Annotated in this window: 233 protein-coding genes, 2 tRNA genes and 1 pseudogene (2 of these 236 cut by a window edge); 121 read left to right on the top strand and 115 right to left on the bottom strand. The window is 65.2% G+C overall.

The features are described from left to right. The 11 genes from ACJYUO_RS02060 to ACJYUO_RS02010 all read left to right on the top strand — a co-directional run. Positions 1–669, top strand: the 3' portion of a protein-coding gene (locus ACJYUO_RS02060; protein ID WP_494343752.1) for a hypothetical protein. 450 nt of this gene lie to the left of the window's left edge; only the last 669 of its 1,119 coding nucleotides appear in the window; the start codon falls outside the window, past its left edge; the stop codon is at positions 667–669. A gap of 134 nt (positions 670–803) precedes the next feature. Then, positions 804–1,079 (top strand): hypothetical protein, encoded by a 276-nt coding sequence (locus ACJYUO_RS02055; protein WP_494343751.1) that lies wholly within the window; start codon positions 804–806, stop codon positions 1,077–1,079. Further along, positions 1,080–1,571 carry a hypothetical protein gene (locus ACJYUO_RS02050; protein WP_494343750.1) on the top strand — a complete coding sequence of 164 codons (492 nt, stop codon included), beginning with the start codon at positions 1,080–1,082 and terminating at the stop codon, positions 1,569–1,571. Next, positions 1,571–2,308, top strand: a complete 738-nt coding sequence (locus ACJYUO_RS02045; RefSeq protein WP_494343749.1) for a hypothetical protein — start codon at positions 1,571–1,573, stop codon at positions 2,306–2,308. Before ACJYUO_RS02050 ends, ACJYUO_RS02045 begins: the two co-directional genes overlap by 1 nt. A gap of 6 nt (positions 2,309–2,314) precedes the next feature. Beyond that, positions 2,315–2,545 carry a hypothetical protein gene (locus ACJYUO_RS02040; RefSeq protein ID WP_494343748.1) on the top strand — a complete coding sequence of 77 codons (231 nt, stop codon included), beginning with the start codon at positions 2,315–2,317 and terminating at the stop codon, positions 2,543–2,545. Positions 2,546–2,607: 62 nt separating this feature from the next. Further along, a complete protein-coding gene (locus ACJYUO_RS02035) occupies positions 2,608–3,345 on the top strand; it encodes a phage tail protein (RefSeq protein WP_494343747.1) in 738 nt (245 codons plus the stop codon). A gap of 1 nt (position 3,346) precedes the next feature. Beyond that, positions 3,347–3,562, top strand: a complete 216-nt coding sequence (locus tag ACJYUO_RS02030; RefSeq protein ID WP_494343746.1) for a hypothetical protein — start codon at positions 3,347–3,349, stop codon at positions 3,560–3,562. After that, positions 3,562–4,038: a hypothetical protein gene (locus ACJYUO_RS02025; RefSeq protein ID WP_494343745.1), complete on the top strand. Its 477-nt coding sequence runs from the start codon at positions 3,562–3,564 to the stop codon at positions 4,036–4,038. The genes ACJYUO_RS02030 and ACJYUO_RS02025 overlap by 1 nt, the downstream gene beginning before the upstream one ends. Further along, entirely contained in the window at positions 4,035–4,241 is a 207-nt protein-coding gene (locus ACJYUO_RS02020; RefSeq protein WP_494343744.1) for a hypothetical protein, read from the top strand. Before ACJYUO_RS02025 ends, ACJYUO_RS02020 begins: the two co-directional genes overlap by 4 nt. Then, the gene (locus ACJYUO_RS02015; protein ID WP_494343743.1) at positions 4,242–5,066 is read left to right on the top strand and encodes a hypothetical protein; all 825 of its coding nucleotides are present in this window, start codon (positions 4,242–4,244) and stop codon (positions 5,064–5,066) included. 3 nt (positions 5,067–5,069) lie between these two features. Further along, complete coding sequence (locus ACJYUO_RS02010) at positions 5,070–6,062, top strand: hypothetical protein (RefSeq protein ID WP_494343742.1); 993 nt, start codon at positions 5,070–5,072, stop codon at positions 6,060–6,062. A gap of 101 nt (positions 6,063–6,163) precedes the next feature. On the opposite strand, the gene ACJYUO_RS02005 is transcribed toward ACJYUO_RS02010, so the two are convergent. The 8 genes from ACJYUO_RS02005 to ACJYUO_RS01970 form a co-directional block, all read right to left on the bottom strand. After that, positions 6,164–6,625, bottom strand: coding sequence for a ribbon-helix-helix domain-containing protein (locus ACJYUO_RS02005; protein WP_494343741.1), 462 nt, complete (start codon positions 6,623–6,625; stop codon positions 6,164–6,166). A 121-nt stretch (positions 6,626–6,746) separates the two neighbouring features. Beyond that, on the bottom strand, positions 6,747–7,178 hold the full coding sequence (locus tag ACJYUO_RS02000; RefSeq protein ID WP_494343740.1) for an SWIM zinc finger family protein: 432 nt from the start codon (positions 7,176–7,178) through the stop codon (positions 6,747–6,749). Between the two features lie 331 nt (positions 7,179–7,509). Then, a complete protein-coding gene (locus ACJYUO_RS01995; protein WP_267877913.1) occupies positions 7,510–7,638 on the bottom strand; it encodes a hypothetical protein in 129 nt (42 codons plus the stop codon). Positions 7,639–8,222: 584 nt separating this feature from the next. Beyond that, positions 8,223–8,618 carry a helix-turn-helix transcriptional regulator gene (locus tag ACJYUO_RS01990; protein WP_494343739.1) on the bottom strand — a complete coding sequence of 132 codons (396 nt, stop codon included), beginning with the start codon at positions 8,616–8,618 and terminating at the stop codon, positions 8,223–8,225. Between the two features lie 315 nt (positions 8,619–8,933). Further along, the gene (surE, locus tag ACJYUO_RS01985; RefSeq protein WP_494343738.1) at positions 8,934–9,722 is read right to left on the bottom strand and encodes a 5'/3'-nucleotidase SurE; all 789 of its coding nucleotides are present in this window, start codon (positions 9,720–9,722) and stop codon (positions 8,934–8,936) included. Between the two features lie 67 nt (positions 9,723–9,789). Beyond that, on the bottom strand, positions 9,790–11,379 hold the full coding sequence (locus ACJYUO_RS01980) for a small ribosomal subunit Rsm22 family protein (protein WP_494343737.1): 1,590 nt from the start codon (positions 11,377–11,379) through the stop codon (positions 9,790–9,792). Further along, positions 11,376–12,161, bottom strand: a complete 786-nt coding sequence (locus ACJYUO_RS01975) for a prephenate dehydrogenase/arogenate dehydrogenase family protein (RefSeq protein WP_494343736.1) — start codon at positions 12,159–12,161, stop codon at positions 11,376–11,378. The genes ACJYUO_RS01980 and ACJYUO_RS01975 overlap by 4 nt, the downstream gene beginning before the upstream one ends. 115 nt (positions 12,162–12,276) lie before the next feature. After that, the gene (locus ACJYUO_RS01970) at positions 12,277–12,495 is read right to left on the bottom strand and encodes a hypothetical protein (protein WP_494343735.1); all 219 of its coding nucleotides are present in this window, start codon (positions 12,493–12,495) and stop codon (positions 12,277–12,279) included. 142 nt (positions 12,496–12,637) lie between these two features. Between ACJYUO_RS01970 and ACJYUO_RS01965 the strand changes: the two genes are divergently transcribed. Continuing rightward, positions 12,638–13,753: an NAD(P)/FAD-dependent oxidoreductase gene (locus ACJYUO_RS01965; protein WP_494343734.1), complete on the top strand. Its 1,116-nt coding sequence runs from the start codon at positions 12,638–12,640 to the stop codon at positions 13,751–13,753. A 1-nt stretch (position 13,754) separates the two neighbouring features. Here ACJYUO_RS01965 and trkA read toward each other — a convergent pair whose 3' ends face one another. The 4 genes from trkA to ACJYUO_RS01945 all read right to left on the bottom strand — a co-directional run bounded on the left by trkA (position 13,755) and on the right by ACJYUO_RS01945 (position 17,061). Continuing rightward, positions 13,755–15,092 carry a Trk system potassium transporter TrkA gene (gene trkA, locus ACJYUO_RS01960; protein ID WP_494343733.1) on the bottom strand — a complete coding sequence of 446 codons (1,338 nt, stop codon included), beginning with the start codon at positions 15,090–15,092 and terminating at the stop codon, positions 13,755–13,757. 144 nt (positions 15,093–15,236) lie between these two features. Then, entirely contained in the window at positions 15,237–15,758 is a 522-nt protein-coding gene (locus tag ACJYUO_RS01955) for an SRPBCC family protein (RefSeq protein ID WP_494343732.1), read from the bottom strand. Positions 15,759–15,914: 156 nt separating this feature from the next. Continuing rightward, complete coding sequence (gene yqeC, locus ACJYUO_RS01950) at positions 15,915–16,634, bottom strand: selenium cofactor biosynthesis protein YqeC (RefSeq protein ID WP_494343731.1); 720 nt, start codon at positions 16,632–16,634, stop codon at positions 15,915–15,917. Between the two features lie 154 nt (positions 16,635–16,788). After that, entirely contained in the window at positions 16,789–17,061 is a 273-nt protein-coding gene (locus ACJYUO_RS01945; RefSeq protein WP_494343730.1) for a DUF8113 family protein, read from the bottom strand. 277 nt (positions 17,062–17,338) lie between these two features. Here ACJYUO_RS01945 and ACJYUO_RS01940 point away from each other — a divergent pair, with 277 nt between their 5' ends. Together ACJYUO_RS01940 and ACJYUO_RS01935 are read left to right on the top strand one after the other, a co-directional pair. After that, complete coding sequence (locus tag ACJYUO_RS01940) at positions 17,339–18,076, top strand: NAD(P)/FAD-dependent oxidoreductase (protein ID WP_494343729.1); 738 nt, start codon at positions 17,339–17,341, stop codon at positions 18,074–18,076. Between the two features lie 150 nt (positions 18,077–18,226). Next, positions 18,227–18,421: a hypothetical protein gene (locus ACJYUO_RS01935; RefSeq protein WP_494343728.1), complete on the top strand. Its 195-nt coding sequence runs from the start codon at positions 18,227–18,229 to the stop codon at positions 18,419–18,421. 18 nt (positions 18,422–18,439) lie between these two features. Here ACJYUO_RS01935 and ACJYUO_RS01930 read toward each other — a convergent pair whose 3' ends face one another. Further along, positions 18,440–19,372, bottom strand: coding sequence for a Vms1/Ankzf1 family peptidyl-tRNA hydrolase (locus ACJYUO_RS01930; RefSeq protein WP_494343727.1), 933 nt, complete (start codon positions 19,370–19,372; stop codon positions 18,440–18,442). Between the two features lie 29 nt (positions 19,373–19,401). Beyond that, positions 19,402–19,791: a DUF5802 family protein gene (locus ACJYUO_RS01925; protein WP_494343726.1), complete on the bottom strand. Its 390-nt coding sequence runs from the start codon at positions 19,789–19,791 to the stop codon at positions 19,402–19,404. A gap of 402 nt (positions 19,792–20,193) precedes the next feature. On the opposite strand from ACJYUO_RS01925, the gene ACJYUO_RS01920 reads away from it, so the two are divergent. Both ACJYUO_RS01920 and ACJYUO_RS01915 read left to right on the top strand, forming a co-directional pair. Further along, positions 20,194–21,342 (top strand): hypothetical protein, encoded by a 1,149-nt coding sequence (locus ACJYUO_RS01920; RefSeq protein WP_494343725.1) that lies wholly within the window; start codon positions 20,194–20,196, stop codon positions 21,340–21,342. A gap of 318 nt (positions 21,343–21,660) precedes the next feature. Continuing rightward, entirely contained in the window at positions 21,661–22,320 is a 660-nt protein-coding gene (locus tag ACJYUO_RS01915) for an ArsR/SmtB family transcription factor (RefSeq protein ID WP_494343724.1), read from the top strand. A 35-nt stretch (positions 22,321–22,355) separates the two neighbouring features. Here the strand turns inward: ACJYUO_RS01915 and ACJYUO_RS01910 are convergent, their stop codons facing one another. After that, a complete protein-coding gene (locus ACJYUO_RS01910; RefSeq protein WP_494343723.1) occupies positions 22,356–22,994 on the bottom strand; it encodes a DUF8526 domain-containing protein in 639 nt (212 codons plus the stop codon). Between the two features lie 83 nt (positions 22,995–23,077). Here ACJYUO_RS01910 and ACJYUO_RS01905 point away from each other — a divergent pair, with 83 nt between their 5' ends. Continuing rightward, positions 23,078–23,287 carry a hypothetical protein gene (locus ACJYUO_RS01905; protein WP_494343722.1) on the top strand — a complete coding sequence of 70 codons (210 nt, stop codon included), beginning with the start codon at positions 23,078–23,080 and terminating at the stop codon, positions 23,285–23,287. 122 nt (positions 23,288–23,409) lie between these two features. Here ACJYUO_RS01905 and ppsA read toward each other — a convergent pair whose 3' ends face one another. Then, entirely contained in the window at positions 23,410–25,746 is a 2,337-nt protein-coding gene (ppsA, locus tag ACJYUO_RS01900; RefSeq protein WP_494343721.1) for a phosphoenolpyruvate synthase, read from the bottom strand. A 244-nt stretch (positions 25,747–25,990) separates the two neighbouring features. On the opposite strand from ppsA, the gene ACJYUO_RS01895 reads away from it, so the two are divergent. After that, positions 25,991–26,647 (top strand): hypothetical protein, encoded by a 657-nt coding sequence (locus ACJYUO_RS01895; RefSeq protein ID WP_494343720.1) that lies wholly within the window; start codon positions 25,991–25,993, stop codon positions 26,645–26,647. 20 nt (positions 26,648–26,667) lie between these two features. Here the strand turns inward: ACJYUO_RS01895 and ACJYUO_RS01890 are convergent, their stop codons facing one another. The 3 genes from ACJYUO_RS01890 to thiC all read right to left on the bottom strand — a co-directional run bounded on the left by ACJYUO_RS01890 (position 26,668) and on the right by thiC (position 30,566). Further along, positions 26,668–27,567 (bottom strand): PhzF family phenazine biosynthesis protein, encoded by a 900-nt coding sequence (locus ACJYUO_RS01890; protein WP_494343719.1) that lies wholly within the window; start codon positions 27,565–27,567, stop codon positions 26,668–26,670. Positions 27,568–27,653: 86 nt separating this feature from the next. Further along, positions 27,654–28,988, bottom strand: a complete 1,335-nt coding sequence (locus tag ACJYUO_RS01885; protein WP_494343718.1) for an alpha/beta hydrolase — start codon at positions 28,986–28,988, stop codon at positions 27,654–27,656. Positions 28,989–29,120: 132 nt separating this feature from the next. Continuing rightward, a complete protein-coding gene (gene thiC / locus ACJYUO_RS01880) occupies positions 29,121–30,566 on the bottom strand; it encodes a phosphomethylpyrimidine synthase ThiC (protein WP_494343717.1) in 1,446 nt (481 codons plus the stop codon). Between the two features lie 135 nt (positions 30,567–30,701). Between thiC and ACJYUO_RS01875 the strand changes: the two genes are divergently transcribed. Then, positions 30,702–31,397 (top strand): phosphoribosyltransferase, encoded by a 696-nt coding sequence (locus ACJYUO_RS01875; protein WP_494343716.1) that lies wholly within the window; start codon positions 30,702–30,704, stop codon positions 31,395–31,397. Between the two features lie 184 nt (positions 31,398–31,581). Here the strand turns inward: ACJYUO_RS01875 and ACJYUO_RS01870 are convergent, their stop codons facing one another. After that, positions 31,582–33,021: an MATE family efflux transporter gene (locus ACJYUO_RS01870; RefSeq protein ID WP_494343715.1), complete on the bottom strand. Its 1,440-nt coding sequence runs from the start codon at positions 33,019–33,021 to the stop codon at positions 31,582–31,584. 156 nt (positions 33,022–33,177) lie between these two features. Between ACJYUO_RS01870 and mtnP the strand changes: the two genes are divergently transcribed. Further along, positions 33,178–34,035: an S-methyl-5'-thioadenosine phosphorylase gene (gene mtnP / locus ACJYUO_RS01865; protein WP_494343714.1), complete on the top strand. Its 858-nt coding sequence runs from the start codon at positions 33,178–33,180 to the stop codon at positions 34,033–34,035. A 21-nt stretch (positions 34,036–34,056) separates the two neighbouring features. Here the strand turns inward: mtnP and ACJYUO_RS01860 are convergent, their stop codons facing one another. The 5 genes from ACJYUO_RS01860 to ACJYUO_RS01840 form a co-directional block, all read right to left on the bottom strand. After that, positions 34,057–34,578, bottom strand: coding sequence for a DUF8108 domain-containing protein (locus tag ACJYUO_RS01860; protein ID WP_494343713.1), 522 nt, complete (start codon positions 34,576–34,578; stop codon positions 34,057–34,059). Between the two features lie 89 nt (positions 34,579–34,667). Further along, complete coding sequence (locus tag ACJYUO_RS01855) at positions 34,668–35,774, bottom strand: segregation/condensation protein A (RefSeq protein ID WP_494343712.1); 1,107 nt, start codon at positions 35,772–35,774, stop codon at positions 34,668–34,670. After that, positions 35,767–39,339, bottom strand: a complete 3,573-nt coding sequence (gene smc / locus ACJYUO_RS01850; protein WP_494344421.1) for a chromosome segregation protein SMC — start codon at positions 39,337–39,339, stop codon at positions 35,767–35,769. The genes ACJYUO_RS01855 and smc overlap by 8 nt, the downstream gene beginning before the upstream one ends. Before the next feature lie 87 nt (positions 39,340–39,426). Next, entirely contained in the window at positions 39,427–39,741 is a 315-nt protein-coding gene (locus ACJYUO_RS01845; RefSeq protein WP_494343711.1) for a DUF7518 family protein, read from the bottom strand. A gap of 104 nt (positions 39,742–39,845) precedes the next feature. Continuing rightward, entirely contained in the window at positions 39,846–42,878 is a 3,033-nt protein-coding gene (locus ACJYUO_RS01840; protein ID WP_494343710.1) for a PAS domain-containing sensor histidine kinase, read from the bottom strand. Between the two features lie 190 nt (positions 42,879–43,068). Between ACJYUO_RS01840 and ACJYUO_RS01835 the strand changes: the two genes are divergently transcribed. The 5 genes from ACJYUO_RS01835 to ACJYUO_RS01815 are packed head-to-tail and all read left to right on the top strand — an operon-like array spanning position 43,069 to position 48,025. Further along, entirely contained in the window at positions 43,069–44,397 is a 1,329-nt protein-coding gene (locus tag ACJYUO_RS01835) for an ABC transporter substrate-binding protein (RefSeq protein ID WP_494343709.1), read from the top strand. 26 nt (positions 44,398–44,423) lie between these two features. After that, positions 44,424–45,344, top strand: coding sequence for a branched-chain amino acid ABC transporter permease (locus ACJYUO_RS01830; protein ID WP_494343708.1), 921 nt, complete (start codon positions 44,424–44,426; stop codon positions 45,342–45,344). Next, positions 45,341–46,483, top strand: coding sequence for a branched-chain amino acid ABC transporter permease (locus tag ACJYUO_RS01825; protein ID WP_494343707.1), 1,143 nt, complete (start codon positions 45,341–45,343; stop codon positions 46,481–46,483). The genes ACJYUO_RS01830 and ACJYUO_RS01825 overlap by 4 nt, the downstream gene beginning before the upstream one ends. A 1-nt stretch (position 46,484) precedes the next feature. Further along, the gene (locus tag ACJYUO_RS01820) at positions 46,485–47,258 is read left to right on the top strand and encodes an ABC transporter ATP-binding protein (RefSeq protein ID WP_494343706.1); all 774 of its coding nucleotides are present in this window, start codon (positions 46,485–46,487) and stop codon (positions 47,256–47,258) included. Then, positions 47,255–48,025, top strand: coding sequence for an ABC transporter ATP-binding protein (locus tag ACJYUO_RS01815; RefSeq protein ID WP_494343705.1), 771 nt, complete (start codon positions 47,255–47,257; stop codon positions 48,023–48,025). Before ACJYUO_RS01820 ends, ACJYUO_RS01815 begins: the two co-directional genes overlap by 4 nt. A 119-nt stretch (positions 48,026–48,144) precedes the next feature. Here ACJYUO_RS01815 and ACJYUO_RS01810 read toward each other — a convergent pair whose 3' ends face one another. Continuing rightward, entirely contained in the window at positions 48,145–48,858 is a 714-nt protein-coding gene (locus tag ACJYUO_RS01810) for a helix-turn-helix domain-containing protein (RefSeq protein ID WP_494344420.1), read from the bottom strand. 226 nt (positions 48,859–49,084) lie between these two features. Between ACJYUO_RS01810 and ACJYUO_RS01805 the strand changes: the two genes are divergently transcribed. Further along, on the top strand, positions 49,085–49,942 hold the full coding sequence (locus ACJYUO_RS01805; RefSeq protein WP_494343704.1) for an SDR family oxidoreductase: 858 nt from the start codon (positions 49,085–49,087) through the stop codon (positions 49,940–49,942). 2 nt (positions 49,943–49,944) lie between these two features. After that, entirely contained in the window at positions 49,945–51,975 is a 2,031-nt protein-coding gene (locus ACJYUO_RS01800; RefSeq protein ID WP_494343703.1) for an AMP-binding protein, read from the top strand. Here ACJYUO_RS01800 and ACJYUO_RS01795 read toward each other — a convergent pair whose 3' ends face one another. Then, positions 51,976–52,410, bottom strand: coding sequence for a type II toxin-antitoxin system VapC family toxin (locus ACJYUO_RS01795; protein WP_494343702.1), 435 nt, complete (start codon positions 52,408–52,410; stop codon positions 51,976–51,978). Between the two features lie 88 nt (positions 52,411–52,498). On the opposite strand from ACJYUO_RS01795, the gene gatB reads away from it, so the two are divergent. From gatB to ACJYUO_RS01745, 10 genes are all read left to right on the top strand, one after another. Further along, positions 52,499–53,995: an Asp-tRNA(Asn)/Glu-tRNA(Gln) amidotransferase subunit GatB gene (gene gatB / locus ACJYUO_RS01790; protein ID WP_494343701.1), complete on the top strand. Its 1,497-nt coding sequence runs from the start codon at positions 52,499–52,501 to the stop codon at positions 53,993–53,995. Between the two features lie 179 nt (positions 53,996–54,174). Further along, entirely contained in the window at positions 54,175–55,140 is a 966-nt protein-coding gene (locus ACJYUO_RS01785; RefSeq protein ID WP_494343700.1) for an MBL fold metallo-hydrolase, read from the top strand. A 156-nt stretch (positions 55,141–55,296) separates the two neighbouring features. Then, positions 55,297–56,655, top strand: a complete 1,359-nt coding sequence (locus ACJYUO_RS01780) for an ABC transporter substrate-binding protein (protein WP_494343699.1) — start codon at positions 55,297–55,299, stop codon at positions 56,653–56,655. A gap of 15 nt (positions 56,656–56,670) precedes the next feature. Then, positions 56,671–57,543 (top strand): branched-chain amino acid ABC transporter permease, encoded by an 873-nt coding sequence (locus ACJYUO_RS01775; protein ID WP_494343698.1) that lies wholly within the window; start codon positions 56,671–56,673, stop codon positions 57,541–57,543. Beyond that, the gene (locus tag ACJYUO_RS01770) at positions 57,536–58,627 is read left to right on the top strand and encodes a branched-chain amino acid ABC transporter permease (RefSeq protein ID WP_494343697.1); all 1,092 of its coding nucleotides are present in this window, start codon (positions 57,536–57,538) and stop codon (positions 58,625–58,627) included. Before ACJYUO_RS01775 ends, ACJYUO_RS01770 begins: the two co-directional genes overlap by 8 nt. Next, the gene (locus tag ACJYUO_RS01765) at positions 58,624–59,352 is read left to right on the top strand and encodes an ABC transporter ATP-binding protein (RefSeq protein ID WP_494343696.1); all 729 of its coding nucleotides are present in this window, start codon (positions 58,624–58,626) and stop codon (positions 59,350–59,352) included. Before ACJYUO_RS01770 ends, ACJYUO_RS01765 begins: the two co-directional genes overlap by 4 nt. Next, positions 59,352–60,068, top strand: coding sequence for an ABC transporter ATP-binding protein (locus ACJYUO_RS01760; protein WP_494343695.1), 717 nt, complete (start codon positions 59,352–59,354; stop codon positions 60,066–60,068). Before ACJYUO_RS01765 ends, ACJYUO_RS01760 begins: the two co-directional genes overlap by 1 nt. A gap of 177 nt (positions 60,069–60,245) precedes the next feature. Further along, entirely contained in the window at positions 60,246–60,383 is a 138-nt protein-coding gene (locus ACJYUO_RS01755) for a hypothetical protein (protein ID WP_006429386.1), read from the top strand. A gap of 179 nt (positions 60,384–60,562) precedes the next feature. Beyond that, positions 60,563–61,873: an NAD(P)/FAD-dependent oxidoreductase gene (locus ACJYUO_RS01750; RefSeq protein WP_494343694.1), complete on the top strand. Its 1,311-nt coding sequence runs from the start codon at positions 60,563–60,565 to the stop codon at positions 61,871–61,873. A gap of 151 nt (positions 61,874–62,024) precedes the next feature. Further along, the gene (locus tag ACJYUO_RS01745) at positions 62,025–62,246 is read left to right on the top strand and encodes a hypothetical protein (RefSeq protein ID WP_494343693.1); all 222 of its coding nucleotides are present in this window, start codon (positions 62,025–62,027) and stop codon (positions 62,244–62,246) included. A gap of 45 nt (positions 62,247–62,291) precedes the next feature. Here the strand turns inward: ACJYUO_RS01745 and ACJYUO_RS01740 are convergent, their stop codons facing one another. Continuing rightward, positions 62,292–63,011 (bottom strand): metallophosphoesterase, encoded by a 720-nt coding sequence (locus ACJYUO_RS01740; protein WP_494343692.1) that lies wholly within the window; start codon positions 63,009–63,011, stop codon positions 62,292–62,294. Next, positions 63,008–64,042, bottom strand: coding sequence for an archaeosortase A (artA, locus tag ACJYUO_RS01735; protein ID WP_494343691.1), 1,035 nt, complete (start codon positions 64,040–64,042; stop codon positions 63,008–63,010). Before artA ends, ACJYUO_RS01740 begins: the two co-directional genes overlap by 4 nt. A 167-nt stretch (positions 64,043–64,209) precedes the next feature. Here artA and ACJYUO_RS01730 point away from each other — a divergent pair, with 167 nt between their 5' ends. Beyond that, positions 64,210–64,989, top strand: coding sequence for a DUF7839 domain-containing protein (locus ACJYUO_RS01730; protein ID WP_494343690.1), 780 nt, complete (start codon positions 64,210–64,212; stop codon positions 64,987–64,989). A 183-nt stretch (positions 64,990–65,172) separates the two neighbouring features. On the opposite strand, the gene ACJYUO_RS01725 is transcribed toward ACJYUO_RS01730, so the two are convergent. From ACJYUO_RS01725 to ACJYUO_RS01705, 5 genes are read right to left on the bottom strand one after another with little or no spacing between them, the layout of a single operon-like run. Beyond that, the gene (locus ACJYUO_RS01725; protein WP_494343689.1) at positions 65,173–65,940 is read right to left on the bottom strand and encodes a proteasome assembly chaperone family protein; all 768 of its coding nucleotides are present in this window, start codon (positions 65,938–65,940) and stop codon (positions 65,173–65,175) included. 6 nt (positions 65,941–65,946) lie between these two features. Then, entirely contained in the window at positions 65,947–66,126 is a 180-nt protein-coding gene (locus tag ACJYUO_RS01720; protein WP_006429377.1) for an RNA-protein complex protein Nop10, read from the bottom strand. Next, the gene (locus tag ACJYUO_RS01715; RefSeq protein WP_494343688.1) at positions 66,126–66,926 is read right to left on the bottom strand and encodes a translation initiation factor IF-2 subunit alpha; all 801 of its coding nucleotides are present in this window, start codon (positions 66,924–66,926) and stop codon (positions 66,126–66,128) included. Before ACJYUO_RS01715 ends, ACJYUO_RS01720 begins: the two co-directional genes overlap by 1 nt. Beyond that, on the bottom strand, positions 66,923–67,096 hold the full coding sequence (locus ACJYUO_RS01710; RefSeq protein WP_006429375.1) for a 30S ribosomal protein S27e: 174 nt from the start codon (positions 67,094–67,096) through the stop codon (positions 66,923–66,925). Before ACJYUO_RS01710 ends, ACJYUO_RS01715 begins: the two co-directional genes overlap by 4 nt. A 5-nt stretch (positions 67,097–67,101) precedes the next feature. Then, positions 67,102–67,383 (bottom strand): 50S ribosomal protein L44e, encoded by a 282-nt coding sequence (locus ACJYUO_RS01705; protein WP_006429374.1) that lies wholly within the window; start codon positions 67,381–67,383, stop codon positions 67,102–67,104. Positions 67,384–67,539: 156 nt separating this feature from the next. On the opposite strand from ACJYUO_RS01705, the gene ACJYUO_RS01700 reads away from it, so the two are divergent. The 3 genes from ACJYUO_RS01700 to ACJYUO_RS01690 all read left to right on the top strand — a co-directional run bounded on the left by ACJYUO_RS01700 (position 67,540) and on the right by ACJYUO_RS01690 (position 68,605). Then, on the top strand, positions 67,540–67,806 hold the full coding sequence (locus tag ACJYUO_RS01700) for an HAH_0734 family protein (RefSeq protein ID WP_494343687.1): 267 nt from the start codon (positions 67,540–67,542) through the stop codon (positions 67,804–67,806). Positions 67,807–68,017: 211 nt separating this feature from the next. Then, on the top strand, positions 68,018–68,464 hold the full coding sequence (locus tag ACJYUO_RS01695) for a GtrA family protein (protein WP_494343686.1): 447 nt from the start codon (positions 68,018–68,020) through the stop codon (positions 68,462–68,464). Between the two features lie 66 nt (positions 68,465–68,530). After that, positions 68,531–68,605: transfer RNA gene (locus tag ACJYUO_RS01690), tRNA-Met, on the top strand. A gap of 342 nt (positions 68,606–68,947) precedes the next feature. On the opposite strand, the gene ACJYUO_RS01685 is transcribed toward ACJYUO_RS01690, so the two are convergent. The 13 genes from ACJYUO_RS01685 to ACJYUO_RS01625 form a co-directional block, all read right to left on the bottom strand. Next, a complete protein-coding gene (locus ACJYUO_RS01685; protein ID WP_494343685.1) occupies positions 68,948–69,478 on the bottom strand; it encodes a DUF7974 family protein in 531 nt (176 codons plus the stop codon). Then, the gene (locus ACJYUO_RS01680) at positions 69,475–70,815 is read right to left on the bottom strand and encodes an ABC transporter ATP-binding protein (RefSeq protein WP_494343684.1); all 1,341 of its coding nucleotides are present in this window, start codon (positions 70,813–70,815) and stop codon (positions 69,475–69,477) included. The genes ACJYUO_RS01685 and ACJYUO_RS01680 overlap by 4 nt, the downstream gene beginning before the upstream one ends. Continuing rightward, positions 70,812–71,894, bottom strand: coding sequence for an ABC transporter ATP-binding protein (locus tag ACJYUO_RS01675; RefSeq protein ID WP_494343683.1), 1,083 nt, complete (start codon positions 71,892–71,894; stop codon positions 70,812–70,814). The genes ACJYUO_RS01680 and ACJYUO_RS01675 overlap by 4 nt, the downstream gene beginning before the upstream one ends. Then, on the bottom strand, positions 71,894–73,015 hold the full coding sequence (locus ACJYUO_RS01670) for an ABC transporter permease (protein ID WP_494343682.1): 1,122 nt from the start codon (positions 73,013–73,015) through the stop codon (positions 71,894–71,896). Before ACJYUO_RS01670 ends, ACJYUO_RS01675 begins: the two co-directional genes overlap by 1 nt. Before the next feature lie 2 nt (positions 73,016–73,017). After that, complete coding sequence (locus tag ACJYUO_RS01665; protein ID WP_494343681.1) at positions 73,018–73,965, bottom strand: ABC transporter permease; 948 nt, start codon at positions 73,963–73,965, stop codon at positions 73,018–73,020. 7 nt (positions 73,966–73,972) lie between these two features. Further along, positions 73,973–75,619 (bottom strand): ABC transporter substrate-binding protein, encoded by a 1,647-nt coding sequence (locus ACJYUO_RS01660; protein WP_494343680.1) that lies wholly within the window; start codon positions 75,617–75,619, stop codon positions 73,973–73,975. A 172-nt stretch (positions 75,620–75,791) separates the two neighbouring features. Continuing rightward, a complete protein-coding gene (gene hpt / locus ACJYUO_RS01655; protein WP_494343679.1) occupies positions 75,792–76,361 on the bottom strand; it encodes a hypoxanthine/guanine phosphoribosyltransferase in 570 nt (189 codons plus the stop codon). A 170-nt stretch (positions 76,362–76,531) separates the two neighbouring features. Continuing rightward, complete coding sequence (locus tag ACJYUO_RS01650) at positions 76,532–77,170, bottom strand: DUF7344 domain-containing protein (RefSeq protein WP_494343678.1); 639 nt, start codon at positions 77,168–77,170, stop codon at positions 76,532–76,534. 191 nt (positions 77,171–77,361) lie between these two features. Beyond that, complete coding sequence (gene coaBC, locus ACJYUO_RS01645; protein WP_494343677.1) at positions 77,362–78,531, bottom strand: bifunctional phosphopantothenoylcysteine decarboxylase/phosphopantothenate--cysteine ligase CoaBC; 1,170 nt, start codon at positions 78,529–78,531, stop codon at positions 77,362–77,364. 5 nt (positions 78,532–78,536) lie between these two features. Further along, positions 78,537–79,940 (bottom strand): MFS transporter, encoded by a 1,404-nt coding sequence (locus ACJYUO_RS01640; RefSeq protein ID WP_494343676.1) that lies wholly within the window; start codon positions 79,938–79,940, stop codon positions 78,537–78,539. A gap of 91 nt (positions 79,941–80,031) precedes the next feature. Then, a complete protein-coding gene (locus tag ACJYUO_RS01635; protein ID WP_494343675.1) occupies positions 80,032–80,601 on the bottom strand; it encodes a YqaA family protein in 570 nt (189 codons plus the stop codon). A 100-nt stretch (positions 80,602–80,701) separates the two neighbouring features. Further along, a complete protein-coding gene (locus ACJYUO_RS01630) occupies positions 80,702–81,124 on the bottom strand; it encodes a GtrA family protein (RefSeq protein WP_494343674.1) in 423 nt (140 codons plus the stop codon). Next, complete coding sequence (locus ACJYUO_RS01625) at positions 81,125–82,561, bottom strand: sulfatase (protein WP_494343673.1); 1,437 nt, start codon at positions 82,559–82,561, stop codon at positions 81,125–81,127. It lies immediately after the preceding gene. A gap of 312 nt (positions 82,562–82,873) precedes the next feature. Here ACJYUO_RS01625 and ACJYUO_RS01620 point away from each other — a divergent pair, with 312 nt between their 5' ends. The 3 genes from ACJYUO_RS01620 (at position 82,874) to ACJYUO_RS01610 (ending at position 85,928) form a co-directional block, all read left to right on the top strand. Further along, positions 82,874–83,890: an N-acetyltransferase DgcN family protein gene (locus ACJYUO_RS01620; RefSeq protein WP_494343672.1), complete on the top strand. Its 1,017-nt coding sequence runs from the start codon at positions 82,874–82,876 to the stop codon at positions 83,888–83,890. A 1-nt stretch (position 83,891) separates the two neighbouring features. After that, positions 83,892–84,944, top strand: a complete 1,053-nt coding sequence (locus ACJYUO_RS01615; RefSeq protein WP_494343671.1) for a dipeptide epimerase — start codon at positions 83,892–83,894, stop codon at positions 84,942–84,944. Positions 84,945–85,043: 99 nt separating this feature from the next. After that, positions 85,044–85,928, top strand: a complete 885-nt coding sequence (locus ACJYUO_RS01610; protein ID WP_494343670.1) for a hypothetical protein — start codon at positions 85,044–85,046, stop codon at positions 85,926–85,928. A gap of 70 nt (positions 85,929–85,998) precedes the next feature. Here ACJYUO_RS01610 and ACJYUO_RS01605 read toward each other — a convergent pair whose 3' ends face one another. From ACJYUO_RS01605 to ACJYUO_RS01590, 4 genes are all read right to left on the bottom strand, one after another. Then, positions 85,999–86,448, bottom strand: a complete 450-nt coding sequence (locus ACJYUO_RS01605; protein WP_494343669.1) for an AAA family ATPase — start codon at positions 86,446–86,448, stop codon at positions 85,999–86,001. Between the two features lie 71 nt (positions 86,449–86,519). Beyond that, positions 86,520–86,660 (bottom strand): hypothetical protein, encoded by a 141-nt coding sequence (locus ACJYUO_RS01600; RefSeq protein WP_494343668.1) that lies wholly within the window; start codon positions 86,658–86,660, stop codon positions 86,520–86,522. 84 nt (positions 86,661–86,744) lie between these two features. Continuing rightward, positions 86,745–87,782: a DUF7972 family membrane protein gene (locus tag ACJYUO_RS01595; protein ID WP_494343667.1), complete on the bottom strand. Its 1,038-nt coding sequence runs from the start codon at positions 87,780–87,782 to the stop codon at positions 86,745–86,747. Positions 87,783–87,863: 81 nt separating this feature from the next. Further along, the gene (locus ACJYUO_RS01590) at positions 87,864–88,892 is read right to left on the bottom strand and encodes a DUF7972 family membrane protein (RefSeq protein ID WP_494343666.1); all 1,029 of its coding nucleotides are present in this window, start codon (positions 88,890–88,892) and stop codon (positions 87,864–87,866) included. A gap of 147 nt (positions 88,893–89,039) precedes the next feature. On the opposite strand from ACJYUO_RS01590, the gene ACJYUO_RS01585 reads away from it, so the two are divergent. Continuing rightward, positions 89,040–90,092: a DUF7972 family membrane protein gene (locus tag ACJYUO_RS01585; protein WP_494343665.1), complete on the top strand. Its 1,053-nt coding sequence runs from the start codon at positions 89,040–89,042 to the stop codon at positions 90,090–90,092. Here the strand turns inward: ACJYUO_RS01585 and ACJYUO_RS01580 are convergent, their stop codons facing one another. Continuing rightward, positions 90,093–91,142, bottom strand: coding sequence for a DUF7972 family membrane protein (locus ACJYUO_RS01580; RefSeq protein WP_494343664.1), 1,050 nt, complete (start codon positions 91,140–91,142; stop codon positions 90,093–90,095). Positions 91,143–91,379: 237 nt separating this feature from the next. Here ACJYUO_RS01580 and ACJYUO_RS01575 point away from each other — a divergent pair, with 237 nt between their 5' ends. Next, complete coding sequence (locus ACJYUO_RS01575) at positions 91,380–91,889, top strand: FxLYD domain-containing protein (protein WP_494343663.1); 510 nt, start codon at positions 91,380–91,382, stop codon at positions 91,887–91,889. Positions 91,890–91,944: 55 nt separating this feature from the next. Here the strand turns inward: ACJYUO_RS01575 and ACJYUO_RS01570 are convergent, their stop codons facing one another. The 3 genes from ACJYUO_RS01570 to ACJYUO_RS01560 form a co-directional block, all read right to left on the bottom strand. Further along, positions 91,945–92,292: a hypothetical protein gene (locus ACJYUO_RS01570; RefSeq protein WP_494343662.1), complete on the bottom strand. Its 348-nt coding sequence runs from the start codon at positions 92,290–92,292 to the stop codon at positions 91,945–91,947. Positions 92,293–92,582: 290 nt separating this feature from the next. After that, positions 92,583–93,419 (bottom strand): PspA/IM30 family protein, encoded by an 837-nt coding sequence (locus tag ACJYUO_RS01565; RefSeq protein WP_494343661.1) that lies wholly within the window; start codon positions 93,417–93,419, stop codon positions 92,583–92,585. A gap of 78 nt (positions 93,420–93,497) precedes the next feature. After that, positions 93,498–94,439, bottom strand: a complete 942-nt coding sequence (locus ACJYUO_RS01560; RefSeq protein WP_494343660.1) for a winged helix-turn-helix domain-containing protein — start codon at positions 94,437–94,439, stop codon at positions 93,498–93,500. 128 nt (positions 94,440–94,567) lie between these two features. On the opposite strand from ACJYUO_RS01560, the gene ACJYUO_RS01555 reads away from it, so the two are divergent. From ACJYUO_RS01555 to ACJYUO_RS01545, 3 genes are all read left to right on the top strand, one after another. After that, positions 94,568–96,208 carry a M23 family metallopeptidase gene (locus tag ACJYUO_RS01555; RefSeq protein ID WP_494343659.1) on the top strand — a complete coding sequence of 547 codons (1,641 nt, stop codon included), beginning with the start codon at positions 94,568–94,570 and terminating at the stop codon, positions 96,206–96,208. 26 nt (positions 96,209–96,234) lie between these two features. Then, positions 96,235–96,840, top strand: coding sequence for an alpha/beta hydrolase (locus ACJYUO_RS01550; RefSeq protein ID WP_494343658.1), 606 nt, complete (start codon positions 96,235–96,237; stop codon positions 96,838–96,840). A gap of 156 nt (positions 96,841–96,996) precedes the next feature. Continuing rightward, positions 96,997–97,902 carry an FRG domain-containing protein gene (locus tag ACJYUO_RS01545; RefSeq protein ID WP_494343657.1) on the top strand — a complete coding sequence of 302 codons (906 nt, stop codon included), beginning with the start codon at positions 96,997–96,999 and terminating at the stop codon, positions 97,900–97,902. Between the two features lie 39 nt (positions 97,903–97,941). Here the strand turns inward: ACJYUO_RS01545 and ACJYUO_RS01540 are convergent, their stop codons facing one another. The 3 genes from ACJYUO_RS01540 to ACJYUO_RS01530 all read right to left on the bottom strand — a co-directional run bounded on the left by ACJYUO_RS01540 (position 97,942) and on the right by ACJYUO_RS01530 (position 101,410). Further along, positions 97,942–99,795, bottom strand: a complete 1,854-nt coding sequence (locus tag ACJYUO_RS01540; RefSeq protein ID WP_494343656.1) for an ATP-binding protein — start codon at positions 99,793–99,795, stop codon at positions 97,942–97,944. Between the two features lie 56 nt (positions 99,796–99,851). Then, positions 99,852–100,640, bottom strand: coding sequence for a cohesin domain-containing protein (locus ACJYUO_RS01535; RefSeq protein ID WP_494343655.1), 789 nt, complete (start codon positions 100,638–100,640; stop codon positions 99,852–99,854). 143 nt (positions 100,641–100,783) lie between these two features. Next, positions 100,784–101,410 (bottom strand): DUF7344 domain-containing protein, encoded by a 627-nt coding sequence (locus tag ACJYUO_RS01530; RefSeq protein ID WP_494343654.1) that lies wholly within the window; start codon positions 101,408–101,410, stop codon positions 100,784–100,786. A gap of 437 nt (positions 101,411–101,847) precedes the next feature. Between ACJYUO_RS01530 and ACJYUO_RS01525 the strand changes: the two genes are divergently transcribed. After that, complete coding sequence (locus tag ACJYUO_RS01525) at positions 101,848–102,180, top strand: DUF7113 family protein (RefSeq protein ID WP_494343653.1); 333 nt, start codon at positions 101,848–101,850, stop codon at positions 102,178–102,180. A gap of 89 nt (positions 102,181–102,269) precedes the next feature. Here the strand turns inward: ACJYUO_RS01525 and ACJYUO_RS01520 are convergent, their stop codons facing one another. Beyond that, on the bottom strand, positions 102,270–103,547 hold the full coding sequence (locus tag ACJYUO_RS01520) for a DNA double-strand break repair nuclease NurA (protein ID WP_494343652.1): 1,278 nt from the start codon (positions 103,545–103,547) through the stop codon (positions 102,270–102,272). Positions 103,548–103,671: 124 nt separating this feature from the next. Between ACJYUO_RS01520 and ACJYUO_RS01515 the strand changes: the two genes are divergently transcribed. From ACJYUO_RS01515 to ACJYUO_RS01470, 10 genes are all read left to right on the top strand, one after another. Further along, positions 103,672–103,950 (top strand): hypothetical protein, encoded by a 279-nt coding sequence (locus ACJYUO_RS01515; protein ID WP_494343651.1) that lies wholly within the window; start codon positions 103,672–103,674, stop codon positions 103,948–103,950. Between the two features lie 127 nt (positions 103,951–104,077). Continuing rightward, positions 104,078–105,634: an HTTM domain-containing protein gene (locus ACJYUO_RS01510; protein ID WP_494343650.1), complete on the top strand. Its 1,557-nt coding sequence runs from the start codon at positions 104,078–104,080 to the stop codon at positions 105,632–105,634. Positions 105,635–105,749: 115 nt separating this feature from the next. Beyond that, the gene (gene gpmI / locus ACJYUO_RS01505; RefSeq protein ID WP_494343649.1) at positions 105,750–107,270 is read left to right on the top strand and encodes a 2,3-bisphosphoglycerate-independent phosphoglycerate mutase; all 1,521 of its coding nucleotides are present in this window, start codon (positions 105,750–105,752) and stop codon (positions 107,268–107,270) included. 138 nt (positions 107,271–107,408) lie between these two features. Continuing rightward, positions 107,409–109,097, top strand: a complete 1,689-nt coding sequence (locus ACJYUO_RS01500) for a histidine kinase N-terminal 7TM domain-containing protein (protein WP_494343648.1) — start codon at positions 107,409–107,411, stop codon at positions 109,095–109,097. A gap of 174 nt (positions 109,098–109,271) precedes the next feature. Then, entirely contained in the window at positions 109,272–109,694 is a 423-nt protein-coding gene (locus tag ACJYUO_RS01495) for a hypothetical protein (RefSeq protein WP_494343647.1), read from the top strand. Positions 109,695–109,996: 302 nt separating this feature from the next. Further along, positions 109,997–112,642 (top strand): alkaline phosphatase PhoX, encoded by a 2,646-nt coding sequence (locus ACJYUO_RS01490; RefSeq protein WP_494343646.1) that lies wholly within the window; start codon positions 109,997–109,999, stop codon positions 112,640–112,642. Between the two features lie 4 nt (positions 112,643–112,646). After that, the gene (locus ACJYUO_RS01485; RefSeq protein WP_494343645.1) at positions 112,647–113,414 is read left to right on the top strand and encodes a hypothetical protein; all 768 of its coding nucleotides are present in this window, start codon (positions 112,647–112,649) and stop codon (positions 113,412–113,414) included. A 208-nt stretch (positions 113,415–113,622) separates the two neighbouring features. Further along, on the top strand, positions 113,623–114,636 hold the full coding sequence (locus ACJYUO_RS01480; protein WP_494343644.1) for a sodium:calcium antiporter: 1,014 nt from the start codon (positions 113,623–113,625) through the stop codon (positions 114,634–114,636). A 181-nt stretch (positions 114,637–114,817) separates the two neighbouring features. Then, positions 114,818–116,110, top strand: coding sequence for an O-acetylhomoserine aminocarboxypropyltransferase/cysteine synthase family protein (locus ACJYUO_RS01475; protein ID WP_494343643.1), 1,293 nt, complete (start codon positions 114,818–114,820; stop codon positions 116,108–116,110). Positions 116,111–116,195: 85 nt separating this feature from the next. Next, on the top strand, positions 116,196–116,585 hold the full coding sequence (locus tag ACJYUO_RS01470) for a DUF7522 family protein (RefSeq protein WP_494343642.1): 390 nt from the start codon (positions 116,196–116,198) through the stop codon (positions 116,583–116,585). Here ACJYUO_RS01470 and ACJYUO_RS01465 read toward each other — a convergent pair. Then, the gene (locus ACJYUO_RS01465) at positions 116,563–116,751 is read right to left on the bottom strand and encodes a hypothetical protein (protein ID WP_494343641.1); all 189 of its coding nucleotides are present in this window, start codon (positions 116,749–116,751) and stop codon (positions 116,563–116,565) included. The genes ACJYUO_RS01470 and ACJYUO_RS01465 overlap by 23 nt on opposite strands. Before the next feature lie 198 nt (positions 116,752–116,949). On the opposite strand from ACJYUO_RS01465, the gene ACJYUO_RS01460 reads away from it, so the two are divergent. Continuing rightward, a complete protein-coding gene (locus ACJYUO_RS01460; protein WP_494343640.1) occupies positions 116,950–117,486 on the top strand; it encodes a DUF5813 family protein in 537 nt (178 codons plus the stop codon). A 167-nt stretch (positions 117,487–117,653) separates the two neighbouring features. Here the strand turns inward: ACJYUO_RS01460 and ACJYUO_RS01455 are convergent, their stop codons facing one another. The 4 genes from ACJYUO_RS01455 to tmk form a co-directional block, all read right to left on the bottom strand. Continuing rightward, positions 117,654–117,884: an Lrp/AsnC family transcriptional regulator gene (locus ACJYUO_RS01455; RefSeq protein ID WP_494343639.1), complete on the bottom strand. Its 231-nt coding sequence runs from the start codon at positions 117,882–117,884 to the stop codon at positions 117,654–117,656. Beyond that, positions 117,884–118,678, bottom strand: a complete 795-nt coding sequence (locus tag ACJYUO_RS01450) for a potassium channel family protein (RefSeq protein WP_494343638.1) — start codon at positions 118,676–118,678, stop codon at positions 117,884–117,886. Before ACJYUO_RS01450 ends, ACJYUO_RS01455 begins: the two co-directional genes overlap by 1 nt. A 134-nt stretch (positions 118,679–118,812) precedes the next feature. Further along, positions 118,813–119,043, bottom strand: a complete 231-nt coding sequence (locus ACJYUO_RS01445) for an Lrp/AsnC ligand binding domain-containing protein (RefSeq protein ID WP_494343637.1) — start codon at positions 119,041–119,043, stop codon at positions 118,813–118,815. A 92-nt stretch (positions 119,044–119,135) separates the two neighbouring features. Then, positions 119,136–119,741 carry a dTMP kinase gene (gene tmk / locus ACJYUO_RS01440; RefSeq protein WP_494343636.1) on the bottom strand — a complete coding sequence of 202 codons (606 nt, stop codon included), beginning with the start codon at positions 119,739–119,741 and terminating at the stop codon, positions 119,136–119,138. Between the two features lie 102 nt (positions 119,742–119,843). Here tmk and ACJYUO_RS01435 point away from each other — a divergent pair, with 102 nt between their 5' ends. The 4 genes from ACJYUO_RS01435 (at position 119,844) to cofG (ending at position 124,282) form a co-directional block, all read left to right on the top strand. Further along, positions 119,844–120,764 (top strand): complex I NDUFA9 subunit family protein, encoded by a 921-nt coding sequence (locus ACJYUO_RS01435; RefSeq protein ID WP_494343635.1) that lies wholly within the window; start codon positions 119,844–119,846, stop codon positions 120,762–120,764. A 230-nt stretch (positions 120,765–120,994) separates the two neighbouring features. Beyond that, positions 120,995–122,176: a tubulin/FtsZ family protein gene (locus ACJYUO_RS01430; protein WP_494343634.1), complete on the top strand. Its 1,182-nt coding sequence runs from the start codon at positions 120,995–120,997 to the stop codon at positions 122,174–122,176. Positions 122,177–122,319: 143 nt separating this feature from the next. Beyond that, positions 122,320–123,051: a 2-phospho-L-lactate guanylyltransferase gene (gene cofC / locus ACJYUO_RS01425; RefSeq protein ID WP_494343633.1), complete on the top strand. Its 732-nt coding sequence runs from the start codon at positions 122,320–122,322 to the stop codon at positions 123,049–123,051. A 67-nt stretch (positions 123,052–123,118) separates the two neighbouring features. Continuing rightward, positions 123,119–124,282: a 7,8-didemethyl-8-hydroxy-5-deazariboflavin synthase subunit CofG gene (gene cofG, locus ACJYUO_RS01420; RefSeq protein WP_494343632.1), complete on the top strand. Its 1,164-nt coding sequence runs from the start codon at positions 123,119–123,121 to the stop codon at positions 124,280–124,282. Positions 124,283–124,338: 56 nt separating this feature from the next. Here cofG and ACJYUO_RS01415 read toward each other — a convergent pair whose 3' ends face one another. Together ACJYUO_RS01415 and ACJYUO_RS01410 are read right to left on the bottom strand one after the other, a co-directional pair. Then, complete coding sequence (locus ACJYUO_RS01415; protein WP_494343631.1) at positions 124,339–124,791, bottom strand: nucleoside deaminase; 453 nt, start codon at positions 124,789–124,791, stop codon at positions 124,339–124,341. 130 nt (positions 124,792–124,921) lie between these two features. Then, a complete protein-coding gene (locus ACJYUO_RS01410; RefSeq protein WP_494343630.1) occupies positions 124,922–125,680 on the bottom strand; it encodes an SDR family NAD(P)-dependent oxidoreductase in 759 nt (252 codons plus the stop codon). Positions 125,681–125,803: 123 nt separating this feature from the next. Here ACJYUO_RS01410 and ACJYUO_RS01405 point away from each other — a divergent pair, with 123 nt between their 5' ends. Next, the gene (locus tag ACJYUO_RS01405; RefSeq protein ID WP_494343629.1) at positions 125,804–126,499 is read left to right on the top strand and encodes a cyclase family protein; all 696 of its coding nucleotides are present in this window, start codon (positions 125,804–125,806) and stop codon (positions 126,497–126,499) included. A 15-nt stretch (positions 126,500–126,514) separates the two neighbouring features. On the opposite strand, the gene ACJYUO_RS01400 is transcribed toward ACJYUO_RS01405, so the two are convergent. Next, positions 126,515–126,745: an Lrp/AsnC ligand binding domain-containing protein gene (locus ACJYUO_RS01400; protein ID WP_494343628.1), complete on the bottom strand. Its 231-nt coding sequence runs from the start codon at positions 126,743–126,745 to the stop codon at positions 126,515–126,517. Positions 126,746–126,870: 125 nt separating this feature from the next. Then, positions 126,871–128,250 carry a 7,8-didemethyl-8-hydroxy-5-deazariboflavin synthase subunit CofH gene (cofH, locus tag ACJYUO_RS01395; RefSeq protein WP_494343627.1) on the bottom strand — a complete coding sequence of 460 codons (1,380 nt, stop codon included), beginning with the start codon at positions 128,248–128,250 and terminating at the stop codon, positions 126,871–126,873. 146 nt (positions 128,251–128,396) lie between these two features. Here cofH and ACJYUO_RS01390 point away from each other — a divergent pair, with 146 nt between their 5' ends. The 4 genes from ACJYUO_RS01390 (at position 128,397) to ACJYUO_RS01375 (ending at position 130,641) form a co-directional block, all read left to right on the top strand. Next, positions 128,397–128,684, top strand: coding sequence for a hypothetical protein (locus tag ACJYUO_RS01390; RefSeq protein ID WP_494343626.1), 288 nt, complete (start codon positions 128,397–128,399; stop codon positions 128,682–128,684). 151 nt (positions 128,685–128,835) lie between these two features. Then, a complete protein-coding gene (locus ACJYUO_RS01385; protein ID WP_494343625.1) occupies positions 128,836–129,855 on the top strand; it encodes a phosphoribosylaminoimidazolesuccinocarboxamide synthase in 1,020 nt (339 codons plus the stop codon). Between the two features lie 147 nt (positions 129,856–130,002). Further along, positions 130,003–130,209, top strand: coding sequence for a hypothetical protein (locus ACJYUO_RS01380; RefSeq protein WP_494343624.1), 207 nt, complete (start codon positions 130,003–130,005; stop codon positions 130,207–130,209). A 162-nt stretch (positions 130,210–130,371) separates the two neighbouring features. Then, a complete protein-coding gene (locus ACJYUO_RS01375) occupies positions 130,372–130,641 on the top strand; it encodes a MoaD/ThiS family protein (protein ID WP_494343623.1) in 270 nt (89 codons plus the stop codon). Positions 130,642–130,729: 88 nt separating this feature from the next. Here the strand turns inward: ACJYUO_RS01375 and ACJYUO_RS01370 are convergent, their stop codons facing one another. Further along, positions 130,730–132,037 (bottom strand): acetamidase/formamidase family protein, encoded by a 1,308-nt coding sequence (locus tag ACJYUO_RS01370; RefSeq protein ID WP_494343622.1) that lies wholly within the window; start codon positions 132,035–132,037, stop codon positions 130,730–130,732. 233 nt (positions 132,038–132,270) lie between these two features. Here ACJYUO_RS01370 and ACJYUO_RS01365 point away from each other — a divergent pair, with 233 nt between their 5' ends. Continuing rightward, positions 132,271–132,438 (top strand): DUF7576 family protein, encoded by a 168-nt coding sequence (locus ACJYUO_RS01365; RefSeq protein WP_494344419.1) that lies wholly within the window; start codon positions 132,271–132,273, stop codon positions 132,436–132,438. Between the two features lie 54 nt (positions 132,439–132,492). Here ACJYUO_RS01365 and ACJYUO_RS01360 read toward each other — a convergent pair whose 3' ends face one another. Next, on the bottom strand, positions 132,493–133,443 hold the full coding sequence (locus ACJYUO_RS01360) for a formyltetrahydrofolate deformylase (protein ID WP_494343621.1): 951 nt from the start codon (positions 133,441–133,443) through the stop codon (positions 132,493–132,495). A gap of 341 nt (positions 133,444–133,784) precedes the next feature. Here ACJYUO_RS01360 and ACJYUO_RS01355 point away from each other — a divergent pair, with 341 nt between their 5' ends. The 4 genes from ACJYUO_RS01355 to ACJYUO_RS01340 all read left to right on the top strand — a co-directional run bounded on the left by ACJYUO_RS01355 (position 133,785) and on the right by ACJYUO_RS01340 (position 138,481). Next, entirely contained in the window at positions 133,785–134,099 is a 315-nt protein-coding gene (locus ACJYUO_RS01355) for a HalOD1 output domain-containing protein (RefSeq protein WP_494343620.1), read from the top strand. A gap of 132 nt (positions 134,100–134,231) precedes the next feature. After that, the gene (gene purS, locus ACJYUO_RS01350; protein ID WP_006429291.1) at positions 134,232–134,483 is read left to right on the top strand and encodes a phosphoribosylformylglycinamidine synthase subunit PurS; all 252 of its coding nucleotides are present in this window, start codon (positions 134,232–134,234) and stop codon (positions 134,481–134,483) included. Further along, a complete protein-coding gene (gene purQ / locus ACJYUO_RS01345) occupies positions 134,484–135,176 on the top strand; it encodes a phosphoribosylformylglycinamidine synthase I (RefSeq protein ID WP_494343619.1) in 693 nt (230 codons plus the stop codon). Positions 135,177–135,295: 119 nt separating this feature from the next. Continuing rightward, the gene (locus ACJYUO_RS01340; RefSeq protein WP_494343618.1) at positions 135,296–138,481 is read left to right on the top strand and encodes a PAS domain S-box protein; all 3,186 of its coding nucleotides are present in this window, start codon (positions 135,296–135,298) and stop codon (positions 138,479–138,481) included. Positions 138,482–138,493: 12 nt separating this feature from the next. Here ACJYUO_RS01340 and ACJYUO_RS01335 read toward each other — a convergent pair whose 3' ends face one another. The 3 genes from ACJYUO_RS01335 to ACJYUO_RS01325 form a co-directional block, all read right to left on the bottom strand. Next, on the bottom strand, positions 138,494–138,658 hold the full coding sequence (locus ACJYUO_RS01335; RefSeq protein ID WP_494343617.1) for a hypothetical protein: 165 nt from the start codon (positions 138,656–138,658) through the stop codon (positions 138,494–138,496). A gap of 56 nt (positions 138,659–138,714) precedes the next feature. Beyond that, complete coding sequence (locus tag ACJYUO_RS01330) at positions 138,715–139,860, bottom strand: archaeosine biosynthesis radical SAM protein RaSEA (protein WP_494343616.1); 1,146 nt, start codon at positions 139,858–139,860, stop codon at positions 138,715–138,717. A 162-nt stretch (positions 139,861–140,022) separates the two neighbouring features. Beyond that, positions 140,023–141,309, bottom strand: coding sequence for a midas domain-containing protein (locus tag ACJYUO_RS01325; protein WP_494343615.1), 1,287 nt, complete (start codon positions 141,307–141,309; stop codon positions 140,023–140,025). A gap of 349 nt (positions 141,310–141,658) precedes the next feature. Between ACJYUO_RS01325 and tgtA the strand changes: the two genes are divergently transcribed. Both tgtA and ACJYUO_RS01315 read left to right on the top strand, forming a co-directional pair. Further along, positions 141,659–143,134, top strand: a complete 1,476-nt coding sequence (gene tgtA, locus ACJYUO_RS01320; protein ID WP_494343614.1) for a tRNA guanosine(15) transglycosylase TgtA — start codon at positions 141,659–141,661, stop codon at positions 143,132–143,134. A 283-nt stretch (positions 143,135–143,417) separates the two neighbouring features. After that, complete coding sequence (locus ACJYUO_RS01315) at positions 143,418–143,774, top strand: TRAM domain-containing protein (protein WP_494343613.1); 357 nt, start codon at positions 143,418–143,420, stop codon at positions 143,772–143,774. A gap of 114 nt (positions 143,775–143,888) precedes the next feature. On the opposite strand, the gene ACJYUO_RS01310 is transcribed toward ACJYUO_RS01315, so the two are convergent. Then, positions 143,889–145,895, bottom strand: coding sequence for a hypothetical protein (locus ACJYUO_RS01310; RefSeq protein ID WP_494343612.1), 2,007 nt, complete (start codon positions 145,893–145,895; stop codon positions 143,889–143,891). A 202-nt stretch (positions 145,896–146,097) separates the two neighbouring features. Here ACJYUO_RS01310 and arcS point away from each other — a divergent pair, with 202 nt between their 5' ends. Continuing rightward, positions 146,098–147,849, top strand: coding sequence for an archaeosine synthase subunit alpha (gene arcS, locus ACJYUO_RS01305; protein WP_494343611.1), 1,752 nt, complete (start codon positions 146,098–146,100; stop codon positions 147,847–147,849). Between the two features lie 307 nt (positions 147,850–148,156). On the opposite strand, the gene ACJYUO_RS01300 is transcribed toward arcS, so the two are convergent. Continuing rightward, the gene (locus ACJYUO_RS01300) at positions 148,157–148,285 is read right to left on the bottom strand and encodes a hypothetical protein (RefSeq protein ID WP_494343610.1); all 129 of its coding nucleotides are present in this window, start codon (positions 148,283–148,285) and stop codon (positions 148,157–148,159) included. Between the two features lie 177 nt (positions 148,286–148,462). On the opposite strand from ACJYUO_RS01300, the gene ACJYUO_RS01295 reads away from it, so the two are divergent. Continuing rightward, positions 148,463–149,062 carry an HdeD family acid-resistance protein gene (locus ACJYUO_RS01295; protein WP_494343609.1) on the top strand — a complete coding sequence of 200 codons (600 nt, stop codon included), beginning with the start codon at positions 148,463–148,465 and terminating at the stop codon, positions 149,060–149,062. A 162-nt stretch (positions 149,063–149,224) separates the two neighbouring features. Further along, the gene (locus ACJYUO_RS01290) at positions 149,225–150,244 is read left to right on the top strand and encodes an LLM class flavin-dependent oxidoreductase (protein WP_494343608.1); all 1,020 of its coding nucleotides are present in this window, start codon (positions 149,225–149,227) and stop codon (positions 150,242–150,244) included. A 13-nt stretch (positions 150,245–150,257) separates the two neighbouring features. Here the strand turns inward: ACJYUO_RS01290 and ACJYUO_RS01285 are convergent, their stop codons facing one another. The 5 genes and pseudogenes from ACJYUO_RS01285 to ACJYUO_RS01265 form a co-directional block, all read right to left on the bottom strand. Further along, positions 150,258–151,949 (bottom strand): bacterio-opsin activator domain-containing protein, encoded by a 1,692-nt coding sequence (locus tag ACJYUO_RS01285; protein ID WP_494343607.1) that lies wholly within the window; start codon positions 151,947–151,949, stop codon positions 150,258–150,260. Beyond that, a complete protein-coding gene (locus ACJYUO_RS01280; protein ID WP_494343606.1) occupies positions 151,946–152,410 on the bottom strand; it encodes a response regulator in 465 nt (154 codons plus the stop codon). The genes ACJYUO_RS01285 and ACJYUO_RS01280 overlap by 4 nt, the downstream gene beginning before the upstream one ends. After that, positions 152,403–155,690, bottom strand: a complete 3,288-nt coding sequence (locus ACJYUO_RS01275) for a PAS domain-containing protein (RefSeq protein WP_494343605.1) — start codon at positions 155,688–155,690, stop codon at positions 152,403–152,405. Before ACJYUO_RS01275 ends, ACJYUO_RS01280 begins: the two co-directional genes overlap by 8 nt. A 153-nt stretch (positions 155,691–155,843) precedes the next feature. Then, positions 155,844–156,716, bottom strand: a complete 873-nt coding sequence (locus tag ACJYUO_RS01270; protein ID WP_494343604.1) for a VOC family protein — start codon at positions 156,714–156,716, stop codon at positions 155,844–155,846. Positions 156,717–156,803: 87 nt separating this feature from the next. After that, positions 156,804–156,911 (bottom strand): annotated as a pseudogene (locus ACJYUO_RS01265) (AAA family ATPase); the annotation flags it as partial. 1,224 nt (positions 156,912–158,135) lie between these two features. Between ACJYUO_RS01265 and ACJYUO_RS01260 the strand changes: the two are divergent. The 11 genes from ACJYUO_RS01260 to ACJYUO_RS01210 all read left to right on the top strand — a co-directional run bounded on the left by ACJYUO_RS01260 (position 158,136) and on the right by ACJYUO_RS01210 (position 163,942). After that, complete coding sequence (locus ACJYUO_RS01260; protein ID WP_494344418.1) at positions 158,136–159,020, top strand: GNAT family N-acetyltransferase; 885 nt, start codon at positions 158,136–158,138, stop codon at positions 159,018–159,020. Between the two features lie 257 nt (positions 159,021–159,277). After that, positions 159,278–159,664 (top strand): DUF7971 family protein, encoded by a 387-nt coding sequence (locus tag ACJYUO_RS01255; protein ID WP_494343603.1) that lies wholly within the window; start codon positions 159,278–159,280, stop codon positions 159,662–159,664. Between the two features lie 173 nt (positions 159,665–159,837). Beyond that, positions 159,838–160,338 carry a hypothetical protein gene (locus tag ACJYUO_RS01250; protein WP_494343602.1) on the top strand — a complete coding sequence of 167 codons (501 nt, stop codon included), beginning with the start codon at positions 159,838–159,840 and terminating at the stop codon, positions 160,336–160,338. A 43-nt stretch (positions 160,339–160,381) separates the two neighbouring features. Further along, on the top strand, positions 160,382–160,732 hold the full coding sequence (locus ACJYUO_RS01245) for a hypothetical protein (RefSeq protein ID WP_494343601.1): 351 nt from the start codon (positions 160,382–160,384) through the stop codon (positions 160,730–160,732). 82 nt (positions 160,733–160,814) lie between these two features. Continuing rightward, positions 160,815–161,093: a ubiquitin-like small modifier protein 1 gene (locus tag ACJYUO_RS01240; RefSeq protein WP_494343600.1), complete on the top strand. Its 279-nt coding sequence runs from the start codon at positions 160,815–160,817 to the stop codon at positions 161,091–161,093. 73 nt (positions 161,094–161,166) lie between these two features. Then, on the top strand, positions 161,167–161,376 hold the full coding sequence (locus ACJYUO_RS01235) for a hypothetical protein (protein WP_494343599.1): 210 nt from the start codon (positions 161,167–161,169) through the stop codon (positions 161,374–161,376). Positions 161,377–161,467: 91 nt separating this feature from the next. Further along, entirely contained in the window at positions 161,468–162,256 is a 789-nt protein-coding gene (locus tag ACJYUO_RS01230; RefSeq protein WP_494343598.1) for an AzlC family ABC transporter permease, read from the top strand. Continuing rightward, on the top strand, positions 162,246–162,566 hold the full coding sequence (locus ACJYUO_RS01225) for an AzlD family protein (RefSeq protein WP_494343597.1): 321 nt from the start codon (positions 162,246–162,248) through the stop codon (positions 162,564–162,566). The genes ACJYUO_RS01230 and ACJYUO_RS01225 overlap by 11 nt, the downstream gene beginning before the upstream one ends. A gap of 60 nt (positions 162,567–162,626) precedes the next feature. Further along, a complete protein-coding gene (locus tag ACJYUO_RS01220; RefSeq protein ID WP_494343596.1) occupies positions 162,627–162,887 on the top strand; it encodes a MoaD-like domain-containing protein in 261 nt (86 codons plus the stop codon). Continuing rightward, positions 162,887–163,291 (top strand): DUF8048 family protein, encoded by a 405-nt coding sequence (locus ACJYUO_RS01215; RefSeq protein WP_494343595.1) that lies wholly within the window; start codon positions 162,887–162,889, stop codon positions 163,289–163,291. Before ACJYUO_RS01220 ends, ACJYUO_RS01215 begins: the two co-directional genes overlap by 1 nt. A 201-nt stretch (positions 163,292–163,492) precedes the next feature. Continuing rightward, positions 163,493–163,942, top strand: coding sequence for a pyridoxamine 5'-phosphate oxidase family protein (locus tag ACJYUO_RS01210; RefSeq protein WP_494344417.1), 450 nt, complete (start codon positions 163,493–163,495; stop codon positions 163,940–163,942). A 32-nt stretch (positions 163,943–163,974) separates the two neighbouring features. On the opposite strand, the gene ACJYUO_RS01205 is transcribed toward ACJYUO_RS01210, so the two are convergent. Beyond that, entirely contained in the window at positions 163,975–164,124 is a 150-nt protein-coding gene (locus tag ACJYUO_RS01205) for a DUF7560 family zinc ribbon protein (RefSeq protein ID WP_494343594.1), read from the bottom strand. 142 nt (positions 164,125–164,266) lie between these two features. Then, the gene (locus tag ACJYUO_RS01200) at positions 164,267–164,926 is read right to left on the bottom strand and encodes a helix-turn-helix domain-containing protein (protein WP_494343593.1); all 660 of its coding nucleotides are present in this window, start codon (positions 164,924–164,926) and stop codon (positions 164,267–164,269) included. Between the two features lie 240 nt (positions 164,927–165,166). Here ACJYUO_RS01200 and ACJYUO_RS01195 point away from each other — a divergent pair, with 240 nt between their 5' ends. Further along, positions 165,167–165,559 (top strand): helix-turn-helix domain-containing protein, encoded by a 393-nt coding sequence (locus tag ACJYUO_RS01195; RefSeq protein ID WP_494343592.1) that lies wholly within the window; start codon positions 165,167–165,169, stop codon positions 165,557–165,559. Between the two features lie 178 nt (positions 165,560–165,737). Here the strand turns inward: ACJYUO_RS01195 and ACJYUO_RS01190 are convergent, their stop codons facing one another. The 3 genes from ACJYUO_RS01190 to ACJYUO_RS01180 all read right to left on the bottom strand — a co-directional run bounded on the left by ACJYUO_RS01190 (position 165,738) and on the right by ACJYUO_RS01180 (position 170,133). After that, positions 165,738–167,663, bottom strand: a complete 1,926-nt coding sequence (locus tag ACJYUO_RS01190; protein WP_494343591.1) for an aldehyde ferredoxin oxidoreductase family protein — start codon at positions 167,661–167,663, stop codon at positions 165,738–165,740. Between the two features lie 287 nt (positions 167,664–167,950). Next, the gene (locus ACJYUO_RS01185) at positions 167,951–168,136 is read right to left on the bottom strand and encodes a DUF1328 family protein (protein WP_494343590.1); all 186 of its coding nucleotides are present in this window, start codon (positions 168,134–168,136) and stop codon (positions 167,951–167,953) included. Positions 168,137–168,237: 101 nt separating this feature from the next. After that, positions 168,238–170,133 (bottom strand): bacterio-opsin activator domain-containing protein, encoded by a 1,896-nt coding sequence (locus ACJYUO_RS01180; protein WP_494343589.1) that lies wholly within the window; start codon positions 170,131–170,133, stop codon positions 168,238–168,240. Between the two features lie 106 nt (positions 170,134–170,239). On the opposite strand from ACJYUO_RS01180, the gene ACJYUO_RS01175 reads away from it, so the two are divergent. Together ACJYUO_RS01175 and ACJYUO_RS01170 are read left to right on the top strand one after the other, a co-directional pair. Then, positions 170,240–170,431 (top strand): HVO_0649 family zinc finger protein, encoded by a 192-nt coding sequence (locus ACJYUO_RS01175; protein WP_494343588.1) that lies wholly within the window; start codon positions 170,240–170,242, stop codon positions 170,429–170,431. A 478-nt stretch (positions 170,432–170,909) separates the two neighbouring features. Further along, positions 170,910–172,076 (top strand): hypothetical protein, encoded by a 1,167-nt coding sequence (locus tag ACJYUO_RS01170; protein ID WP_494343587.1) that lies wholly within the window; start codon positions 170,910–170,912, stop codon positions 172,074–172,076. Between the two features lie 180 nt (positions 172,077–172,256). On the opposite strand, the gene ACJYUO_RS01165 is transcribed toward ACJYUO_RS01170, so the two are convergent. Beyond that, entirely contained in the window at positions 172,257–172,826 is a 570-nt protein-coding gene (locus ACJYUO_RS01165) for an NUDIX hydrolase (RefSeq protein ID WP_494343586.1), read from the bottom strand. A 196-nt stretch (positions 172,827–173,022) separates the two neighbouring features. Between ACJYUO_RS01165 and ACJYUO_RS01160 the strand changes: the two genes are divergently transcribed. After that, positions 173,023–173,298: a PadR family transcriptional regulator gene (locus tag ACJYUO_RS01160; RefSeq protein ID WP_006429252.1), complete on the top strand. Its 276-nt coding sequence runs from the start codon at positions 173,023–173,025 to the stop codon at positions 173,296–173,298. 94 nt (positions 173,299–173,392) lie between these two features. Here the strand turns inward: ACJYUO_RS01160 and ACJYUO_RS01155 are convergent, their stop codons facing one another. The 3 genes from ACJYUO_RS01155 to ACJYUO_RS01145 form a co-directional block, all read right to left on the bottom strand. Beyond that, on the bottom strand, positions 173,393–173,620 hold the full coding sequence (locus ACJYUO_RS01155) for a DUF7511 domain-containing protein (protein WP_494343585.1): 228 nt from the start codon (positions 173,618–173,620) through the stop codon (positions 173,393–173,395). 249 nt (positions 173,621–173,869) lie between these two features. Continuing rightward, positions 173,870–174,598, bottom strand: a complete 729-nt coding sequence (locus ACJYUO_RS01150; protein WP_494343584.1) for a profilin-fold protein — start codon at positions 174,596–174,598, stop codon at positions 173,870–173,872. 104 nt (positions 174,599–174,702) lie between these two features. Next, complete coding sequence (locus ACJYUO_RS01145) at positions 174,703–175,026, bottom strand: hypothetical protein (RefSeq protein WP_494343583.1); 324 nt, start codon at positions 175,024–175,026, stop codon at positions 174,703–174,705. 170 nt (positions 175,027–175,196) lie between these two features. Here ACJYUO_RS01145 and ACJYUO_RS01140 point away from each other — a divergent pair, with 170 nt between their 5' ends. After that, complete coding sequence (locus tag ACJYUO_RS01140) at positions 175,197–175,586, top strand: PPOX class F420-dependent oxidoreductase (protein ID WP_494343582.1); 390 nt, start codon at positions 175,197–175,199, stop codon at positions 175,584–175,586. A gap of 167 nt (positions 175,587–175,753) precedes the next feature. Further along, positions 175,754–177,334, top strand: coding sequence for an acetolactate synthase large subunit (locus ACJYUO_RS01135; protein WP_494343581.1), 1,581 nt, complete (start codon positions 175,754–175,756; stop codon positions 177,332–177,334). Between the two features lie 28 nt (positions 177,335–177,362). Here the strand turns inward: ACJYUO_RS01135 and ACJYUO_RS01130 are convergent, their stop codons facing one another. Next, the gene (locus ACJYUO_RS01130) at positions 177,363–177,611 is read right to left on the bottom strand and encodes a hypothetical protein (RefSeq protein WP_494343580.1); all 249 of its coding nucleotides are present in this window, start codon (positions 177,609–177,611) and stop codon (positions 177,363–177,365) included. 232 nt (positions 177,612–177,843) lie between these two features. On the opposite strand from ACJYUO_RS01130, the gene ACJYUO_RS01125 reads away from it, so the two are divergent. The 3 genes from ACJYUO_RS01125 to ACJYUO_RS01115 all read left to right on the top strand — a co-directional run bounded on the left by ACJYUO_RS01125 (position 177,844) and on the right by ACJYUO_RS01115 (position 179,970). After that, the gene (locus ACJYUO_RS01125; RefSeq protein ID WP_494343579.1) at positions 177,844–177,984 is read left to right on the top strand and encodes a hypothetical protein; all 141 of its coding nucleotides are present in this window, start codon (positions 177,844–177,846) and stop codon (positions 177,982–177,984) included. Between the two features lie 2 nt (positions 177,985–177,986). Beyond that, entirely contained in the window at positions 177,987–179,486 is a 1,500-nt protein-coding gene (locus ACJYUO_RS01120) for a glycosyl hydrolase family 28-related protein (RefSeq protein ID WP_494343578.1), read from the top strand. Positions 179,487–179,592: 106 nt separating this feature from the next. Next, positions 179,593–179,970 (top strand): hypothetical protein, encoded by a 378-nt coding sequence (locus ACJYUO_RS01115; protein WP_494343577.1) that lies wholly within the window; start codon positions 179,593–179,595, stop codon positions 179,968–179,970. A gap of 66 nt (positions 179,971–180,036) precedes the next feature. Here the strand turns inward: ACJYUO_RS01115 and ACJYUO_RS01110 are convergent. From ACJYUO_RS01110 to ACJYUO_RS01100, 3 genes are all read right to left on the bottom strand, one after another. Further along, positions 180,037–180,109 (bottom strand) — tRNA-Pro (locus ACJYUO_RS01110). Positions 180,110–180,210: 101 nt separating this feature from the next. After that, a complete protein-coding gene (gene trmY, locus ACJYUO_RS01105; RefSeq protein ID WP_494343576.1) occupies positions 180,211–180,813 on the bottom strand; it encodes a tRNA (pseudouridine(54)-N(1))-methyltransferase TrmY in 603 nt (200 codons plus the stop codon). A gap of 69 nt (positions 180,814–180,882) precedes the next feature. Beyond that, the gene (locus tag ACJYUO_RS01100) at positions 180,883–181,440 is read right to left on the bottom strand and encodes a metal-dependent hydrolase (RefSeq protein WP_494343575.1); all 558 of its coding nucleotides are present in this window, start codon (positions 181,438–181,440) and stop codon (positions 180,883–180,885) included. A 106-nt stretch (positions 181,441–181,546) separates the two neighbouring features. Here ACJYUO_RS01100 and ACJYUO_RS01095 point away from each other — a divergent pair, with 106 nt between their 5' ends. Beyond that, positions 181,547–181,732: an HVO_A0556 family zinc finger protein gene (locus ACJYUO_RS01095; RefSeq protein ID WP_494343574.1), complete on the top strand. Its 186-nt coding sequence runs from the start codon at positions 181,547–181,549 to the stop codon at positions 181,730–181,732. A gap of 62 nt (positions 181,733–181,794) precedes the next feature. Here the strand turns inward: ACJYUO_RS01095 and ACJYUO_RS01090 are convergent, their stop codons facing one another. The 3 genes from ACJYUO_RS01090 to ACJYUO_RS01080 all read right to left on the bottom strand — a co-directional run bounded on the left by ACJYUO_RS01090 (position 181,795) and on the right by ACJYUO_RS01080 (position 183,594). Beyond that, the gene (locus ACJYUO_RS01090; RefSeq protein ID WP_494343573.1) at positions 181,795–181,983 is read right to left on the bottom strand and encodes a DUF8028 family protein; all 189 of its coding nucleotides are present in this window, start codon (positions 181,981–181,983) and stop codon (positions 181,795–181,797) included. 7 nt (positions 181,984–181,990) lie between these two features. Then, entirely contained in the window at positions 181,991–182,182 is a 192-nt protein-coding gene (locus ACJYUO_RS01085; protein WP_494343572.1) for a DUF7511 domain-containing protein, read from the bottom strand. A 302-nt stretch (positions 182,183–182,484) separates the two neighbouring features. Beyond that, positions 182,485–183,594, bottom strand: coding sequence for a S1C family serine protease (locus tag ACJYUO_RS01080; protein WP_494343571.1), 1,110 nt, complete (start codon positions 183,592–183,594; stop codon positions 182,485–182,487). 138 nt (positions 183,595–183,732) lie between these two features. On the opposite strand from ACJYUO_RS01080, the gene ACJYUO_RS01075 reads away from it, so the two are divergent. From ACJYUO_RS01075 to ACJYUO_RS01065, 3 genes are all read left to right on the top strand, one after another. Continuing rightward, complete coding sequence (locus ACJYUO_RS01075; protein ID WP_494343570.1) at positions 183,733–185,112, top strand: tRNA pseudouridine(54/55) synthase Pus10; 1,380 nt, start codon at positions 183,733–183,735, stop codon at positions 185,110–185,112. 51 nt (positions 185,113–185,163) lie between these two features. After that, on the top strand, positions 185,164–185,835 hold the full coding sequence (gene rnhB, locus ACJYUO_RS01070; RefSeq protein ID WP_494343569.1) for a ribonuclease HII: 672 nt from the start codon (positions 185,164–185,166) through the stop codon (positions 185,833–185,835). A gap of 105 nt (positions 185,836–185,940) precedes the next feature. Beyond that, positions 185,941–186,546: a trimeric intracellular cation channel family protein gene (locus ACJYUO_RS01065; protein ID WP_494344416.1), complete on the top strand. Its 606-nt coding sequence runs from the start codon at positions 185,941–185,943 to the stop codon at positions 186,544–186,546. An 8-nt stretch (positions 186,547–186,554) separates the two neighbouring features. On the opposite strand, the gene ACJYUO_RS01060 is transcribed toward ACJYUO_RS01065, so the two are convergent. Genes ACJYUO_RS01060 through lonB form a run of 3 tightly spaced genes read right to left on the bottom strand, consistent with a single transcriptional unit; the run spans position 186,555 to position 190,169 of the window. Further along, the gene (locus tag ACJYUO_RS01060; RefSeq protein WP_494343568.1) at positions 186,555–186,902 is read right to left on the bottom strand and encodes a hypothetical protein; all 348 of its coding nucleotides are present in this window, start codon (positions 186,900–186,902) and stop codon (positions 186,555–186,557) included. 24 nt (positions 186,903–186,926) lie between these two features. Continuing rightward, on the bottom strand, positions 186,927–188,006 hold the full coding sequence (locus ACJYUO_RS01055) for a CPBP family intramembrane glutamic endopeptidase (protein WP_494343567.1): 1,080 nt from the start codon (positions 188,004–188,006) through the stop codon (positions 186,927–186,929). Next, positions 188,007–190,169 (bottom strand): ATP-dependent protease LonB, encoded by a 2,163-nt coding sequence (gene lonB, locus ACJYUO_RS01050; RefSeq protein WP_494343566.1) that lies wholly within the window; start codon positions 190,167–190,169, stop codon positions 188,007–188,009. A gap of 299 nt (positions 190,170–190,468) precedes the next feature. Here lonB and ACJYUO_RS01045 point away from each other — a divergent pair, with 299 nt between their 5' ends. Next, positions 190,469–190,987 carry a nicotinamide-nucleotide adenylyltransferase gene (locus tag ACJYUO_RS01045; RefSeq protein ID WP_494343565.1) on the top strand — a complete coding sequence of 173 codons (519 nt, stop codon included), beginning with the start codon at positions 190,469–190,471 and terminating at the stop codon, positions 190,985–190,987. 84 nt (positions 190,988–191,071) lie between these two features. Next, the gene (locus ACJYUO_RS01040; RefSeq protein ID WP_494343564.1) at positions 191,072–191,923 is read left to right on the top strand and encodes an SAM hydrolase/SAM-dependent halogenase family protein; all 852 of its coding nucleotides are present in this window, start codon (positions 191,072–191,074) and stop codon (positions 191,921–191,923) included. A gap of 31 nt (positions 191,924–191,954) precedes the next feature. Here ACJYUO_RS01040 and ACJYUO_RS01035 read toward each other — a convergent pair whose 3' ends face one another. Then, positions 191,955–192,323: a HalOD1 output domain-containing protein gene (locus tag ACJYUO_RS01035; RefSeq protein WP_494344415.1), complete on the bottom strand. Its 369-nt coding sequence runs from the start codon at positions 192,321–192,323 to the stop codon at positions 191,955–191,957. Between the two features lie 120 nt (positions 192,324–192,443). Further along, positions 192,444–193,988, bottom strand: coding sequence for a thermosome subunit alpha (thsA, locus tag ACJYUO_RS01030; protein WP_494344414.1), 1,545 nt, complete (start codon positions 193,986–193,988; stop codon positions 192,444–192,446). Positions 193,989–194,175: 187 nt separating this feature from the next. Between thsA and ACJYUO_RS01025 the strand changes: the two genes are divergently transcribed. Beyond that, on the top strand, positions 194,176–195,009 hold the full coding sequence (locus ACJYUO_RS01025) for an amidohydrolase family protein (protein WP_494343563.1): 834 nt from the start codon (positions 194,176–194,178) through the stop codon (positions 195,007–195,009). 170 nt (positions 195,010–195,179) lie between these two features. On the opposite strand, the gene ACJYUO_RS01020 is transcribed toward ACJYUO_RS01025, so the two are convergent. Then, complete coding sequence (locus ACJYUO_RS01020; RefSeq protein WP_494344413.1) at positions 195,180–196,523, bottom strand: glycerate kinase type-2 family protein; 1,344 nt, start codon at positions 196,521–196,523, stop codon at positions 195,180–195,182. A 157-nt stretch (positions 196,524–196,680) separates the two neighbouring features. Further along, on the bottom strand, positions 196,681–198,318 hold the full coding sequence (gene purH, locus ACJYUO_RS01015; RefSeq protein ID WP_494343562.1) for a bifunctional phosphoribosylaminoimidazolecarboxamide formyltransferase/IMP cyclohydrolase: 1,638 nt from the start codon (positions 198,316–198,318) through the stop codon (positions 196,681–196,683). A 176-nt stretch (positions 198,319–198,494) separates the two neighbouring features. Here purH and purB point away from each other — a divergent pair, with 176 nt between their 5' ends. From purB to ACJYUO_RS00995, 4 genes are all read left to right on the top strand, one after another. Then, positions 198,495–199,880, top strand: coding sequence for an adenylosuccinate lyase (gene purB / locus ACJYUO_RS01010; RefSeq protein WP_494343561.1), 1,386 nt, complete (start codon positions 198,495–198,497; stop codon positions 199,878–199,880). A gap of 123 nt (positions 199,881–200,003) precedes the next feature. Next, positions 200,004–200,426: an EamA family transporter gene (locus ACJYUO_RS01005; RefSeq protein WP_494343560.1), complete on the top strand. Its 423-nt coding sequence runs from the start codon at positions 200,004–200,006 to the stop codon at positions 200,424–200,426. Beyond that, positions 200,426–200,842: an EamA family transporter gene (locus ACJYUO_RS01000; protein WP_494343559.1), complete on the top strand. Its 417-nt coding sequence runs from the start codon at positions 200,426–200,428 to the stop codon at positions 200,840–200,842. The genes ACJYUO_RS01005 and ACJYUO_RS01000 overlap by 1 nt, the downstream gene beginning before the upstream one ends. 80 nt (positions 200,843–200,922) lie before the next feature. After that, complete coding sequence (locus tag ACJYUO_RS00995; protein ID WP_494343558.1) at positions 200,923–201,186, top strand: hypothetical protein; 264 nt, start codon at positions 200,923–200,925, stop codon at positions 201,184–201,186. A 32-nt stretch (positions 201,187–201,218) separates the two neighbouring features. Here the strand turns inward: ACJYUO_RS00995 and ACJYUO_RS00990 are convergent, their stop codons facing one another. The 3 genes from ACJYUO_RS00990 to lysA are packed head-to-tail and all read right to left on the bottom strand — an operon-like array spanning position 201,219 to position 204,587. Beyond that, entirely contained in the window at positions 201,219–202,397 is a 1,179-nt protein-coding gene (locus ACJYUO_RS00990) for a M20 family metallopeptidase (protein WP_494343557.1), read from the bottom strand. Next, on the bottom strand, positions 202,394–203,224 hold the full coding sequence (gene dapF, locus ACJYUO_RS00985; protein WP_494343556.1) for a diaminopimelate epimerase: 831 nt from the start codon (positions 203,222–203,224) through the stop codon (positions 202,394–202,396). Before dapF ends, ACJYUO_RS00990 begins: the two co-directional genes overlap by 4 nt. A gap of 10 nt (positions 203,225–203,234) precedes the next feature. Further along, complete coding sequence (gene lysA, locus ACJYUO_RS00980) at positions 203,235–204,587, bottom strand: diaminopimelate decarboxylase (RefSeq protein WP_494343555.1); 1,353 nt, start codon at positions 204,585–204,587, stop codon at positions 203,235–203,237. A gap of 223 nt (positions 204,588–204,810) precedes the next feature. Between lysA and ACJYUO_RS00975 the strand changes: the two genes are divergently transcribed. Further along, a complete protein-coding gene (locus tag ACJYUO_RS00975; RefSeq protein ID WP_494343554.1) occupies positions 204,811–205,479 on the top strand; it encodes a hypothetical protein in 669 nt (222 codons plus the stop codon). 53 nt (positions 205,480–205,532) lie between these two features. Here ACJYUO_RS00975 and ACJYUO_RS00970 read toward each other — a convergent pair whose 3' ends face one another. The 3 genes from ACJYUO_RS00970 to dapA are packed head-to-tail and all read right to left on the bottom strand — an operon-like array spanning position 205,533 to position 208,056. Then, positions 205,533–206,369 (bottom strand): 2,3,4,5-tetrahydropyridine-2,6-dicarboxylate N-succinyltransferase, encoded by an 837-nt coding sequence (locus tag ACJYUO_RS00970; protein ID WP_494343553.1) that lies wholly within the window; start codon positions 206,367–206,369, stop codon positions 205,533–205,535. Further along, on the bottom strand, positions 206,366–207,133 hold the full coding sequence (gene dapB, locus ACJYUO_RS00965; RefSeq protein WP_494343552.1) for a 4-hydroxy-tetrahydrodipicolinate reductase: 768 nt from the start codon (positions 207,131–207,133) through the stop codon (positions 206,366–206,368). The genes ACJYUO_RS00970 and dapB overlap by 4 nt, the downstream gene beginning before the upstream one ends. Next, positions 207,130–208,056 (bottom strand): 4-hydroxy-tetrahydrodipicolinate synthase, encoded by a 927-nt coding sequence (gene dapA / locus ACJYUO_RS00960; RefSeq protein ID WP_494343551.1) that lies wholly within the window; start codon positions 208,054–208,056, stop codon positions 207,130–207,132. The genes dapB and dapA overlap by 4 nt, the downstream gene beginning before the upstream one ends. Before the next feature lie 355 nt (positions 208,057–208,411). Here dapA and ACJYUO_RS00955 point away from each other — a divergent pair, with 355 nt between their 5' ends. Together ACJYUO_RS00955 and ACJYUO_RS00950 are read left to right on the top strand one after the other, a co-directional pair. Next, positions 208,412–209,236, top strand: a complete 825-nt coding sequence (locus ACJYUO_RS00955) for a M48 family metallopeptidase (RefSeq protein WP_494343550.1) — start codon at positions 208,412–208,414, stop codon at positions 209,234–209,236. 69 nt (positions 209,237–209,305) lie between these two features. After that, positions 209,306–209,803 carry a LabA-like NYN domain-containing protein gene (locus ACJYUO_RS00950; RefSeq protein WP_444720051.1) on the top strand — a complete coding sequence of 166 codons (498 nt, stop codon included), beginning with the start codon at positions 209,306–209,308 and terminating at the stop codon, positions 209,801–209,803. 69 nt (positions 209,804–209,872) lie between these two features. On the opposite strand, the gene ACJYUO_RS00945 is transcribed toward ACJYUO_RS00950, so the two are convergent. After that, positions 209,873–210,040, bottom strand: coding sequence for a hypothetical protein (locus tag ACJYUO_RS00945; protein ID WP_006429203.1), 168 nt, complete (start codon positions 210,038–210,040; stop codon positions 209,873–209,875). 190 nt (positions 210,041–210,230) lie between these two features. Between ACJYUO_RS00945 and ACJYUO_RS00940 the strand changes: the two genes are divergently transcribed. Continuing rightward, positions 210,231–210,719 (top strand): PUA domain-containing protein, encoded by a 489-nt coding sequence (locus ACJYUO_RS00940; RefSeq protein WP_494343549.1) that lies wholly within the window; start codon positions 210,231–210,233, stop codon positions 210,717–210,719. A gap of 40 nt (positions 210,720–210,759) precedes the next feature. On the opposite strand, the gene ACJYUO_RS00935 is transcribed toward ACJYUO_RS00940, so the two are convergent. Continuing rightward, the gene (locus ACJYUO_RS00935; protein WP_494343548.1) at positions 210,760–211,398 is read right to left on the bottom strand and encodes an HD domain-containing protein; all 639 of its coding nucleotides are present in this window, start codon (positions 211,396–211,398) and stop codon (positions 210,760–210,762) included. 132 nt (positions 211,399–211,530) lie between these two features. Here ACJYUO_RS00935 and ACJYUO_RS00930 point away from each other — a divergent pair, with 132 nt between their 5' ends. Together ACJYUO_RS00930 and ACJYUO_RS00925 are read left to right on the top strand one after the other, a co-directional pair. Next, the gene (locus ACJYUO_RS00930; protein WP_494343547.1) at positions 211,531–211,926 is read left to right on the top strand and encodes a nascent polypeptide-associated complex protein; all 396 of its coding nucleotides are present in this window, start codon (positions 211,531–211,533) and stop codon (positions 211,924–211,926) included. Continuing rightward, positions 211,923–212,717, top strand: coding sequence for a methyltransferase domain-containing protein (locus tag ACJYUO_RS00925; protein WP_494343546.1), 795 nt, complete (start codon positions 211,923–211,925; stop codon positions 212,715–212,717). Before ACJYUO_RS00930 ends, ACJYUO_RS00925 begins: the two co-directional genes overlap by 4 nt. Positions 212,718–213,094: 377 nt before the next feature. Here ACJYUO_RS00925 and ACJYUO_RS00920 read toward each other — a convergent pair whose 3' ends face one another. Further along, positions 213,095–213,403: a transcription factor S gene (locus tag ACJYUO_RS00920; RefSeq protein WP_494343545.1), complete on the bottom strand. Its 309-nt coding sequence runs from the start codon at positions 213,401–213,403 to the stop codon at positions 213,095–213,097. 84 nt (positions 213,404–213,487) lie between these two features. Further along, positions 213,488–213,742, bottom strand: coding sequence for a DUF5789 family protein (locus ACJYUO_RS00915; RefSeq protein ID WP_494343544.1), 255 nt, complete (start codon positions 213,740–213,742; stop codon positions 213,488–213,490). Between the two features lie 115 nt (positions 213,743–213,857). Here ACJYUO_RS00915 and ACJYUO_RS00910 point away from each other — a divergent pair, with 115 nt between their 5' ends. Beyond that, entirely contained in the window at positions 213,858–215,147 is a 1,290-nt protein-coding gene (locus ACJYUO_RS00910) for an MFS transporter (RefSeq protein WP_494343543.1), read from the top strand. Positions 215,148–215,308: 161 nt separating this feature from the next. Continuing rightward, a complete protein-coding gene (locus ACJYUO_RS00905) occupies positions 215,309–215,818 on the top strand; it encodes a DUF5797 family protein (RefSeq protein ID WP_494343542.1) in 510 nt (169 codons plus the stop codon). 39 nt (positions 215,819–215,857) lie between these two features. Here the strand turns inward: ACJYUO_RS00905 and ACJYUO_RS00900 are convergent, their stop codons facing one another. After that, positions 215,858–216,910 carry a DUF5787 family protein gene (locus ACJYUO_RS00900; protein WP_494343541.1) on the bottom strand — a complete coding sequence of 351 codons (1,053 nt, stop codon included), beginning with the start codon at positions 216,908–216,910 and terminating at the stop codon, positions 215,858–215,860. A gap of 185 nt (positions 216,911–217,095) precedes the next feature. After that, positions 217,096–217,533: a bis(5'-nucleosyl)-tetraphosphatase gene (locus ACJYUO_RS00895; protein ID WP_138246146.1), complete on the bottom strand. Its 438-nt coding sequence runs from the start codon at positions 217,531–217,533 to the stop codon at positions 217,096–217,098. Between the two features lie 187 nt (positions 217,534–217,720). Between ACJYUO_RS00895 and ACJYUO_RS00890 the strand changes: the two genes are divergently transcribed. Together ACJYUO_RS00890 and ACJYUO_RS00885 are read left to right on the top strand one after the other, a co-directional pair. Beyond that, entirely contained in the window at positions 217,721–218,056 is a 336-nt protein-coding gene (locus ACJYUO_RS00890; protein ID WP_444720042.1) for a 30S ribosomal protein S10, read from the top strand. A 94-nt stretch (positions 218,057–218,150) separates the two neighbouring features. Beyond that, positions 218,151–218,965, top strand: partial view of an amidohydrolase gene (locus ACJYUO_RS00885; protein WP_494343540.1) — the 5' portion only. Its footprint extends 463 nt past the window's final position; the window shows 815 of its 1,278 coding nt (coding positions 1–815); its start codon is at positions 218,151–218,153; its stop codon lies off the right edge, out of view.

Genomic DNA, 218,965 nt, shown 5'->3' with positions numbered 1-218,965 from the left:
CGACAAGAGGCACTAAAAGTATCTAAGGCATTGGTTCTACAGCACGCATTGGCTACTGAGAGCGTTTGTACAGACGCGACCCACTTGGTTTCTGAAGAGGTACAGAAGGAGGTAATCGATGGTATTGAACAGGACGGCTGGGTCCACTTCAAAACTACTGAGTCAAAGGATGAAATTCCGATATCGACCAGACAACCTCTTGACGGGGTTTTTTATATGATGTTCACTCGATCACATGAGGGTCATACACCGGATCAAATCAAGGAAGAGGATGTTCCTCGCTACATCGGTATCGCCGAAAGGAACCCTAGCCGCAGTAAAGGAAATAGACTGAATACCAATATTAGAAAGGTTGGGAGCGATTCTAGGATGGCAAGATGGGGATATAATAAATCTGGACACCTTGGTGCTCTTAGTAGAGCTTGTTTTTCAGACTCAGGGTCTGATCCTAAAGAAAAATACAAACGATGGTCCTACGCGCTTTTTGAGGACGGAAAAACAACCCTGAACACTCCCGTCTATGTAGAATTGATTCCTTGGTTCGACATAAGTCTGAGTACTAGCGAAAAGAATTTCATTATGCTGGCTAGCTATATATATGGACATAAGCTATTAAATCAGAGACATTCAATTTATGATTACAAGTGTTTTGACTGGGACGTACAGTGATAATCAAGGTTGACATCGGTCACAACTGCGACGGCGGCCCGCAGCGAATTGCCGCTGATCAGCACTAAACGCGTCAATTGACTGCGGTTCTGACGCGCTCTTATATCCGAATTCGACCGTATAGCCGGACTTGCATGGCGATGAATTTCGATCAGGCCACGCAGGTCCTGACTGACAGCGACGTGTGGATGGATGTCGGCATGGTTGCGGGCGGCTACCTCGCCCCGTACCTCGTCGACACGGCAACCGGCACGATGCTCCCGTCCGAAATTTTCGGCATCGGCGGGATGGCTCTCGGCGAGATGGTCGTTAGCAACCGAGCGTTCACTCTCGGCTCGGGCGCGTTTGTCGTTCGCGAGGCAGCCGAGCGCTTCAACGCCCAGGGCATGATCAACGAGGTGCTGGCGTAGATGAGCCTCTCGCTGTACGCTGCGCTCGGTGATACCTCGAAATACATCTCGACGGAGACGAACATCACCGATCAACTGACGCCGGTCCTCACAATCAGTCCAAAAGACGGTATCGGGGTACTCATCCGGAACGCCGTCAGCGTGGGTGACAAATCCGGCCTCCCGATCTACGGCAAGTTCAACGACTCGAACGGAAACCCACTCCCGGCGAACACTCGAGTCGCGCTCGGCTACAAGGCTCCAACTGACGAGAGCATCCAGGTCGTCTCCGATCCCAAAGCCACGATCGCGAGCTACATCAAGAACAGCGTCTCCGATCAGCAGGACGATCGGAAGGTCGACGCCGTCAAGCACCAGCTCAAGGGCAACAAGCTCGAGGTGCGGGACATCGACGAAGCGTACATCCTCGTCGATTCGTCCGAGCAGATCGACCACTCCCAGAGCGAGATTTACTTCGAGGAAGCAGCACTGGCGGAGGTGGACCTCGAGTAATGGCGATCAAGAACAAACTCAAAGCGGCCTCCTGGGTTCCTGGCAGCGTCACCCTCCGAGAGTTCGAGACCCAGGCGGGCACGCCCGGCGAAGCGAGCGTCGTCGCCGAGATCAAACTCGGTCGGCCGCTTCAGCTTCGCGACGATCCCGACAGCGAGCTGCGACTCGTCCTCCCGGCACACGAACACTTCACGACCAACGGGACCGCAGACGAGCAGGAGACGTTCGAACTCGGTCATAATCTGATCGAGAGCCCGTCGACGCAGGATTTCCTGCTATGGGAGGACGGGAACGTCGTGCAGCCCGACAGCGTCGACTACGACGCCAACTCCTTCGACTACACCTCGAGCGGGACGGAGACGGACCTCGACGTCTTCTACGTGCCCCGGAATCCGGCGTCGGTCGAGATTCGGAAGACTGCACCGGGAGCGGGCGGTAAGGTCAATCAGACGCTCAAGGAGGCACAGACGGCGATCCTGCACACTCGCGATCAGGCTCAGCAGGAAATCCAGTTCGGCTTCGACCGAACTCCACTGCAGCCGTACCTCCCGCGGAAGTTCAAGCTGCAGGTCGTCGTTGACGCTCCGTATACGGTCGCGTTCGAGGCCCCCGAGCGAGCCAACGGGACGCCTCGAGCCCGTAATGCCCTGCTGTCGCTGCCGCGGTTCCAGACCGAGGCCCGGATCGAGGGTCTGGGCGCGGCGGTCAAGCAGGACATGATCGGAGTCCGGGGGTGATCCCCCGTGCAGGGCGGCTTATCCGACGGTACCGAACCCGGAGAGTTAGCGGTGACGACGGCTACGTCGGCGTCGACTGCGACCTCGAGTCCGGAGAACCAGAACCAACCCCAGCAGCCCCCGGAGAGCCCGACGGCGCGACTCGTCTACGGCACGCAGTGGACGCAGGACGATATCATGATCGGCCTGCTGGCGCTGCAGGCGGTGCTGCTGGTCTTCGTCACGCTTCGATCATGAACGGACACATGCAGGGGCTTGTGACGAGCCCCGTCGACGGTATCGACCTGGAGGTGAGCTAGATGGCCGGACCTGCAGCGGCGATGGCCGCTGGCGAGGCGGCCGACAAGGCCGGTGATGTTGCCGAACCCGCGGCGGAGGCCGTGAGCAACGTCTCGAGCGATGTAAGCGAGGCAGCGAAGGAAAGTCAGGGGTTCAACGTCGCGCTCGCGGTCGGCGCGATCGCGGCCGCCTACATCATCTATCGCCTCGTGAACATGCTCAGTGGCCCCGGAGACGCAGCCGGAGACGCTTGGGATGGATCATCCGACGCAGCCGCTGGACTCGGTGGCGCAGTCGGTGACCTCTGGGGCGGCTCGACTGACGCTGCCGGCGGAATCGGCGGCGCGATCGGCGACATCTGGAACGGGGCGACCGATGTCACAGACGGCGCTGGTGATACTGTAGACGGCGTTGGCGACTTCGTCGGCGACGTGACTGGCGACATCTGGGGTGGAACGACCGACGCTGCAGACGGTGCTGGCGACCTCTTCGGAGAAGTGACCGGTGACATCTGGGGAGGAACAACTGACGTTGCAGACGGCACTGGCGATGCCGTCGACGATGTCACCGACGCCGGCGGCGACCTCTTCGGCGGCTTCCTCTCGAGCGGCGGCGACGCCGTCGACGACGCGACTGACGCCGGTGGCAGCGCCGTTGACGATGCAACCGACGCTGGTGGCAATGTGATCGACGACGCAACTGATACCGGCGGTGATCTCGTCGACGGCGCGACCGACTTCGCCGGAGGGCTGATCTAAGATGGAGCCCACTGCACTTCTCAACAACTTCGGTTTCCCAACCGTCGCGTTCCTACTCATGTACCGCCTTTACCGGGAAGAACGCGGCGAACGACGGGAAGAGCGGAGCAAGTGGCTCGACGCGATCAAGGAACACACGGCGACGCTGAAGGCGCTCCGCCGGGATGTCCGGACGGTCGCAACCGACGGCGGCACCGAGCAGGAGGGGGATGAGTGATGGTCGGCGTATCGACGATTGGACCGAGCAGTCAGGTCGAGCAGATCCTCGCGAAGTACGGCCTCGAGGCAACGTCGTGGCCCGACGATCTCGTCGAAAACGACACCGACCGACTGCTGCTCGCGATCCTGCTCGAGCAGCGCGGGGAGAACGCCCTCGAGGCGCTCGATACGGAGGCCGAAGACAGTCAGGAGGCCGCGTATTTCGTGACGGAGGACCCGCTACCGGTCACGACGACCGAAGAGAACCGGCTCAAATGGGGGTACCCGGCGACCTCGGTCACTGTCTGGGGATTCGACCAGCCGATTTACGTCGCGTTCCGCTCGGAAGGCGACTATCGAAAGATCCCGCTCGATCCGGAGGACGCACCGTACAATGCGGGCCCAGAGGGCGGCCTCGGGGCCTCTGCCGCATGGATCTCCAAACAGAGCGAGGACGCCTCTGATACGACGGTCAAGGTGAAAGCGTACAAATGACCCAATCGACGCCACTTGCGGAGCCCCCCGAGGGCGCGATCGTTGGCGAAGATGTCCCGCGCGAGAACGAACAGGACGACCTCGAGCGGCAACTGCTCGAGGAAGTCTGTGGCGTTCTGAAAGCTCGCGGCGAGCCGTACGTGAGCATGAGCGACAGAGAACTCGAGGAACACGCGGAGAAGTACGTTCACAAGGTGAACTAAATGGCAACATTACCCGACGTAGATACCTCAACGACTGGATTCATCGCCTATTGGAATGCTATCGATCAGGGCGGTGTTGGAAGCATCGATCCGAGTGAAGCCCTGTCCGATACCGGACTCGAATCATACACCCTCTACGACAACGGTTTCGAGGGTGTATACAACCTCGGCCACCTCTCGAATAACATCCAATCAGACGTGACTGTGCGGGTGAAGGAAGACGGGTGGTTCATCGCCTATATCGATCGGACCAACGACTTCAGCACCAATTCAGGTACGCCGCCGGTCGGATACTGGGACATCGCGAACGATTGGACCGACCCAACCAGCACGGCCGACATTCAAAGGAACCTCCTTGAGAGAGCCATCAATTCACTCCGCTCAGAACTCTCTAATTCGGGGAATATCACGTATAACAGCACTGACGTGGGACTCTATAATTACGAGTACCCGGACGCAACGACTATCACGCTCTTATCCGGGCAGAACACGTCTACATACCGCAACTCTGGCGATTACTACGTAACATCAGATTACGGATTCGTGTACACCAGCGGGACTACTCGGCACTACCAAGCCGTTACCGGCACTCAAACGCCCGGAGAGGACCTAAACGGCGGTTCCTACCACTCACGTTCTCTATATGAGGGGACTGTCGTAAGCGATACCGCGAGTGGAAAATACGGCTCCTATGACGTACTCGGAAATGGAGCAGCACCGAGCAGCGGAACCGAATACACTCAATCACTCGAATTAGGTGGCGTTCAGGACGAATACGCAGACAACGCCTACGGTAACGCAAATCTCCTAACCATTTGGTCTTAGGACATGAGCATCGACAACTCAGGGACGAACCCCTACGGTGTTGACCAAGACGTAGCGGCTGCCGCCCCCGCTGCCGAGGCCGAGGACGGGACGGGCGGCGGAGACATGGCAATATGGGACGAGAGCCGACAGACGCGGCTCAGGGGACTCCTGACAGCCACCTACAGCAACGCCTCGGCCTACACCTTCACACCCGCTGTGGTGGACACGCACAGCTACGGAACCGGATTCGAGGGCGGCGAGATCAGCGCGACCGACCCGCAGACAGTCTCGCAGTTCGTCGAGCGAGGCGACGGCGGCGGCGACATGACCATCTGGTACGAGGACCGGATGACACAAATCATGACGCTGCTCAAGTCCAATTATACCGACTCGAGCAGTTTTGGCATCCCCGACGCGGTGGCCGACTCATTCGGCTACGATCTCGGAATCCCCGACGGTGAAAAAGAAACTGCAGAACCCGGAAACTCGGCCATTCTCGGTGAGGGCGGCGACGACATGGACATCTGGGCAGAGGACCGAGAAACACGGCTCAGGGCGCTCATAACAGCGACCTATTCTGATAGTTCGGCGTACGCGCTCTCAAACGGCGTTGTGGATACGCACAGCTATTCCACCGGGTTCGAATCCGAGCGGCCGATCACCGAGCCCGGCAAGGGTGTCTGGCTGGGGCCGAACTACTGGAATCTGCTCATCAACGGGAAGATCGACGCTCACACGAAGAGCGACGACAGCGACCCGCTGACGGTCACCGACGCAACGATCAAGGCCGAGAAAGATGGCGATGTCTACACGACAACACCGCGCCCAGACGGGACATATTCACTCTCTGTCAACGATTTCGGGGAGTGGACGCTCACGGTCGATCGGACGTACTTCGAGACGGGGTCGTTCACCGTCGACGTGCAGGACACCGAAGTCAACGGCGTCGACCTGTCGCTGGTGATCCCGCAGGGCGGTGGCGGGCTGATCGCGAGAGGCGTCCATCTGGGATGATCGAGCAGCTAACTACCTCTGAATCGTGATACCCGTCCATTCGATCAGTTTCTGAAGAACGGATTCCCGGTCGTTCGTAAGAAGGTCGGAAAAGAGACTGCTTACGCGACTGCTTTTTCTCCCGCCTCAACGATGTCCTCACCGTCGGTGTAGCGCATCGGCGGAACGATCACCCACACGTGCTGGTTCCCCGCCCACACTGAGACGTATCCCTCACTCTCGAGGGGCTTGATGATCTCGTCGAGGACGGCACTCTTCGGCGTGCTGTTGTCGTAGAGCTTGTTCTTCGCGGTCTCGAGTTTGACGCGTCGCTTGCTCTTGTGGCGAGCAGAGGCTCGCTCGTGAAGAATGCGGTAGGCTTCAGCGAGGCGTTCGTCGTCGGGTAGCACCGGCTGGGGTGCGTCTAAGTCGCCTTTCGCTTCGACTTCCTTCTGGACCAGCTCGCGAAGCTTTTCGCTTCGGTTCATGTCCTCGCGGTCGGCGATCTCGTCGAGCGTCTCGAGCAGATCGTCGGGACAGCCGAACGAGACGCGGCTCGAGGGGTCGTGATCCATCCGACCCATCAGCGAGTCACCCCGATTTGCATATCCCGTGAATACGCAGACGGCGTCGGGCTTCGCAGTTCGTATGCAAGGGGGGTGGGGATGCCTACGGAGGCGGCTATCGCGCGGGTGTGCGTGCGCGTCACGGCCGCACCTCCGATTCCCGCTCGTGGTGTCGTGTCTTCTCGATCGCCCCATCATGTGGCTCGCCCTCGAGCGCCTCGTTGGTCGCGTGGCACATCTCGTGTTCGTCGTCGGGACTGCCATCGGTCGACTTCACATCAATCAGTTCGAGGAAGGCAGCCTTCCGGAGCGTGCAGAGATGGGCGCACGGGCCGTCGTGGTACTCCCACCCCTTGCAGTCGCATCGACCGATGTACTCGCCTTTTTCGAGGCCGAGCGCACAGTAATGGACGCTCTCGCCGTCTCTGAGCGTGACCTTGTAGCCAAACCGACCGAACGACTCGATCAGCGCCTCGCGTGGATTCGCTCGAGCCCACGACTCGGTGTCTGCGTCACGTTCCTCGAGGAAGTCGATGTCCTCGCCGTCGGTCGGCTCTGGGAAGGCGCTCATCGGCCGTGGGACACCTCCTGCAGATCGTGTGGGCCGTTCTCACAAACGTGACGGGGGAGGCCGCCGGTCGAGGTTTCGGTGATCATCCGACCACCGCAGTGCGGGCAGTATCGGGTCACGCTCCGACACCTCCGCTGTACTGCGATTGATTACGACCGCGGATTACAGTTGCCCGCCCGGCGAGTCCACTTCTCAACCACTCAGTTCTCAAGGAACCACAGTACTAGGTTTGTAGCTCTAAAGCCGTCCCTACTCCTCGAGTAAAATCGATCCGCGCTAAACGAGACAGTAGCAGTTCAGGGACGGCCACAAACCGCACCTCAAGTCATCCTCAGAAGAGGCCTCTGAAGAGATACAGTGCGACCCCGGAGAGGACGATGAAACTGAGGAAACCGACGAAGATGAGTCCTGCTTGGCGACCGGTGAGCGATTCCCCGTCGAGGAATTCGTCTGAAGGCATGATTGCTGTCTTCGCAACTCGGTCGCTTAAACATGATGGTCCGGCTAGGCGGACAGTCACGACGGAAGACGGGCCGCTCGATCGGTTGGAAACGCACTACTCGAGGCGGTTTTCGACATATCGATCGGCCGCGAATCGGTGGAGCGTCGATGCTCGAGTGACCGACGAGAACTAGACGGTTATCCGTCGTCCGTTCTCACCTCCGGATCGTCGTCGGAATCGTCGACGAGTTCGAAATCGGTCGAGCCACACGAGCAGCTTTCTTGGCCGATAACTCTGATTTCGCCATCGGGCCACTGTCGGGCTGCATAGATCGATCCGCACGCGGTGCACGCTGCAAGCACCCGTGTTACGTCATCTTTGTGTGCCATCCCCAGTGAAGAGATAGCAAAACTCCGGAATGAACTTTTCCACTTGGGAGAAGTTCATTCCAAGAATAGATCACGGCACCAACCGAGACGGCGGAGGTTTGCGACTACCCGCGTTTGAGTACCGATCCTGGCCGAGCCCGTCGCTCTCGAGTCGAAATCGGTCGGGTAAAACCGTCGTCACTGTTCGCAGGGACGGGTCGGATACTGGGGGTGTTATTCGTTGAGATGGCCGCGGTAGCCCTTGGGTTCGAAGCCGCGCCGGCAGATCACGCGCTTGCGGCCGACGGTGATCGCGCTGACTTGGTCGTCGTCTTCCATGCGGTCGATGACGTCCGCGAGGCGGTCCTGGGACCAGCCGGTTTCCTCGCGGACGGTCGATTGGTCGACGCGGCCGCCGCGTTTGACGAGCAGTCTCAGCACTTTGTCCTCGTCGGGTAGTTCGCGTTCGTCGACGCCGTATTCGATATCTTCGGCGTAGCTCAACGTTTCGTCGTCGGTTTCGTCGATCGGTTCCTCGGCCGCCGCCGACGGGGACTCGTCCGATGGGGACTCGTCGGTCGAATCGGTCCAGAGAGACGAGAGGCGAGTCCAGAGTGAATTGAATACCATCTATTGGTCACGCTCCGTTGGGACTATCACAGCTTGAACGCCCACCTACCTTGATTTTATGTTTTGTATATGACATGGTTGAATTCCGTCGGTTACGTCGTGACTATCGTGACGGTGCCGTCGGCGAATAGCGACTGCCTTGCGACCCGCAAGTCAGTTATCACTTTCAGCAACCGACAGGCTCGCCGATATCCCGGTTCGACTGATCCGGATACGTACCACACGCTCGATACTGCCGTAGTCTCCGGTTTCTGCGGCTCGAGTCTCGAGACGATTTCCGATCCGCGTCCACAGGCGCGTCGAGCGGGCACTGTCTCAGTCGCTCCGATAGGAGTCGGCGAGCGCGTCGAGCGCCTCGTGGTGGTTCGTCGTGTGCGGGGCGGTCAGCGGCGAGACGCTGATGCGGCCCTCGACGACGGCGCGGCGGTCGGTCCCTTCGGGGTCGGGAAGCGATTCGGGGTCCATGTCGTCCCAGACGCGGTCGTGAAGGGAGACGTGGCTACCGTTGCGTTCGGCGTCCATCTCGTAGCGTTTCGAGGGGCGCGTGATTTCGATCGGCGCGGGCCCGCCGTCGGGCAGCGGGACGTTGACGTTGAGGTACGCGGCGTGATCGAAGACCCCCGCCTCGAGTGCGTGCTCGGCGAGATACGAGGTCACGCGAGTCGCCTCCGCGTACTCCTCGGCGGTCACCTCGGTCTCTTCGAAGGGTGTGTCGTCGACGGGAACGTACAGCGATGTCGCGATCGCGGGGACGTCGAAGAAGGCGGCCTCGACGGCCGCGCTGATCGTTCCCGATCGTCCGAGAACGTACTCCCCGAGGTTCGCGCCCTTGTTACAGCCCGCGACGACCAGATCGGGATAGGGGCCGAGTTCGGCGAGGCCGGCGACGACACAGTCGGCGGGCGTGCCGTGGACCGCATAGCCCAGTTCCAGTTCGTCGACTTCGACTTCGTGGGAAAGCGACCGGCCGCAGGCGCTTCGGTCGTCGGCGGGGGCGACGACGGTCACGTTGGCGTGCTCGGCGAGGGCGTCGTGGAGCGCCCGGATACCGGTGCTGTCGATCCCGTCATCGTTGGTCAACAGGATCTCGAGGTCGTCGCTCATGTGACGGCGGTCGTGCGGCGGCGCGAAAAGCCCACCGCTTCCGGACGGTTGCCGCCGGCTGCCGGTCTCAGGCGAGCCGGTCGACGATCGTCTCCTCGTCGACGACCAGATTGTAGGCTTCCTCGTCGTCGTTCCAGAGCGCGAGGATCCCTTCGAACGAACAGATATCGCCGTAATCGGCCTCGAGCAGCGGGCGGTTGAGCGCGGTTTCGGTCGTGACGACCGCGTAGTGGTCGATTTCCTCGCTGCCGTCGCTGATCTTGAACAGCGGGTTGGATCGCCCGCCGCGACCACCGGTTCCGTCGCCCTCGCTCAACGAGCGGCTGAGCTTCGCCGCGACGAGGTCGATCCGTTCGGTGACGTGGTGTTCCATTTCGGCCATCTTCGCCCACTGGCTCGTCTCGAGGGCCATATCGATCCGGCGGCGACCGTCGAGGCGGAGCTGCGAGTACGAAAACTGCACGTCGACGTTGACGAACTCGCCGGGCGTGTGCGCTCCGTCGTCGGCTGGCGCAGCCTCGTCGAGCCGGCGCTGGACATCGGGAACGGCCAACTCCGGCCGAACGTCGAACGACCAGCCCCGATCCGCGGGCCGTTCGCCGGGCCAGAGCCGGACGGCGGGGCCGTAGACGGTGACCTGGCCGCGGCGGTATTGCTCTGCATCCCCGCCGTTCTCGTCGTCGAACTCCACTGCCGTCCGGTCCCAGAGCCGTTCGTCCTCGAGTTCGCGTTCGACCGCGCGCAACTGTACGCTCGTGTTCTTGTCGGCGGGAGCCATCGCGAGGAAGGTTCCGTCTGGAGCGAGGGTCTCGAGAGACGAGCGCGCGACGGCAACGGGATCGTCGAGTTCGCTCAGCACGTTGCAGGCGAAGATCAGATCGAAGCCGTCGTCGGGCGCGGTGGGATCGAACTCGTCGCTGGGCCCCTCATCAGCACTGTCACCGTCCCTGCCACCGCTGCTGACGGCTTCGCTCGGATCGAATTCCTCCGCGGTCTCCCGGTGGATCGTCGCGTGGACGTTCCGCCCGGTCTCCGCGAGCAGGTCCTCGAGGACGTCCGCGGCCGCGCTCGGCTCGACGGCGTGGTACTCGAGCAGGGCGTCCTCGGGCAGATAATCACAGAGGCCGAGCGCGGGGCCGCCGACGCCCGCGCCGATGTCGAGGACCCGGAGGTTGCGACCCAGCAGCCCCCGGTCGGCGAGGTCGTCTAACGCGTACTGGATTGCCGCGTAGTAGCCCGGCAGGTGATAGATCGCGTAGCCGGCCGCGACGTCCTCGTCGTACTCGACCGGCCGGCCGTCGAGGTAGTCGGCCTTGAACCGGCGGATCGTCGAGCGCAGGAGATCCCCGGAGACGCCCTCTTCCCAGTTGGGGCCGTAGCGCTCGCCGAGCAGGTCCTCGAGCCGGCGTTCGTACTCGGCGGGGAACCGCTCGACTGGCCCGCGCCGCGGGGAGACCGGCTCGTCGTCGACGGGGACGAACGTGCCGTCGTCTCGCTCGATCAACCCCAACAGCGCGGCGTCCTCGCGGAGGTGCTGTCGGACGACCGCCGGATGCGGGGTCCCCTCGACGTACTCGCAGATCTCCTCGGGATCGATCGGTCGGACGTTGCGCAGGTACTTCGCGTTCGATCGGATTGCCTCTCGTTGATCGCTCACGCTGATTCACCCCCAGTATCGTGCCGCTCGTCGCCGCCTGCCGTCTCGCCGTGCCAGTTCGCCGCCGCTTCCCGGTACAGCGCCTCGAGGTCGTCAGCGTCGGCGGCCGCGATCTCGCTCGCGGCCTCGGCGACCGCGTCCGCGCCGTCGAAGGTGGCCTGAATGTCGGCGTAGACCCGCGGCGTCCCCGCGGTCACCTGTTCGGCGAGCCGTTCCAACCCTTCGTAGATCGGCGTCTCGAACCCGTCCGGAACCGACTCCGCCGCCAGCGCGAAGGATAGAACCGCGGCGTGGGTCGCCGCCTGCACCGTCTCCATCGCCTCGTCGTGTTCCCTCGCCGTCGTCTCGAGCAACTCGTTGCCCCGTTCGGCGAGCCCGGCGAGTAGTTCGTCGGTCGCCGGTCCCGCCCGGTCCCGGACGACGGCGATCGAGCCAGGTGCCCGTTCCGGCGCGAAAAGCGGGTGCAGGCTCACTCGTTCGCGGTCCGGCGCAGCTTGTTCCATGGCCGCGATCGCGGGCTCCATCACGCCCGACACGTCGACGATCGCCCGCTCGGCCCGCTCGGCCTGGGCGGCGATCGCATCGCGTACGTGTGTCATCGGCACGGCGAGACAGACGACATCGTAGGTCCGCTCGCCCTCGAGGTCGGCGATCTCGCCCCCGACCCGCTCGGCTGCGGCGGCCGCCGCGTCACGGTCGACATCGGCGAACGCGACCCGGGCGTCGATCGCGTCCCCGAACCACGCCCCCATCGACCCCGCGCCGACGATCAGTACGTCCATCGCCCGCTCTTACCCGCCGGCATCGCAAAAGCCGTTCGATCCACCGGCTCGCGAGACCGTCACTGCGGTCGAACGGTCTCGGCTGCGGCTCGTGTTCGGGTCGCGAACCGGCGACTCAGTGCTCGTGATCGCTGCCGTCGTTGTGGGAACCGTGATCGTGGTCGCCGTCTCCCTCGTTGCCCTCGTTATCCGCGCCGGGAGTCTCGCTCTCGGGACCGTTATCGTCCTGTTCGGTGGTATCGTCACCGCCGCTGAGACAGCCCGCGAGGCCGACTGCGAGGCTGCTACCGCCGTATGCCAGTAGTCGACGCCGCGTCGGATTCGGACTCTCCATTTTCTCGAGACGACCACGGGCCCGAAGAAAAGCGTTCGTGACTGTCACAGTCCCTGAACCGTCCGGCGATCGCCGTCGGCACAACCGGCAATCCACATGCTCCGTGCCCGGATTCTTGAGGGACCGCGCCCGAGGGTGACCCATGACCCGAATCGGGATCGTCGGCGCAGGTGCGGCCGCCGCGGCCGCCACGTATACCCTCGAGGAAACGCCCGCCGAAACGGAGATCACGGTGCTCGAGAAGTCCCGCGGCCTGTGCGGCCGAGCCGCGACGCGCCGGCGCGACGATGTCGTCTACGACTACGGCGCGAACTACGTCAAGTCCGACGACGAGCGGGTAGTCGAACTGCTGACCGAGACGCTGGACACGGAGGGCTTGGTCGACGTGACGGACCCGGTCTGGACGTTCGACGGCGACGGCACGGTGTCCGAGGGCGACGACCGCGACGGCCACAAGTGGACCTACCGGCAGGGGCTGACACAGATCGCGAAGCGACTGTTCGCTCGCACCGACGCGACGATCCACCGAGAGACGCGGATCGAGACGGTGATCCGGAGTGACAGCGGCGAGACTGGGAGCGGAGACGCGGGCAGGCGCGGAGAGGCAGCTGGGCACGGAGACGCGGGCGGCGTCTGGGACCTCGAGGATACCGACGGCACTCGTTGGGGCCCCTTCGATGTGCTCCTCCTGAACCCGCCGGCACCGCAGACCGCCGAACTCCTGCGGTCGGCCGAGTGGGACACCGACGTGTGCGACGACCTCGCCGACGCCGTCGACGAAGTTCCCTTCCGGACGATCTGGACCGGGATCTTCCACTATCCCTTCGAACTCGAGCGGCCCTACTACGCGCTGGTCAACACGGACAAGGCCCACGAAGTGGGCTGGATCGGCCGCGAGGAGTGCAAGCCCGGCCACGTTCCCGACGGCGAGTCGCTGCTGGTCGTCCAGGCCAACCACGAGTGGTCGGTCGAGCACTACGACGAACCGGCGGCCGAGAACCGCGAGCGACTCGCCGATCTGACCGCCGACCTCATCGGGGACGAGCGCCTGCGGGAACCCGACTGGGCCGACCAGCAGGGCTGGCGGTACGCCTTGCCAGAGGACGGCGTCGCCGCCGATCCGCTGGGCCGAGCCGAACGCGAAGGGCTGTACTGTCTCGGCGACTGGGTCGCCGGCGAGGCCCGACTCCACGCGGCGCTCCGGAACGGGCTCGAGGTCGGCGAGCAGATCGGACGGGAGAACGGAGCCGACGGCTGAGTCACAACGCCGCGGTGACCTCGTCCAGCACGAGCGTATCGACGAAGACGACGACGTGGTCGCCCCCGCGGACGACCGTCTCGCCGCGGGGCGTGATCAGGTCGCCGTCGCGGCTGATCGCGCCGACGACGACGCCCTCGGGCAGATCGGCGACTGCGTCCTGAATGCGGGACTCGTAGAGCGCGCTGTCGGCGTCGATCTCGATCTCGAGGACCTCCGCGCGGTCGGACTCGAGCATGGCGACGTTTTCGGCCCGACGCTTGCGCGTGAACCGGGTGATCTCCTCGGAGGTGACGAGCCGGGGGTTGACGCCGACGTCGATCCCGACCGTTTCGAAGAGGTCGACGTACTCGCCGGACTCGACGAGCCCGATGGTGCGCTCGACGCCGAGTCGCTTCGCCAACAGGGAGACGAGCAGGTTCTTCTCGTCGCTCTCGAGGGTGGACACCACGATATCCGACTCGTCGACGTGTTCCCGGACGAGGAAGTCGATATCCGTCGCGTCGCTTTCTAAGACCAGCGTCCCGGGCAGTTGCTCGGCCAATTCCCGCGCCCGCTCCGGGTCGCGTTCGACTAGTCGCGGCTCGAGCCCGTCCGCCTCGAAGAGCCGCGCCGTCTGATAGCCGATGTCGGTCCCGCCGACGATGACGATCTCGCGGGCGTCCTCGAGGGTCAGTTCGGGCGTCAGCGAACTCGCGAAGGCGCGAACGCTCTCTTTGGATCCGATGACGACGACGGCGTCGCCCGCCGTGATGACCGTGTCACCGCGCGGGATGAGGACGTTGTCACCGCGCAACAGGGCTGCGAACGTCAGCGACTCGAACCGGTCGGCCTCGGAGACGGTCTCGCCGGCGATGGGGCTGTCGGGTTCGACCTCGAACTCGGCCATCTGGACGAGCCCGTCGGCGAAGGTTTCGACGTCGTGAGCGCCGGGCAGGCCGGCGATCCTGACGATCGTCTCGGCGGTCTGTAAGTTCGTACTGACCATGAAATCGACGCCGAACGCGCCCGTCGACTGCTCCCACGTCCGCAGGAGGTTCGTCTTCTTGACTCGAGCGATCGTAAACGGATCGCCGACGGCTTTCGCCGCGCCGCAGATGACGATGTTCGTCTCGTCGACGTCGGTGCTCGCGATCACCAGATCCGCGTTCTCGATGCCGGCCTCCCGCAGCGTCTCGATCGACGTGCCGTCGCCCCGGATCGCCAGCACGTCGTGGGAGTAGGTGATCGAATCGATGCGGTCCGGGTCCGTATCGATCACGACGACGTGGTGGTCGTCGTCGAGGCTCGCGGCGATGTTCGAGCCGACTTCGCCCGCACCGACGACGAGTACCCGCATCAGCCACTCACCCGCGGGCAGCGAGGACACGGGCCGGGACAGCTTCCGCTCATGTCAGCAGTGTCAGTCGCCGAGCAGTAAGTGGGTTTGCCCTGCCAGCGAATCGGGCACAGCGAGTCTCCACCCGTGTGCGGAGCGCAGGCGCTACGGCATCTCGTGCACTGTCAACTCCACGTCCCGCGGCCGCCCCTCGATGTCCGCGACGAGCCGTTCGACGACGGACCGGGCCTCGCTGAGCAGTTTCGGCTCGACTTTCCGGACGACCCAGTCGAGCGAGACGAACCGCGGCAGCGAGATGGCGTTTTCGTCGGCCGAGTGGGGGTCGTAGCGTGCCTCGAAGTAGATCCGGCTCGCCGTCTCCGCGTCCGCCGGCGCGGACTCCGGCTCAGGCTCGACTCGCCACTCGCCGCGGGCGTCGAGGTCGTTGACCAGTTCCCACGTGAGCGACTCGGGGGCCGAGATATCGGTCACCCTCGAGCGAGCCGTGTAGCGCAGCTTCCACCACGCCAACTCGAGGTCGTAGACGGAGCCGACATCGCCGTCGCCGGTGACGCGGACGGACTTCAGGTGGTCCGTGTACCGAGGGTAGTCGGTGAAGGATCGCACGTACGGGAAGACCTCCTCGGGCGACCGATGGGCGAGCGTGCTGAGGAGAATTCTGTCCACACCGGTCGTACGACGGCTCGGAAAGTAAGGATTGCCATACTATCACTCTCTCGCGTCGGCGATTTCCTCGAGCAACTCCCGAGCGTCGCCGGGGTCGCCGAACGAGAGCGCGAGCGCGCGTGTCTCCATCACGCGGACGGCGAGGGTGCCGAAGCGCTACACGACGTCGACGAGGGGCCGGTCGGCACGCAGCTCCGCGAGGACGACCCGCGGAACGTCCGCCCGCTCGTGGATTTCGGCGGCGACACGCCGCGCAGTCGCCTCGAGGGCCTCGTCGTCGACCATGTTGAGGAGCGGAATGACCGTCGCGCCATCCGGGATGTCCTTGCGACCGCCGCGATCGCTGGTGAGGACGGTCGCCACGTCGGCCGGCCGGATCTCGTCGCCGGGCTCCAGCCCGGTCAGTTCCGCGACCCGCTCGACTCGGTGGACCCGCTCCTCGGTCAGCGGCTCTCCGACGACGTGTGCGCTCGCGATCGGAACGACCGTGTCCGCACTCGAGGGGAGCTGTGGCTCCCGATCGTTCGGAGCTTTGAACCGACGCATCCGCGCGCCATCGGCTTTGACGAGTACCGGAACGTCGAGTCCGGCGAGGGCGTCGACCGTCGCGCGGTCGTAGCCCAGGTAGCGGTCCTCGCGTTCCCGTTCCGGGACGACGCCGAGCGGCCAGTCGGTTGTTTCCGCGACGGCCGTAATCGGATCGTCCGTGACCGCGACCCGCTCGACCCAATCGTCGAAGATCGGAATGCGGACCGTGGCGGTGACGACCGCGCGCTCGAGGGCCGCCGCGAGCGTCGCCATCGTCGTCTTCTTGCCGCCGGCCCCGACGACACAGGTCGTTCCGCGCCGCGCCTCGAGGGCCTCGACAACGTCCATACCCGAACACACCGGGCGACCCGTGATAACGGTTTCACTCCGTTGCGTGGCGGGGACCGCGGTCGTGTTCGGCGCGCTCGGGTCCGAGTAAGACGGCATCGAAAAGAGGACGTGGGACGTGAGACGCGAGCCGGCATCTGTCCGCGCTACTGACTCACCGTAGCTCCATGTTCTCGGCGCGTTCGGCGGCGAGGTCCGCGATCTCCTCGACGGACATATCGGAGCGGTCCGCGAGCACGCGCGTCAACATCCCGAGTTGAATCGCCGCGGCCTCGCGGAGTTCGGCCGCTTCCTCGGTGTCGTTGCCAAAATAATACTCGTGGCGACCGTCCTCGTGGACGAGCCCGGTGTACACCGAACGGAGGTCCTCGTCCGTGATCGCCGCGGCGGCTTCCGTCTTGACTGCCTCGAACTGCGGGTTCGTCATACTCGAAGGCCGTTCCCGAGGGACTAAATCGGTGTGGTCGGGTCGTCCGTCGTCACCCCAATCGCCGATCAGGCCCGAACAGCGTCGGACCGCAGCGATGACGATCGACGCGTCGCGATCGGAGACCGACGAAGCGGTGTTGCAGACGCCGAACGTCGACTCGAGTAGCGGTCCACACGTCGCTACCGGCGACTGAGCTTGCCCGCCCCCGACAGGCTCCGTTTCTGGGCCGCGACGGACGATAACCTTCTATACACGCGACGCTCAACGGAGGGGCATGCGAGACGTTTGTATCGTCGGCGGCGGCGTCGCCGGCCTCGCCGCGTCGATTTTCACCGCTCGTGCGGGACTGGACACCCTCGTCATCGACGGGGGCGAATCCATCCTCGCGCGCAACGCTAGCCTCGAGAACTACCCCGGCTTCCCGAACGGGGTCGACGCCCGTCGGTATCTGCAACTGACCCGCGAGCAGGCCCGGAACGCGGGCGTCGAGTTCGAACTCGGCCACGTAACACGGGCCGAACCGATCGAAGAGACCGACCTCGAGGAGGGCTTTGCCCTCGAGACCGAGGGTGGAAGCCCTCTCAGAACCCGCCGGCTCATCGCGGCCTCGTGGTCGGACAGCGACTACCTCGTCCCGCTGGACGTGGGTCGAACCAAACGGGGAAGCAAACACTTCGTCAACGTCGACAACGGCGGGCGCACGGCCGTCGACGGCGTCTACGCCGCGGGCCGACTCGCGGACGAGCCCCACCAGACGATCGTCGCCGCCGGCCACGGCGCGAAGGTCGGCCTCGCGGTCGTCCACGATTCGGACGCGAACTTCTATCACGACTGGGTCGTCCCCGAGGGCTACTTCACCGGCCGCGGCCGCGAGGTGCCACCGGGCTGTGAAGAAATCGACGACGAGGAACGACGGCGACGTGACGAGCAGGCCAGAGAAGCGATGCTCGAGGCCTTCGCGGAGCCCCTCGACGAGGAGCCAACGATGCATCCGAGCGTCGAGCAGGACTGAGACGTCCCGTCGCATCGTTTCGGGACCAGAAGTACCCTGTTTCGGTCCGACTCGGTCCGCCGTTTCGTCCGTGAAACGGTCCGACGCCCTCTCGGAGTCCCCGTTCAACGGACGGTGCTATTATGTGCATTCGCCATGATAACGTACAGCATGAATGGTGTTCTGAACGAGACGACGAACAAGATCCACAAGCACGAATCGGGCCAGTCCGACTTCCAGACGGCCTGCGGCGCGACCGCCCACATCGCTCACGAACACCTTCGAGTCGTTCCCGTCGAGCAAGCGGTCAGCGACGGCGACGCGAACCGGTGTGGTCGCTGTTTTGCCGACGGCGGCGGCTATTGACGACCGGTCGAGACGGGCTTACAGCACCCGCAACTCCGTCGTCCAGAACGACCGAACGGCGTCCTCGAGCGCCGGCTTCGGGTCGCCGGTCGCGTCGACGGCGGCCGTCGCGGCCGGCTCGAGGGTCGATTCTTCGACGAGCGCGTCGACGATACCGCGCTGGCCGGCGAGAAAGAGCGGTATGTCGGCGGCCTCGCCGCCGGGTTCGTACGCGGCGAGGGCGTCTCGACAGCGCTCGAGGTGGTCGTCGATCTGGCCGTCGCGGATCCGTTCGAACCGGGCCTGGGAGAACCCGCCTTTCGAGTGGCTTCCCTTGACCTCGCTCTCGAACCCGCGGTAGTCGACGCGGTCCGCGCCCTCGTAGACCCCGAGGGCGAACAGGTCGGTCCGGACGAGCGCGACCGCGTGGCGACCGGTCGGCAGGAACCACTCGCGCTCGAGGGCGAACCGGTCGCGCCACGTCGCCTCCCGGTCGGGAACCACCGGCGGCGCGAGCGTCACGGCGAGTAGTCCCGCGTCGTCGACACAGCACAGACACGGCGCGGCATCGTCGACGAGTGCGACGCGATCGCCGAGGACCGGTTCCAACTCCCCGCGCGCGGACTCGGAGAGCCCGTCGCTTCCCACGCCGACGGTCAGTGCTCCTTCGGGATCCGTTCGAAACGTCATCAGCCGGTCGAGTACCGATTCGAGTCGGGCACCCCGCAGTTGCTCGCGGCGGCGGACCGCCATCCCGGTTTCGGCCTCCTCGACGCGTTCGAGTTCGCCCTCGAGTTGGGCGATCCGGTCCTCGAGTCGATTGATCCGCTCCTCGGCGTCCTGTCTCGCGGTTGCAGCATCCGCTCGGCGTTCGGATTCGGCCTCGTAGCGTTTGCGTAACCGCTCGTTTTCGTCCTCGAGTTCGGCGATGCGGTCCTTGAGCGATGCGCGGCCGAGCAACTCGTCGAACATCCGGGCGAAAACGGGAAGCGAGCGTACTTCTAGGTTCCGGCGTTTCGCAGGTCCTCGTCGGGCCGGTTGCCGGCGGGTTGCCACTCACCGGTGAACGCGAGCAGTTGCCGAGCGCGCTCCCGGCGAGCGAGGAACACCTCCCTGAGCGACGGCGGATTCCTGATCTCGGCTCCGTCGACCATCGATTCCGGCAAGGCGAGCGTATTCGTCGGGATATCTGTCGCCCCGTGAACCGGGAAGTGCTGGGACTCGAGTTTCATTACGAGCGGTGTGTCGAGGCGCTCGAGGCCGTCGCCGGTCGCGTACACCGCCTCGTTGATCCGCTCGTGTTGCTCGCTGTGCATGAGTGCGCGATCCCCGTCAGTGGGAGTCACGTAGAGTCGTCCGAGATAATAGCTTTGCGAGAACACCTCGAACATGGTAACAAACACCAAGGTGCGGAGCGACATAACTGTTTGCAGATACGTTTAAGTCGTCGCGCTATCAGACCGATCTCCGACAACGGTTTCGGGGCCAGTCGGGAACCCTCGCCCGCTTCAGGCACGGGTTACCGAATCAGCTGTCGGTTCCCGCGGCCGACCCGTCGCGTTCAAGATTGTTCGTAGCGTGTGATTGCGGCAGCCTCGGCCGACACAAACGATTCGAACGGTCCAAACGAGCGCGGGTCGACTCGCGATAGAGTGCAAACTATGACTGGGTGGGATCGCGACCACTGCGGCCCGCTTGAACGCTCGGAACTGATCTCGAGGGTCGATCGAACTGAGTAAACGATACGAACGAAGGTCCGTCTTTTTAGTATATTCGAGACAACGACAGAAGCGATGACACCCACTCGGTCGGTCACGCTTCTCGTGGCCGCACTGGTCGTCGGGCTCACGGTCGCGCCGCTTGCAAGCGGTGCCGTCGCGAGTTCGTTGACCGCGGCCCAAACAAGCCAATCCGACCAAACCGAGACGGCAACCACGAACGCATCCGTCGGGACGTTGATGCAGGCGAACGCGGCCGAGACGAAGAATACGGTCGATTCCGAACTGTTCGACGCGAAGTACGAAACCGCGGACAACGAGAGTCGCGACGATGTCGTCCGAGATCGGACGGCCGAACTCGAGGCCCAGTTGACCGACCTCGAAGCCGAACGCGCCGAACTCCGGGAGCAACGCGACTCGCTCGCTCAGGGCGCGTACCGCTCCCGAATGGCGACGCTGACGGTCGACATCGCCAGCCTCGAGCGGTCGATCGAACGAACCGAGCGCCGCGCCGCCGAGGCCGGCGTCAACGAGACCGACCTCTCGGACCTTCGGGAGAACGCCTCGCGGATCCGGCAGAACGCGTCGAAAGACGCCGGTCCAGGTACCGCGGCGGTCGCCCGCGGACTGTCCACCGGCAACGGTAACGGACCGCCCGGTGCCGGCGGCGGCCCGCCGGACGACCGCGGCCCGCCAGCCGAGAAGGGGAATCAAGGACCCGGTGACGCTCCCGGCAACAGCGAGAACGCGGGCAACGGCGACGTACCGGGAAATAGCGCCAATGCAGGAAACGGTGACTCCCCCGGGAATAGCGAGGATACAGGCAGCAGTGATGCGCCGGGAAATAGCGAAAACGGGGGGAACGGTGACTCCCCCGGAAACAGCGAGAGCGCAGGGAACGGCGACGCACCGGGAAATAGTGGAAACGATGGAAACAGCGACGAAGCCGGAAACGGCGGAGACGAAGGCCAGAGTGATACATCCGGAAACAACGGTAATGCCTCCGAAAGCAGCGACAACGGAAGCAACAGTAATTCCTCCGGAAACAACGCCAACGGAGGCAGTAGTAGCGCCTCTGGAAACAACGGCAATGGAGGCAATAGTAGCGCCTCCGGCAACAGCGGCAACGGAAGCAACAGTGATGCCTCCGGAAATGGAGACAGCGCTGGATCGGGGCAGAACGCAGGAAACGGCCAACCGTCAGGGAACGGGAACGGCAACTAGCTGACGGAATCCGAGCCCGGTGAGTTATTCTCTCGAATACCGACGCAACTACGGTCAGCACCTAGCACGGACGACGAATCGAGGCCGAAAGCGATCGTCCGGCCCGGACCAATGCTCTTCGATCGTATCGCCGCCTGCGTTCGAGCACGTACCGTCTTCGCGCGGCTCAATCGCGTTCTTCGAGATCGGTACGCCCCGACTCGGCCACCGATCGGTGCGATCGCCGCGAATTGACTCGAGGGCGTCGCCGGGTCGCGGTTGTGCCGTGAGTCCGGCGAGCAGACACCCTTTTCAGCGGCGATCACTAACCCTCTCTCGATGGACTCCGCCGCGTTGTTGGATTTGCTCGGGAACGAAAATCGGAGACGGATCCTTCGGTTGCTCGCCCGCAAACCGTGTTATGTCACCGAAATTTCGGAATACCTCGGCGTGAGTCCCAAGGCGGTTATCGAACACCTCCGGAAACTCGAGGAGGCGGGCTTGATCGAGAGCCGCGTCGACGACCAGCGGCGAAAGTACTTTCATATCGCCCGCAACGTCCGCCTCGAGGTGAACGTCTCCCCGTACGGTTTCGCGAGCAAGAGCGCCTATCCGGCAAACAGCAGTTTCGATATTACGACCTGTCGCCACCTCACGCTCGACGTCTCTTGGGACGACGACGGTGATCTCGACGACCAACTCGGTGCCCTCGAAGAACTCGAGCGCCTCGAGAACGAACTCTCCTTGGCCCAGCGGTGGGTGCAGGGACAGCTCTGTGACGTACTCGATTCCATTTCCGAAAACGTCGGCACTGGCCCGGAGAGTCGGATCTACGCCGACCTGCTCGCGAGCGTGCGCTCGGAGCCGAAATCCGTCGGCGAACTCAGCGACGACATCGACGCGCCCCGCGAGGTCGTCGCCGAGTTACTCGAGGTGATGGCCGACAACGGCGTGGTCCGGCGAACCGAGCGCGGCTGGGAACTGACGACGAACGGATAACGAAGGAGCGAACGACGAGGCGACCGAAGACTGACTCAGTCGATATCTCGTGCGAGACCGTCGCGCAGATCGCGGCCGAAGTAGTAGCCGACCACGGACGCGAGCAGCCCCACGGTCGCACCGACGGCGACGAGCGTTTGTCCGGAGCCAACGGCCGCGAGGACGGCGTTGTTGAGGATCGCAGCGACACCGCCGACCGAGACGCCGGCGACGCTCATCTCGAGGTAGCGCCGTTTCGACGCGAGCAGGCCGACGGTGAACGCGACGCCGAACATGCCGATCACGCGACCGGCGATCGGCAGCACGGTCGCGCCGGCTAGCAGGCCGGCACTGAGGACGAGCACCAGCGCGAGAAATTCCTTCGGCGAGAAGTATCGTCCAAGCGAGAGCCGCGACGTGAGCGGGGCGAGCCACGAGCGCGACGAGCCGGTGTCGGCCTCGCCGGCTGGTTCACCGACCGGTTCGGACTCGGGTTCCGGGCCGCGATCGATTCCGGTGGACAGGTCCTGCAGGGAGTCACTGCCGGACGCGTCGTCCGGATCCACGGATTCGGGCGACGCATCGCCGGCACCTCCCGTCTCGGAGAGCAGTCGATCCGTCTCCTCGAGGAGGTCGTCGGTGGCGGGCGGGTCTCGGTCCCGACGCTCGGTCACCTCGTCAGAACGGTCGCTCATATGTCACCTGAGGCCGGCCTGTCTCATGGACCTTTCCCTGCGACGGCCACAGGCTATAGGGGGGTCGCCGCCCCAGCGGGCCTATGACATGGGCAGGGCCGGCCGTGTTCGGGCTGTTCGCGGTCGGTGCCGGTGCGTTCGTCTACGTTCTCGTCGCGAACCTCGAGCCACAGCCCGAGTATCCGGAACTCATGACCGACCTACTGCGGCTGCTCGGGTTCGCGATCGCGGTCTGTGCGGTCGGGATCGGGGTCGTCTTTCTCGTCGCCGCCGGGCGCGCCTACACGTGGTGAGAAGGTCAGCTGTGAATCCGGCCGATCGGTTCAGGCGCGTCACTCGAGGCTGTGACTGAGAACGAGACGGACGCGACCGAAACTCACTGTAATTCTACGATCAAAAGACAGTGTGAGGCGGGTTAGCGAACCGAATCCAGCAAGAGTTTCTGTTCGACGCGTTTGACCTCGTGTTGGACGTCGCGGACGGCGTCGATGTTCGCGGAGATCGACGTGATTCCCTCGTTGGCGAGGAACTGAACCATCTCGGGCTTGGACCCTGCCTGCCCGCAGATACTGGTGTCGACGCCGTGTTCGCGGCAGGTCTCGATAACGTCGCCGATCAGGCGCAACACGGCAGGGTGGAGTTCGTCGAATCGGTCGGCGACGTGCTCGTTGTTCCGATCCACGGCGAGCGTGTACTGGGTCAAATCGTTGGTGCCGAAGGAGGCGAAGTCGATGCCGGCCTCGGCCAGTTCCTCGACCGAGAGCGCGGCGGCGGGCGTCTCGATCATCGCACCCCACTTGCGTTTTTCGGGGTCGATCCCGGCCTCTTTCATGCACTCTTTGGCCTGATAGACGTCCTCGGCGTCGTTGACCAGCGGCAGCATGATCTCGACGTTATCGTAGCCCATCTCGTAGAGCCGGCGGAACGCCTCGAGTTCGTGGGCGAAGACGTCCGCTCGGTCGAGCGAGCGGCGGATGCCCCGATAGCCCAGCATTGGATTGTGCTCTTCGGGTTCGTCCTCGCCGCCCTCGAGTTGGCGGAACTCGTCGGTGGGGGCATCGAGAGTGCGCACACGGACGGGCCGGGGGTAGAACTCGTCGGCGACGCCGCGGATGCCGTCGACGAGTTCCTTGGTGTAGGCGTCCGTGCCGTTCTCTTCGATGAACTTCTCGGGGGTCTGGTTCAGCGAGAGGATCATGTGCTCGGTCCGGAGGAGGCCGACGCCGTCGGCACCCGTCGCGGCCGCGCGTTCGGCCGCTTCCGGAATGGAGACGTTGACCTTCACCTCGGTCGCGGTCATCGGCTTGACCGGCGACTGCGGGCGTACCTCCTCGACGGGTTCGGTCTCCTCGTCGGGTTCGACCGCCGCTCCCTCGAGCACCGAGCCCTTGTCGCCATCGAGCGTGACGACCTGGCCGTCTTCGAGGACGGTCGTGGCGTTGGTGGTGCCGACGATGGCGGGGACGCCGAGTTCGCGGGAGACGATGGCGGCGTGGCTGGTCATGCCGCCCTCGTCGGTGATGATCCCCGACGCTCGCTTCATTGCGGGTACCATATCCGGCATGGTCATCTCGGTGACGATGATGTCGCCCTCGCCGACCTTCGCCAGGTCGTCGAGCTTCGTGACGATCTTCGCCGGGCCGCTAACGGTGCCCGGACTCGAGCCCAAGCCGTCGACGATGACCTCGCCCGAGCCGCTCGCGTCGGCGGTATCGGCGCTGGAACCCTCGGCGGCTTGGACGCTGCCGCTGCCGTCGGTGACTCCCTTCGTGGGATCGACGCCTTCGGCGTCGGTGGCGTCGTTGCTGTCCTCATCGATCGTGGTGATCGGGCGGGACTGGAGCATGTAGACTTCGCCGTCGACGATGGCCCACTCGACATCTTGGGGTTCGCCGTAGTGGTCCTCGACGCGCTCGCCGAGATCCATGAGGTCGTCGATCTCGGTGTCGGAGACGACCCGTTGGGTCCGTTTGTCCTCGGGCACCTCGCGCTCGACGGTCTGGCCGGTCGCCTCGTCTTTCTCGTGTTTGACCTTCTTCTCGGCGATGGTCACGTCCATCGACCGGTCTTCGCGGTCGATGACGTAGTTGTCCGGCGAGACGGCACCGGAGACGACGGCCTCGCCGAGCCCCCACGCGGCCTCGATGATCATCGTCGGATCGCCCGTCGACGGGTGGCTCGTGAACATCACGCCGGACTTCTCGGCGTCGACCATCTGCTGGACGACGACTGCGATGTTCACGGCGGAGTGGTCGAAGCCCTGTTCCTGTCGGTAATAGATTGCCCGCTGGGTAAAGAGCGAGGCCCAACACTCACGAACACGGTCCAGCAGATCCTCTTCGGTGACGTTGAGGAACGTCTCCTGCTGGCCCGCAAAGGAGGCGTCGGGCAGGTCCTCGGCCGTCGCCGACGATCGGACCGCGACGAACGCCTCGCCGTCACCGACCTCGCGGTAACTCGCGACGATCTCCTCGCGAAGCTCGTCGGGGAAGGGGGTCTCGAGGATGAGTTCTTGTGCGCGGTCGGCGGCGTCGGCCAGCGCACTCGAGTCGTCGACGTCGACATCGACGGCTTCGAACAGTTCCTCGTCGATCTCGGCATCTTCGATAAACGATCGATAGGTCCCGGCAGTCACGACGAATCCCGGTGGAACGGGCAGCCCCGCGCCCGTGAGCTCGCCCAAAGAGGCACCTTTCCCGCCGACCTTCTCGAGGTCGCCGGCACTGATCTCGTCCAGCCAGAGTACAGCCATCTCTATTGAGGTGGTCACTGGACCGAATAAAGAAGGTTGCGAACAGTATCTCCCAATCGCAACTCACAAGTGAATGAGTTTCCACCGTAGCGGCCGGCGAACGGACGCTACGGACCGACAGTCACGAATCGAGCCAATCGGTGACGCGGGACGACGACCGATATGCGCGCGTTACATCGCCGAACGGCGGGACGATCGATTTGTTTCCCACAGCGACTATACTATTTCGGTGACTGTTCCCGATATGGGACTTCGAAATCCGTTCAAGTGGACGCTCGTCTATCGCGCGATCACGGTTGGGGCGCTCGGGCTCGGACTGGCGCTCGTCGCCGCGGGATTTCTCGCCGGCTTCGGCGGCGCGATCACCGGACTACTCGCCGATCCGCTGAATCCGGGGCCGGCGATCGAGAGCGCGAATCCGATGATCACCCTGCTCTTTGCCGCGCTGGGAATCGTCGTCTGGCAACTCGGGAAGAGCTACGCGCTGTTCGTCACGCTCCCGCGTGCGGCGGGCCGAGCCGCCGGCCGCCAACTCGACGCGAGCCGACTCGCGAGCGAGGTTCAGGACGGACTCGACGACCGCCTCGCCGATATGGAAGCCGAACTCGCCGAGACGCGCCGGGCGGTGGCGGCACTCGAGGAGGGCGGCCGGACGGCGACCTTCGACGAGCGCGAGCACCTCGATGGCGACGCGACGGCCGGCGACACCGCAGCGGCGACTCGAGAGACAGAGGCGGAACCAGAGCCGAAGTCCGAGTCGCCGCCTCGATCGACCGGACAGGGGCCGTCACCGCCCTCGAGTCCGTCGAACTCCCCGGGAGAGGGCCTCGAGAGCGACGAGAACAGTGACCGGGACGATGATGACGGTGACAGCAACGGCGGCAGCGACCCGCTCGCCTGAGCGCGGCCGGGTCAGCGGACTTAGGCTTCGAGAATCTCGTCTTCGTCGGCTTCGGGGACGACGAGAGAGCCGTCGAGGACGGTCACGCCGCGGCCGCCGACCCGCACCGCGTCGCCGAGACGAACCCGGACGATCCCCGGGCGGTCGACGTAGTGGCCCTGCTCGAGTCGAAGCTCCTCGGGCAGATCGTCGTCGAACGCACCGAACCGGTCGAGGTACGCGCTGACGGCCCCGCTTGCGGTGCCGGTAACCGGGTCCTCCGGGACGCCGGCACCTGGCGCGAACATGCGGCCGTGGACCGTCGACTCGGCCTCGAGCGCGTCGAAGGTAAAGAGGTAGACGCCCGCGGCGTCGACCGCGTCGGTGAGGGCTTCGACCGCGGCCATCTCGGGTTCGGCGTCGCCGACGTCGGAGAGGTACGTGATCGGGACGATCAGGACGGGGAAACCGGTCGATGACACCGCCAGCGGGATATCGGCGCTCGCGCCCTCGAGAGCGGCCCGATCGACGCCGAGCGCGTCGGCGACCCGCTCATAGCCCACGTCGACCTCGCGGATCGTCGGCTCGTCTTGAGTCATCCAGACCGTGCCGTCGTCCGCGACCTCGATCTCGATCGTCCCGACGTTCGTCTCGAGGGTCGACGTTCCGGCCGCGAGACCATCGTCGTGGAGGTGTGTGAACGTGCCGATCGTCGCGTGGCCACAGAGGTCGACCTCCTGTGTCGGCGTGAAATAGCGGATTCGACGGTCGGCGGTCTCGCTCGAGCACAGAAAGGCCGTCTCGCTGACGGCCATCTCCGCGGCGATGGCCTGCATCTGGTCGTCCGAGAGGCCGTCCGCGTCCGGTACGACTCCCGCCGGATTCCCGGTGAGCGGTTCGTCGGTGAAGGCGTCGACCTGCAAGACCCGAGTCGTCTCCATACGACGTGGATCGGGCGACCGGCGTATGAATCCTCGGTCCATCGATCGAGCGACCGGCGGCTCGGCTCCCGCCGGTCGGCCGGACGTTACAGCCCGTCGATCCAGTCGGCGAGATCGGTGACGACCGCCTCGTCAACGTTGTTACGAACGGCGTAGGCGAACTCGACCGACTCCCCCTCGCCGGGCATGAACAGGTGATTGAGCCCGTCGTAGGTCTCGAACTCCGCCGCCGAATCTCTCTCGAGTTCGGACTGCCACCGCGCGACGTCGTCGGCGGCGCTGACCTGAAAGTCGCGTGTCCCCTGCAGGAAAAACAGGGGCGCGTCGATCTCCGCCGCGGTCCTCAGGTGGTCGTAGGACTCGAGGCTCTGCCAGAAGGCACCGGGTTTGTTGAGCAGCGTTTCGTCCGCCTCGTACTCGCCCGACCGAACCCGTTCGATCTCGTCGGTCCACGTCTCGTAGACGCTCGCCAGATCGCCCCATTCTTGTGACCCGACCGACACCTTGTGTTCTAGTTGGGCGAGTGTCAGTTCGTGGAACGGCCGCGCCGGCGCGGCGAGGCCGACGACGCCGGCGAGATTGCCGTCTCGAGCGGCGATCCGGGGCGCGGCCCGACCGCCGAGACCGTGGCCGACGACGGCGATCCCATCGGGGTTGACACCCTCGACGCTCCGTAAGCGCTCGACCGCGACCAGCGCGTCGTCGACGGTGACGCCGTCGAGGGTGTACTCGGTGCCCGTGACCTCGCAGGCGGGAACGCGCTTGTCGTACCGAAGAGTTGCGATCCCCTGCGTGGCGAGTCCCTCCGCGAGGTCCGTAAAGAACTGCGTGCCGCCGCGTGCGGTGTCGGCGGTCACCGGTCCGGAGTCGTGGACCAGCACGACCCCCGGCACACCGTCGCCGTCGGCCGGCGTCGTGACGGTTCCGGGGAGCGAGCAGCCGTCGGCCGAGAGGGTCAGGTCCTCGCTGGCGATCGCGCTCGAGTCGACGTACGACGGGCGCTCGTACTCGTCGATGACCCCGCAGTCGACGATCCGCGAGTCGGTGTCGACGACGACGCGGCAGTCGTGATCGCCGCGGGCGAACGACAGCGTCAGGTCGACCGCCGACGCGCCGTTGCCCGTCTTCACGTTCGTGTCTGCGACCTCCTCGAACGAGCCGCCGACCGCGTTGTACCCCATCCAGAGCCGCTCGAGGCGACCGGGGTCGCCGTACCGATCCTGCTCGCTCGAGACGAATTGATCGCTCGCCCGTTCGAACTCCCCGTTCGCGAGGTTCTCGACGAACGCCGTCGCGACGCCTTCGTCGCTCGCCGGGCCGCTTCCGTCGTCTTCGTCGGCGAGCAGATCGGCACAGCCGGCCGCTGCCGACGCCGTCGCCGTCGATACCGCCGCCAGTACGGTCCGCCGTCGAGGTGCCATTGATACCGAATCGACCACGATCTATCGGATAAAGACACGGTCGATTCTCTATGACTGTATTCGGGTTTGATATTCAAAGGTCGTGGCCATCGACCTCCGAGTCTACGAATTTACGAGACCGCGAAACCTCGATCAGTCGTCTCCCGGCTCCGAGAGCGCGTCGCCGCCCTCGTGGTCCGCCATCGACGGCAGATCGCCCGACTCGTGGGTTCCCACGGGCGGCCGGTTGACCTCGGCGGCGGACGAGGACTCGAGGTCGGTACGGTCCTCGCCCTCGATAGCTTTCATCTCGCCATCCGCTCTAGCATCTTGATCGATCCGCATCGAGCAAAACTCCGCGCCGCACATCGAGCAAAAGCGCGCTTCCTTGTAGTTGTCTCCGGGCAGCGTCTGATCGTGGAACGACCGGGCGCGCTCGGGATCGAGCGCGAGGTCGAACTGCTCGCGCCAGTCGAACTCGTAGCGGGCCTCCGAGAGCGCGTCGTCCCAGTCGCGCGCGCCGGGGCGTTCAGTCCCAACATCGCCGGCGTGGGCGGCGATCCGGTAGGCCGCGAGTCCGTCGCGAACGTCTCCTTCCTCGGGGAGCCCGAGATGCTCTTTCGGAGTGACATAACAGAGCATCGCGGCCCCGGCTTGGGCCGCCATCGCCGCACCGATGGCGCTCGTGATATGGTCGTAGCCCGGCGCGATGTCGGTCACCAGCGGACCGAGGACGTAGAAGGGCGCGCCGTCACAAACCGCCTGTTGGCGCTCGACGTTTTCGGCGACCTTGTGCATCGGGACGTGGCCCGGCCCCTCGACCATCACCTGTACGCCGTGGTCCCACCCCACTCGAGTCAGTTCGCCCAGCGTGTCGAGTTCGGCGTACTGGGCCTCGTCGCAGGCGTCGGCCAGACAGCCCGGCCGCAAGCTGTCGCCCAGACTGAACGTCACGTCGTGCTCGGCGAAAATCTCACAGATCTCCGGGAAAACCTGATAGAACGGGTTCTGTTCGCCGTTTTCTTCCATCCACTTGGCCATGATCGAACCGCCCCGCGAGACGATCCCCGTCTTCCGGCCGTCGGTCAGCGGCAGGTGCTCGGCGAGGATCCCCACGTGGATCGTCATGTAGTCGACGCCCTGCTCGGCCTGCTTTTCGATGATCTCGAGCAGCAGGTCTTTGGTGATCGCTTCGGGACTGCCCGCTTGTTTGACCGCCTCGTACAGCGGCACCGTCCCCAGCGGGACCGGGGAGTGCTCGACGTGGGCTTCCCGGATCTCGTCGAGATCACTGCCCGTGCCCAGATCCATCACCGTGTCCGCGCCGTAGTGAACCGCGGTGTGAAGTTTCTCGAGTTCCGTCTCGAGGTCGCTGGTCGTCTCGCTGTTGCCGATGTTCGCGTTGACCTTCGTCGCGAACTCGCGGCCGATGATCATCGCGTCGAGCGCGTCGTGGTTGACGTTCGCCGGAATCACCGCCTGCCCGTCGGCGACCTGCTCGCGGACGAACTCGGGATCACGGTTCTCTCGCTTGGCGACACGTTCCATCTCCTCGGTGAGCCTGCCCTCACGGGCGGCCTGAAGCTGCGTCTGTGCCATCGATAACTAGGTTGTATTACTAGATTATAAACCTCCGCCGGTTCCGGTCACCGACTGTCGGGTCGCTGGTGGACGCGATCCGTTTCAGCCGACTTAAGGGGACCGCGCTCGAGACACCGGGTAGGTGGCCATTAGATGTCCGACTTACCGGACGACTTCGACTGTACGATAACCAACTGGGAGTATATTTACGGCCTGTGTCGAGACGTAAGCGACGAGGTTCGCGACGACGAGTTCGAACCGGACGTCGTCGTCGCACTGGCCCGGGGCGGCTGGTTCGCGGGCCGGTGTCTCTGTGACTTCCTCGGCCTGGACGACCTGACGAGCCTGAAGATGGAACACTACGTCGGCACCGCCCAGACCTCCGGCGAGCCGACCGTCCGCTATCCCATGCCCGAGGGCAGCGTCGAGGACAAGGATGTGCTCATCATCGACGACATCGCCGACACCGGCGGCTCGATCGAGCGCGCCTACGAGTACGTCGACGACCGCGACGCCGGCGAGGTCCGCACCGCGACCCTGCAACTGCTCGGCACCAGCGAGTTCCGACCCGACTACGTCGGCGAACGCTTAGAGGAGTGGACGTGGGTCGTCTACCCGTGGAACTTCATCGAGGACATGGTCGATCTGATCTCCAGCGCGATGGAGAAAGCCGACCAGCAGTCCTTTACCGAAGAGGAGATCCGCCACTACCTCACCGAACACCACGGCATCGAACGCATCGAGATGGAGATCGCCCAACCCGACCGCCTGCCAGAAGTCCTACAGGAGATGGAACGGCGCGAGGTCCTCGAGTCGACCGGAACCGCCGAATGGGCGCTGGCCGAATAACGGCGTCTCGTCGAGTGACTTCTCTCCTCGAGCCAGCAGTTTGTTTTCGATCCGGGATTCAGAGATGTTTGGTTCGTCTCGGTAGAAAATCGCAATCGGTTACTGACGACTCACTGTCCGAGAGCCGCCTCCCGGTTCAGCGGACGTATGCGAAAATCCCGTCTCTCGGCTCGAGCCTGTGATGTTACTCCGCGACTGATTCGGTGTCGCTCGAGTCGGTCGGCTCCGACCCCGACTGGTCGACGAGCGCGCTCTTCCACGTGCCGCGGCTGAACCACGCGACGGCGGCGATCGCGCCCGCGATATCGCCGACCACGACACCGGTCCAGATCCCGGTCGGGCCCCACTTCGCGACGAATATCAGGTAGTAGGTGACGGGGACGCGGACGATCCACAGCCCGAGCACCGCGAACGCGAGCGCCGTCTTCGTGTTTCCAGCCCCGCGGAACGCACCCTGAATCACCTGTAACACGCCCATGAAGGCGAAGCCGACCGCGGCGAATCGGAGGTAGGTCACCCCGTAGTCGATCGTCGCCTGCTTCCCTGCGGCGTCGGCCGTGACGAACACCGAGACGAACGGCTCCGGAAAGAGCGCAGTGAGTCCCCCCGCCGCGATCATGACCGCGCCGATCACGCCCGCCGCGAGCCGGACCGCCCTCGCCGCCCGGGCGGGTTCGCCCGCGCCCAGGTTCTGGCCGACGATCGTGTCCGTCGCCTGTCCCATCCCCAGCGCCGGCAGGAACGCAAGCGAGATCAGCCGGTTCCCGAGCCCGTAGGCTGCGACGACTGCCGGCGGAAAGGTCACGACCATCGCCGTCATCGCGACCAGCGCCAGCGCCGTCATCGACTGCTCGAGCGCCGTCGGTACGCCCAGTCGCGTGATCTTCGTGACGTACTCCCGTCGTGGCCAGAGATGCGAGGGTTGGATATCGGGACCAACGTCAGTGTAGTACAAGAGGTAGAAGCCGATCACGGTCGCGATTCCCCGCGAGATGAGCGTCGCGACGGCGGCTCCCTGCACCTCGAGGCGAGGGAGGGGGCCAACGCCGAAGATGAGCAGCGGATCGATCGCGAGGTTGATGACGACGCTGACGAGCATGACGCGCATCGGCGTTCGCGTGCTGCCGTAGCCGCGCATGAGCGCGACGAAGACGAAGAAGCCAAAGAGGAAGGGGAGTCCGAGGAAGAACACCCGCAGATACGCGGCGGCGAGGGGGATAATCGCGGCTTGGGTTTCGGCATCGGCAGGCAAGACGGCGAGCATCGGTTCGGTCGCGACGAAGCCGAGGGCGCTCAGTCCGATCGCGACCAGCGAGACAAAGGAGAGCGTTTGGCCGGCAATCAGCCCCGCGTCGCCGCTTTTCGCCCCGGTGTGTTGGGCGATCAGGATCGCGCCGGCGGCCGTGAAGCCGCCGCCGATCGCGATCAGCAGGAACAACAACGGAAAGGCGAGGCTCACCGCGCCGACCGCGTCGGGCGAGAGCGCGCCGAGCCAGAAGGTGTCGCCGACGTTGTAGGCGACCTGTAACAGCTGAATGACGATCAGTGGCCACGCCAGCCGGATCATCGGCCTGACGAGGGGACCGTCGGTGAGGCTGCCCTCCAACGCCTCATCGTCCGTCATACCCGACAGTGGTCGCGATGGTACTTGGGTGCTCGTGACCCGTGATAGCGACGACCACCGGTTTGAACCGCACAACGGGGCTCAGTGGTACTCATCCGCACAGCAGAGCTGACCGAAATCCGCGCGTTTAGGGGACTGCTCGACAGACGTCCATGCATGACGATCGGCGTTATCGGCGGCAGCGGAATCTACGACGCACTGCCACTCGAGAACACCCGCAAAAAAGAGGTATCGACGCCTTACGGCGAACCCAGCGAGGCGGTTACGCTCGGCGAACTCCACGGAAAGGAGGTCGCGTTCCTCCCGCGCCACGGCGCGGACCACCAGCATCCGCCGACCGACGCGGCCTACCGCGCGAACATCTACGCGCTCAAATCGGTCGGCGTCGATCGGGTCATCGCGACCAACGCGGTCGGGAGCCTGCGCGAGGATCTGCCGCCGCGGACGCTGGTCGTACCCGACCAGATCTTCGATCGCACGAAACACCGCTCGCCGTCGTTCTTCGGCGACGGCATGGTCGTCCACATGGGCTTTGCCGATCCCTACTGCCCCGCTTTAGCCTCCCACCTCGCGACCGCGGCCGAGGAGGCGACCGACGATACGAAAACCGAGGAGGGCGGCACCTACGTCTGCATCGAGGGCCCACAGTACTCCACCCGCGCTGAGAGCGAGTTCTACCGCGATCAGGGCTGGGATATCGTCGGCATGACCGCCATCCCGGAGGCCAAACTCGCCCGCGAGGCCGAACTGAGCTACGCCACCGTCGCCGGGGTCACCGACTACGACGTCTGGAAAGACGACAACGAGGTCACCCTGGACGAGGTCCTCGAGAACGCCGAAGCCAACCGAGAGGCGATCAACGCGGTCGTCGAACACGCCGTGCGAACGATGCCCGAGGACTTCCACAGCGAGGCCTGGAACGCCCTCGAGGGCACAATCAATACGCCACAGGAAGCGATTCCCGAGGAGACCCTCGAGCGCGTCGATCTGTTGGCCGGCGAGTATCTGGAGTGACGCGGTCGTCGACTCCCACCGTCACGACCGCTTCGACTCGAGAGCGGACGACGTAGCGGAGGTCGACGATTCCGAGGCGGTCGGATCGTCGGCCGCCGTCGGTTCGCGTTCACCGTCGGCGCTCGTTTCGAACGGGTCGCGGGGATCGACGACACACGTCTCGCAGTAGACGTTCTCTCCCGATTCCGGAACCGAAATTGTGGTTCCGAACAGCACGCGCCGTGTCTCGTAACGGCGATACTCGCCGCCCTCGGCCGGCCGCCCGCACTCGCCACAGTCGACGGTCGCCGAGTCGACGCGGCCGGTCCGAACCTCGCGTTTCGTACCGAACGTGTAAACGGGATCCCTCGAGGCTTCGGCCGCCTGCCAGCAGACGATGAGGCCGACGATAGCGAGCGCGATGCCGACGAAGGGCGCACCGAGCATCGCCGGAACGAACAGCAGCGACACGATAATCCAGCCCCAGAGGAACGCGAACGCGGCGTAATCGGCTACGCGACGGAGTCCGCTTCCAACACTCCGTTGCCGGCCCGGTCGTGTCATTCATGTAATCAAGTTCTCAACGGACAAATAACCCTTTCGACGCGGGCACCCGACGGACCGACGCCCCGTCTGACGCCGTTCGGATCGAGTCAGTTGGCGGTCGCCTCGTCCGACTCCGCGTCCACCGTCGGCCGCTGAATCCAGAGATCGCTGAACAGTTCGTCCTGCTCGAGGGTGACTCGACCGCGGTGGGCCAGAAACAACAGCGCGAGGTAGGTCATTACCCGCGTGCCGCCGACTTCATCGATTTCGGCGTACAGCACCTCCTCCCGGCCCGCCTCGTAGTTAGTCTCGAGTTCCGCTTCGACATCGTCGATGACGGACTCGATATCCTCCTCGTGGGTCGTGTGGGTGACATCGTCGCTCGTCGGCTCGTCGTCGACCCGGAAGTCGTCGCCGGAGTGGTAGTTCAACTCCTGGACGCCGCGGTCGTACCCCTTCGGTGAGTCGCTGGTATCGTAACTCCGGGACTCCTTCCACCACGTGTCGCGCTCGGCAGTCCGAAGCTCGCGGACCAGTTCGTCCAGCGTCTCCGGCTTCCCGCGGGCGTGTTTGCGCTCGAGGCGACGCTCCATCTCCGCCTCGAGGTTTTCGACGGGATCGAAGCCGGGCGGGTAGTCCCGCTCGTCGCTTTCGGGGTCTACCGGCCCGTCGTCGGCGAAGGGCGCTTCCCACGGCGGCAGTTCCTCTTCCTCGGGGTCGTCGGTCGCGAACAGCTCGTCGCTTTTCATCCGCAGGAGGACGCTCGCGTAGAACAGCGCCCGGCCCGACGTCCGCAGGTCGACGTCCTCGATCGCCTCGAGGAACTTGTCGGTGACCGCGACGATGTCGATGTCCCACGGCTCGATCTCGCCGTCTTTCGCCAGTTGGACGAGCAGTTCGACGGGTTCGACTTTCTCTTCGTCCTCGTCACCGTCGTCCGCGGCCGTCTCTACGTCCGTGAACTCGAGGACCGACTCGACATCGTCCTGGCCATCGGGGTCGTCGGTGCTCGAGGGGGACTCGCCCGGCGGCTCGCGGTCTTCGTGGCCGGTGATGTTCAGCGGGATCTCTTCGCCGCCGTCGGCTCGTAGTCGGCCCTGCTCACGGGTCGCTTCGCTCCCCGTCTGCTCGCGGGCCTTTGGCCCGCTCGCATCACTCGAGGGCTCCTTGGAACCCTCGCAGCCTCGCGGGTCGCTTCGCGACTCCCTAGTCATCAGCAGGAACCTCCCCGCTACTCAGATCGATCCCGGTCACCGCGCTCACGTTGTCCTGTTGCATCGTCACGCCGATCGCTCGCTCGGAGCGGTCGAGCATCGCCGAGCGGTGGGAGACGACGACGAACTGTGCCTTCTCGGAGAGTTCGTCGACCATCTCGCCGATCCGCTCGGCGTTGACCGCGTCGAGGAAGGCGTCGACCTCGTCGAGCGCGTAGAAGGGAGCCGGGTTGTGACGCTGGATCGCGAAAATAAACGCCAGCGCGGTCAGCGACTTCTCGCCGCCTGACATCGCGTCAAGCCGCTGAATGGGCTTGTCGCCCGGCTGGGCCTTCATCGTGAGCCCGCCGTCGAACGGGTCCTCCTCGTTCTCGAGGTGCAGCGTCCCCGTCCCCTCCGAGAGCTTCTCGAAGATCTCGGTGAAGTGGGCGGCGATCGCGTCGTAGGCGTCCATGAACGTCTGCTTCTTCTGGGTCTCGTACTGCTCGATGCGGTCGCGGATCCCCTCCGCTTCCTCGACCAGCGTCGCCCGACCCTCCTCGAGGTCGTCGAGATCGCTGCGGACCTCGTCGTACTCGTCGATCGCGAGCATGTTCACCGGCTCCAGGGCTTCCATGTCCGCCTGCAAGTACTCGATCATCTCGAGGACGGTGTCGTGATCGGGCACGTCTTCGGGGTCGTAGTTCCCGACCTCCGACTCGAGGGATTCGATTTCCCATTCCAAGCTACTCGCCCGCTCGCCGGCGTCCTCGAGTTTGCTTTCGACGGTATTGACCCGATCTTGCTGCTGGTCGCGTTTCGTCCGCGACTCGGAGAGTTCCTCCTTGAGGTCGCTGCGCTCGGCTTTGAGTTCCGTGAGTTCTTCCTCTAGCTCCTCGACGGCGGCTCGCTTCTCGTCGAGTTCCTCGCGCTTGCCGGCGATTTTCGTCTCGTACTCTTCGATCCGATCCTCGTGTTCGGCCGTGCGGTTCTGGGCCGCTTCGATGTCGTCGTGAAGATCCTCGATGGCGTCTTCGGCGTACTCCTTCTCGAGGCTCAGTTCGTTGAGTTCGGTGTCGAGTTCCTGAATCCGGTCCTCGCGCTCGTCGATCTCGGCCTCGAGTGCTTCGATCTGGTCCGTTAACTCGGGGATCTTCGAGTCCGCGAGGTCGCTCTCGAGATCCGCGATATCTGCCTCGAGTTCCTCGACCGTCGCTGTCTTCGCCTCGATCTCTGCAGAGATTTCGTTCATCCGCTCGTCGACGGACTCGCGTTCCTCGCGGAGGTCCTCGAGGTCGGCCTCGAGCCGTTCGATCTCGGCCTCGGTGGCCTCCCGCTTCTCGTCGAGGCTCTCGAGTTCGGACTCGATCGAACGGACCTCGTCGGCCGCGTCGCTCTTGCGGTCGCGGGCGTCGTCGAGCCGTTCCTCGACACCGCGCAGTTCCTCGCGGAGAGTCTCGCGTTCCTCCTGGAGTTCGGTGATCTGTTTCGCGACGCGCTCGAGTTGGCCTTCGCCGCCGCCGGTAAAGGAGTAGCGGGAGCCGCCGCCCGAGCCGCCGGTCATCGCGCCGCTTTTCTCGACCAAGTCGCCGTCGAGGGTGACCATCCGGTAGTCTCCCATGTACGAGCGAGCGGTCTCGATGTCTTCGACGACCAGCGTATCCCCGAGGACGTAGGAGAAGACCCCCGCGTACTCGCTGTCGAAGTCGACGAGGTTGTACGCGAAGTCGACGATTCCCGGGTCGTTTGGCGCCGACGGCAGCCGGCGCTGGCTCATGTCCGTCAGCGGCAGGAACGTCGCTCGGCCCGCGTTTCGGGACTTCAGATGCTCGATACACTGCTGGCCGATGACGTCGTCGTCGACGACGACGTTCGCGAGTCGACCGCCCGCGGCGGTCTCGCAGGCCACGGCGTACTCGCCGGGGACGGTCCCCAACTGGGCGACTGCGCCGTGGACGCCGTCGATCCCCGAGTTGAGGATCGTCGTCACCGCGCGTCCGAACGAGGAGTCGCCGCTCTGACCGGCGTTTGCCTCGAGTTCGGCGTACTCCTGCTGTTTGGCCTGAATCTCGTCGTCGAGGTCGTCAACGTCGGACTGGAGCCGGCGCTTCTCGCCTTTCAGGTCGTCGACGACCTCGGCGATGTTCGCTCGATTTCGCTCGGCCTTCTCGAGTTCGCGCTCCAAGTCGCTCCGTTGGCTCTCGATTTCAGGGATCTCTTCGCGTTTGTCCTCGATCGTCTGCTCTTTCTCGCTGATGTTGTTCGACCGCCGCCGGGCCTCGTCGAGCAGGCGGTCCTGCTCGCGCTGGAGGTCGTTTTTCTCCGTTTTGGCCGCCTCCAACTCGTCTTTGCGCTCGGCGAGGTCGGCTTTGAGCTCGTCGAACTCGGTGTCGACGGCCTCGATTTCGGCCTCGAGGTCGTCGCGTTCGGCCTCGCGTTCCTGAATCTCGCTCTTGATCGAGGCCTTCTCGAGTTTGTGCTCACGCATCTCGTCGGCGAGATCGTCGATCGTCTCCTGCTTGCGGTCGATCTGGACGAACGCCTCCCGGCGTTCGGACTCGGCGTCCTCGATCTGTTCTTCGCTCGCCTCGATCTTGTCCTCGAGCCGCGAGATGTCGCCTTTGATCTCCTCGATCTCGCTTTTGATCCGGAGCTGTTCGTCCTCGCCCTTGCGCTCGATCTCGGCGTTTAAGTCTTCGAGGTCCTCTTGGAGCCGGACAACCGCGCCTTCGCGCTCGTCGAGTTCCCGCTGGAGCTCTTGCAGTTCGGCTTCGAGGTCGTCGACCTCTGCTTCGACCGACTCGAGTTCGTCGCGTTTCTCCTCGAGTTCGCTTGCCTTCCGGTAGCCCTCGTACTCCTCTTTCTCGCGTCGAAGCCGGCGGTAGCGCATGGCTTCGCGACGTTCGTCCGCGAGTTGGTCGAGCCGGTCGCGTTTCTCCTCGATGCGGAGTTCGGCCTCGTCGATCCGCTCTTGGACCGTCTCGAGTTCGCCGAACGCGTCTTCTTTCTTGGCGTCGAACTCCGCGACGCCCGCGATCTCGTCGATGATCTCCCGGCGGGCATGGGGAGTCATGTTGATGATCTCGGTCACGTCGCCCTGCATGACGACGTTGTACCCTTCCGGTGTGATCCCGGCCTGAGCGAGCAGGTCCTGGATATCTGAGAGGTTGACCGAGCGGTCGTTGAGATAGTAGTAGGAGTAGTAGTTGTCCTCAGTTTCCTTGACCCGGCGACGGATACGAATCTCGTCGACATCGCCGACGTCGTCGCTGCCCGCGGCGTTGACGACCTGCGAGCGCTCGAGGGTTCCCTCGGAGTTGTCGAGAATGACCTCGACGGTGGCTTCTCGGGGGCCATTCGAGCCGCCGCCGTCCTCGTGACCGGGGTTGTAGATCAGATCGGTCAGTTTCTCGGCGCGGATCCCGCGGGTACGGGCCAGTCCGAGTGCGAAGAGAACGGCGTCGATGATGTTCGATTTCCCGGAGCCGTTCGGGCCCGTGACGACGGTAAAATCTTCGTAGAACGGGATCTTCGTCTTTCGGCCGAAGCTCTTGAAATTGTCGAGGACGATCGCCTTGATATACATTCTTCTTGCGAGGCCTCCGTACCGCAACCGGCCGTCGGAGCGGGCGAGGACCGCGTCTGCGCTACCCACCCACAGCGACGGCCGCAGTTATGCGACAATGATGTCGTCGCTACCTGAGTCTTCCGCTTCGTCGTCGGTCGAGTCCGTCTCCGTCTCGGCGTCGGCCGCCGCTTCCGCAACGTCGTCGGGTTCGGCTTCCGGCGTTTCGTCGCCGTTGTCCGCCGTCGTTCCGGTCTCCTCGTTCCGTCGCTCCGGCACGCGCGTCGGCGTGTCGGCATCGAGTTCGGCCTCGAGGACGCGGATTCGCTCTTTGGCCTCGATGAGTTCGTCCGTCAGCCCTTCTACCGTCGACTCGAGTTCCGCAACCGTCGATTCGAGCGTCTCGACGCGGTTGTTCGACATATCAGCTAGGGGTCCGTCTGGCCACATAAACGTACGTCAGACGACTATAACTTATGCTACACTTACAGCGCGGAACGCGGACAGCAAGCCGTGGGACAGCGATGTCACTTCGCGGGCTCCGCCGCGGAGAGCGTAAACGAGAACGTCGCGCCCTCGCCGGGTGTCGAGTCGACCCAGATCTCCCCGCCGTGGCGTTCGATGATCCGCTGGCAGAGCGCCAGCCCGATCCCGGTGCCGGCGTACTTCTCGCGGCTATGCAGGCGCTGGAAGACCTCGAAGACGCGGTCCCGATCGTCGGGATCGATGCCGATCCCCTCGTCGCGGACCGAGATTACCCACTCTCCGCCCCGCCGGCGGGCGTCGACCGAAATCCGGGGCGGTTCGTCGCCGCTGTACTCGATCGCGTTCGACAGCAGGTTCTGGAACACCTGCCGCAACTGATCCGCGTCGCCCTCGACGCGGGGAAGCTCCGCCGTCTCGATCTCGGCACCGCTCTCCTCGATCCGGAGTTGCAGGTCAGTCAGCACGCTCTCGAGGACCGAATCGAGATCGGTCGGCTCGAGCGGATCTCCTTGCGTCTCGATCCGAGAGTACGCCAGCAAGCCGTCGATCATGTTCCGCATCCGCTCTGCGCCCTCGACGGCGAACTCGAGGAACTCCTCGCCGTCCGCGTCGAGCGCGTCGGCGTAGCGGCTCTCGATCAGTTGGAGGTAACTCGAGACCATCCGCAGGGGCTCCTGAAGGTCGTGGGAGGCGGCGTAAGCGAACTGCTCTAAGCGCTTGTTCGACTCCTCGAGCCGGGCGATCGTCTCCTCGAGTCGCCGCTGGTACTCCTTGCGTTCGGTGATGTCGTGGGCCATCGTCACCCCGGCGAAGACGTCGCCGCGGGTATCGGTGATCGGGACCGCGTAGATAGCCCACTCCCGGCCGGCGTACTCGACCTCGACCTCCCCTTGCTCGCCCTCGAGTGCGCCCCGGAGCACCGGCTCGAGCGCGTCGCTGATCTCGTCGGGCCAGGCGTCGGTGAAGTGTTGATCCTCGAGATCGGCCGGCTCGACCGGGATTTTCTCGAAGCCCTGGCCCGCGACGAGCGTGTACTCGAGATCGTGATCGAACAGGGTGACGATCCCGTTTGGGAAGTGCTCGGCGAGGGTGCGGTAGCGCTGTTCGGACTCCTCGAGTTCGCGTTCCCGTTTCTTTCGTGCCGTGATGTCGCGGTCCGAGACGAAGATCGAGACGACATCGCCCTCGTCGTTCGTGACCGGCCTGAAGACGCCGTTGAGCGTGTACTGGTCGCCGTCCGGCCGGGTGAGATCGGTCTCGAACTCGACGTACTCGCCGGCCGCCGCGCGTTCGGTCCACTCCCTGACCGCGGCCCGAACCTCCTCGCCTTCGCCCCACCACGGCGTCTCCCAAAACCGCTTGCCGGTCACGTCCGCGAGGTCGGCGTCGACGTACTCCATCGCGGTTCCGTTGATGTCCAAGACCGTCCCGTCGGGCTCGAGCAGGCCGACGAGGATGTTCGGATCCTCGAAAATCGCCTCGAAGCGCCGCTCCGTTCGCTCGAGTTCCCGCTGGCGCTCCCGGCGCTCGGTGACGTCGCGGAAGTACACTGAGATACCGGTCTCGGAGGGATAGAGGTTGGCTTCGACCCGGAAATCGAGCATGTCGTAGTAGAGTTCGTAGCTGGTCGGTTCCTGCGTTTCGAGGGCCGTGTGAAACGCATCCCAGACCTCGTCGATCTCGTGGAGATCGGGGAATACGTCCCAGAGCCGCTCGCCGAGGAGTTCCTCCTCCGGGCGCTGGAGGAGTTCCGCGGCGCGGTCGTTGACGTGGGTAAATCGGAACTCGTCGTCGACCGCGTAGAAGGCGTCCGAGATCCGGCCGAGGATGCGCTGGAGTTCGCTCTCGAGTTCCTGCTCGCGCTTCCGGCGGTCGGTCATATCACGAGTCACCTTCAGGTAGCCCTGCAGCGTCCCGTCGTCGTCCCGGATCGCCGTGATCGTCACGTTCGCCCAGAACCGCGTGCCGTCGTCGCGGACCCGCCAGCCTTCGTCCTCGACGGACCCGTCCCGGGTCGCGACCTCGAGGTTTCGCTCGGGGACGTTCGCGGCTCGGTCGGACTCGGTGTAGAACGTCGAGAAGTGTTCGCCGACGATCTCCTCGCGGTCGTAGCCCTTGAGCTTCCGTGCACCCTTGTTCCAACTGATGATGCGACCGTCCGTGTCCAGCCGGAAGATGGCGTACTCCTCGACGGCGTCGACCAGCGACTGGAACTCCGCTTCGTTCTCCTGTAAGTCCGCTTCGGACCGCTTCTGGTCGGTGATCTCGTAGTAGAGCTCGACCCGTCCGCCGGCGAACTCGCCGGATTCGATCGGCTTGCTCTGATACGTGAGCCACCGTTCCTCGCGGTCCTCGCCCGCAGTGACGCGACACTCGAGGTGGTCGATGTACCGTTGCTCGTCGTACGACGAGATGAGCGTCTCCGCGAACGAATCGGGGGCGGCGATCCGGTGTCCGAGCGTGTCTTCGATGACGGTGCGGTTGTTCCGGCCGATAAGGGACGCCCGATCGAGGCCGAAGTACTGTTCGATGGTCTCGTCGACCCACGAGATCCGTTCGTCCTCGTCGATGACGCAGACGCCGATATCGGCCGTGTCGATAATGCTCGTGATCGATTCGTACGACGCCACCGCCGATGCGAGCGTCTCTTGTCGCCGTTGCTCCTCGGAGCGGTCGCGAGCGACGCCGATAGTGCCCCGAAACTCGTCGTCCTCGATCAGCAAGTTGATCCGCAGTTCACAGGGGATCGCATCGCCGTCGGCGGTCCGAATGGCCAACTCGAAGGTGGCGATATCGTCGTTTTGGGCGTCGATTCGGCTCGCGACGTTACGTTCGATGCGGGCGACATCAGGGTCGTCGAGGAGGATCGAGACGTGCTCGTCGAGCAGTTCATCGCGCGCGTAGCCCGTCTCCTCGAGGATCACATCGTTGACCGCGACGAAGCAGCCGTCGGCATCGAGCTGGTAGATCCCGTCGTCGATCGTATTGATCAGGGTCCGATAGCGGTGGAGCGCGACATCCCCGGTGGCATCTCCCCAGAATGCCCCGTCGTCTGCGCCCGCTCGAGTACTCATGGTACTCCGAATGCCGTAGACCGGGAAAAAACGCTCGCCGTCTCGAGCCGACCGAGGCGACGACGCGGCGGCGCTTCGATCGGTGACGGATCCGGAATCGGGGTCGCTGTTAACATGTTTACGTTCTCCTATTTGGATTGGTAGCGAGTCTCATGTATATGGCGCGACAGGCACGCGGTGCACATCAGCTATGAGGACTGGACCAACTACAGCGGCTGACTCTGGCGGCATCGATCGACGAACGCTCCTGAAAACCGTCGGCGGCTCGGCGCTCGCGGTCGCACTGGCGGGGTGTACGGAACTGCTCGAGGACGGGGAGGACTCGCTCGCGGACGCGGACGTTCCGGACGAACCGATCGAGTCGGGCCTCCAGACGTTCACCGAGGGCGCACCGTCGGTACTCGGCGTTCAGGCCCGGTACGGCGCGGAGACCGCGGTCCGGCGAATCAACGAGAACGACGGGATCGCCGGCCGGGAGATGAACCTCGACGTCGTCGAGGAGGGCGGCGCGTACCTCACGAACTACCAGCAGTTCGTCGACGAGGGGAAAGACGTCACCTTCGGCCCGATCTCGAGCAGCGGCCACGCGGAGATGGTCCCCGAGATCGAGGCACAAGAGGTCATCAACGTCTCCACGGACGGGACGGTGACGACGCTCTACGAGGAGGACTTCCCGGACGTGACCTACTCGTTCCGGTTCCAGAACCACGACGTGATGGAGGCGCTTGCGGCCGTCATGCAGGCGGTCGAAGTCCTCGGCGCGGACTCGATCGACACGTACGCTGGGATCAACCCCAACTACGCGTTCGGACAGGACGAGATGGACCTGTTCTCCCGAGGGATCGAAGCGCTCACCGACGCGGAAGAAGTGTACAGCGGCTTTCCGGATCTCGGCACCGGCGACATGTCCACTCACATCACCGAGGTCAACGGGGAGGCCCCCGACGTCGTCTTCTCGAGTTGCTGGGGCGGCGACGCGACGCTGTTGCTCGAGCAGGCACACGCCAACGGCATGTTCGACGCCGTCGAGTTGCTCGTCGGGCCGGTCCTCTACGGCTCGGCGAACGATCTGAGCGAGGACCTCGTCGACGGGCCGATCTACTCCGGGTCGCGCAACTTCTACTGGGGGGAGCCGTCGACCGACCAGTGGAGCCCGGCCGCTGACCTCGTCTCCGAGGTGGAAGACGAGTACGGCGTCGTTCCGACGGCCCACTTCATGAGCGGCTACGGCGCGGTGACGGCGTGGGCCACGGCCGCCGAGAAGGCCGTCCGTCTCCTCGGTCGCTGGCCGGAACAGGAGGAACTCGCAACGGTCCTCGAGAATCACGGCTTCTTCACGCCGGCTGGCTACCACACCTTCGGCGCGGACCATCAGGGCTACTCCAACGCCCATTTCGGCGAACTGACGTGGTCGTCCGACCACGACGCCGCAGCGCTTTCGGACGTGAACGTCTTCCCTGCGAAGAACGTGTCGCCGCCACCTGGCGAGACCTCCGCCGACTGGATCGGGAGCTGGTGACGCGTGTGTGATGGGATTCAATAATCATGCTCGAACACGTACTCAACGGCCTCTACTACGGCTCGATCCTGTTCATGGTCGCGTCGGGGATGACGATCATCTTCGGCGTGCTCGGGATCCTCAACCTCGCCCACGGCGAGCTGTACGCGCTGGGCGCGTTCTGCGCGTTCAGCGTCGTCGGCTTCTTCGCGGGGCAAGTCGCGGCTCCGACCGGCCCAGTGACCGCGATTATCTTCAGCCTCGTCGTCCTCGCCGGGTCGCTCGCGGCCGCCGCCGTGTTACTGCCGGTCGGCGGCGCGCTCGAGGCGACGTTCATCAGGCCGATCTACGACCGGGACGAGGTCTACCAGCTCCTGTTGACCTACGGGCTCTTGCTGGTCCTCACCGACGTGATGAAGTTCGTCTGGGGGCCGTCCCCGGTCGACATAGGGGTCTACAGCGGCATCAACGAGATTCCGACGACGGAACTCGTCGGCTTCAGCTACCCCTCGTACAATATCCTCGTCATTCTGGTCGGCATCGCGGTGTTCGCCTGGCTCATCTGGTTCTTCGACCGGACGAAGACCGGCCGTATCGTGCGGGCGACGGCCATCAACCGGAAGATGTCGACGGCGATCGGGGTCAGTACGGACCGTATGTTCACGCTCGTGTTCGCCATCGGCGCGTTCTTCGCCGGCTTCGGCGGCGCGATGGTCAGTATCGGCCCGGGCAGCGCCGTTCTCGGGATGGGGCTCAAGTGGCTGGTGCTCTCTTTCGTCGTGATCGTCATCGGCGGGCTCGGGAGCCTGAAGGGAGCCTTCGTCGGCGCGCTCTTGGTCGGCGTCTCGAGTCGCGTCGTGACGCCGTACTATCCGCAACTCGAGCTGGCGGTCCCGTTCTTGCTGATGGTGGTCGTCTTGCTCGTCAGGCCCGAAGGCCTCTACGGAACGTGGGGTGAGATCCAATGAGTCGCTTCTTAGTCGAACGAGACGGCCAGACCCGCGTGCGGCTCTCGGAGGGGATGGAGCTAACGAAGCGCCAGTCGGTCCTCGCGGTCCTCGGACTCGTGGTGCTCTTTGTAGTCCCCGATATCACGCGACTGACCGGCCTCTCGTTTCAGGCGATCCACCGCGGGATCCTCTTCGGCCTCGCGGCGGTCGGCCTGAACCTGTTGTTGCGCCACACCGAACTCGTCTCGTTCGGCCACGCGGCGTTCTTCGGCGTCGGGGCCTACGGTGCCGCCGTCTTGGCGTCACACTTCGACGTCTCGAGCGGCCTTCTGTTGCTGGTCGGGGCCGTCCTCGCGTCGACGGCGATCGCGGTCCTGATCGGCTACTTCGTCGCCGGCTACCTCGACATCTACTTTGCGCTGCTGACGCTCGCGTTCAACCAGGTCCTGTACGCGTTCGTCCTGCAGAGCGGCTACTTCAACTACAGCGACGGGCTCAGTGTCCGTCCCGACGGGCTGAATCCGCCGACGCTGTTCGGGCTCCAGTGGACCTCGGCGGGGTACGACCTGATCCTGTACTATCTCACGGTCGTCGTCCTCGTCGTCTCGCTGCTGGCGATGTGGAAGCTCATCAACTCGCCGTTCGGTCGGGCACTGGACGCGATCGGACAGGACCGAACGCGGGCCAGGTTCGTCGGCATCCCCGTCGAGAAGTACGTGTGGATCGCGTTCGCGATCTCGGGGATCTACGGTGGGCTCGCCGGCGGGCTGTTCGCACTCTTGCAGTTACACGTGAGCCCGGACCCGACCCTCTACGCGTTCGTCTCCGGCGAGATCCTGTTCATGGCGATCCTCGGCGGGTTCGGAACGCTTGTCGGTCCGGTGATCGGCGGCGTCGTCCTCGTCTACCTGCTAATTCAGGCGCCGTTCTACGTGGAGTACTACAACGCCCTGACCGGGCTGGTACTGATCGCGGTCGTCCTCTTCCTGCCGGAGGGAATTCTGGGTTCGATCCCGAAGGTCGGCACCGGACTGGCGCGACGACGGAGCGATCCCGGCCTGCTCCGCGAGGACGTTGTGACGCTCGGCTCGTCGCTCCGTCGGGGCGTGAGCCGCGCCGTAACCACTGTCCGAATCATCGTTTTCGGAGTGAACTGAGATGCTCGAAGCACGAAACCTACGCAAGGAGTTCGGCGAACTGCGCGCTACGGACGACGTCTCGCTCGAGTTCGGAAAGACCGACGGCGAGATGGTGTTCATCGTCGGCCCCAACGGGGCCGGCAAGACGACGCTGATCAACCTGTTGACCGGGCTCCTCGAGCCGGATCAGGGGTCGGTCGTCGTCCACGGCGAAGAGAACGGCGCTCCCGGCGAAGACGATATCACCGGGATGGCCCCCGAAGAGCGGGTTAGACAGGGGCTCGTCAGGAGCTTCCAGATCGTCCACGTCTTCGAGGAGATGACCGTCCGCGAGAACCTCCGCGTCGCGGTCCTCTCGCGCTACGACAAGACGCTGAGCATGCGATCGGTCGACGACGGCCACGAGGAAGTCGAGGCCGAAATCGACGGGCTCCTCGAGCAGTTCCGCCTGACCGATGTCCAGCACGAGGTGGCGGAGACGCTGCCCCACGGGGACCGCAAACTGCTGGACGTAGCGATGTCGTTCGGGCTCGATCCGACGTACCTGCTGCTCGACGAGCCGACGGCCGGCGTCGCGACCCGCGAGAAGGAGTACGTCATCGAGACCATCGTCGAGGCCAGCGAGGCCGACGGGGTGACGACCGTGACGATCGAACACGACATGGACCTCGTCAAGGAGTACGCCGACCGCCTCGTGGTCCTCCACGAGGGGGCGGTCTTCCGCGAGGGCGATCCCTCCCTGCTCGAGACCGACTCGGAACTCCGGCGCGTCCTGCTGGGGGTGGACGAATGAGCACGCTCGGTCCCGGCTCCGACGCCGGCCCCGGTGGGTCCGACCCGCTGCTCGAGGTCTCGAACCTCACGGCGACCGTCGAGGGGTTCGAGGTCACTCACGGCATCGACCTCGAAGTCAACGAGGGCGAAGCCGTCGCGCTCGTCGGCCGCAACGGTGCCGGAAAGACGTCGACGTTCCGGTCGATTATGGGGCTCACACCGGTCGCGAACGGGTCGATCAGGCTGCGCGGCGAGGAACTGCTCGACATGCGGCCCGAACTGATCCCCAAGCGGGGGATCGGCTACCAGCCGGAGAGCCGCGACCTCTTTACCGGGATGACCGTCGAGGAGAACTTTCGGCTCCCGATCTGGACCGCCGGGGAGGCACGCGGCATCGACGACGAGGACACCGTGGTCGAGGACGTCTTCGATCTCTTCGAGGAGCTCGAGGGGCGGCGTGACGCCGAAGTGCAGAACTTGAGCGGCGGGCAGGGAAAGATGACCGCGATCGGCCGAGCGCTCGCGCTCCGGCCGGACTTACTCATCCTCGATGAGCCGCTCGAGGGGCTCGCGCCGGTCGTCGTCGAGAACGTCAAGTCCTACATCCGCGAGATCATCGATCGGGACATCTCGGTGTTGATCGCCGAATCGAACGCGAGCCACGTCCCGGAGATCGTCGACCGAATGTACGTAATCGAACGCGGCGAGATCGTCGACAGCGGCGACCCCAAGGCCCTCTCTTCCGACGAGGAGATCCAGATGCTCATGCAGGGCGGCGGGGAGTGAGCGGCGTCGCCGCGCTGCGTTTCCGTTCGGCGGCTCGCAGTGCTCTTACTGGCGTTTAGTATCGAGTAATCGATCGCAGTACGACTGAAGCAGCGGAGCAGACGGGTTCGTCGTCTCGCTCAGAACTGGTCGTCGTCCATCCGCTCGAGCACGCCCAGCGCCGACTGGAGCACTTTGCGCTCGCTCCGGCGCAAGTTCATCGAAACGGCCGTCTTCGAGATATCGAAGTGATCCGCGAGGTCGTCGAGCGTCGTCCCGCGGGGCGTCTCGTAGTACCCGTGCCGGAACGCGACTGCGAACGTTTCGCGTTCGGTCTCGGTCAGCGACCGGCAGCCCTCGAGCAGTTCCATCGCGCTCTCGGCGTTCTCCAAGAGATCGAACAGTCTCGACGGGCCGAACTGGTCGCGGTCCTCGACGCTGAACTCGTTGTGGCGCTCGAGTTCGGCGAGGGTCCGATCCTCGTCTTCGTCGGCGTCGAACCCGATGTGCCACCGTTCCCGACCGTTCTCGATCTGAAACGGACCGGTGATGTAGCCCCCGTTCCGTTGAATCGTCTGCATGGCGTTGGTCACCTCGATTTTCGTGCCGATTTCGGCGACGGTGTCGCGCTTAGAGAGGATATAACAGTCCGTCATGTTCGAGTGGGTTCGGAGCGCTCGAAGCCCGTCCTCGAGCGCGTCCCTCGAGTCCCCCTCCGCGATGAGTCGCGTCTCGAGTCGCTCGGCGTCAGTATCGAGTTGCCACTGGACGGCCGAGAAGGCGATGTCGACGTCGTCCGTCGTGTCGATGAACGGACAATCGTACTGCCGCATATCGATATCGAGGTCGATCATCGCTAGGAAGAGAATGACTGCCATACAAGGTCTTAATAGTTGCTATTATTCACTCTCGCTAGTCGATTACTGTGGTGATGAGCACGTAGTTCTGGGATTACATCAGTGATAATCGTTCGATCAATTGCTCCGAAAACTACACACCGTATCGTCGTTCGATCAGTCGTCGTTGATATGTTAATGGCGATGTTTTAGGATGGTCCTCGATAACAATGAACTGTGTACAATGGTTCAAGATCAGGTCACAGCACCCACCGTCTCTGCTGAGGAAATATACCGCTTCCCCGACGACTCCTTTACCGAGCGCAACGTCTGTCTCGTGACCGGCGCGGCCTCGGGCATCGGCCGGGCGACCGCGCTGGCCGCCGCCGGCAACGGCCTCACCGTCGCAGCCACCGACGTCGACGAGGACGGCCTTGCGGGGACGATCGGCCGCGGCGAGGAGCTCGGTCTCGAGGGGCCGATCGAGTCGGTTCCCGGCGATCTAACCGAGGACGACGACCTCGAGCGGATCGTCGACGAGGCCGCCGCGCTGGGCGATCTCAAGTACCTCGCGAACGTCGCGGGGATGCAACACATCGACCCCATCGACGAGTTTCCGATGGAGACCTACGACCTGATGCACAGCATCATGCTCCGGGCACCGCTATATCTCTCGAAGCTCTGTATTCCCCACTTCCGGGAGACCGACGACGGCGAGGGCTGTGTCGGCAACATGGCGTCGGTCCACGGCCACTACGTCACCAGCGACAAGGTCGCCTACAACGTCTCGAAGTTCGGGCTCCGCGGGCTGACCCAGTCGATCGCCGCCGAGGGCGAGGGAAAGATTCGGGCGTTCTCGCTCAGCACCGGCTACGTGAAGACGCCGCTCGTGACCGCCCAATTAGAGGACACCGCCGAACAGCGCGGCATCTCGGTCGACGAGGTGATCGAAGACGTCATGCTCGGCCAGTCCCGCGTCAAAGAGATGATGGAACCCATCGACGTCGCGAACCTCTTCCTACTCGGCTTCTCCGAGCTGGGACGACACCTCGACGGCGGCGACCTGTTGTTTGATGGTGGCATGACCATAACCTACGAGTAACAATGTCCGGGAACACCAGCCCCAGCCTCGAGGACATCGACGAAATCGCCCACGAGCCGAGTCAGGAGTTCGTCGAGTCGACGAACGTCTTCGAGTTCATGCGGGCGTACGGAATCGACGACTACGAGGCACTGATCGAGCGGACGACGACCGACCTCGAGGGCGAACCCGAGAGCGGCGTCGACTGGTTCTGGGACGAACTGGTCAACTATCTCGGGATCGAGTTCTACGAGGACTACGACGAAATCCGGGACAATAGCGAGGGACCGCAGTTCACCGACTGGTACCCCGGCGGCGAACTCAACATCGCCCACAATGTCGTGGATCGCCACGCCGCGGTCGACGCGGAGCGCCGGAACAAAGTCGCAACCATCTGGGAGGGCGAGGACGGCGACGTTCGCGAAATCACGTATCACGAACTCTACCGGCAGGCGAATCAGGTCGCAAACGCGCTCGAGCAGCGGGATGTTGGCACGGGCGACACTGTCGGCCTCTACATGCCGATGGTGCCCGAAGTCGTCTCGATCCTCTATGGCTGTTTCAAGGTCGGCGCGATCGCGGTGCCGATCTTTTCGGGCTTCGGCGTCGACGCGGCTGCGACCCGGATCGCGGACTCGGAGTGTTCGATCCTCTTTACCGGTGACGGCTTCTACCGCCGCGGTGACCCGGTCTTTCTGAAGTCTGCGGCCGACGAGGCCATCGAAGAGGCGGGCCACGTCGAACACACGATCGTCTTCGACCGGCTGGGCTCGAGCACCGCCACGAACGAGAACGAGATTCCGTGGGACGACGACCGCGACGAGTGGTGGGCCGACGCCGTCGAAGGGAGCGACGACGACTACGAAACGAAATCGCTCGACTCGAGTCAGGAGTCGATGCTGCTGTACTCCTCGGGGACGACCGGAAAACCGAAGGGAATCGTCCACACCCACGCGGGGGTGCAGGTCCAGTGTCCAAAGGAGGTCTACTTCGGGATGGATCTCAAGCCCGCGGACCGCTTTTTCTGGGTCTCGGACATCGGCTGGATGATGGGGCCGTGGAGCTTGATCGGGACCCACACGTTCGGCGGCACCGTCTTCATGTACGAGGGCGCGCCGGACTACCCCGACCCGGACCGCTTCTGGGAGATGATCGACCGCCACAAGCTCACCCAGTTCGGCATCTCGCCGACCGCCATTCGGGCGCTGCGCAAGCACGGGGACGAGTGGCTCTCCGGCCACGACCTCTCCTCGCTTCGAATTCTGGGCTCGACCGGCGAGCCGTGGGACCCCGAGTCCTGGCACTGGTTCCACGAGCACGTCGGCGATGGCGACGCCCCGATCATCAACATCTCCGGGGGCACCGAAATCTGTGGCTGCTTCCTAATGCCGATGCCGACCGAACCGCTCAAACCCTGTACGCTCGGTGGCCCGGGCCTCGGCATGGATATCGATGTTGTCGACCGCGAGGGCAGCTCCGTCAAAGAGGACAACGAACGCGGCTACCTCGTCGCGCGGGACTCCTGTCCCTCGATGACCAAGTCGCTGTGGTCGGGCGACGAGCGCTACCTCGAGGAGTACTGGTCGACCTTCGAGGAGCCGCCGCTGTGGGACCACGGCGACTGGGCACAGAAAGACGAGGACGGGTTCTGGTTCCTCCACGGCCGGGCCGACGACGCACTCAACGTCGCCGGCCGCAAGGTCGGCCCGGCGGAGGTCGAAGGCGCGCTCATCGACCACGAGGCGGTCAACCAGGCCGCCGCCATCGGCGCGCCCGACGATACCACCGGCACCGCCGTCGTCGCCTACGTCGTCCTCGAGGACGGCGTCGCGGAGTCAGACGACCTCCGCGAGGAACTGCGGGCACAGGTCGGCGAGGAGTTGGGCAAACCGTTCCGCCCGCGCGAGGTGCTATTCGTCGAGGAGTTCCCAAAGACCCAGTCGGGCAAGATCATCCGCCGAGCCATTCAGGCAACCTACACCGGCGAGGATCTCGGCGACATGAGCAGTATCGAGAACCCCGAGGCGCTCGAGGAACTCGAGAACGCGCGGTAGTCAACGCGGATCGTATGGATTCGTGGCCGTCTCGAGCCGAGTGATGTCGTCGATGCGATCGAAATCGTCGTCGAACGCGTACAGATATTCGATGTCGTTGGCTTGCATATACGCGGCGATGCAAGCGTCGACGAACGAAAGACCACTGTGCCGGCGAAACAGCGATTTCGCCGTCGCCAACGTATCCGCTGATAGCGAAACGAGGTGAAACCTGACGGTTTCTTCTATACGGCCGAGAAAATCGACGGCCGGCTCGTGACCGGCGTATGTCGTTAGTCCATTGAGCGTCTCCGCGAGAACGTAATCGAGGACGATCGCCTCGGGGAGGGACTGATCGTCGATCCCGCGAAGAATCGGAAGTGCGGCTTCGTGTGCCCCGTCTCGTCGGTAACTCGCGGCAAACAGCACCGACGTATCGACGACCGCACGCGGCATCAATATAGTGTGGTGGCACACTACCCGATCGGCGACGAAACGAGCGCGTCCCGTTACGTTTTACCCCCACGGGCCCGAATCCCCTCCAATGACTGCCCAGACCGTCCAGCAGGGCGACCTCGTGACCGTCATCGGCCTCGAGGTCCACGTTCAGCTGGAGACCGACACGAAGATCTTCTGTGGCTGTTCGACCGAGCCGAGCGACGAGCCCAACGACAACGTCTGCCCAGTCTGTCTCGGGCTCCCGGGCGCGCTGCCGGTGCTGAACGAGGCCGCCGTCGAGGCCGCCGTCAAGATTGGGAAGGCGATCGACGCCGACATCCCCGAGGAGACCCGGTTCCACCGGAAGAACTACTACTACCCCGACCTGCCCAAGAACTTCCAGATCACCCAGTACGACGAGCCGATCTGTGCCGACGGCGAACTCGAGGTCTCCGTCGAGGGAACCCGGCGCACGGTCGCGATCGAGCGCGCCCATCTGGAGGAAGACCCGGGTAGTCTGCAACACGTCGGCGGCGGTGGCGGGATCGACTCCGCCGACTACACGCTCGTCGACTACAACCGCGCGGGGACGCCCCTGATGGAGATCGTCACGGCCCCCGACTTCCGCAGCCCGAGCGAGGTCCGGGCGTTCCTCGCCGAACTCGAGGAAGTCCTCGAGTACCTGAGCGTCTTCGACGCCGAGCGGGACGGCAGCCTGCGGATCGACGCCAATCTCTCGATCATCCCCGAAGACGAGATCGACGGCGACGACACCGACGAGATCGGGATGGACGCCCTCGAGTCGGCCAACCGAACCGAGGTCAAGAACATCTCGAGTCACAAGGGCGCGGAGAAGGCCTTGGCCTACGAGGAGACCCGCCAGAAGAACGCGATCCAGCGCGGACGCGCGGTCGAGCAGGAGACCCGTCACTGGGACGAGAGCCGCGGGATTACGGTTTCGATGCGCTCGAAAGAAGAAGAGAAGGACTACCGCTACTTCGAGGAGGCCGACCTGCCGCCGCTGCGGGTCTCCGGCTGGAAGGACGAGATCGCGATTCCGGAACTCCCCTCCGCTCGCCGCGAGCGGTTCCAAGAGGAATACGGCCTGAGCGAGGAGGCAGCCTCGAAGCTCACCTCGACCAAGCAGGTCGCGGACTTCTACGAGGACGTCGCCGGCGAGTTCGACCCCGACCTCGCCGCCACGTGGGTCGCGGACAACCTGCTGGGCGAACTCAACTACCGCGACATCGAGATCACCGAAATCGAGGGCCGACTCGAGGAGATCAAGCGGCTCGTCGAACTCCTCGCCGAAGACGAAATCACGGCGAAAAACGCCCGCGAGACGGTCCTGCGATCGATGCTCGACGACGGCCGAACCCCCGACGAGGTCGTCAGCGAGGAAGGACTGGGCAAGACCGGCCAGGACGAGGTCCAGCAGGCCGTCGTCGAAGCTGTCGACGAGAACCCCGACGCCGTCGACGACTACGAGAGCGGCGACGACGGCGCGATCAACTTCCTGGTCGGACAAGTCATGCAAAAGACCGGCGGCAGTGCGGACCCGGGTGACGTCAACCAGCTTCTGCGAGCCGAACTCGAGGACTAAGCGGCGCGTTCGGCGGTCTCTTTTCCGTCTCGGAATGGCGGCTCTCGCTCGTTCACCCATTCTCGAGCCAGCGCCACGCCCCGAGTCGCGACTACCGACGGAGCCAGTATCAGCGCGGTCGGTACAGTCCCCTTCCGCGACCGCGTGAATTATAAACTGCCGACATGTTCCTAGCCGGCATGGACCGCATTACGCTCGGCAACGAGGAGTTCGAGGGCCGAAACAACGCGTACGTGCTTGCGGACGACGACGCGGGTGAACTCGCGCTCGTCGATACCGGCATCGCCACCGATCCCGTTCGGCAGGACCTCCGCGACGGCCTCGCCGACCGCGGCTACGAGTTCGCCGACGTCGACGACATCGTTCTCACACATTTCCACGTCGATCACGCCGGACTGGCCGGCGAGATTCAGGCCGAAAGCGACGCGACGGTCTACGTCCACGAGGCTGACGCCCCGATGGTCGCACAGGACCCTGACACGATCGCCGCCGTCGAGGAACAGCGTCGAGACCGCCTCGAGGAGTGGGGCGTCCCCGAGGACGCACGAGCGGAACTGCTCGACTTCCTCGAGTCGATCGAGATCGACGGCCCGTCGGCCGAACCGACGCTGATCGAGGACGGAGAGATACTCGAGGTCGGCGGCCGAACCCTCGAGACGATCCACGCGCCGGGGCACGCGGCCGGCCTTTGCTGTTTCGAGACGGCGGGCGGCGACGAGGCGTTCGTCGGCGACGCCGTCCTCCCGGTGTACACGCCGAACGTCGGCGGCGCGGACGTACGCGTCGAGCGCCCGCTCGAGAAGTACGTCGCGACGCTGGGGCGGCTCGCCGACCGCGACTACGAGCGGGTCTGGCCCGGTCACCGCGATCCCATCGAGGAGCCGACCGAGCGGATAGAAACGATCCTCGAACACCACCGCGAACGGACGGAAGCGATCCTCGAAATTCTGGAGGAATGCGGGCCGGCCGACGCCTGGACGGTTAGTGCGGAACTGTTCGGAGACCTCGAGGGGATCCACATCGTTCACGGCCCCGGTGAGGCGTTCGCCCACCTCGATCACCTTCGGCACGAAGGTGTCGTGGAATACGGAAACGGAACGTATCGGCTTCAAAAGGAGACGTTTGTACTCGAAGACGTTTTTTGAAGGCCTGTTCTGTCGGAAAGTCAGTCCCGGACTGGTTGACAGCATACTGAAACTTTACAGTTGTGTATTGTTGTCGAGATCCATGCTACCATCCCTCATCTTTATTAACTGGGGATCGAAAGAGATGGATGAGAACCGGTAACTCACTGACACACGATGGTTAACGAAGATAACAATACTCTCGAATCGAATAGAACTGGAAAGAATTATGTCGGACGCCGGACGTTTCTCGGTGCGGCAAGTGCAGGTGCGCTGACGACGACGCTCGCCGGGTGTATGGGTGGCGTCGGCGGCGGGGGTGACGACGACGTGTTCAAAATCGGCCACCTCGGCCCGACGGAGCTCCAGATGGGCCGCGGTGCAGAACGAAGTGCGGAGCTCGCGGTTGCCGAACTGGACGACAACGATGGGGTCCAGGGACAGGATGTCGAACTACTTTCGGAAGACACCGGCGGCTCACCGTCGGAGGCCGAGCGGGTGACACAAAACCTAGTCGATTCCGATAACGTCGACCTGCTCGTTGGTACCTTCGTCAGCGAGGTTACCCAGGGAATCATCGACTACGTCGCAGAGCGAGACGTGCCGTTCATCATTACGGGCTCCGCCGATCCGGCGACGATTACCGAAAATCACGGACAGGACTACGAACGGTACAAGAACATCGTTCGAACCGGTCCGATCAATTCGGATCTGCAGGCAGAAGGGATGGCCGGCTACGCGAGCCACCTCAACGACCTCCACGGGTTCGAGAACTTCTCGATTCTGGCCGACGACGCCGCCTGGACCGGCTCTTTCCGCGACATTCTCCCCGATCTGATCGAGGAGGACAGCGATCTCTCCGTCGTCCACGAGGACAGAATGGCACTCGATACGGACAACTTCAATCCGTTCCTCGACGACGCTGCCGACGCAGACGCCGACGTCGTCATGCGGTTCATCGCACACGGCGGTGCGGCAACCTTCACCAGTACCTGGGCCCAGAACGAGTACCCGTTCGCCCTCGAAGGGATCAGCGTGCCGGGCATGTCCCCCGAGTTCTGGGGCGCGACCAACGGCACCTGCCTGTACGAAACGACGTCTCAGTCCGGTGCCGGTGGCGTCTCGGAGTTAACCGACAAGACGATGCCGTTCGTCGAGGGTTACGAGGCGGAGTTCACTGGCGAAGGCCAAGACCCGCCGAGCAAACCGATGTACATGGGGTTCAACTCCTACGACGCGATCCTCTTCTACGCGGAGGCGGCCGAAGAGGCCGGAACCACCGATTACAACAGCGACCTCGACGCCATCGTCGACGCCATGCTCAACACCGATTTCACCGGTGCTGCGGGCGAAATTTCGCTCTACGGAGAGGATTCGGACTACCCGAACGACGTGATGGAAACCAGGAACGAGGACGGCATCATTTCGAACTTCCCGATCACGCAGTGGCACGAGGACGGGGACGACGGCGTCGTCGAGTGCGTCTACCCCGAACAGAACGCGACTGCAGAGCACGTCGTCCCAGAGTGGCTCTGAGCCGAACACGAAGGAATGTTAGAGCAATTACTCTCGATACTAGTGGTGGGTGCGATGATCAGCGCGGTCTATGCGCTGATCGCAATCGGATTCACCATGATATTCGGCGTCGGCGGCGTGTTGAACCTCGCACACGGTGCTTTGATCATGATCGGCGCGTTCACGTACCTCGCAGCCACGTCGGCCGAGTTGCCGCCCTTCGCAGGGTTCCTCCTCGCGGTCGTCGTCACAGCCGCTGCATCCTACGCGCTGTACGCGGGGCTCGTCAAATACATCGAAGACAACATCGTGATCACGTTCCTCGCGACGGTCGTCGTCGCGTTGCTGTTGACCGAACTGGTCATCATCCAGTTCGGCAGCGCGCCGTCGCAGCTCCTTCCCGTGGTCTCGGGGACGATATACCTCGAGGCAGTGGGAACCCGGATCCGGTACGTCCAGCTGCTGGCGTTCGTCGTCTCGTGGATCGCGATCGGGGCCCTCTGGTACTACGTGACGAAGACCGACGAGGGACGATCGATCCTCGCGACGTCGATGAGTACGCGCGGTGCGGAACTCACCGGAGTCGACCTGCAGACGGTCAAATCCCGAACCTGGCTGATCGCCGGCGCGTTCGCCGGGATCGCCGGCGTGTTCATCGGGACTCTGCAATCGACGTCGCCGCAGATGTGGCTCAGCCCGCTCGCACTCGCGTTCATCATCGTCGTGATCGGCGGGATCGGCAGCATCAAGGGGTCCGTCATCGCGGCGTACCTCATCGGCTACCTCGAGACGGCATCGGTCGAGATCCTCGGACCGAGCTTCCAGGGGGTCCTATCGTTAGTCGTCCTCGTCGCTATCTTGCTGCTCAAACCGAACGGTCTCTTCGGGAGGGAGCTCGTCCATGAGTAGCGCAACCGATCGGTTGAACGCCGCGACGAGGAACGCAACGGATCGATTGAGCACCGTGACTGGGCCCATCGATCAGTTACTCCAGCCGCTGGCGGACGTCTACAACCGGTTGTTCGGTGACTACTTCGGTGAAATGAACGGGCTCCAGTTCGTGTTGATCTTCGGAACGGCCGCCACGCTGTTGACGGCGCCGTTCTGGGGGAATTTCGGGCTCGTCAGAGCGATGACGGTCGCAGCGATCTGGGCGATCTTCGCGATGAGCTGGGACATCCAGAGCGGCTACACCGGCTACATCAGTTTCGGCCACTCCGTCCTCTCGGGTGCCGCGGGATACACGACCGCGATGCTCATCCACAACGTGAACCCGGAGCTGTCGATGATGATCACGATTCCGGTGTCGATCCTCGCCGCGCTCGTGGTCGGGTTGCTCGTCGCCCTGCCGTCGCTCCGGCTGACCGGCCCGTACTTCTCGTTGATCACGTTCGTCGCCGTGTTGATCTTCTACCGATTGATCCCCTCCTTCAGCCAATACACTGGCGGTGAAACGGGGATCCAGTCGGTGGAGGTCTTCACGTACGACCCGGTCGCTCGGTACTACTACATGATCGTGCCGATGCTGCTGATCGCGGTCGTGCTGACGCTGATCGCTCGCTCGAACATCGGACTGATCCTCATGTCGATCCGCGAAAACGAAGCCGCGGTCAACGCCGCCGGGATCAACGCGACGAAATTCAAGATATTTTCGTTCGCGCTGAGTTCGATCCCGATGGGGATCGGCGGCGTGTTGCTGGTCCACTTCAGCGGCGGCGTCGATCCGACGACGTTCATCGTCGTCGATCGGAGTATCGAAATGATCGCGATCGCCGTCCTCGGCGGAATGAGTTCGATTCTCGGCCCGCTCGGTGGGGCGTTCTTCCTTATCGTGCTCCGGGATTACATCCTCACCGATATCGCCAACCTCGGATCGTCCATCCGCTGGACGGTCTTCTGGGCGCTCGTGTTGCTCGTGTTAGTGTTCGCCCGCGACGGCGTGTTCCGCAAGCTCTGGCACGGTCTCGATCGTCTGGGAGGTGATCACCGATGAGCCTGCTCGAGGTCGACGGCCTCACGAAGAAGTTCGGCGGGCTGGTTGCCGTCGATGATTTCTCCTTCGACGTCGAAGAGGGCGAGATCGTCGGCCTGATCGGCCCGAACGGATCGGGCAAGTCCACGGTGTTCAACTGCATCATGGGCCTCTACGACGTCACCGACGGTTCGATCACGTTCAACGGTGACGACATCACCGACGACGCGACCCACGAGGTCGTCAACAAGGGCCTCTCGCGGGTCTCTCAGGAGTCGAACCCGATCCAGGAGATGGCGGTGGCGGGCAACATCAAGCTGTTCACGCTCCCGAACAGCATCCGCTCGTTCTACGGCGGCGCGAGCGAGGAGGAGATCTACGAGTACGCCGCCCGCATCGATATCGAGGACAAACTCCACGAAATGCCGAGCGAACTACCCCACGCGGACGTCCGCCGGCTCGAGATCGCCAAATCGCTGGCGACCGAGCCCGAACTCATGCTGCTCGACGAGCCCTTCGCGGGGATGAATCAGGCCGAAATCGCGGAGCTGGCCGATCAGATCGAAGGGTTCCGCGAGGAGGGGATGACGATGATCGTGGTCGACCACAACATGGGCGGGCTGATGGAGCTCGTCGATCGGATCGTCGTCCTCAATAACGGCGACTTCCTCGCGTCGGGCAGCCCCAAAGAGATCGCCGAGAACGAGCACGTACAAGAAGCATACCTCGCCGGGGAGGGACTCTAATGACAGATCCGATACTCGAGGTCGACGACCTCAACGTCTACTACGGCAAGTCACACGCGCTGAAGGGCGTCTCGCTGTCGATCGATGAGGGCGAAATCTACGGCGTGATCGGGCCCAACGGGGCCGGGAAGACGACGATGCTCAACGCCATCGCTGGCTTCGTCGAGTACGAGGGGTCCATCCGCTACAACGGGGCGGACCTCGCCCGCGTGAGCCCCCAGCAGATCGTCAGGGACGGCCTGATCTACTGTACCGAGAACCGGGATCTGTTCCCGTACTTCTCGGTTCACGAGAACCTGCTGATGGGCGCGCAGTTCCGCGATGAGCGCGATGCGGTCCAAGACGACCTCGCGATGGTCTACGAGCTGTTCCCGCGGCTGGACGAACGCCGCGAACAGGAAGCCGAGACCATGAGCGGCGGCGAACAGCAGATGCTCGCCGTCGGCCGGGCGCTCATGAGCGACCCCGACGTGTTGATGCTCGACGAACCGACTCTCGGGCTCGCACCGGTCATCATCCAGGATATCAGTGACGCGCTCGAGCGACTCTCCGAACAGGGGCTGACGATCCTGCTCGCCGAGCAGAACTCGACGTTCGCGCTGCGCCACGCCGAACGCCTCTCGCTGATCGAAACCGGCGAGATCGAACTGGCTGGCACGTCCGCGGAGTTCCACGACAACGAGTACGTCCGCGAGGCGTACGTCGGCGTCCACTGAGGACTCCCGGTCGCTTCGAACTCCGTTTTCCGGTCGCGTCGACGACGGCGAGCGGTGACGCGATCGCGCACAGATCCGGGGTCTACCCGTTGGCCGCGGTGTCGACGGCGGGACCGGCAACACTGATACTGTGAATGCTTGCCGGCCACCTACGTGTCGCCCCGTCGATGCTATCGCATGGTCAAACTCTCGACGATCGTCATCGTCGCCGGTATCGTGATGCTGTTCTTCCCGATTCCACCGGTCGCGAGCGCGCTCGGCGGGGTCGCCGTGATCCTCGCCGGCATCGTGCTTCGATTGGTCGCGGGGAAGTGAGAGAGGTCAGCGACCGAGTTGCCGACCGAATTCATATCGGTAACGTTCGCTCGAGCGGGCAGGCGTCCGGAATGTGATCGGGGACACGCTGCCGGTCAGAGTCCACATATTTGTCAGCTGTCGTACTGACCTGCATTAGTGGCCCGACGATTTTATCCGCCGCCGGTCGATGTCCACCCATGCAGTCGACTCCGCGGGTAGTCGTCGCCGGCGGCGGACTGGCCGGACTGGTCGCCGCGCGCCACCTCGCCGCCGGCGGCACAGACGTGACGGTGTTCGAACGCCGAGACCGGGTCGGCGGCCGCGTCCGAACCCTCGAGCGCGACGGCTACCGGTTCGATCGCGGCTTTCAGGTCCTCTTTACCGCCTACCCCGCGGTGCGGCGGGAACTCGATCCCGAGGCGCTCGAGTTGCGCCGGTTCGCGCCGGGAGCCACCATCGCCGGGCCCGAGGGGCGATCGGTTCTCGCAGACCCGCTCCGGGAGCCCGGAACGATCGCAAAAACGCTGTCTAACCCGTTCGTCTCTGTCGGCGACGCACTTCGTGTCGCCCGACTCTGGTGGGAGCTTCGGCGGGCCGATCCGGACACCCTATTCGCCGGCGACGACGGCCGGATCGACGACTTCCTCCGCGATCGTGGGTTTTCGGAGCCGTTCATCGAGGACTTCGTCGCGCCGTTCTACGGCGGGATCACGCTCGACCGGTCGCTCTCGACCTCGAGACACGTCTTCGAGTACACGTTCCGGACCCTCGCGGCGGGCGAGACCGTGGTTCCGGCCGCCGGCATGGGGGCGATCCCGACCCAACTCAGCGCCCGCGTTCGCGAGGCCGGCGGCACGATCGAGACCGGCGTCGATGTCGAGTCGGTCGCGGCAAACGGCGGCGACTCGAGCAGTGGCCCCTCCGAACCCGACGGCTCCGTCACGGTTGCGACTGGGGAGCGAACCGTCGAGGCCGATGCAGTGGTCGTCGCGACCGATCCGCCGACCGCTCGCGAGTTGACCGGCGTCGAGTCGATCCCCACCGACGCGCGGGGCTGTGTCACCCAGTACTACGCGCTGCCGGCCGATATCGACCTCGAGACCGGACGGCGGCTCCTGTTGAACGCGACCGATCGGGGTCCGAATCACGTCGTGCCCCACAGCGCGGTCGCACCCGAGTACGCCCCCGACGGGAAAGCGCTGGTCAGCGCGACCTATCTCGGGGTCCCCGACGAGAGCGACGACGTTTTGGCCGACCGGACGCGGGCGGCCCTCGAGTCGTGGTATCCCGGCCAAGAGTTCGGCGCGCTCGAGGCGCTTCACACCGAGCGCGTGCCGTTCGCACAGTTCGAACAGCCGCCGGGGTTCCGCAATCGGCTACCCGACGCTCGCGATCCCGCGGGCCCCGTCTATTTGGCCGGCGACTACACGCAGTGGTCGTCGATTCAGGGTGCGATGGAGAGCGGCCGGGAGGCGGCGAAAGCCGTGATCGAGGACTTGTCGCGGTGATTTCCGCGGCAGTGGACTCGAGTCGGTCCCGTTCGATCGGATCGACCGGCGACGGAGGATCGGACTACCACGATACCGTGACAGTCCCGCGAGTGGCGGAGAACTATTAAGCGCCGGAGCGCCGTACTCGAGACACGGAGATAGCACAGCCATGGCTCTGGACGAACTCCTCGAGGGAACGTCGTTGACCGGGCGGCAGGCGGCGATCATCTTCTTTAGCTTTCTCGGCCTGATCATCGTCGCCGGGCTGATCCTGATCACGTTCAGCGGCTTCTTCAGGGACCTGTTCATGCTCCGCGACGCGGCCGGCGTTCGCATCGGTATGCTGGCTCTCGTGGCCGGGCGATCGACCATCGGACGTCTCGGTTCCTGAGTTCGATTTTTGAGGCGGTCGCCAGTCGCTGCGGAACACCGCTGCTTACAGCAGCCGTCGACACTGCCCCAGCGGCGGGAACCAGAGCGTCTCGTCGCTCGCGGCGTCCCTGACCGCGGGATAGAAGGCGTCGGGACTGTAGACGAGCGGCGTCTGGAAGTCCCGACTGGACATCCCATTGACCGTCGAGCCGGCGGCGAGGCGGGTAAACGCCGGGAGCACGAGCACGTCCGCACCCTCGTACTGTTCGGGTCCGTAAAGGAAACACGGGCGTTTGTGCCCCTCGATCGACAGCGCCGGATGGTCGTGGCCGACGATATAGCGGTCGGCCACCGTGTCTGGGCGCTCGTGGCCGTGACAGACCACCGTCTCGCCGTCGCCGACCGCGTACTCGGCGGTCGTCTCGCCGTCGAATACGTCCTCGAGCAGCGCGTCGTGATTGCCGGGCGTGACGATCAGTTCGGCACCAGCTACCTCGACGATGTCGGCGAGGCGATCCAGATCGCGCTCCACGCCGTGTGGGATTTGCGAAAACGAGTGCAACAGGTCACCAGCGATGACGACCGTTTCCGGAGTGGTTTCCGCGAGGTGGCCCCGGAGCCGCTCGAGGCTATCGCTTCCGTCGTCGATCGGCACGTCGACGCTCGAGGCGGCCGCCTTGCCGAGGTGGACGTCGGCGAGGACGAGCGTCTCGACTGCGGGCAGGAAAATCGCGCGCTCGCGGACGGAAAACGGAACGTCGATCTCGACGTCGGGGTCGGTCATCGCTCCGATTCGGTGTCGACTGCGGACGCGGTACCGCCGTCGGCGCGCATCTCCTGTCCGAGCGCGTCCGCAAGGTCGTACTCGGAGCCCGTCAGGATGTAGAGCACGTCCTCGAGGGGCTCGAGGACTTCGGGGAGCATGCGGACGACGAGGTAGGTGATCCCCAGCAGGGCGACGATCGACAGCGACTGGGCGATGAAGTTGTGGGCGACGATGTAGGAAGTCCGGTCTGCGGGGGCACTCATGAACTCCGTGACGACGTAGACGAAGGCGTCCTGCTGGAACCAGCCCCACGGCGAAGCGAGCCCGATGAAGACGTTCCGGACCAGATTAAGAAACCAGATGACGCCGATCGAGAGCAGGAAGGGGGCGATCTTTCGCTTGAGCGGTGCCTTGACCGCCGCGATGAGTCCGCCGAAGATGGCCATGCTTCCGATCCCGGTACAGGACATGATGATGTAGGTCGTCCGACCGGTCACCGTCTCGTCGGGATCGAACGCAAAGCGGCTCTGGTAGCCGTTCGAACCTTCCTCGATCCCGGGAGTGTGGCCCAAAAGCTCCATCCCAAAGTGTGTCTGGGTGGCGGTCGTCTCGATTAGCCAGGTCCTGACGACTGGAATCGTTTCGGCGGGCAGATAGAACAAGCCCATAAACGCGACCGCTTTCGAAAGCAGCAGTAACGATTCGCGACCCTGCACGAGCAGGTACCCGGTGTAGATACACAGCGGCAGCGCCGCTACCGTTAACAGCGTCTCGATCGGGCTCTTGACCTCGAGATAGTAGTGGGGGGTAAGCGTGACCCAGAAGACGCCGAAGACGACCCATGCACCCGCGGCGAGATACCGCGCTGGATCGACAGCATCGAGCCACTCGAGGACCATCGCTGTGACGAACGCGCCGATCGCGAGCCACGCGAGCGCATCCGACAGGGCGATCGAACCGATACTGGCGAAGAGAAGCGTCGCAGGGTTCGCCGCCGCGACATCGACGACTGCGTCGGGGACCGCGGTCGCCGCTGATAGGGCCGACATACTCACGTGAACCCGACGAACTCTCTCGCTATCAACTTGACGCCTCGAGACTGTCGTCCAATTGGGAGAGACGGATCGTCGATTCGGCGACCGGTAGTCGCGCATTCGGCGGCCGCGACGGACGCGACCGCGTACCTTTTTGCAACGCTCTCGAAAAGGCTAGCCATATGGTCGACGTCCTCGACAACAAGCGGGCCGCGACGCGATTTCGGATCCTCGTCCAGATCGCCGAGCGCCAGCCCGCGGTCAGCCAGGGGGAAATCGCCGGGGAAGTCGGCGTGACGAGTCAGGCAGTCAGCGAATACATCCGCGAACTCGTCGACGACGGGCTCGTCGAGAAGGAAGGTCGCTCGCGCTATCGTGTCACCCGCGAGGGCGTCGACTGGCTCTTTCGGGCCGCAGACGATGTCCGGCGGTTCGCAGATCACGTCACTGGAGACGTACTGGGTGCGATGAGCGAGGACGCCTATATCGCGTCCGAAGACATCGAGGAAGGCGAAACCGTCTCGCTGTCTGTCGAGGACGGCCTCCTCCACGCCGTACCGGGCAGCGAGGGGCCCGCAACCGGGATCGCGACCACCGACGCCGCGGCCGGCACCGACGTGGGTGTCACCAGCTTCGAAGGCGTCATGGAACTCGACCCCGGCACCGTCACCGTCCTCCAAGTCCCCTCGATCCGAACCGGAGGGAGCCGCGCGATCGACGACGACACCGTCACCGCGGCCTGCGACGAGGCCGACATCGTCGTCGCCGCCGGCGTCGAAGCCGTCGTCGCCTGTCGGCAGGCCGGCACCGATCCCGACGTCACCTTCGCCGTCGGCGACGTCGCGGCCGACGCCGCCAACCACGGCCTCGAGGTGACCGCCGTCGCGACGACCGACGCCGTGGGCCGGGTCACCGACGCGCTTCGGGACGCCGACGTCTCCTACGAAGTGCTCGAGGGGTAGCTGCCGCCGATCTCTGCTGAGACGCCTAGCCCTCGAGAGCGTCTAAGTTCAATCACTGTTCGAGAGCGTGACCGCCGAACAAACCCCCACAGATCGGCGTCCGACGGAGTGCCGACCCACTGCTGGCTGAACACGGTGACTGAATCCGAAAGGACCGCGACGAAACGTAAAAAAACGAGACCGTTAGCCGATGTACCGCAGATCGTCGTCGGTCGGCACGTCCATCTGCTGTTGCTGTTCCATCTCTTGGATCTTGCCGATGACTTCTTCCATCTCGTCGGCTCGCTCGTCCAAAGACTCGTAGTCGAGGTCGAATCCGAGGACCGCCTCGAGCACCTCGAGGACTGCGCGGGCGCTTTTGGGGTCGACGAGGTAGCCGCTGGTCTCGCCCATCAGACAGGTGGCTTCGAAGCCGCGGCGCTCGCCCAGTCCGAGCAAGAGCCCGGAGACGCCGACGATACCGCCAGCGGGTTCGTCTTCGCGGAACTCGACGCCAGCCTCCTCGAGCGCCTCGAGGAGCGACTCGTCGCTGACGGCCCCGACGACGGCGTACTCGTCGATGAGTTCGCCGGTCGGAACGCCGCCGAGCGCGTACACCTCGGTCGCGCCGAACTCCTCGGCGACGTCGAGGAAGGCGTCGGTCAGCGTGTAGTGGCCCTCGTTGCTCTGGGCCTGATGATCGCCGGTCAGCAAGAGGAGGTCGCGGCCGTCGGGAACCTCGACGGCGTACATCTCCGCACAGGTCAGCGTCGAGACGCCGTCTTCGATGCTCACCTGCGGCGGGAACTCCCGCGAGTAGATGCGGCGTACGAGCGTGCTCTCTCCCTCGAGTTCTTCGAGCAGGTGCTCGACGGCGAGGTTGCCGACGTGTCCGACTCCCGGCAGCCCCTCGACGAGGACGGGGTCGTCCAGTTCGACCTCGGCGACTGCGTCGATCTCGAGTTCGTCCATACCGTATCAGCGGCGGCGACGTTTAAGAGCGCGTCGGTACTCGCCATACGGATCGTTCGGATCGAACGGAGCGGGGGCGCTGTTTGCCGTCTCGGCACCGCAGTCGGGACACGTCCCAGAAAGGGTATACACCGGGCTGTCGTGGGCCTCGCGCCACGCCGAGCAGACCCGGATGTCGGATTTCATTATTCGTCGTCGGTCCGGCGCTCGCGGTGGTACTGCCCCGAGCCACCCTGGTTCGTGATCGCAGCGACCGCTCGCTGTGCACTCTCCTCGAGCTGGGATTCGGCGGTCTTATAGTTGGGTGCTTGGACCGTGATCCGGTACTCGGGTGCGCCGACGTAGCTCACTTCGAGGTCGACTTCCTCTGGCACCTCACCGTTGCCCTCGGCGGCTTCAAGCGCCTCGCGGATGCCGTCGACGCCGGTCTCGGTCGGGTTCTCGAGGTCGACGTAGCCGGTGACGTTGACGTACGGCACCGAGACGTTCTCGCGGGCCGTCTCGACGATGGCGTCGATCTCGCTTTTCTCGAGGTCGGTGTCCTCGAGGGCTTCCTCGCCGTGGATCGCGGCCTGTTTGAAACCCTCGTAGAGGCCGCCGTGGATGGCGATGAGTTCGTTGGCGATCGCCGTGTAGTCCTCGTCTTCGATCTCCTCGCCGAAGGCGAGTTCCATCCAGTTGTCGGCCTTCTGCTCGTTTTTCCACTCCTGAATCTTGTCGGAGCGCTGGTGGTCGTTGACGTCTTTCAGCGAGAGGTCGATCTGCTGGGACTCCTCGTCGACGTCTAAGACCTTACAGACGGCGATCTGGCCCTCGCGGACGTGATCGCGAACGTTCTTGATCCAGCCGCTCGCGACTTCCGAGATGTGGATGAGGCCGCGCTTGTCCTCGTACTCCTCGAGATCGACGAAGACGCCGAAGTCTTCGATTTCGTCGATCTTGCCGACGACGAGTTCGCCGGGGTCGGGCCAGCCGCTGTACTTCATCGTGACTCGACTGTCTCGAGGATCTCGTGTTCGATCTCGGCTTTCCCGCCGGTCGGTCGCACGAGCGTCGTCCCGCAGACGGCGCAGGCGACCTCCGAGGAGGCCTTGCCGAAGACGGTCTGTTCGTTCTCGCAGTCACTGCATCGAACGTTGTAGAAATTTCCTGCCATTGGAATCACTCCTGGAACTCGAGGCGGCCGGTACGCCATCCCTCGCGGAGATGGGCCTTACCACACTCGCTGCAGCGGTATTTGAGGTCAGTCTTCTTCGTCGGCTTTTCGCCGACCGGCACCTTCGAGAAGCGACCGGAGTTACCGATGCTCGAGGTGCTCCGCCGGGTGCGGCGGGCGTCCCATTTGAGACCACTCGAGCGGCCCGTTCGGGACTTTTCGACTTCGTGTTCGTGGTGTTCGTTGCAGTGCGGGCAGTACGTATTGAATCGGCGTGGCATCTGCATAGTTATCTCACTTGCCGTGGGCTAAGATAGCGCTGTTTAAAACCCGTTTGGTTCGTCGCCGTCGTTTACGCCGGCTGTCGTGTTGGGGTGCTCTCCGGCGGGTGCCCCGTCGCTCGCTCCGAAGCGTTTAATCCGCTCTCCTGTGAAGCGTGGGCTATGAAGCAGCTCATCATCCACGGCGATCCCGGGATTCGAAACGGGGCGATCATCCGGTACGAAGGGGAGGAGGTGGTCTGTTTCGGGATCAACAGAAACGGCGAGTATCACGGTCCCGAGCGGGTGCAACTCTGGTGTACCGTCGGTGCCGAGGACGAGTACGAGGACTACGAGAAACGGAACTTCACGCCGCACTTCCTCGATGTCGACCGTGCTGACGCCGAAGATGTCGAAGTGGTACGAGCGAAGAGCGATCTGGCGATCTAACGGCTGGTTTGCACACGAGCACACCGACCGAACGTGAGTCTCCGATTCGCATTCGAACGGTTCCGTTTCTGCACTCGTGATTGATTGACTGCAGCCGCCGGTCGAACGGATCTCTACGAACAGTACCAAGTATTACATTCAGATACAGCAACCGTAAGAGCGAAACCGAAGCCGCGGGCAGTGGTCGATACGCTCGCGATCGAATACGACGATGAGCAAGTCCCTGTCAGAGGCCGTTCGAATGCGGATTCGTGCGCTCCGCTCGACGGCGCGGTTTAGCCAGTTCGTCGGCGTCGGGACGCTCGGGGCGACCGTCGACAACGCCGTCCTCTTTCTGCTGATTCAACGCACGGGGCTCGGACTCGGGGGCGCGAAACTTATCGCGTGGGAACTCGGCATTGCAGTCATCTTCGCGGTCAACGAGCAGTGGACGTTCTCGAGCCACGGCGAGGACGGGATTCGCCCCCTCGCACGGCGATTTCTGCGCTCGAACGCGGTTCGATTCGGCGGGTTCCTGGTAACCCTCGCGGTGCTGACGGTGCTGACCGAACGATTCGATGTCTGGTTCATGGCAGCGAACGTAATCGGGATCGGCGTCGGCTTCTTCGTCAACTACACCTGTGAGAGTCTCTACACGTGGCAAGTCCATCAGGAGTAGCGGTAGAAATCCGCATACGGCGACCGAATCACAACCCTTAACTAGCACACTCGGGTATGATGTGATAGCGGGATGGGATAGCCAGGAGATTCCGGCGGGCTCATAACCCGCAGACCGGTAGTTCAAATCTACCTCCCGCTATACTTTTGCTGCGAGCAAATATGCGAGCAGCAAGTATAGCACGGTGGTAGTTTGAACCAGACGGCACCCGAACGAAGTGAGGGTGACGGCGTGGTTCAAATCTACCTCCCGCTATGTTTTGGCGTGAGCTAATCCGTGAGCGCCAATCATAGCATAGCTGTCGTTTGAACCAGACGCCCGATCGACGTGAGGATGATTGCGTGGTTCAACTCTTTCCCAGTACTTCTCGACGCCAGTAACGGCGGAGAACGGAGCGATGAGTACCGTAGACTTCCGTCTGATCTCGAGAGGGGATGGAGCCGGAACGGCCCGTGAGATGAGCGACCGGACGAACGCAATCCTTTACCCCACGATTTCGATCTCGGTCCGATCGACGAGTCCCCGGTCGTCGGCGTCCGAACGGGAGATCCCCGCGCCGATCGTGTAGGTGCCGGGATCGACGGGTTCCCACTCGTCGTCGGCGACCCGAACCCGCTGTGGCCACTCCCGGCGGAACCGCTTGCGTTCGCCGCGGGCGAAGGAAAAGGCCGCCGGGCGGTCGGGAACCGCTCGCGGGACTCGCGAGGCGTTCCGAAGGCCGTCGACGGCCCAGTACCACCGGTTCGGCGACTCAGTTCGGATGCGAATCGGGAACGGGAACCGATTGTAGAACTCGACGGTGATTTCGACTCCCTCATCGGGCTCGTACCGTCGCTGATCCGTGGAGACGTCGACGCTGATCCCGCGGTGGCGCAGCGCCGTCGGGGTGAACGCGCGGCTGAACGCCGTCCAATCGATCGTTCGCGGGCCGCGCTCGTCGCCACTGTCACTCTCCGGAGTGAACGGGTCGTCGTCCGCGCGCTCGAGCGCGCGTGACTCGTAGATTCGTTTCATCGGTGGCCCCCTCGCGCGGAGCGGTCGTCGGCTTCGGTCGAGGTGTCGGTTTCGACATCGCCCGCCTCGTCTCGGTCGTCGAACCGGTGACAGGCGATCGGGTGGTGGTCCGGGCCGGGCGACAGCGCCGGTTCGCTCGTCTCGCAGGGCGTCTCGAACGCCGAGGCGAGGCGCTGCCCTGCGGTATCGAGGTCGCCGGCCGCGGCGGCCTCGAGCGCATCCGAGAGCACGGCTTCCGCGTCGGGGTCCTGCAGTCGTCGGGGAATGTCGTAGGCTTCCCTGAGTGTCCCCGTGAGATCCTCGCTCCGGTCAGGTCGGGAGCACAGGGCCTCGAGCCCCGCATCCGGATCCGCGTCGGCGAGTCGGGTTCGCAGAGTCATAATCGCGCGAAAGGTGTCTCCCTCGAGATCGTATTCCGCGGGCGGGATGACTCGTGGACAGCGGGTGTGGAACCGACAGCCCGAGGGCGGGTCGGTCGGCGACGGAACACGCCCTTCGAGGATGATCCGGTCGCCCGCCCAGCAGGGGTCGGGTTCGGGGATGGCCGACAGCAGTGCCTCGGTATAGGGGTGGGATGGCGAGTCGAAGACTGCGGCGGTCGTCCCGGTTTCAACGAGTTTGCCGAGATACATCACGGCGACCCGGTCGGCAACGTGTTCGACGACGGAGAGGTCGTGGGCGATAAAGAGATACGAGAGCCCGAACTGCTCCTGTAGGTCCGACAGCAGGTTGAGAATATCCGCCTGTACGGAGACATCGAGGGCCGAAACGGGCTCGTCACAGACGATCAGTGACGGTTCGACCGCGAGCGCGCGGGCGATGCCGATCCGCTGGCGCTGGCCGCCCGAGAACTCGTGGGGATATCGGCTCGCGTGCCCGGCCCGGAGTCCAACCGTCTCGAGCAGGTCCCGAACGCGCTCGTCGCGGCGCTCCGGCGGGACGATGTCGTGGACCGAGAGGGCTTCGGCGACGATTTCGCCGACGGTTAGTTGCGGGTTCAGGCTGGCCATCGGGTTCTGGAAGACGTACTGGATCTCGGTCCGCAACTCCCGCAGTTCCACTCGAGAGCAGTCTGTCAGCTCGGTATCGCGGTACGTGACCGTACCGCCGGTTGGCTCGAGCAGGCCCAGCAGCGTCCGTCCGAGCGTCGTCTTCCCGCAGCCGCTCTCGCCGACCAGTCCGAGGGTCTCGCCCTCGCGGATCTCGAGGTCGACGCCGTCGACGGCTCGGACCGTCCGGCCGCGACCGAGCAACCGATCGAGAACGCCGTCGGCAGTGGTGTAGTGTTTCTCGAGGTCGGTTGCTTGCAGGAGCGGTTCGTCGTCGCTCGCGGTCATTGCGTCTCACCGCCAGGGTCTCGTTCGGATCGATCGGCTGCTGGCTCGTCTCGGACCTGCACCTCGTAGTCGAGTCCGTCCACGAGGTCACCAGTGTACTCGAGGCAGGCCGCGAGGTGATCGTCGGGTACTGTCTCGGCCGCCGGCGTCTCCGTATCCGTCTCGACGAGTGGCGGACGGCGTCTGGCACACGCGTCCTCGGCGTAGGGACAGCGCGGGTGGAACCGGCAGCCGGTGGGTGGGTCGACGAGCGACGGAACCGTGCCGGGAACCGTCGGAAGCCGCTCGCGGTCGTCGCCGAGCCGGGGGATCGAAGCCAGCAACCCGACGGTATAGGGGTGTTTGGGGTCGTAATAGAGCTCCTCGACGGGTGCGCGTTCGACGATCTCCCCGGCGTACTGCACCAGGACCCGATCGCACAGCTCCGCGACGATCCCGAGGTCGTGGGTGACGAGTTGGATCGCCGTGTCCGATTCCCGTGCGAGATCCGCGAGCAGTTCGAGGATGCCCGCCTGCACGGTGACGTCGAGCCCGGTCGTCGGTTCGTCACAGACGAGTAGGTCGGGATCACAGGACAACGCCATTGCGATGACGACCCGCTGTTGCATCCCGCCGGAGAACTCGTGGGGGTAGTCCGCGTACCGCGCGGCCGGCTCCGGAATGCCGACCCGCTCGAGGAGGGCGATCGCGCGGTCGCGGGCCGCGCCGTCGGACACATCCTCGTGTGCGCGGATCGCTTCAGCGATCTGTTCGCCGGCGGTGTAGACCGGATTGAGCGCCGCGTCGGCGTCCTGAAACACCATCGCGATCTCGTCGCCCCGCATCGCCCTGCGTTCGTCGGTCGAACACTCGAGGACGTTCCGGCCGTCGAGGCGGATCTCGCCGCCGACGATCTCGCCGGGGGCTCGAATCAGGTCCAACAGCGCGAGGCTGGCGACGCTCTTGCCGGCCCCGCTCTCGCCGACCAGCCCGACCGCCTCGCCCCGGCGGATCTCGTAGCTGATGCCGTCGACGGCCCGGACCACGCCGTCGTCCGTGTAGAACTGAACGGTGAGATCCTCGACCTCGAGCAGCGCCATCAGCGCATCCGCCTCCGGTCGTCGCTCACGTCTCGGTGGGGGTCGATCGCGTCGTTGATCCCGTCGCCCACGAGGTTGATCGCCAGCACGAACAGGAAGATCGCGAGCCCGGGGAAAGCGGTGATGTGCCAGTGGCCCTGGGCGAGGGAATCCCGACCTCGCGAGAGCATCGCGCCCCACTCGGCGCTCCCGGGCTCGAGCCCGAGTCCGAGGAAGCCGAGCGCCGCCGCGGCGAGGACGACCGTGCCGACGTTTAACGTCGCCTGCACGACGACCGGCGCGATGGCGTTCGGGACGACGTGTCGTCGGATGATGGTCCGAGCGGGGACGCCGAGCGCGGTGGCGGCCGTCACGTACTCGCGTTCGCGGACCGAGAGGATTTCGCCGCGTAACAGTCTCGCATAGCCGATCCAGCCGGTGACGACGAGTGCAACCACCACCGTCCAGAACCCCCCGCCGAGGATCGGTATGGGCTCGAGGATCGGGACGATCGCGATCGCGAGCACCAGAAACGGGAAGGCATAGAGCACGTCGACGATCCGCATGACGACCTCGTCGACCCAGCCGCCGAAATACCCCGCGAGCGCGCCGAGCGGAACGCCGACACACAGCGCCAACACGACGGCGACGAGGCCGATTCCCAGCGTGTAGCGCCCGCCGACGAGGACCCGGGCGAACTGGTCTCTCCCGGCCCAGTCGGTTCCGAACGGATGGTCCCACGAGGGCGGCGCGTTCGGCGGCCCGACGGCAAGCTGGTGGGGATCATGCGGGGCCAGCGAGAACGGCTGAAGGGTGATCGTGTACTCCGCCGTCGAGACCTCGATCGGGCGGGCGAAGACCGCGAGCACCGCCATACCGACGATAACCGCCAGTCCGACCATCGCCGTGCGATTCCGGCGGAACCGGTGCCACGCGTCCGCGAGGCGGTGGCGCTGTGTTCCCTCGAGTGTGGTGTCCGCCGGTTCCGTCGCTCCCGTTGCCCCAGTCGCCCCCGTCGGTGATTGGAGCCCCGCATCGGTCCGCTCGGCTGCGGCGTCACCGTCGGGCTGGGACGACTCGGCGTCGTCGAAGCCGACGATGCGAATCCGGCCGCGTTCGGTGGTGGGTCGTCGGTCACTCATAGTCAGTATCGAATGCGGGGATCGAGAGCAGCGTAGACGATGTCGACGAGCAGGTTCACGAGAACGATCGAGACGCCGATGACCAGCACGGCGGCCTGAATGACCGGGTAGTTTCGCTGGAAGATCGACTGGACCAACAGTCGCCCCATGCCCGGCCACGAGAAGATCTGTTCGACGACGACGGCACCGTCGATCAGAAAGGCGAGTTGGAGGCCGGCGACGGTCACGACCGGGAGCAGGGAGTTCCGCAGTACGTGTTTCAAAATCACCGTTCGCTCGCGGAGCCCCTTTGCGCGTGCGGTCCTGACATATCCCGCCTCGAGTTCCCGCAGCATCGACGAGCGGAGCAAGCGCGTGAGGAGCGCGGCCGAGGCCGTTCCGAGCGTGATCGTCGGCAGGAGCATGAACTTCGCCATCGCGAGGCTCGCAAGCGGCGCGTCCGGCGGGATCACCCGGAACCAGCCCAGCCGGACGCTGAAGACCAACAGCAGGACGAGGCCGAGCCAGAAGTTCGGCGTCGCGATTCCGGCGAGTGCGGCGACCCTGCTGAGTTCGTCGGCCGGTTCGCCCCGCTTGACCGCGGCGACGATTCCGGCGGGAACCCCGATCGCGAGTGCGAGCAACCACGCGGCCCCGCCGAGGGCCAGCGTCGCGGGGAGCCGCCGCCCGATCGTCGCCGCGACGCTCCGTCCGGTGACCGGCGACTGCCCGAACTCGAGCGTGAGGACGTCTCCTAGCCACAGCAGGTACTGCTCCCACACCGGTCGATCGAGGTGGTACTCGGCCCGGATCGAGGCCTCGGTCTCGGGACTCACGGTCTGGTAGCCGATGATCGCGTCGACCGGATCGCCCGGCAGCACGTGCAGAAACGAGAACGTCAGGACAGTCACGCCAAGGAGGACTGGAACGGCGACCAGCAGTCGCGTGAGGACGTATCTGCCGAGAGACATGTGTGAATCAGTCCGGACGGACATATTCGTCGGCGATCTGCTCTCGAAACGCCTCGTCGGCGTAGGCGTCGAGCAGCGGCGAAATCGGCGTGTAGGCCGGTTTCCCGAGACCGTGGTAGACGTTGTCGACGATCGTCTCACGGGGGATCAACATGTTACAGCCCCGGCGGACCTGCGCGTTGGAAAACGGCTCGCGGTAGAGCGGGTAGATCACCAGATCGAATCCGCCGCCGACGTGCCGGTCGACGCCGTACGCGTTGTCGCTCTCGAGGTCGGCGAGACTCGCCGACGGCACGCCGTCGCTGAAGTCGATATCCCCGGCCTCGAGCGCGCCCTGTCGAGCGGCCGCCTCCGTGATGATCTCGAGGGTCACGGTTTCGATCGGTGCCGGGGCCGGGACCGTCTCGTTGCCGTCGAACCAGTAGTCTGCGAACCGTGTCAGCCGCCAGTGGTCGCCCGACTGGTAGTCGTCGAACCGGTAGGGACCGGTGCCGACCGGCCGCGACGCGAGGTCGAGGTCGCCGTCGATTGCCGCCATCGGGACGATCGGGAGGTCGAACAGTCGCTGTTCGAAGGGGCCGTACTCCCGCCAGCAGCGGACATCGATCGTGTAGTCGTCGACGATCTCGCTGCCGTCGTACCAGTCGGTGACGTCCGACTCCCTGGCCTCGCCCTCGTAGCGTTCGAACGAGCCCTTGACGTGTGCGGCGGTCAGTTCCTCGCCGTTATGAAAGCGAACCCCCTCCCGGAGGGAAAACCGGTAGGTCGTCGAATCGATCTGCGTCCAGTCTTCGGCCAACACCGGCTGGACCGCCCCGTCGAAGTCGACGCCCGCGAGTCCCTCGTAGACGAGTTGTGTGGCCCGACTCGAGGCGGTGTCGTTCATCGAGACGGGGTCGGTGGCCGAAACGTCGCCGCCGAGGTCGCCGACGAACTCGTCGCCGTCCTCGAGGTCGGTGTAGACGCCCGCCCACGGGGCATAGATCGCGGTGTAGGTCGCCGACTCGAGGGGGTATGCTTGCCAGCCGCTGAGGCTGTCGGCGTCCCAGACGTGTGCCGCCTCGCTCACGCGGACGAACGACGCCGGGGAGTCGGCGACCAGTTCCTCCTGTAACTGCTGGTAGATCTCGACCCGTTCGTCCGGGTCCGTCTCCTCGAGTCCGTCGTCGATGTAGTCGTCGACGGGCTCGCTGGCGTAGTGGTTGATGTTGAGCCCGGTCGGCGTGTGGTTGTCCGAGTGAAACAGCGTATTGACGTAGTCGTCGGGGTCCCAGCCGCCGGTCCAACTGACGATAAAGAGGGCGTTTTCCTCGTCGTCGGCCGCCGCGGTCATCATGTCGAGATAGGTCGCCCACTCGTATTCTCCGATCGAGATATCGAAGAAACCGGTATCGTTGAGTTCGGCCGCGAGGAGCTGTGCGAATCGGCTCCGCTCGGTGTTTTCGGTGATCGCGATCGTCGTCTCGAACGGCGGCTCGGTGCCGGTCGCCTCGAACCCCGTCTGAATGAGTTCCTCCGCCGGGCCGTCGGCCTCGATCTCGTTACTGCGAACACAGCCCGCCAATCCGGCGATGCCGGCCGTGCCCACACCCTTCAACAGTGACCGCCGACGCAATCGATGGCGGTCACTCGGCCCGACGCGATTCCCTGTCATCGGTATGAGGTTCAAATCGTGACGCCATATTCCTTGTGTTGGCTCGACACGGCCCGTCCGGAACCACGGCGCAGTCGGGCGAAAACTACCAGCCGTGCGTGGTGGCCGATCCGGACGCTACGGACTGGAGCGATCGAAAGCAAGAGAGGAGTATCGATGGACCCGCGACCGATCAGTGGTCGCCGTCCTCGTCGACGATGACGACCTCGCCGTCGACGACGTCGACGTTGATCAGCGTCTTGACATTGTAGCCCGCGTCGTCGACCTTGTTCTCGCCGCCGACCTTTTTGATGACCGCGACCGTGTCGACGACCTCTGCCCCGATCTCGTCGAGGGCCGCGAGCACCGACGCGAGCGTGCCGCCGGTCGAGAGCACGTCGTCAAGGACGAGCACGCGCTCGCCCTCGCGCACGTCGTTGATGTACATCTCGTTTTCCGAGTAGCCGGTCTTCTGGGAGATCGCGACCTCGTCGTCGAGGCCGTACTGGCGTTTGCGGATGACCGTCAGCGGGATGTCGGTCATCAGCGAGACTGCCGTCGAGATGTGAATACCCATCGCCGCGGGCGTGACGATCCGGTCGACCTCGTCGAGTTCTGCCTTCCGGATGATTCGGATGACGATCTCGCGCAGGAGGGTCGGATCGAGCTTCGGAACACCGTCGCTAATGGGGTGGACGAAGTAATGGTAGCCGTTCTTCTCGATGATCGGGGCCTCGAGGAGCGACTGCTTCAGTTGATCCATGTCGTGGGTCGGTTGGTAGCGGAGTAAAAGTTGACGATACGAGTGACGTGAAGTCACCTGCGAACGTCCCGCATTCGGCGCGGTGATTCGGCGATCAGAACCGGTGTGGGGCGGTGGACTCGAATCAGTCTCAAAATACGGAGATCACCCGGAACTCGAGCGCCATCGGGCTACTTGCCGGTCCTGTAGCTGAGCTCCGGCGGCTGATCGCCGTGACCTAGACGCATGTTCCGTTCGTGGTAGACGTGTGCGACCGCGGTGAGCGTGAACGTGGCCGCGACGATGGCCGCCCACGACAGGTTCGAGATGACCGTCAGCGGATAGATCCCCAGCCAGAGTGCGGCGACCAGCGCGCAACTGATCGCCCCGAGCGAGAGGTACAGTTCTCGCCACGCGAACTCGCGGCCGGGAACGATCTCGAGGTAGACGCTGATGTCCTGCGTTCGCTCGGTCCCCTCGATGATGCCCTGATCGGAGTCGAAACAGAGGATGCCGGCGGTGTCCATTTTCGGGAGGTGAGTCTGCTGGAGGGTCGTATAGACGCGTTTTCGCTGTGCCGGCGTCACGCCCTCGAGGGTCGTGTCGTACTCCCAGGCCGCGACCTGTTGGGCCAGGTCGCCGAGTTCGACCGGCCGCTGGTCTTGCTTGAGATACTGGAGGACGTAGCGCCGTCGCTGATTCCGGAGGACTTCGAAGATCTCGCCTTTGGAGAGCGATTCGTCGGCGTCTGGGGTGTCGGCATCGGCCGCGTCACCCTCACCGGCCGCGGTGGCGTCGTCGGGGTGCTGTTGTTGTGCCACCTCGATCACCTCGAGTCGTCGGCCCCCGCCGTCGCAGACAGATCCGCATCCGGTCGTCTATCCATTACGTCGGTCGGATGAACCCCACCCATATAATTCTCCTGACGGCCCGCCCGCTCATACGGATTGCTGTACCGATGTACCGGCGCAACCGCGACCCGGGCGGCGGTTGCGCCGGAAACGACGTACAGTAAACCGTATCAGTCGGCCACCGCGGAACCGCATACCGCGGCGATCGAGTCGGCGATCTCGCCGCCCAGCCCCGCCTTCGTCCCCTCGTAGCGGGCGGCGTCGGTCGCGTGGACCAGCAGCGCTTTCGTCGCGTCCGCCCCCATCACGCTCGCGTCGTTGGCGACGACGAAGGCCAACCCGGCCCGCTCGAGCGTCTCCCTCGCCCGCTCGATCATGGCACCCTCGTCGCCGGACGTTTCGGTCTTGAAGCCGACGATTGGGAGATCGGGGTGCCGCGAGCGGATCTCGTCGATGAGTTTGGGCGTCGGCTCGAGTTCGAGCGTGAGCCGCTGTCCCGAACGGATCTTCTCGTCGCTCGTCTCGACGGTGTAGTCGCCGATCGCGGCCGCCGAGACGAGCGCGTCGGCCTCGGCGCAGGCCTCGCGGGTCGCCTCGAGCATCTCCGAAGCGCTCTCGACCGCGCGGACGTCGGCATAGGGGACCGCCGGCCCGTCGTGGACGAGCGTGACGTCCGCCCCGCGGACGTAGCAGGCCTTCGCGACTGCCCGCCCCATCTTCCCCGACGAGCGGTTCGTGATGACCCGAACGGGGTCGATCGGCTCGCTGGTCGCCCCGCTGGTGACGACGACGCGATCGCCCTCGAGCGGCCGGTCGCCGGCCGCTCGGGCCGTCTCACAGACGATCGCCTCCTCGCTGGCGATCTTGGCCTTGCCCTCTTCGAGGCGCGGGTCGACGAAGTCGACGCCCCATTCCTCGACGGTCTCGATAGCCTCGAGCACGCCGGGGTGGTCGTACATCGGTTCGTGCATGGCCGGCGCGATCACGATCGGCGTCTCGGCACCGAGCGCGGTGGTCGCACACGTGGTGACCGGCGTGTCGTCGACGGCACCGGCGATCTTGCCGACGGTGTTGGCCGTCGCGGGCGCGATGAGAAACACGTCCGCCCAGCCGTCGTAGCCACAGATATCGACGTGTTCGACGCTGCCCGTGATCTCCGTGACGACCTCGTTTTCGGTCGCGAACTCGACGGCCCACGGGTGGACGATTCCCTGCGCGCTGTCGGTCATCACCCCGCGAACCGCCGCGCCCTGCCGTCGCAACTCGTGGGCCAGTTCGACCGTCTTGACGGCCGCGATCGACCCCGTCACTCCGAGCGCGACGTTGACTCCCTCGAGCATTCGGATCACAGTTCGCGCGTGGCCGGTTTATCAGTACCGCCATCGGCATCGCCATTGCGGCCACCGTCGGTGTCGACGCCGGCCGCGGACGCGGCTCCGGCGTCCACCGGCGTTTCGACGCGGTCGCTCCGAGAGAGCGCCTCGAGCGAGACGACGAGGGCCGCGCCGACGAGGACGAGGCCGCCGGAGACGGCGAAGGCGGTGAGATAGCCGACGGTCGCGACCCAGCCGCCCAGCACGCCGCCGAGGCCGCCGCCGACTGCGCCGAGCGCGACGTAGGCACCGAGAATTTCGCCCCGGGCGGCGGCCGGTGCGAGTCGAGTGACGATCGCCGTCCCAACGACGGCGATCCCTGCCCAGGTAATCCCGAGGAGTGCAAGCACGAGTCCGGCGACACCGAACGCGACGGAGACGCCCACCCCCGAGACGACGATCACCGACGGGAACAGGACCCCTCTGGCGGCGAGGACGCCCGACTGCAGACGGCGAACGTCGTACCGGGCGGAGAGCCGTCCGGCGGCTTCGTAACAGACCGCGGAGCCGAGACTCGAGGCGAGATAGAGCGCGAACACCTGACTCGAGTCGAACCCGACATCCGTCAGGAACAGCGGGAGCGGTGCCCAGAAGGCCGCCGAGCCGGTGAAAAAGAAGAGCCCGGCGACGAAGTACGTCGCGAGCGTCGGATCGAAGCGGGTCGCGAGCCGCCGGGGGTCGATTCCGCGCGTCGTCCAGTAGAGTTTGTTCGGCGAGAAGACGACGGTCGCACCCTTGACGCCACGACCCGAGTTCACGAGGAGGCGACCGATCCGCCTGACAGCGCGATCGTCCGTGACGTGTGCCGACGGCGCGGGATGCGGAAGTGTGCGGGCGGCGAGGACCGCACCCGCGCCGGCACAGGCCGCGAGCACCCAGAACAGCGTTCGCGTCACCGCCTCGGCCGCGAGCAGCCGGCTGCCGACGAGCGGCCAGACCGTCCCGAGGACGAGCCCGCCCGCCCAGCCGTAGCCCTGATACTTGTTGACCAGCCCGATCCGCTCGCTCCACGCGGACTCGGGTGCATCGTCGACGACGAGCATGGTCAGGACCGGGCCGATCGACGACACGAACAGCCACAGGATCGCGTTCGCGACGATGACCGCCGCGATCGAGGTGAGAAACGGGATCGCGGTGACCGACGCCGCGGCACAGAGCAGCGTGCCGACTACCAGCGGCCGCCGGCGATCAACCCGGTTGGCCACGCGCCCGAAGACGATCGCCCCCGGTGCGCCGATGCTCGCCGCCGTCGCGGCCAGCACACCGAGGTGGACCGGCGACGCTCCGAGCAGGACGATGTAGAGCGGTACCAGTAGCGACGCGCCCCCGAACGCGACCGAGCCGAGCCCCCACGCTGTCAGCCACCGATCCGTCATGTCCCACCGCTCCCACGCGAACGGGTAAACAGTGGTGATATTTCGGCCGAATCGAGGGCATCGCGCTCGAGTCTGGATCGTACCGGCCGCGTCAGAACACCGCCGCGAAGCCGCCGACCACGCCCAGCGTGACCACGAGTCGGCCGAGGCTCCCGAGGAACGTCGCGAGCGCGAATTTCGGATAATCCTTCTCGAGGATAGCGAAGGCGTATATCGAGATCGTATCGGGGAAAAACGGAACGGAGAGGGCGATCGCGAGCCCGCCGTAGCCGTACTTCTGTGCGAGCTGTACCGACCGGGCCTCCGACCACGCGAGGATGTCCCACCGGGACTGGCGCAACCACCGCGTGATCGGCCCGGATTGCTTGACCTCCTGACCGAGATGAAACGCGACCACGCTGCCGGCAGCCTTGCCGGTCGCGCTGACGAGCATGATGCTCGAGAGTCGGAGCCACGGCGGGAAGCCGAGGTCGAGCGGCGCGAGGAGGACGACTTCGCTGGGCCCCGGGAGCGCGAACGCGATCAGAAACGAGTAGCCGAAGACGATTCCCATGCCAAGCCAGCCGGTAGCGGATTCAACGAGCGCCTCACCGCTGCCGGCGAGGACGCCGCCCAGTGCGTCGAACGCGAGTATCGATGTGATCGGGAGTGTGTTGAGCATTATCGAAGTTCGGGTCGATTCGCGGGTTGCGGTCGGTTCGCGGCTCGTGCGGCATCGGCCGGGAGCCGGTTGGTCTGGTCAAGCGATGCCCCGGCCATCATTACCCCCACGTCCAGCGGGCATCGAGTACGTACCGGTACACCCCGCTGAGGACGATAGCGATGCCGTTTGCGAGCAGGTACGGGACGTTTCCCCACTCGACGAAGCCAAAGAGGACGCCGAGTTGGATCGGGATCGCCGTCCCACGGACGACGTTCGTCTTGAGCAGGCCGACGAGATACTCGCCGGTTCCGGTGTTCCGGCTCGCTTGGAACGTCCACGCGTTGTTCAGTACGTACGAAAGGACGATCGTAATCTCGATCGCCAGGACCGCACCGAGCAGGTAGTGCAGGCCGATGCTGTCGACGAACGCCCACAGCAACGCCAGTTGCACCCCGGCGGCGACGGCTCCGACGATGACGAACCGACGCAACTGGCGTGCGAACGGGCCGTCGACGAGGCCACGCAGGAACGAGCGGATCATCTAGCGGTAGCCAAGTGCCGACAACCGGGCCTCGAGATCCTCGTCGACGTCCTCGTCGTCGGGCGTCGCCTCGGCGTCTCGTTCTCGTATCGTCTTCGCATGGGCAGTAACGATGGGCTCGAACGACTCGATGACGTCCTGTTGATCGGGAGTCGGGTCGGTCGCGAGATTCGTCTGCTGGGACGGGTCGTCCGGACGGGAGTACAGTTCCTGTTCGTCGGTGTCAACGTTTTCGATGTAGGTCCAGTCTCGATCCCGAACGCTGACGAGAAGATCGCCATCTGCCAGCGACCGCGGGATCGGCTGTTTCGTCACCGATTCGCCGCGGACGGTGACCGAGACGACCGGCTCGTCGACCGGCTCGTCGCCATCGTAGACGCTCGGCACGAGGGTATCGCCGGTCCACGAGTCCGGGGTATCGGCATCCAGCAGGTCGGTGATCGTCGGCGAGATCGAATCGAGTCCGACCTGGCCGTCGATCCGTCCGCCGTCGGCCCCGGGAACGTCGACGATGAGCGGCACCTGAATCAATTCGTCGTAGAGCTTCGGATAGTGGGCGAGGTGGCCGTGTTCCTGAAACTCCTCGCCGTGATCGCCGGCCAGAACGACTGCTGTGTCGTCGTCGAGCCCGTTCGCCGACAGCGACTCGAGGAGGCGTCCGATGCTCGCGTCGACCTGCCGAACCGCCGCCTGATAGAGGGTTCGAAGGTCCGAGCGCGTTCGCTCGCTCACGTCCCACCCGAGCCCGGTCCGCGTGTGCGCGAGCAGCATCCTATGGGTGCCGAGGCGATCGGAGGACACCTCGCGGATGTACCGCGGCGCGGGAACGTACGGCGTGTGAGCATCCATGTAGTGGACCCAGAGGAAAAACGGGGACGACGCCTCCTCCATAAACGAACTCGCGGCGTGTTCGACGTCGAACATCCGCGAGGTGTCCAGGAACGGTCGGTCGTCGGTCTCCCCGCGGAGCCACGAGCCGGCGCGGCGAACCGGCGAGGCAGCCAACTGGAGCCACGCCTCGACGGTCGGGTGTGTCGCGAGGTAGCGACTGTAGACGCTCGAGCCCACGTTCGCGACGAACGAGTCGAACTCGTCGAAGCCGTCATCGTACCCCCAGTGGGTCGTGAGAAAGCCGTTGGCAGCGTTGAAACCGCCGGTCTCGATCCCTGCCTCGGATAGCGCCTCCGCGAGCGTCGTCGATTCCTCGACGCCGATTCCGCCGCTGTCGGCGAACACGGGCCGTGAGGAAAGGATCGACGGAAACGAGAACGGGGTCCAGTTTCCGGTCGCGAAAGCCCGGTCGAAGACGGTACCACTGTCGGCGATCGAATCGATCACGGGCGTGTGTCGGTCGTCGTCGTACGGGCTAACGGCGTCGGCCCGTAGCGAGTCGACCGTGACCAGTACAACGTTCGAAACTTCGTTCGTAGATGACATCTTTGTTCGGTTCGTCTCGTCGAACGGCTCCGGACCGATGCTCGAGCGAGTTCCACCGGGCGCGACGGAAGCGTCGGGCAGGCACCCCTTCACCGGCCCGTTCGCGCTGATGGAATAATACGATACGGTCGAATCGGTGTGATATCGAAATGAGAGTTTCGGTATTCTCGAAATCAAGACTATCTATTGACACGAACGGTTCTCGAGTCACGCCACCGGTTCGGTAGTCGAGAGAATAGCGAACTCTCCCGTCACGAATCCCCTGCCGGGACGGGTCTGTAGCGTTAAGTAACCCCCTCTCCATGTGCCGGTATGAACGTTGCAATTCTCGCTCACGAGAAGTTCCCGGATCGGGCGAAGACCGCACTCGGCGTCCTCCGATACGCTGACCACGATGTCGTTGCCGTACTCGACCGGGACACCGCCGGACAACGCGTCGCTGATTTCGTCCCCGACGTCCAAGACGCGCCGATTGTCGCCGGAATGGACGACCTCGAGTCCGACGCCGTCGACACCCTCCTGATCGGGATCTCCCCGATCGGCGGCGAGTTCGACGAGAGCTGGCGCGACGACGTTCGGACGGCACTCGAGGCCGGCTGTGACGTGATCTCGGGACTGCACTACTTCCTCGCCGAAGACGAGGAGTTCGCGCGGCTGGCGGCCGAACACGGCTGCGAGATTCGCGACGTTCGAAACCCGCCCGCCGACCTCTCGGTCAGCGAGGGCGTCGCCGGCGAGGTCGACGCCGAAGTAATCCTCACCGTCGGCACGGACTGCTCGGTCGGCAAGATGACGACGACGATGGAACTGGCTCGCGACGCCCGCGCGGCCGGCCACGACGCCGCCGTGATCCCGACCGGCCAGACCGGCATCATGATCGAGGGCTGGGGCAACCCGATCGACCGCGTCGTCAGCGACTTCACCGCGGGCGCGGTCGAGGAGATGATTCTCGAGAAGGGCGACGAGCACGATTACCTGTTCGTCGAGGGACAGGGCAGCATCGTCCACCCGGCGTACTCGCCGGTCACGCTGGGCATTCTCCACGGCTCGATGGCCGACACACTGATCCTCTGTCACGAGGCCGGTCGGGAGGAGATCCACGGCTACGAGTCGTTCTCGCTGCCGTCGGTGCCGACCTACGTCGATCTCTACGAGAGCATCGCCGCGCCGGTCGCGGCAAGCGAGGTCGTCGCCGGCGCGCTGAACACGGCCGGACTGGACGACGCGGCGGCCCGCGACGCCGTCGAGGAGTACGCTGACGCCCTCGGCGCGCCCGCGACCGACGTGATCCGCTTCGACACCGGCGATCTGCTCGAGGAGTTGCTCTAAGATGGCTCTCGAGACCTCGTTCGAGCGGCGCTCGCTACCCCTCGAGTACCCGTTCGGGATCGCCCGCGGGACGACCATCGAGACCGAGTCTGTCTTCGTCCGCATCGCGGCCGACGACGGAACGACCGGGATCGGTGCCGCTACACCCTCGTCGCACTACGGTGAGACCGCCGCGACGGTCGAGGCGGTCCTGCCGGACCTGCTTTCGGTCGTCGAGTCCGTCGGCGACCCCCACCAACTCGAGCGGATCGAGCGCCGCATGCGCGAGACGGTCCGGCGGAACCCGGCCGCGCGAACCGCGGTGAGCATCGCCCTGCACGACCTCGTCGCGAAACGGCTCGGCGTCCCGCTCTATCGCTACTGGGGGCTCGACCCCGCGGAGACCCTCGAGACCTCGTACACGATCGGGCTCGACGACCTCGAGACGATGCGGGAGAAGACGAAAACGGCCGTCGATCGGGGCTACGACACGCTGAAGGTCAAACTCGGCACCGATCGGGATCTCGAGATCGTTCGGACGATCCGCTCCGCCGCGCCCGACGCCCGGCTGTTCGTCGACGCGAACGAGGCGTGGACTCCCCGCGAGGCGGTCGCGAAGATCGACCGGCTCGCCGAGTTCGACCTCGCGTTCGTCGAACAGCCCGTCCCCGCCGAGGACCCCGAGGGACTGCAGTTCGTATACGAGCGCTCGAGCCTGCCGATCGCCGCCGACGAGTCCTGCGTGACGCTCGCGGACATTCCGAAGATCGCGGACCGCTGTGACATTGCGAACCTGAAGCTGATGAAATGCGGCGGGCTGCGTGAGGCCAGACGGATGATCAGCACCGCTCGCGCCCACGGCCTCGAGGTGATGTGTGGCTGCATGACCGAATCCAACGCCTCGATCGCGGCGGCCTGTCACCTCGCGCCGCTGCTCGACTACGCCGACCTCGACGGCTCGCTGCTGCTTGCCGACGACCCCGCCGACGGCGTTCCGATGCCCGACGGCCGGATCGATCTCGCGGGCCTCGAGCGCCCGGGAACCGGTGCCGTCCTCGCGGCCGCGTTCGACTGACCGGCGAATCGCGGGCGGCCGGTCGCGTTCTCTCAGCGGCGACTGTCAGTCCGGTCGGCAACAGGGTTTCATAGCCGTCGTCGGTGTGGAGATGGTGGCATGGACGACAGCGACGACGATCCGATCGTGTCCCGACGGGCGCTGTTGCAGGCCTCGGCCGGAACGGTCGGGCTCTCGGCCGTCGGCAGCGTCCGCGCCGACGGGGCCGGCAGCGGGGCCGAGGCCGAGGTCGCCCGACGGTTCGATCGGGACTGTCCGGACGCGACCATCGAACCCGGGATGGCCCACTGCGAGGGGACGACTGCGGAGGGCTGTACGGACGACCATCCGGCGACGACCGAGTTGCAGTCGGCGGTCGCCGACTCCCTCGAGAGCCGGTATCCCGACGTGGACGCGCTGCTCGAGGCGGGGTACAAACCGTACTTCGATACCCTCGAGAGCGGTGACGACAGCTGGTCCCACTGGCTCAGCCCGGCGTTCATCGGCGACGACGAGCTACTGGCTCCCGAGCGACCGGAATCGGTCCTCGTCGACAACGACTCGTGGCGGTCGATCGGCGTGATGTTCATCGCGACGCAGGACGGGGAGTCGGTCGAGCCGCCGGCGGTCTACGGCGAGGACGAGGCTGCGGCCGAGGCGCAATGTTCGCCGTGGCACGCCCACACCGGCCTCCCCGGGAGATTCGCGTGGTGGTTCTATCAGCAGGCCTACGAGCAAGAATACCAGGATGGAACCCTCGAGTTCCCCTGCCGGACGCCGTGTATGCTCCACGTCTGGACCGTCGACCACCCCGAGAGCGTCTATGCACACGATGCGCCGCCGACGGAGTATCGAGACCTGCCACCCGCCGACGAGCCCGACTTCGACACCGATGCGGTCCCCGGCGAAGACGAACTCGATTGGGAGGCGCTGCCGGACGATGTCGTCCCGGATCGAACCCCCGACGAGTTCGGCCTGCCGGATCCGTTCGGTATCGATTTCTAAGACACCGCAGACAAACGCGACGGGCCGGATACTCCAAATAGCGACGTATCGCCGCTGTTGTAGCGGTTCGTCACCCCTCGAGCCAGTCCCCGATCGCGGCCGCGATTCGGTCAGCCGCCTCGTCGGGTCCGTACCGATCGGTGTCGATTTCGCAGTCCGCGTCGGGTGTGTCGAACTCCCGATAGACGACGTGGACACCCTGTTCCTCGATCGGATCCGAACGCGTTCGATTGCGCTCGAGGCAGGTCTCGAGGCTCGCGGTCACGTGGACGAACCGAACATCGTCGAAGGCTCGGAACCGCGTCTGCCACTGCCGGCGATAGAACGTGCCGTCGACCAGCGTGACCCCGGTTTCCGGTGCGTCCCTGACTCGCACGGCCAACTGCTCGTAGGTGCGACTCGAGAAAGAATCGGAGTGAAACGACCGGACCGGAACGGCTCGGGACTCGAGTCGGTCGCGAACGCGGGCCGTGACGGTGGACTTGCCCGCACCCGGCGGCCCGCAGATGACGACGATCACGGGCAGGGATAGCGGCCGGGGCTATACCAATGGCGTGGATCGCGACCCCGCGGCCGGGACCGCTCCGGCGTTCAGAGCACCGCGGACTCCGAGCCCGTCGGCCTCGAAGGGAGTTCCGCGAGACAGCGCCGGCAGTAGGTGTAGAAGACGTCGTTTTCGGTCCGGCAGACACGGCACGGCTGTGTGGTCGTCGTGTCGGATACCGTCGACATGGCCGGCGGTTCGGTCCGAGGGTCAAAAACCGCGGGGGCTCACGTCTGCAAGCATCCGCGATTCTCGGCGCGATACGGCGCGGCTCACTCCCAGTCGATCTCCTCGCCACGGCTCGACTCCCGCAGGATGAACGGCCCGATCGCGAGCGTCCGTTTGGCCATCGTCGCGACCCGCAGGATGAACGCGATCAGCAGGAGGAACGGCGCGACGGCGATCGTCGCCGCCGCGACCACGATCCAGACGAGGATGTCGACGCCGAGAAACACGCCCGTCACGGCGTTCGCATCGAAGAACAGCAGCATCGACATCGTGACCACCAGCGCGGGGACGGCGACGTACATCATCGCCCGCGAGAGGTTGATCAGCTCCCACTGGAAGTACAGCGTCTTGAAGTGCTCCCGAGCGAGGCCGAACAGTTTCAGCGACTCGAGTAAGTCGTCGTAGGCGTCGCGGGCCTCGTCGGTAAAGGAGTCGGCGTGGGCGTTTTGAATCCGTCGAGCGCGGAAGATCTTCCACGAGTAGTTGTAGTCCAGTGCCGCCTTGACGACCGCGTACGTGCCGAATTGGGCGTCCTCGAGGTCGTCGCGGATCGAGTCGGCGTGAGTCGTCACGTTGTCGACGAAATCGTCGACGCGCTCTTTGAGTTCTTCGTCCTGGCTCTCGGAGACGGCCTCGCGGAAGTCGTGGGCCCGATCCTCGGAGGCGGCGACGACCGCCCGCAGGAACGAGGCCGGTTCCGGCGGGCTAATCGGCGCGTCGATCGACCCCTCGACGTTCTGCCGGAAGTCGAGTGCTCCCTCGAGGCGCTCGCGCTGGTCTTCGACGGCTCCGAGTTCCTGGGAGAGCACCAGCGAGTTGATCGTGACCACGAGCGTGACGCCGGTTATCAGCGCGGTCGTCAGCGCCTGAAAGAGCGTCTCGACTGGGTCTTGACTCCCCATGAGCGCCCTGAATGAGACGGGGCTGAGGCGGGCGACGGCGAGCAGGCCGAGGAAAACGAACAGCATGAGTCCGGCGGCGACGACCCACCGATTCGCGTTCAACAGCAGCCGGTGTTTCCACGTCGGGTCTGCACTACGCTGGGCCATCGTGTCGCTGGGCTGGGACCCGTCGCCGCTCATCGTTCGATTCGGACGATACCGGACGGCCCCGGAAATAGCTACGGCACGAACCGGCGGTCGAACGGGGCAATACCGGCAGCGTTAGCCGAGATCTTCGTCGCGCTCGGACTCCCGCAGAATAAAGGGCCCCATCGCGAGGGTCCGCTTTGCGACCGTCGCGATCCGGAGGATGTAGACGATGAAGACGACGAAGGGCGCGATGCCGACGACGAACCCTACGCTGGTCAGCCAGACGAGGTTGTCGACGGTCAGCGTCGTCCCGGGGAGGGCGGTGCCATCGACGTACATCATCAGGAGTCCCATCACCGCCAGCGCGGGTACTGCGATGTACAACAGCGCCCGCGAGAGGTTGATCAATTCCCACTGAAAGTACAGCGTCTTGAAGTGCTCGCGGGCGGGGCCGAAGAACTTCAGAATCTTGATCATCTCGTCGATCTCGTCGTCGGCTTCGTCCGAGAGGTCGTCGCCGTGATCGGCTCGGATCTCGCGCGCGTCGTGAATCTTCCGCGAGTAATTGAAGTTCAAGGCGTTCCAGATCACATTGAACGTGCCGAACTGAGCGTCCTCGAGGTCGTCCTTGACGACCCGTGCGTTCTCGACCGCGTCGTCGACGTAGTCGGAGACTTTCTCTCGTATCTCGTCGTCGTGGTCTGTCGACACCGCCTGCTCGAGATCTTCGGCCTCCTGTTCGACCCCGTCGACGAGTTCGTAGAGAAACGCCGCAGGTTCGGGGGGCATGACGTCTTCTTCCTCGAGTGCGTCCTCGATGTCGCCGCGAAATTCCATGGCGTCTTGCATGCGATCGCGCTGGTCGCCAACCGCACCGAGTTCCTGTGAGAGGACAAGTTGGTTGATCGTGACGACGATCGACGTCCCCGTGATGATCGCGCCGATGAACGCCGAAAAGATCCAGAAGGTGCCGTTGTGCTGGGCGACGATGAGCCGTAAGGGCGTGAGCCCGACCTTGCTGGAGCCGACCAGCACGACGAACACGATCGCCAACACGGCCGCCGTGAAGAGCCACCGGTTCAGTCGAAGCAACACCCACAGCCGCGGGCCGCCGACGCCAGCCCGCTGGCTCAGTACGCCGCTCGAGTCCGAGTCGCTCATTGACTGTGGAAACGGACGGCGGCACGGGGTAAAATACTCATCCGGGCGAAAGCAACCCCACCGTCGACGACCGTCTCCCGTTCTCCCGGAGACGGCTATCGTTGACGGCCAAAGGCTTGTAGGCGGGGCCATGGTACGACCGGTTCCATGAGCGATTCCGGCGAGCACGCGAGCGAGGAGACATCGAACACGATGGTCGACCGCGTTCGCGGCGGCCGACTGACGTTGTGGTTTCTGGTCGAAGGGAACCGCGTTCTCGTCGCCGGCGTGATGCTCGCCGTTTCGTACGTCCTTCTCGTCGGTCTCGGTACGTTCGGTCCCGGCTCCATCTCGAAGCTGTTCGATCCCGCTCCGATCGCCTCGACGTTCACCCCAACCATCATCGGGATCATCATGGGCGTCACGCTCGTGTTGACGTTCAACCAGTTCGTCCTCGCCGAGGAACTCGGGCCCGTCGCCGATCAGCGCGAGCGCATGGCCGGTGCCATGGAGTTCCGTCGAGACACCGAAGACGCCGTCGACCGGACCACCAGTCCCCCCGAACCTTCCGTCTTCCTCCGCGGCCTCGTCGAAGCGACCGGCGACCGGGCCGACGAACTCCTCGAGGCCCTCGAGTCGAATCCCGACCTCGACGAGGCGGTTCGCAAGGACGTCCGCGAGTACGCCGCGGGGATCGTCGCCGACGCCGACCGGGTCGCCGACAACCTCGAAGGCAAGGAATTCGGCCGGTTCGAGGTCGTCAAAGCCGCCCTCGAGTACAACTACTCCTGGAAGATCTACACCGGCAACCGGGTCCGGAACCGCCACGAGGGGGCGCTCCCCGACGCCGTCGGCGACGAACTCGAGGCGTTACTCGAGGTCCTCGGCTTTTTCGGCCCGGCTCGCGAGCACTTCAAGACGCTGTACTTCCGGTGGGAGATCATCACCCTCTCGCGGTCGCTGGCGTACCTCGCTCTGCCCGCGCTCGCGGTCTCGGCGTACATGATCCTCGTCTTCGAGGTGGGTGACGTGGCCGGAGTGGTGGCGGGGTTCGACCGCGGACTGCTGTTCGTCGGTCTCGCCTTCGCCGTCGGCGTGACGCCCTTTGCGATCTTCCTATCGTACATCCTCCGAGTCGTGACGGTCGCGAAGTGGACGCTCGCGATCGGGCCGTTCATCCTCCGGGAGACCGATCGCGGCAGCGACGTCGGGTGGGACTGACTACTCGTCTTCCCCGTAGGTCACGTCGAACGGCCCTTCGTCGGGATCTTTCTGCGGGATCATCGGCCCGACGGACGCGGTCCGGCGCGTGATCGTCGCGGTCCGGAGGATGTAGGCGGCAAGCAGCGCGAGCGGCGAGAGGGCGACGACGATCAATACGGGGACGAGATAGGGGAGCACGGCGGCGCTGACGCTCGGACCGGTGAAGTCGGCATAGAGGAGGCCGACGAGGACCGCCGACAGGATCGACGGAACGCCGCAGTAGATCGTAAGCTGGGAGAACCGGGTGAGTTCCCGCTGCAAGTACGTCGTCTTGAACTGCTCTCGAGCCACGTTGAACAGTTTCAGGGAGTCGAGTAACGCCTCGAGTCGCTCGGTGGCGGCCGGCGACAGCGTGTCGGCGTACTCGCCGTGTATGTGCGTGCCGACGTACAGGTGCCATGCTTCGTCGTAATCGATCGCCGCCGAAACGGCGGTGAACGTGTCGAAATCGGACGATTCGAACCGGTCCTCGATTCGATCGGTCCGCTGCTTGATGTCGTTCGTATACCGGACGACCGTCTCCCGCGCCGGGTCGTCGTGATCCGCGACGGCGTCGGCGAGGTCGGCGGCGTCGTGGTGGACGGCTTCGGTGAGTAACTCGAGCACTCTGGTGGGAGTCACCGGGGTCGCGGGAACGGCGGCGACGTCGGCCACGTCCTCGCGGAACTCCACGACGCCCTCGAACCGGTCGCGGGCTTTGCTGGCCGCGCTGAACTCCTGGGAGAGGATCAGCTGGTTGACGGAGACGACCAACGTCACGAGCGAGAACGTCCCCGCGATCATCCCGCTTGCCACGCGCGTCACGGAATTGGGGTTGACGAAGTTGATCAGCCGCAATTCGTGCAGTCCGACGATGAGGGCGAAGATCGCAATCGAGATGGCGGCCGCGACGCTCAACCGGTTCCCCGTGAGGAGAACCCACTCCTGGAACCGCGCCAGCGGCCCCGCCCGGGTTCCCACGTCGGCCCCGTATGACTCGAGCGTGTCGTCGGTCTCGGAGGACCCCATACGACACGTTCAATCGACCCGACAATAAGGGCCTGCGTTGCATACACCGCCGGGGTCGGCGGTGTGCCGGGTTTCGCGCCGACGCGAGGGTCGCTCGAGAGAAAAGGGGACCACGCGGCCGACAGCCAGGTAGGGAACGCAAACTGTCGCTTCAAGGCCTACACTGAAATGTGTCCGCGGTGTCGTCCGAGATATGCTCGGAGCGGGAACCACGCGGCGAACGAGGGCTCGGGATCGATGACCGGATCGAGGGAAAAGAGCAGACGGCGAGTCCTCGCGTCGCTCGGTGCGGGGATCGCGGTCGCGGCCGCCGGCTGTACCGGAAGTGGCGGCCTCGACGGGCAGCCGTCCTACGAGGACGGCAACATCGGCGACATAAACGCCAGTAACGTCTCCAACCGGTCGGCAAGCGAGATGTCGACGGCGGCGGCCCTCGCCGAACAGCAACCGAGCAATTCGGTGACGCCGCTCGATCCGCTTTCGCTGGTCGACCACGAGTTCGTCGTCGAGGACGGCTATCTCGGCTCGACGATCCAAGGCACCGTCCGGAACACCGGTAGCGACCGGATTCAGATCGTCGAGGTGCGAACGCGAATCTACAACGACGCCGGCAACCTCCTCGGCCGGTATCTCGCCAGCACCGGCGACCTCGGGGCCGGCGATACCTGGGAATTTCAGGTCGTCGTCCTCGAGGCCCCCTCAGACATCGCCGACTACGATATTACCGTGCTGGGAACACCCTCTTGAAACCGATCCTGTCGGCAGCCCCACTCGACGCAAGCCCCGTTCGCCGCGACGGGGCTCAGTCGCCGGCCCCGTTCAGGAGTTCGTCGTCGACCCCGTCGTAGACCGCGTCGGCGGTCACGGCGAGCGCATAGGCGGGCCGCCCCTTCCCCGTCGGCGACGTCGCGGTCGGCTCGACCTCGTCGACGAGCCCCTCGTCCTCGAGTTGGTAGAGCGACCGGATGACATCCGCTTCGGTGATCGTGCCGACGACCTCCGTGTCGACGGCGGAGAGCTGTTGCTTGCAGTGTCGTCGGAGGTCGTGGGTCTGGACCGGCGTCTCGTCTTCGCCGGCGAGTTCGGTGACGCCGAGCAGGACGACCTGTGCGGTCAGCGAAACGGATTCGAACGGTGACTCGTCGCTCATAGTACGGATATATTCGTAGACAATGGTAATCGTTTCTCTGCCTCACAGCGCTGGAAGGGAAAAATAGTTCCACGTTGACAAGAGAAGGGCGAACTCACAGTCATCCCGGTTGGTGTTCGACTGCGGCGGCTCACGTCGTCTCGCAGCGAACGAAAGTTGGCTACTCTCCTACTCCGTGCAGGAAGTCACTCAGTGCCGAAAATCCGAATCCGCGCTCCGTCAGCGCCGACGATCCGAAACTACGCTCCGAAAACGGACTCCTGTGCCGGGACACTGTCAGCGAGCGATTCCTATGCGTTCTCTTCGTCCTGTAGCTCCGCGAGTTCGGCTTCGACGTCTTCCTGATCGTCACCCTCGAGTTCCGTGAGTTCGTCCTCGTCGACCTCGGCCGCGGCCTCGGCTTCCGTCTCGGTCTCCGTCTCCGTTTCGCCCCCACCCACGTCGGACTTGAGCGTCTCGAGTTCGGCTTCGACGCCGCTGTCGGTCTCTAGCTGCTCGAGTTCGCGGTCGATGTTGTCCTTATCCGAGAGGACGTCGTCGAACGCGCCCGACTCGTGGAGTTCGTCCATCGCGGCGGCGCGGGCCTCCATGTCCTCGGTCTGTTCCTCGGCGCGTTCGATGGCGCGACCGACGTCTTCGAACTCCTCGCCGGTGGCCGTCATGGCCTCTGAGACCGTGGAACTGGCTTTGGCAGCCTCGTGGCGGGCCTTCATCGTCTCCTTTTTCGTGCGGAACTCCTCGATGCGGCTCTGGAGTTCGTTCTTCTGGTCGATCAACCGGTCCTGCTGGTTCTGTAGGTCCGAGATCTGGCGCTCGAGGTCCTCGATCTGGTTCATCTTCGTTTTCTTCTTCTCTAAGGCGCGTCGCGCCAGATCCTCGCGGTCCTGCTGAACCGCGGTTCGAGCCTGATCGTTGTGCTTCTCGACGTTGTCCTCGAGCCGGCGTTTCTGCATCTCGAGGCGTTTTTTCTGCGTGGTGAGATCGGCGATGCCGCGTTTGACCTGCTGGAGTTGGTCCCGCATCTGCTCGTAGGAGTAGTCCAGCGTTTCGGTCGGATCCTCGGCCCGGTTGAGCACCGAGTTGAGTTTCGACCGGATGACGTAGGAAGTCCGAGAGAGGATGCCCATACTCGCTACGTATTGCTCGCCGGCCTTAAAAATGTCACTTCAGGAATATCCAATGTCGCCGACGCCGACCGCGAGCGGTCACCGATCGACACCGACCGACCGGACGGTCAGCGAGTCGTCGACGACGATCGTCGCCGTTCCCGCGTCGCCCTCAACCGAGAGTTCGATCCGGACCGGCTCCCGGGACTCGATCCGCGCGGTCGGTGCGGGGAGTTCCCAATCGGCACGCTCGAGGTCGACACCGGCGTCGACGAGCGCGCTGGCGACGCGGCCGTCGAACAGCAGCGGCGGGAGCGGCCCCATGCCGACGAGGAACGTACAGGTCTCGCAGGCGATTTCGACCACAACGTCCTCGGATTCGCCGTCCTCGACATCCTCGCTGACCATACCGCCCTCGCCACCCCCGTCGGTACCGCCGTCCTCGCCGCCCCACCCGTCCGCACCGTGCTCGAGGTGGACGTCGACGGCCGTCTGTCCCGCACAGAACGGACATTGGCCCGTCCGGGCGAGTCCGGCGTGGTATCTCGCGCGACGGGCGGTCGCTCGCACGACGGCGTCGGGATCCCGCTCGTCGACCCCGTTTTTCGGGAACGGGTAGGTAAAGCCGGGCCACTCCGCACAGGCCGAACACTCGACCGTGACGAACCCACGTTCGTACCGCAGGCCCACCGTCCCCTCACAGCGCGGACAGGTCGAATCGATCGCCGTCCGGTCGAACGCGAGGCGGTCGGTCGGCCGATGGGCAAGGACGGCCCGATACAGCGCCGTCACCGCCGCCGTCGGCACGTAACCGTCCTCGACCTCCCGAACATAGACGCCTCGAAGCTTGTCGAGGTGGTAGTTGAACTTCCCGCTGTCGCGCATGCCGACCGCGTCCATCAGCTCCGCATACGATCGTGGCTCGGTGTAGACGGCACGCCAGTCCTCGAGCAGGGCCAACAGGATCTCGAGGCGGATTTCGTGATCGAGCAGGGAGAACGCGTCCCGAACCGCGGTCTCCGACTCGTCGTCCGGCGTCATGTCCCAGCATTGTCCCGACATCGCATTGATCGTTCCGGACGTGCGGACCTCGAATGCTGTATGTTGACTTGGAACGTGAAATGCAGTTCACAAAGCGGTTACGTGGTACTGGCACGATCATTGTCTCGATGAGTGAACGGATGCGTTCCGTCCCGACCACCCTCGCCTCGCGGGCTCGGCGTCGACTGCGGTCGTTCGAGCCGATGTACCTCGCCTTTCTGGGGCTGCTCGCGCTGCCCAGTTACGTCTTCGACTCGCTGGCGATCCTCGAGCTCTTCGAGCTGTTCTTCCTGTTTTTGCTCTGGCCGCTCGTCTCGCCGCTGCTAGATCTGGCGTTGCAACGCGGGGCTGACGAGGAAAGCGAGGAACCGACCGACTGGATCGAGATGGGGACCTGGCGGGAATACGCGACGTGGATCCTGACGATGCCGTTGGCGTTTATCAATCCCCTCGTGCTGGCACAGGACCTCTCGCAGTGGCTCGGCACCGGCGTGGCGTTCGTCCGTCATCGGGGGACACTCCCCGACGCCGAGACCTACGACCAGCAGGCCTCCTATCGCCTTCCGTTCGACGGCACGTGGACCGTCGTCAACGGGAGCTACGATCACGATTACTCCCACTCGTGGTTCCCGGCAACCCAGCGGTACGCCTACGACTTCGTGATCACCGACGAATCGGGCCGAACCGCCCCCGAGGAGTCCGGGTCGGCCGTGGACGGCTACTACTGCTACGACGAGCCGGTTCTGGCCCCCGCCGCCGGCGTCGTCATCGACGTCTTCGACACCGACTTCGAGCCATCCCGCGGTGGCGGCCTCTCTCACCCATTGAAACGGGACATCCGCGGGTGCTACGTCGTGCTCCAACACGCACCCGACGAGTACAGCTGTCTGGCCCACCTCGTCCCCGGCACCACAGCGGTCGCGCCCGGAGACCGAGTACGCCGCGGGCAGGAGATCGGCCGCTGTGGCCACTCCGGCAACTCCTCCGAACCGCACCTCCACTTCCAGTTGCAAGACCACCCCCGCTTCGAACTCGCGGCGGGGCTCCCGATCGCCTTCGATGCCGTCGACGCCGAGTGGCCCGGTGTCCGACCGTCGATCGCCGATCCCCGCCCCGGCGCGGCCGACGGAGACGGCACCGAGCACGACATTGGTCCGACCGACGAGTCACTCGAGGACGGGGACGAGAACGCAGACGGCGACCGGACGTTCCTCTCCGCCGGCCAACGCGTCGCCCACGTCGATCGCTCGGACGAGGATCCGGAGCCAAATTGGGAGAAGATCGACGAACAACCGGCCGAACGCGACGCGGATCGAGCCCGAGCCTCGAGCGATGACGGTGCCGGACTCGCCACGCTGTCCCGCGGCGCGTTCGGGACGTGCGTCGGCGGTGTCATCGCGTTTTTCGCGCCGATCGTCGTCGCCCCTGCCACCGTCACACCCCTGCTGGTCGGCGGGGCCGCACTCGCCGCGGGCTGGTGGATCCGTGTCGCAATCGGAGGGAAGCGCTACCGACACCGGCCCGGCGGCCTCGGCGTCGTCGTCGGCCTCGGACTCGTCGCCGCTGCTGTCCAATATGGCGGGCTCGGCTCGAGTCTCGGAGTCGGGGTCCAAAATCTCGGCGCGCTCGCGTTCGCGGTCGGGTTCGTCGGCTACGCTCTCCTCGGCGAGTACGATCGACGCCGCTGGCGCGAGGCGTTCCCCGACCTGACGGTCTCCCCTATGGCAGCTCGAGCCGGCCGCGCCGCGCTCGAGGGCGACGGGGATTGATTACCGCCGCGTCACAACGGGTTCACATGACCGACGTGTTGCTCCCCGGGGGCCGCGACGTGCGCGGGACGCTCGAGGAACCGGCCGGCGAAACCGACGCGGTCGTCGTCGCGTGTCCGCCCCATCCCCAGCAAGGTGGCTCGCGGAGCGATCAGCGGCTCCGCGCGGTCTCGGAGGCACTCCTCGAGGCCGGCATCGCCTGCCTGCGGTTCGACTACGGCGCGTGGGACGAGGGCTACGGCGAGCGAGCGGACGTTCGCAACGCCGTTCGGTGGGCCCGCGAGGAGTACGACTGCCCTATTGGCGTCTTCGGCTACAGCTTCGGCGCGTCGCTGGCGCTGCTCGCCGCAACCGAGACCGACCCCGACGCCGTCACCGTCCTCGCACCTACAGCACAACTCGCGGACGATCTCGACGCACTCGAGGCGCTGTCCCGACTCGAGTCCCCACTCCACTTGCTGTACGGTGAGCGGGACACGACCGTCGACTGGGAACCGCTCGTCGACCGAGCGAGCGAGCGCGGCGACGAGGTCACCGCGCTGGCGGGCGATCACTTCTTCCTCGGGAAATACGACGAAATCGGGACGACGGTCGGGTCGTTCTTCGAACGGACGCTGCTCGAACCGTTCTAAGCGGCACCGAGAGCGTCGAACGGTGAGAAGGGGACGAAGACACTCTCGAGCGTCGGTAAGTCACCGCAAGACGCGGGAATCGTTTTCCGGGCGACGCGAGTACACTCTCGGTGTGGACCCGGCACACGACCGAGGGCGGAACGGCCGTCCATCCCGATGACCGCCGACCGACTCCAACCGGTCGCGCGGGCCGAGACGTGGACCGAACTGCAGCGACTGGTCTCCCAAGCGATGTGGATGCCGGAGATCGGTCGCCACCGCTCGCCGTACGTGTTCCGCGGCGTACCCGACGAGTCGTTCAGCCTCGAGACGTCGATCGACCGCTTCGTCGGCGAGTCCCAAAAGTGGAACCTCGAGCCGCTATTGCTCCGGAATTTCGCCCAGTACGCGGCCGACGAGATCGACGACCCGCAGTCGATCTGGCACCTGCTCTCGATCGCCCAACACTACGGGCTGCCGACGCGGCTGCTCGACTGGTCGTTCTCCCCGCTCGTCGCGGCGTACTTCGCCACTCGGACCGGCGATACCGACCACGACGGGGCGATCTGGGCCGTCGACTACCGGAAACTGCACGCCGACCTGCCCGACCCCTACCAGTCAGTCCTCGAGATGACGGAGACCCACATGCTCGATACGCACCTCCTCTCGAACGCGACGGTAGCAGTCGAGTCGCACGATTCCGGCCGCGACGACGACGGCTTCGCCTCGGCGCGAACCCTCAACGATGTCGCTCGCATCGACGAACTCTGGCGGGAACGGTGGGCACCCGACGCGGGCCCCGACGAGGAGTACGTCATGTTCTTCCGGCCGCCCGCGATCGACGAGCGGATCGGCACCCAGTCGGCCGTCTTCTCCTTCCAATCCGATCCGCGGCTGCTCCTCGATCGGTGGCTCGCGGACCGCCCCGACTGTTATCGGAAGATCGTCATCCCGGGCGAGCGCAAACTCGAGTTCCGCGACAAACTGGATCAGATGAACGTCAATCACCGAACGCTGTTCCCCGACCTCGCAGGGCTGGCGACGTGGCTCAAGCAGTACTACCAGCCACAGGGGCAGCGGTGAGCGGGCGTGACCCTCGAAACGGGCCCGCGGACTTCGGGATTAGTCCCGGCCGTGCCGGGTGAGACACTTCGGCAGCCCGATCAGTTCGACCGGCTCCGAGTTATCGGGCGAGTAGACGACCATCTGACCCTTCTCCATGTAGGGGACTTTCGACTCGAGGTTGCTGGGGATGTTCACGCTCTTGATGGCGTCCTCGTCGCCGAGGTTCAGCACGACGGTGGTGTTGATTTGTTTGAACACGGCGTCGTGGATGTCCTGTGGGTCCTGCGTGATCAGAAAGAGGCCGAGACGCTCTTTCCGGCCCTGTTTGGCGGCCTCGGTGAACTTGTTGATGACTTTCCCCGCCTGCACGGAGTCCGCGTCGGTCAGGAAGTTGTGGGCCTCGTCCATCCCGAGCACGAGCGGGGTCTCCTTGATTCGGTCGTAGGCCGGGTCGTTCGAGAGCTTCTGATCGATGATGAGCGAGGAGACCGCGAGAACGATGGCTTCGGTCGCTCGGCTATCGTTGATGTGATAGGTCGGCACCACGGTCAGCCCGCCGGGGCGAACGAACTCGTGGACGAGGTCGGTGATCGGCCGGGCGTCCTGATCGAAGACGTGGCCGAAGCCGAGCACGCGCCGCCGGACCGCGTCGAAGGTCGCCTCGTGGACCCGGCCGGACTCGTCGAGTTCCTCGCGCAGCGCGGGGTCGTCGAGGAACGTCGTGAACTCCTCGTAGGTGCCGCCGTCGCCGTACTGCTTGCGGAATCGCGGCAGGAGCACGCTGACCAGCGCGCCGTACTGGTTGTCGTTCAACCCGCTGCCCGCGACCAGCCACGGGTTGTCGTAGACCATCGAGAACGGAATCGTGAACTCGACTTGCTCCGCGCGGTGGTGGCCCGCGGCGTACGACGCCGATCCGATCTTCGGGACGAAGGCGGTCGTGTCCTCGTGACCGCCGTAAGCGATCCCCTCGCGCTCGAGGCGGCGCGCGAACTCGTCGTCCAGGTCGGGGTTGTCGTCGTGCATCTGGGAATACTCGTCTTGGGGATCGAACTGGACGACGGCGGGCCGGACCTCGCGGCCATCGTCCATCGGGTACGTCCGCTCTTCGTCCAAGTACTGACGCAGGATGTTCTTCGCGCCGTGGGTCTTCCCCGACCCCGTCCCGCCGGCGATCAGGGAGTGGCGGAAGACGAGCGGATCGCCCGCGTCGTAGTCGTCTTTCAGTCGGTAATCGATCGTCGGCGGCGACGCGGCGGTCCGCACCTTCTCGCCGCCGACCGAGAGGTGGCCGAGGAAGACGCCGTCTTCCGGCATCTTCAGCCCGGTCTTGATCTCTTCGGTGTCGTCGGCCTGCCGGATCACCGTCTGGGGTTTCGGCACGCGGTCGGTCATCCGGCGTTTCAGTTCGCCGTCGTCGTCGTACAGCACCGCGACCGGCTCGAGTTCCGCGACGAACTTGTAATCGGACTCGTCGATCTCGTCGGTTCGCATCGCCCGGCGGGCATGGATCTCCGTCGCGTCGTCGGCGTGGTACTGCTGGGCGTACTCGAGGCCGGTGATCCGACAGAAGAGGGTCTCGCCGTCGGGGTAGGGCGCGAGCAGGTAGCTCCCGATGCGGATCGACGAGCGATTGCCGCGGGTGACGTAGGCCCGGAGCGCGGTCTCGTCTCCGTCCTCGGCGACGCGCAGCCCCTGCGAGACGCAGATCGTCCCGATACCGACGTCATCGCCGCTGGGCTCGACGGGCGTCGGTTCGAACTCGTCGCGTTCCTCACCGGTCGTCGAACTCGCACTCGCCGCGCGTCCGGTGCCAGAATTCGATGGCGACGAGTCCGCTGTCTCAGCGTCAGCGCCGTCTCCGGTATCGGCGCTGGCGTCGAAGTCGCCGAAGTCTCCCAGATCGGTCATATCACCTCAATCCGGCCCGTTCCTCAAACACGTTTCCCTCCACCCGTCGGGACTGTCTAGGAACGGCGACCGTCACGACCGGCCACAAACCGAGCCACTGCGAGTGCAACGACGAGGAGAGCGATCTCGAGCGTGAACCCTGAAACTGGCTCGTCACCGGCTGAATCGGCCGCCTCGTCCTCGCTCGAGGCCGCAGCCTCGCGGTCGATCTCGTCAGGATCGGGGTGGTCGAACGCCTCGAGGGACTCGTTGCCGCCGTCGATCGCGACCGTCACGGGCTCGTCGACGACGGCCGACGGATAGTCGCCAGTGAGTTCGACGGCGCTCTCGCCAAAGGAGATCGGCGTCGTCCCGGCCTCGGCGTCCTCGGCGACGCTGATGGTCAGCGTCGCGATCGTTCCCGTTCCGGTCGTGCCGCCGGCGGCGGGCTCGCGGCGCTGCTCGAGGATTGTCGTCCCCTGCTCGCGGGCGACCGTTTCCGTCGCGTTGATCTCGGTGTCCGCGCCCTCGAGCCACGGTCCGCGCTCGATATCGGTGACTGCGAGGTAGTCGGGGTGATACTGGGCGACCAGTTCCACGGCCTCGACGCCCTCGCCGCCGTGACCGCCCTGACTCCGGAGCGAAACGTCGATCCGAATCGTCTCGCCGGGCGCGGCCTCGACCTGCGTCTGCTCGGGCGAGACGATCGCGACCTGATCGATCGCGGCGACCGTCCCCGCGACGACAGGGATCGCAAGTGAGAGGGCGAGGAACATCGCGAGCAGGCAGGCGACGACGCGATCGCGGGCGGGTCCGAACCCGTCGGCCCGGCGGTCGCCGTCGGGTGGGTCGTCAGTTCGCAACACGTCTGGCCGTAGGGACGGGCACGAACTTACCGTTTGGCGATCGCGGGTCAGAAGATGAATCGATGCGGGCGCGAGTGATGAACGGGCGGCGGGTCGGACAAACGAGACTCGGTCGGCGAGGCGGTCGGCCGGACCCAAGGCGACTACTGGACGATCGAGGCGACCTGCTCGTACCGCGTGACCTGCTTCGACTCGGGGTCGTAGCTGACGACGCCGAGGTCCGCCATCACGGGCAGATGGGAGTGATGAAGTGCGATCTTTGCTTGCTCGGCGTCGTCGAACGGGCCACCGTTGGGTGCGCTGAGCGTGGCCGCGAGACGCTCGATCGAGACCGGACCGTCGTCGGCCTCGAGCACGGAGAGGAGTCGCATTCGAACGGGCTCGACGAGTGTCTCGAGCAGCGTCTCGGCGTTCTCGCTGTCACAGAGATCGAGGAGAATCGAGATGTCGGCGGGGTGGACCGGCGATTCGTCGACGAGCGCGACGCCGTCGTCGGTCCAGTCGACGATGTCGTACGCCTCGAGTCGGGGGAGGTGGTTGTGGACGAGGCTAATCTGCAGCTCGTGACGTGCCTGCCCGTCGGCGTCGGTCGTCGACGTTCGCTCGAGCAGCGCCGTCGTCAGCTCCGACAGCGAGAGCCTGGTCTGCTGACAGCCGAGCACTTCGAGCAGCCGAAGCCGTCGCGGATGGCGAAGAATCTCGTAACACGCTGTCGGAACGGTCGCGAGTGGGTCGGGCATGTCGCCGCCGAGGTGAGCGTCCGAACTCATTATTCACACCAACCCTTGCAACGGGGATAAGGTCGTTTCCAAAACGATTTGGGCCGAAAATTCGCTCCATTATCCCGTAATCTCGTCGTAACCGAGTGACACGCCTGATACCGGAGTATAGCGGTAATTCCGCCTGGAAACACGCGTATCAGGAGCCGCGACTATCATCCCGCCTCGAAAGAGTATCTGCGCTGATCGTCAGTGCTGCCGTCTCGTACTCCCTGATTACTCTCACGAGAACCAGTCAAACGATGGCAATGGCCCTTGCAAATCACCGGAAGGTACCAGATATCGGTGGTCGTTCGGCGAGTAACCGCCGCGCCCGACCGCGGAGTTGGCGGGGATCTCCCGCGGATGACCGGTCTTAGACCGGCACGGTTTCGCACGCATCGGGCAATGCCACGAGGTTTTTGCGTCCGCGAACCCTACAATACTGTATGCTTATGGTACGCGGTCGCGCGGGCGGGACGGAACTTACCGGGACGCTGTACGAACGGGGTGAACGGGCCCCCTCGTTCCGCGGTGCACCCGACGAAGACGCCGCGTACGTCTGGGTCTGTGACGAGTTCTACGAGGTCGACAGCGGCGGCTCGACGCAACTCGTCGACGGCCGCGAGGTCAACCTCGCCTTCGAGTCGCCCATGCCGCGGGGCTTTGACACCCGTGAGCAGGCCCTCGAGGGAGCCAAAGAACACATCCGAACGCAGTTCGCCCGGATCGGCGTCGATCCGGCCGACGTAGCCCTCGAGGTCGAAAAGAACGACGGCTAATACGGACAGCGGATGCAGTGGTTCTTTCCTGCCGATTCGCCCGCACCGTCTCCCTGTCTCGAGCATCACAGCCACCACACCGGCGACGGCTAATACGGCTGTTCGTCCCACCGATGGTCGTCGTAGGTCCGATCCTGTGCCGCGTCGAATCGCTCCTCGAGGGTCTCCCGAAGCGAGGCCTTTTCGGCGTTGCTGATCCGGGCGAGTTCGTCGGCTTTTTCGACGATCGTCGGCGGGCCGTGGGCGATGGCAACGTCCTGTAGCAGTTGCATCGTGAGTTGCTCGCGAGTCTCCGGGTCTTTCGTGAACGCGTAGGGGGCCTCGATCCGATACAACAAATCGTCGCGCGGGTCGTAGATCACGATGAACGTGACCTCGTAGGCCTCGCGCTCGAGGCGGCGGTCGACGCCGAGGGCGTCGCCCTCCGCCGATAGGGGCTGATCAACGCCGCCCCGCGACCGGAACCAGTTCGTGTAGGTCAGCGCCGACGTGTCCCGCTCCCAGCGGTCGCCGTCGATGTCGTCGACGTACTCGCCGCGCTCGAGTAGGCGGGTAAACAGCGCCGAATCGTCGCTCCACGGGATGCTAACGCCGACATCTCGCTTGGACTTCAGCGTCCGCGTGAGGACCCGCGTCGCGGGGTTTTTGACGAACCCGACGAGGGGAACGTCCCGGTCGACGAACTCCTCGACCAGCCGGACGTAGTTCTCGAGGACCGTGGTGGGCCGGGGGTCGTCGAGCAGGAAGTCCGCGAGGTCGGGGTGTTGGTCGGCCCACCGCAGCAGGCCCCGCGGGTACAGCGGGCCGTCGAGGACGAGCAGGTCGGACACTGTGTCGGCGTGATCGCGGGCGTGCGTGCTCTCGGCGAGGTACAGCGCCAGCGCGTGGACGACGCCTTCGGCAAAGCGCGGCAGCGGCGGAATCTTGACCGCGCGACTCCGGCTGTAGCCCTCGTCGAATTTGCCCCACGCCTCGTCGACCATCATCGTCTCGTCGTTCGAGTGGACCGTCATCACGGTCGTCCGCGATCGGTGGAGGTCGAGGTCGCTCGGCGTCGCGCTCATGGCCGCCTGCGCGATATCGATAACGAGCCCGTTCTTGAACGTCGTCGGGTTGATCGTCCCCGCGTCGAGGCCGTGTTCGGTCGGGAACTCCCGGTCGCGCAACGCGACCGCCTCGCAGTCGACCACCCGACGGGCTCGCTCGTCGATCGGCTCGAGGACCGTCCGCCCGTCGTAGACGAGTGGGTCCAGAAACTCCTCCCAGACGGTCTCGGCGAAGGCGCGCCGGTCGCGCTCGTCGGTCCCGTGGTCGATCCGCCTCGCGAGCCGCGCGATACCGTCGAAGTGGACCGGATCGAGCGTCATGACAGGGGCCACCCACCCGACTCGCAAAAATCCAGTGGTCGTCGCCTCCGGACGTTAACTCGAGGCCGGGTAAAAAACTATCAGAAAACGTATATATGGGCGTCTCGAGGCTGCTAGTATCTCGATGTCCGAGCGAGAATCGGCTGCTACCACCCGCGACGATCGTGCGATCAACTGGCGACAGGACGGTTCCGGCGTCACCCTCTACGAGGAAGACAATCCCGATGCGTGGATCCGCGCCGACTTCGAGGCCGGCGTCGCGCCGAAACACCGCCTGTTCATGATCTGTGACGAGTGCGGTTCCGTGTTCGCACAGCGCGTCAAGCCCGGAAAGGGGACGACCTGTGGCGACTGCGGGACGACCTTCGAACACGACGGGGACGCGACTCGGCCGTCCCACTGAGAATCGAGGCCGCTCGAGTTATCGTTCCCCGCCCGCATCGTCGGGGAGACGACCGGCAAAAGAGACGTTTCAGCATACACTAAACTTATGCCGGTCGATACGAGAGCCGAGAGCAGACACGGAGACGATGGCTCAGGTCCTCCCCAGCGACGCACGGCATCGAACGACGAAGGCTCTGGATACCCTCTCACAAGGAGTGAGCCGCCGGTTCGAGATCGACCTCCGAGCGCTCGCCGCGTTCCGAATCGCGGTCGGAACGCTGCTGATCGTCGATCTACTGCTGCGCTCGCGGAGCCTCACGGCCTTTTATACGGACCGCGGCGTCCTCCCCCGGGAGGCGCTCTTCTCGGACTATTCGGCGGTTTACTCTCTCCACGCCGTCTCCGGTGAAGCGTGGGTACAGGTGCTCCTGTTTTGCGTCGCCGGCGCGTTCGCGCTCGCTCTGCTCGCGGGCTATCGGACGAGAGTCGCGACGATCGCCTCGTGGGTCCTGTTGGTCTCGCTGCACGCTCGGAACCCGATGATCCTCAACGGCGGCGACATCCTGCTTCGGATGCTGCTCCTCTGGGGGATCTTCCTCCCGCTCGGGGAGCGGTGGTCGATCGACGCCCGTCGGATCGATCGAGACCGGCGGACGGTCTCCTCCGTCGGAACGATGGCCGTGCTCACGCAGGTGTTGCTCATGTACGTGACCAACGCCATCCACAAGAGCAGGAGCGACACGTGGATGGCCGGAAACGCGGTCGGCGAGATCTTCCAGGCAGATCAGTTCACCGTCCTGCTGGGGAACGTCATCGCGGAGCAGGCGCTTCTGTTGCGCGCGTTCACTCACCTCTGGATGGTTCTCATCCTGGTCTCGCCCTTGCTCATCGTGCTGACCGGGTACCGACGGGCGCTGTTCGCGTCCCTCTTCGTCGGCATGCACCTCGGCATGTTCGTCACGATCCAGGTTGGCATCTTCCCCCTGGTCGCCGTTGCCGGTCTCGTCCTGTTCTATCCGCCCGTCATCTGGGACGCCACGACTGCGATCGCCACTCGAGTCGGAGCGACACCGCGGTTCCGCGACGGAGTGACCCTGCTCCAGCGGGCCGCGCCGCAGTTCTCTCTTCCCCTGTTCCCGTCAGTTCGGAACGCTATCCCCTCGCTCACGTCGATTACGTCCCGCGGCCGGGTTCTGTTCTCGACGGCCGTCCCGTGGCTCTTTCTCGTCCTCGTGGTCCTCGCCAACGCGCAAGCGGTCGACTACACCGAGATGCCCGATCCCGCCGAGCAGGTCATCGATACCGCACACGCGGACCAACAGTGGCGGATGTTCGCTCCCGACCCGATCTCCAACGCTCGATGGCTCGTCGTCCCGGGCAAACTCGAGGACGGGACCGAAACCGACGTGCTCCACGGCTCGGCGGTCGACTGGGACAGACCGCCGTCAGTCGACGAAACCTACGAGACATCGCGGTGGCGCAAGTATATCGCGACGATGCGATACGCCGACAACGAGAACCACCGGTCGTACTTCGCCAACCACCTGTGTGGCCGCTGGAACGAGACCCACGAGACCGGCGTCGAACGAGTCACCGTCTACGGCCTGACCGACCGGGCCGCTCCGTCCGACGACGAGCCCGACATCGCCGAGTACGAACTGCTCGAGTACGACTGCTCGGGCGAGTTCATCCAGAACGACTGACCCCGCTGTGTCAGCCAGCCGGCTCGAGCCGGGCGGTCGGAATCACAACAGGGGAGGGGACCGGCTCGCGGCGGACATCGATAGCTAAGTACCCCCGGCTGGAAACCGGAAACACATGGACGCTGCGCTGATCATTCTCGACGGCTGGGGCCTCGGAAACGGCGGAAGAGACGCTGTCAAAGCGGCCGAGACGCCAGTTTTCGACCGGATTTCGGACTCGGGGTCGTACGGCCGGCTCGAGGTCGCGGGCCGGCGCGTCGGGCTCCCGGACGGCCAGATGGGAAACAGCGAGGTCGGTCACCTCAACATCGGCGCGGGACGTGTCGTCTATCAGGAGTACACGCGGATTTCGGACTCGATCGCGGACGGCTCGTTCCGGGAGAACGATGCGATCAACGCCGCCTTCGACCGGGCGCGGGAAAACGACGGGCGCGTGCACTTCCTCGGACTCGTCAGCGACGGCGGGGTCCACGCCGATCAGGAGCACCTGCACGCGCTGATCGAACTGGCGGCCGACCGCGACGTCGAGGCCGTCACCCACGCCATCACCGACGGCCGGGACACCTCGCCGACCGGCGGGCGCGACTACCTCGACCGGCTCGAGGACGTAATCGACGACCACGGGACCGGCGACGTGGCGACGGTCTCGGGCCGGTACTACGCGATGGACCGCGACCAGAACTGGGAGCGGACGAAGCGGGCCTACGACGCGATCGTCGACCGCGAGGCCGAGTGGACCGCCGAGTCGGCCGTCGAGGCCGTCGAGGCGTCCTACGATCGCGGGGAGACCGACGAGTTCGTCGAGCCGACCATCGTCGCGGACCAGCCGGCACTCGAGGACGGTGATTCGGTCGTCTGGTTCAATTTCCGGTCCGACCGTGCCCGGCAGTTGACGCGGATGCTGGCCGACATTCGACCCGAGGACTGGGCGGGCGAACTCGAGACAAACCCGCCCGAGGCCGAGGTCGTGATGCTGACCCAGTACGACGAGACCTTCGACCTCCCGGTGGCCTATCCGCCCAACCAGCCCGAACAGGTCCTCGGCGAGGTACTCGCCGACGCGGATCGGACCCAGCTTCGAATCGCCGAGTCCGAGAAGTACGCCCACGTCACCTACTTCTTAAACGGCGGCCGCGAGGTCGAGTTCGACGGCGAGATTCGGAAGATCGTCGAGAGCCCCGACGTGCCGACCTACGACCTGCAACCCGAGATGAGCGCACCCGAGGTGACCGACACCGCCGTCGACACCATCGAATCGGACGATCCCGACGTGCTCGTTCTCAACTACGCCAACCCCGATATGGTCGGTCACACCGGCGACTACGAGGCCGCGATCGAGGCCGTCGAAGCCGTCGACGCCCAACTCGGTCGCCTCGTCGAGACGCTCGAGGACGCCGGCGCACACGTCCTCGTCACCGCCGACCACGGCAACGCCGACGACATGGGAACCGAGGAGAATCCCCACACTGCACACACGTACAACGAGGTCCCGCTGGTCTATCTCGCTCCCGACGGCACCGACGGCGGCCGGACGGTCCGGGAGGGCGGCACGCTCGCGGATATCGCACCGACGATCCTCGAGGTCATCGATCTCGACCAGCCCCCCGAAATGACCGGCGAGTCACTGCTCGAGTGACCGACTGTGCCGGTCGCAGGGCCGACTCGGTAGCATCGGAACCCGGCCGGACTCGAGAGTAGAATCGACCGCCGCCGGCGACCGCGTTCTGACGGCGGGCCGAAACACCGAAGTCGCTGTGCTGGTACCCTGCGTAGCATGGTGACGGTTCCGTGGCCGGCAGCCGGGTCGATCCTGTCGGGCATCGGAACGGTGCTGTTGCTGTACTATCTCCGACAGCACCGCGGGAAGCCGGGCGCGAACTGGTTGCTCTTGACACTTCTCATGCAGGCGCTGTGGTGTTTTGCTTACGGCACGTCGCTGTTCGTCTTCGATCCCGCGCTACGGTGGGGATTCGAGGTCGTGACGTGGTGTAGCATTCTGTGGACCGCCATCGCGTTTTTCGCCTTCGGCCTCGAGTACACCGGTCGCGGAAATCTCATCCGGACGCCATGGTTCGGGTTGTTGGTGCTCGTCCCGGTGGTCACGACGGTGCTGGTGGTAACGAACCCGCTGCACGAACTCGTCTGGAGCGGGTTCCGGATCGAGCCCGTCTACGGCGCGGCGACGGTGACGTACGATCGCAACGCGTGGGCCGTTTTCGCGATCATGGCCGCGACGGTGTTCGCCGCCTCGGGGACGTTGCTCCTGTTCGATACGGTCATCAGTTACGGCCCACTGTACCGCACGGAAGCACTTGCGGTCGGGTTAAGCACGCTCCCGCCGGGGATCGCCCTGCTCGTCTGGCTCTTTGAACTCGGCCCCGTCCCGCAGCTCAACCTCTCTGCCGTCATGTTCTTGCCCCACGTGGTCCTCGACACCTACGCGTTCGTCGGCGGACAGATGTTCACCTACAGCCCGGCTGTTCGGCGCACGGCCGACCGGTCGGCGATCGCCGATCTCGAGTCCCCGTTTCTCGTCGTCGACACGGACGAGCGGATCGTCGACTACAATCCGGCGGCCGAGACCCTATTCAACGCCGCGCGATCGGCGGTCCTCGGCGAATCGCTCGAGGCGGTGACGGATGTCCGCGTCGACGCAGGGGACACGGTACTCACGCGGAGTGACCGGGGCGATCGGCGGGAGTTCGCGGTGTCGACGTCCCCGCTGCGGGACGGCTCGGACCGGACCGTTGGCCACACCGTAATCTTACAGGACATCACCGACCAGCGCCGGCGCGAACAGCGCCTCGAGATCCTCAACCGAGTGTTGCGTCACAACCTCCGGAACGATCTGACCGCCGTCCGCGGCTACGTCGGGATCGCCGCCGACCGCGTCGACGACGACGACCTCGCCGAGATGCTCGAGACGGTCGGCGACGATGTCAGCGGGGTCCTCGAGACGAGCGAGAAGGCCCGCGACTTCGAACGAGCGATCGAAACGGGGCCCCGCTCGCCGGCGACGCTGTCCGCCCGCGACACCCTCGAGTCGATCGCGGCCGACCTTGAGGCGGAGCTGTCGGGAGAGGTCGACGTGGCTGTTCCCGAGACCTGCCGGCTGCAGACAAACCGGGAACTGTTCGACCTCGTCTTTACGAACCTCGTCGAAAACGCGCTCGTCCACAGCGACGCGGCGACGCCCCGCGTGACGATCGAGTACGATGGCGATGCCGACCAAACCGCCGGCTTCACCGTCCGCGATAACGGGCCGGGGATCCCGGACCACGAACTCGCCGTCCTCGAGCGCGGCGAGGAGACGGCCTTGGAACACGGCAGCGGGCTCGGATTGTGGATCGTCTCGTGGTCGGTGACGGCACTCGGCGGCGACATCGCGTTCGAAACGGACGAAACCGGGACCTCCGTGACCGTTCGGCTCCCCAGCGTCGTCGAGCCAGACTCGACGGCGTGACGGCACGGCAATATCGGGAACGCGACGGCTGGTCACCGTCACTGTCGCCTCGCGGCTCCCACAACCGTGAGCATGGGTCTCAGTATCGGAACGGGTAGTTCTCGAGAGATATATACGGCACATACGAAGGTTCAATATCGCGATAGGACTGGGTTCGGCTGGGCCCGTTTCACCATGTCCCAGACCACAGCCAGCCCCGATACGGACGAGTCGATCGTTGACGCCTACGTTCTCGGCGTTCGCATCGTCGAGACCGACGCGGCCGACGACGGCGACCCGCGCTACCGATTCGAAGCGCCCGAACACACGGACATCGCGTTCGACGACCTCGAGGACGCTCGGCTCTACGCCGACGTCTACTTCGATGTCAACGGCTTCGTCGAGGAGAACACCGGCGACCGCGGCGTTCCGCCGGAGGTCGTCCAGTCCGGCAAGGACACCCTCGCCGCCTACCTCGTCACCTGCAAGTGGGCGGACGTCAACTGGGTCGCCTCCTTTTACGGCACTACGCCGAGCGAAATCGAGCGCTACTGCTCGTGGGTTCACGACCGCGCCGACGAGATCAGGACCGAAGCGGCCGAGCGAGACCTCGAGTAAGCCGACTATCGGTTCGAATCGTCGTCAAACTGACTCCATCCCCGTTCTGCCGTCGGCGCAGCTAGATACGGACGAGTAGCCTGGCCAGCGACACCGAACACGGCTGTTGCTTTTCGACCGGTTTCGGGTGCCGGTGCGATCAGCGTCGCGACGGCTTTCGTTCGGTAGCAGTACGTACGGATACATAGCATTCGTACTGTTGTATTCTCCTAGGGCCACTATAATCCACTCCACTAGAATTGTTTATCCTTTGGACGAATATTATAAAATCTAACTATACCTCGATGGGTTCCACCGCCTGCATGGTCGAATTTACCAGGCGGAAGCTGATGGCGTCCTCGGCGGCAGCCGCCATCGGGATCGGAGCGAGCGGCGTAGCGAGTGCACAGAGCGGCGTCGACGACCCCGATACGCCCGGGGCACCACTGGTCCGCGGGGACCTCAAACGGCTCGCGACCACCGCTCACGGGGCGGAGGTCACCGGGCCGTTCGTGTTCGAAAACGGGGAGGTACTGTTCAGTCTGCAACATCCGAGCGAGCAAAACGAACCGCCGTACGACACGGCCGCGGTCGGCGTCCTCGCGGGCCACCAGTTTACGTTCAACGGGACGAGCGACGAGTTCGACGAACTCGAGGCCCCGCGGAGCGACGCCGCACAGCAGCGAGTTCAGGTCGCCGGCGGCGAATACGACATCCTCGTCCAGCAGGGCGAGTCGATCAACGGCGGCGCGGAGCGATGGGGGCACCCACAGACGCCCGACGGCACCGACATCGCAGACTTCGTCGGCAGCCGCTACGGTGCTGTCGGCACCAATCCTGACATGAACTTCTTCGTTCCGACCGACGAAGACGGACTCGAGGGCTACCTCTTTACCAACAACGAGACGAGTCCGGGCGGCATCAGCCGGACGCCGATCAGCCGCGGCGAGGACGGCTGGACGGCCGCCCTCGAGGATGCGATGGAACTCGAGAATCTCGAGTCGTTCCGCGAACTCGGCGGCACCCGGATCAACTGTTACGGCGACCTGAGCCCGTGGGCAACGCCGCTGTCGGCCGAGGAAGACTACAGCCATCCGCGCGTCTCGGGAACGGCGACGGTTAGCGACGTCGTGGACTCGGAAAGCGGCGTCGGCGTTCGCGGCGCGGCGGCGTTCTGGAACCGACCGAATCCGGGCGACATCGCGGGCGCGCTAGGCGATCTGTTCGACGATTCGTGGAACCCGCAGGGCAGTTGGGCACTGAGCGGCCTCGAGATGCAGGCCTACTACCTCGGCACCGACCCAGTCGATCAGGTCGACGAGGGCGACGGGACGGTGAACACGCTCGAGCCGCTGGGCGAGGGGTATCCCAACCGCTACCGGTACGGCCACATCGTCGAGATCGCCGAGCCGACGGCCGCGGAGCCGACACCGGTCAAACACTACGTTATGGGTCGGGCCGCCTTCGAGTGTCCCGAGGTCATGCCCGACGAGCGGACCGTCTACCTCACCTCCGACGGCGCGAGCAAGGGCTTCTATAAGTTCGTCGCCGACGAGCCGATTCCGAGCTACGACGATCGGATGGATGTCCGCGGCACGCTGTACGCCACCCGCGTGACCAACGACGAGGCCGCGACGAACCAACCGCCGGCAGAGGTCGACCTCGAGATCGAGTGGCTGGAACTCGGCACGGCGAGCAACGCCGAGATCGAGTCCTGGATCACCGAGTACGACGACATCACGCAGGTCGACTACCTCGAGACCCACGCCGAAACCGACTGGGATGACGACCTCGAGACCGCGCTCGCAGAAGCCGACGAAGAGGTCGCGGTCAACGGGAATCAGGATTACATCACCGACGAGGAGATCGTCGAGTGGGCCGCGCAGTACGAGGAAGACGGACCGGACGAGGTCGACGAGGACCTTCGCCGGGTTCCCTTCCTCGAGACCCGCGCCGCGGCCAAGGAAATCGGTGCCAGCGTCGAGTTCCGCAAGGCCGAGGGCGTCGACGCCCACGATGAAGCCGAGCCCGGTGACTTCGTCTACGTCGGCATCTCGGAGCTCAACGACGGAATGGCCGACGACGAGGGTAACGTCCGGATCGAGCGCGTCGACGGCGGCGTCGTCTACCGGGCCGAACTCGAGGCGGGCTACGACATCTCGACGCTCGAGTCGGTCGTCGTCGGCCCCGACGCGAGCGACGGCGAGTCGACGCTGGATTCCGCGCCGATCAACGTGGACAACGTGATGGTGCTCGACGACGGCCGCGTCCTCCTCTGTGAGGATAAGGGGAGTTTCGGGCGCTCGTATCCCAACGACGCGCTGTGGGTCTACGAGCCGCCAACGTCGCTGCACGTCGACTCCGTCGCGGTCAGTCACGGTGCCACCGGGACGGCCGACCTGACGCTCTCGTCGGTTCCCGAGGGACTGGCCGGCGGTCGCGTCACCGTCTCGCTCGCACACACCGAAGTCGCGGAGATCACCGGCGCTGACTACCACGACGCGCTCGAACTCACCGCTGGCCCAACGATCAGCGACGACGGCTCGAGCGTCGAGTTCCAGTTCGCCGACCTCGAGGAGGAGATCGAACCGGGCGCGATGGACGTCACGCTGGCCTCGCTCGAACTCGAGGGCACCGGCACCGGGACGACCGATATCACGGTCGAGGTCCACGCGCTGGACGACGACGACGGGATCGCCATCGAACCGCAGTCCCGACCTGGCGTCGTCGTCACCGGCCCACCGGCTGTCGGCGGCGGCTCCGGCAGCGGTCGGCAGCCGACTGATCCCGACGGCGACGGGAAGTTCGAGGACGTCAACGGCAACGGCCGACTGGACTACGACGACGTAGTCCTGCTGTTCGATTCCATCGAGGACGAGTCGGTCACCCTCTACACTGACTACTACGACTTCAACGACAACGGTCGCATCGACTACGACGACATCACCGAACTCTACGACGAGATCTGAGCCGATGGTACGGCACGACGCCGATCCGGCAATCAGCGAGGCGAGCCGGGGACGCACATCGACGGGCGAATCGGACCGGGATTCGACCCCGTTGCGACGGTGGAAACGGCCCGTCGCGGCGCTGCTCGTCGCCCTCGCGGTCGGCGTGGCGATCGTCCCGATCGCTTCGATGGCTGTCGCCGCCGCGGGAGCCACGACTGCGCCCGCGACGCAGACGGCCGCCGGGCCCGACCTCGTCGTCGACGACGCGGCCGTCGAGTCGGGCGAGACGGCGACCCACCGGCTCGCGCTCACCGACGCGCCGGACGGGCTCGCCGGGTTCGAACTCACCGTCGAACTGTCCGGTGACGAGGGAACTGCGACCATCGCAAACGCCAGCTACCCCGACCGGTACGGCCCGACGACCGATCCGATAGTGAGCGCCGACGGCCAGTCAGTCACCGTCGAGGCCGCCGACCTCACAGACGAGGTAACCCCCGGCGCGAGCGACGTGACGCTCGCGACGATCGAAGTAAACGGCACCGACGCCGGCTCGACCGCCCTCGAGGTAACGGACCTCCAGATCGACGCGGACGGTGGCGACCGCATCGACCCGTCACTCGAGGCGGGGACGCTCACCGTCGACAGCGGGTCGGCATCACAGAACGAGAGTCAAAACTCGGGCAACGAGACCGGATCCGACGAATCGGACTCGGTCCCCGGCTTCACGAGCGGGGTCGCGATCGCCGCGATCGCCGCCCTCGCGGCCGCCCTGCTCGCGCGATCGCGCTGACGCCGAGCGGGTGTTTTTTCGGCTGACAAGGTACCGTCGTGTCGGCCGGTTTTTCTTCTTCGTAACGCGTCCCGCCGATAGTCAGGCACGTTTACACGTCCGGACGGTGACGGGATAGTATGAACGGAGGCACCGACGATCCGACGGACGACGGACCGCGGACGACCGCTCCGAACCGGGTTCGCCGGCGGCTCGCCGGCTCACAGCGATGATCGATATCCTCGCCTTACTCGTGCTCGCCGCCGCCGGGACGGCGGTCGTCTGGAAGGGCAGCGACTGGCTCGAGGAGTCAGCGAACGGGCTCGCCGCCGCGTACGGGCTCCCGCTGGTCGTCCAAGGGGCGATCGTCGCCGCCGTGGGCTCGAGCACCCCCGAACTGGCGAGCGTGTTGCTCGCGACGTTGCTCCACGGCGAGTTCGAACTGGGGGTCGGCTCCATCGTCGGCTCGGCGGTGTTCAATCTTCTCGTGATCCCAGGGCTCGCGGTCCTCGTCGGCGGCGGGGTCGACACGACGCGCGAACTGGTCTACAAGGAGTCGCTGTTCTACATGCTCGCGGTCGCCGCGTTGCTGTTGACGTTCTCGCTCGCGGTCATCTACAACCCCGTCGATAGCGCCGACGGCCTCGTCAGGGGCTCCGTCTCGAGACCGCTTGCGCTGTTTCCGCTCGGGCTGTACGGCCTCTACGTGTTCACCCAGTACCTCGACGCCGCGGCGAGCGACGAGCAGAGCGACGACTCGATCGCGCTCGTCCCGACGTGGCTCCGCTTCGGGCTCGGACTGGTGCTCATCGTCGTCGGCGTCGAGGCACTCGTCCGAGCCGCAATCGGACTCGGGGACGCGTTCGGCACGCCGTCGTTCCTCTGGGGGATGACCGTCGTGGCGGCCGGCTCGAGCCTTCCAGACGCCTTCGTCAGTCTCGCGGCGGCGCGGGCCGATCGGCCGACGGTCACGCTGGCGAACGTCCTCGGGAGCAACACGTTCGACCTGCTCGTCGCCGTCCCGGTCGGCGTCCTCGTGGCGGGCTCGCTGACGATCAACTTCGCGTACATCGTCCCGATGATGGGGTTTCTGGTCCTCGCGACGATCACGTTCTTCGCGATTTCGCGAACCGAGATGTACCTCTCCCGTCGGGAGGCGTGGGCGTTGCTCGTGACCTACGGGCTGTTCGTCGGGTGGCTCGTCCTCGAGAGCCTGCGTATCGTCAGCGTGCTCGAACTCTGAGTCGGGATCGAGGCCCCGGTGGCCGTTCGACCGACAAGTTTCGTCGCCACTGAAACTCGATAGACACCTGCTCGCCGGACTGCGTTGCGATCAGTGTGTGAATCGATTCAGTAGTTACTGTACGACCGGAACCGAACCGATTCGCCTAATAGCTTTACCAGTCCCCGTTTGATATACCAGTATGAGCGACGATTCAGATTCCGATGGACATCGATTCGCAACGAACAGCGTCCACGCCGGACAAGAGCCCGATCCGACGACGGGTGCCCGCGCGCCGCCGCTGTACCAGACCACGTCCTACCAGTTCGAGGACACGGACCACGCCGCCGCGCTGTTCGGACTGGAAGAGGCGGGCAACATCTACTCGCGGATCATGAACCCGACGAACGCGATGTTAGAGGAACGCATCGCGACGCTCGAGGGCGGCGTCGGGGCGCTCGCGACGTCGTCGGGGATGGCCGCGTTCGACCTCGCGACGTTCATCCTCGCCGAAGTCGGCGACAACATCGTCTCCTCGTCGTCGCTGTACGGCGGAACCTACACCTACCTCACCCACACCGTCGAAAAGCGCGGGATCGAGACGAAGTTCGTCGATACGCTCGACTACGAGGCCTACGCCGAGGCCATCGACGACGACACCGCCTTCGTCCACCTCGAGACGATCGGCAACCCCGCGCTCGTGACGCCGGACATCGAACGGATCGCCGACATCGCCCACGACCACGACGTGCCGCTGTTCGTCGACAACACCTTCGCGACGCCGTATCTCTGCCGGCCGCTAGACCACGGCGCGGACCTCGTCTGGAACTCGACGACCAAATGGATCCACGGCGCGGGCTCGACCGTCGGCGGCGTCCTCGTCGACGGCGGCTCGTTCCCGTGGTCCGAGGGCGACTACCCCGAGATCACCGAGCCGAATCCGGCCTACCACGGCGTGAACTTCCAGGAAACCTTCGGCGACGCGGCCTTCTCGGTCGTCGCCCGCACTCGCGGCCTACGCGATCTGGGCAACCAGCAGGCCCCCTTCGACGCGTGGGTCACCCTACAGAAACTCGAGTCGCTGCCCCTGCGCATGGAGAAACACTGTGACAACGCGATGGCCGTCGCGGAGTACCTCGAGGACCACGAGAAGGTCTCCTGGGTTAACTACCCCGGCCTCGAGAGCCACGAAACCCACGAGAACGCCCAGCAGTACCTCGAAGGGGGCTACGGCGGCATGATCACCTTCGGACTCGAGGGCGGCTACGACGCCGCCGAGACGGTCTGTAACGAGGTCGACCTCACGAGCCTGCTCGCGAACGTCGGCGACGCGAAGACGCTGATCATTCACCCCGCGAGCACGACCCACCAGCAGCTCACCGAAGAGGAGAAGCTGGCCAGCGGCGTCACGGACGACCTCGTGCGCCTCTCGGTGGGGATCGAGGACGTCGACGATGTGATCGCGGATCTCGACCGGGCGATCGAGCAGGCGTAATCGGACCCGCCCGACCGCTTGCGACTCTTTCAGCAAACTGTGAGTAGCCCTCGTCGTTAAGTTCGCGGGGTTCGACTGGTCACGTATGCCGACTGGGATACTCACGTCAGAGGCGGCAGAGCAGATCGTCGCGACCTGTCGAACGGCTATCGGCGACAGCCTCCGCTCGGTCACCTACTTCACGCGCGACGACTTCGAGCAGCTCTACCTCCGCGAGGACCTCGAGCGCGACGCCGATCTCTCGACGTTTATCGGCCACGAGTGGCGCGGCTTCAAGACCACGCAGACGGCCTATGAAGGGTCGGAACTCGGTTCCTACGACTACACGATTCGGGTCTTCGAGAACGGCTTTCTCATCCGCGTGACAAACGACAGCGAAGGCGTCTTCGCCACGACGGACGGGCTGACGGTCAAAGACTTCGAAGAAGTCGCGACGGCACTCGATTCGTTCCTCAACGACCGGCAGACGTCGTAGCTGCGTCGTCGCTCGAGCAATCGTCGTCGCGGTCGGTCGCGTCTTGGTCGTCCGCTTCCTCGTCGGCGTCCTGCCCGCCGATCGGCAGGCCGGAACCGTGATCGCCGTCCGTTCCGAGGAGGCGAGCGAAGCGACGACGTTCCGCGGCGTGTCTGTCCAGACTCATGCCGTCGATAGAGGACGGTTTCGCTTGTAGTAATGGGGGCCGTTTCCGGTAGAAACTCGGTACTTCCCCGTGAAACGGTCCCCTCAAGACCGCCGAGACTTCCGTCCGACATCAACGCTGTATCGGTTTCCGCCGAATCGATCCGTTCGCAGTCACGACAACGTAACACCCTTTTCCGCCACGCCCGTTCGGTCGACAATGACCGAGCTTCCAGACCCCATCGCGCGCGAACTCGAGTCCCACGACGCGTTCGACCGGACCGACGACGGCTACGCCCTCGAGACGACAGTCTTCGACACCACCATCACGGCCGCGGACGCCGAGGGCAAGCGCGACGGCCGATTCCACGTTACCGTTTTCCTCCCCACGCTCGACGCAGCCGTCGCCGACGAGGTCGTCGCCGACCCCGTCGAAAACGGCTGGTTCGAAACCCTCGAGCGCCGGCTCGCGGACGTCTTCACCGTCGCGCAGACGAGCACCCACGACGACCCGCTCGTCGAACGCGACGCCGACGAAGTCCGTGTCACCCTCGAGTACATCGCGTGGGACGCCGGCGAGGGCGTCGCCGACGCCAAGGCCCTGATCGAATTCGTCGAAGGCACCTTCGCACAGGGGATCATCCCCGGCTACGACTACCGCGGCGAAGCGGCGACGCTGCTCGAGAACGCCCAGAGCAGAGGCCGACAGGCCGCGGACGGCGACGGAACCAATGGCAGCGGTGGCATGCCGATGTAAAACGAAGTTTTGCGCTGTCGTTCGAGAGAGCGAAGCTCTCTCGTGACTGAGCGAATCTTCCATTCGCGAGGTCCGCGAGACCGGAGGTCTCGCTTGATGACGAAAGGCGCTCCGCGCCTTTCGAACCACGGGTGCGCCTGCGGCGCACCCTCGGCAAAAATTCGATCTTAATCCATCGCAATATACGTCTGCGTGTCCTCGACGCCCTGAATGGCCTGAATGTGGGTGGCTGCGATCTCCTTGACTGCGGCCGGCGTCTCGACCTGTGTTTTCGCGATGAGGTCGACATCGCCCGCGACGATATGGGCCGACTGCACGCCGTCGATGGATTCGATGCTGTCTTTGAGCCGATCCGCCTCGCCCGTGTTCGCCTTGATCATAATAAACGCGGTAACCATCAGTTGACACCTCCGGTGTCGGAGTCGGTCTCCGAGTCCGTTTTCGTCTGCTCTGTCTCCGTATCCGCTTCACCCTCCAAGAGTTCCGTCGCCGCCGAACTCGAGCCCGTGCCCGCGTTCGCGGCCGCTTTGGTCGCCGTTTCGCCGACCAGCAGTTGGCGCACCTCGCTCAGAACGTCGAAGTCCGCGAGGACGACGAGTCGGTCGCCGTCCTCGAGCGAGAGGTCTTCCGTCGGGATGCCGAGGGACTGATCGCGCTTGCCAAAGGCGAGGACGGTCGCGTCGGCGGGCAGGTGCAGTTCGCTGATCGTGTAGCCGTTGACGGGGGCCGCGTCGGTGATCGTGAGTTCGACGACCTGCAGGTGCGGGGCGATATCGGCGATGGCGCGGATCGTCCCGCCAAGCAGGGCGTTTTTCGCGCCGATCGCGCCGAGTCGCTCGGGGTAGATGATCTCGTCGACCTGATCGGCGTACTTGCGGTAGATGCCCTCGCGGTAGGCCTCGTCGATCCGCATGACCGTCCGACAGCCGTAGTGGTTGGCGATCATGCAAGCGGTGAAGTTGACGTTCAGGTTGCCGGTCAGCGCACCGACGGCATCGGCCTTCTCGACGCCGGCTTCCTCGAGGATGTCCTCGCGGGAGCCGTCGCCGTCGATGACCGTAAAGCCCTGGTCGCGGGCCCGTCTGCGCGTCGGCTCGTCGCGTTCGACCATCGTCACCTCGTGGTCCTCGTCACGCAAGACGCGTGCTGTGCGCAAGCCGACCCGTCCAGCCCCGATAATCACGAACCGCATGCACAGGGGTACGCCCGCCCCGGTGAATAAGGTTGCGCCGGACTACCATGGTATCGAATGGAATGCCGTCGCTCGAGCACCGAGAGCGGCGGAGAACCAGGCAAGACGTGGGTAGCCCCGTGGTCTCGGTCTCCCTAGCCCATCGCGATGTACGTCTTCGTATCGGTGACGCCGCCGAGTCCCTGCAGGCTCGAGGAGACGGTCTGGAGCACGTCGTAGACCTCCGGCGCGTCGACCTCGGCGATGATGTCGTAGTTGCCCGCGACGATGTGGGCGTCGGCAACCGACTCGAGGCCGTCGATCTCCGCGAGCAGCCCCTCGGACTTTCCGGCGGCCGTCTTCACCATGATGAACGCGTGGACCATCAGAAGTGTGGTACGACTTATCACGACTAAAGCCTTTGCCCGAACCGATGGACGGAGAGCGCCACGAGCAGGAACCAGACCGCTGGCTGTGATTAACTCGAGTCGGATACCGCCGCCGCGAGCGCGTCCGTCACCGACTCGAGTACCGCCGCCGGGGGCTGTGTCGCATCGACGCGGACGAAGCGGTCGGGATCACGTTCGATCAGCCGCTCGTAGTTGTCACGGACCGACTCGAGATACTCGGCTCGCTCGAACTTGTTTGTGGTCCCCGCGCGGGCCGCGGCAGTCTCGGGGTCGAGGTCGAGGTAGATCGTCAGATCGGGAGTGATCGAGAACGGCTCGTGGATGTCGACGACGTACTCGAGCGGGTCCTGAAGATCGTGGCTCTCGGCCGCCGCGAGCGTCGCGCCCTGATAGGCAAAGCGGGAGTCGGAGTACCGATCCGAAATGACGAGGTCGCCGCGCTCGAGAGCGGGTTCGATCACGCGCGAGAGATGGTCGGCGTGGTCGGCGGTGTAGAGGAAGAGCTCCGCAAGTGGATCGGCGTCGTCGTCCTCGATCGAGCGGTAGACGGCCTCGCCATACCACGAATCGTCCGTCGGTTCCCGCGTGAACACGGCTTCGGGATAGCGCTCGTGTACGGCCTCCCAGACCGTCGTCTTGCCGCTGCCGTCTAATCCCTCGAGCGTGACGAGCATGGTCTCACCTCGTGGCGGTTCCTATTACAATCCGTCGAACGCCGGCCACACCGAACAGTGTAGCCGCACACCTATTTATCGCTGTATCTGTACCTTTCGGATATGAAAGTCCTCGTCGCCGGCGGCACCGGGTTCATCGGAACGAATCTCTGCGAAGAACTGGCCGAGCGCGGCCACGAGGTGACGGCGCTGTCGCGTTCGCCCGACGACGGCGGGCTCCCCGACGGCGTCGAATCGGCCATGGGCGACGTCAGCGCCTACGATTCGATCGCCGATACTGTCGTCGGCCACGACGCCGTCGTGAACCTCGTCTCGCTCTCGCCGCTGTACAAACCGCCCGAGGGAACGAGCCACGAGGAGGTCCACCTTGGCGGCACGGAAAATCTCGTCCGCGCTGCCGAGGCCGCCGGTGTCGATCGCTTCCTCCAACTGAGCGCGCTCGGTGCGGACCCCGACGGCAACACGGGCTATATCCGCGCCAAGGGGAAGGCCGAAGCGGTCGTCCGGGATTCGGCGCTCGAGTGGACGATCGTCCGCCCGTCGGTCGTCTTCGGCGACGGCGGCGAGTTCGTCGAGTTCACGAAGACGCTGACGACGCCGTACGTAACGGGGCTCCCGGGCGGCGGAAAGACCCGGTTCCAGCCCATCTGGGTCGGCGACCTCGTCCCGATGCTTGTAGACACACTCGAGGACGATGCCCACGTCGGCGAAACCTACGAGATCGGTGGCCCGCAGATCGCCACGCTCGCGGACGTGACAGAACTGGTCTACGCGGCCGACGGGAAAGACGTCACGATCGTTCCGATCCCGATGGGCATGGCGAAGTTTGGGCTCTCAGCGGTCGACTCGCTACCGTTCGTTCCCTTCGGCCTCGATCAGGGCCGCTCGCTCGAGTTCGACAACACCGTCGCCGACAACGACGTGACCGCGTTCGGCCGCGACCCGGTGGCGTTGCGAACGCTCGGTTCGTATCTCGGTCTCGAGGGGACCCATCACCGGGAAAAACCGGCAGAAACGGCCTAATTTCGGCCACGGACTCGAGTCTTGCGTCGCTTGCACTCGCAGAAGAAACGTAACATAAAAAACATCTGTGGGCCGAGTAAACGACGATTACGGGAGCGAAAGTAACGATTGAATACTGCTTCCGTCCTGCGGTTATCCTCGATAGTATTGAACGGGAGAAAGTCAGTTTAGCACAAGACTTATATCCTCCATCGCACTGTTACCAATTCAACGGAGCCCCCTGACAAATAATGAAGCTGGCGATGATCGGATTCGGACAGGCCGGTGGCAAAATCGTCGATCGATTCCTCGATTACGACGATCGGACGGGCAGCGGAATCGTCCGCGCGGCAATTGCCGTCAACTCCGCGAAAGCGGACCTCATCGGTCTCGACAATATTCCACAGGAGAACCGCGTACTCATCGGCCAGGCCCGGGTAAAGGGCCACGGCGTGGGTGCTGACAACGAACTCGGCGCGGAAGTCGCCGAGGAGGACATCGACGAGGTCCAAAACGCCATCGACCAGATCCCAACCCACGAGGTCGACGCCTTCCTGATCGTCTCCGGGATGGGCGGCGGCACTGGATCCGGCGGCGCGCCGGTCCTCGCGAAACACCTCAAGCGAATCTACACGATCCCCGTCTACGGGCTCGGCGTCCTGCCGGGCACGGACGAAGGCGGGATCTACACGCTCAACGCGGCGCGATCGTTCCAGACGTTCGTCCGCGAGGTCGACAACCTGCTCGTCTTCGACAACGACTCCTGGCGACAGACCGGCGAGTCCGTCGAGGGCGGCTACGAGCAGATCAACGAGGAGATCGTCCGCCGATTCGGCATCCTCTTCGGTGCCGGCGAAGTCGGCGACGGACAGGAAGTCGCCGAGAGCGTCGTCGACTCGAGCGAGATCATCAACACGCTTTCGGGCGGCGGCGTCTCGACCGTCGGCTTTGCAAGCGAGGAGGTCGAACTCAACTCCGGCGGCGGCCTCCTCTCGCGGTTTACCGGCGACGACGGCGGCTCGGACGACGATCTCGACGCCGCGAACACGACCAACCGCATCACGAGCCTCGTCCGCAAGGCCGCGCTCGGCCGGCTCACGCTCCCCTGCGAGATCGAAGGCACCGAGCGCGCCCTGCTCGTGCTCTCCGGTCCCTCGGAGTATCTCAACCGGAAAGGCATCGAACGCGGCCGCAAGTGGCTCGAGGAGGAAACGGGAAGCATGGAAGTTCGCGGTGGCGACTTCCCGCGAGAGGAGCCCGAAGTGTCCGCAGCGATCTTGCTCTCCGGCGTGACGAACGTCCCACGGATCAAGCGCCTACAGCAGGTGGCCATCGAGGCACAGGACAACATCGACGACATCCAGCAGGAGAGCGAAGAGAACCTCGAGGAACTCGTCGAAGACGACGAGGACGAACTCGAGCCGCTGTTCTAAGCCGTCGGGCTTTCGGTATTCGACATCGCGAGCGGTCGCACTCGTGTCGGGGGGCACGAGACCGTACAGACGCCTGCCTGTGGGGAGTCGGTGACACTCCGACGTGTTTTTGAGCGCGCCCGGACTATCGCAACCAGATTCAGATGCGCGTCGTGGTCCCGTTCGCCGCCGAGACACCCAAGACTCGCCTCGAGTCAGCGCTCACGCCGGCGGAGCGATCGACCATCGCCCGCGCCATGCTCGCGGACGTCCTGCGTGCGATCGTCGACGCTGGCCACGAGCCGACGGTCGTCTCGACTGCGCCGCTCGCACTCGCGGATCTCGACCTCTCGAGTGAGGTCGCCGCGTCGACATCGATCACGGTCGACGACCGGGCGCTGACCGACGCGGTCAACGCGCGGCTGCCGGTGCTGGAGACCACCGGGGACGAGGGAGACCGCGAAAGCGACGACGGGACTGCCGCTCCCGACCGCGACTCTGACCCCGTCGCCGTCGTCATGGCCGACCTCGCGCTGGCGACCCCCGACGCGCTCGAGCGACTCCTGTCCGCGTCGGCAGACATCGCGATCGCACCCGGCCGAGGCGGCGGGACGAACGCGCTTGTCGTCCGCCACCCCGAGTTCCGCGTGGACTACCACGGCACCTCGTATCTCGATCACTGCGAGATCGCTCGCGAGGTCGGGGCCAGCCTCGAGACGGTCGACTCCTTTCGGCTGGCGACCGATATCGACGAACCGGCGGACCTCGTGGAAGTGCTCGTTCACGGCCGCGAGGGCGACCGCGCCCCCGCTCGGCTCCGCGAGCTGGGGTTCCAACTCGACGATCGGAACGGCCGGGCCGGCATCGCTCGGAACGAGGACCGGGCGACGAAGTGACCGATCGCACTCGAGGCGACCGCGGCGAAGGAAGGCCTTATGTGCCGAGCGACGACATCCAGAGGTAATGTTTCCCGGGGCGAGCGAGTACGGCGTCGATATCGCGGTCGATGACGGGGCCGTCGAGGAGCTGTTAGCGGCCAGTCCGAACGACGTCGAGGCACCGCCGTCACTGACGTTTTCCCGAAACGTCTTCATCCCGCTCACCACGGCCTGTCGCTATACCTGTACCTACTGTACTTACTTCGATCCGCCCGGACAGGCCGAACTGCTCTCGCTCGAGGAGGTCCGCGAGATCTGCCGGCGCGGGGCCGACGCCGGCTGTACGGAGGCGCTGTTTACCTTCGGCGACGACCCCGACGAGCGCTACACCGAGATCCACGCGCAACTCGAGGAGTGGGGTCACGACTCGATCCACACCTACCTGCGGGAGGCCTGCGAGGTCGCCTTAGAGGAGGGGCTGCTCCCCCACGCGAACCCGGGCGACCAGACCCGCGAACAGATGGCGGCCGTCGCGGACGTTAACGCCAGCATGGGTGTGATGCTCGAGACGACTGCGGAAGTGGGCGCACACGCCGGGCCGCGGCGCAAGGTGCCCGGTCAGCGGCTGCGCACCCTGAAAAACGCGGGCGAGCTTGACGTGGCCTTCACGACCGGAATTCTGGTCGGGATCGGCGAGAACTGGCGCGACCGCGCGGAGAGCCTGCTGGCGATCCGCGAGTTACACGAACGCTACGACCACATCCAGGAAGTGATCGTCCAGCCGGTGATGGACAACGAGCGCTGGTCGGACGGCTCGCCTGACCTCGCGACGATGCGGCAGGTGACGGCGATGGCCCGCGTCGCGCTCCCCGAGGAGGTCTCCGTGCAGGTCCCGCCGAACCTCGCCCCCGCGAAGGACCTGATCGACTGCGGCGTCGACGATCTGGGCGGCGTCTCGCCGGTCACCGACGACCACATCAACCCCGAATACAAATGGCCCGCACTACGCGAACTCGAGGAGATCGCCGCCTACGCGGGCGTGCCACTCGGGGAACGGCTGCCCGTCTACGAGCGGTTCCTCCCCACGAAGCTGCGGACGACCGGATTCGACGGCGTCCTCGCCGACGGCGCGGACGGCAACCGGGAGTGGATCTCGCCGACGATTCGGGACGCGCTCAGCGAAGACGGGTCGGCCGGTCGGCGCTACCGGTCCGTGCTCCGGGACGAGACGGCAGCGACTGCCGACTAACCGAACGGCAGTACAGTCGGCCGAGGCCGCCGAAATCTCTGTTTCCGAAGACTCAACTAGAAGTATTCCTCGTGGACCGCGAGCCCCTCGTCCTCGAGGACCGGCCCGTCCACGCTCGTCGACCCGTTCGCCCGGTCGACCACTTCCTCGCAGGGGATTTCGATCACGCCGTCGTCGCGCACGTCGGCGAGCGAATCCACTGAGACGCTGTAAACAACCCGTCCAAGCCCCGCATAGACGATCGCGCTCGCACACATTGGACACGGTTCGGTGCTGGTGTACATCGTACAGGCCGCGCGCTCGCCGGGCTCGAGTTCGCTTGCGGCCCACCGCGCCAGTTCGAACTCCGGATGGGCGGCGATATCGTCGTCGGTGAGGGTCGTGTTCTCCGCAGTCCGGACGACCTCGTCGTCGACGACGAGCAGGGAGCCGAAGGGCGTGTTACCGTGTTCGACCGCCGATTCCGCGAGATCGATCGCCTGTCGCACGTAGGATTCGTCGGTGGCCATAGCGGCCGTTCGATCGCCGGTTCCGAAACGCTTCCCCTCGAGTGATACGGTCTGCTGTACCGATGTACCGGTGCGACCGCAGGCCGTATCGCGGTCGCACCGGAAATGACGTACAGCAGACCGTATGAAGCTATGTACAGGAGAAGCCGCCGTCGACGACCAGCGCCTGCCCGGTGATCCAATCGGCCTCGTCGCTGGCCAGGAACAACATCGCGTTGGCGATGTCCTCGGGCTCGCCCAGCCGCTTGAGCGGATAGTGGCGGGCCATCTCCGCTTTGGTCGCCTCCCACTCCTCTTCGGTGCGGTTCTTCCGGGGCATCGCAGTGTCGGTCACGCCCGGACAGACCGCGTTCGCCCGGACGCCGGCCGGGCCGACTTCCGCCGCGACGGTCCGCGTGAAGTTGACGACCGCGCCTTTCGATAGCGAGTACGCACCCAGTTGCGGCGCGCCGATGACCCCTGCCAGCGACGCCGTGTTGACGATCGCGCCCGAGCCCTGCTCCTTGAAGTGGGGAATCACGGCGTGACAGCCGTTCCAGACGCCCGTGACGTTCACGTCCATGACCCGATCGCGCTCGCCCTCATCGATCTCCTCGATTTTCGAACGCTCGTGGCTCACGCCCGCATTGTTCAGCATGATATCGAGGCCAAACTCCGAGACCGCTTCGTCGACGGCCGCGTGGACCGCGTCGGCGTCGCGGACGTCCAACTCGAGCGCGGTACCGTCCTGTCCCACGTCCTCGACCAGCTCGATCGTCTCCGCGGCCCCCTCGAGATCGACATCGGCCGCGATGATCGTTGCGCCCTCGCGGGCGAACCGCTCGGCTGCTTCCCGGCCGAGGCCCGATCCCGCACCCGTGATAAATGCTGTCTTGCCTTTGAGTCGCATACGCATGCATTATCGAGCGTCGATATAAATCACGGTCACAGGGAGTTCCGAGAACGGCTCTCGAGCGAGCGCGGCGACTCGAGAGCACACAGCGTTATCCGCCTCCGCCGACGGATATCGCGTATGCACGTCGATCTAAGCCACCCGATCGAGACCGGGATGCAAACGTACCCGGACGACCCCGCCGTCGCCGTCCGACCGCACGCAACCCACGCAGACCACGGCGTCCGCGTCGACGCGCTGGAGTGTGGCAGCCACACCGGGACCCACGTCGACGCACCCGCCCACACCGAACCCGACGGGAAGACCCTCGAGGCGTTCCCGCTCGAGCTGTTCGCCTTCGACGCGGTCCGAATCGATTGCCGTGATCTCGAGGCCCGGGAGCCGATCCCCGCGTCGCGGGTACCGGACAGTGACGCCGATCTGGCCGCGTTCCAGACGGGCTGGGACACCCACTGGGGGACGGATCAGTACCTCGAGCATCCGTACCTCTCGCCGGCGGCGGCAGAGGCGTGCGTCGAACGGGGACTCGACGTGGCCGTGGACGCGCTCAATCCCGATCCGACCCCGACGGAACACGCCGGCAAAGACGAACCCGAGGGGTTTCAGGCCCACCACACGCTGCTCGGCGACGAACGGTTGATCCTCGAGAACCTGACGAACCTCGAGTCGGTCGGGGATCGGTTCGAACTCCGGGCGTATCCGCTGGCGCTCGTGGGCGACGGCGCGCCGGTGCGGGCCGTCGGTGTCGATATCGGCGAGACGGAACCCGTTTCGCCGAAGGCGGATGGCGAAGTCGACTCGGTCGCGACTGAGTAACGAGTGATCCGGGTGTCACTCGAGAATAATAGCGGTTCGCGTTTGTCCGACCCCCTCGAGCGAGTGGATGTCGTCCGTGACGATCCTGAGTAGCGCCTGCGGCGACTCCGCCTCGACGGTGGCGATGACGTCGAACTCGCCGGCGACGATGTTCGCCCGCGTGGTGTGCTCGAGCTCTCGAATCGCAGGGAGCATCGAGCGGGACGTTCCGGCCGCGGTCATGATCATCACGTACGCTTCGATCATACGCGACCGTCGCTTGCTGCGCGTAAAATAGGCTCTTGCGGTCCCGTTGAGATACTCGACGCGTGATACGTGCGCCGAGAAGAGCCGCGGGAAACTGGCGGCTGGCCACGCCGGCCGACGACCGATCAGTCGTCGGCCGGAAGCGCCCGCGCCTCGCGCTCTTCGCGCGTCAACAGCGGCGTGCCGTCGGCCTTTGGGCCGAGTCGGGGACCGAAGGGCGGGTCGTCGGGGTCGATGACCCGGCGCTGCTCGTAGTCGGTCGAGCGTTCGACGGGAACACGGCCGATCGAGGCGATCATCTCGGCGTAGTCCTCGAACGAGCGGAACTCGCCGAAGCCGCCGCCGGCGCGTTTGGTGATCTCCTCGGAGAGGATCGTCCCCATGTAGTCGTCGGCCCCACACGAGAGCATCTTCAGTCCCTGCTCGTCGCCGTACTTGACCCACGAGGACTGAATGTGCTCGATATTGTCGAGGAACAGCCGCGAGACGGCGATCAGCAGTTCGTCCTCGTCGATGCTCGGGCCGCTCGAGACGACATCGTGTTCGAAAAGCGGCGTGTTCTGGTGGACGAAGGAGAGCGGGACGAACTCGGTGATGTTGCCGGTTCGGTCCTGGAGGTCCCGAATCCGTTTTAGGTGCAGTGCACGGTGGGCCTCGTTCTCGACGTGCCCGTACATGATCGTCGCGGTCATCCCCAGACCGACGTTCGCGGCGGCCTCCATGGCCTCGAGCCAGCCCTCCGTACTGATCTTGCCGGGGCAGATGACTTCGCGGACTTCCTCGACGAGGATCTCCGCTGCGGTTCCGGGAACGGTGTCGAGTCCGGCGTCTTTGAGCCGCCGGTAGACCTCCTCGTAGGACCAGTCGGTGCCCCGACGGGCGTGATAGGCCTCTTCGGGCGTCATCGAGTGGACGTGGACGCCGTCGACGTTCATCGCCGAAATCTGGTCCGTGTAGGTGCCGGGGCTGGTGTCGTACCGTTCGGGGGGCTTGTAGTTGACTGCCTTCGGGTTCGGGTGGTCGTCGAGGATCGTTCGGTGGTCCTCGTCGAGTCCGAACGCGGGGTGGAGACCGGAGACCGAGGTAACCTCGTAGATCCCCCGGTCGACCGCATTGGAGACGATCTCGCGGGACTCCGCGGGCGTCTTCGTGAAGCCGGCCGTCTCGATCTCCGTCTCGCTCTCGAAGGTGTGGGCGGCGTCCTTGAAGTTACAAAAGAGACAGCCCACGTTACAGGCCGTCGTGACGTTGTTGTTCAGGTTCGCGATGAAGGTGACCTCCTCGCCGACCTGCTCGGCGCGGCGGCGGTCGGCCGCCTCGAGGACTCGCTCCTTGCGTTTCCGGTCTATTCCCTCACTCTCGGTCCCCGTAGTGAGTAACTCGATCGCGTCGTCGACCGCGAGTCGCTCGCCGTCGCGTGCCTTTGCCAGTGCGTTCTCGAAGGACTGGTCGGTCTCGGGAACGTGATCGAACGTGAGGTCGGCCTCGGTCACCGGTCGCTCCATCGACGTAACGATACCCGTACAGCGAGAAAAGCATGATGGATCAGGAATCGTCGGTCCACCCCGGCGTCTCCAGCGGATAGCCAGTTTTGAGAGAGTCGGCGTTCGCAGGTCCCGAATCTATCCGCGCGGGAGGCGAAGGTTTACGCATGAGTTCACGGACGCCGGCGGAGTGCATCGACCTCGCCCTCGACGAGGAAGCCGACGACGCACGGCGAACCGGTGCGATTCGCGAACTGAAGACGGCAAACGAGTGCGACGAACTCGCGGCGCTCGCCCGCCGGGAGAACTTGGCCGACGGGTATCGCCGGCAGGCCCTCGAGGCGATCGCGACGCCCCAGTGTGATTCGACGCTTCGCAACCTCGTCGAAGACGGGCTCGAGGGGTCGTTGCAGCAGGCTGCCGAAGAATTGCTCGCGACCGTCGAGGACGACTGAGAGAGCGGCCGAACCCGACAACCTGCGCGTGAGTCACCACTCTCGCGTCGCCGATCGGCGGTCGCCCGCGCGATACTGAAACCTTCTTAGGGGCCGACCACGGCAACTGAGATATGAACTGCGGGAGCGGACACGGCCTGGGGTGTCTCGAATGACGAGCGTCAAGGAGTTCCGCATCGAGGAAAAAGCGACCGCCGCCGACCTCGGTCGCGGCTCGTTCGTCTTCACCGACGACTACTCGGTGTTCGACTGGGGGAAGATGCCCGACCAGATCCCACAGAAGGGCGCGAGCCTCTGTACGATGGGCGCGTTCAACTTCGAACTGCTCGAGGCCGAGGGCGTCCCCACCCACTACCGCGGGGTCGTCGAGAACGGCGATGTCATCCCGCTCGAAGACGCCTCCCACCCGCCGTGGGAGATGGCCATCGATCTCACGCAGGTACCGGACCTCCCCAACGAGGGCCGCGAGTACGACTACGACAGCTACCACGACGCGGCCGGCGACAACTACCTGATCCCCCTCGAGATCGTCTTCCGAAACCGAGTCCCCGTCGGCTCGAGCCTGCGCAGTCGGACCGACCCCGCCGACCACGGGCTCGCGTTCGATAGCTGGCCCGACGAGGCCGTCGACCTCGAGGACCCGATCGTCGAGTTCACGACGAAATACGAGGAGAGCGATCGCCATCTCGACCGCGACGAGGCCGATTCGATCGCCGGCGACGCCGCCATCGAAGACCTCGAGTCCCTCGCCCGCGAGGTCAACCGGATCGTCACCGAACAGGCCGACTCGGCCGGATTGGTCCACGAGGACGGCAAGATCGAGTGTCTCTACTACGGCGGCGAAATCCGCGTCGGCGACGTCGTCGGCACGTTCGACGAGAACCGCTTTAGCTACGAGGGCACCCAGCTCTCGAAGGAAGTGCTCCGCCAGTACCACAAGCGCACCCAACCCGAGTGGGTCCAGGCCGTCGACGCCGCCAAGGCCGAGGCCAAACGGGAGAACGTCGCCGACTGGAAATCGCTCTGTGACGAGGAGCCCGAGCCGCTCGAGGACGACGTCCTCGAGACCGCACGCGACCTGTACTGTGCGGGTGCCAACGCCTACACCGACGAAGAGTTCTTCGACGCGCCGCCCCTCTCGAGCGCGATCGGTGCGGTCCGGCGGCTCTAGGGCGACTCGACCGCCTCCCGTCGGCTGCAACCCCGTCTCCCGACTTGAAAGGGCCGGCCGTTCCGTGGGCTATGCTATCGTTTTCCAACCCGTGTCGAAGAAAGTAACCCTCATATTGGGGGCCGAACCACGGTCGAACGAACGCAAATGACCCCTGCTATCGCCAGCGGCGCCGCAACGAGTATCGTCCTGTTCAGTCTCACCAGCGGGATCGCGGCCGTCTCGAGCGCCGTGCTCGCCCTGTTCATGCTCGTGATGGTCGGCTTCGCCGTCGCACCGCTGTTTTCCTCGTCGTGGATCGGCCAGCAGGACGTGTCGTCGGCCGCGGCCAGCGCCGAACCGAACGACGACTGAGTCCCCCGTTTTCTTTGCTCGTCGTTCGTCTCCGCAACGCGAGTGGCTATAGTAGCCACTGAAACGATTTACACACTGATCGCGACGCAATCGTGCGATCAGGTGTGCAATGACTTTCAGTGGCTACTATAGGCTCTTGTCCGATCGATCCCACTATCGAGCATGGAAACGGCAGTTACGGTCTACGGCCCGCTTCGGAGCGCGACCGGCGACAAGACGGTCACGCTCGAGTGGCCCGGCGGCAGCGTCGCCGACGCCGTCAGGGCTCTGGTCGACGCGTACCCTCGAGCGGAGCCACAGCTCTACGACGGCGACGAGTTGCGCTCGAGCGTCAGAGTAACGGTCGACGGCGAGCGTGCCGGGCTCGAGGAGACGGTGCCAGCGGACGCATCGCTGACGCTGATGCCCGCGGTTCAGGGCGGCTCTCGATAGTCGATGGCTGCTCGAGGGAAAATCAGAACGCTCGCCGGGAAGCGTATACGCACGCCACTGCGAGGGAGCGGTGAAAACGGGGACGGTCCTACAGGCCGTACTGCTCGCGCACGAGGTGGTCGATCCCCCGGTCCTCGAGGACGGCCATCGGCGCGAGCATGTCGAGTTGCACCACGCCCGGCAGCCGACCGATCTGGACGCCGCCGGTGAACGTACACCGCGAGCGGACCTCGCCCTCGGTCATGTCCAGCAGTTTCGTGGCGCGGTCGAAGGCGTTCTGCGTGGCGTCGTTGACCGTCGCGCCGGAGCCGACGACCTGAATCGGGCCCATCTCGTCCTCGACGTCGACGCCGTGTTCCGCGCCGAGTTCGCGGCCCGCCTCGCGCTCCTCGTCGCTGTAGGGTTTGCTGATAAACGGCAGATCGTCCTCGGCGGGCAGGAGCACCGGGCCGTCCAACTCGAGGTCCTCGATGACTTCGACATCCATCGTGACGGTACCGCTCACGTCGGTCGTGTGCAAGGAGAGCTCTCCGTCGCCCTGATTCGCGTGTAAGTCACCGACGTAGACCCCCGCCCCGTCGACCTTGACTGGGCAGATGAGGACCGCACCCGGCCGGACTTGCGGGATGTCCATGTGGCCGTCGGTCCGGGCCTCGAGGTCGGCCTCGCTGTCGACGCCGTACTCGTGTTCGGCACCGATGAGGTACTGGCCGAAGTCGCCGGCGTTGTGCGAGTCGGGCATCGTGACCGGCGGCGTCGTCCCGACGTTGCCGATAAACGGGCGCAGCCGCCCCAGCGTGCCGGGCATCTCGCCGGGCTCGTACAGCAGGATAGGGTGCTGACGGGAGTTCTCGGGGATGTCCATCACCTCGTCGGCGTTTTCCGCGAGTTCGTGGGCGGCGTCCTCGTCGAGGGTGATCCCGACGGTATTGTCGTCGTCGAAGGCGACGGTGTAGCCGTATTCGAAGCCAAAAGAGGAGGCGTTCGCGCCACACTCGGCGCACTTGATCGCCTCCTCGCCGGTCCCCTCGACGACCGTCTCCGGCCACTCGGTGCCACACTCCGGACAGCGGTGATCGACGAACGGGTCGTCGCCGAAGGCGTCCTCGCGTTCGGCCATCGAGCCCGTGCTTGTCGCCATGCTCGTGACCTCGACATCCCGGATATGTAACGCCAGGGCGTCGCCGACTTCGGCACCCTCGACGCGGATCGGCCGAGTGACCTCGTGGCCGCCGTGGAACTCGGGCGTGACCATCGGCCCCCAACAGCCCGGCGGCGTGTACGTCCTGATCGTGCCGCCGTCCGCGACCGTGCCTGCCCACTCTTGATCGGGACCGACGAGGCCGAGCGTATATTGATTGACGAACAGTTCCTGTTCGACTTTTCGCTGTGCCATAACATACCACCGTACGGCGGTGGCGGCGATAAGGCTACTGCTCATGGAACCGCTCGTACCGGCTCGAACCGATCCGCTGCAGCCACGATGGCCCGCTCGAGGCCGGTTCCCTCGAGTCGCCGTCACCGACCGACGCCGTGCCGAGATACCCGGCCGGGCGAACGGATTCGCCGGCCGTGGCCGAATACGCCGCAATGGATTCGTTCAAGTGGGTCTCGGCCTACCTGCCAACGATGACCGATTCGACGGACGACTCACCCGACTGTCGACAGTGCGGTAACCCCGTAGGACCGTCCTCCGAACAGCGCGTCATAACGACCGTCGAAGACGGAGCGACCGTCTACCGGCACTTCTGTACTGACGACTGTCTCGAGGAGTGGGAGTCGTCGGCGTCAGCCTGAGCGGCGCTCCAGTTCCTCGCTGCAGTCACCGAAACGGACCGCAAAACCGCCGTCTCAGTTGTCTTCGGCGACCGCGCTGCCGATGCCGTCGACCGGCCGGTCCGGCGTGAACTCGTCGAGTTGCTCGGGCAGGCCGAGTTGGTACTGCGTGCCGTTCTCCCGAACCGAGGTCCGGCCGCGGTGGACCGACACGTCGCCGTTTAAGTGGAGTTGGACGGCCTCGAGCAGGGCGTCGGCCTCGAGTGGCTGGCCGCGGCGTTTCATCACGCCCAAGTCGGCGTCGTCGGGGACGTCGAACGCGCGCTGGGTGATGATCGGCCCCTGATCGAGGTCGGTGGTGACGTAGTGGGCGGTGACACCGGCCACGCGAACGCCTTCTTCGACGGCCTGTCGGTAGGCCTCCGCGCCGGGGAACGCCGGCAGTAGGGAGGGATGGACGTTGATGATCCGGTCCTCGTAGCGGAAGACGACGTTCGGGCTCAGAATGCGCATATACCGCGCGAGGACGATCAGGTCGACATCGTACTCGCCCAGCAGTTCGAGCAGTCGGTCCTCGTTTTGCTGGCCGCCCTCGTCGCCGATATCGTGGAAGGGCACGTCGTAGTGCTCGGCCAGCGGCTGGAGGTCGTCGTGGTTGCCGATCACGACGCCGATGTCAGCGCCGAGTTCGTCGTTGGCCCACGCCTCGAACAGCGCCTCGAGGCAGTGGCTCTCCTTCGTGACGAGGACGGCGATCTGTTGGGTCTCGCGGTCGGCGGGGAACCGGACCTGCACGTCCAGCCCGAGATCGTCGCCGAGTTCGTCGAGGTCTTCGCGAAGCGTCTCCTCCGTACAGACCATTTCGGAGGTGTCGACGGCGAGGTACATCCGGAAGACGCCGTCGCGGACCGCCTGATCGAGGTCCTCGATGTTGATTCCGCGCTCGAACAGGAGGCTGGTCACGTTGGCGACCAGCCCGGTGTCGTCGTCTCCGATTACCGTGATTTCGGTTACGTCGGTCGTCAACGCTGCCACCTCCGCTCGAGCGAATAGCGATTCATCACGAGCGAGTGCAGTCCGCGGGCGGCTAAAAGTCCTGCTTTCCGCAGGGGCCCGTGAGACTCCGCCCCACTCCGTCCGGAGGCGGCCGGAGAGCGGACGTGCCCGTCGAGCGATGGCGCGAGCGCGAGAGAGACCGGCCCGCAGACGTATGACAGCCGCCCCGAATCGACCCCGCCCCCGTCCCGCAAACGAGTTTATTTTGTCGTACAACTTCATGAAACATGTCTGACAGGGATTTATACGCTCGTTCGTGGTACGAGTGTTTAGTCACACTGCGTGACAGTCGCCAACCGATAGGTGAAAAAATGACAGTAACTCCGGACGACCACGGCCGATCACGAATCGATCGCGAGCGAAAGACGGCGTTCGTCTCACACGACTGGGCGGGGACCGACTCGCTGACGACCACGATCGTCTCGACGGTTGCGGAACTCTCCGGGAGCGACCCGACTGACGTCGAACGGCTCTACGACCGCATCGATCCCGAGAGCCTCGAGGCGCTCTTCGAGCCGGCAAACAGCGCCGCGAGCCGAAACACCGGGCAGGTGTCCTTTCAGTTAGACGCGTACACGGTCACCGTCCACGCGACTGGCGACATCGTCGTCGCGCGAGTGGCCTGATCGGTCCGCAGGCGACTGCCGACGCGAGCCGGGAACCGGGGCTCGCCGCCGAGTCCCATGCCGGTGTCCACGAACGTGTATTACGCAGCCAAGGCGAAAGCGTTTTTGAGCACGGTTACGGGGTATCAGGTAATGACCGCCTACACGGCGACGGTGACGGTTCGACTCAAACGAGGCGTCCTAGATCCCGAGGCCGAGACGACGAAGCAGGCCCTCGAGCGACTGGGCTTCGAACTCGAGGAACTGCGCTCGGCCGACCGTTTCGAGGTCGACCTCGAGGCCGATTCCGCGGACGACGCCCGCGAGCGCGCCGACGAGATGGCCGAACGGCTGCTGGCGAATCCGACCATCCACGACTACGACGTGGAGGTCGCCGAACGGTAGATGACGGTTTCGATCATCCGCTTTGGCGGCTCGAACTGCGACCGCGACGCCGAGCGCGCGCTGGCACACCTCGACATCGACGCCGAGATCGTCTGGCACGAGGACGGCCTCCCCGCGGACACGACGGGCGTCGTCCTCCCCGGCGGGTTCTCCTACGGCGACTACCTCCGGGCGGGCGCGATGGCGGCCCGCTCGCCGATCATGGCCGAGGTCCGCGAGGCCGCAGCCGACGGCGTGCCGGTGCTGGGCGTCTGTAACGGCGCACAGATCGGCTGCGAGTCCGGCCTGACCGAGGGTGCGTTCACGACGAACGAGAGCGCCCGCTTCCAGTGTGAACACGTCTACCTGCGCGTCGAGCGCGCGGATACCCCGTGGACCGCCGCCTACGAGGAGGGCGAGGTCATCGAGGTTCCCATCGCCCACGGCGAGGGCCGCTACGAGATCGACGACGACCGATTGGCCGAACTCGAAGACGAGGGCCGCGTGCTCTTTCGCTACTGCGACGAGAACGGCGAGACGGGGCCGGACGTGAATCCGAACGGGTCCAAGCACAACGTCGCCGGCGTCCTCGGCGACCGCGAGTCCGTCGCGGTGTTGATGCCACACCCGGAGCGTGCGACGCTGCCCGACATCGGCCCGACCGACGGTCAGGGGGTTCTCCGCGGGTTCGAATCGGAAGCAAGCGGTGTATAGGGCCGCAACCGGCTGTTTTCCGCAAAACACCCGACCAGCCGCCGGGAACGACTCAGTTCGTGAGTCGAGTCAAAGAGTAATAGTGTCGGCGTTCGTCGGAGTCGAACTGGATACAGGGGATGGGCACGAATAGCGGACCGGACACCCGAGTCGTCGCCGTCGGTTCCGACGCCGGAGCCACCCTCGAACGCCCCCTCGCGGAGCGCGGCGTGACGATCGAGACTGTTCGGACGACCGACGCGTGTCTCGACTGCCTCTCGACTGCCGACTGCGTCGTGATCGGAGACTCGCTCCCCGATACCGACCCCGTCGACTGCTGTCGGACGATTCGAGACCGCCGGTCCGATATTCCGATCATCGCTTTTCCTGCCGACGGGAGCGAAGCGCTCGCCGGCGCGATCGTCGCCGCCGGAGCAGACGGCTACGTTCCCCGCTCGCAGGGACACGAACCGCTCGTGACTCGACTAGAGGCGTTGCTCGAGGAGCGAGACACACCGACGACCACTGACACGAGAACGATCGTCGGCACGGCCGAGCCCGGCTCGCCGGAGCCCGCTGACGACCCCTCGGACCGCCTCGCATTGCTCGTCGAGCAGTCGCCGCTCGCGATCATCGAGTGGAACCTCGCGTTCGAGGTGCGAAACTGGAACCCGGCGGCGACCGACCTGTTCGGGTACACCGCCGACGAGGCCGCGTGCGAATCCGCCCTCGACCTGCTCGTCCCGGACTCGGAGCGAACGGCCGCCATCGAATACTGGAACGGCCTCGTCGACGGGGCGACCGGCGAGCGGTCGTCCCGACAGGTGAGCCACAACGTCGACAAGGACGGGACCACAATGACCTGCGAGTGGTTCAACACGCCGCTCGTCGAAGACGGCGAGGTCGTCAGCGTCCTCTCGTTCGGACAGGACATCACGGCAGACCGCAAGCGAGCGAACGCCCTCGAGGCGCTCCAAGAGACGACCCAGGAGCTACTGCGAGCCGAGTCGACCGACGAAATCGCCGACGTCGTAATGGCAGCGACCGAGGACGTGATCGATCGGGCGGTCGGCGCGATCAGGGTCTACGACGAGGACAGCGAGACGCTCGAGTTGGCCGGCGTCACGTCGGCGCTCGACGAACACACCGACGACATCTCGTCGGTCGATCCGGGGGACGACGCCCTCTGGGAGGCCTACACCGGCGACGGGCCGACCCTCGTCGAGGACATGTCGCGGATTCCCTACGACACCGGTCTCGACGTGGGAACGGCACTCCTCCAGCCGCTCGGCGACCACGGCCTGTTGTCGGCCGCATCGGCGGATGCGGACGACCTCGACGAGGCCGAGATCCACTTGCTCCACGTCCTCGCCACGACGGCCGAAGCGGCGCTCGACCGAGCGGCGCGCGAACGCGAACTCGAGCGGACGAAGACCGTCGTCGAGACGGTCGGCGACTGCGTCTACCAGCTCGACACCGACGGCCGGTTCGTCACGGTCAACGAGACGATGATGGGCAAGACCGGCTACAGTCGCGAGGACCTCCTCGGCGAACACGCCTCGCTGGTTCTGACCGACGAGAGCGTCGAACGGGGTCGCCGACACGCCCGGGAGCTCGCGGCCGACGACGACCGCCGCGTCGCGACCTACGAAATCACGCTGACGGGCCCCGACGGGGAGCGAACGCCGGCCGAAGTCAACATGGCGCTGCTGTACGCCGACGGCGAGATCGACGGCACGGTCGGCATCGCCCGCGACATCAGCGACCGCAAGCGCATGGAGCGGCAACTAGTCGACCGGAAGGCGAAGATCGAGGGCCTCCACAGCGTCGCCTCCCGGCTCGACGACTGCGACAGCCGCGGGGCGATCTACGACGTGACCGTCGAAGCGGCCGAAGACGTCCTCGACTTCGACGTCTGTTGCATCGAGACGGTCCGCGACGACGCCTTCGTCACGGAAGCCGCATCAGTCGGCCTCAAGCCCGCCCTCGAAAAACGGCGGCCGATCGACGAGGGTGTCGCCGGGAAGACCTACCGCACGCAACGGTCCGTCCGCGTCGACGAGTGCACCGCGAGCGACGCGGTCCCGAGAATCGACGGCTGTCGCTCGGTCCTGAGTGTGCCGGTCGGGAACCGCGGCGTGTTTCAGGCCCTCTCGACGGAACCCGACGCGTTCACCGCGGCCGACGAGGAACTGGCAGAACTGTTGGTCTCTCACGTCACCGACGCGCTCGATCGGATCGACTTCGAAGAGCGGCTGCGGACCGAACGCGACCGGTTCGCGGCGCTGTTCGAGCACGTCCCCGACGCCGTCGTCAGCGTCAGTCATCTCGAGGACGGCCCGATCGTCGAGGCGGTCAACCCGGCGTTCGAACGGTGCTTTGGCTACGACGAATCGGAGCTTTCCGGCGCAGCGCTCGATCAGTACATCGTTCCGACCGACAGGGCGACCGAAGCCAAGGCGCTCAATCGACGGGGCAGCCGCGGCGATATCGGCACGGCGGAAGTCAAGCGACGGACCGCGGACGGACTACGGGATTTCAGACTTCGCGTCGTCCCGATGGCAACGGACGGCTCGTCCGATCGAGCCTTCGGGCTCTACACTGATATCACCGCCCAAAAGCAGCGACAGAAGCGCCTCGAGATCCTCAACCGCGTCTTGCGCCACGATCTTCGCAACGGCATGAACATCATCAACGGCTGTGCGGAAATGCTCGCGGACGCCGTCGACGACGCGGATCGCGAGTACGTCGAGACCGTCCAGTGCCGGACGAACGAACTCATCGGTCTCGCCGAGAAGACCCGCGCCGTCGAACGGGTTCTCGACCGCGACGAGGTCGCGGCCGGCCCCATCGATCTCACCGACGCCGTCGAACAGGCGGTCACCCGCCTCGAGAGCACCGCCGATGTCGACATCAGTTGTTCGCTCCCGGACGAGGCCTTCGCCCGGGCCGACGAATACCTCCAGACGGCCGTCTTTCAGGTGCTCGAGAACGCCGTCGAGCACAGCGACCGGTCGTGTCCGACCGTCGACGTGACGCTGTGTGACCCGCCCGACGACGGGTTACTGACGCTGTCGATCGCCGACGACGGTCCCGGAATGCCCGACGAAGAGCGGGAACTGCTCCAGGGCGACCGGGAGATCACACAACTCCGTCACGCCAGCGGCATCGGGCTCTGGCTCGTCAACTGGGTCGTCACGCAAGCAGGCGGCCAACTCTCGTTTACCGACAACGAGCCCCGCGGAACAGTGGTTACGCTCGAGATTCCTTGCGCCGACACGGCGTCGATCCAGTCCGCGTCGGACGGCACGGCGACCGGCGACTGAGCCAGTTTGCCGCTACCGGCCCCACTCGTAGAACCACCAGCTCCCGCCGAGTAACATGAGCCCCGCACCCAGCGCGGAGGTCGCGGGCTCGGGAAAGACGAACAGCAGAAAGCCGACGACTATCAACACCGCGGGCTCGAGTTCGTTCCAGTAGTCCGAAACCGATGGGAGTACCATAGCGGACGTTGTCGGCCGACGGTAAAGTACGCACCCCCGATTTCCGCCGCGCGGCGTTACCGGGTCAGCGGCTGGTTGAAGCTCCGCTCGCGTTCCATGACGGTCTCCCAGGTCAGTTCGCACTCACAGGAGACCTGCTCGAAGACCGAGGGATCCTGCCGGAGGTCGAAGTCCTTGATCGCCTTCTGGACGAGGTCGTCACACTCCGTACAGTTGTGCGGGCCGCGGTCGGAGCCGTGGCCGACCGGGTCCGAAACGACGATGGCGTCGACATCCGCAGTCTCCTCGAGCACGTGGGCGACCGACCAGAGCCACGGCGGGCGGTAGCCGTCGTTGAAGTAGAGGTCGTCGACCATCGTGTAGCGCTGGACGTTACACGGGTTCATCGAGACGGTGTGACAGCCCGCGACGTCCGCACAGCGCTCGATCGAGGAGATCATGTCTTCGACGGCCTCGGATTCGGTGAGGAACGGCGGCTTCATCAGGAGGTAGGCCTTGATGCCGGCCGAAACGTCGTCGCCGGCGGCCTCGTCCCCGGCCGCGGCTTCCGCGCAGGCGTCCTCGAAGTCGGCGAAGTCGAAGTACTTGTTCACGCAGTCGTGGCGCACCCGGTCGGTCGCCGTCTCGAGGCCGATGGCGATGTCCGTATCGAGCCCGTGCTGGGTGAAGTCGCCGATCTTCTCGCGATCGACGAAATCGGGCAGCGACTCGACGACCATCCGGTCGCGGTCGGCGAAGGTGTCGGCGATCGCCCGGCGGCTCTCCGCGCTGACCTCTCGCTCGTCGAGGAACGAGCCGGAGGTGTAGATCTTGATGAGGTCGGCGGTTTCGTCGGCGTCGTCGGACTGTGTCCGACTGCTCGGTGAGCTCTGCTCACCGGCGTTTTCGGCCTCGTGGGCCAGACAGACGTCGATCTGGTCCATCAGGGCCTCGTGGGAGACGCTGCCGCCGTCGACGCTCTCGGCGACGTAGCCACACATCGTACAGCCGCCGGCGCGGGCCCACCGGCAGCCGCCGGTGTTGAGAATGATCGTCAGACTCGACTTGACGCCGTCGGGCGTGTTGTCCTCGTCGAGCCAGACGCGGGTTGGCTCGTGAGGGTCGTAACTGGCCTCCTTTCGGGAGCGGATCTCCCGCATCGCTTGATTGTGGGCGTCCATGCCCTTGCCCTGCTCGTATACTTCGGGCGTGGGTTTACTCATTAGGAAACGAAAAGCGGTCCAGCGCCTAAAGCGCCTTCGTCTGTGCCCGGTCACGGCCGCCGTACAGCACGGTGGGACAACAGGCCAGCATACAGAAGACACAACGGGGGTTCGCAGTGAATTTCACAGAAAAACGGAATGTTCCGTGCCGCTGAACGGAGATTAGGCGTCGCTCTCGTTCGTGTCCTCGTCTTCAGTGATCTCGATCTCCGTGTCTGTGTCGTTGCTTGCGTTCTCGTCAGTCTCCGTCTCGTTCATTTCGTCGCCGGACGCCATCGCATCGTCGCTCTCGACGTCCTCGAGGTCGCTCGCGTCGCCGAGCGTGAGGGTGTCACTGGTCGCGTTCTCGATCGTGATCGAGGACGCGGAGAGGTTCGAAATGGTCTCGCCGGAGTGCTCGGTGTCCATCTCGTCAGTCGCGTTGTCCGCCGACTCGGTGTCGGTCACGTTCCCGTCAGCCTCGCTCTCGTTGGCTCCGTCGTCGGAGACCTCGAGGCCACCCTCATCGGTTGCGTTGTCGTCGCTTTCGGTCTCCGTTTCAGTCTCGTTGCTGCTCTCGTCTGCCGCTTCGACCGAATCGACGGTCATCGAGTCGATCGTCACGTTCTCGACGTCGAACTGCTCGATCGTGAGTTGCTCGATCTCCTGGGACTCGGTCTCGCTTGCGTTCGACTCGGTGGCGTTCGATTCGGTGTCGGCCGCGTTGTCCTCGGACAGTCCGTCACCGTCCGTTTCGGTGTCGGCTGCAGAGATTCCGAGATCGTCGCTCTCGTTGTCCGCGGATTCGTTGTCGGCCATCGAAGACTCGTTGCCGGCGTCCTCACCGGCGGTCAGCTCCTCGATGGTCAGCGTCTCGACGTCCATCGTCTCGATTGTCAGGTTCTGAACCGTGATCTCGCTCGCGTTCTCGTCGATTACGGACTCGTCGCTGGCGCTTTCGTTTACCGACGCGGTGTCGTTCTCGGCCGTATCGTTGGCTTCAACGTCGGTTTCGGTGTCGTTCGCGTCGGTTTCGGACGCGTTCATCACGTCGTCCGTCGACGCGTTGTCCTGGCCGCCTTCTTCGAGGTCTTCGAGGGAGACCCCCTCGAGCTCGAGTTGCTCGAGCTGGATGTCCGAGAGGGTTACGTTCTCGCCGCTCGCGTTGGACTCGTTATCGGTAGCGTTCGGCTCGGTGTCGTTGCGCTCGAGTTCGTCCTGGAGCGCCGAGACGTTCGCGTCGAACTCCTCAACGGTCAGTTCCTCGATCGTCGCGTTCTCGACTGTGACGTTCTCGAGTTCCAGTGTCTCGACCTGTACGTTCTCGAGGGTCGCGCTCGATTCGGATTCGCTCATGTCTCCGGCGTCGTCGCCAGCGCCGCCTGTCGCACCGGCGAGGGCAGGACCCCCCGCGAGTGCGACCAGCAGCGCGACGAACACGACGCCGATTTTCTGCGGTCGTGAAACCATGCGCTCTCACCCACGTTCGAATTCGGGCTAAAACGAAGCGACTGTTACGGAATTATCTTGGAGAAAACGAGTGTTGAAACCGTGCAACGGTCCCTAATTTTGGGTTCACCTGTCGAGACAGATGACGATCACAGCCGTCGTGAAGAACGTATTTCCGTGCCACGAAATGGCGCTCATCACGACGGACGAATGCCGTGCTTGTGGCTGCCGGGGCCGACTCGGCGAAGGGGACAGAACGGGGCGTTTATCGCTGCTATCGGCTACTGCCAGCTGCGCGATCACTCTATCGTAGCCCCACGGCCGGTCGAAATCCGTCATGACTTACGTCGGACGGCCCAAGACGGGGCCAATGCGCGAGTGCTTCGAAGTCCGGGACACCGACGCCGGCGGCCGCATCGGGGAACTCACCGTTCCCCGTGCCGACGCCACCGTCGAAACCCCGGCACTGCTGCCGGTGATCAACCCGAATTTGGATACGATCAGTCCTCGCCGACTCGCCGACGAGTTCGGCGCGGAGATCCTCATTACGAACTCCTATATTATCCACGGGGACGATACCCTCCGCGAACGCGCGCTCGAGGAAGGCCTCCACGATCTACTCGATTTCCCGGGCGCGATCATGACCGACTCCGGTTCGTTCCAGCTCTCGGAGTACGGCGAAATCGACGTCACGACCGAGGAGATCCTCGAATTCCAACACGAGATCGGCTCCGATATCGCCACGCCCGTCGACATTCCGACGCCACCGGACGTCTCCCACGAGCGCGCCGAAGCCGACCTCGAGACCACACAGAACCGCCTCAAGATCGCCGAAGCCGCCGACACGGGCGAAATGCTCATCAGCGCACCTGTCCAGGGCTCGACCTACCCATCTCTCCGCGAGCGGGCCGGCAACCACGCCGAAGGGACCGACCTCGACGTCTTCCCGGTCGGCGCGGTCGTCCCGCTGATGAACGACTACCGCTACGACGACATGATCGACGTCGTCGCCGCCGCCAAGCGCGGGTTGGGTGCCGACGCGCCCGTCCACCTCTTCGGTGCCGGCCACCCCATGATGTTCGCGCTCGCCGTCGCGATGGGCTGTGACCTGTTCGATTCCGCGGCCTACGCGCTGTACGCCCGTGACGACCGCTATCTCACGGTTCGGGGCACCCGGGCTCTCGACGACCTCGACTACCTCCCTTGCTCCTGTGCCGTCTGTACCGAGCACTCGCCGGCCGAGTTGCGCGCGCTTCCCGACGCCGAGCGCGAGACCGAACTCGCCGCTCACAACCTCCACGTCACCTTCGCCGAGATCCGCCGGATCAAGCAGGCGATCCGCGCCGGGAACCTCATGGAACTCGTCGAACAGCGCGCCCGCGCCCACCCGACGATGCTCGACGGCTACCGCACGCTGCTCGACCACGCCGACCAACTCGAGCGCTCGGACCCCGTCTCGAAAAGCGCGTTCTTCTATACCTCCCACGAGAGCGCGCGCCGGCCCGAAGTCGTCCGCCACCACCAGCGCCTCGAGCGGCTAGCCGTCCCCGACTCCCTGTTGCTCACCGAAGGCGACGCACCCCGCGGCGACGAGTTCGACGACTCCTGGCGGGTCGAACCGCCCTTTGGCCCCTTCCCGCGGGCGCTCTCGCGGAGCTACCCGCTCACCGCCGAGGTGCCGGACCGGACCGATCGGGCCGCCCTCGAGGCCGCGGCCGACGGCGTGGCCCGCCTCGTCGAGACGAACCCGGAGACCGCGTTCACCCTCGCCCACCGGGACTGGCCCGCGAGCGTCCTCGAGCGCGTTCCAGACGGCGTCGCGCTCGTAGAGCTCGCGTCGGACTGACGGACCTGTCAGTGTCCCCGAAAACCCTGTTTCTGTGATGCGAACCGCGACGGATCCGATCGATCCGTTGGATAATGGAATGACCATGTCCGACATCCGACCGGAGCAAACGATCGCCGGTGAGGACGTATCCACCCCGAGGCCGACCGCATCGACCTCGAGTCGCCAGTCGACTCCGTGTACCCAGCGACGAGCGCTCGTCGAAGTAGGCGATCGACGACGGTCGGTCGGCGGAGTCCGCCGAGACCGGAACATCGAAGACCGAGGCGACTCCGGTTCCGGTATGCTCGGCCCGGCAGTACTCGGCAGTGGCGTCGTCGTCGCGCTCGTGATCGGCTCGTGGCTATTCAAACGGTTCCGCGGCCGATCCGCGGACGAACGCCAATCGTGGGAGCGCCACACGGATGCACAGGAGCGCGACCCGCCAGTCGACATCGGAGATATCGAGGAGAGCGCGATCCGCGAGTTCAGCGACCATCACTCCGGCGAGCGGCGAGCGGTCTGTAAGATCGAAGGCTTCGTCGTCTTCGTCGAAGACGTGCCCGCCGACTGCGAACCGACGGACGTGATCCGCATCAAGATCCTCTCGTTCAATCGCGGCCACACGTCGGCGACGGCGACGCACCTCGAGACCGTATAATCAACTGTCTGTGGTTTCTCGGCAGTAGTTCAGTGCGAAGCGGCGCTACCGTTGCGTTCACTCGCTGTCAAAAAAGATGAAATCCGGTTTACGCCGCGAATGGCTGAACCGGGACTACGTTCGCTGTCGGAGGACGAGCGCCGTCAGCAGTCCGGCGATCGCGGCGAGTCCGACACCGGCACCGAAGCCGGGAATGCTTTCGGAATCGTCCCCTTCGGTCGTTTCGCCGTCCTGGGCGGAGAGACCGAGATAGTTGCGCATTTCGGCGTTGTCCGGTTCGGGGAACTCCTCGTCCCATTCACCGGCCTGGTGGACGGTCGTCTCCGACCCGACCACGCCGAAGTGTTCGATGTCCGCTTTGGTCGCCGACGCGGTGTCGACATCGCCCATGTCGTCGACATGGACGTACACGGACGTGTTTCCGTCGGCCGTTCCGGTCGCGATTCCGCCGATGCCGATAGTACTACTGAGGCTATCCGCGACTGCGCTCATGTTATCGAACTTCGCGCCACCTTCGACGCGAACCGTATTGTCAGTAAGACTGGCATCGACGCGGGCGACCTCGAGTTCGGACTCGGAAAGCGCCGAGATGAACTGGTCGGTGTCGGAGTTCGGTTGGGTAGCCATCGGGCCGGACCGGGCGGACTGTGCCATCGATTCGACCGCTTGACTGGCCAGGTCCTGTGCCTCGACGTTGAACTCGCCGTCGACAGCGAGTTCGTCACCGTTAGTGTCGGCGGTCAGACTGAACGTGACATCGTTCGGAGCCTCGACGCCCCGCGACTCGAGTTCGTCGATGTAGGCGACCCAGTTTTCGGTATCGCTCGTGAGTTCCGCATCGAGTTGGAGTTCGTCGGACGAGGTCTGCTCGACCGAGGCGTCCCACTCGAGGTTCCAGGTGAGATCCGCCGCCTGCTGTGCTTCGAGGGCCGTTCTGGCGTCCTCGATATCGGACTGGTTCAGCGCCTCGTTCATCTCGGCCGATTCGGCCAGATCGAGCATGGCAACGGAGAGTTCGTCGTAGTTTGCGAGCGCGAAGTCCCACTCGACATCGATGGAGCCGTCGCGTTCGTTGATCGTGAACTCGGCGGTCTCGATCTCGAGGTCGGTGACGGCGCTTGCGACCTCTTCGGCTTCCGACCGGCTCAGATCCATCGACGGGTCGTTTGCCAGCGTGTCCGTCAGCTGCTCTTCGACACCGTCATCGATCCCGGTGTACTCGACCGTGAAGTCGATCTCGAGGCGATCCTGTCCGGCCGATCGCTCCTCGTAGTTGTAGCTCGTAATTTCGATGTTGCTCGTTCCGCCAAGCCCCGTCGCGAGGTCGCCGTACTGGCGCTGAAGGGTCTGTTTAGCCTGCTCTCGAGTCTCCCAGTCGCCGGACCCGAAGTCAGTGATGCTACGCTCGCGAGCGACGTCCACGACGTAGCCGTCGCTCGTGTCCTCTAGGGAGACGTCCATGTACATCCCGGTATCGCTGGACGCCATCGGGTCGTCGACGGTAGCGGTACCGGCCGTTTCGAGTCGGTCCGCCGTGGCGGTCACGTGGCCGCTCGTACTGACCGCGCCGGTAGACGTGGCGTCGCTATCGAACGTGCCGGTGGCACTCGCATCGAACTCGTTTGTCTCGTCGGAGACCTCGCCGGAAACGTCGACGGAGAGGTCTTGGATGTCGTCCGGCTGTTGCATGACGAGGGAGCCGTCACCGGAGAATCCCTGTTGGTTGAGGATCGCCGTGAAGTTCGCTTCCTCGATATCCTCGACGCCGTCGTCGTTCTCGACGTCGTCGACGACTAACATGTGAACCAGTCCTTCACTGGCGTTCATCCCCAGATTGAACTCGTTGACATCCGCGTCTTCGTCGTCGTACCGGAGGACGGCGCTCCCGTCGTCACGGAGGTACACTTCGTCGGCCGGGTCGAGGTCCGAGTCCGCTTGCGAAATCGTGTCGTACGATTCGACGTCGGCAGAGTCGGTCGCTTCGGCGGTCGTCGTCATACCGCCGTAGACGACCGGCAGCCCCATCGACGCGATGCCGACGGCTGCGACCAGCAGGAGGGCAAGGAACGCTCTGCGGGCGTCGGTCGATTGTCGTCTCGAGTCTGTTGAATCCGATGGCATAGTTCTACCTTCGACTACTCACGCATAAAGGTTAATTTTCCATTATTTCACGGGATAGGTTCAGTCATCTCGTATGGAAATACAGGAACGACTAGGGGCGAGAAAGAGCGGGAAACAGTTTGACTGGCAGTGGATCGCGCGCTGTGACCGATCGCCCGCTCGCTATCGACAACCTCTTTCGCTCGCCCCGGCCATATCGGGTATGACCGACTACTTCGAAGTACACGAGCGCGACGGGGCCGCGCGCGTGGGCGAACTCCGCCTCTCCTCGCCGATTTCGACGCCCGCACTCGTCGACGACGTCCTCGAGGACGCGGGTTCGCTCTGGAGCGCCGACCGCGACCTCCCTGACGGCGACGACTCACAGCTCACCGTCCTCCCGCACCGGGCGTTCCCCGGCGGCACCGCCGACGAAGTCCGAGAGTCCTTTGGCGTCGACTACCCCGAGGTCGACTATCCCAGCGTCGCGGTCGTCTCGAGCGAGAGTCCCACAGACCACGGCACGGACGCGTACGCGATCTCGAACGTTCAGTCGGTGACCGGCCACGGCGCGGCGCTGGTCGAGGCCGTCGTCGACGCCCGAGAGACGATTCCGGCCGACACCGCGTTGCTGTTCTCCGGCGTCGCCACGCCGCGGAACGTCGCCCTGCTGGCCTACGCCGGCGTCGACCTGTTCGACGAGACCGCGGCCGTCGTGAAAGGGACCGAAGGCCGGTATCTGACGACCGACGAGGCCTACTTCCTCGAGGACCTCGAGGAACTGCCTTGCTCGTGTCCGGCCTGTCAGAAACCCCGAGAGGAGTTCACTCGCGAGGACTGCGCCGACCACAACCGACACGCCCTCGCGTCCGAACTGGCGATCGTCCGCCGGCGGATCCGAGACGGCCGGCTGCGGGACTACGTCGAAGGGCAGGCCCGCCACGACCAGTGGCTCACCGCCGCCATGCGCGAACTCGACTCCCAGTGGGGCTACCTCGAGGAGCGGACGCCGATTCTGCGGGACGCCCAGATTAGCGCCGCGACCAGCGACACCCTCCGACGGGTAGAGATCCAGCGCTTCGCCGACCGGGTGACGACGCGCTACCGGAACCGGTTCAAAAACCCGCTCGTGCTAGTTCCCTGTTCGGCCGCCAAGCCCTACAGCGAGTCCCAGAGCCACCGCCAGTTCCACGACGCCATCCAGTGGCGCGCCCACCTCGTGTCGATGACCAGTCCCATCGGCGTCGTCCCGCAGGAACTCGAGACGACCTATCCGGCCCAACACTACGACACCGTCGTCACGGGCCGGTGGTCCGAAGACGAGAAACAGTTCGTGAGCGAGGTCCTCCAGCGCTACCTCGAGCGCAACGAGTACCCCGAGATCATCGCCCACGTTCCCGACGAGGGCTACCGCGACATCGTCGAGCGCGTCGAGGAGCGACTCGACCTCGAGATCACCTACACAGTCGCCGAACATCCGACCGACGACGAGTCGCTCGCGAACCTCTCGAGTGCTCTCTCGGGCGAACTCAAGTACTCCAAGCGCGAGCGCGAGCACAACACCGTCCGCGCCATCGCGGACTATCTGCTGGGCGACGGGGCCGGCGACGACCTCTTCGCGGACATCCAGACGACCAGTCGCTATCCCAAGATTCAGGTCCGCGACGACGAGTCGACCCAGCTCGCGACGATGGTTCCCCAGTACGGCACCCTCTCCTTTACGCTCGAGGGCGCGCGCCGCTGGCTCGAGAGCGACGCACCGACGAAGCGCGTCGAGATCGACGGCTTCGTCCCCCACGGCAGCGTGCTCGCACCGGGAGTCGTCGACGCCGACGAAGACATCCGCGTCGGCGACGAGGTGGTCGTCGAGGGGCCGAAGGCCTTCGCCGTCGGCCGCGCCGAGATGTTCGGCGGCGAGATGGCCGACAGCACGCGCGGCGTCGCCTGCGAGGTCCGCCACGTCGAAGAGAAGTAGCCCGCACCGAGGCGACCGCGCGGCTATGGGTCCGGGTCCGTATCGGACCAGCCATCGGACTCGCAACAATCGGAGACGGCTTCCCCACAAGACGGACACCGGCAGCCGTTCACGAAGCCGTTGACCGCCCGCCCACACATCGGACACTCCCAGAGTCTCGAGGTCGAAGCTCCCGTCACTGTCTCGCAGTGATTATATCAACTCTGATAACACTTTCCCCACGTTTCAATGAGAGAGAGCGGCGGGTCGGCCAATTCCGTTTGTACGCGGCACTGTGTCTCGAGACGCGAGCGAGACGGGACACGGCTCACCCACCCGAACACTCCTTGAGTAAATGCTCGTGGTAGACCGCTGCGGGGATCGTCTCGCCACAGAGACCGCACTCGCGGTACTCGTTGTTTCGCTCGTCCGTCACGCCCTGACCTGACACGGCCATCGAAATAACGGCCGCGTTTCGGCGTCGGTCCGTCGTCTCTCCGTTCTCAGCTCACCCTCGAGACCGCTCGAGCCGTCGGTTACTCCCGGTTTCGGACCGGTCCGTTCCCGGGACAAACTGTCAAATCGTATATTTGTATTAAATACTGAGACGGCGTATGTAATATTGGTGACTCTGATGACCAGTAACACAACATCCACCGGACACGACGAGGGCTACTCCCTCGAGAACGAATGGCGAACGCTCGCGATTGCGGGTGTCGCCATCGGTATGATCGGGCTCCTCGCGATGGCCATCCCGATGGTCACTGGGCTCTCGATGACGATCGCCCTCGGTGTGCTCCTCGTTGCGGGCGGAGTCGTCCACGGCGTTCACGCGTTCACCGGCCACAGCTGGCGCGGCGGAATCTGGCAGGCCGCGCTCGCGGTCGTCTCGGTGATCGCTGGGATCGCCGTCCTCGCGGCACCCGCGGTCGCGCTCATCACCCTGACGCTGGCGCTCGTGGCGTACTTAGCCGTCGATGGCATCGCGGAACTCGCGGCGGCGGCACGAATGACCGGCGCTCCCGGCCGGACTTCGATCGCCGTCAGCGGCGTCGCCTCGATCGTCCTCGCCGCGCTCCTCTGGGTTGGGTTCCCTGCCACCGCGGCATGGGCGATCGGCCTGCTGGTCGGCATCAACCTCCTCGTAACCGGGATCTCGATGGTGGCCGTCGCGATGGCTGCCCGCCCGCTCGAGGACGTCACGCCACCCGCGACCGAACCTCGCGGGGCGTGATCGATTTTCGAACTGTTTCTTGATACCCCATTCATACAATACGTCTAAGTACTTCCGTCGTACCGTCGTCTTGTTCTCGGCCGAGAGAACCGAACGGTACGAACGAAGCGAGCCTGCTGAGTGGAACGAACGGTTATTAGGTGCACACGACCGAACGCGGATGTGAACCTCTCGATCGTCGATCTCGCGCCGGTTCGCGACGGGGAGAGTGCGACCGATGCGTACGCTAATACGGTCGATCTCGCCCAGAAAGCCGAAGATATCGGCTACTCGCGGTTCTGGGTGGCCGAGCACCACGGGATGGCCGACTCCATCGCGAGTACGACCCCGGAGACGCTCATCGCATATCTCGCGGCCGAAACTGACGAGATTCGGATCGGCTCCGGAACGGTGCTGCTCAACCACTACCAACCGTTCAAGGTCGCCGAAACGTTCGGCTCTCTCGACGCGCTGGCCCCGGGCCGCGTCGACCTCGGTCTCGGCCGAGCGACCGGGATTCCGGCCGCCGACCGCGCGCTGGGGACCGAACGACAGAAACGGAACCCCGACGAGGACCACGCCGAGAAGATCGAAGCGACGGTCACTCACCTCTCCGACGGATTCGACGACGATCATCCCTACGCCGAGTTGACGCTCCCGCGGTCGGCCGACGACACCCCGGAAACGTGGGTTCTCGGCTCGAGTCCCTCGAGCGCCGAAATCGCCGGCGAACTCGGCCTTCGATACTGTTTCGCCGGCTTCATCCGACCGAACCTCGCCGAACAGGCGTTCGAGACCTATCGAGCGGCCTTCGAGCCCTCGCCGCTCGAGGCGGGGCCGGACGAGCCGACGGGAATGCTCGCGCTGAACGTGGCCTGTGCCGAAACCGACGCGGACGCGGCCAGACTCCGGGCGAGCGCCGAGGCATCCTATCAGCGGATGCGACGCGGCGTCGTCGGGTCGCTGCCGCCGGTCGAGGAAGCCATCGACGAACTCGGCGGCGTCCCGGAGCCGACGCCGAACCCGCTTCCGGACGGCGATCGGCCGCGTGCGATCTCCGGTAGCCCGGAAACGGTGGCCGACCTACTCGCACAGCTGACCGATCGGGTCGGCGTCGAGGATGTCATGGTGCAGAATCTGATCGCCGACCACGACGACGTGGTGCGCTCTCACGAACTCCTCGCCGACGCCGTCGAGATCTAACGAATTACGGTCGCTACTCGCCGAAGACGGACGTGAAGAACTTGCGTTCTGCCGTCCGCAGGTGCTGGTTGAACGTCGCCGGCGCGATCCCGAGGCGGTCGGCAATCTCCTCGCCTGTGCTCCCGCGAGGCCAGTCGAAGTACCCCGCGAAGAAGGCCGTCTCGAGGGCGGCCCGCTGTTTGTCGGTCAGTTCCTCTTGGAGGACCGACGAGGAGCCGGAATCGCTGCGCTCGCTGCGTTCGGTGGTTCGCTGGGCGAGGTAGGTCACGTCGTCGCGCTGGGTTCTGATGAGTTCGATCATCTGGCGGGTGTCCCGCCCGCGCGGGAGTTCGACGACGAAGCGGAACTCCCCGTCGCTGATCGTCGCCGACGCGACGCGGCCGCCGTGGGTCGCGATCGTCTCGAACAGCGAGACGGCGGCGGGGGCGACGAGTTCGAACTCGAGTTCGTCGCGCCTGACCGAGAGGAACCGAACGTCGCCGATCCCGTCGGTTTCGTCGATGGTGTCGCTGAACTCCTCCTGTGAGACGCCGCGTGCCGTGCCGTAGGCCAGCAGCGCCTCGTCGCCGCCGACCAACTGTTCGAACTCGATCGTACACGACTCGGCCGCCGAGAGGGCGACCAGTTCTTCGGCCATGTCCTCGACGCGGAACTCGAGTTCGACGACGGCGTCGCTGACCAGTGCGTCTTTGCGTTCGATCGCAGTGATGGCGTGGGCGATGACGTCGCCGATCCGGGCGAGGACGGCGGTCTCCGGCCCTTCGAACGCTCGCGGTGACGACGAGTAGACGTTCAACACGCCGTAGACGAGGTCCTCGTGGACGATCGGAACCGCCGCGGAGGACCGGTATTCGCGGGCGCGTGCCTGCTCTCGCCACGGCTCGAACTCGGGAGCGGTCTGGGCGTTGTTCATAACCTGTACTTGCCCGGTCCGGATCGCCGTTCCAGCGGGCCCTTGCCCGCTCTCGTCGGCTTCGTCGACGGAAACGTCGATCTCCTCGAGGTAGCCCTGCTCGACGCCGGCCGCAGCCTTCGCGACGACGCGGTCGCTGCCCGGATTGACCCCGCCGATCCACGCGAACCGGTAGGCGTCGGAGTCGGCGAGCCGATCGCAGACCTGCTGTTCGAGCTCCGCCCGCGTCTCGGTCGTGATCACCGCGTGGGTGATGTCGTGGCCGATTCGATTGAGCCGGTTGAGCGCCTCGAGTTGTTCGCGTTGCTGGCGGCGCTCGCGCTCCTGTCTGGCGCGCTCGATCGCGTGGTGGATCGTCCGCACCAGCAGTTCGCTGGTCACCTCGTCTTTGACGAGGAAGTCCTGTGCGCCGCGTTGGATCGCCTCGACGCCGACCTGCTGGTCACGGACGCCGGTCAGGACGACGATCGGCGTCTCACCGGTCTCCTCGTGGACCGTCTCGAGAGTGGAAAGCCCCTCGCTGTCGGGGAGGTTCAGATCGAGCAAGACGATATCCGTGGGATCGGAGTGGACCGTCTCGAGACCGTCTTCGAGGCGGTTCTCGCGGGAGATTTCGGGCGTCTGGCCGGTGGCCTCGCCGGGGCTCACCCGCTGGGCCAGTTCCTCGGTGTCCCGGAGCATCTCTTGGATGAGTCGGGCGTCGCCGGGGTTGTCCTCGATGAGGAGGATGCGGAGCGTATCGGCCGTCTCCGTGTCCTGCTCGCTCTCGGCCTGGGTGTCGGTCTCGCTCATTGGCCATCGACCTCAGGGGGCAGCCGCACGACCGAGAACCAGAACTTCTCGAAGGCACGGACGGTCTCGATGAACTCGTCGGGATCGACCGGCTTCGTGAGGTAGGCGTTGGCGTGTAGTTCGTAGGACTTGACGACGTCTTCCTCCGCCCGCGAACTCGTCAGGACGATCACCGGGATCGATCGCAACGCCGGATCGTCTTTGAGTTCCTCGAGCACGTCCTCGCCGTCCTTCCCGGGGAGGTTGAGATCCAACAGGATCAGATCCGGCCGCGGCGAATCGACGTACGCGCCGCGCTGGGAGAGGAAATCCAGCGCCTCGGTGCCGTCGGAGACGACGTGCAGGGCGTTCTCGATCCGGCCCTGTTTGAACGCCTCCTTGGTCAGGCGCACGTCGCCGGGATTGTCCTCGACCAACAGGATCTGTGCCGGCTCGGGCTGAAAGCCGTCTGTCTCACTCATCGGTCCGTCCGTCGGTGTCCGCATCGGTCTCGAGTGGCGTCGCTGATTCCGCGTCCGTGTCGGGAACGGCTGGGAGTGCGACCGCGAACGTCGTCCCCTCCCCGGGGTCCGACTCGACGGTAATCTCGCCGTCGTGGCGCTCGACGATCCGCTGGCAGAGCGCGAGGCCGATTCCGGTGCCGGCGTACTTCTCGTGGCTGTGGAGTCGGTCGAACACCCGGAAGATACGATCCGTGTCCTCCGGATCGATCCCGATCCCCCGATCGCGAACTGAAACCATCCATCTTGCCTCCTCTTTCTCCGCGAATACGGATATACGTGGGGTTCCGTCGCCCGAATAGGTAATCGCGTTATCGAGCAGGTTCTGGAACAACTGGCGGAGTTGCCCGGGGTCACCGTCGACCCGCGGCAGTGAACCGACGTCGATCTCGGCGTCGGTTTCGTCGATCCGCACCTCGAGGTCGGCGAGGACCTCCGCAATGACGGCGTCGACATCGACGGGGCGGAACGAATCGCCTTGCGTGTCGACCCGAGAGTACTGGAGGAGACCGTCGATCATCTCCTGCATTCGGGTGGCCCCGTCGACGGCGTACTCGATGAACTCCTCGCCGTCCGCGTCGAGTTCGTCGGCGTACCGCCGCTCGACCAGCGTCAGGTAACTCGAGACCATCCGCAACGGTTCTTGGAGGTCGTGGGAGGCGGCGTAGGCGAACTGCTCGAGCCGTCGGTTCGACTCCTCGAGGTCGTCGACCACCCCCTCGAGCGTGCGCTCGTACTCCCGCTGGGCGGTCACGTCCCGCCCGATGCCGGTGACGACCGGCTCGCCGTCCGGGTTCTCGAGTGCCGAGGCGACGAACTCGTAGGGGATTTCCGTGCCGTCTTTGGTCTGGATCGTCGCTTCGACGCGCGTGTGGCCGGTTTCGAAGGCCTCCCCGATCGCGGCCGCGATATCGGTCGCGTCTTCGTCGCCGAAGAACTCGAGGGAGTGCATCGACGCGATTTCTTCGTCGGTGTAGCCCGTCACCTCGGTGACCGTCTCGTTCCACCGCGTGAGATCGCCCGTCTCGTCGAGGACGTAGAACACGTCGTCGATCGCGTCGAGCACGTCGTCGGTGTACTGCTTGAAGCGCTCGAGGCGAGACTCGCGCTCGCGCAGCTGGCGCTGTTTCGCCTTGGCCTCGGTGACGTCTTGGACCATGAGCATCCCGGCGACCACCTCGTCTCCCTCGTCCTCGATCGGCACCGCGTGGGCCGTCCACTCGCGGCCGTGGAGACTGAACTCGAACGACCGGTGTTCGCCCTCGAGGGCCGCCCGAAAGTTCGTTTCGAACGTCTCGCGCGTTTCGCCCTCGTAGCGTTCGTGGACCGTCTGTCCGACGAACTCCGAGACGGAGAGGTCGATCTCCGCGAGGATTTCGCCGCCGGCCAGCGTGTACTCCAAGTTCTCGTCGAACAGCGCGACGATCCCGTTCGGGAAGTGCTCGACGAGGGTCCGGTACCGGCGCTCGCTCTCCGCCAAGTCGCGCTGGTAGGCCTGGCGCTCGAGTTCGTTGCTGATCCACTGGGTCGCAAGCTCGACGAACGACCGCTCCGCCGGCGAGAACGGCCTCGAGCGGGACGACTCGTCTTCGAAGCAGAGCGTCCCGTAGAGGTCGCCGTCGACGAGGATTCGGCCGCCGAGATAGGAATCGAGGTCCCACTCGTCGTAGGCGTCCTCGTCGATCCCGTGCTCGAGCGGCGAGTCGGTAAACGCGAGCAGGCCGTCCGATTCGATGGTCCGCTTGCAGTAGGCGCTCGATAGCGACGAGACCGCCCCCGGTTGGAGTCCGTCGGTCCCACCGCCGGCGTGAGTCACCTCGAAGCGGTCGTTTGCCTCGTCGATCCGCGCCAGAAAGCCGCCCTCGAGCCCGAGTCGCTCGCGGCCGAGCGCGAGCAGCTCGTCGATCGTCTCGTCGAACGTTCGCTCGCCGTCGGCGGTGATGGCATAGAGCCGCTGTAAGGTGCGGTTCGTCTCCGCCAGCTCCCGCTCGGTCGCTTTCCGCCCGGAGACATCGCGGAAGTAGACCGACAATCCCGTCTCTGTCGGATAGGCGTGGACCTCGAACCACGTCTCGAGGGGTGGGAAATACGACTCGAACTGAGTCGGTTCCTGGGTCTCCATCGCCCGACGGTACTCCGTTTCGAACGTCGAGTCGACCGCGTCCGGAAACGCCTCCCAGAGGGTCTCGCCGAGCAGCCCCTCGTCGTCGGGGTCGATTAGTTCCCTCGCCCGGTCGTTGACGTATGTCATCGTCCAGTCCGTATCGAGCCCGAAGAACGCGTCCGTGATTCGGTCGAACGCCGCCTCGGATTCCGTCTCGAGCCGTTTGCGGGCGGTAACGTCCTCGACAGCGAAGACGGCACTCGTCACCTCGCCGTCCTCGGTCCGCCGCGGCGAGCCGTTGACCGAGAGCCAGACGCGCCCGCCGTCCGGCCGCCGGACGTTCACTTCGATGTCGAACACGTCCTCCCCGTGCTCGAGGACTCGTTCGAACGGCAGCTCGGCCGGCGGAATCCGTTTCCCCGATTCGTCTCGAGGGTTCCAGCACGGATCGTCGTACGAGAGCGCGGAGATCTCGGCCCGCGTCCGGCCGAGTATCTCCGCGGCGCGCGCGTTGGCGAACTCGATGTTGCCGTCGGCATCGACGACGATGATCCCCGTCGGACTCGACTCGAGGATACCGTCCGCGACCGCGTCGGTTCGGGGACTCTCCCGGTGGTCCCGCTCGTTTTCGATCGCGGACTCGAGGAGGGCCGCGATATCCGCGAGGAAGTTGGCCTCGTGGTCGCCGAACTCCCGTGCCGTCGCGTGCCCCACTAGCACGCCCCACGGATCCGTCGCGTCGCCGATCGTGACACCGAGTCGCCGGACACACTCGGCGTCGGCGAGCGGTGCGGGTTCGCCCTCCGCATCGTTGCATCCAGCGGCCGCAACGACCGATTCCGGTTCCTCGAGCGGTGGGCCGGCCCACGATTCGGGCTCGGTCGACACTGCCGTCGACCCGACGGCTCCTTGCTCCCAGCCGACCCCAGCGCGCAGCACCGCCGCGTCGCCGTCCGGCCGCAGTTCGAGGACCGAACAGGCGTCGATCTCGAGCGTCTCGGTGACGACCGCAGCCGTGTCGGCAAGCGTCCCGTCGAGATCGGGGGACTCGAGGGCTCGCCGGCCGAGGTCCGCGACGGCCTCCCGGTGACGGAGCCGCGAGCGGAGCGAATCTGCTGACGAATCAGCGGCAGCCATATTACCCCGAAAAAGACCGGCGAGCGGTGTAAACCTAGCGCTCAAATCACACGTGAGAGAGACGCTCGAGCGGAAATTACAGTCACATCGACGTGAATAACTGCTCGCCTGACTCGAACGAGTTGGCGTCGTCGATTCCCGGTTCCGGCGCGGCTACTGTTCCCCTGCGGACCGAACCCGAATCGCGATCCCGTCCGGATCGTCTACCTCGATGCCGTCCTCGGTCTCGGTGATCGCCGCACCGCCGTCGGCGAGTCGCTCCCGAACCGTCTCGAGCGCGGCGGCGTCCGGCACGAGGATCTCGACCCACGCCAGCCCCAGTCCACCGGCCGCGTCCGACCGCCGATTCCAGGTGTTCGCCCCAACGTGGTGGTGGTAGCCCCCCGCAGAGAAAAATCGCGCGCCGGGCGCGAACGACATCGACACGTCGAACCCCAGCAGGTCGACGTAGAACGTCTCCGCATCCTCGAGCGAGGACACCTCGAGATGGATGTGACCGAGGGTCGTCCCGTCGGGTGCCGATCGGGAGTCCGTCGCGTCCGCGTCGTCCGCCGCCGCTGCGACCGCGTCGAGATCCAGCGGCCCGCCGGCCGCTCGGATCGTCCCGTCGTCGGTCCGCGGCCACGCGTCCCGCGGCCGATCGCGGTAGATCTCGACGCCGTTGCCCTCCGGATCGGTGCAGTAAAGCGCCTCGCTGACCCCGTGGTCGGAAGCGCCGTCGAGGGTCCAGCGGTCTCGAATTCGCTCGAGTGCGGCCCCGAGGCCTGCACGCGATGGGACGCGGAACGCGTTGTGGTAGAGTCCCGCGCGCTGCTCGTCTCGTGGCTCGGACCCGGCGGTCGAGACTGCGCGTAACTCGAGCAGCGGCGCGTCGTCGACGCCGAGCGTCGCCCCGGTTTCGTCGCGGTTTAGTACGCGGAGGCCGACGATATCGCGATAGAACTCGATCGTCGCAGCGAGATCGGCGACACGAAGCGCGGTCCGGCCGAGGCAGGTGTCGGCCGGAAGCGCCGAAGATCGGCTCATACACCACTATCGGACACCGGCGAAGTGGCTCTTACGGCCAATGGAAGACCGGACCGGCTGTCGTCGCTACTCGCCGTCGGCCCCGCCGGACAGCACTAACTCGAGGGGCTCCGAGAGGCGGGAGACCCCGTCGTGGCGGTGGACAACCTCGCTGGGCACGAAATCCTCGCGCAGGACGCGGTCGTCGGCAATCACACCGGACCGATTCGTTCTCGACGGTAATAAACGACGCCGGGCCAGTTCCGATACGTCCGAAACTCGCCCTATTCGATATCGCAGTATGTGATTTATCGGTCGGGTTCGAAGACATTTCAGCGGTAGTGGCAGCCATCTCGAGCGGGCGGAACGGCGATTAGTGAGTGACACGCTATCGGAACGCTCGGAAAGCATCGAGACGGGGCCGACGAGTGTGGACGGCCGATTCGGATCGCCACCTGCAACGGTCCGAGGCGAAGGCAATTCCCCCTCGGACGAATCGGCGATTTCGCGACGGGAGCTACGCGATCAGTTCGTGACCGAGTCGACTGTCCTCGGGTTACGCTCGCGCGGAGTGATGGAGAGGCAGACCGAATGCCGACATCGTTTTCGGCAGGTGGATTCCGGTCTCGACAACTACCGACCCTCGATCGGTCGCTGTCGGAGCCGCGGCGACAGGCTTCGAGCGAGTCCGATTCGTGCTGGTGGTGGCCACGAGAGTACCGCTCACTCCACTGGCCGAAGCACGTTTTCGATCGGTTCCGGACGCGAGACTCGGATCGACTCGAGTGGAGGCGAGAATTCGACAGCTCACCCCGGGGTTACGCGTGAGAAACCGGGGTTTACTAACTCGAGTCGCGATCGGAACATCGTCAGCCGGACGACGATCGCTACAGGAGAGCGACCGAATGCCGCTGTCGAAATTACGCCCTCGAGGTTCGGTCGCGATTCGTTCGAATTCCCCGCGTCTCTCATCTCGACAGACCGATCGCGATTGTGAGATGGTGTCACAAATTCCCCGTCGACACCGCCCGAGTATCGACTCGGGTTACACCCACGTCGACGAGTGGCAATCGTATGGGAGAGACGCATCGAGAAGCGGGGTGTCCACGACCCGACTGATCGGGACGGACTGATATTGCTCGAAGCCACTGTTTCGACGCCCGCTTCGAGGTTCTGACTCGAGAATCAGAACGAACTCGACATCCTTCACCCAAAATAAATCGTATTTTGCTATACAAAATCCCATTCCCGTGCCGATAGCCTTTCGATTGGCTGGGCCGCGGGCGCTAATCCGCGATTGGACGGACACGGCGGGTCTCAGCGCGCTTCGAAACGATTCGGGATTGGGGGCAATCGACCGCTTCGCCGCGGCCGGTCAGCTCCGGCGATCGATACGGATCGCATACTAATGCCGGCAGTCGGTGGGGTCTCGGTATGAGCATGTATCCGCCGAGATCGCTCGAGGACGACGTGCAGCGTCGCGTCTACGAGTACGTCGAGCGTAACGGTGCGGTCACGCCGGCCGAGTTGGCGCGATCGATCGAGATCGACGACGGCCGCGCCCACTCGAAACCCGCCCGCTCGGGAACCTACACCGAAACAGTCGCGCCGGAGCCGGACGAACTCCGATCCAGTCTCGAGGCGCTGCAGGCCGAGGGCTACCTGACCGAAGTCGACGGGAAGTTCAGGGTCGCCCTCGAGGCGACGACGACCGATCTCGAGTGCGAGGACGGGGTGGTCACCATCCGGCCGGCACACGAGGAGGACCGGGAGGGCGTCGTGGGGACGATGCGGACGGTCGCTGCGGACGGCACGTACGTCGTCGCCGAGAACGTCGCGACGGAACTCGAGCGCGAATCGGTCCTCGTCCGAGCGAACGAGGAACGCTCGCGAGTCTGTTTCGTCGCGGAGTTCGAGGAGGAGCGGACGGATGAGGCTACCGAAGAAGGCGATGCGGGTGAGGCCGCCGAAAGCGACGCGGAAGCCGATGTGGCTGGAACCGGCGGGCAAGCGGACGGAGAAATCGTCGGCTGGCTCCATCTCGACGCGCCCGAACTGCCGTCGCTCCGTCACACCGCCGAGGTGACCGTCGGCGTCGATCCCGCGTTCCGGCGGCAGGGCGTCGGCTCGGCGCTACTCGAGTACGGCCTCGAGTGGGCCGCCGGTGCGGGATACCAGAAGATCTACCAGAACGTGCCGGGGACCAACGAGGCCGCGATCGAGTTTCTCGAGGACAACGGCTGGCAGCGCGAGGGCGAACACGAGGGCCAGTACTGTCTCGAGGGCGAGTTCGTCGACGAGATCATGCTCGCCACGTGGCCCTGAGTCCGGCTCTCGCGGTCCGAAGCGGTTCGAATCGCACCGGCAGAGAAGATCCGCACCCTCCCCAGCCGATTGCGGTCCTCGCTCCCACCGGTCGCTGCGGTCCTCACACTCGCACGGCGTCGGATCGCGACTAGCCGGTCGCTCGTTTCCCCCCGGCGCGCGCCACGGCGGTTCGTCGTTCGGAGAGACGGAGAGCAGGTCGGCAGCCCGGTTCCCGAACGGGAATTTTCTTGCCAGTCCATCGCATACCGGGTCGTATGGAGGATATTTCCCTCGGCGTTCCGGAACCGATACTCGACCGACTGCCGGCCGACGACGAGAGCGTGGCGGCGGACATGCAAAAGGCGGTCGCGGGCTGGGAATCGCAGTTCAATCGGATCCTCGAGGAGGCAGACGACGAGCGCGAGGCAGCGGGACAGGTGCTCGAGGCGATCGACCGGTTCGAGGAGCGCTACGAGACCTACGACGCGTTCGTCCCCGAACTGCGGGCGTGGGGGCAGTCCCCGATCTACGCGATCGCGTGGCGAACGCTGTACGCCGACGTGATCGCCCAACTCCACGAACACGACGAGTTAGGCGAGCACCTCGATCGGGAGCGGAACGCGCGGCTAGTCGAGGACGGGATTCGATTGCAGGATCTGTAGCGATCATCGCCTGCCCGTTCGCGATTCTGACATCAGTGTCAGAAAAGCCTCAATCCTAAATAACCCTATATTCCAGAACTGACGACTCTAATCGCCATCGTTCGCATCTATAGTAGAAATTTGAAATGTATGGTGCAGAAATAGTTTTGTACTCGCACTCGAGAGAAAGCAGTGTGGCAACGACGATCGACGGGGCCGGGTCCGACGAGGCAGGCGCGGTCGACCTGACGACGCGCGTGCGTCGTCGCGTCCTCCCGGCGCTTCACCGCATCAAGGAACCGCTCGGTGGCTACGCGATCTGTCGTCAACATCCGGCGGAGTACGTCGGGACCGTCAAGCGCGGACTCGAGGCGGTGCGATCGACGCTCGAGACGTTGGCGTTCGAGTCGGAACCCATCGCGTCGCTGAAGGTCCACGACGACGGGCGGCTCTCGGCGGGCAGTTGGGTCCGGCGGGAGTCGCCACTGGCGACGTGGCAACTCCACGTCACGCTGTTTCAGACCGGTGAGGGGGCCATCGAGGTGTTCGCCCACCGCGAGTACTCGTGGCTTCGCCATCCGTACAAACATTATACGCAGGAAGGGTGGGACATCGCCGGCGGCGTCGAGCGGATGCGATCGTTGCTGTCGGCACACGGCGTCCCGTTCTGGATCGAGGAGCGAGTGCGTTCGTGATCCGATCCCAAGCGTTCAACTGCCGGGGCTGAATAGGGTGTGCATGGAGTTCGCTGTATCCCGTGCAGGGACGACGCTCGTCACCCTTCAGGGTGGGTCCGACACGACCGCCTGCGACGAAGCGACGACGGAACTCGCAGCAACCTTCGAGTCCCTCGCGGCCGAGGGAGCGATCGCGGACTGGGAAATCGCCGACGCGGATGTGTACGAACATCCGAACGGCCCGTTCGATCCGTACACCATCTCGGTCGAGTTTTCGGCGACGGTGATCGTCGAGGCCGCCGACGCCGACGAGGCGACCGGAATCGGTGCGACCGAGATCGACGAGGCGCTCGCGGACGCGGGCGTCGAGTCCGTCTCGTATGCATCGCCGCCGACGGCGTCGGCAGACTGAGGACCCCCCGCACTCGAGATGTAGGCTGCGAAACCGACAGCCTATCGCCCGGACTTATGTCGTCCGAACCCGATTGTGACGTATGGACATCGACCTCCGGTTTTTCGCCACCTTCCGGGAGGCCGTCGGGGAGAAAGAGCGGACGCGAACAGTCGACGACGGCGCGACCGTTGGCGACGTACTCACCGCACTCGAGGCCGAGTACGACGGGCTCGAGGGGCAGTTAGTCGAGGACGGAACGATCCGCCCCCAGTTGAGCGTCTTGAAAAACGGCCGCAACGTGGTCCACATGGACGGCGTCGACACGTCGCTGGCAGAGGGCGACGTGGTGTCGGTGTTCCCGCCGGTCGCGGGCGGGTAACGGGTCCGGATCGCGGTCTGACGGAGCCGGTGCGACCAGTATATTTTTTACAGACAGGATCGATGGCTGATCTATGCTCGACGATCTCCTTTTTCTCCCGTTCGAAGCCGCGATCGAATGGCTCGTCGGTCGGAACGAAGACCGAACGGTGATCCAGCAGCTGTGTCTGTTCTGCAGCATCGTCTTCGCGCTACTCGCGGTCGCGCTGGCAGTTGCCAGCGGACCCCTGTACGGACTCGCCGCGGGCGTCATCGCAGTCGCGCTACTGTACTACGGCGCATGATCGGGGCCGGGATGCGATCGAATCGATCCGGACCCCCTCGTCTGCGGGCGGTTTCGAGAACGATTTATGCGTCGTTCGACTCGAGACGAACGTGACGGGATTCGACGGTAGCGACGCCGACGACGACCCCGGCGACTCCGCCGGCCGGCCGACGGACGGGCCGGTCGAAGATACCCCCTCTTCCGACGATCGCGAATCGGTCACGTTCAGTCGCGAGGGGATCCGTACCGGCTTTCTCACCTGTCTCCCGGTCGCGATCGGCGTCGGCGGCTACGGCATCGCCTTCGGCATGCTCGCCCGCCAAGCCGGGCTGAGCGTCGCCGAGGCGGCGCTGATGAGCGCGACCGTCCTCGCCGGGGCCGCCCAGATCGTCGCCGTCGAACTCTGGGCGGAGCCGATCCCGGTGGCGACGGTCGTCCTCACGACGTTCGCGATCAACCTGCGGTACTCGCTGATGGGAGCCGCGCTGGGCCCATGGCTCGAGCGGCTCTCGCCGAGTCGAGGCTACGGCAGTCTGCTCCTGATGGCCGACGAAAATTGGGCGCTGACGATGCGCGAACTCAAATCCGGCAGCGGACGGGGCGCGTTCCTGCTGGGGACCGGCATCGCGATGTGGGGTTTCTGGGTCGCGTCGACGATCGTGGGCGCGACTGCCGGCAGCGTGATCGGCGATCCGGCCCGTTACGGCATCGACTTCGTCCTCGCGGCGGTGTTCGTCGCGCTCGCGGCCGAACTCTGGGAGGGACGGTCGACGCTGGTGCCGTGGCTCGTCGCGCTCGGGACCGCGATCGCAGCTGCGGAACTCGTGCCAGGCCGGTGGTACATCCTGCTCGGCGGGCTCGCGGCCGCCGTCGTCGAGGTGATTCGCCATGATCGGTGAGGGTGCCCTCGCGCTCGACCCGCTCGTGGTCGGCGTCATCGTCGCCATGGCGCTCGTGACCGCGCTCACGAAAGTCGGCGGGCTCTGGGTCTTGCGCCGGATCGAGGTGAGCGAGCGACTCGAGGCCGGGCTCTCGGTGCTGCCGGGGGCGATCGTGATCGCGATACTGGGACCGGAACTGGCCGCCGGCGGGCCGGCCGAATGGAGTGCGGCCGGCGTCGTCTTGCTGGTCATGTGGCGAACCGAGAGCATTCTGCTGTCGCTCTGTGGCGGCGTCGGGGCCGTGGTGTTGTTCCGGGCAGTCGTCTGACGGGACATCGCCTATTACCGCCGAACGCGAATTTATCAGTTCGGGCGTCGAATCACGGGTATGGCTACGCGTATCGAGCGCTCCTTTCGCGGTATTTCCGAGCGGCTTGTAGTCCGCTACCTGACGAATCTGGGGGGCGAGCAAGTCGCGGACGACACCGTCGAGGGCGAGGAGTGGACGGCGACGTTCTCCTCGGAACAGGTCGGCATCGGCCCCTCGTTGAAACTGACCGAAATAACGATCGTCTTCGAGGGTGACGACGACACCCTCGAGCCGCTGGTCGAACGGTTCGCACAGAAGGCGATGCGCGCGGGTGGCTGATGGCTGGGAATCCGATCGAGGGGCAGGTACTCGTGCTCACCGCCGCGAAGGCGAGCGTACCGCCGACCAGACTCCCCGATCTCATCGAGCGCGCACAGGCGGTGCTGGGACCGGATCTGGAGCGCTACCGCCGCGAGTACGAACGGCTCTACGCGGACGACGACCTCGAGGCGTTCCTCGTCGACTGGGGCCACTGGGAGGGGGTCGGCGAGGAACTCGAGGTTACGGACCGCGAGCTGTCGGCGATCCGCCGCGCACACGAGGAGCAACTGGTCAGAATCGGGCGGCGGACGGACCGCGAAGACGAGTTCGAGACGGCACTCGAGATCCGAGAGCCGGTCGTCATCGGAACGGGCGACGGCGGGGAATCGGGCGATAGCAGCGGCGAATCGATCAATCACTAGTGGCGACGGAGAGTCCGCCGGTAGCGCCGACGGGAACGATCTCGAGTCGCGGGAGTAAGGTGGGCAATTTCGGCTTCCCGTCCTCGCGCATCGATGTTCGGTTGCGACGCGCCGTGGGACGGCACGACGTGCCGGCGACGGGTCTCGCGGTCGATGGCAACTATAAAGATCACGTTTCACCTTTGGCAAACCACTGAGACGATGGCCATCGACCAGGAAACAGAGATGACCGACACGGAGATCGACGACTTCCTCAGCCGTCACGAAACGGGGGTGTTGTCGCTTGCGCGCACGGACGAACCCTACGCAATCCCGATTTCGTACGGCTACGACGACGAGAACCGCGAATTCTACATGCGGATGGTATCGACGCCTGAGAGCGAGAAGCGCCAGTTCCTCGAGTCCGAACCCGAAGCGCGACTCGTCGTCTACGACGAGGCCGACTCGACCTACCGGAGTGTCATCGCCACGGGAGACCTCGAGAGCATCGAGCCCTCAGCGTTGACGCCGGACGAAATCGCCCAATATGGGGATGCGAGGCGGCCGCTGTTCGAAATCTGGGCGGAAGGGAAAGACGCGCTGAACATCGAACTCTACCGTCTCGTGCCGTCGGCGCTCAACGGGCGGCGGACCGAAGTCGATCGGGAGTAACGCTCGAGCGACGAACGGGGAGACGATCGGCGCTAGTTCGTCTGCTGTTCCGTAACGAACGCCGAGGAGGTGACCGACGCTCCACAGACCGGACAGCCGTGCGTGAGCGTGGCCTCGCGCATCGATTCGTTGACTTCGATCTCCTGCCCGCACTCCGGGCACGTAAACTCGTATCTGCTCATATCAGGGGTGAGTCGTGTGAAGCGTCGGTTGTCTACCGTCTAGCTGTGCGGCCAGTATATATAGGGTTGCGGTTCGATGCCGTCGGTCTGTAGGTCCCGATACGTTCATGTACCTCGAGTCAGCGGCCGCTCTCGAGTGAGCTCACTCGTGGTCTAAGATGGCGTCCAGCAGCTTCGTCTGGGCCGCTGCGAGGTGTTCGGTGAACGTCGTTCCGGTGATGTCGAGTTCGTCGGCGACCTCGCCGGCATTGGCCTGCTTGGGATGGTCGAAGTAGCCCATTCGATGGGCCGTCTCCAGAACCTCCCGCTGGCGTGCAGTGAGCGTGCTCCGGTCGACGAAGACGAGGTTGCGCTCGTCGTGGTCTTGCTGGGACTGGAGCAGCCGCTGGACGTCGAGGTTCGCATAGCGGTCGCGTAACTCGCCGATGACCGCCTGCAACCCGTGCATATCTGGGGCGTGAAAGGTCAGGTACAGCGACGCGCCCTGCGTGCGGACGTCGACCACCGGACAGTCGTGTTCCTCGATGCACTCGCAGGGACAGCCACAGCCGAGGTCGCGTTCGAACCGATAGACGGCACTCGAGCCGTAGGAGAAGATTGCCGAGAGGTCCGCGTCGACCTCGAACTCGTCGGGATAGCGCTCGGCCTCGAGCATGAACTCCTCGGTCACGCGCTCGGGCGCGGACGGACTGGTGCTCTTCGAGACCGAGAGGACTCGGCCGCCCACCTCCGCCGAGGCCTGTGCGACGACGCAGTCGGACGGGTCGTCGATCTTCACCTCCGCGCGAATCCCCGAAGCCATACCCACCCTTGTGGAGCCGTCCACCCTAAACCCTGCGTCTACGGGCCAGGAACGCGCCGACTCCCGGCCAGCGGGGTGGGTCGTCCGATGGTCGCGCCGCGGCTGCCCCGGTTGCGCATCCACCGCGATCGAATCGGCTCGAGGCCGAGTCGCCCCGATTTTCCCCACCCCATATAAAGGGCCCTGTATTTATTGGGACTCATTTGGAGGGGGATCGGTCGGTACTAGAAGGTGTAACAGATGTCCGCTACGAACCCTGACGCCCGAAATCGAGGCTGGCAGAACGACGATCCAATCGACCCGCAGGCGGTTCTCGCCGCGCTCGACGACGATGCTTGCCGTGCGATTCTCGAGGCGACGGCTGAAGAGTCGCTGACCGCGACGGAGGTCTCCGAGAAGTGCGACATCCCGATGTCGACGGCCTACCGGAAAGTCGAGATGCTGACCGAGGCCGAGCTGGTCGACGAACAAGTCCGGATCAACACCTCGGGCAAGCACGCGACCGAGTACCGCAAGAGCTTCGACGACGTGCTCGTCTCCGTCGCCGACGGGGGGATCGAAATCGAGATGACGACGCCGGAGACCGACTCGGGCTCCGGCTACTCGTCGACGCCTGCGGTCGCCGATGACTGATCGGGCGTCATCGCACAGCCGAGCCGGGTCACCGAACCGGCTCGAGCGACTCCGTAGTGGATCCGTCTCCCGTTCCCGTCTCAGTTAATCTCGATCGCTTCGCTGCCGACAGTTCGCCCGGCTACGCGACCACTGATTCGCAGACAAAGCAATTCGGAACCGCGAGCGACCGGTTCGATCAGTCGTCGCTCGAGACCGCCGCGCCGCCGCCGGTGCTGACGCCGGTGCCGGGGCCGAGATCGATCCCGAGTTCGTCGAGTTTCTCGTCGGGGACGACGCCGTCGACCCAGCCGCGGTGGTCGTAGTACTCTGCCTTCATCTCTTCGAGTTCGCAGTACTCGCCCTCGCTTGCACCCTGGCCGCGGATGCCGTCCTCGAGGAAGCGCTCCGGCAGCGAGTCATCCGCGGCGTCGAAGCCGTTGAGGTTGTTGTAGTACCGCTCGAGGTTATAGATCCGCTCGCCGGCCTCGAGGAGTTCGTCTTCGGTGACGTCGCGGCCGGTCATGCCGTTGTACTGCAGGACGTACTCCTCGATGCCTTCGGCGAAGGCGTTGAACTTGCAGATGTCGAAGGAGTCGCTGATGGCATGGAGGTCCTGGAACTGGGCGGTGAGTTCGCCTTTGCCCTCGTACTCGTAGGGGTCGACCTTTTCGGGGACGCCCAGAATTTCGGCGGCGGGGGTGTAGCCCCGCAGGTGGCAGGCTCCGCGGTTCGAGGTGGCATACCCGATGCCCATGCCCTTCAGACAGCGCGGGTCGTAGGCCGCGATCGTTTGGCCCTTGACCGCGAGCGAGTTCTCGTGGGCCTCCTTGCGGTCGGCGACGCGGCGCGGCCCCTCGGCCAGCAGATCCGCGAGGTCGTCCTCGCGGTGGGCCATCCGATCGATCATGTCGACCATCGTCTCGGCGTCGCCCCACTCGAGTTCGCCGACGCCCTCGAGTTTGCCCTGCTCGGTCATCTCCATGGCCATCGCCATCATGTTGCCCGCGTCGATGGTGTCGACGCCCATGTCGTTACAGCGCTCGAGCATGAGCGCGATCTTGTCGCGGTCGGTGTGCCCGGAGTTGGGGCCGAGCGCGTAGGCCGACTCGTACTCGTAGGACTCGGTGCGGACGTTCATCTCCTCGCCCTTGTGCATCACGTCGACCTCGACTTCCTTCTTGCAGGCAACGGGACAGGAGTGGCAGGTCGGCTCGTCGACGAGGATGTTCTCGCGGACGTTCTCGCCGGAGACGCGCTCGGCGTCGATGTCGACCCCTTCGGCCTCGCGCATGCTCTTGGTCGAGGTGTACTTGCCGTTCTTGGTCGGGAGGCCGTCCATCTCCTCGCCGATGTTCATCAACACGTTGGTGCCGTACATCGAGAGCCCGCCCTCGTTGGGCGCGGTGACCTCAGACTCCTGGATCGCCTGCATCGCCTGCTGGTGGCCCTCCTTGAAGGTCTCCGGATCGGCCGGTTTTGGCATCTTCGTCGTGGATTTGACGACGACGGCCTTGAGGTTCTTCGACCCCATCACGCAACCGGTGCCGCCGCGGCCGGAGGCACGGTCGTCCTCGTTCATGATCGAGGCGAACTTGACCTCGTTCTCGCCGGCGGGGCCGATCCCCATGATCGAGAGGTTCTTGCCGTAGGACCCTTCGACCTCCTCCTCGATCGCGTCGCGCGTATCGTGGAATCCTTCGCCCCAGAGGTGGGAAGCGTCCCGAAGTTCGACCTCGCCGTCCTCGACGACGGCGTAGACCGGCTCGTCGGCCTCCCCCTCGAACAGCAGCCCGTCGAAGCCGGACCACTTGAGCCGAGCGCCCGACCAGCCGCCGTGATGGCTGTCGGTGACGGTGCCGGTCAGCGGCGACTTCGTACAGATGGCGATCCGGCCGCTCATCGTTACCTGGGTGCCCGACAGCGGCCCATTCATGAACGCGAGCAGGTTGTCGGGTCCGAGCGGATCGACATCCGGCCCCTGTTCGAAAACGTACTTTACCCCGAGTCCCCGCGCACCGATATACTTCTCCGCGTCCTCGTCGTCGATCGACTCGTACGCGACCTCCCCGTCCGAGAGATCGATGCGGGCGACCCTGTCTTGAAATCCGCCGAGTTCAGTCATGGTAACCGTTCGTTCTTGTGTACGACCTCCAGCATGTTAGTGGTTCTCAGCCGTTTGTAACCGGTTCCGGTTACGCGGACGGGGAACCAGTCGCTTCTGCGTATCGCTCGAGGGAAGGGACGGTGACTCGAGGCAAACAGTCGGGACTCCTGGCAAGAACTGCGGAAACGTAACCGTCAGCGACCACGCTGTTCGACGGTGGCGTGGAAACGCGAGCCGAACGGGCCGCTGAACGCGATTCGGCGTGTTCCTCGACGGCGCGACGCCGGCGGTGGGACTCGTCGGGGTTATAACAGCAGTGCGACCACCGCGAGAATGATGAAGATCAACACGAAGATCCGTGCGATCTCCATCGAGATACCGGCGACGCCGCGAGCGCCGACGGCGGCGGCGACGATCGCGAGGACGAAAAAGATGATCGCCCAGTACAGGAACCCACCGCCGGCCTGAAGCGGAGCTGTGAACGGGAGCATAGGAACGGGTCCCACGACGACCCACATAAATCTCGGCGACCGTCCGCGGGGCTAAGCCGCGGCTACAGGTCTCGCCCCGTGAGTGTCACCGAAAACGGCGGCTACGCGTCTCCGAAGAAGGCCCGACACAGTTTCGCTTCGGCCGTCCGCAGGTGCTCGTGGAAGGTCGGCCGCGAGACGCCCATCGACTGGGCGAGTTCCTCGCCAGTCGTCGGGCGGGGCCACTCGAAGTAGCCGCCGAGGTAGGCCCGCTGGAGCGCGCCGAACTGCCGGTCGGTCAGCGATTCCTCGAGCCGGGCGGCGAACTCTTGGCGGGTTTGGTCCTCTCGTTCACGCTGTTGGAAGGAGATGACATCGGTTCCCTCGTAGCGGTCCTCGACGGCCTCGACGACCGAGCGGACGCTCGCCGAGCGGGGAATCTCGAGGGTGACGCGGGCGCGGCCGCCCTCGCTCTCGATTGTTCGGGTGCGGGCACCACGGCTCGAGAGCCAGCCGACGAGGTCGTTCGCGCTCGTCAGTTCGACGAGACAGCCCTCGTCGCGCTCGACGATGATCCGGCAGTCCACGTCGGACAGGTCGGCGGCAGCGGCGGCGATCTCGTCCGCGCTCGCGCCGTCGACGGAAAACAGCGACGCCGTCTCGTCGTCGGATCGATGGACCGAGCGCCGGTACTCGAGTCGGCAGTCCGCTTCGGCGGAGAGCGCCACGGGTGCGAGGTTGCGGTCGGTCAGTTCGAGTTCGACGGCGACGACGGCGTCGGTCGCGAGCACGCGGCTCGTTTCGCGGGCGTTAATGCCGCTTGCGACCGCACGGGCGAGCGCGGAGAGGATCACGGTTTCGCGGTCGTCGGCGGCGTGGTCCCGATCTGCCCGAACCGTCAAGACGCCGTACTCGATGCCGTTGTACGAGAGCGGCAACGCGACGCGGGTCGTTCCGTCGACGGTGTCGACGGCGGGTTCGTCCGTCGCGACCGTCTCGGCGGCGGGGTGGTCGGTATCGCCCTCGAGTCGGTCGCGCTCTGGAGCGTCTCCGGCGCTCGAGCGGATTTCGATCGTGCCAGTTGCGGGGTTGCGCTCGCCGATCCACGCGCCGTCGTAGGCGTCTTCCGCGGCGATCCGTTCACAGACCTCGCGCTCGAGGGCGGCCCGATCGGTCGAGCCGGCGACGACGGCGGTGACGTCCTGAATCAGTCCCTCGACGCGATCGAGGATGTACTCGAGTTCCTCGGTCCGGTGCTCGAGCGCGAGTTCGGCCTCCTTTCGGGAGGTCACGTCGTTCTGGAAGCCGACGTAGTTGGTCACGCGGCCCTCGTCGTCCCGGATGGGGGCGATCGTCACCTCGTTCCAGAACTCGGTGCCGTCCTTGCGGTAGTTCTTGAGTTCGACGGTGGTGGGTCTGTCCTCGTCGATCGCCGCGGCCATCTCGGCGATGGCGTCCTCGTCGGAGTCGGGGCCCTGTAGGAACCGGCAGTTCCGACCGACGACGTCGTCGAACTGGTAGCCGGTGATCTCCTCGTAGGCCCCGTTGACGTACACCAACGGGTTGTCCTCGCGGTCGGGATCGGAGATGGTGATCCCGACGGGCGCTTCCTCGATCGCGCGGTCTTTGACCAGCCGATCGGTCGGACCCGACGGGGAGCCGGTCGCGTCGTCGGCGTGGGGTTCGGAGCCGTCGCGGTCGAAGGTGATCGTCGCGCCGTTCGCGCCGCGGTGGAGGCGTACACTTCCCCGATCGCCGTCGAAGTCGACGCGCCGGGCGGTGCCGACCGTCGTTTCGTCGATCGCCGCTGCGAGCCGATCCCAACGCGCGCCGAGTGCGGTCGCCGCGTCGCGGTCGGCATCGCCGAGTTCGAACGCGTCGCGGGCGGCCTCGTTCGCGTACGTGATCGTCCCCTCGACGACCGCCACGACCGGATCGACGACGTACTCGAGTGCGCGGACGGCCGCCGCGGGTTCGTCGACGGCGTTGTCGCCGCGCTCCGTGTCGACATCGTCCATAGTCTGCCCTACGGACGGCTCCCTAAGAACCGTTGTGATCGGCAGCCCGATCGTCCCCGGCTCGGCAGGCTAGAATGTTATATGTTATCACGGTGTATGTACACACATGTCAGTCCATCGATCGCCGTTCGAGCGACTGCGGGAGAAGTTCGACGAGTCAGAACTGCGGTGTCCGGCGTGTGGCTACGTTGATACCGACGGCAGTTGGCGCGTGACCACAACGGGCGAACGAGTCCGCTATCAGTTCGTCTGTCCGACCTGCGACGCCGTCGAGACGCGGGAACTCCGACTCGGATAGCCACAGGGACCACCGCGGCCTCGAGCGACCGCGTCGCAGGTCGGCGATCGACGAGCCGACGCGTTCGGCACCGAGAGCCGTCGTCTCTCTTTTTCGGCTATCGCCCGGTCGAGAGGTCTCGCCCCGCCGGCGGGTTCGACTCGACTGCCACCCGACCGAGACGCCCTGTCTCGAGCCCTCGCGTTCTCTTTCGGCGCGGAAATCGATGCTTTCGCCACTCGAGAGCGGTAACGGACCGCTGAGACGGGGCGGGACGACTCGATCTGTGGCCCAACCGGCCGCGACAGCGGGCGGACGCGGCGATACCGGTATGGGCCGCCACACAGGGCCACGGCGGTCACGCGCCGATCGCGGCCCGGTAGCCCGACGGCGGACCGACCGCAAACGGTTTTTTCGAGTCCACAACGGCGGTTTTCTCCGCGATAATCCCGTAACAGTCTTCCCGTTTTAGCGGCGGGACGGCCGTACCGTGGCGCGTATGGTTTCACGACCGCGAACAATCGGCGTCGCCTTCGTCGCGGTGCTGGTCGCGCTTTCGGGGGGTCCCGCCCTCGTCGGCGGAGCGACCACAGCCGCGACCGACGACGCCGGAGACATGAGCGACGCGAGCGCCACGCTCGAGAACGTACAGGTCCAGACGCTTGAACTCGAAAATGTGACGATCCAGAACGTCACGATCGAGGAACTCACCGCTGGACAGTTGGATATTCAGGACAGCGGGGAACTCGAGGGCGAACTGAACCAGACGACTGACAACGAGTCCATGGACAACGCGTCCGCAGGAAACGAGTCCAACGAGTCCGCTGCGAACGAATCCATGGACAACGCATCCGCGGACACCGAGGTCACGATTTCGAACGTCGGCCTCGAGTCGCTCGTCCTCGAGAACGTCTCGATCGACGACCTCGAGACGGGCGGCATGCAGGGCGCGAACGAGACCGGGAACGAGAGCGCGAACGAGACCGGGAACGAAACCGGCAACGAATCGTCGGACAGCGTCGACCAGATCCTCGGCGAGGACGCTGACAACGCGACGATTCAAAACATGACGATCGAGTCCATGAACACCGATCAGTTGACGATCGAGGACCTCACCGTCGACGAAGACGAGGGGGGTATCCTCTCGGGGATCTCCGACTTCATCGGCGGACTGTTCGGTGGTGACGGCGGCGACGGCGGCGACGGCGACGGGCAAACGAACGAGACCGGCTCCGACAACGCCAGCTCCGACGCGATCGAGAACCTTACCGTCGAGGAGTTCACCCTCGACGAGATCACGTTCGAATCGATGACCGTCGGCACCCTCGAGAGCCAAGAGAACGCGACGGCTAGCAACGAAACTGCCGTAAACGAGACTGCGGGAGACAGCAACGCGACCGACGAGAACGAAACCGACGGCGGCAACGAGACCGCCGCGGACGATGCGATGAACGAAACTGCCGCCGACACCGAAGGCGAGACGATCTCGTCGCTCTCCGGCGGGACGATGACCGTCGAAAGCGCCAACGCGGATACCGTCTCCATCGGCGAAACCGAGGGAGTAACGGAATCGCTCGAGCAGCAGGGCAACGAGTCAACAACCGAGAGCGGCAACGAAACCGGCAATGAGAGCGCCAACGACACCGGCAACGAGAGCGGCGGCTAACTGGTGAATAGCGCACTCGGCTGATCGAACCGAGACGGCCCGCGAGACACCCGGTGTTCGACGGTAATCGAACGTCGGGTTCGTTTTTTCACGCCGCCCGATTCCTCGTCAGCGATCGGTATCGGTGCCGGGAGCGGGGAACTGGCACGCGGATCGCGTCGCGATTCGGGAGAGTCGATCTTACGCTCCGTCCGGGCCGTCCCCCTCGTCGAACAGCCGATAGTACGAGAGGGCGAGCACCGTCCGCCCGTCGCGGATCTCGCCGTCGGCCACCGCGTCGGTCAGGGCCGCAAGCGAGCGCTCTTCCACGCGAATGCTCTCGTTGTGATCGAGTCGCTGTTCGGCGGTCGGCCGGCAGCCGTAAGCGACGAAAACGTGCAAGACGGCGTCCGCGATGCCGTTGGCCGGCTCGACGGTCGTCAGCGGCTCGAGGCGCTCGGCCTCGTGGCCGGTCTCCTCGGCGAGTTCCCGTCGGGCCGCCGCCTCGAGGTCGTCGTCCTCGGACTCGACGCCGCCGACGGGGAGGCCGTGGCTGATTCGCGAGACGGCCTGTCGCCACTCGTCGATGCAGACGACGTCACCGGCGGGCGTAAACGGCAGGATGCAGACGCTTTCCGGTTCCGAGAGGTAGTCGAAGTCGGTTTCGGTCCCGTCGGGCAGTCGAACGGACTCGTTAACGACATCGAAACCCGGACAGGAGTAGGCTACCCGGCGCTCGCGCGTCTCCCAAGCGAGTGGATCGGTGGGCATAGCGGCCGGTACGGCGGTGTGGCTCAAAAACGCCGCGTCACGCGACGACCATCCGTCTCGATGAGAAGTCCCGGCGTTCCCTCGAGTGCGTTGCCCAGTAGCGGTCCTACGCGGTGCGTTCTCGGTCTCGACGGTGACGTACCAGCTCTATAACAAAGCCACAACACCGTGAACGTCGTCATTCAGAGGGTGATCCATGGACCAGCTAACTGGCTTCCAGCGAGACCTATTGTACGTGATCGCAGGGAAAGACCGGCCGTCGGGGCAGGAGATTCTCGATGACATCAATAACTACATCGAGCAGCCGGTCACGCACGGCCGTCTGTATCCGAATCTCGACACGCTCGTCGAGAAAGAGCTCGTCGAGAAAGGAGAGCTCGACCGACGGACGAACTACTACGCGCTGACGCCGAAGGGCCGACGCGCGCTGCAGCGCCGCCAGGAGTGGGTCGACCAGTACGTCGACGTCTGAACTTCTGGCCGTGTTCTCCCTCGAGGACAGCCGCCGAAGAGCGCTCGCTTCGTGCAGGACTCGTCTAACATCGCGGGCGGGAAGGCGGGCGCGATCACCGAGCGTCGTCGAGGTCGACGACCGTCTCCAGATCGGCGGTCAGCCACGCGTTCAGTTTCTCCTCGGTGGTCCCGTCGCAGGGAACGAGCGTACAGCGGTCGCTCTCGGATTGATAGCGGACGACGATGGCATCGAACAGCACCGACCCCGTGGGATCGATCTCGTCGGTCTCGGCCGTGTACTCGTGGGCGATGCCCCCGTCCCCGTCAGTAGAGCCATCCATGATCGGTCAGGCGAAGTCCTCGCCACCATCCGGTAGGGACAGACGGTACAAAACGGCTACTAGTTCGGGTATAGAGCGGTCGGGACCGCTGTATATCGCTCCACAGTCGTCGCGAGAATTGTTCCGCCCCCTGTCCGCCGTACGGAACGACGAACGACAGAACGGACCGCGTACGGCTGCTTCGAGAGCGAAGACGCCTGCCGCGACTTCCCACCGGTCACCGCCTCTCTCCTCGATCACGGCTCCCTGTTAGACGTTGTCGAACCGGATCGTCTCGAGGTCCGCCTCGAGGTCCTCGACGTGGTCGTTGAACGCGTCGACGAAGGTGGGAACGTCGTCGGCCAGCCGGCGGACTTCGGGGGCCGCCGCCGGGCCGTATTGGGAGAGCAGATAGACGCCGTCGGAGCCGCCGACCCGCAGGTAGGAGGCGACATCTCCCTCCCACTTCAGCTCCCAGCGGGTGCCGGACACCGTCGCCGAGTAGCTGCCGTAGTCGCCGTCGTATCGGTGGAGTTGGCTCGCCATCGCGTTGCAGACGTCACGGATTCGGTCGACGATTCGATCCCGTTCGGCGACGAGTTCAGCCGTCGACTCGACCTCGGGGAATTCGTCGGAGACGTCGGCGAACAGGCCCTCGAACGAGCGGACGTACTCGTTGTAGGCCTCGACGAACGCCCCGTAGTCGGCCATCGCCCGCTCGAGGGGCTCCGGTTCGGGCGGCTGCTTGCTCGAGACGACGTAGGTCTCCGAGCCCGATTGCGGATCGAAGCGCAGGTACTGTACGTCGCCGGCCTCGTACTTGAGCGTCCAGCTCCCGCCGTCGGTGTTGAACGTCTCCTGGCCGTAGTCGCCGCCCTGCAAGACGGCGAGTTCCCGCGCTATTTCGCCGGCGTGGGTTCGAACGCGCGCCGCAAGCTCGTTGCGCCGCTCGGCGATCTCGTCCGTCTCTTCGATATTCGTCTCGAGTCCCTCGGTCATTGTTAGGGGCAGGCGTCGGGGACCGGTAACGGTTACGTCTCCGCCTCGAGCGTGGACGTGGCCGAATCGGAACGCGACGACCGGCCGCCGCGGGAGAGGCCGATTTACTCGCTTTCGTTCTCGCTCTCGTTGCCGCTTTCGTTGCTCTCGTTCATGCCGCCCTCGTCCGTACTTTCGTTGGGTTCCTCGGTCTCGTTTTCGCTCTCGTTGGTCTCGTTGCTCTCGTTCATTCCCGTTTCGTTCCCCGCCCCGGTGTCGTTCTCCATGTCCTGTCCGTTCCCCGTTCCCTCCTCGGCTTCGGGTTCGCTCTCGTTTTCGGTCTCGTTCCCGCCGCCCGGGCCGCCACAGCCGGCGACGAGAGCGGTCGAAGCCGCTGTGCCTGTCAGGGTCAGTACTCGACGACGAGTCGGCGACTGTCGATCGGTCATACGACAACCGTCATTGCCGAGGTGCATAAGCCGTCAGCCGACACTTGCGTGGTCTCGCGGCCGCTCGTATCTACACCGCCCCAGGGCGGTCGAACCGTCGGTCTCGGTGATCGTTCACCCCCGGTGGATGTAGGCAGCACACACAAAAACGGGGCCGGTGAACGGTGCCTATGGCCTCGATACCAGACGAGTTCGACGACCTGTTCGAAAAGAAAACGTTCGCCCACATCGCAACGCTGACCGAGGAAGGGCTGCCACACGTCACGCCCGTCTGGATCGACTACGACGCCGACGACGACCGGCTACTAATCAACACCGAACGGGGCCGGCAGAAAGAACGCAACGTCCGGAACGACCCCGCCGTCGGCATCAGCATGGTTGACCCCGACAACCCGTATCAGCACCTCTCGGTGATCGGCGAAGTCGCAGAGATTACGACCGAGGGCGCTCGAGAACATATCGACGAACTGGCGCGGCGGTACACGGACGACGACGAGTATCAGATGCCGATCGAAACTGAACGGGTGATTCTGCGGATTCGAGCGGATCAGATCCTGTGAGCGGATTTTGGTCGGCCGGTGGGTGTCCTCACCACCTCGAGATGGTTCGCCGGGAACAGTGGTACAGGGATCTGTCATAAACCAATAGTCGCCATACAGAATACGCCGACTAGGCATATTTCTGACATTGGGTGCGATTAATGGACAGCGACGTGGACGGGAGGACCATGCAAACGGCATCCGACCTGCTCGTCACCTGCCTCGAGGCCGAAGGCGTCGACCGCGTCTTCGGGGTTCCGGGCGAGGAAATCGAAGACTTGCTGTTCTCGTTGCGGGACTCCTCGATCCGGTTCGTCCCGACGCGCCACGAACAGGGCGCAGCGTTCATGGCCGACGTCCACGGCCGCCTGACCGGGGAAGCGGGCGTCTGTCTGTCGACGCTCGGTCCCGGCGCGACGAACCTGATGACCGGCGTCGCCGACGCCCAACTCGACAAAAGCCCGGTCGTCGCGATCACCGGGCAGGGCGGCCGCGAGCGACTGCACAAAGAGAGCCATCAGGCGCTCGACGTGGTCGACATCTTCGAGCCGATCGTCGCGTGGAACTCCCAGATCGCCGAACCCGAGATCGTTCCCGAATCGGTGCGCAAGGCGTTCAAACTGGCCGAGTACGAGAAGCCGGGCGCGACCCACCTCGAGTTCCCCGAGGACGTCGCCGCGGCGGAGAGCGACGCCGACCCGATCCCGACCCGCGATCCGGTTCGGCGGCCGGACCCGGACGACGAATCGGCCGAGCACGCGGCGCGGCTGATTGCCGAAGCCGAACGGCCGATCCTCCTGGCGGGAAACGGCGCGGTCCGGACCCGCGCATCCGAGCACATCCGCGCCATCGTCGACCGCGTCGGGATTCCGGTCGTCGAGACGTACATGGGCAAGGGCGCGATTTCCGACCGCGAATCGGCCTCGCTGATGACCCTCGATTCGGGGCCCGCCGACGAAGCCGCGCGGGCGATCGAGCGAGCGGACTGCGTCGTCGCGGTCGGCTACGACATCGCCGAGCACGATCCGGCCGGCTGGAATCCGGACCTCGAGAAGACGATCGTCCACGTCGATTACGAGCCCGCGGAGGTCTACCGCCACTACAACCCCGACGTAGAGATCGTCGCCGACGTGGGCGCGGCCCTCGAGGCCATCGACGAGCGCCTGCCCGACGAGGCGTGTTCGCTGTGGTGTGGCGATCTGCACGATCGGCTGCTCGAAGCCGTGACGGAACCACCGGCCGCGGACGACCCGATCACGGTGCGAAACGCCTTGCCACTGCTCCGCGAAGCGATGGCCGATTCGGACGTGCTCGTCTCGGACGTGGGCAGCCACAAGATGGCCATCGCCCAGGCATTTCCGACCTACGAGCCCAACACCTGCGTCATCTCGAACGGGCTGGCGAGCATGGGCATCGCGGTGCCGGGCGCGCTCGCGGCGGATCTGGCCGTCGACGCGAACGTCGTCGCGGGCACCGGTGACGGCGGATTCATGATGAACGCGGCCGAACTCGAGACCGCGAGTCGGCTCGACTGCGGGTTTACGACCGTCGTCTTCAACGACGAGGACTACGGCCTGATCTCGGAGAAACAGGACGAACACCGCGGCGAGCACACCGGAACGGAGCTATCGAACCCCGATTTGGTGACGTTCGCCGAGAGCTTCGGGATAGAGGCCTACCGTCCCGGGGGATGGGAGGAACTCGAGGCGGCATTTTCGGCGGCCGTCCCGTCGGACGAGTTGGCGCTGATCGAGGTCACCCTCGAGTGACGGTGTCGAGGCGTCCGTCGGCGTCGGCTCAGATCGTCCGCCGGTAGGAACACTGCGGACAGTACAGCGACTGCTGGGTGACGATCAACAGGCTCTCGCCGCACTGACAGGGGCCGCCGACGGACACGTCGTCCGTGCGTCGAACGACGTGCCGGAGCGCGTTCTCCAGCCGGACTAGCCGTTGTGAGTGCTCCTCGAGATCCGCCTCGAGGGCGCGGAGCCGCCTGTGTAGCCGCCGGCGCTGTCTCGAGCCGGTCGGACGAATCCGTCGACCCATACGTATGCCATCACGCAGTGCTGGAAGTGTCTTCGGATCGGAGAGAAATCCGGACTGTCGAGCGAGTTCACGTGTCCGGGTACCGACTCGTATGGTGCCGTCTCGAGCGCATTCGATCGGATCCGTGGACAGACTCGCAAACCGTCGGGACGACTCGAGGCCGGTATCCATGACGCCGTCGAGATGATCGCCGCATGACTATTTTTATACGGTATCGGGCTCGTCGGGAGGTATGAGCAGTTCAGGACTGCGACGGCGGGACGTGCTGCTGGCGGTATCGGGTTGCGTTTCGCTCGCGGGGTGTGGAGACGATGCAGCGAGCGCTCGAGCCGGCTACGGCACGGCGTACGGACACGGCTACGGCGGCGAGTAAGCATGGCCGGAGAAACGCCACGGCTCGGGCTGGGGACCTTCGAGCAGGGCGACGACTGGGACCACACCGACACGGTCGAAGCGGTCGATGAGCACGCGATCGTTCACGGCCCGATCGCCGAGCGCCCCGAAACAGGTGAGTACGACGACGAACTCTACCACGCGACCGATCAGGGAATTACGTGGCGCTGGGACGCGGCGAGCGGCGACTGGGAGTATTTCAACGGACGGGGGAGTGCCGACCGACCGGTGCCGGGAACGAGCCACTTCGAGGCGGCGACGATCGGCTCCCTCCGAACCGCGGAGCGTCCCGTCTGGAACGTCGAGGCCCACGGCATCGAGGGCGACGGGAAAACCGACCTCGGCGACGGGGTCCACAACCTCCTCGAGACGGTCGATCAAGCCGGCGGCGGTATCGTGTACTTCCCGCCCGGGCGCTACCGCCTCGAGCGGACGCCGCTGGTAGGCGACGATACGATCCTGCTGGGCGCGGGGCGCTCGACCGTCTTCGACGGGCCCCGCCCCGAGGGCGAGGAGGGGCGGGCGCTCCTCTCCAACACGGGCTACGACGAGTCGGGATACGGCGGCGCGTCGAACTGGGGCGTTTGCAACGTCCGGATCGACGCCCCGGACGCGACCGGGATCATGCCCGCACACGCCGACAACGTCCGGTTAGAGAATATCTACGGCGACGCGATCTACTACCATCACATCGACATCGTCTCGTCAAAGAACGTCGTCGTCGACGGCTACTGGGCGACCCGCGGCGGCGACGGCGATTCGGACGCGCCGGTGCAGTTCGACAACCAGAACGCGGGAACGGGCGCGAACAGCGTGTGGGACGGGTCGGCGGATGCACTCGTCGCGGCCGACGATACCCCGACACGGAACTGTACCCTTACGAACTTCCAAATCGAGCCCGAAAACGACCCCGACTACGGCGTCCACCTCCACCGCGACGGCAACGAGTCGATCACGATTTCGGACGGCTACATCACCGGCTGCGGGCACTCGGCGATCAGGGCCGACACCGGCGGGCGACTCGAGGACCTGACCATCGAGGGCGTCTCGTGTCGCGAAAACGCGCGGGGGATCTCGCTGGGCCGCGTCGAGAGCGGCCGGCGGAATCTAACGGTCGACAACGTGACCATCAGGACCGATGACGACGAACTGGCCGCCGGATCGGGGCTGTACGCGAGCGGGTTCGACGGAGCCGCGATCTCGAACGTCGTCGTCGACGGCGCGTTTACGAACGCCGTCCTCTTCGACGACATGGCAGACCTGAAACTGAGCCAGATCACGGCGACCGGACCGCAACATCAAGGGTTCCGGTTCCGCGAAAACGTCGACGCGACGCTTACGACCGCTCGAGCGGCGGATTGTGGCACCGTCGGAATCTACGCGGGACCCGACAGCAGCGTCGCCTACGGCGGTGTCACGTTCGATGATGTCGGGACCGAGGTTGACATCGACGGCGAGACTCGAGAGTGGGTCACGTCGTAATCGACCGCGCGATCCCGCTCGATGAGACGCCGGCTGAGAATGGCATCGCTGCTGGTGACTGGATTTCACAAATACATTGATAGGTACGCCATCGAAATCGTGGTGTATGCCCGACACAGACACCGACGAACAGTTAGATCAGTTCCTCCGACGCGTCGAGGAAGCGACCGGGGAAGAACCGCTCCCCGACCCGTACATCGGAGACATCTGCTGGTTTATGATTCACCACCCTCTCGAGTTCCAAGGCGAGACGTTTACTGCCGAGTTCGACATCAATCTCTCTGAGGACGGTGTTACACCACAGTGGGGCGAAATCCGAATTGCCCTTCCTAACGAGGAGCGCGAGGCGATTCTGAAAGATGTCGCAGATCGAATCGAGTACACCGAGGGCGAGGAAGCACTCTACGAATTCTCGGCATCAGAAGACCAAATCCCTGGCCTGATGGAGGACCTCCGTAAGGTCCACGCTGAAATCTACGAGTGAACACTCGCGAGAACGCGGTTACGGCCACCCGAAGGCCGTTGCTGGAGGAACAAAAGTGGGGAAAAGTGGGCCGGCGCGAATTCGAATCGCGGTTACGGCCACCCGAAGGCCGAAGGATACCAAGCTACCCCACCGGCCCGCATTCAGAACGTGCGCGTCCGGCGGTTTAACGCTTGCGAAAGGGATCATCCGACCGCCGGACGGGAGTCGATTTCTCGAGCGAGAACACAGTAGCCGACCTCAAAACTGCTCGTAGCCGTCCGTGTCCAGAAAGTGATGCGCGACGGTGATGGCCTGATCCGCGTGCAGCAGTTCGGGGCCGAGCCGGAGCCGCCGATCCGCGTAGTCCTCGAGCACCGCCGCCTCGTCGTCAGTGAAGTCGTGGTGGTCGGAGAGCACGAAGATCGAGTCCGCGAGGGCGTCTGCGCCCACGTCGACGACCGCCTCGCCGTCCTCGTGGAGCTGGACGATCGGGCCGTCAGCAGCGATTTCCTCGAGCGTGGCCTCGAAGCCGCGCCGGTACAGTTCGATGCCGGGGCTGGGTTCGGCGGGCAGCGCGCCGATGGCCTCGTCGCGGTGCTCGAGGGCTTTGCGGACCAACGCGGCGGTGCTTCGCTCGTCGGGGTTGAGCCGCTGGAGGTCGCGCCCGTCGAAGGTGATCGTGAGTTCGTCCTGGACGATCAGGTGGACGCAAACGTCCTCGCGGATCCCGTGGGAAGTGACGAAGGCGGCGGTGATCGATCGACAGAGGGCGTCGAGGCGACCCGCGCCGCCCGCGAGATCGTCGAGCGAGAACTCGGGCTCCGTGGGAACGTCGTGACCGATGAGTACGAACTGGCGCATACGGGAGGGTAGCGGGCCGGCGGGATAGCCGCCACGATTCGGCGGTCCCGGTGCCGTCGCGACGAGCAATCAGGACCGGGTTCCGAACCGCCGCGCGAGCGGGTCGGACACGAGTTCGAGACCGGGCGTGCCGTCGCGGTACCAGACGAGGGCGGCGACGACGAAGAGGCCGAACTGGATCCACTCGTAGGGCCCCAGCGCGTAGTAGTGGAGGATCGCGTCGATGATACCGGCGACGGGATCTTCAGGTGGCTGCTCGAGGACCGGCCAGAAGAGATAGGCGGCGTGTGCGAACTCCCCGGAGAGAACCGCCGGCGGAACGTCCGCGAGGAGGTGCGAGCAGTAGCCGACGAGGAAGGCGACGCCGAGAGCGCGGCGCTCGAGTCGGTCGGCGACGAAGACGACGGTCGGGACGAGGAGGGCGACGACGAACAGCGAGTGAGCGAGGGTTCGCCCGCCGGGTAAGATCCCGAAATTCCACGCGAGGGGCTTATCGATCAGGTCCGGCATCTGCGAGCCGACCGCAAGCGCGATCGCGGGGATCGTCCGCGGCGGCCGGCCGAACCGGCGGTGTGTAACGACGGTGTACAACAGGTAGGCGACGGCGAGGTGTCCCCAGGGCCACATTCCTGCGGCCGTACACCGGAGGCAGGCATAGGCGCTTCGACTCGACTCCGTCGCATTGCATAGGCATGGCCAACCGTTTCCCCCGTTTCCCGTATGCAGTGACTATATGGCCAAATCAGAGTCCTCGCAGTCGAGCGGCAAACGGCGGTTGCTCGCGACCCTCGAGGGACGGTCCTGCCAGCACTGTCCCGATGGCGAACTCGTTCGGGATACGTACAAGGACAACAGAGCGATCGTCTGTGACAGTTGTGGCACGCCGCGAGTGCAGGTCTGGTCGACCTCGCTCGACTGATTTCAGCCGTCACGAGGTGTGAAGAAGATGCATCTCGTCGATCCGAAAGCGAAGAGCCGAGGTCACTGCGATCGCGACCCCGGATAGTCGTGGCCGACGACGAGGGCGAGCGCGTGGACCACGAGCAGGGCGACGAACAGCGAGAGTCGGCTCCCCGAGTCGATCCCGACGACGATGATGGGAAGGTAGGCAACGGGTAACGTGGTGCCGAGCCAGAAGCCGGCAGCGGTGACGGAGCGGCTCAGGGCCATTGGCGGGCTAGCGCATTGACTCGAGGGCGACGAACGAACCGTCGTAGGCGGAGATCCACGCAGTCATCAGTTCGTCCTCGCTGGCGTTGTAGGGGAAGATCGCGCACTCGTCGGGAGCGTCGTCGTTTTCGACCGTGACGTGATCGAGTGCGGTCGTCGGTTCCTCGCTGTCTGGGGCGTGAAAGTCGGCGTCGGTCATGGATATCGGGCGACGGGTACTCGCGCCGATCGATGCTACCGGATCAAATACTATTGTTATCGAGTAACTAATCCGAGGGAGACGGACGATAGCGTCCGATTCCGTCTCGATTCAGACGATTCAATCGCTCGAAAAAGAACGCAACGAGCCCTGACGTGTACGAGACCGCTATGAGACTCGGAGAATCTTTCGGCGGCATCGTCGTCGGCGTAAAGGAGTGGTTTCGAACGGTTCAGTCCGTCCCGTCTCTCGCTTACACGTTTTCGTCCGCAGTCCACGACCAATTGAATCCGTCTGGCCGCCTAGACCGACGGCCGACTGCCGAGCGTGAGGTCTCTGGTGATCTTCCGGCCGTCCCGTCGGAGCCCCACCGAGAGCGACTCTTCGGGACTTGTCTCGAGTGCGAGATACGTCGAGAGGGCGTGGCGATCGGGGATCGGCTCGCCGTTTAGCTCGCGGATAACGTCGCCGCCGACGGGGATCCGCTCGCCGCGTCGCCTGACCGTCCGTGTGGACGGCCGGAGGACGCCGTCGGCGGCCGAGCCGTCCGCGACGCTGACCACGAGGGTCCCGGTCGCCGTCTCGAGGTCGTTGGCATCCGCGACGAGCCGGTCGACGGTCCGCTGCTGGATGCCGACGTAGGAGTGGTCGTACGAGCCGATCTCGATGAGCGACGGGATGACGCGCTCGGCCAGCGCCGCCGAGATCGCGAAGGCGACGTTGTCGCCGCCCCCAGAGTTGACGACCCCGATGACGTTCCCGTCGAGGTCGACGAGCGGGCCGCCGCTGTTGCCGGGGTTGACGGCCGCGTCGGTCTGGACGACGTTGGGGAACGGGAACGGCCGATTGTCGACGGAAAGCGTGCGGTCGACGCCGCTGACGATCCCCGTTGTCATCGATCCCTCGAGGCCGAAGGGGTTGCCCATCGCGGCCACCTGCTGGCCGACGACGGGACGCTGCTCGGTCAGGGACAGCGGCGTCGCCGACTCGGGGACGTGATTGACCTCGAGGACGGCCAGATCGCTGTAGTAGTCCCGACCGACGAGTCTGGTGTCGGTCCAGTCGCCGGTGATGTACTGGAGGTCGGCCGCCTCGCCGTTGCTGATGACGTGGTCGTTGGTGACGACGTGGCGGTCGTCGTAGAGAAATCCCGACCCCTGACCGCGCCCTTCGGCACCGGTATCGGGGTTCGTGATTCCGAAGACGCGGACCTGCGTGACCGATTCGATGATCGCATTGTAGAGGTCGGTAAAGGCCGATCCCGCCGCGAGGTCGCCCCTGTCGATATCGTACGCGGAGTCGCCCTCGATCGAGCTGTCGGCTTGGGGCTCGGCACAGCCCGCGACGGCACCGGCGAGGCCGGCGCTCGCGGCGGCGAGAAACGAGCGCCGATCCAGTCGGGAATCGTTCATTATCGAGGGCTAGCACTGACCCCATTTGAACCTCCGGACTCATAGCCAGCGCTTTCAAGCGGCGGACGGCTCCGACGACGAGTCGTCGCCGCTCGCGAAGGGAAAACGTGTTACCCGCGGCCCCCCGATTCTCGAGACATGATCACGGAAGACGCCCGCGCGTTGCTGGCGACCGGAGCCGTCTGTGACTCCTGTCTCGGACGGCCGTTCGCCGAGCGAAGCTTCGGGCTGACCAACGCCGAGCGTGGCCGGGCGCTGCGGACGACGGTCGCGCTGGCCGACGACGATGACTTCGAATCCACCGACCCCGCGGACTGCTGGGTCTGTGAGGGCTACTGCGGGACCTTCGACGCCGTCGCCGAGACGATCGTCGACGCCCTCGAGGGGGTCGACTTCGACACCTATCAGGTCGGCACTCGCGTCCCGCCGCTGGTCGAGGAGAACGAACGCCTGCTCCGGGAGGACGCCGGGCTCGAGCCCGACGCCGGCGAGTCGATGAAACGCGAAATGAACCGCGAAGTCGGGCGGCGCGTCGGCGCGCTGACCGAGACCGAGGTCGACTTCGACCGGCCCGACGTGCTCGCGGTCGTCGATCTCGAGGGGTTCGACCCGCTCGAGGCCCTCGAGTCGGACAGCGTCACGGGTCACGCGGTCGACGTCCAGATCAACCCCGCGTTCGTCTACGGCCGCTACCGCAAGCTCGAGCGCGATATTCCTCAGACGGAGTGGCCCTGCCGGGAGTGTGGCGGCAGCGGCATTCAGTTGGGCGACGACGGCGAGGAACCCTGTGACTACTGCGGCGGCTCCGGCTACATGTACGACACGAGCGTCGAACAAGTCGTCCGTCCCCACGTCGTCGACGCCATGGACGGCGACGAGGGTACCTTCCACGGTGCGGGCCGCGAAGACGTCGACGCTCGCATGCTCGAGGGCGGGCGGCCGTTCGTCCTCGAGGTGAAACGACCCCGCGTGCGAGACCCCGATCCGGCGGCACTCGAGCGGGAGATCAACGCGGCGGCCGACGGCTCCGTCGAGGTCGAGGGCCTACGGCTGGCGACCTACGAGATGGTCGAGCGGGTCAAGGAACACGACGCGAGTAAGCACTACCGCGCCGATGTCGAGTTCGCCGACCCGATCGACGAGGCCGACTTCGACGCGGCGCTCGCGGAACTCGAGGGGACGACCGTCGACCAGTACACGCCCGAGCGAGTCGACCACCGGCGGGCGGGCCTGACCCGCGAGCGAACCGTCTACGGGATCGACGGCGACCTGCGGTCGTCGGCCGAGGCCGAAGTGCGACTCCACGGCGAGGGCGGGCTCTACGTGAAGGAACTCATCAGCAGCGACGACGGCCGCACCGAACCCAGTCTGGCCGGCCTGCTCGAGACCGACGCCGAAGTGACGGCACTCGACGTGACCGGCGTCGAAGGGGAGTCGGAACCGTTCGAGCGCGAGGAGTACTTCCTCGACGAGCCGCGATCGGCGTCCGAAGACGAGGTCGCGGAGACGGCCGACTGACGACCGCGACGAGTCGCAACGACTTTCTTTTCCGCACCTGACTCCCTCGGTATGCCATTCGGCGTCGACGAAGCCGGCAAGGGCCCCGCGCTGGGGTCGATGTTCGCCGCAGCCGTTCACTGCGGGGACACGGCGACCCTGCCAGACGGTATTCGGGACTCGAAACGGCTCAGCCCCGAGCGACGCGAGGAACTGGCAGCGACCCTGCGAGCCGACGATCGGATCGCGGTCGGCGTCGCCGAGATCACGCCGACGCGGATCGACGACCCCGGAACGGACATGAACTCGCTCGCGGTCACGGCCCACGCCGAAGCGATCGAGGGGGTAGTCGCCGATCTCGATCGAGACGAGACCGAAAACGGACCGATTTCGGGACTCTGTGACGCCTGTGATACCGACGCCGACCGCTTCGCCCGTCGGGTCGCCGACGCCTGCTCGCTCGAGGGCCTCGCCGTCGACGCCCGCCACGGTGCCGACGACGACTCGCCGCTCGTCGGTGCGGCAAGCATTATCGCCAAGGTCGAACGAGACGCCCACATGGCCGCCTTTGCGGACGAGTACGGCCCGGTCGGCAGCGGCTACCCGGGCGATTCGACCACCCGCGAGTTCCTCGCGTCCTACGTCGACGAGCACTGCGACCTCCCGCCGTTCGCGCGAGAATCGTGGTCGACCTGCGAGGACGCCCTCGCCGACGCCGAACAGACCGGCCTCGAGCAGTTTTAGCGGTCGGTTCGGGTCGATGCGTAGCGCTCAAGACGCTCGCCGACCTCGAGGAAACCAGTGACAGAAGCGTTGATTGGGGCGTTTGTCGTCGATCCGTTCGCCGCGATGAACGCGATCGGGCTCGTGGCGTTTGCGCTGGTCGGCTCGAGCAAGGCGATCCGCGAGGAGTTCGACCTGTTCGGCGTCGCCGTCGTCGGACTCGTCACGGCGTTTGCCGGCGGTGCGACGCGGGACCTGCTCGTCAACCGGATTCCGTTGGCGCTCCAGTCCCCGAGCGAGATCGCGCTCGGACTGTTCGGCGTGGCGCTGGCGATCGGGGTAAGCGCCGTCTTCGAAACGGCGGACGACCATCCGATCGCGCTGTGTTCCGACGCCGTCGGACTCGCCGCCTTTACCACGGCCGGGGCCATCGTCGCGACCGAGGCCGGCGTCTCGGGCTTCGGCGTCGTCGCGATCGCGACGATCAACGCCGTCGGCGGCGGCGCGTTCGCAGACATTTTGCTCGATCGCTCGCCGTTTATTCTGCTCGAGGACTTCTACGCCAGTTGCGCGGTGCTCGGCGCCAGCACTTACTGGCTCGTCGTCTTGCTCGGCGGCTCCGGAAGCGTCGCCGCAGCGATCTGTGCGGCGGTAACGGTCGGGACGCGCATGACAGCAGTGAGCCGCGGTTGGACCGTCCCGACGGCGCAGGTGCTTCGGACGAGTCCGTAAGGTCGACGCTACGTGGCCCGATACCAGACCGTATAGACGTAGCAGCCGACACCGAGAAAGACGAGCAGCGAGGAGAGCCCGTCGGCGATCGCCGACGCGGCGAGGACGGCGACGAACTGCAACAGGCCGCCGGCGACGAGCGAGCCCGCGGCCGCGAGCAGCGCCGGACCCGGATCCGTCGCTTGCCGGTACAGCAACGCGCCCACGGCAATCGCGATTATTCCGAACCCGAACGCCGAGACGGTGAGCGCCAGCGGATCGTTCGTCACCGTCGCGTAGGCCAACAGGGCGAAGTAGCCGAGGATCAGGGCGACGATCGCTCGAGAGCGAGCCGTCGACCGGGCAGTCGCGTTCATACCGTCTCAACCGGCTCCCGGCCCTTAGCCTTCGAGGGTCTCGGCCCACTCGAGGCCCAGCCCCTCGTGGACGACGAACTCGAGGGCGTTGACGAGATAGTGAGCGACGACGACGACCAGGAAGCTTCCGGTGACGATGAAGACGGCCGCGAGGACGAACCCGAGGAGGCCCGTGACGAGGACCCCGATCGAGCCCTGCATGCCGTGACCGAGCGCGAACGCGATCGAGGAGACGACCGCGAGCAGCCACGGCGAGACGCCGAAGCCGGCGGCGGGAACGCCGATCATCGCCGCCCGGAAGAGGAACTCCTCGAAGACGGCGATGATCGGCAAGACGCCGCCCAGAAGAAGCAGCCAGCCGCCGACCGACTCGGGCGAGAGCAGTTCGCGGAGATCCTCCTCGTGATCGAACCCGAGATGCGTCGCGATCGCCGCGGCGAGTTCGTTCGCGACGTAGAAGACGATCCCGGCGGCCGCCCCCCAGAGCAGCCCCGTCTCGAGGGCCGAGACGGAGAACTCGATACCGAGTGCCGAGGCCGGAATCGCCGTGTAGACCGCCGCACCGAGCAACACGAGCGCGAACAGCCCCTGTGAGAAGGCGACGTTCGCGAGGACCATCCCGGTCGACAGCGAGTCCGGATCGACGCCGCGATCAGCCGGCCGTCGGCGATCGGCGTCGGCAGCGGCCGGGTCCCGTTCAGACCTCGAGTCGCGGGGTGGCCCGGTTTGATCAGCGGCGATCCGTTCGGTTCGGTCGTCGCGATCGATGGTCTCTGTGGCCCTCGAGGCCGGTCGCTGTTCCGAGGGTTCGTCGGCGACTCGAGTGCGTTCGGTCGGATCGCGCGCCGCTGTAGCGGTCGAATCGGGGTTGGTCTCGCCGCGTTCGGCCCGGTCCGCCTCGGAATTGTCAGCGGGAATGTCGACCGCGATATCGGCGCGGTCGCCGTCGGTACCGGCCGGCGTCTCGGGTTGGGGATTGGAATTCCCACCGGAGACACGATCGGCGTCACCGTCGCTAAACGAGGATTGGGTCAGATGCGATAGAACGAGCAGCAAGACGAGGACGACGCCCGTTATGCCGACGAACGCCGCCCACTGGGGCATTTACTGCGGGCTGGGGTTCGAGCCGCCGGCGGAGCCGACGGTGCTCTGATCGAACGCCGTTCCGGTGATCGACTTGAGTCGATCGACCAGCGAGTCCTTCTTCGGTTCGCCCATCAGGGCGACGTCGAGGACTTCGCTGATGTTCGAACAGGGGATGATCTCGATCATGTCCTCGTACTCCTCTTCGATCATCACGTCCTGTTCGTTCGCCTTGGGAATGATGACCTTGGTACAGCCGGCCTTCGCGGCGGCTTCGATCTTGTGGGTGACCCCACCGACCGGGAGCACGTCGCCGCGGACCGACAGCGAGCCGGTCATGGCGACCGACTGGTCGACCGGGATGTTCTCGAGGGCACTGATAACGGCGGTCGCCACCGTGATGGAGGCGGAATCACCGTCGACGCCCTGCTGGCCGGCCTGGACGAACTGGATGTGGATGTCCTTCTCCGAGAGATCCACGTCGGAGAACTTCTTGATGATCGCGGAGACGTTCTGGACCGACTCCTCGGCCATCTCCTGGAGTTTGCCGGTGGCGATCACCTGACCGCCGCCCTGTGCGGGGGCGATCTCGGCCATGACGGGGAGCATGATCCCCGAGTCCTCGCCCATGACGGCGAGGCCGTTGACGCGGCCTTCGACGCCGCCTTCGTTGACCTGCAGTTCGTAGTCCTTGCGCCGTTCGATGTAGTCGTCGGCGAGCTGTTGCTCGATCGAACGCGAGCGCCGCTTTGCCTGCAAGACGTCGTCGCGAGTGGTGTTCTCCCGGTCCTCGGCGCGAGCGATGTCGCCGGCGACGCGGACCAGCCCACCGAGGCTACGGAACAGCAGCGTGAGGTGGTTTTTGCGGCCCGAGCGACGTTTCGCCTCGAGGATGACTTCCTCGACGGCTTCGTCGGTGAAGTGGGGGAGGCGGCCGTCGCGTTCGACCTCCTGTGCGATGAAGCGGGCGTACTTGCGCCGCATCTCGGGGGTATCCTCGATGGTGTCGTCCATGTAGACCTCGTACCCGTACCCCTTGATCCGGTTGCGGAGCGCGGGGTGCATGTTCTCCATGGCGTCGAGGTTCCCGGCGGCGACCATGATGAAGTCACAGGGGACGGGCTCGGTCTGGACCATCGCGCCCGAGGAGCGCTCGGACTGGCCCGTGATGGCGAACTCGCCTTCCTGGATCGCCGTCATCAGCTTCTGTTGGGTGCGGATGTCGAGCGTGTTGATCTCGTCGACGAACAGCACGCCCTTGTTGGACTTGTGGATCGAGCCGGGTTCGACGCGGTCGTGGCTCGGGGTCTCCATGCCGCCGGACTGGAACGGGTCGTGGCGGACGTCGCCCAGCAGTGCGCCGGCGTGGGCACCGGTCGCGTCCTCGAAGGGCGCGACGCGCTGATCGCCGTTGTTGACGATCATGTTGGGCACCATCGCGTCGGTGCCCCGAGAGGTGTAGCGGAAGATCAGCCAGATGATCCCGGCCGCGAGGACGCCGAGCAGAATGCTGGCGGGGCTGAGGATCGCGTAGCCGATGACAACCGCGATGATGATCCACATCAGGATCGAGCGCATCTGATTGCGCTTGCGGGCTTCCTCCTTGTGGGCGTCGATGATCTGTTCGCCCTTCCCGGCAGGAACGGTTCGGACCTTCGGCTCGTTGCCGTCGTCCGGGTTGTGGTAGACTAAGACATCTTGGAGATCTTCCTTCGGAAGCAGTTGGCTCATCGCCTTCGCCAGCATCGACTTGCCGGTCCCCGGCGAGCCGATCATCATGACGTGCCGGCGCTGCTTCGCTGCCTTGATGATGATATCTCGTGCTTCGTCTTGGCCAATGACCTGATCGACGAGCCGATCGGGGACTTCGATGTCCGCCGTGGAGTCGATCTTGAGGCCGCCGAGAAGGTCGTCCTCGGCGATATCCTCGTCGACCTCGACGCCCGGGTCGACCTCGACTGTACTCCCGAGGTCTTCGACGGTCTCGATGTCGTCGCCGTCCTCCTCATCGGGCGACGGCTCGAACTCGTCGATTGGATCGTCGACGTCGGTGCGGCGGTCGCCGTCCTCCTCAGGCGGCGACCGGTCTCCCTGACGCTCGGACTGCTCGGCGGGGACATCCCCGTCCGAAGCGGTCTCCGAAGCGTCTTCGGGAGGGTCGTCAACGTTCGTATCGTTACTCATAGAACTCTGTTCAGTACCTGATTCGAAGGGATTGCGACTGATATACTTTCTCCATGCGGAGGATGCTGTCAGTCGCTGATACCGGAGAGAACAGCGGTCGACGGTGGCGATCAGGTCACAGCACCCATTCATTTCGTTCACAGTCAACTTTTTCGGAATATATTTCGGTGTGATCAGTCACGAGCGAAGCCTATAAACGAGCGGCGGAAACTACCGTCGTAGTCGTTCGGTCAAGCGCTACCGCCTCGAGCCGTGGGCAACTCGCCACCCTTAAGCGCCGTGCCCGAGCAGTTCCCGCTATGACTCGGGGGTTCTATATCGGTCGCTTTCAGCCCTTCCACAACGGCCACCGGAGCATGGTCGAACAGATTGCCGAGGACGTCGACGAACTCGTCCTCGGAATCGGGAGCGCCGACGATTCCCACACCGTCCGCAACCCGTTTACCGCGGGCGAACGGATCATGATGATCACGAAATCGCTCGTCGATTACGACATCGTTACCTACGCTGTTCCGATCGAGGACTTAGAGCGGAACTCGGTCTGGGTGAGCCACGTCCAGAGCATGAGCCCGGACTTCGACGTGGCCTACTCGAACAACCCGCTGGTCATCCAGCTCTTTCGAGAGGCCGACATCGAGATCCGCCAGTCGCCGATGTTCAACCGCGAGGTCCTCGAGGGCTCGGAGGTCCGCGAGCGGATGATCACTGGCGGCGACTGGGAGTCGCTCGTCCCCGAACCCGTCGTCGGCGTCGTCGAGGAGATGAACGGCATCGAGCGGATCCAGATGGTCAGCGACTCGGACTCGAACGGGGAGTAACGAGTCACGAACCTCCGATACCTGCGATCGCACCGGCAGTGTAGAGACGTATCGATTTTCACCGTTCGTGCCCTACGCCGGACCATGATTACGCTCGCGTCCGATTTCGGGACGCCGTATCCGGCGGCCATGAAAGGAGTGCTGTTGCAGCGAACGGATGCCCGACTGGTCGATGTCGCACACGACTTTCCCCGACAGGACGTTCGAACGGCCGCCTTCTGGCTTCGAGAGGTATTGCCGTACTTTCCGCCCGCGACCCATCTCGTCGTCGTCGATCCCGGCGTCGGAACCGACCGGAACGCGATCGTCCTTCAAGCAGGTGATCACACCCTCGTCGGGCCCGACAACGGCGTCTTGCTCCCCGCGGCGCGACGGCTCGCGGGGAGCGAGGACCAACTCGAGTCCTCCGTGATCGACGAGGACGCCCTCGAGCCCGTGGAACCGACGACGGCGAAAGACCCGATGGACGACTCGAGTGCGAACGCCGGTCGACCGTCACAGCCCCGAAGCAACACCTTCCACGGCCGGGATGTCTTCGCTCCTGCTGCCGCCGCGGTCCACGACAGCGATCGCGGCGCGATAGACTCGCTCGAGTGGCTCGAGCCGACCGCGATAGCCGTCGACCTCGAGTTTCCCGACCCCGTCCTCGAGGATGGGCGAGCGGTGGGCGAGGTGCTGGTAGTCGACGATTTCGGAAACGCGATCACGAACGTCCCCGGCTCGTATCTTACCGGGCGGGAGCGGGTGGCGGCGAACGGCGACACCGTCCCGGTCGGCGAGACGTTCGCGGCCGTCCCCGCCGGGGAGCGACTCGCGACCGTCGGCAGCCACGGCTACGTCGAACTCGACGTGAATCGGGGCCGCGGCGACGAGGCCTTCGGACTCGAGCCCGGTGATCGGGTCGTCCTCGAGCCGATATCGGACGGTATCGACTGACTCGAGCGGGCGGATGCGGTCGCCGGGTCGGTCAGCCGTCGATCACGATGTCCCGTCGCGTCGGATCGATGATAATCTCGCCGTCGGCGTGGACCGTGACGTGACACCGCGAGAACGTAAACGAGATCGAGCCGTCGCCGATTCGCGGTTCGTCCCCGCGCCAGTGGACGAACAGGGCGTTCAGCGCGTCCGGTTCGACACACTCCGAGAGCGCTTCGAGGTCGTCGGGTTCGACCCCGAGCACCGACGAGACGGTCATCAGAAGGGCGGTGCTCACCGGCTCGTACGCGCCGTCGTCACACCACGTGTGGTACGTGCCCTCCCCCTCGTCGTAGTAGACCGTGCGACCGTCAGTGGAACCGATCGGCGTCAGGGTCTTTCGCGGAGCGGGCCCGGACATCATATATTTGACTAATGTGTGTTAACACTTAACAATAATGGCCGACAGCGGCGGTCCTCACCGTGCCACTCAGCCGCGAATAAAAAACGGGATCTGAAACGGCCGCCGCGAACGGCGACGTTATTCGGCGGCGATGACGTCGTCGATGCGGGCGATCATCGTGGCGGCTTCGGTCGCGCTCTCGACGGCTTCACGTTTGACGTCGGCGGGGTCGACGACGCCGTGGTCGAAGGGATCGTCGATCGTGACCTCGTCGCCGCTGGTGATCAGTCCCGCTCGGCCCTCGGACTCGTGGGCGGCACGGAGGTCCACGAGCACGTCGATGGGATCGCGACCGGTGTTGGCCGCGAGCGTTCGGGGGATGATGTCGACCGCGTCGGCGAAGGCCGTCACGGCGAGTTGTTTGCGGCCCTCGATACCGGCGGCTTCCTGGCGGATCTTGTCCGCGATCGCGATCTCGGTCGCGCCCGCGCCGGGAACGACTTCGCCGGATTCCAGCGCCGTCGCGACGACGTCGAGGGCGTCGCCGATGGCGCGCTCGAGTTCGTCGACGATGTGTTCGGTGCCGCCGCGGACGAAGACGGTGACCGTCTCGGCGGCCGCGCCGCCTTCGACGAAGGCGAGGTCGTCGTCGCCGTAGGTCTCGGTGTGGATGCGGTCGGCCGAGCCGAAGTCGGACTCCTCGAGGTCGTCGAGGTCGCCGACGCGGCGTGCACCGGTCGCGGAGGCGACCTGTCGTGCGTCGCTGTCGCCGAGGCCCTCGAAGACGAGGACGCCCTCGTTTGCGAGTGCGTTGGCGACGCGGTCGTTTACGTCTTCAGTCGTGAAGACGACATCAGCACCGCTCTCGGCGACGGTTTCGGCGTAGCCCTCGAGTTCGCCTTCCTCGGCGTCGATGGCGGCGTTGAGCTGGTCGATCGAGTCGATGGCGTACTCAGCGTCGACGTCGCCGGTTCGGACGCCGAGCTCGACGTCCAGAATGGCGATCGACGCGTCCTCGACCTCGCTCGGCATGCCGTCGTGGGCGGGCTCCTCGTCGACGATGATCCCGGGGACGAGTTCGGTCGCGTTCGAGGAAGCTCCGATCTGCGTGTGAACGGTAACGTTGTCGCGTGCGACGCCTGCGTCAGTGTCGACGTGGCGGATCGCTTCGACGACGGTCTCGGCCAGCGACGCGGCAGTGAGTCCGCCGGTGCCTTTGCCGGTCATACAGGACTCGGCGACCTGGCGCAGGATCTCGTCGTCGACGTCGGCCTCGTTGACCTGCTCGGCGATCGCCTCGAGGGCGATTTCGCTGGCCTCGTGATAGCCCTCGACGATCGTCGTCGCGTGAACGTCCTGTTCGATGAGGTCCTCGGCCTCGCCCAGCAGGTTGCCGGCGAGGACGGCCGCGGTCGTCGTGCCGTCGCCGACTTCCTCCTCTTGGGAGTCGGAGACTTCGACGATCATCTGGGCCGCGGGGTGCTCGATATCCATCTCGTTGAGGATGGTCGCGCCGTCGTTCGTGATGACGACGTCCCCGCCGGAGTCGACGAGCATCTTGTCCATACCGCGGGGTCCGAGTGTGGTACGTACCGACTCGGCGACGGCCTTGCCGGCCATGATGTTCGACGACTGGGCGTCGCGGCCCTGCGTTCGCTGACTATCCTCGCTCATAATGAACATGGGCTGCCCACCCATGCGTCGCTGTTGTGCCATCGTTGATCCTCACTAACCATGTCGTTAGCACTTCTATATAAATCTTCCTCTCCAACCACCGCTCCGTCTTGCGATTGCGCGTGTGAACCGAACACAGGCGAACCGGTCGACGGGCCGGTAGCAAAATATGGGTCGACACGAAACTGGTCGGTAGATGCTGGAGTTGGAACACGAGTTTCGCGTCGTCGATATCGCGGCGCGGCTGCCGCCAACCGACGGGGGTGGGGAGCCGGCCGGCCGAGCGATCGGGCCGGATCGACTCGAGCGGGAGATGCATCAGGCGGGAATCACCAAATCGGTCGTCTACCCGCCGTCACAGCCGGAAACGAGCTACCTCGCGCCGAACAACGGCGTCGCCAGACGGAGCGTCGACCGGCCCTTCGTCGCCTTCGCCCGGATCAACGGCACCCAGACGCCCGGCCGGAACGCGACCGGGCGGCTTCGCAACGCCGTCGCCAGCCGAAACGACCACCACACCTCTCCCAGCGACATCGAGAAGTACGCCTACGACGACCGGTTTCACGGCTTCGTCCTCGATCCCACCGTCGACGACTACCCCGACGCGGAAGTCCTCGCCGCGCTCGAGGACGTCGACCTCCCGGTGATCGTCCGCGGCGGCGTTGACGCGCCGCCCGAAACCCTCGCCGAGGTCGTCCTCGAACGCTCGTTTCCGGTCATCGTCGGCCGATTCGGCGGTCATCCCCTGAACCGCGAGCTGATGGACGAGATGATCGACCTGCTCGAGGACTACGACGACTGCTACCTCGAGACGAGTTTCGTCCGGTATCGCGAGCAACTCGAGCGGGCGCTGTTAGAACACCCCGATCGCGTCTTCTTCGGCAGCGGCGCGCCCGCCTGCCACCCCAACGTCGCCGTCATGGAGATTCTGACCCTCGACGTGTCTGAAGACCTGCTCCGGCGCGCGTTCTCGAAGAACGCTTGTCGCGTGATCGAGGAACTCGCGCCGACTGCGACACGGCAGAGTTAGGATTCGATCGGCTGCTCGCGACGCTGGTCCTCGGCGTCTCGAGTATCATCTGGATCGTCGTGCTTCGAAACGTCGCGGGACTGGTCTTCTGAGACCGGCTCCCTTTCGCGACTGACCGGGGGAGCAGATATCTGTTCTCGACTTCCGTCTCGTATCAGGCAAAGCGGACGCTACGACCGGATGACGAGCACCCGCAGATCGTTCAGGTTCGTTCCGGTCGGCCCCGTCAGAACGAGGCCGTCGCGGGCCTCGAGATACGGGTAAACGTCGTTTTCTTCGAGGGCCATACGCGCCGTTTCGGGGTCCTCGACGGTCTCCCCGTCGACCAGCGCGCCGGCCGCGTCGGTCGCGCCGTCGATACCGTCGGTGTCGACCGCGGCGACCGCGATATCGCCGTCTCCCCCCTCGCCGCCGGCCTCGAGTTCGATCGCCGCGCTCGTCGCGAACTCCTGATTCGGCCCGCCTGTTCCATCGCCGCGGACCGTCACCGTCGTCTCGCCGCCGGAGAGGACGATGGCCGGCGGCTCGACGGGGGTCCCGGTGGCCCGAATCTCCTCCGCGATCGCGACCTGCGTCGTGGCCGCGTCGCGGGCCTCACCGCGGACGCGCGAGGAGAGCACCAGCTGCTCGTAGCCCCGCTCGGCCGCCGCGTCGCGGGCCGCCTCGAGCACGGTCATGCCGTCGGCGATAACGTGATTCGAGACGGTCTCGAACGCGGGGTCGTCGGGCCCCGGCGTCTCGCTGCTCTCGCCGGCCGCGCCGCGCTCGAGGTGTGTCGTGACGGCATCGGGCGGGTCGATCTCGTATCGCTCGAGGACCGCAAGCGCCTCCGCAAACGTCGACTCGTCGGGCGCGACGGGGCCGCTGGCGATCACGCTCAGATCGTTTCCGACGACATCGCTCAGAATTAGCGAGACGACCGTCGCGGGGGCGGCGCGGCGCGCCAGTCGGCCCCCCTTCAGTGCCGAGAGATGTTTGCGGACCGCGTTGATCTCGCCGATGTCGGCCCCGCTTGCAAGCAAGGCGTCGGTCGTCGACCGCAGATCGGACAGCGACACGTCGCCGGCGGGGGCGGGCATGACGGCACTGCCGCCGCCGGTGATCGCCGCCAGTACGAGCGTCTCCTCTCCGGTCGCGTCCGCCGCCTCGAGCACAGCTTTCGTTCCCTCGACGCCGCGCTCGCTCGGCACCGGATGGTCGCCCTCGCGGACCGTCACGCGCTCCGTCTCGACGGGGTCGTCCGTGACGACGACGCCGCTGTCGATCCGGTCGCCCAAAACGGTCTCGAGCGTGACGGCGACGTGTGCCGCGGCGTTGCCGCCGCCGAGGACGACGATCTCGTCGTACTCGCCGAGGTCGTACGTCGCGTCGGCGATCCGGAGGGTATCGCCCTCGAGCGAGACGGCCTCGCGGACGACGGTGCGGGGGTGGCCCGCTTCGATCCCGGCTTCGACGCAGGCGAGTGCGGCCTCGCGGGCCTCGCTCGAGGCGAGTCGGTCGCGGTCCTCGATCATCGTCGACTCCTTCATGCACGATCGGTCCGTCGCGACCGGCTAAAACTAGGGGATTCGGAACGCGGTTCGATACGACGGAGTGCCAGCGCTCAATCGTGTCGGAAACAACGAAAGGCGCTTCGCGTCTTTCGAGCTTTCGGCACTCCGTCGCTACCGCTCAGTCGTGCCGAAAACTCCGCTGACCCGTAAACGCCATCGCGATGCCGTGCTCGTCCGCGGCCTCGATCACGTCCTCGTCGTTGACCGAGCCGCCGGGCTGGATGACCGCCTTGATCCCCGCCTCGGCGGCTTCCTCGATGCCGTCCGGGAACGGGAAGAAGGCGTCCGAGGCCATGACCGCGCCCTCGGCGTCTTTCCCGTCGGCGTGCTCGTCGGCCTTCATCGCCGCCAGCCGGACCGCGTCGACGCGAGAGACCTGTCCCATGCCGATGCCGACCGTCTCCGTCCCGTCCGCGAAGAGGATCCCGTTCGATTTGACGTGCTTGAGCGTCTGCCACGCGAAGACCATCGTCTCGAGTTCGTCCTCAGTGGGCTCGCGTTCGGTGACGATCTCGAGGTCATCGGCCGAAATCGACTGGAGGTCTCGCTCCTGAACGAGTCGGCCGCCGACCAGCGGCTTCTCGGTGAAGCGCTCGGTGCGCTCGCCGAGTTCACCGACGTCCAGCACTCGCAGGTTGTCCTTCTCGAAGAGGACCTCGAGGGCGTCGTCGGTGTAGCCGGGTGCGACGACGACTTCCTTGAACGAGTCGATGATCTGCTCGGCGGTCTCGGCGTCGCACTCCCGGTTGAGGGCGACGATGCCGCCGAAGGCGCTCATCGCGTCCGTCGAGAGGGCGTTCTCGTAGGCCTCGGCCAGCGTGTCGGCGGTCGCACAGCCCGCCGGGTTGGTGTGTTTGATGACCGCGGCCGCGGGCTCGTCGAACTCCTTGATCAGGTTGAGCGCGCCGTCGGCGTCGTTGTAATTGTTGTAGCTGAGCGCTTTTGCGCCCTCGTTTAGCTGGTCGGCGTGGACGACGCTCGCCTCGTCCGTGGTGTAGTCGGTGTAGACCGCGGCGTCCTGATGCGGATTCTCGCCGTAGCGGAGCGTGTCGGCGCGGTCGTCGGAGACGATGCGCCGACTCGGCAGGCCGTCGTGATCAGCGTCCTCGACGCCGGCCACGTCGGCGTCGACGGTGACCTCACCGGCCTCGAGATCGACATCGACCGCGCCCTCGGCGAACCACTTCACGGCCCGCGGGTACGCGCGGAACTCGCACTCGGAGAGGACCCGCTCTTTGAGGGAGTCCTCGTCGTCGCCCTCGTAGACCGGAATCGGCTCCTGCGTGACGATCGGGCCGCCGTCGACCTCGTCCTCGACGACGGTCCCGTCCTCATCGGTCGCGTCCGTGACAACGTGGACCGTACAGCCGGTGACCGAGACGCCGGCCTCGAGCGCGTCGCCCCAGGCGTCCATGCCGGGGAACGACGGCAACAGGGCGGGGTGAACGTTCAGCGTGGTCGGCGTCGCGTCGAGGAAGGTGTCGGAGAGGATCCGCATGTAGCCGTCCAGACAGACGAGGTCGAACTCGTAGTCCGAGAGGGCCTCGAGGACCGCCTCCTCGTGCTCGCTGCGGCTCATGTCGTCCTCGAGCGGGACGACTTCGGTCGGAATCCCGCGCTCGGCCGCGGCCTCGACGACCGGCGCGTCCGCGTCGGTCGTCAGGACGACGGCGAACTCGGCTCCGCCCGGCTGTCGGTCGGCGATGTTCAACAGATTGCGCCCTCGGTTGCCGGCCATCCCGGCGATTCGCGTCATAGTCGAACCCGCGCCCGCGAGCGGCAAAGTGGTTGCGGTCTCGGAAGGGAGTGTATCCATATTTGTGTATAAATAAGCTAGTATTCGCGAGTTCGTCCAGAGAGGTATGCACGCACGTGGCCTCGAGCGCTCCGGGTTTCGATACGCTTTTGGACCGCGCTGGACAGACTCGCACCATGACCGAGACCGACGCCCTGTACGCCGTCTCGCCGCTGGACGGCCGGTACGACGGCCGGACCGCGCCGCTGTCGCCGTACGCGAGCGAGGCCGCGCTCATGCGGGCCCGCGTTCGCGTCGAAGTCGAGTACCTGATCTCACTCGCCGACCTCGAGGCGACGCCCCTCGAGATGGACCTCGAGGAGCGCAATCACCTCCGCGGGCTGTACGAACACTTCGCCGAGGAAGATGCCCGACTGATCAAGACACTCGAGACGGAGGGCCACGCCGACTTCGAGGCGACGAACCACGACGTGAAAGCCGTCGAGTACTTCCTCCGCCACCGGCTGGACGAGGACAGCGACGCCTCGCCATGGATCCACTTCGGGCTGACCAGCGAGGACGTGAACAACCTCGCCCACCGGCTTCTCGTCCGCGACGCGGTCGAGGAGGTTCTGCTGCCCGAACTGTACGGCGTGCGCGACGCGCTCGCCGAGATGGCACGGGACTATCGGAATACCCCGATGCTCGCGCGCACCCACGGCCAGCCCGCCACGCCGACGACCTTCGGCAAGGAGATGGCCGTCTACGCCGCGCGGCTCGGCCGGGCCACCGGCCGCATCCGGCAGGCGACCGACGACCTCAGCGGGAAACTCGGCGGGGCGTCGGGCACCTACGCGGCCCACGTCGCGGCCTATCCCGACGTCGACTGGCCGGCGTTCGCGCGGGACTTCGTCACGGACCTGGGCCTCGAGTTCGAACCGCTCACGACACAGGTCAACCCCTGTGACGACCTCGCGGCGCTGTTCGACGCGTTCCGCGGGGCCAACACTGTCTTGCTCGACCTCGATCTGGACATGTGGCTTTACGTCTCCGACCGCTACCTCGGGCAAGAGGCCGTCGAAGGCGAGACCGGCTCCTCGACGATGCCCCACAAGGTCAACCCGATCGACTTCGAGAACAGCGAGGGCAACCTCTCGAAGGCCAACTCCGATCTGACCTTCCTCGCGGACTACGTCACCACCTCGCGGCTCCAGCGGGACCTCTCGGATTCGACGGTCAAGCGCAACATCGGCGGGGCCTTCGCCCATTGTCTGATCGCCTACGGCAAGACCGCCGCGGGGCTCTCGAAAGTCGTCCCCAACGAGCAGGTCATGCGCGACGACCTCGAGGATACCCCCGAAATCATCGGCGAGGCCGTCCAGACGATCCTTCGCCGCGAGGGGCAGGAAGACGCCTACGAGCGCGTCAAGGCCGTTACCCGCGGGAAAGACGTCACGCTCGCGGACTTCCGCGAGATGTTCGACGAGTTGGACGTCGACGAGGCCGTCCGCGAGGAACTCCACGCGCTGACGCCAGCCGGCTACACCGGCGTCGCGAGCAATTTGGTCGACGACCTCGAGTAGCTCACGGCCGACAGCATCCGCCGTCCACTTGTCGACTGGGCCGGCCGACAGCATCCGATGTCCGGCACCCAGTCTCGATTCCGAGACCGTGACTGTATTAATCGGCCTTCGCCGAGATCCGGTATGGAGTATCTCGTGTGGGTGCTCGTCGCCCTCGTGGCCTACGGACTGATGGCACCGCTGACGAGCGTCGTGACGTCGGACGTGCCCCCCGCGGTCGCGCTCTTCCTCTCGACGACGATCTTCCTCGGGCTGACGACGGTCATCCTCCTCGCGACGGAGACCGGCAGCCTTGCCGACGTGACGACCCCGTCTGCTGGCATCGTCTATATCGCCGGGCTGTTTCTCTCCTCGGGCATTCTGGCCTACTACCAGGCGCTCGAGCGCGGGCCGGTGAGCGTCGTCGTGCCGATCTACGGCCTCTTTATCGTCGGGAGTTCGATCATCGGAATCCTCTTTCTCGGCGAGGAGTTGACCGCGACTCGCGGGGCCGGCATCGTCGTCGCGGCGGCTGCGATCTACCTCGCCGCCGGGGGTGAGCAGTGATGCGGCGCTATCTCGGCCTGTCGCTGGTCGCCTGTCTGGCATACAGTCTCGTCGCGCCGCTGATCTCGATCTCGATGACCGACCTGCCGAGTACGCTTGCGGTCTTCCTCTCGAACGCCGTCATGTTCGTCACCGTTGGCCTCGTGATCGCCTATCGCGGCCTCCCGGTGCGACCCTACCTTCGCCATCCCCGAACTCCCTACATCGGCGCGATGGGCGTGCTACTGACTATCGGCCTGCTGACCTACTATCGGGCGCTCGAGCTCGGGCCGGTGAGCATCGTCGTCCCGATCTACGGCCTCTTTATCGTCATCAGCTCGCTGACCGGCATCGTCGTCTTCGACGAGAGCGTCACCCCGCGCAAGCTCGCCGCTATCCTGTTGAGCGTGCTGGCGATCGTCCTGATGTCGATCTGAGCGGGAGACGGTCACCGCGCTCGATGATAGAACAATTCAATACACAAACACTATTGTCCGCGGCCGCCCAACCGAAACCCGTGCGAACTGCGCTTCGCTATTACGTGTCCATGGTCATCATCGGCGGGACGCTCGGGCTCATGGGGCTTCCGACGCTCGCGTCGGGGACCGCGTCCATCCCTGCCGTCTTGCTCTCGATCGGCGGTGTCGGGATGGTCCTCGCGACGATCTACGAGGCGACGCTGGTCGACGATCCGACGATCCCCGACGACCGGCTCATCACCGTCCTGACGATTGGTGCGATCCTCGCCGTTCTCGGAACGCTTCTAGCGCTGCTGTCCTGACACCACTCGCCCCGAAACCGACTCGTGCTGCGTTACCCGACCAGTTCCGACAACGTCGACTCGAGCGCCCGCGCCGCCTCGCGGACGGCGTCGACCCGCACGTACTCCCGCGGCGCGTGCGCGACGGCCCCTTCGTCGTCGGCGAGCACGCCGGGGCCGAAGACGACCGTCGGGGCGTCGGCCGCGAAGTAGGACGCTTCGGTCGCCGCGGTAAAGGGCCGGGTCTCGCTGCCCGCGGCGTCCGCAAGCGTCTGGGCAACGGCCACATCGGGATCGGTGTCCCACGCCTCGAGAAACGGCGTCGGTCGGTCGGTAAAGCGAAAGTCGAGGCCCACGTCCTCGGGGAGTGCCGCTCGCAGGTGGGCGGTCAGCGCCTCGTGGAACTCGTCGGCCGTCTCCGGGGGGACGCTCCGGCGATCGACCGTCAGCGCGCAGTTGGCCGGCACCTGATTGGTCGCCTCGCCGCCCTCGACGACGGTCGGGGTTAGCGTCGCCGCGCCGAGTTGCGGGTGGGTCGGCGGCGCGTCCGCGCGCTCGCCGAAGGTCCGGATCGCCCCGAGGACGGACTCGAGGGCGGCGACCGCGTTGGTCCCGGTGTCGGGCTCGGCGGCGTGGGCGTTCGCACCGGAGAGGTGGATTGTCCCCTGAAATCGCCCCTTCGCGGCCGTACAGACGTCCAAATCGGTGGGTTCGCCGACGATCACCGCGTCGGCGTCGCGCGTGGGCGAGTCGTCGCCCGAGACCAGCGCGTAGGCACCCGTCGAGAGCACCTCCTCGTCGGGGGTAATCGCAAGCGTGACGCGGCTGTCGGTCGGCTCGACCGCAAAAAAGGCCGCGAGCAGGGCGGCGAGTGGCCCCTTGGCGTCGCAGGAACCCCGGCCGTGGATGACGCCGCTGTCGGCGTCGGCCGCATCGACCGCGTCGTCACCGCCGTCGCGCTCGTAAGGGACGTGTGGCGAGACGGTGTCGATGTGCGTGTTCAACACGACGCGGGTCTTGGCGTCGCTCGTCGGGACCCCGCGACTCGCTAGCACGTTCCCGGCGTCGTCGACACGAGGCTCGAGGCCGCGGGCCTCGAGCGTCTTACAGAGGAACTCCCGCATCGGGCCGACATCCTCGTTGGACGGGTGCTGGACGGCAGTCTCGAGGAACGAAATTGGATCGAACGCGTTCTCGTCCGCAGCCCTGCCGGCGGAATCGGTGCCCGTCACGGCTCGACCGGCGACTTGACGGCGACCTCGCCGTCGAATTCGTGTTCGACGGGGCCGGCGAGGGTGGGTCGGCCGCGCTCGTTGAAGCTGATTCGGAGATGGCCACCCGGCGGATGGACATCGACCGGGTCGGCGTCGGTAAGACCGAGGCGGCGGGCCACGACGGCGATGGCGACCGCGCCGGTGCCACAGGAGTCGGTTTCGCCCTCGACGCCGCGCTCGTAGGTTCGCTGGTGGAAGCCGCCCACCCCGTCGGGGCTGGCCACGCAGACGTTCGTCCCGTTCGGGAAGGCGTCGGCGTAGCGCACCGGCGGAGCGATTTCCTCGAGATCGACGTCGTCGACGTCATCGACGAAGCTCACGGCGTGGGGAACGCCGGTGTTGACCATCGAGACCTCGAGCCCTTCGATCTCCTCGCGGAGGACGGGTTCCTCGGCGTCGACCGGAACCTCGTCTGGATCGAACGTGAGTTCGGTCATCTCGATGACGACGTCCTCGCCGTCGCGTTCGGCGCGCAGGGTGCCCGCCTGCGTATCGATCATCACGCTGTCGGTGCCGGTCCGGTCCATCGCCCACTCGGCGGCACACCGAGCGCCGTTGCCGCACATGGGTGCCGTCGCACCGTCGGGCTGGAACAGCGTCATCACGACGCGCGGAGGATCGAACTTGTCCTCGAGAGCGAGAAAGAGGACGCCGTCGGCACCGACGCCGTCGGCCCGGTCGCACTCACGCTCGGCGAGTGCCCCCCGATCTGGGACGTGTTCGTCCGCGTGGATAATGAGAAAGTCGTTGCCGGTGCCGTGGTACTTCTGGAATGGGACAGTCATCGTGCTATCGTTAGTCGTGGTCGGTGTCGCTCGCTCGGTCGTCGTCGGTCTTTCGGTCTGCGCTCGAGGGATTCGAGGCGCTGCGCGCCTCGCGCTCCGGGCGGGTCACGTCGGCGACCGTCTCGCGCCGTCGGGAAAGCCGAACGTCGCCGTCCGCGAGGACGACGGACGCGGGTCGGGGACGGGAATTGTACTGGTTCGCCATTTCGTAACCGTAGGCCCCCGTGTTGCCGATCGCGAGGATATCCCCTCGTTTGCTTACCGGTAGTTCGCGGTCAGTACAGAAAACGTCGCCGCTCTCGCAGATCGGGCCGGCGACGGTCTGGGGAACCGTCTCGCGGCCGTCGCCGCCGTTGCTCGAGGCGGTCGCGTCGGCGGTCAGGTTTCGAATCGGGTGAGAGGCGTCGTACATCGCGGGTCGGATCAGCGTCGTCATCCCTGCGTCGACGCCGGCGACGGTCGTCTCGCGGGCATCTTTGACGGTGTTGACTTCGGTCAGCAGCACGCCCGCGTCCGCGACGAAGTAGCGACCCGGCTCGATCGTTAGTTCGGCATCGATCTCGCCCAGCGCACCGCGCGTGGCGTCCGCGACCGACTCGAGGTCCAACGGTTCTTCGTCTTCTCGGTACGGGACCCCGAAGCCGCCGCCGACGTCGACGAACTCGAGGTCACCGTCGACAGCCTCGCTCACCGCCCTCGCCAGTTCGCCCATCCGCGAGACGAACTCCCGATGGGCGTCGAGTTGGCCGCTCGAGACGCCGGAGCCGACGTGGGCGTGGATTCCGACGACGTCGAACCCGCGGTCGGCGGCGTCGGTCAGCACCTCGACGGCGCGCTCAGCCGGGATGCCGAACTTCGCCGCGGCACCCGTCCGCACCTTCTCGTGGTGGCCGGCACCGATTCCCGGATTCACCCGCAGACAGAGTCGGCCGTCGTAGTCGCGCTCCTCGAGGCGGTCGATCGTGTCCTCGGAGCCGGCGGTGACCGTCAGGTCCGGGTGCTCGTCCCACGCATCGACGATCCAGTCGAGGTCGCGAGCGGGCGGATTGACGGCCGTGTAGTGGATCTCCGAGCCGGACGCGCCCGCCTCGAGCGCACGCTGTACTTCCCCGGCGGAGGCACACTCGAGGCCGGCCCCTTCCTCGCGAAGCGTCGAGAGCACGTCGCCCAGCGCGTTCGCCTTCACCGCGTAGAGGATCTCGGCGTCGGGAAAGGCGGCCTCGAGGCGGCGGTAGTTCTCCCGGACGCGCTCTACGTCGAGGACGTACAGCGGCGAGCCGTAGTCCTCGGCAAGCGCGAGTAGTTCGGCCGCGTCCCAGTCGGAGCAGCGGCGAACGGGCAACGAATCCGCAGCGTCAGTCATTGTCATGTCCACGTGACCGTGAGAATTCAAGGTTTGGATTCCGGACCACCGTCTCACTCCGCGGTCCGATAGTCCGACCGAGGATTATACACCGCCCGATAATTGGATAATAAACAGTACCTCGCTGCTCCCGAGACGTTCGCCCGATGTCCTCCACCTCCATCCGTCGCGATGTCGTTCTCGGCCTCCTCGCGCTCGGGCTGCGCCCCTGTGGGTACTGCCGTTGCACTTGGACGAAACGACCTATCGGTACGAGCGGACGGCGGTGACGGCCGGCAACGGCAGCATCGACTATGCCGACAGCGACATGGTTTCGCACGAAACGCCGCTTCGCGACGAAATCGCCTGTACGGACGGGATACCGTGGGACAGTCGAGCGTGTGCGTTCGAGCGATCACTGCTCGAGAACCGGACCGTCCCGACGGACATCTACTATGGCAGCGCCGGTCGCGTACAGCCGCCGGTCGACGACCGCTACCGGTACGTCCTCCTCAACGGGAGCGTCTACGAGACGATCTACATCGCGAACGAGTCGGCCCTCCAGAGCAACGGCTACCGCATCGATCTTGCGCTCGAGCGAACGACGCTCGAGCAGGTGCTCCGCGACGTGAGTATTTCCGTGACATCCGAAGAAGTGTCGCCGACTGCCGCCGAAGTTGCGCGGAGCGGAGCCGCCAACTCTCATCGTGAAGTCGAGACTCCCGAGACGCCGATCCGACTCGAGAACGAGAGTTTCCAGTACGTGACGCTTGCCGAGCGGAGCGAGCCGTCTCCGGCGGCGCGCAGCCTCGATTTCCTGTTGACGTATCTCGCGCCGCTGCTCGGGCTGTCGCTGCTGGGCTATCTCTCGCGGCACGTCGAGGTGACCTACGTCGGCGACGAGCGCCGCTGAGTCGACGCGAAAAAGCGGATTCGTCTCTCGAAGAAAACCGGTAACGGACGACGTTACTCTCGAAGCGCGTCTTCGCGTTCGGTCGCCTCGAGCGTCTCCGTCTCCAGATCCGTCGCGACGACGGCGGGCTTGTAGGCTCCGCCGTCGAAGAGGTCGTGGTCGCTGATCGAAGACTCGACGAAGCGGGTGAACGCGCGGCGGTCGGCGGGTAGTTCGCCGTAGAGGACTTCCTCTTCGACGAGGTCGTAGACCGGAATCCGCGGCGTCAGCAGCGTGTTCTCGCCCACGACGCTGTTCTCGCCCACGACGAAGCCGCTGGTGACTCGGCAGCCCGCGCCCAGCGAGACGTTGTCCTCGACGATGACCGGGGCACTCTCGACGGGTTCGAGCACGCCGCCGATGAGGGTGTTCGCACCGAGTTTGACGTTGTCGCCGATCTGCGCACAGGAGCCCACCGTATCGCAGGAGTCGACGAGGGTCCCGTCGCCGACCCGAGCGCCGATGTTGACGAAGGCGGGGCTCATCAGGATGCAGTCCGAGCCGATGTTCGCGCCGCGGCGGACGACCGTGCCGTCCGGCGTGTTTCGGCTCCCGCGATCGCCGTACTCGCTCGAGTCGGCCAGCGGGAGCACGTCGTTGTACGTGGTGCCACCGTGGTCGTACTGCTGGATCTCGCGGAGGCCGAAGTTGAGCAGGATCCCCTGCTTGACCCACTCGTTTGCCTCCCACTCGTCGCCCTGTTTCTCGGCGGCGCGGACCTCGCCGGACTCGAGGGCATCGAGGAAGGCCTCGAGGGTCGCGTATTCGTCTTCGCCGGCGGTGTCGGCGCTGACGTCGCCGTTCTGTTTGCGGTCCCACAGCTCCGAGATCTCGGTTTCGAGTGCGCTCATTCGCTGATCACGTCCGCGAAGTCGTACCACCCTGCCTTTTGTCCAGCGATCCAGACCGCCGCGTCGACCGCGCCCGCGGCGAACACGCCGCGGTCCTCCGCGCGGTGGGTGAGCCGAACCTCCTCGTGGTTGCCGGCGAGGACGATCTCGTGTTCGCCCGTGATGTCGCCCGCCCGCAGCGCGTGAACGCCGATCTCACCCGCCTCGCGGGGAGCCTCGCCCTCGCGGCCGTGCGTGCGCTCGGAGAACTCCCCGTTGGCTTCGATCTCCTCGAGCAGTCGGTTCGCGGTGCCACTCGGAGCGTCACGCTTGCCGTTGTGGTGTGTCTCGACGAGTTCCACGTCGTAGCCGGGAAGATTCTGGACCGCGTCGCCGACGACGTTGACCAGCGCCTGCACGCCGCGTGCGAAGTTCGGCGCGTGGAGCACGGCGACGTCCTCGCTCGCCGCCTCGAGGGCCTCGTACTGGTCGTCGTCGAAGCCGGTCGTTCCGGTGACGAACGCGACGCCGGCGGCGGCACAGACCTCGGCGTAGTCGGCGGCCGACTCGGGGCCGGTGAAGTCGATTACGGCGGTGGGCTCGCGGTCGGCGACCAGCGACTCGAACTCGGCCGCGGACTCGACATCGACGCCCGCGACGGTCTCGCCGTCGGGCTCGCGATTGACGGCGAAGACGACGTCGCAGTCTTCCCGATCGGCCGCGGCGCTCAGAACCTCGCGACCCATGCGGCCGGTCGCGCCCGTGACGCCAAGCCGGACCGTCATCGATCGCCCTCCGCCGCGTCGGCGACCTCGGTCGTGTCCCGCTCGAGGTCGGAGAGCACCGCCTCGAGACCGTCGCGATACTCGTCGGCCAGCCGGGAGAGCGGCGGACGCATCCGAGCGGGGCCGTAGCCGCGGATCTGCATGGCCTCCTTGACCGGGATCGGGTTGGTCTCGACGAAGAGCCCGCGGAACAGCGGCCCGAGTTCGTGGTGAAGGTCCCGTGCGCGCTCGTAGTCGCCATCGAGGGCCGCGCCGACCATCGCACAGGTGCGCTCGGGTTCGATGTTCGCAGCGACGCTGATCGTCCCGGTGCCACCGACCGAGATGGTCGGCAGCGTGAGCGCGTCGTCGCCCGAGAGGACGGCGAAGTCCTCGTCGGTCGTGCGCTCGGCGATCTCGCCGATCTGGCCGAGGTCGCCGCTTGCGGCCTTGAAGCCTGCGATGTTGTCGTGGCTCGCGAGTTCGACGGCGGTGTCGGGCTCGATGTTTCGGCCCGTCCGCGAGGGGACGTTATAGACGATCTGCGGGAGGTCGACCGCGTCCGCGATCGTCCGGTAGTGCTCGATCAGCCCGCGCTGTTCGGGCTTGTTGTAGTACGGCGAGATGAGCAACAGGCCGTCAGCGCCCGCCTCGGCGGCGCGTTCAGAGAGCTCGAGCGCTTCTCGCGTGTTGTTCGATCCGGTGCCCGCGATGACGGGCACGTCGTCGACGGCCTCGATGACCGCCTCGACGACGCGGACGTGCTCGTCGTGGGTCAGGGTCGCCGATTCGCCGGTCGAGCCGACGGGGACGAGCCCGTCGACGCCCGCGGCCTCGAGGCGCTGGGCGTCGGCCTGCAGTGTTTCGAAATCGATCCGTTCGTCCTCGTCGAAGGGCGTACACATCGCCGGAAAGACGCCCGAAAGGTCGATAGGTGAACTCATGTGTTGGGTATGGTGTCGGTGGGTCGTGTCTCGACCGCCGATCGGTAGGGTGTATCGGTTTCGATCGGCGGGGTGTCAGTGGTGGTCGGTGGGAGTCCGTGCGCGGTCGAAACGTCCCCGGGACGGGGTGCCAGCCCGCCGCGAGCACACTCACGCGCGTTTGCGTTTGATAAAACGAGGGCAGACGCCGCTCACGACGGGACCGACGGTCGATGGAGCGACGTGGCGCATATACGCTCAACGGGGTTGATCTGACTTATTCGTTGTGTCTTTGACCGGACCGCGCCCCCGTGATGTTCGGTGTCTTACATACGACTCCGCGTAATTTATCCCCGAGCGTTACTTACCAGCACCTATGACAGATTTCGGACTGAAAGTGCGAATGGCGATCGTCGGCTCGATCCTGTTCGCGTTCTACATGCTCGTCGGCGCCTTCGGCCTGGCGATGTTCGGGTTCAATATGTGGCCGCTCGTCGCTGTCGGTCTCCTCGTTTTACCGGCCATCCAGTACAAAATCGGGACGTGGTCGGCCACCAGAAAGGCCGAACCGATGCCCGAAGACGGACAGTACCAGGAGATCCATCACATGACCGACTCGCTGTGCCGAGATATGGGCATCAAAAAACCCAAACTGATGGTCATGGACATGGGCGTCCCCAACGCCTTCGCGACCGGCCGCAAGGGCAAGGGCGTCGTCGTCGTCTCGACGGAACTCATCCGACTCCTCCAACGGGATGAACTCGAGGGCGTGATCGCTCACGAACTCGCACACATCAAAAACCGGGACGTCCTCGCGATGGTCTTCGGGAGTTCCATCTCGATGATGGTCGGCTGGGTCGCCTACATGGTCTACATGATGGGCGGCGAGCGCAACATCGGCAGCATCTTCGTCGGCATGATCATCTCGAACATCGCACAGATGCTCGTCATGGTCTTCGTGCTGGCCATCTCGCGGTACCGCGAGTACGTCGCCGACGAGGACGCCCGCCAGTACATCGGCAGCGGCGACCCCCTCGCTCGCGCACTCGAGAAAATCTCGCAGGGCTCGCAGGGACGCGAGACGCAGGTCCAAGACAGCGTGAACGCACTGTGTATCTTCAACGCCGACAAGAGTCTGCTCTCGAAGCTGTTCGCGACCCACCCGCCAACCGAAAAGCGCATTCAGAAACTGCGAAGCTGAGACCGACCGACGGTCGACCGGGCCGACCGAACGCCGCGATTTTTATGCTGGCCCGCGACAGACTAACACGTGACTGAGATTCATCCCGGTCAGCGCGTCGCCGTTCTCGTCGACGCCCAGAACCTGTACCACACCGCACAGAGCCTCCACAGCCGGAATATCGACTATTCCGCGCTGCTCGAGAAGGCCGTCCAAGACCGCCAGCTCACGCGCGCCATCGCGTACGTCATCCGCGCGGATTCGCCCGAGGAGGAGAGCTTCTTCGAGGCGTTGACCGACATCGGCTTCGAGCCGAAGATCAAGGACATCAAGACGTTCTCCGACGGCACAAAAAAGGCAGACTGGGACGTCGGAATGAGCCTCGACGCGGTGACGCTGGCCAACCACGTCGACACGGTCGTCCTCTGTACGGGCGACGGCGACTTCTCGCGGCTCTGTTCGCACCTGCGCCACGAGGGAGTCCGCGTCGAGGTGATGGCCTTCGAGTCGTCGACCGCCGAAGAGTTGATCGCCGCGTCCGACTCGTTCCTCGATCTCGGCGACCGACACGAGACGTTCCTGCTCTGAGAGCAGCCGATTCGGAGACTCGAGCAGTCCTGTCGGTGGGCAAAAACGAGAGGGGTGACGGGAGTTCGACTATCGGCACTGCCAGAGTCCGACCAACAGCGCGTACCCCGAGACGAGCAGAATTGACCCGGTCAAGAGATAGACGAACGGCCCCGTAACGAGCGCGGCCGGACCGGCGAGCGTCAGGGTGCCGATGACGAGCAGGGCGACCCCGAGGCCGATTTGCGTGACGTCCATGCTGGCGGTAGTACCGAATCGACTACTATAACGTTCACCATTTCGATCAAGTCTGTTTTTTGAGTATTGGGAACGGGCGGCACAGCGTCCGGTTCCCACCGACGGGAGCGCTTTTCTTCGAGGAGAGCCGCGACGACCGGCACGCGGTCAGGTCGAAGGGCTTTCGACCCGCCCCGCCGAACCTCGGCCAATGAGCGAGCCAGCAGACGGGAGCGCGGGCCTGCCCCAGCTCCGGACGATCGCGGACTACCAGTTCGGTGCGGGCGCGGGCGCGGCGCTGTTCCCGTCCGACGAGTCGCTGACGGTCAAACGCACCTCCTCGGGACGCCCCCAACAGGTCCACGCCGACGGGAGCCGCATCGTCTCCTTCGGCGTCGACGGCCGGTTCACCCTCGGCCTCGAGGGCGGCCGTCGACTCGAGACGACTCTCCCCGATCCCGCCTACCGCGTCGTGGTCGACGACGAGAGCGAACCGTTCGTCCGCGACGAGAAGAACGTCTTCACGAAGTTCGTCCTCGAGGTGGGCAACGATATCCGGCCGGGCGACGAGGTGCTGGTCGTCCACGAACGCGGCGAGTTGCTCGCGGTCGGGACGGCGCGGCTCGACGCCGGCGCGATTCGGGACTTCGAGACGGGGATGGCGGTGAGCGTCCGCGAGGGCGCGCCCGCGGACGACTAACAGAACGTCGGGCGGCAGTCGCAAGCGATCGACGCGACTGCTACAACTGACACTCGCGACCGATCTCCCGTTCGTAGCGCGCTTTGATCTCCGCGAACAGCGTTTCGCCGATCGCTGTCCGGAACCGCGGTGCGGCCGTCGCGAAGAACTCGTCGAGATTCTCGTACTCGGAGAAGGCATCGTTCGGCTCCGTTTCGTCGTAGCGACCCCCGCGCTCGTATTTCAGCGCCTGCAGGCAGTTGTCGAGCAGGTCCATGTCCTTGACGAACCGCGCGGTCGGCGTCTCGCGGGCCTCGTACTCTTCCCAGAGCGATCGGAAGTCACAGTCGCGGTCGCGATCCCCGTCTCCGCCTTCGAACGGAGCGAAGAGGTCAGTAATGGCTTCGCGCTCGAGGGTTTCCTTTTCCTCGCCGGACACCCGCTGCGTGTCGTCGTCCGCTCGAGTCGCGATGTCTCCCGTGCGCGCTTCGCCGAGATCGTGGACGAGCGCCATCGACACCGCTCGGTCGCGGTCGACGTTCTCCTCCGCCCGGTCGGCGTACAGCAGACAGAGCGTGGCCGTCCCCCACGTGTGGGCCGCGACTGATTCCGGCGACTCGATTCCGCGGAGCACCCACCCCGTCCGGCGCTCGTCTTTCAGTTCGAATGCCTCGAGCAGGGCGTCGATCTCGTCGGTCATTAGGCCCCACCACGGGCCAGCGCCGATTGAAAACGTCGATCGCCGGCTCCCGCGATCGAATTCGGGTGCCGGAGCCCGCGCCGCTTTCGCTGAACAACAAAGTAAAAGGTCGCCCGTGGCGACGTGGCGAGTATGTTTGGAGGAGGCGGCGGCGGACTCAACCCGCGCAAGATGGAACAGATGATGGAACAGATGGGCATCGACGTCGAGGACATCGACGCCGAGGAAGTCATCATTCGGACCGATGAGTTCGACCTCGTGTTCGACGACGCCGAGGTCACCAAGATGGACGCCCGCGGACAGGAGACCTATCAGGTCATCGGCTCGCCCGAAGAGGTCGAGTCGGGCTCGGCCGGCAGCAGCGCAGGCGGTGCCGATACCGACGCCGGTAGCGACGCCGGCCCGTCGATCCCCGACGACGACGTTGAACTCGTCGCCACGCGAGCCGGCGTCAGCGAGGACGACGCCCGCGAGGCACTCGAGGACAACGACGGCGACCTCGCCGCGGCGATCGAGACCCTCGAGTGACTCGAGTGAGCGGCTCAGACGGCACGGACGAAGACGCGGCCGACGCCGACAGCGACGACGGCGTGCCGGTCTTGCTCGTCCGCGGCGACCGCGAGTACCTCGTCCAACCCGGCGGCGAACAGGGGACCGACCTCGGCGTGCTCGAGGTCCCCGAAGACGTTGAGTCGGGCGACACCCTCGAGACGCATCTGGGCGACGAGTTTCAGGTGCGCCGACTGCGCGGCCCGGACCTCTTTCATCACTTCGAGCGGACCGGCGCGCCGATGGTGCCCCGCGATATCGGCCTCGTGATCGGCGAGACGGGCATCGCCCGCGGCGACCGCGTCCTCGACGCCGGCACCGGAACGGGCGTGCTCGCCGCGATGATGGCCCGGGCCGGCGCGTCGGTCGTAACCTACGAACAGGACGCCGACTTCGCCGATGTCGCCCGCGAGAACATGGCGCTCGGCGGCGTCGAAGCCGACGTCGACGTCCGAACCGGCGACGTGACCGAGGAAATCGACGCCCTCGAGCCCTCGTCGTTCGACGTGCTCACCCTCGATACGGCCGACGCGCCCGCGATGGTCGAGCACGCGCCCGACCTGCTCGTCGACGGCGGCTTCGTCGCGGTCTACAGCCCGTTCATCGAGTCGACTCGAGAAGTCTCGGAGACGGCCCGTGAAGTGGGCTTATCTGACGTGACGACTCGAGAGACGATCCAACGCGAGATGCAGTTCGACGAGCGCGGCTCGCGACCCTCGACTGCCCCCGTGGGTCACACCGGCTATCTGACGGTCGCGCGCAACGAATAGCGCGGTCTCTCTTCACTCTCGTCGCGGTGGTACGTATCGATACAAGTCTCCTGCGGGTTCACCGACCGATTTACAGACTCGACAAGCGGTGGCCGAGAGCGGGCTCCGAGCAATGCGAGGAGCCCGGGATTCGGGGGAGGGCAGGCCGTTATCCGGTGCCGACCGTGAGCGAACGAAGTGAGCGAGCGGGCCGACGACCGATGTGGAGTGAACGAAAGCGCGGCGCTACGCGCCGCGTATAGACGAGCGGCGCAAGCCGCGAGTCGAGTGAACGGAACGGAAGGAGGAGTGCTTTTGATCGAAATTTTGCCGAGTGACGAGCGGCCGGGAGCGCTGATAGCGCTCCCGGCACGCTCAGAACGCAGCGCAAAATTTCGTTAGTTGTCGTCCTCGCGCCACTTGTGCTCGCATTCGGTACAGATGAAAAAGCGCGTCTCGGACTCGTCGGCCGCGCGGATCTGTTGCATGTACCAGTGGGCGCGGTCGTTGCCACACTCGGGACAGCGGGCGTCGGTTTCGGGCAGCGACGTTTCGCCGGAGGACTCGATGACCTCCCCGATCTCTTGGTCGTCGGTGATGACGTACTGGTCGGCGTCGCCTTTCGGTTCCGTGTACCCGCAGCTACCGCACTCCCAGAGCCCGTCCTCGGCTTTCATCATCGAACCGCATTCGTCGCAGAATTCCATCGTTGTCCGGGCTACGGGGGTCGAGCGACTTAAGGGACCCGTTTAGGATCGTTGACCGGTCGCACTCCGGCCAGCGCGGGGCACTTATCCCTCGCCCTCCGACTGGTAGGGCTCGCCGACGGCCTCCCGCGGAAGAACGTTGTGCAGTTCCGACTCGAGGTCGTCGACCGACTCGAAGCGGTCGCTCCCGCTCCGTTCGATGAGCGCGCCCAGGTTGCGCTCGCCGTCGGCGAGGAGGAGCGTCGTGTCTCCGAGTTCGGTCGCAGCCTGCTCGTTCGTGACGGGGTACTCGAGGGTCTCGAGGACGCTTTCGACCCGGCTGAGTTTGACGTCGGCCATGGCCGAACGAACGCGGGCGACGGGCTTGTAGTCCTGCCCTGCTTGAGCGGACGTTCAGGTATGATAACATTTCGATTCGAAACTATAATCGGACGCGGTCACGCAGGAAAACTCGATGCGGGGACTCGTGGATCGGATTATCGCGCCCTTCGCCGTGGACCGACGGGTGCTCGCGCTGGCGGGGGCCCGGATGGCGGACGGGATCGGGAACTCGTTTCTAATCATCGTGATCCCGCTGTACGTGAGCAGCGGCGTGGTGAGCGGGACGGCGTTCGGCCTCGGGGAGTCGATGATCATCGGACTGATCCTCTCGCTCTTTGGCTTTCTCAACAGCAGTTTTCAGCCGGTTACCGGTCGCCTGTCCGACCGACTGGGTCGGCGAAAGCCGTTCATTCTGGTCGGCCTCGCCGGCCTCGCGCTGACGAACCTGGCGTACGTCTTCGCCGAGACATACGTCTCGCTGCTGGTCATCCGCGGATTACAGGGCGTCAGCGTGTCCTTTATTATTCCGGCCTCGATCGCGCTCGTCAACGAACTCGCGACGGCCGGCAATCGGGGCGGGAACATGGGCGTCTACAACACGTTCCGACTGGTCGGCTTCGGTGCCGGCCCGGCGCTGGCCGGCGCGGTCGTCAGTCTCGGCCCGTACGCGCTCCCAATCGGGGTGACGATCACCGGATTCGATGCCGCCTTCTACACCGCGGCGATCACCGCGACGATTAGCTACGTGCTCGTGACGATTCTGGTCTCCGATTCGGATTCGGCGGCCGCAAACGCCGGCGCTGACCTCTCGATTCCGATCTTCGACCGGGCGGGCCCCAACCTGCTCGATCCGATCTTCACGCTCGGCGTCGCGTCGTTTTTCATGGCGACCGCGATCGCGCTGTTCTCGACCATCCAGCCGCAGGTCAACGCCCGCCTCGAGCAGGGCGCGACCTGGTTCGGCCTGCAGTTTGCGGCGTTTATCATCGCGCAGGTCGCGCTCCAGACGCCGATCGGGCGTGCTTGCGACCGGTATGGCCGGCGGCCGTTCATTGTTACCGGGATGGTGTTGTTGATCCCGACGACGCTCGTGCAGGGTCTTCTGTTCTCTTCCGTGCTGATGTTCGTCGCCCGGCTGTTCCAGGGCGTCGCGGCTGCGATGGTGTTCGCGCCGTCGCTGGCGCTTGCGGGCGACCTCGCCGGCGAGGGCGAATCGGGTTCGAAGCTGTCGGTGCTCACGATGGCCTTCGGCTACGGGATCGCCGCCGGCCCGCTGTCCTCGGGCGCGCTGATCGAGTTCGGCTTCGAAGCGCCCTTCGTCTTCGGGAGCGCGCTCGCGGCACTCGGGTTGATGCTGGTGTATACGCAGGTCGAAGAGACGCTCGAGGCGACGGCCTCGGTACCCGTCGTCGGAAGCGATTGACTCAAACTGATCGCTCGAGCCACCCCATTCGATCCTTACTCGCCAGCCCGAGTCGTCCCGCGATAGACGGCTCATCAGAAGGGGGCGGGCGGCTCGGCGTGACGTTCCACGGAACTGGCGGGACGCAACGCAAAAGTACCGGATACGCATACGGTTCCACGATGACGCTCTCGGAGGAGGCCACGGACCGGTTGGCGGACGTAGTGGAGCTACAGCCGACGAAGAATTCCGAGCTGCAGGACCGATGGGGGATGGAAAGCGGCAGCGAGGTCCACCAGTACCTCGAGAACGAACTCGGGGACTACTACTTTCGGGACGACAACAGCCTGATCCGCGCGACCGCGGAGGCGGCCGATCTGGTCGACGTCGAGCCGGGAATCGAGAGCGACCCTGAGGACGACGGCGTCCCCTCCAAGATCCGCGTCCCGGAGCTACAGGCCCGGATCGTCGCGGTGCTCGCCGGGCCCGAAGAGCGCTCCGAGAGCGTGGTGTCGGTGCTCCACAGCCTCCGCGACGAATACGATATCGACCCGGAGGCAGAAGATGTCCGCTCGGGTCTCCAGAGCTTGCGCCGCAAGGGCGTCGTCGAGGTCGAGTACCGCACCGTGCCGACGTTCCGGCTGACCGTCGAACGTGACGACCTCGAGGTCTCCGTCTCTGACGCCAACTGACACGAACGCGGACACTGACACTCGAGCGCGCGGACCGGGCTACAGCCCCGGTCGTCGTCGCCGGCGGCGCTCCTCGAGAATCTGCTGCGATCGTTTTCCGGGGCCGCCCTCGATCGGCCAGCCGCGGGTACGCCAGACGGGCGGCTCGGGTTCGAAGTCGGAACAGGACCCGGAACACTCGGCGGCCGTCTGGCAGCGACTCTTGGCGGCGCAGTAGGGCACCGCCTGCTGTGGGTCTCGAGCGCGGAGTTCGAAGTGTCGGCAGTCGGGGCGCATCGTGTCGATAAAGGAGCGCCAGCCGCGCTCGTAGGCGCGTTCGGCGATCGCGAGCCGTTTTGCGGCCTTCGTTTCCGGCTCGACGTACTCGAACCGGGCGGCGGAGTCGTCCCGATGCCCGCCGTCGGGCCGCTCGAGGATGCGGGTGCCGGGTTCGTCGACCGCGAGCGAGCGGGGGTACCACGACACGTCGGCCGTCAGCGTCTCGGGCTCGAGCGCGAGGATGCCCGCCGCGACCGGCAGGTCCTCGAAGAGCGCGGGGTCGACGCGCTCGCCGGTTTCCTCGGTCGCGACCCAGACCTCGTCGGCCAACCCCATCGCGACGTCGTACTCGAGTTGCGAGCCGAGCGCGCGGGCGGCGCTGGCGTCGAGATCCGGTTTGTTCTCGATGGCGACGATCCGCTCGATCCAGTCGGGATAGAGACACTTGCGCCGGATCTCGATACGGTTGCCGTTCTTTCTGGTCGCGAGGATACCGCGGTCGTCGGCGCGGTGGATCGCCTCGCGGACGTACCGCCACGGATAGCCCGGATGGGGGAGCGCGTCGCGGTAGTAGGTCCACTCCATCGGGGCGTTCCGGACGACGTGGAGGAGATCGCTATCGAGCCGGTCGAGACCGAAGTTCGCCCGCTGCCGGAGGGCCTCGCGGTCGCACTCGAGGACGATGGTATCCCAGCGCCGGCGCTTGGTGCCGAGTTGCCGGGCGACGACGATCGCGGTGCCGTCGCTTTCGGACTCGTCTCCCGGCGGCCACGCGAGTTCGGCCCAGCGGCAGGTCCGGAGCTCGAACCCGAACTCGGCGGTATGAGAGGCCACACGGGGAGTTCACACTACGAGCGCAAAAACGCTACTCGATCGACCGGCGGCCGCGGCTCGCGAGCGACAGCAGTGCCACTCTCGGCCCGACTATCGAGATCGGGACTGAACCGCGATCCCATCTCGTGGAACGTCGTCACTCCTCCGCAGTGGGAGGCAGCCAACGGCGACGGCCGTCGTGTCGCTTACTCTTCGTCCTCCTCCTCGAGTTCGTCGAGAAACTCGTGGGCGTCCTCGAGGATCTCTCGAGGGCCGTCCTGCGTGACGGTGTTGATCGCCTGTTCGTAATCGCGCCACTGGAGGTCGCGATGTTCGTTCGATAGTTCCGCGCTCGCTTCGAAGGACTTCGCGACGAACAGGTGGACGGTCTTGTGGATCGTCTTGCCGTTCGCCTCGAAGACGTAGTCGTAGTCCTTGCGAAAGCCGTCGAGTAGTCGGAACTGTTCGATACCTGCCTCTTCCGTTACTTCGCGGATCGCCGTCTGCTGTAGCTCTTCATCTCCTTCGACACCGCCCTTGGGGAACTCCCAATCGCCTGGGCGGCTCTTGAGTAGAAGATACTCGCGCCGGCCCCGCGTATCGCGGAAGAGGATCGCGCCTGCGCTCGTAGCTTCGACTGCCATTAAGTGGGCTAACAGGTGCGACGTTAAGAGAATATCGGACTGTTCGTCCAACGGACACTGATTCCGGGCACGATTGTCACGACGGCGACGGCCGATCGACTGCAGTCGGTCACCGCCCGCGCGGGTGGGCAGCGCGTCTCAGCAAGTTTTTACGCCCCGCCCGACGACGTATGCGACAGTACCAGCCATGACCTTCGTCACCCGTCTCACCCTCCAGAGCGGCGATCGCGCCGCGCTCGATGGCATCGTTGAGGACATCAAAGCCAACGCGGAACGAAAGGGCGCGGCGCTGAAAGGCCCCCACTCCCATCCGCCCGAGAAGCACTCGGTTCCCCAACGCTGTCGGCTCCACGCCGACGACGACCGGCAGTTCTCCTCGTGGGAGTACACCGTCTTCACCCGCGAACTCGAGATTCACGGCCACGACAGCCTCGCGCGCAACATCGCCTCGCAGAGTTTCCCGGACTCCGTCCACATCGAGGCCGAGGTCGAACAGATCCACGGCGCGGGCCGCGGGAACTGAACGGGCCACGAGCCACACCGGCACAGACGGTCTCCGCTCCTCTCGACGTGTGAGCATCGGGAGCACTTTTTACCGTTCCCGACGAGGTCGAGATATGACCGCGGACGACCTCGTGTCACTGCGTCGAGACCTCCACCGAAAACCAGAGCCCGCGTGGCGGGAGTTCTACACCACCGCGCGAATCGTCGACGAACTCGAGTCCCGACTGGGCGACGACCTCGACGAACTCCACGTCGGTCCCGACGCCATCGCGGGCGACCACCGGATGGCGGTCCCGGACGACGCCGAATTCACCCACTGGTACGAGCAGGCGCGGGATGCCGGCGTCGACCCGGACGTGCTCGAGCGACTCGAGGGCGGCTATACGGGCGTGGTCGCCGTCCTCGAGCGCGGCGAGGGGCCGACCGTCGGCCTGCGCGTCGACATCGACGCGCTTCCCCGGAAAGAGTCCGACGACCCCGCCCATGCCCCCACTGCGGAGGGCTTTCGCTCCGAACACGAGGGAGCGATGCACGCCTGCGGCCACGACGCCCACGCGACGATTGGGATCGGTGTCGCAGAGCGGATCGCCGCCAGCGACGACTTTTCCGGGACGCTGAAGGTGTTCTTCCAGCCCGCCGAGGAGGTCGTCGGCGGCGGCAAGTCGATGGCCGAGAGCGAACACATTCAGGATGTCGACGCGCTGCTCGCGGTCCATATCGGCCTCGATCACCCGACCGGCGAGATCGTCGCCGGCATCGACGGCTTTCTCGCGGTCTCACACCTCGAGGCGGAATTCGCGGGCGAGTCGGCACATGCGGGCGGTCACCCCGAGCAGGGGCGAAACGCCGTCCAAGCGATGGCGACGGCCGTCCAGAACCTCTACGGCATTCCCCGGCACAACGACGGCAAGACCCGGGTCAACGCGGG

The sequence above is a fragment of the Natrinema sp. CRL1 genome, assembly GCF_059162405.1.
Note: the sequence above shows the minus strand (reverse complement) of the source record. Positions and strands in the feature narration are given on the sequence as shown.

Bases quoted from the DNA above. Each gene is read 5' to 3' on its own strand.
- ACJYUO_RS01120 (WP_494343578.1), top strand. From the start codon at position 177,987: ATGGCCGGAGAAACGCCACGGCTCGGGCTGGGGACCTTCGAGCAGGGC.
- ACJYUO_RS01205 (WP_494343594.1), bottom strand. From the start codon at position 164,124: ATGAGCAGATACGAGTTTACGTGCCCGGAGTGCGGGCAGGAGATCGAA.
- ACJYUO_RS01760 (WP_494343695.1), top strand. From the start codon at position 59,352: ATGACAGATCCGATACTCGAGGTCGACGACCTCAACGTCTACTACGGC.
- ACJYUO_RS00945 (WP_006429203.1), bottom strand. From the start codon at position 210,040: ATGGACGTCACGCAAATCGGCCTCGGGGTCGCCCTGCTCGTCATCGGC.
- tmk (WP_494343636.1), bottom strand. From the start codon at position 119,741: ATGCTCGTCACGCTCGAGGGATTAGACGGCAGCGGCAAGACGACGGTC.
- ACJYUO_RS01875 (WP_494343716.1), top strand. From the start codon at position 30,702: ATGTCCGACTTACCGGACGACTTCGACTGTACGATAACCAACTGGGAG.
- ACJYUO_RS01510 (WP_494343650.1), top strand. From the start codon at position 104,078: ATGGCTCAGGTCCTCCCCAGCGACGCACGGCATCGAACGACGAAGGCT.
- dapF (WP_494343556.1), bottom strand. From the start codon at position 203,224: ATGACTGTCCCATTCCAGAAGTACCACGGCACCGGCAACGACTTTCTC.
- ACJYUO_RS01170 (WP_494343587.1), top strand. From the start codon at position 170,910: ATGGTTTCACGACCGCGAACAATCGGCGTCGCCTTCGTCGCGGTGCTG.
- ACJYUO_RS01835 (WP_494343709.1), top strand. From the start codon at position 43,069: ATGAGGACTGGACCAACTACAGCGGCTGACTCTGGCGGCATCGATCGA.
- ACJYUO_RS01575 (WP_494343663.1), top strand. From the start codon at position 91,380: ATGACCGGATCGAGGGAAAAGAGCAGACGGCGAGTCCTCGCGTCGCTC.
- ACJYUO_RS01460 (WP_494343640.1), top strand. From the start codon at position 116,950: ATGACCGAGCTTCCAGACCCCATCGCGCGCGAACTCGAGTCCCACGAC.
- ACJYUO_RS01800 (WP_494343703.1), top strand. From the start codon at position 49,945: ATGTCCGGGAACACCAGCCCCAGCCTCGAGGACATCGACGAAATCGCC.
- ACJYUO_RS01990 (WP_494343739.1), bottom strand. From the start codon at position 8,618: ATGGTATTCAATTCACTCTGGACTCGCCTCTCGTCTCTCTGGACCGAT.
- thsA (WP_494344414.1), bottom strand. From the start codon at position 193,988: ATGTTCATTATGAGCGAGGATAGTCAGCGAACGCAGGGCCGCGACGCC.
- ACJYUO_RS01385 (WP_494343625.1), top strand. From the start codon at position 128,836: ATGACGAGCGTCAAGGAGTTCCGCATCGAGGAAAAAGCGACCGCCGCC.
- ACJYUO_RS01040 (WP_494343564.1), top strand. From the start codon at position 191,072: ATGATTACGCTCGCGTCCGATTTCGGGACGCCGTATCCGGCGGCCATG.
- ACJYUO_RS01095 (WP_494343574.1), top strand. From the start codon at position 181,547: ATGGCCAAATCAGAGTCCTCGCAGTCGAGCGGCAAACGGCGGTTGCTC.
- ACJYUO_RS01225 (WP_494343597.1), top strand. From the start codon at position 162,246: ATGATCGGTGAGGGTGCCCTCGCGCTCGACCCGCTCGTGGTCGGCGTC.
- ACJYUO_RS01845 (WP_494343711.1), bottom strand. From the start codon at position 39,741: ATGTCGAACAACCGCGTCGAGACGCTCGAATCGACGGTTGCGGAACTC.
- ACJYUO_RS01195 (WP_494343592.1), top strand. From the start codon at position 165,167: ATGTCCGCTACGAACCCTGACGCCCGAAATCGAGGCTGGCAGAACGAC.
- ACJYUO_RS01720 (WP_006429377.1), bottom strand. From the start codon at position 66,126: ATGAAATCCGACATCCGGGTCTGCTCGGCGTGGCGCGAGGCCCACGAC.
- ACJYUO_RS01715 (WP_494343688.1), bottom strand. From the start codon at position 66,926: ATGAAGTACAGCGGCTGGCCCGACCCCGGCGAACTCGTCGTCGGCAAG.
- dapA (WP_494343551.1), bottom strand. From the start codon at position 208,056: ATGAGTTCACCTATCGACCTTTCGGGCGTCTTTCCGGCGATGTGTACG.
- ACJYUO_RS01025 (WP_494343563.1), top strand. From the start codon at position 194,176: ATGCTGGAGTTGGAACACGAGTTTCGCGTCGTCGATATCGCGGCGCGG.
- ACJYUO_RS01405 (WP_494343629.1), top strand. From the start codon at position 125,804: ATGCACGTCGATCTAAGCCACCCGATCGAGACCGGGATGCAAACGTAC.
- ACJYUO_RS01590 (WP_494343666.1), bottom strand. From the start codon at position 88,892: ATGAGCGACTCGGACTCGAGCGGCGTACTGAGCCAGCGGGCTGGCGTC.
- ACJYUO_RS01130 (WP_494343580.1), bottom strand. From the start codon at position 177,611: ATGGGTCGACGGATTCGTCCGACCGGCTCGAGACAGCGCCGGCGGCTA.
- ACJYUO_RS01125 (WP_494343579.1), top strand. From the start codon at position 177,844: ATGAGCAGTTCAGGACTGCGACGGCGGGACGTGCTGCTGGCGGTATCG.
- ACJYUO_RS01450 (WP_494343638.1), bottom strand. From the start codon at position 118,678: ATGCGGTTCGTGATTATCGGGGCTGGACGGGTCGGCTTGCGCACAGCA.
- ACJYUO_RS01585 (WP_494343665.1), top strand. From the start codon at position 89,040: ATGAGCGATTCCGGCGAGCACGCGAGCGAGGAGACATCGAACACGATG.
- ACJYUO_RS01390 (WP_494343626.1), top strand. From the start codon at position 128,397: ATGAGTTCACGGACGCCGGCGGAGTGCATCGACCTCGCCCTCGACGAG.
- ACJYUO_RS02015 (WP_494343743.1), top strand. From the start codon at position 4,242: ATGGCAACATTACCCGACGTAGATACCTCAACGACTGGATTCATCGCC.
- arcS (WP_494343611.1), top strand. From the start codon at position 146,098: ATGACCGACTACTTCGAAGTACACGAGCGCGACGGGGCCGCGCGCGTG.
- ACJYUO_RS01325 (WP_494343615.1), bottom strand. From the start codon at position 141,309: ATGGTTTCACGACCGCAGAAAATCGGCGTCGTGTTCGTCGCGCTGCTG.
- ACJYUO_RS01435 (WP_494343635.1), top strand. From the start codon at position 119,844: ATGAAAGTCCTCGTCGCCGGCGGCACCGGGTTCATCGGAACGAATCTC.
- purB (WP_494343561.1), top strand. From the start codon at position 198,495: ATGACCGAGACCGACGCCCTGTACGCCGTCTCGCCGCTGGACGGCCGG.
- ACJYUO_RS01540 (WP_494343656.1), bottom strand. From the start codon at position 99,795: ATGACCGATCTGGGAGACTTCGGCGACTTCGACGCCAGCGCCGATACC.
- ACJYUO_RS01915 (WP_494343724.1), top strand. From the start codon at position 21,661: ATGGACTCCGCCGCGTTGTTGGATTTGCTCGGGAACGAAAATCGGAGA.
- ACJYUO_RS01220 (WP_494343596.1), top strand. From the start codon at position 162,627: ATGGCTACGCGTATCGAGCGCTCCTTTCGCGGTATTTCCGAGCGGCTT.
- ACJYUO_RS01970 (WP_494343735.1), bottom strand. From the start codon at position 12,495: ATGGAGAGTCCGAATCCGACGCGGCGTCGACTACTGGCATACGGCGGT.
- ACJYUO_RS01545 (WP_494343657.1), top strand. From the start codon at position 96,997: ATGACCGCCGACCGACTCCAACCGGTCGCGCGGGCCGAGACGTGGACC.
- ACJYUO_RS01965 (WP_494343734.1), top strand. From the start codon at position 12,638: ATGACCCGAATCGGGATCGTCGGCGCAGGTGCGGCCGCCGCGGCCGCC.
- ACJYUO_RS01400 (WP_494343628.1), bottom strand. From the start codon at position 126,745: ATGATCGAAGCGTACGTGATGATCATGACCGCGGCCGGAACGTCCCGC.
- thiC (WP_494343717.1), bottom strand. From the start codon at position 30,566: ATGGCACAGACGCAGCTTCAGGCCGCCCGTGAGGGCAGGCTCACCGAG.
- ACJYUO_RS01330 (WP_494343616.1), bottom strand. From the start codon at position 139,860: ATGAGTAAACCCACGCCCGAAGTATACGAGCAGGGCAAGGGCATGGAC.
- ACJYUO_RS01235 (WP_494343599.1), top strand. From the start codon at position 161,167: ATGCTCGACGATCTCCTTTTTCTCCCGTTCGAAGCCGCGATCGAATGG.
- ACJYUO_RS01160 (WP_006429252.1), top strand. From the start codon at position 173,023: ATGGACCAGCTAACTGGCTTCCAGCGAGACCTATTGTACGTGATCGCA.
- ACJYUO_RS01640 (WP_494343676.1), bottom strand. From the start codon at position 79,940: ATGACGGATCGGTGGCTGACAGCGTGGGGGCTCGGCTCGGTCGCGTTC.
- ACJYUO_RS01930 (WP_494343727.1), bottom strand. From the start codon at position 19,372: ATGTTCGACGAGTTGCTCGGCCGCGCATCGCTCAAGGACCGCATCGCC.
- ACJYUO_RS01515 (WP_494343651.1), top strand. From the start codon at position 103,672: ATGTCCGAGCGAGAATCGGCTGCTACCACCCGCGACGATCGTGCGATC.
- ACJYUO_RS01495 (WP_494343647.1), top strand. From the start codon at position 109,272: ATGTCCCAGACCACAGCCAGCCCCGATACGGACGAGTCGATCGTTGAC.
- ACJYUO_RS01925 (WP_494343726.1), bottom strand. From the start codon at position 19,791: ATGTTCGAGGTGTTCTCGCAAAGCTATTATCTCGGACGACTCTACGTG.
- ACJYUO_RS01075 (WP_494343570.1), top strand. From the start codon at position 183,733: ATGATCACGGAAGACGCCCGCGCGTTGCTGGCGACCGGAGCCGTCTGT.
- purQ (WP_494343619.1), top strand. From the start codon at position 134,484: ATGACGGTTTCGATCATCCGCTTTGGCGGCTCGAACTGCGACCGCGAC.
- ACJYUO_RS01005 (WP_494343560.1), top strand. From the start codon at position 200,004: ATGGAGTATCTCGTGTGGGTGCTCGTCGCCCTCGTGGCCTACGGACTG.
- ACJYUO_RS02005 (WP_494343741.1), bottom strand. From the start codon at position 6,625: ATGGGTCGGATGGATCACGACCCCTCGAGCCGCGTCTCGTTCGGCTGT.
- ACJYUO_RS01770 (WP_494343697.1), top strand. From the start codon at position 57,536: ATGAGTAGCGCAACCGATCGGTTGAACGCCGCGACGAGGAACGCAACG.
- ACJYUO_RS01000 (WP_494343559.1), top strand. From the start codon at position 200,426: ATGCGGCGCTATCTCGGCCTGTCGCTGGTCGCCTGTCTGGCATACAGT.
- ACJYUO_RS01975 (WP_494343736.1), bottom strand. From the start codon at position 12,161: ATGGACGTACTGATCGTCGGCGCGGGGTCGATGGGGGCGTGGTTCGGG.
- ACJYUO_RS01725 (WP_494343689.1), bottom strand. From the start codon at position 65,940: ATGGACGAACTCGAGATCGACGCAGTCGCCGAGGTCGAACTGGACGAC.
- ACJYUO_RS02030 (WP_494343746.1), top strand. From the start codon at position 3,347: ATGGAGCCCACTGCACTTCTCAACAACTTCGGTTTCCCAACCGTCGCG.
- ACJYUO_RS01530 (WP_494343654.1), bottom strand. From the start codon at position 101,410: ATGAGTTCGGACGCTCACCTCGGCGGCGACATGCCCGACCCACTCGCG.
- ACJYUO_RS01675 (WP_494343683.1), bottom strand. From the start codon at position 71,894: ATGGCGCTGCTCGAGGTCGAGGATCTCACCGTTCAGTTCTACACGGAC.
- ACJYUO_RS01240 (WP_494343600.1), top strand. From the start codon at position 160,815: ATGGACATCGACCTCCGGTTTTTCGCCACCTTCCGGGAGGCCGTCGGG.
- tgtA (WP_494343614.1), top strand. From the start codon at position 141,659: ATGCGCGAGTGCTTCGAAGTCCGGGACACCGACGCCGGCGGCCGCATC.
- ACJYUO_RS01820 (WP_494343706.1), top strand. From the start codon at position 46,485: ATGCTCGAAGCACGAAACCTACGCAAGGAGTTCGGCGAACTGCGCGCT.
- ACJYUO_RS01260 (WP_494344418.1), top strand. From the start codon at position 158,136: ATGTATCCGCCGAGATCGCTCGAGGACGACGTGCAGCGTCGCGTCTAC.
- artA (WP_494343691.1), bottom strand. From the start codon at position 64,042: ATGTCGGCCCTATCAGCGGCGACCGCGGTCCCCGACGCAGTCGTCGAT.
- ACJYUO_RS01300 (WP_494343610.1), bottom strand. From the start codon at position 148,285: ATGGCCGTGTCAGGTCAGGGCGTGACGGACGAGCGAAACAACGAGTAC.
- ACJYUO_RS01840 (WP_494343710.1), bottom strand. From the start codon at position 42,878: ATGAGTACTCGAGCGGGCGCAGACGACGGGGCATTCTGGGGAGATGCC.
- ACJYUO_RS01215 (WP_494343595.1), top strand. From the start codon at position 162,887: ATGGCTGGGAATCCGATCGAGGGGCAGGTACTCGTGCTCACCGCCGCG.
- ACJYUO_RS01430 (WP_494343634.1), top strand. From the start codon at position 120,995: ATGAAGCTGGCGATGATCGGATTCGGACAGGCCGGTGGCAAAATCGTC.
- ACJYUO_RS02025 (WP_494343745.1), top strand. From the start codon at position 3,562: ATGGTCGGCGTATCGACGATTGGACCGAGCAGTCAGGTCGAGCAGATC.
- ACJYUO_RS01185 (WP_494343590.1), bottom strand. From the start codon at position 168,136: ATGCTCCCGTTCACAGCTCCGCTTCAGGCCGGCGGTGGGTTCCTGTAC.
- ACJYUO_RS02055 (WP_494343751.1), top strand. From the start codon at position 804: ATGGCGATGAATTTCGATCAGGCCACGCAGGTCCTGACTGACAGCGAC.
- lysA (WP_494343555.1), bottom strand. From the start codon at position 204,587: ATGACTGACGCTGCGGATTCGTTGCCCGTTCGCCGCTGCTCCGACTGG.
- purS (WP_006429291.1), top strand. From the start codon at position 134,232: ATGACCGCCTACACGGCGACGGTGACGGTTCGACTCAAACGAGGCGTC.
- cofH (WP_494343627.1), bottom strand. From the start codon at position 128,250: ATGGAGCGACCGGTGACCGAGGCCGACCTCACGTTCGATCACGTTCCC.
- ACJYUO_RS01380 (WP_494343624.1), top strand. From the start codon at position 130,003: ATGACCCCTGCTATCGCCAGCGGCGCCGCAACGAGTATCGTCCTGTTC.
- ACJYUO_RS01940 (WP_494343729.1), top strand. From the start codon at position 17,339: ATGCGAGACGTTTGTATCGTCGGCGGCGGCGTCGCCGGCCTCGCCGCG.
- surE (WP_494343738.1), bottom strand. From the start codon at position 9,722: ATGAGCGACGACCTCGAGATCCTGTTGACCAACGATGACGGGATCGAC.
- ACJYUO_RS01200 (WP_494343593.1), bottom strand. From the start codon at position 164,926: ATGGCTTCGGGGATTCGCGCGGAGGTGAAGATCGACGACCCGTCCGAC.
- ACJYUO_RS00955 (WP_494343550.1), top strand. From the start codon at position 208,412: ATGACAGATTTCGGACTGAAAGTGCGAATGGCGATCGTCGGCTCGATC.
- gatB (WP_494343701.1), top strand. From the start codon at position 52,499: ATGACTGCCCAGACCGTCCAGCAGGGCGACCTCGTGACCGTCATCGGC.
- ACJYUO_RS01355 (WP_494343620.1), top strand. From the start codon at position 133,785: ATGACAGTAACTCCGGACGACCACGGCCGATCACGAATCGATCGCGAG.
- ACJYUO_RS00935 (WP_494343548.1), bottom strand. From the start codon at position 211,398: ATGACCGACGAGATCGACGCCCTGCTCGAGGCATTCGAACTGAAAGAC.
- lonB (WP_494343566.1), bottom strand. From the start codon at position 190,169: ATGAGTAACGATACGAACGTTGACGACCCTCCCGAAGACGCTTCGGAG.
- ppsA (WP_494343721.1), bottom strand. From the start codon at position 25,746: ATGGCTGTACTCTGGCTGGACGAGATCAGTGCCGGCGACCTCGAGAAG.
- ACJYUO_RS01745 (WP_494343693.1), top strand. From the start codon at position 62,025: ATGGCTCTGGACGAACTCCTCGAGGGAACGTCGTTGACCGGGCGGCAG.
- cofG (WP_494343632.1), top strand. From the start codon at position 123,119: ATGTTTCCCGGGGCGAGCGAGTACGGCGTCGATATCGCGGTCGATGAC.
- ACJYUO_RS01825 (WP_494343707.1), top strand. From the start codon at position 45,341: ATGAGTCGCTTCTTAGTCGAACGAGACGGCCAGACCCGCGTGCGGCTC.
- ACJYUO_RS01785 (WP_494343700.1), top strand. From the start codon at position 54,175: ATGGACCGCATTACGCTCGGCAACGAGGAGTTCGAGGGCCGAAACAAC.
- ACJYUO_RS00940 (WP_494343549.1), top strand. From the start codon at position 210,231: ATGAGCGAGCCAGCAGACGGGAGCGCGGGCCTGCCCCAGCTCCGGACG.
- ACJYUO_RS01775 (WP_494343698.1), top strand. From the start codon at position 56,671: ATGTTAGAGCAATTACTCTCGATACTAGTGGTGGGTGCGATGATCAGC.
- ACJYUO_RS01035 (WP_494344415.1), bottom strand. From the start codon at position 192,323: ATGTCCGGGCCCGCTCCGCGAAAGACCCTGACGCCGATCGGTTCCACT.
- ACJYUO_RS01520 (WP_494343652.1), bottom strand. From the start codon at position 103,547: ATGACGCTCGATCCGGTCCACTTCGACGGTATCGCGCGGCTCGCGAGG.
- ACJYUO_RS01275 (WP_494343605.1), bottom strand. From the start codon at position 155,690: ATGGCTGCCGCTGATTCGTCAGCAGATTCGCTCCGCTCGCGGCTCCGT.
- ACJYUO_RS01340 (WP_494343618.1), top strand. From the start codon at position 135,296: ATGGGCACGAATAGCGGACCGGACACCCGAGTCGTCGCCGTCGGTTCC.
- ACJYUO_RS01580 (WP_494343664.1), bottom strand. From the start codon at position 91,142: ATGGGGTCCTCCGAGACCGACGACACGCTCGAGTCATACGGGGCCGAC.
- ACJYUO_RS01810 (WP_494344420.1), bottom strand. From the start codon at position 48,858: ATGATCGACCTCGATATCGATATGCGGCAGTACGATTGTCCGTTCATC.
- ACJYUO_RS01490 (WP_494343646.1), top strand. From the start codon at position 109,997: ATGGTCGAATTTACCAGGCGGAAGCTGATGGCGTCCTCGGCGGCAGCC.
- ACJYUO_RS01315 (WP_494343613.1), top strand. From the start codon at position 143,418: ATGCTCGGCCCGGCAGTACTCGGCAGTGGCGTCGTCGTCGCGCTCGTG.
- ACJYUO_RS00905 (WP_494343542.1), top strand. From the start codon at position 215,309: ATGACGCTCTCGGAGGAGGCCACGGACCGGTTGGCGGACGTAGTGGAG.
- ACJYUO_RS01995 (WP_267877913.1), bottom strand. From the start codon at position 7,638: ATGCCTTCAGACGAATTCCTCGACGGGGAATCGCTCACCGGTCGCCAA.
- ACJYUO_RS01175 (WP_494343588.1), top strand. From the start codon at position 170,240: ATGTCAGTCCATCGATCGCCGTTCGAGCGACTGCGGGAGAAGTTCGAC.
- ACJYUO_RS01935 (WP_494343728.1), top strand. From the start codon at position 18,227: ATGAATGGTGTTCTGAACGAGACGACGAACAAGATCCACAAGCACGAA.
- ACJYUO_RS01065 (WP_494344416.1), top strand. From the start codon at position 185,941: ATGAACGCGATCGGGCTCGTGGCGTTTGCGCTGGTCGGCTCGAGCAAG.
- ACJYUO_RS02050 (WP_494343750.1), top strand. From the start codon at position 1,080: ATGAGCCTCTCGCTGTACGCTGCGCTCGGTGATACCTCGAAATACATC.
- ACJYUO_RS01455 (WP_494343639.1), bottom strand. From the start codon at position 117,884: ATGGTTACCGCGTTTATTATGATCAAGGCGAACACGGGCGAGGCGGAT.
- dapB (WP_494343552.1), bottom strand. From the start codon at position 207,133: ATGACGGTCCGGCTTGGCGTCACGGGCGCGACCGGCCGCATGGGTCGC.
- ACJYUO_RS01055 (WP_494343567.1), bottom strand. From the start codon at position 188,006: ATGCCCCAGTGGGCGGCGTTCGTCGGCATAACGGGCGTCGTCCTCGTC.
- ACJYUO_RS01550 (WP_494343658.1), top strand. From the start codon at position 96,235: ATGACCGACGTGTTGCTCCCCGGGGGCCGCGACGTGCGCGGGACGCTC.
- ACJYUO_RS01920 (WP_494343725.1), top strand. From the start codon at position 20,194: ATGACACCCACTCGGTCGGTCACGCTTCTCGTGGCCGCACTGGTCGTC.
- ACJYUO_RS01730 (WP_494343690.1), top strand. From the start codon at position 64,210: ATGGTCGACGTCCTCGACAACAAGCGGGCCGCGACGCGATTTCGGATC.
- ACJYUO_RS01140 (WP_494343582.1), top strand. From the start codon at position 175,197: ATGGCCTCGATACCAGACGAGTTCGACGACCTGTTCGAAAAGAAAACG.
- yqeC (WP_494343731.1), bottom strand. From the start codon at position 16,634: ATGGACGTTGTCGAGGCCCTCGAGGCGCGGCGCGGAACGACCTGTGTC.
- ACJYUO_RS01145 (WP_494343583.1), bottom strand. From the start codon at position 175,026: ATGACCGATCGACAGTCGCCGACTCGTCGTCGAGTACTGACCCTGACA.
- ACJYUO_RS01665 (WP_494343681.1), bottom strand. From the start codon at position 73,965: ATGTCTCTCGGCAGATACGTCCTCACGCGACTGCTGGTCGCCGTTCCA.
- ACJYUO_RS01150 (WP_494343584.1), bottom strand. From the start codon at position 174,598: ATGACCGAGGGACTCGAGACGAATATCGAAGAGACGGACGAGATCGCC.
- ACJYUO_RS01245 (WP_494343601.1), top strand. From the start codon at position 160,382: ATGGAGTTCGCTGTATCCCGTGCAGGGACGACGCTCGTCACCCTTCAG.
- trkA (WP_494343733.1), bottom strand. From the start codon at position 15,092: ATGCGGGTACTCGTCGTCGGTGCGGGCGAAGTCGGCTCGAACATCGCC.
- ACJYUO_RS01625 (WP_494343673.1), bottom strand. From the start codon at position 82,561: ATGTCATCTACGAACGAAGTTTCGAACGTTGTACTGGTCACGGTCGAC.
- ACJYUO_RS01600 (WP_494343668.1), bottom strand. From the start codon at position 86,660: ATGTCGACGGTATCCGACACGACGACCACACAGCCGTGCCGTGTCTGC.
- ACJYUO_RS01635 (WP_494343675.1), bottom strand. From the start codon at position 80,601: ATGCTCAACACACTCCCGATCACATCGATACTCGCGTTCGACGCACTG.
- ACJYUO_RS00920 (WP_494343545.1), bottom strand. From the start codon at position 213,403: ATGGAATTCTGCGACGAATGCGGTTCGATGATGAAAGCCGAGGACGGG.
- ACJYUO_RS01740 (WP_494343692.1), bottom strand. From the start codon at position 63,011: ATGACCGACCCCGACGTCGAGATCGACGTTCCGTTTTCCGTCCGCGAG.
- ACJYUO_RS02020 (WP_494343744.1), top strand. From the start codon at position 4,035: ATGACCCAATCGACGCCACTTGCGGAGCCCCCCGAGGGCGCGATCGTT.
- ACJYUO_RS01020 (WP_494344413.1), bottom strand. From the start codon at position 196,523: ATGATCGAGGACCGCGACCGACTCGCCTCGAGCGAGGCCCGCGAGGCC.
- ACJYUO_RS01630 (WP_494343674.1), bottom strand. From the start codon at position 81,124: ATGATCCGCTCGTTCCTGCGTGGCCTCGTCGACGGCCCGTTCGCACGC.
- ACJYUO_RS01500 (WP_494343648.1), top strand. From the start codon at position 107,409: ATGGTGACGGTTCCGTGGCCGGCAGCCGGGTCGATCCTGTCGGGCATC.
- ACJYUO_RS00970 (WP_494343553.1), bottom strand. From the start codon at position 206,369: ATGAGCGCACTCGAAACCGAGATCTCGGAGCTGTGGGACCGCAAACAG.
- ACJYUO_RS01155 (WP_494343585.1), bottom strand. From the start codon at position 173,620: ATGGATGGCTCTACTGACGGGGACGGGGGCATCGCCCACGAGTACACG.
- ACJYUO_RS01565 (WP_494343661.1), bottom strand. From the start codon at position 93,419: ATGGGCATCCTCTCTCGGACTTCCTACGTCATCCGGTCGAAACTCAAC.
- ACJYUO_RS01610 (WP_494343670.1), top strand. From the start codon at position 85,044: ATGGACGACAGCGACGACGATCCGATCGTGTCCCGACGGGCGCTGTTG.
- ACJYUO_RS02000 (WP_494343740.1), bottom strand. From the start codon at position 7,178: ATGAGCGCCTTCCCAGAGCCGACCGACGGCGAGGACATCGACTTCCTC.
- ACJYUO_RS01595 (WP_494343667.1), bottom strand. From the start codon at position 87,782: ATGAGCGGCGACGGGTCCCAGCCCAGCGACACGATGGCCCAGCGTAGT.
- ACJYUO_RS01815 (WP_494343705.1), top strand. From the start codon at position 47,255: ATGAGCACGCTCGGTCCCGGCTCCGACGCCGGCCCCGGTGGGTCCGAC.
- ACJYUO_RS01485 (WP_494343645.1), top strand. From the start codon at position 112,647: ATGGTACGGCACGACGCCGATCCGGCAATCAGCGAGGCGAGCCGGGGA.
- ACJYUO_RS01780 (WP_494343699.1), top strand. From the start codon at position 55,297: ATGGTTAACGAAGATAACAATACTCTCGAATCGAATAGAACTGGAAAG.
- ACJYUO_RS00915 (WP_494343544.1), bottom strand. From the start codon at position 213,742: ATGGCCGACGTCAAACTCAGCCGGGTCGAAAGCGTCCTCGAGACCCTC.
- ACJYUO_RS01680 (WP_494343684.1), bottom strand. From the start codon at position 70,815: ATGACCGCGAGCGACGACGAACCGCTCCTGCAAGCAACCGACCTCGAG.
- ACJYUO_RS02035 (WP_494343747.1), top strand. From the start codon at position 2,608: ATGGCCGGACCTGCAGCGGCGATGGCCGCTGGCGAGGCGGCCGACAAG.
- ACJYUO_RS01445 (WP_494343637.1), bottom strand. From the start codon at position 119,043: ATGGTCCACGCGTTCATCATGGTGAAGACGGCCGCCGGAAAGTCCGAG.
- ACJYUO_RS01060 (WP_494343568.1), bottom strand. From the start codon at position 186,902: ATGAACGCGACTGCCCGGTCGACGGCTCGCTCTCGAGCGATCGTCGCC.
- ACJYUO_RS00930 (WP_494343547.1), top strand. From the start codon at position 211,531: ATGTTTGGAGGAGGCGGCGGCGGACTCAACCCGCGCAAGATGGAACAG.
- ACJYUO_RS01410 (WP_494343630.1), bottom strand. From the start codon at position 125,680: ATGCGACTCAAAGGCAAGACAGCATTTATCACGGGTGCGGGATCGGGC.
- ACJYUO_RS01295 (WP_494343609.1), top strand. From the start codon at position 148,463: ATGACCAGTAACACAACATCCACCGGACACGACGAGGGCTACTCCCTC.
- ACJYUO_RS01885 (WP_494343718.1), bottom strand. From the start codon at position 28,988: ATGGCACCTCGACGGCGGACCGTACTGGCGGCGGTATCGACGGCGACG.
- ACJYUO_RS00890 (WP_444720042.1), top strand. From the start codon at position 217,721: ATGACCTTCGTCACCCGTCTCACCCTCCAGAGCGGCGATCGCGCCGCG.
- trmY (WP_494343576.1), bottom strand. From the start codon at position 180,813: ATGCGCCAGTTCGTACTCATCGGTCACGACGTTCCCACGGAGCCCGAG.
- ACJYUO_RS01135 (WP_494343581.1), top strand. From the start codon at position 175,754: ATGCAAACGGCATCCGACCTGCTCGTCACCTGCCTCGAGGCCGAAGGC.
- ACJYUO_RS01090 (WP_494343573.1), bottom strand. From the start codon at position 181,983: ATGGCCCTGAGCCGCTCCGTCACCGCTGCCGGCTTCTGGCTCGGCACC.
- ACJYUO_RS01210 (WP_494344417.1), top strand. From the start codon at position 163,493: ATGGCCATCGACCAGGAAACAGAGATGACCGACACGGAGATCGACGAC.
- ACJYUO_RS01795 (WP_494343702.1), bottom strand. From the start codon at position 52,410: ATGCCGCGTGCGGTCGTCGATACGTCGGTGCTGTTTGCCGCGAGTTAC.
- ACJYUO_RS01805 (WP_494343704.1), top strand. From the start codon at position 49,085: ATGGTTCAAGATCAGGTCACAGCACCCACCGTCTCTGCTGAGGAAATA.
- ACJYUO_RS01480 (WP_494343644.1), top strand. From the start codon at position 113,623: ATGATCGATATCCTCGCCTTACTCGTGCTCGCCGCCGCCGGGACGGCG.
- purH (WP_494343562.1), bottom strand. From the start codon at position 198,318: ATGACGCGAATCGCCGGGATGGCCGGCAACCGAGGGCGCAATCTGTTG.
- ACJYUO_RS01080 (WP_494343571.1), bottom strand. From the start codon at position 183,594: ATGAACGATTCCCGACTGGATCGGCGCTCGTTTCTCGCCGCCGCGAGC.
- coaBC (WP_494343677.1), bottom strand. From the start codon at position 78,531: ATGCTCGAGGGAGTCAACGTCGCGCTCGGAGTGACGGGGTCGATCGCG.
- ACJYUO_RS01045 (WP_494343565.1), top strand. From the start codon at position 190,469: ATGACTCGGGGGTTCTATATCGGTCGCTTTCAGCCCTTCCACAACGGC.
- ACJYUO_RS01525 (WP_494343653.1), top strand. From the start codon at position 101,848: ATGCTTATGGTACGCGGTCGCGCGGGCGGGACGGAACTTACCGGGACG.
- ACJYUO_RS02045 (WP_494343749.1), top strand. From the start codon at position 1,571: ATGGCGATCAAGAACAAACTCAAAGCGGCCTCCTGGGTTCCTGGCAGC.
- ACJYUO_RS01660 (WP_494343680.1), bottom strand. From the start codon at position 75,619: ATGACAGGGAATCGCGTCGGGCCGAGTGACCGCCATCGATTGCGTCGG.
- ACJYUO_RS01895 (WP_494343720.1), top strand. From the start codon at position 25,991: ATGGGACTTCGAAATCCGTTCAAGTGGACGCTCGTCTATCGCGCGATC.
- ACJYUO_RS01670 (WP_494343682.1), bottom strand. From the start codon at position 73,015: ATGAGTGACCGACGACCCACCACCGAACGCGGCCGGATTCGCATCGTC.
- smc (WP_494344421.1), bottom strand. From the start codon at position 39,339: ATGTATATCAAGGCGATCGTCCTCGACAATTTCAAGAGCTTCGGCCGA.
- ACJYUO_RS01285 (WP_494343607.1), bottom strand. From the start codon at position 151,949: ATGAGCGAGACCGACACCCAGGCCGAGAGCGAGCAGGACACGGAGACG.
- ACJYUO_RS01945 (WP_494343730.1), bottom strand. From the start codon at position 17,061: ATGACGAACCCGCAGTTCGAGGCAGTCAAGACGGAAGCCGCCGCGGCG.
- ACJYUO_RS01710 (WP_006429375.1), bottom strand. From the start codon at position 67,096: ATGGCAGGAAATTTCTACAACGTTCGATGCAGTGACTGCGAGAACGAA.
- ACJYUO_RS01100 (WP_494343575.1), bottom strand. From the start codon at position 181,440: ATGTGGCCCTGGGGACACCTCGCCGTCGCCTACCTGTTGTACACCGTC.
- ACJYUO_RS01165 (WP_494343586.1), bottom strand. From the start codon at position 172,826: ATGCCCACCGATCCACTCGCTTGGGAGACGCGCGAGCGCCGGGTAGCC.
- ACJYUO_RS01375 (WP_494343623.1), top strand. From the start codon at position 130,372: ATGGAAACGGCAGTTACGGTCTACGGCCCGCTTCGGAGCGCGACCGGC.
- ACJYUO_RS01755 (WP_006429386.1), top strand. From the start codon at position 60,246: ATGGTCAAACTCTCGACGATCGTCATCGTCGCCGGTATCGTGATGCTG.
- ACJYUO_RS01555 (WP_494343659.1), top strand. From the start codon at position 94,568: ATGAGTGAACGGATGCGTTCCGTCCCGACCACCCTCGCCTCGCGGGCT.
- ACJYUO_RS01570 (WP_494343662.1), bottom strand. From the start codon at position 92,292: ATGAGCGACGAGTCACCGTTCGAATCCGTTTCGCTGACCGCACAGGTC.
- ACJYUO_RS01855 (WP_494343712.1), bottom strand. From the start codon at position 35,774: ATGACTAGGGAGTCGCGAAGCGACCCGCGAGGCTGCGAGGGTTCCAAG.
- ACJYUO_RS01910 (WP_494343723.1), bottom strand. From the start codon at position 22,994: ATGAGCGACCGTTCTGACGAGGTGACCGAGCGTCGGGACCGAGACCCG.
- ACJYUO_RS01615 (WP_494343671.1), top strand. From the start codon at position 83,892: ATGGCTCTCGAGACCTCGTTCGAGCGGCGCTCGCTACCCCTCGAGTAC.
- ACJYUO_RS01465 (WP_494343641.1), bottom strand. From the start codon at position 116,751: ATGAGTCTGGACAGACACGCCGCGGAACGTCGTCGCTTCGCTCGCCTC.
- ACJYUO_RS01475 (WP_494343643.1), top strand. From the start codon at position 114,818: ATGAGCGACGATTCAGATTCCGATGGACATCGATTCGCAACGAACAGC.
- ACJYUO_RS02010 (WP_494343742.1), top strand. From the start codon at position 5,070: ATGAGCATCGACAACTCAGGGACGAACCCCTACGGTGTTGACCAAGAC.
- ACJYUO_RS01890 (WP_494343719.1), bottom strand. From the start codon at position 27,567: ATGGAGACGACTCGGGTCTTGCAGGTCGACGCCTTCACCGACGAACCG.
- ACJYUO_RS01695 (WP_494343686.1), top strand. From the start codon at position 68,018: ATGAGCAAGTCCCTGTCAGAGGCCGTTCGAATGCGGATTCGTGCGCTC.
- ACJYUO_RS01370 (WP_494343622.1), bottom strand. From the start codon at position 132,037: ATGGCACAGCGAAAAGTCGAACAGGAACTGTTCGTCAATCAATATACG.
- ACJYUO_RS01085 (WP_494343572.1), bottom strand. From the start codon at position 182,182: ATGACCGACGCCGACTTTCACGCCCCAGACAGCGAGGAACCGACGACC.
- ACJYUO_RS01115 (WP_494343577.1), top strand. From the start codon at position 179,593: ATGCCCGACACAGACACCGACGAACAGTTAGATCAGTTCCTCCGACGC.
- ACJYUO_RS01310 (WP_494343612.1), bottom strand. From the start codon at position 145,895: ATGCCATCGGATTCAACAGACTCGAGACGACAATCGACCGACGCCCGC.
- ACJYUO_RS01470 (WP_494343642.1), top strand. From the start codon at position 116,196: ATGCCGACTGGGATACTCACGTCAGAGGCGGCAGAGCAGATCGTCGCG.
- ACJYUO_RS01905 (WP_494343722.1), top strand. From the start codon at position 23,078: ATGACATGGGCAGGGCCGGCCGTGTTCGGGCTGTTCGCGGTCGGTGCC.
- ACJYUO_RS01180 (WP_494343589.1), bottom strand. From the start codon at position 170,133: ATGGACGATGTCGACACGGAGCGCGGCGACAACGCCGTCGACGAACCC.
- ACJYUO_RS01280 (WP_494343606.1), bottom strand. From the start codon at position 152,410: ATGAGTGAGACAGACGGCTTTCAGCCCGAGCCGGCACAGATCCTGTTG.
- ACJYUO_RS01860 (WP_494343713.1), bottom strand. From the start codon at position 34,578: ATGACACGACCGGGCCGGCAACGGAGTGTTGGAAGCGGACTCCGTCGC.
- ACJYUO_RS00910 (WP_494343543.1), top strand. From the start codon at position 213,858: ATGCGGGGACTCGTGGATCGGATTATCGCGCCCTTCGCCGTGGACCGA.
- ACJYUO_RS01620 (WP_494343672.1), top strand. From the start codon at position 82,874: ATGAACGTTGCAATTCTCGCTCACGAGAAGTTCCCGGATCGGGCGAAG.
- ACJYUO_RS01335 (WP_494343617.1), bottom strand. From the start codon at position 138,658: ATGGTACTCCCATCGGTTTCGGACTACTGGAACGAACTCGAGCCCGCG.
- ACJYUO_RS01255 (WP_494343603.1), top strand. From the start codon at position 159,278: ATGGAGGATATTTCCCTCGGCGTTCCGGAACCGATACTCGACCGACTG.
- ACJYUO_RS01560 (WP_494343660.1), bottom strand. From the start codon at position 94,439: ATGACGCCGGACGACGAGTCGGAGACCGCGGTTCGGGACGCGTTCTCC.
- ACJYUO_RS01765 (WP_494343696.1), top strand. From the start codon at position 58,624: ATGAGCCTGCTCGAGGTCGACGGCCTCACGAAGAAGTTCGGCGGGCTG.
- cofC (WP_494343633.1), top strand. From the start codon at position 122,320: ATGCGCGTCGTGGTCCCGTTCGCCGCCGAGACACCCAAGACTCGCCTC.
- ACJYUO_RS01415 (WP_494343631.1), bottom strand. From the start codon at position 124,791: ATGGCCACCGACGAATCCTACGTGCGACAGGCGATCGATCTCGCGGAA.
- ACJYUO_RS01750 (WP_494343694.1), top strand. From the start codon at position 60,563: ATGCAGTCGACTCCGCGGGTAGTCGTCGCCGGCGGCGGACTGGCCGGA.
- ACJYUO_RS01365 (WP_494344419.1), top strand. From the start codon at position 132,271: ATGACCGATTCGACGGACGACTCACCCGACTGTCGACAGTGCGGTAAC.
- hpt (WP_494343679.1), bottom strand. From the start codon at position 76,361: ATGGATCAACTGAAGCAGTCGCTCCTCGAGGCCCCGATCATCGAGAAG.
- ACJYUO_RS01830 (WP_494343708.1), top strand. From the start codon at position 44,424: ATGCTCGAACACGTACTCAACGGCCTCTACTACGGCTCGATCCTGTTC.
- ACJYUO_RS01190 (WP_494343591.1), bottom strand. From the start codon at position 167,663: ATGACTGAACTCGGCGGATTTCAAGACAGGGTCGCCCGCATCGATCTC.
- ACJYUO_RS01700 (WP_494343687.1), top strand. From the start codon at position 67,540: ATGAAGCAGCTCATCATCCACGGCGATCCCGGGATTCGAAACGGGGCG.
- rnhB (WP_494343569.1), top strand. From the start codon at position 185,164: ATGCCATTCGGCGTCGACGAAGCCGGCAAGGGCCCCGCGCTGGGGTCG.
- ACJYUO_RS01685 (WP_494343685.1), bottom strand. From the start codon at position 69,478: ATGAAACGAATCTACGAGTCACGCGCGCTCGAGCGCGCGGACGACGAC.
- ACJYUO_RS01705 (WP_006429374.1), bottom strand. From the start codon at position 67,383: ATGCAGATGCCACGCCGATTCAATACGTACTGCCCGCACTGCAACGAA.
- ACJYUO_RS00895 (WP_138246146.1), bottom strand. From the start codon at position 217,533: ATGGCAGTCGAAGCTACGAGCGCAGGCGCGATCCTCTTCCGCGATACG.
- ACJYUO_RS01270 (WP_494343604.1), bottom strand. From the start codon at position 156,716: ATGAGCCGATCTTCGGCGCTTCCGGCCGACACCTGCCTCGGCCGGACC.
- gpmI (WP_494343649.1), top strand. From the start codon at position 105,750: ATGGACGCTGCGCTGATCATTCTCGACGGCTGGGGCCTCGGAAACGGC.
- mtnP (WP_494343714.1), top strand. From the start codon at position 33,178: ATGACGATCGGCGTTATCGGCGGCAGCGGAATCTACGACGCACTGCCA.
- ACJYUO_RS01870 (WP_494343715.1), bottom strand. From the start codon at position 33,021: ATGACGGACGATGAGGCGTTGGAGGGCAGCCTCACCGACGGTCCCCTC.